The sequence below is a fragment of the Variovorax palleresanus genome, assembly GCF_051144945.1.
GTDB classification, from domain to species: Bacteria; Pseudomonadota; Gammaproteobacteria; order Burkholderiales; family Burkholderiaceae_C; genus Variovorax; species Variovorax paradoxus_S.
The window spans coordinates 2,399,805-2,621,332 of record NZ_JBJNVP010000002.1 but is presented as its reverse complement, the minus strand read 5'-3'; the positions used below and the strand labels follow the sequence as shown (position 1 = coordinate 2,621,332).

Genomic DNA, 221,528 nt, shown 5'->3' with positions numbered 1-221,528 from the left:
TGCGCCTTGTAGTTGCGCAGCGAGCGAACCATCTGGTTGAAGGCGTCCATGAACGCCGCGGCAATCACCTTGCCTTGCGCCGTGTTGGTGTAGCCGCCGAGCCCGCCGGCCGCACGGCTGCCAAACACCGAGCCGAAGGCGCCGAAGTCGGTCTTGGAGGCGCTGCCTTCCGAAGCCGCGACCTGCACGCCCGAGCGGTTGTCGATGAGCGTGAGCAGCGCGCTGGCTTCCTTGGTCTGCATGCTGCCACCGACGGCCGCCAGGGCCCGGCCGCGACCGCCGCCCACCAGGCCGCCCAGCGCACCGCCAATGCCGCCGGCATCGCTGTTGCTGAACACGATCTCGGGCGAGAGGCCGTAATCGGAGGCCACCATCTGGCCGCGGCCGAAGTTGCTGCCGCCGCGCATCTCACCCGACTGCTGCAGCGCGCGCTCGCGCGTCATGGCGTTCATGCCGGCCGCGCCGCGCTCGACCACCACGAAGCAGTTCGATTGCTGCACCAGCAGGCGCAGCAGGTTGGCCGTGGGCGGCAGGCGGTATTCGCCGGTGAGGATGGTGTACCAGCCGGAATTCACGTTCTCGATCAGCGAGACGGTGCCGAGCGGCGACTCGCAGCGCTCGAGCTGGCTGCTTTCGCCGGCGGTGGCCGAACCTGCCGCGCTGCCGGTGGCCATGGTCTTGGCCGACTGGCTGCCCATTTGCATGTCCGTGGTGGCGCAGCCGGCCAGCAGCAGCGCACCCGCAGCCACGGCCGCGAATGGAAACCTTGTACTAGTGAACCTCATGATGGCGGACTCCCTCTCCTCGAGATCTGGGTTGATGTGCCCGGCGAGGATACGCGTAAAAGATTGCAAGAATCAATCAAGCAAACGTCCGAGGGACAGCTCAGCAACTAGGCCGTTCGGCGGATGCGTTCGATCAATCCGTTGAGTGCCTCGATGGAGCCGAAGTGGATGGCGAGCTCACCGCTCTCCTCGACCTTGCCGCCGCGCTTGCTGCGCTTCTTGATGCGGACCTCGACCTCGGCGGTGAGCAGGTCGGCCAGCTCTTCTTCCACGCGCTGCAGGTCGCGCGACTTCTCGCCATCGTTGCTGCGGCGCGAAGGCGTGAGCGTGAACTCGGCCGCGAGCCGCTTCACCAGCGCCTCGGCCTCGCGCACCGACATCTTCTTGGCGGCGATCTGGTTGGCAGCGGTAATCTGCGTGCCGCGGTCCAGCGACAGCAGCGCGCGGGCGTGGCCCATGTCGATGTCGCCGGCCATCAGCATCTGCTGCGCCGGCTCCGCCAGGTTCAACAGCCGCAGCAGATTGCTGGCGGCGCTGCGCGAACGACCCACCGCCTGCGCGGCCAATTCGTGAGTGAGCCCAAACTCCGAAACCAGGCGTTGCAAGCCCTGGGCTTCTTCAAGCGGGTTCAAGTCTTCGCGCTGGATGTTCTCGATCAGCGACATGGCCGCCGCGGCCTCGTTGGGCACGTCGCGCACCAGCACCGGCACGCGGTCGAGGCCCGCGAGACGGGCGGCGCGGAAGCGGCGCTCGCCGGCGATGATTTCGAACTCGGCGTTCTTGGCCTCGGCCGATTCGCCATCGAGCCGGCGCACCAGGATCGGCTGCATGATGCCCTGCGCCTTGATGCTCTCGGCGAGCTCGTACAGCGCGCCTTCGTCCATGCGGGTGCGCGGCTGGTAAACGCCCGCCACCATCTGGTCGAGCATCAGCGTGGTGGGGTTCTGCGCGGCGGCGCCCTCTTCCGTTCCTGCGTTGTCGACGGAATGCCCGGCCGTCGGGCCGAGCAGTGCTTCGAGGCCGCGCCCGAGGCCCTTGGGTTTCTTGGTCGCCATCAGTGCTTGTCTTTCGAGATTTCGTTCAATAGTTTCCGGCCCTCGGGCCAGTCGCCCAGGCCGGACTCGGCATTCAGGTGACCGCCCGGGCCGGCGTCGACGAAGCGCGCGCGCCAGTCGGCCGCCAGCTGGCGCGAGCGCGCGGCGTCGCAGTAGGGATCGTTGTTGGCGGCGATCAGCACCGCCGGGAATGGCAATGGCTGCCGCACGATGGGAGCCCAGCCCGGAATGAGCTGGCGCAGGTCGTCGCGCTCCAGGTCGCCGGGCGCGACCAGCAGGGCGCCGCGCACCCTGTGCGTGTTGCGCGAATGCGCGGCCCAGGCGGCGACGAGGATGCAGCCCAGGCTGTGCGCGGCAAACACGACCGGGCCGGGTGCGGCAAGCACTTCTTCCTCGAGCCGTGCGGACCAGTCACCCCGCAGCGGGCGCATCCACTCGTGCTGCTCGACGCGGCGGTCGCCGTACGCGGATTCCCACCGCGTCTGCCAATGGCCGGGGCCGCTGTTCTGCCAGCCCGGCAGCAAGAGGATGCGGGGAGTCGTCGTCGTCATCTGCTGGAAACTTGTTGGCGCAGGTCCATGATGGACCGCGTCAGAGGCTTTTTTCGCTGGTGGAATCGGGTGCGGCCGCCGGGGCCAGCACGTCTTCGGGAATGGCCAGGTTGGGCGCGCCGGCCGCGACCGGCGCAATCGGCGGCGCGACCGCATTCGATGCAAAGGCGCTGGCGGGCGGCAACTTTTCGACCAGTTCCCTGGCAAAGGCAACGAAGGCCTGGCTGCCACGGGCGGCCGGGTCGAACACCACGCCAGGCAGGCCGTAGCTCGGCGCCTCGGCCAGCCGCACATTGCGCGGAATGACCGTGTCGAACACCTTGTCGCCGAAGTGGGCCTTGAGCTGCTCGCTCACCTGCTGCTGCAGCGTGATGCGCGGATCGAACATCACGCGCAGCAGGCCGATGATCTGCAGGTTCTTGTTGAGGTTGGCGTGCACCTGCTTGATGGTGTTGACCAGGTCCGTGAGCCCCTCGAGCGCGAAGTACTCGCATTGCATCGGCACGATCACGCCATGCGCGGCGCACAGGCCATTGAGCGTGAGCAGGCTCAGGCTCGGCGGGCAGTCAATCAACACGAAGTCGTACTCGGCGCCCACCGCAGCCAGCGCGGTGCGCAGGCGCTTTTCGCGGCGGTCGAGTGCCACCATTTCGACCTCGGCACCGGCCAGTTCCCGGTTTGCGCCGAGCACGTCATAGCCGCAGCCGCCCTCCACGAGTTTGTCGGCCTTGACGCGCGCCTCGGCCACGGAAGCCGACTCGAGCAGCACGTCGTACACCGTGAGTTCCAGCTGGCGCTTGTCGATGCCCGAACCCATGGTGGCATTGCCCTGGGGATCGAGGTCGATCATCAGCACCCGCTGGCCGACCTTGGCCAGGCCGGCTGCAAGGTTGACGGTGGTGGTGGTCTTGCCGACGCCGCCCTTTTGGTTGGCAATACAGAAAATCTTGGCCATACGGGAATCAGCGGGAAATGGCGAGCTTGACGCCGAAGGCAATCAGGAAAACGCCCGCGAGCTTTTCGAGCACGCCCGAAATGCGCGGATTGGCGCGAATGCGTTCCGCCAGAAAGTGCGTCAGCAGCGTCGAGCTCAGGCCGTACAGGAAGGTCAGCGCTGCAATCGTCACAGCCATGGCGCCGAAGGTGACCACGCCCTGGTGGCGTGCCGGGTCGACGAACAGCGGGAAGAACGCCATGTAGAACACGATGGCCTTGGGATTCAGCAAGGTGATCGCCAGCGCCTGGCGCAGGAAATGGCTGGGGCGGATGTTGAGGATCGGGCCTGCACCGGGCTTGGCCAGCAGCATCTTGGCGCCCAACCAGGCAAGGTAAGCCGCGCCCAGCCATTGCACGGCCTTGAACGCTGCCGGGTACGCAGCCAGGATGGCAGCCACGCCGGCCACCGCAGCCCACATGAGAAATTGATCGCCGATGATCACGCCCAGCGTTGCTGCCAATCCGCCACGAATCCCGCCTTTGCTGGTCGAGGTGATCAACGCGAGGTTGCCCGGACCGGGAATCAGTAGAAAGAGGACGATGGCGGCGACGAATGCGCCGTAGTCAGCGATGCCGAACATGGATTTGCCTCGGAAAAGAGAGCCAGGGGGAGGCGTCGAGTCTAAGCGAGGCGGCCCCTGCGATCACCCTCTGCCGCCGGCTTTCGCTGGCGTAGGCGCTTCTTTTTTGCCCGGTCAGGCGACTTCTTCGCGTGCCCAGACGATGCAGCGCTCCGCATCCAGGCCAGGAACAGTCAATTGTTCCACGTGAAACACTGCGATACCGACAGGTAACACGGCCAGTTCCTCGGTCGGCACTTTGCCTTTCATGGCCAGCCAGACGCCACCGGGCGCCAGCAGATGGGCGGATCCATTGAAGAAATCTGGCAAGGAAGCAAAGGCGCGGGAGCTGATGACTTCATAGCTGCCGGCGAGCGATTCGACGCGTGCGTGCAATCCGCGCAGGTTGGGCAACTCGAGTTCGGCCGCCACTTGCTGCACGAAGGCTGCTTTCTTGGCGACCGCATCGAGGCAGCTGACCTGGAGATCCGGCCGCATGATGGCAATCACCACGCCCGGCAGGCCGCCGCCCGAGCCCACGTCCAGCAGCCTGCCCTTCCCCGCCCACTCGCGCTGCAACGGCGGTACGGCCGCCAGACTGTCGAGCAGATGATGCGTGAGCACGCTCGCGGCGTCGCGCAGCGCCGTGAGGTTGTAGACCTTGTTCCACTTGAGCATCAGCGTGCCATATGACAGCAACTGCTCCGCCTGGGTATCGGACAAGGCGAGGCCCAGGGCTGCCGCGCCTTGGCGCAGCGTATCGATGGGCGCGTTCATTGGGCGGATTGCGGTTCGACTGGGGCTTCAGCGGTGGCATCGCGGTCGAAAGCCTTGTGACCGCCTTTTCGCAAATGAATCATGAGCAAGGAAATGGCTGCGGGCGTCACGCCCGAGATACGTGAAGCAAGCCCCAGCGTTTCGGGCCGGTGCTTGTCCAGCTTCTGCCGGACCTCGAAGCTCAGTGCCTTAACCTGGCCGTAGTCGAAGTCGGGCGGCATGCGCAGGTTTTCGAAGTGAGCGGCACGCTCGACTTCGTCGTGCTGGCGTTCGATGTAACCCGAGTACTTGGCCGAGATCTCGATCTGCTCGATTTCGGTTTCGTTCAGCGCAATGGCCGCGCTGTACTTTCCGCCGTCCAGCGACATCAGTGTTTGATAGTTCACGTCCGGCCGGCGCAACAGGTCGGCGAGGTTGTATTCGTGCTCGATGGCCTTGCCGAGCACCCGCTCCGACTCAGCCGCCGGCAGATTGCGCGGATTCACCCAGATAGATTTGAGGCGTTCTGTTTCACGTGAAACAACATCGCGCTTTCGGCTGAAAGCATCCCACCGCGCGTCGTCGACCAGGCCGAGCTTGCGCCCTGCTTCGGTCAGGCGCATGTCGGCGTTGTCCTCGCGCAGCTGCAGTCGAAACTCGGCCCGGCTGGTGAACATGCGGTAGGGCTCGGTCACGCCCTTGGTGATCAGGTCGTCGACCAACACGCCCAGATAGGCTTCATCTCGGCGCGGCAACCACGCCTCTTCGCCTCGGCATTGCAGCGCAGCGTTGATGCCGGCAAACAAGCCCTGGGCCGCCGCCTCTTCGTAACCGGTGGTGCCGTTGATCTGCCCGGCAAAGAACAGCCCCTTGACCGACCGGGTCTCGAAGCTGCTCTTGAGCTCGCGTGGATCGAAGTAGTCGTACTCGATGGCATAGCCCGGCCGCAGGATGTGGGCGTTCTCCAGCCCGGGCATCGAGCGCACCAGCTGGTACTGAATGTCGAACGGCAGGCTGGTGGAGATCCCGTTGGGGTAGTACTCGTTGGTCGTCAGGCCTTCGGGCTCCAGAAAGATCTGGTGGCTTTCCTTGTCGGCAAAACGGTTGATCTTGTCCTCCACGCTCGGGCAGTAGCGCGGACCAACGCCGTCGATCTTGCCGGTGAACATCGGGCTGCGGTCGAAGCCGGAGCGGATGATGTCGTGGGTGCGTGCATTGGTGTGGGTGATCCAGCAGGCCATTTGCTGCGGATGCATGTCGGCCCGGCCCATGAAGCTGAACACCGGCATCGGCCCTGCCCCACCCGGCATGCCGTCGCCCGGCTGCTCGGTGCACTTCGAGAAATCGATGGTCCGGCCGTCGAGGCGCGGCGGCGTGCCGGTCTTCAGGCGCCCTTGCGGCAGCTTCAATTCCTTGAGCCGTGCCGACAGGCTGATGGCCGGCGGATCGCCCGCGCGCCCGGCCTGGTAGTTGTCGAGGCCCACATGGATGCGGCCGTCGAGAAAAGTCCCGGCCGTGAGCACCACGGTGCGGGCCCGAAAGGCGATGCCCACCTGAGTGACGGCGCCCACCACCCGGTCGCCCTCCACCATCAGGTCGTCGACCGCTTGCTGGAACAGGCTGAGGTTTGGCTGGTTTTCCAGCCGGCGGCGGATCGCGGCCTTGTACAGCACGCGGTCGGCCTGCGCACGGGTCGCGCGCACGGCCGGGCCCTTGCTCGAATTGAGAATGCGAAACTGGATGCCCGCCTCGTCGGTGGCGATGGCCATGGCGCCGCCCAGCGCATCGACCTCTTTCACCAGATGGCCCTTGCCGATGCCGCCGATCGACGGGTTGCAGCTCATCTGCCCCAGCGTCTCGATGTTGTGGGACAGCAGCAGCGTCTTGGCGCCCATGCGGGCAGCCGCCAGCGCGGCCTCGGTGCCGGCATGGCCACCGCCGACGACGATGACATCAAATTCTTCGGGATACAGCATGAGAGAGGGGCGCACTGACGCGTGCGCTGCGCAAAGGGGGCACCAATTTTAATCGGGGGTACCCTTTTGCGCCGGGAATAAGGGCAACCGGGATCAAAGACCCCAGCCCTCCGATTCGTCCCATGAAATTGAATAGAATGCTACGTTATTCATAGCAAACTATTCAGCACTGACGGTACTTTCAGCCAGCCGAAGCCGCCAGCTCCACCACGGGCACGGGTTTTTCGATGCCCATGATCGCGCCGGTAGGCTGCGGTGCCGCGGCGGGAGCCACGCTTTCGTCCTGCACTTCGCGCACCCCGATGTCTTTGCCCGTCATGGTCACGGCGCCGAAGATCGTGCAGAAGGCCACGTCCTTGGCGTCGCGCCCGGTGCCCACGCGCACCAGCCGGTCGACCGGGGCCATGCGTGTCGGATCGAACAACACCCATTGCCCGCCGAGCCAGGCTTCGAACACGGCGTGAAAATCCTGCGGCGGCTCGTCGAACCAGACGTAGCCCACCACCAGCCGGGCCGGGATGTTGAGCGCACGGCAAAAGGTGATGCCCAGGTGCGCAAGGTCGCGGCACACACCCGCGCGTTCCACGAACACCTCGCGCGCCGTGGTCGTCGAATCGCTGCTGCCCGGTTCATAGGCAATGCTCTCGTGAATCCAGTCGACGATCGCCTGCACCCGGCCGATGCCGGGCGGCAGATCGCCAAAAAGCTGCTGCGCGCAACGCGACATCAGGTCCGACTCGCAGTAACGCGACGGCAACATGTAGTGAAGGATTTCATCCGGCACCTGGTTGACCGGCACCTCGGCGAGGTCGAGTGGTACGTCGATCTGCCTGCGCTGCACGCTCGCCCTGTAGCTGATCCGTAGCGGCCCCGGCTGCGCATCGAAACGCGCAAAGCGGTTGCCGCTGGAACCGTCGCAGTAAAGCCGCACTTCGGTCGGCGGTTCGATGGTCAGCATCTCGCTGATGACGGCCTGCGCGCCAGCTTGCGAGGCCTCGATGTTGAGCAGCATGTGCGCGGGCGCCCGGACCTCGTAACGCAGTTCTGCCTCGATGTGTGAGATGTGCATGGGCGCCTCAGACCCGCCGGCGATGCGAGCGGTGCTCCGGAAGCTGCCAATGCGATTGCGTGACGAGCAGCACCCGCACGACGCGGTGCGCCGGGCTCTGAAGCAGCAAGCCGAGCGGACGCACGCGCGGCCAGTGCGGTGGTGGGCGCTGCATCAATCGATCGCCTTTTTCACCGCACCCACGCCCAATGCCGCCAACACCACGAACAGCACGGCCAGCACCAGGAACAGGCCGAACAGCAGCTTGGCGATACCCGCCGCACCCGCGGCGATGCCGCCGAAGCCCAGCAGCCCGGCGATCAATGAAATCACCGCAAACACGATGGCGTATTTCAACATCTGGACACTCCTTTCGGCGGGCCTCGCCCACCGTGCGCGCAGCTTAGAAACGCGCCGAGGCGGCCCCGATAGTCGGCGCGCGCGAGCGGCCGTAGGACAAACGCGCGGCGCGCAAACCCGCTAGCATTCCTTCGGTCCATGGATCGATTTCCGCTATCCATATTCAACCTTGGAGATTTCTCGCATGAAGCTGTATTACTCGCCCGGTGCCTGCTCGCTCTCGCCCCACATCGCGCTGCACGAGGCAGGCATTGCCTTCGAGCCCGTGATGGCCAGCACCAAGAGCCACAAGCTGCAGGACGGCACCGACTACTACGGCATCAACCCGCTCGGGTACGTGCCGATGCTCGAGCTCGACGACGGCACCCGCCTGCGTGAAGGCCCGGCCATCGTGCAGTACATCGCCGATCTCGCACCCACCAAGAACCTGGCCCCGGCCGCAGGCACCTTGCAGCGCTATCGCCTGCAGGAGTGGCTGACCTTCATCGGCACCGAGATGCACAAGGGCTACAGCCCGCTGTTCAACCCCGCCATGCCCGACGAAGCCAAGACCATCTTCAAGGACAAGCTCAAGTCGCGCTACCAATGGCTCGACGGCCAGCTGGCCGAGAAGCAGTACCTGATGGGCGAGCACTTCAGCGTGGCCGATGGCTACCTGTTTACCGTGACCAACTGGGCCAAGCCCACCGGCGTCGACATTTCGGACTTCCCCCATCTCCAGGCCTGGCATGCGCGCGTTGCAGCCCGCCCTGCGGTTCAGGACGCAATGAAGGCCGAAGGCCTGCTGAAGTAAGAAGAAGCGCGCACAAGCTCGCAGCAGCTGCGAGGCGGCCTGGCCCATCATGGGGAAAACCCGGGCCCCTTTCAGCCACAAGCCGCATGCCGCGGCTTTTTTTTCGGGTCACGCTACGGGTCGAACTTCAGACCCTGGAAAGCGAAGGACCCGCCGATGGCCGAAGCCCCTGCCCTCCAAGAACTGCGCGAGGAGATGCGCGGGCCCGCGATGTGGCTCACCATCGACCGCCAGGAACGCCGCAACGCCATCAGCGCCGGCGTGCTTGCGGCACTGTCCGAGGCGCTGGCCCGTGCCGACACCGATCGCGCCGTGCGCGCCGTGGTCATCACCGGCGCGGGCACGCGCGCCTTCTGCGCGGGCGCCGACCTGCAAAGCGGCGCTTCCTTCAAGTTCGACTATGCCGAGCCCTACCAGGGCTTTGCCAACCTGTTCCGCCAGGCCCGGCAATCGACCGTTCCGCTGATCGCGCGCGTCAACGGCGCCTGCATGGCAGGCGGCATGGGGATCATGGGCATGTGCGACATGGCCGTGGCCGGCAGCCACGCGGTATTCGGCCTGCCCGAGGTCAAGGTCGGCCTCTTCCCCGCGCAGGTGCTCAGCGTGCTCGGCAACCTGCTGCCGCGCCGCGTGCTGGCCGAGATGTGCATCACCGGCGAATCCATCACCGCTGCAGAGGCGCTCGAACACGGCCTCGTGAATCGCGTGAGCGACGACGTCGACGAGAGCGTGGACTGGCTGCTCGGCCGCGTGCTCGACAAGTCGCCCGCCGCCATACGCCGCGGCCTGTACACCATGAAAAAAATCGAAGCCATGGCCTTCGAAGAATCGATGGCGTTCACCGAAAGCCAGATCGGGCTCTTCGCACTCACGGAAGACGCGGCCGAAGGCCAGCTCGCCTTCCGCGAAAAGCGCAAGCCACAGTGGAGCGGCCGATGAGCGCCGACCGCAGCGAACAGCCGGAACGCGTCGTGCGCATCGGCGGTGCCTCGGGCTTCTGGGGCGACAGCGGCGTGGGTGCGCCGCAGCTCGTGGCCAGCGGACAGATCGACTATCTCGTGTTCGACTACCTGGCCGAACTCACGATGTCGATCCTTGCGGGCGCACGGCTCAAGAAACCGGAGCTCGGCTACGCCACCGACTTCGTCTCGGTCGCGATGAAGGCCGTGCTGAATGACGTGGTGCGCCAAGGCATCCGCGTGGTGAGCAACGCGGGTGGCGTCAATCCCGAGGGCTGCGCCGATGCGCTCGCCGCGCTGGCAGCCGAGCAAGGCATTGCACTGAAGATCGCCGTGGTGAGCGGCGACGACGTATCGCCCTTGCTGCCGCAGCTCCGCCAGCAGCATCCCGCGGTGCGCGAGCTGCAAAGCGGCGCGCCATTGCCGGGGCGCGTGCTCACGGCCAACGCCTATCTCGGCGCAAGGCCGATCCAGGCCGCGCTCGACGCGGGCGCACAGGTGGTCATCACCGGCCGCTGCGTCGACTCGGCCGTGACGCTCGGCGTGCTGATGCACGCGTTCGGCTGGCAGCCTGGCGACCACGACCTGCTGGCGGCCGGGAGCCTCGCGGGCCACATCATCGAATGCGGCTGCCAGGCCACCGGCGGCCTGCACACCGACTGGGACACGGTGCCCGATTGGCCCAACATCGGCTACCCCATCGTCGAGTGCCATGCCGACGGCAGCTTCGTCGTCACCAAGCCGACGGGCACGGGCGGCAAGGTCACGCCGGCCGTGGTGGGCGAGCAGATGCTGTACGAGATCGGCGACCCCTCGGCCTACCTGCTGCCCGACGTGGTGGCCGACTTCACGCAGGTGCGCATCGAACAGGCCGGCGAACACCGCGTTCATGTGCGCGGCGCACGCGGCCGCGCGCCCACCGAAAGCTACAAGGTCTGCGCCACCTACGTGGAAGGCTTCAAGTGCGCGGCACAGCTCACCATCGTCGGCTTCGATGCCGTCGCAAAGGCACGCCGCACCGGCGAAGCCATCCTTGCACGCACCAGCGCGCTGTTCGCGCAGCACGGCTTCGGTCCCTACAGCGCCACGCAACTCGAGGTACTCGGCGCCGAGTCCTGCTACGGCCCGCATGCACAGGCCACGCAGACGCGCGAAGCCGTGCTCCGGCTCGCGGTGACGCATGCGCGCAAGGACGCGCTCGAACTCTTCGCGCGCGAGGTGGCGCCGGCCGGCACCTCGTGGGCACCCGGCACCACGGGCGCGGGTGGCGGGCGCTCATCCGTGTCGCCCTCGATCCGGCAATACGCGTTCCTGCTGGACAAGTCGAAGGTCGAAGCCCGCGTGACGATGGACGGGCAGCGCATCGAGCTGCACCCTGATGCCGAGTCTGCGGTGGCCGCCAGCGCCCCTTCTTCTTCACCGAAGAATGCAACGGGTGCGGTGGACGTTCCCGAATCCTTCGCTGCCGATCCCATCGAAGTGCCGCTCATCCGCCTCGCATGGGCCCGCAGCGGCGACAAGGGCGACACCTCGAACATCGGCGTCATCGCGCGCCATCCGGCATTGCTGCCGCTGCTGCGCGAACAGCTCACCGAAGCGCGAGTGGCCGAATGGCTGGCGCATCTCGTCAAGGGGCCGGTCACGCGCTACGAAGTGCCGGGCATCGGGGCCTTCAACTTCGTCTGCGAACAGGCGCTCGGCGGCGGCGGCATGGCGTCGCTGCGCAACGATCCGCTCGGCAAGGGCATGGGGCAGATCCTGCTCGCGATGCCGGTGCGCGCGAGTGCAGCCTTGCTGGACCTGGCGGCAACCGGCACGGGAAACGCCTAGCAGCAACCAGACAACCGTGCGACAGCAGGGTTGGCCGCGCAGGTTTAGCCTCGCGGCCTCTTCCCCTACTTTTCAATCCGCGCAATGTCCTCCCTCTTCGACCCCGTACAGGCCGGCGACTTGAAGCTCGCCAACCGCATCGTGATGGCGCCGCTCACGCGCAACCGCTCGCCCAACGCCATTCCGCAGGACATCGCAGCCACCTACTACGCACAGCGCGCCACGGCGGGCCTGCTCATCACCGAAGCCACCGCCATCAGCCACCAGGGACAGGGCTATGCCGACGTGCCCGGGCTCTACGGCACCGAACAGCTCGACGCCTGGAAGCGCGTGACGGACGCGGTGCATGCCAAGGGCGGCAAGATCGTGGTGCAGCTCTGGCACGTGGGCCGCGTGTCGCACACCGAACTGCAGCCCGAAGGCGGCAAGCCCGTCGCGCCCTCGGCCATCACCGCCAAGACCAAGACCGTGCTCATCAAGGACGGCGTGCCGACCTTCGTCGAGACCTCGGAGCCACGCGCGCTCGATGCCGAAGAGTTGCCCGGCATCGTTCACGCCTATGCGGCGGCCGCGCGCAACGCGGTGGAAACCGCCGGCTTCGACGGCGTGGAACTCCACGGCGCCAATGGCTACCTGCTCGACCAGTTCCTGAAGGACGGCAGCAACAAGCGCACCGACGACTACGGCGGCAGCATCGAGAACCGCGCCCGCCTGCTGCTGGAAGCCACGCGGGCAGTGGTCGATGCGGTCGGCGGCGGCAAGACCGGCATCCGCCTGTCGCCCGTCACGCCGGCCAACGACGTGCACGATTCCGATCCGCAGCCGCTCTTCACCTACGTGGTGAAGCAGCTCGCCCCGCTCGGCCTGGCCTACATCCACATCATCGAAGGCGCCACCGGCGGCCCGCGCGAGATCGAGGACCGTCCCTTCGACTACGAGGCCCTCAAGGCCGCCTACCGCCAGGCCGGCGGCAAGGGCGCATGGATGGTCAACAACGGGTACGACAAGCCGCTGGCGGACGAGGCGGTCAAGGAAGGCGACGACCTCGTGGCCTTCGGCAAGCCTTTCATCGCCAACCCCGACCTGGTGCGCCGCCTGCGCGAGAACGCACCGCTCAATGCCGTGGACAAGGCCACGATGTACGGCGGCGGCACCAAGGGCTACACGGACTATCCGGCACTGGGTTGAGCCCCGGGGCCATGGCAAGATGCGGCGGACGCTTTTGTGTCCGCCTTCAAGGAGAGAAATGCCATGACCCGCATCGAGGCCGAGGTGGAGTTCGACGCATGAGCCACGTCGCCCCGTGGGTGCTGAGGCGGGCCGAAGCGGACGATGCGGCGTCCGTTGCCGCCTGCGCCGTCGAGGCCTTCCGGCACTACATTCCGCGCCTCGGTCTCACGCCGATTCCGATGACCAAGGACTACGGCGAGGCCATCGCGAATGCGCAGGTCTGGGTCGCCACGCAGCAGGGCGAGACCATCGCCGCGCTGGTGCTCGACGTCACCGACGAAGGCTTCCTCATCGACGTGATCGCGGTGCAGCCGCGACATCAGGGCACCGGCGTGGGCCGCGCCCTGCTCCGGCTGGCCGAAGACGAGGCACTGCGGCAAGGCCACGATTCGATCTACCTCTTCACCAACGAGAAGATGACCGAAAACCGCGCGCTCTACGAACGCATCGGCTATGTCGAATACAAGCGCCTCGCGCTCGCGGAGCGCACCCGCGTCTTCCTGCGCAAGCCATTGAGATAGTCCCGTGCAACGCACGTTCCACCAAGGCACGCCGCTGCAGATGCCGACTCAGGCCACGTCGCCGAACACCACGCTCACCCGCAATCCCGAAGGTTCTGCCGCATCGAGCCGCAGCTCGGCGCCCAGCAGTTCCGCGTAGCGCGCCACGATCGACAGGCCCAGGCCCGAGCCCTGCCCGAGCTTCTGGCCCGCGGGGCCTTGCGCCCAGCGCTGCATCAGGTCGCGCTGCGCCTCCAGCGGAATGCCGGCGCCGTCGTCGATCACGCTCAAGGTCCGGCCCGCCAGTTCGACGGTGATGGTGCGCCCGCCGTAGCGCAGCGCGTTGTCGATCAGGTTGTCGAGAATTCCTTCGACGAGCGCTTCGTTCGCGAGCACCGTGGTGCGCTCGTCGAGGCCGCGCGCACCCAGGTCGACACCGCGCGAGTCGGCGCGTGCCAGGTGCCGCAGCACGGTCTCCTCGGCAAGAACGTCGAGCCGAACCGGTTCGCGCGCAAGGCCGGTGCGGGCCTCGTCAGCGAGCGCAAGCGCCAGCAGCTGGTCGATGAGGTGGCTCGCACGGGCCTGCCGTTCGGCCACGCGCACGAGCTGCTCGCGCCACACCCCGGAGTCGTGCTGCGCAAGCCCGTACTCGGCCAGCGCGCGAATGCCCGCCAGCGGCGTGCGCAGCTCGTGCGCCACGTTGCCCACGAACTCGCGCTGCGCGCGCACGCTGTGATTCAGCCGGTCGAACAGCGCGTTGACCGCATTGCCCAGACGCTGCACTTCACGCGACGTGCGGACCACCGCCACCGGCGAGAGGTCGTACACATCGCGCTGGTCCAGTGCCTCCTGCAGCTCGCCGAGCGGGCGCAGGTCGCTGCGAATGCCGTACCAGAGCCACACCGCGAGCAGCATCAGCAGCAGCACCTGCGGTGCGAGCGCAAAGCCGAGCAGCTGCCGCACCAGTGCCGTGCGGCTCAGCGTGGTCTGCGCAATCACGACCCGATAGGGCACCGGCAGGCCCGGCTCCACGATGGGCTGGAGCACCACCGCACGAAGGGCCTTGCCGTCGAAGGCCACGTCCGAGAAGCGGTAGCGCGCACCTTCCGGCGGCAGCAATGCGTTCAGGCCAGCCTGCCCCGAGATCAGCGTGCCGTCGAGCCGCTGCACCGCGAAGTAGACCTTGTCGACCTGGTCGAACAGCACCGTGGCCACCTCGCGCGGCGTGAGCAGCAGCTCGACCCCGCGTTCGCCGGCCTGCACGTTGGCCGCGAGCGCATAGGCGTCGTCGAGCATGCCGCGGTCGAAGGCCCGTTCGGAAAAATAATTGGCGATGACGAGGGCGATGACCGCGCCCAGCATCCACGTGAGCGCCAGCGGCACCAGCACGTTGCGCAGCACGCGCCGCGTGAGCGAAGGTGCTGCCTTCGGCGGCCGAAGCGCGGCCGGTGTCGTGCCGCTCACACTTCGGCTTCGAGCAGATAACCGATGCCGCGCAGCGTGCGGATGCTCGCGCCCGAACCGGCCAGCTTCTTGCGCAGCCGCGAGATGAAAGCCTCCAGCGCGTTGTCGCCCAGCGATTCGTCGAAGCTCGAGAGCTTGTCGGACAGCGCCCGCTTGCTGACCGTGCGGCCCGGGGGACTCATCAGCTCCCACAGCACCTCGAACTCGCGCGCCGGCAGGTCGAGCGGCCCGCTCGCGGTGGAAAAGCGGCGCGCCTTGCGGTCGAGCTTGAGCTGGCCGAGCAGCACGATGTCCTCGGTGCCCTTGGCGCGCCGCACCAGCGCACGCAGACGGGCCTCGACTTCGGCCAGGTCGAACGGTTTTCCCAGGTAGTCGTCGGCACCGGCATCGAGGCCGGCGATGCGTTCCTCGGTCCGGCCGCGCGCCGTCAGCACCAGCACCGGCGTGCGGTCGCCGCGCGCGCGCGCCTGCCGCAAGGCGGTGAGGCCGCTTGCCAGGCCGCTCGTCGGGCTTGCGGTGGCTGGCAGGTTCAGGTCGAGCAGCACGGCATCGAAGGGCTGCACGCGCCAGAGGTGGTCGGCGTCCTCGACATTGGCCGACACGTCGACCCGGTGGCCGGCATCCGCAAGGCTGCGCAGCATCACGTCGCGCAGCACGGCGTCGTCTTCGACAAGCAGGATTCGCATGGTGTTTGTGTGGTGGGTTTCAGTGCCTATTCTTGCGCGACGGAGGGTCAGCAGCCGGTCAGCACACCCGGACGATAAACACGCCATGAGCATACGACAGCAACCTGCGGCCAGGGCCCCTTTCCAGCCCCTTGCGACCCGATGAGCGCCCGCGATCCCGCCGACCTGCTGAGCGTGGTGCACCCCGCGGTGCGCCGCACGGCCGTCGTGCTGCTGCATGGTTTATGCAGCACACCTGACGAGCTCCTGACCGTGCAATCGGCCTTGCGCGGCAGCGGCTATCCGGTGCACCCGATGGCGATCGACGGCTACTCCTTCGATGCCGGCGCGCCGCTGCAGCACGCCCTGCCCTACGAGCGCTGGCTCGACGCCATCGAGGTGCGCGTCAAGGCACTGCGCGCGCAGCATGAGCGCGTGCTGCTGGTCGGCATTTCGGCCGGCTCGTCGCTCGCACTCGGCGCGGCCATCCGCTGCGGCAGCGATGTCGATGCGCTGGTGCTGATGTCGACCACGCTGCGCTTCGACGGCTGGGCCATTCCACGCACGCGCATGCTGCTGCCGCTCGCGTTCTACACGCCGCTCGGACGCTTCTGGCAGTACCGGGAATGCCCGCCCTACGGCGTGAAGAACGAACGCGTGCGCGCCTGGATCGAGCGCGAGCTGCGCCACCGCAAGGTGTCGCGCGCGGGCAGTTCGGTGCTCGGCGTCAGCCATCTGCGCGAGCATGACCGGCTGATCCGCCATGTGAAGCGCAACCTTGACCAGGTGCAGTGCGGCAGCGTGCTCGCGCTGCATGCCCGCGAGGACGAAGTGGCCAGCCTGGCCAACCTCGACATCCTCGCGCGCGGCCTTCGCTGCTGCCGCGAATTCCGCAGCAGGGTGCTCCACAACAGCTACCACATGATCTCGATCGACAACGACCGCCAGCAGGTGGCACGCGAGACGGTCGCTTTTGCCGACGCCCTGGCCCATGGCATCGGCGCGCGCGGCACCTCCGGCGTGTTGCCACTGCATCTCGTTCCCGCCTGAAAGAAAAACGCATGTCCTCCGCTTCCTTTTCTACGCCGGTCTTCAACAGCATCGCGGCCATCCTGGTGAACAACTTCGACGTTGCACCCGCTTCCATCGCGCCTCAGGTTGCGCTGTCCGAACTCGGGCTCGATTCGCTCGCACTGATGGAGTTCGTCTTCGCGGTGGAAGACGCGTTCCACCTCCGTCTGCCCGAGGACCGGCTCGACCCGCGCGAAGCCGGCATCACGCTCCAGCACTTGTGCGAGGCGATCGAAGCGCAGATCCGGTGCGACGTCGAGCCTGCGATGGCCGCGCCCGCGTGAGCAGCGGCGCCGCTCATTCAGCGCTCGCCGCCTCCGCCTTGCATGCGGCTTCCGCGCCGGTGCGGGTGACGGGCATCGGCTTCGTCACCCCGATCGGCCACACGGCCGAGTCCTTCGACGATGCGCTCTTCAACGGAAGGTCCGCGGTGCGCGCACAGACGCTCGGCATCGCGGGCCTCGATGCGATCGAGCTCGCCGTGGCGCCCTGTGATTTCGATTCGGCCGGCGTGCGCAGCAGCTCGCGGCTGCCGCTCGACCGGGGCACCGCCATGGCGCTGGCCGCCGCACGCGATGCCGCGGCGCAGGCCGGGCTTCACGCGGGCAGTGTCGATCCCGAGCGCCTGGGCATCTTCTGGGGCAGCGGCCTGGCCGGCGCGGGCGCCTTCGACGACACCACGCGTGCGCTCTACGGCGAGAAGCGCCGTATGCGGCCGACGACGGTGCTCACCGTCATGCCCAACGCCGCGGTGGCGGAGCTCGCATTGCAGTTTGGCGCCCAGGGCGCGGCCATTGCCTACGCGTGTGCCTGTGCCTCTTCGGCCGTCGCCATCGGCGAGGCCATGCGCGCCATTCGCGGCGGCTGGATCGACATGGCGGTCGTCGGCGGACACGAGGCCATGCTTACTCCCGGCGTGATGGCCAGCTGGCATGCGATGCGCGTGACGGCGCCTCCTCCGGCCAATACACCGGGCAACGCCTGCCGGCCTTTCTCGGCCGACCGAGCGGGCTTTGCGCTGGGCGAAGGCGCGGCTGCGCTGGTGCTCGAATCGGAAGCCCATGCACGCGCGCGCGGCGCGAGTGAAGCGATGCCGCTTTTTCTTGCAGGCTATGCCACCAACTGCGACGCCACGCACATCACCAACCCCGATCCCGCCGGCCAGGTCCGCGCCATGCGTGCCGCGCTGCGCGACGCCGGGCTCGAGGCCGGACAGATCGGCCACATCAACGCGCACGGCACCGCCACCACGGCGGGCGATGCGGCCGAGGCTGCATCGATTCGCGAGGTGTTCGGCAATGCCGTGCCCGTGAGCGCCACCAAGGCCATCCACGGCCATGTGCTCGGTGGCGGTGGCGCCATCGAACTGGTGGCGGCGCTGCGCACGCTCGCGCACGGCATGCTTCCGCCCACGGCCAACCTGCGGCTGCCCGATGCGGGCTTCGATCTCGACTTCGTGCGCGGCGAACCGCGCCAAGCCCGGAACCTGCGCTACGTGCTCTCCAATTCGTTCGCATTCGGCGGCACCAACGCCGTACTGATCGCGGGCCGCGCCACGAACCACTGAAGAAAGAAACGGCTGCAGTGCGGCAGCCGCGAGCGGCGGATCGGGACTGGCTATGCTGTCATCCATGCGCAGGCTTGCCACACCCCAAGACATCGAAGCGGTCTTTTCCATCTACATGCATGAGAAGGTCGTGCCCTTCCTGGGCTACGACCCGATGCCGCTCGATGAATTTCGGCCGATCTACAGGGAGCTGGTCGAGAGCCGCAGCTTCTTCATCTATGAAGCCGAGGGGCGCGTCGCGGGTTTCTATCGTGCGACGCGCTACCCCGGCCGCGTGAGCCACGTCGCCTGCTTCGGCACGCTCGCGGTCGATCCGTCGCTGCACGGCAAGGGCATCGCGCATGCGATGGTGAGCGATGGCATCGCCAGGCTCGTGGCCGAAGGCGTCAAGCGCATCGAGCTCTATGTGGAGAGCGACAACGCGCCGGGCTTGCGCTTCTATGAAAAGCTGGGCTTCGAACGCGAAGGCACCTTGCGCAAGTTCTACAAGCGCGCTGGCGAAGCCGACTACATCGACGATCACCTGCTGGCGCTGCTGATCGACTGAACTCGATGAGGCTCAGGGTTTCCAGCGCCGCAGCAGCAGCGCATTGGCCATCACGCTGACGCTCGACAACGCCATGGCCGCACCCGCCACCACGGGGCTCAGCAATCCGAAGGCCGCGAGCGGAATGCCGGCCACGTTGTAGGCAAAGGCCCAGAACAGGTTCTGCCGGATCTTGGCAACCGTGCGCGCCGAAAGCTCGAAGGCCTCGGCCACCAGCGCCAGGTCGCCGCGCATCAGCGTGATGCCCGCGGCTTCCATGGCCACGTCGGTGCCGCCGCCCGAAGGTGCCATGGCAATGCCCACGTCGGCCGCGGCCAGTGCCGGCGCGTCATTGGCGCCGTCGCCGACCATCGCCACCACGTGGCCGTCTTTCTTCAAGGCACTGACCTGCGCCGCCTTGTCGGCCGGCAGCACATCGGCGCGCACGTCTTCGGCAGCAATGCCGAGCCGTGCCGCCATGGCCTCTGCGGAGCGCCGGTTGTCGCCCGAGATCATCACCACGCGCAAGCCCCGCGCACGCAAGGTGCGAATGGCTTCTTCGGCCTCTGGCTTGGGCTTGTCGGCAAAGGCCAGCAACGCCTGTATCTCGGCAGCGTCTGCCGCATCGAAGCGCAGCAGCGCGGACACGGTGGCGCCCTGCGCATGCAGGCGCTCGACCTGCGCGGCATCGGGCACCACGCCCAGTTCAGTGCACCAGCGCAGGCTCGCGATGGCCCAGCGTTCGCCGTTCACCTCGCCGCGCACGCCGCGGCCCGGCATCGCCTGCATGGCACTCAACGTCTGCGCCTGCACGCCGCGCTGTGCGGCGGCCGCCATCACGGCACGGGCCAGCGGATGCTCGCTGCCGCCTTGCAGGCTGGCAGCCGTGGCAAGCAATCGGTCTTCGTCTTCGTTGGTTGCAAGAAGCACAAGAGGCACGAGCGCCGTGAGCACCGGCCGGCCCAGTGTCAACGTACCGGTCTTGTCGAAGGCCACGGTGTCGACGCGGTGCGCGACTTCCAGCGCACGTGCGTCCTTGATCAGGATGCCGCGGCGCGCCGCGACACCGGTGCCGGCCATCACCGCCACCGGCGTTGCAAGGCCCAGCGCACAGGGGCAGGCAATGACCAGCACGGCCACCGCATGGATCATGGCAACTTCGATACCGGCGCCCGCGAGCAGCCAGCCCGCCAGCGCGGCCAGCGCAATCACCAGCACCACCGGCACGAACACAGCTGCCACCTGGTCGACCAGCCGCTGGATCGGCGCCTTGGCCGCCTGCGCGTCCTCGACCAGGCGGATGATGCGCGCCAGCACGCTTTCGGCGCCAACCGCTTTCACCTCGACGACCATGCGGCCGTCGCCATTGACTGCGCCACCCGTCAGTGCATCGCCCGGTCTCTTGGGCACCGGCAGCGGCTCGCCGGTGAGCATCGATTCATCGACTTCGGACTCTCCCTCGACCACGCGCGCATCGGCCGGCACGCGTTCGCCGGGGCGAACCGCGAGCAGGTCGCCGACCATCACCTCGCCGATGGGCACATCGCTTTCGCTGCGCTTGCCCACCAGGTGCGCAATTTCAGGCCGCAACTGCTGCAGCGCGCGGATGGCCGAAGTGGCTTGCCGCTTGGCGCGCGCCTCCAGCCACTTTCCGAGCATCACCAGCGTGATGACCACGGCCGACGCTTCGAAGTAGAGGTGCGGCACCGCGCCGTGCCCCGCGTGCTCGCCGGTTGCCGCGCGCCACCAGAGCCAGAGCGACAACCCGAAGGCCGCGCTGGTGCCGAGCGCCACCAGCAGATCCATGTTGCCGGTGCGCGCCTTCGCGGCATGCCAGCCCGCGCGGTAGAAGCGCGCACCGAGCCAGAACTGCACCGGTGCCGCCAGCAGCAGCTGGACCCAGGGTGAAAGCATCCAGTCCTGCCCGAAGGGTTGTCCGAGCATCGGCGCCAGCAAGGGGATCGACAGCAAGAGGCCGATGCCGACCGGCCCGAATCCCTGCCACGGCGACAGTGCCGCGGCCTCGTCGGCCACATCGCTTGCAACGCGCGGCTCGTAGCCCGCGGCACGCACGGCGCGGCGCAGGCGTACGTCGATGTCTTCGCCGTCGGCCGCCACCACGCGCGCCGATTCGGTGGCAAGGTTCACGCTGACGTCCTGCACGCCCGGTACGCTCTTGAGCGCGCGTTCCACGCGTGCCACGCACGAGGCGCAGGTCATGCCGCCAACAGAAAGATCCAGGGTGCTCATTGGGTGGTGCGGAGAGTGCAGCAGATTTTCCATGCCGCGAGGCTAAAGCCTCACATCATGGCAAGGTCAAGCCTCGATGCCGAGTGCCCCTGCGCTGGACATTGACATCGTGAGAGGGTTCAAACTTGTGTCTCCCATCATTCATTCAACAGGAGCAACAACGATGAGCCAGAAATTCCAGGTCTCGGGGATGAGCTGCGGCCACTGCGTGAGCGCGGTTCAAAACGCGGTCCAGACGGTCGATCCGGAAGCGCAGGTGACGGTGGATCTCGAAACAGGGCATGTCGACGTATTGAGCGCGCAACCTCGGCAAGACATCGTCGCCGCTATCGAGAACGCCGGCTACAGGGTCCAATGAGCAGCTTCGGCACCGTGACCATCGGCGAAGCGGCGCGGCTTTCGGGCGTGTCGGCGCGCATGGTGCGGCACTACGAGGGACTCGGCCTGCTGCCCGCGGTGGCGCGCACCGAAAGCGGTTACCGCCAGTACGGCGATGCCGACATCCACACGCTGCGCTTCATCAAGCGCTCGCGCGATCTCGGTTTCTCGATGGAAGAAATTGCCGAGCTCGTGGGGCTGTGGCACAACCGCCGCCGTGCGAGCTCGAACGTGAAGCGCATCGCGCAGAAGCATCTCCATGAACTGGAACAGCGCATTGCAGACATGCAGTCGATGCGCAACACGCTGGCGCACCTGGTGCACTGCTGCCACGGGGATGCGCGCCCCGACTGCCCCATTCTCGACGACCTGGCCGCGGCCTGATCTGCCTCAGGCGCCCCTGACCAGCGACAGCACCTTGCCGGCATCGAGGGTGCGGGCCTTTTCCTGGATGGCCGGCAGGTACTGCGTCTGCAGGCTCTTTCCTTCCTGCACCACGTTCGAGAAGCTGTCCTTGAGCATCTGCGTCGAGAGCGTGCGGCCGCCCGCGTAGTAGCGCTTGGCCACGTGCCCCAGCGCATAGGTCGAGGCGAAGCTCATGCCCGAGCTCACGGCCTGGTTGCCAAGGCCGCGCAGCAAGCCGCCGCCCATCTTTCCGAGCAGGCCGCCGAGCAGCTTGCGCCCGGCCTGTTCCAGGTATTGCGAGGTCAGGCCCACACCGACCGTGGCCAGGAAATCTTTCACATGGCCGCTGTCGAGCTCGTAGCCATGGGCCTTGCCGATGCGATAGACCAGTTTCATCTGCAGCGGAATGATCGCCATGGTCGACAGCGTTTCGGGCAGCAGTTCGAGCGCGCCATTGAGGATGGCTGCGTTGAGGATCGACTTGTCGAGCTCCGCGCTGTCGGGGGATGGCACCGCGGCGGCCGTCGATGCCGCGGCTGCACCGGTGGCCGCCACGGGAACAGCCGCCGCAATGTCTTCCGCCTGGCGCGAAAACTGCGCCGCCGAGGCATCGAGCCCGAGCGACGTGCGCAGGTCCGTCAGGAACATGCGCTCCGCTTCCGACTGGGTGCCGTCGGCATCGCACACGCATACCGCCATTTCATAGGCCAGCTGCTTCGAATCGGTGCTTTGCAGTTCGCCCGCCACGGAAGCCATCGAGACGCGCTTCATCAGCACGTCCTGGTAGAGCGTGGGGAGGTTCACGCCGTCGGCTTGCGACAGGCCCTCGGCAATGCGCTTGATCTCGGCGCGTTCGCGCTCGTGTTTTTCACCGTCGACGAAGGCGGCCAGCAAGCTCAGCGTCACGATGGCCTTGGTTTCGGAAGGGGTCACGTTCGAATTTCCTAAGGTTGAAGGACAAAGTTCGTTCGACATCGCGCGCGAAGGTTCCGCCGCGGGTTCTCCCCACAAAGCTTGGGCAACTCTGTGGATAACACTCGCACTTCCTTGTAAGGGTGCGCCAAGTCGTTGATTTGAAATGGAAATCTACAGTCTGCCCAAATATCAGGCAATGAATTTCTCGCGCTGAAAACCGCCTTTCGCAGATTTAGAGGACGGTGTCAAAGGACAACTCTGGGGAGAGTTCCGGCACAAGCAGGGTGTTATCCACAGGGCAGAGCGGCCGGCCAATGTTGTCCCTTTTGGCGCGACAGCTCGGAAGCACAGCTGCGCACAGTGACAGAGGTATGACAAGTGACTGTCACGCAAGGGAAAAATTGCCATGTCCACAGACCGGGGCAACCCTTATCTACTACTACTAATTTGAATAAGAAGAATAAGAAGAAGATAGGAATCCAGCGCCGCGCCCGAAAAAAAGGCCGCGAACGGCCGCGCCGTGTTCGCGGCGCCACGCACGAAAACCAGCCTCGCCGAACAGCGCCCTCTCGCTAACATCCGGGGATGAGTTTCAAACCCCGGATCCTGATCGCCGAAGACGAATCGGGCATTGCCGACACCCTCCAATACGTCCTGAAGAGCGACGGCTTCACGCCGGTGTGGTGCGCCACCGCCGAGGAAGCCATCGCGGAGTTCGCGCAGGAGCCGCCGGCGCTGGCCATCCTGGACGTGGGCCTGCCGGACCTGAACGGTTTCGAGCTCTTCAAGCGCCTGCGCGCGCTGAACCAGTCGCAGGGCGGCGCCGAGGTGCCGATGCTGTTTCTCACCGCGAGAAGCGACGAGATCGACCGCGTGGTGGGGCTGGAACTCGGTGCCGACGACTACATCGCCAAGCCCTTTTCGCCGCGCGAACTGGTGGCGCGGGTGCGCACCATCCTCCGGCGCAGCGCGCGAGCGGCCCCTGGAGGGCCCGTGGGCACGAACAACGGGGTACCCCCTCAAATTCCGGGTGCGACGGCTCCAGCGAGCTCTCAGCCCCCCGCAATGCCGTTTGCGCTGGACAACGAGCGCATGCAGATCCGCTACTACGGTCGCCTGCTCGAACTCTCGCGCTACGAATACGGCCTGCTCCGGCTCCTGGTGCAGCGACCCGGACGCGTCTTCACGCGCGACGAACTGCTGCAACTGGTCTGGGACGATGCGAGCGACAGCTTCGACCGCACGGTCGATGCGCACGTGAAAACCCTGCGCGCCAAGCTCAAGGCCGTGGCGCCCGACGTGGAGCCGATCCGCACGCTGCGTGGCACCGGCTACGCATTGAACGAAGAACTGCCCCACAGCGTGCCGTGAGCCGGCGCACGCGGATATTCATCGGCATCTTGCTGATCTACACGGCGGGCATCGCGTTCCTGCTGTACCGCGTGGTGTCGGACATCGATCCACGCTACCGCGAATCGGCCGAAGAATCGCTGGTCGAGACCTCGCAGCTCATCGCGAGCCTGGTCGAGCAGGACGTGATCGCAGGCGCCATCACCACCGCGCGGCTCGAGCCGCTGTTCCGCACGGTCTATGCGCGCGAGTTCTCGGCCCAGATCTACAACCTGCACAAGAACCGCGTCGAGCTGCGCGTGTACGTGACCGACCGCAGCGGCCGCGTGGTGTTCGATTCGCTCGGCAGGCACCTGGGCGCCGACTACTCGCAGTGGAGCGACGTGAACCGCACGCTTGCAGGCATCTACGGCGCGCGCACTTCGCGCGACGTGGACGGCGACCCGCGCACCTCGGTGATGTACGTGGGTGCGCCGATTCGCTGGAACAACGAGATCGTCGGCATGGTCAGCGTCGGCAAGCCGGTGCAGAGCTTCGGGCAGTTCGTGGAAGACGCGCGCGCCCGCACGCTCTGGGTGGGCGTGGGTTCGGGCCTCGCACTGCTGCTGCTGGCGTTGATCGTCTCGGTCTGGCTGGTGCGACCCTTCGGGTTGATTTCGGACTACTGGACCTGGGTGCGCGCGCAGCGCACCCTGAGCCTTTCACGCATGGCGCGGCGCGCAGTCGATGCGGTGCGCACCGGCTTCAGCGAGATGCGAGATGCGCTCACCGGCCGCAACTACGTGGCCGACTACGTGCAGACTTTCACGCACGAAGTGAAGAGCCCGCTGTCGGCGATTCGTGGCGCAGCCGAGCTGCTGCAGGAACCGTCGATGCCTCACGCGGAGCGCGAGCGCTTCCTGAAGAACATCGAACGCGAGACGCAGCGCATCCAGGAAATCGTCGACCGCATGATGGAACTCACCGCGCTGGAAACCCGCCGCGGCCTCGACCGCACGGAACCGGTGGCGCTGGCTTCGCTGATCGAGGACATTGCCATCAGCGCGCAGCCCGCCGCGGCCAAACGCAACATCGGCGTGAAAGTGAACATCCGCACCGAGGCCAGCACGGAGGGCGACCCATTCCTGCTGCGCCGAGCCATCAGCAACCTGCTGGACAACGCCATCGATTTTTCACCGCGGGACAGCGAGGTGCTGCTGACGCTGGAGACCACCTCGAAGCTTGCGCGCGTGAGCGTGCGCGACCGCGGCCCGGGCATTCCGGACTACGCACAGGAAAAAGTCTTCCAGAAGTTCTATTCGCTGGCGCGGCCGCACAGCCAGAAGAAGAGCACCGGGCTCGGGCTGGCCTTCGTGAAAGAGATTGCCGCGCTGCACCGCGGCCGCATCGAGCTCGGCAATGCGGCGCGCGGCGGCGCGGTGGCCACGCTCACGCTGCCGCTGCTGCCGCCGTCGCATCACTGAACGGCCTTGAGCACTGCGAGTTCGGGGCGCGGCGGGAGCGAATCTGGCAAGCGCAGTTCCCACACCAGGCCGCAGCGCTCGAGCAATCTAAGCATCCACCACCCGGGGTCCCATTCACCAGGCGCCAGGCCCAGCCGGGCAGATCCTGGAAAGGCATGGTGGTTGTTGTGCCAGCTCTCGCCCATCGTCAGCAGCGAGGTCCAGGGGATGTTCCGACCTTGCACGGCGGCCCCGCGCACTTCGTAGTTCATCGCGCCGCGGTTGTGCGCGAACCAGCCAATCAACCAATGCCCGAGCACACCGGCGAAGACACGTGCGCAGACGCCCCAGAATACAAACGACCAGCCGCCCCACAGGTAGAAAAGAAGTGCGGGCGGCAGTTGCTGCAGCATCCAGGTTTTTTCCAGCCACCTCAGGAAGCGGTCGTTCGCAATGAGCGCCTCGATCTCGATGAGCGGAGGCCGGTGCAAATGCAACTCGCAATGCAGCTGCCACCACGCGTCGGTCCAGAAACCACGGCCGTGGCGCAGGTAGTCATGGCATGAGGTAAGGCGCTGCGCATAGTCGCGCAGTTCGTGCTGGCGAAGGATGCCAAGCGGCCCCGCAAGGCCGACCAGAACCCCGCAGTAAACCAGCGTGCAGCGCAACCATCGGTGGCACTTGAAGCTGTGGTGAATCAGTTGCCGATGACTGCCCAGGGAATGGCCAAAGAGCAGCACGAAACCGGTGCTGAAGACGAAAAGCGCCAGTGCATCCCAGCGGAAGAACAGCCCACCGCCGAGCAGCGCCGCACCGCCCATGCCCGAAAACCAGAGCGACTTTCCGGGGGCGAAAAGAACGTCGCCTTCGAGGACGAAGTCTGCTTGCTCGGCATGGACACGATGGTGATCGAGACCTGCGGGCATGCGACCCTCAAGATCCGGTGAGGGCGCCGTAGGCCTTGCGCGTTCCTGGGCTCACGGCATCGAGCAATTGCTCGTACGAGGTCTTGTGCCGCGCCAGCATCCGCGCCGACGCCACAGCCTTCGACTTGCAGAACCAGTGGCAGGTGTGCTGCATCAGGAACAGCTCGGCCGACATCGTGAAGGCCTTGGCCTTGGGGGTGCGGCCCGATTCGTTCCGCATCACCTCGGCAATGCCGCGCGCATGAATGGCAAGGGCCTGGCGAAAGTCGAAAGTGGCGGCCGGAAACAGCTTGTGCGCAAACGGAACGGCCAGCGGCAGCTTGCTCACGCGCGCTTCCGCCGCATCGACGCGCGCGAACTCCGCGGCAAAGCTGTCGAACTGGGCCGAGAGCTTTTCCTCGGTCGAATCGAGCAGGCTCCAGATCTGCTGGCGCCGCGCGGCGTCGTCCTCGCCGAGGCAGCGCAGGTAGCCCTCGGTGAGGGTCTCCATCAGGTTTTCGATCTGGTACTTGCCGAGATGGCTCCCGAGCAGCGCGATGCGCTGGCGCTGGTCCCGTGACTTGAGGATGTAGGCGCCGATGACGATCAGCGTCACCAGGGTAAGAATTTCCATGAGGGCGTGGAGAAGGGAAGGTGAAAGCGGCGGGCAGCACCGAGTGTAGGCACCGGAGACCCGCCTCCGCTTTCGCAATGCCCCTAGCGGAAGAAATCGAGGATGCGGTTGCGCTCTTCCGGCTGCGGCGGCGGGCCCAGCGGCACGCCCGAGAGTTCTTCGGCCGATGGTGGCGGCGACTCGGCGTTCTCGACGCCCAGGCTCGCGACGCCGCGTCCCGGCGCGAAATCGTCGAAGTACCACTCGCCGTCGATGTGGATGACGCCCGGCGGCTCCGGAATCTGGCTGACGGGCACGCCCTTGAGCGCCGCCTGCATGTAGCCGATCCAGATCGGCAGGCTCAGGCTGCCGCCGGTTTCGCCGCGCACGCCCAGCTGGCGCGGCGTGTCGTAGCCGATCCATGCAATGCCGACGTTCGTGGGCTGGAAGCCCGCGAACCAGGTGTCGAACGAATCGTTGGTGGTGCCGGTCTTGCCGAACAGGTCGTCGCGCTTGAGTGCCTGGTAGGCGCGCGAGGCGGTGCCGCCCTTCACCACGCTCTGCAGCAGCGAATCCATGATGAAGGCGTTGCGCTGGGGAATGGCGCGGCGGGTTTCGTCGAGCACCGGGGGCTCGGTTTCGAGCAGCACCTTGTCCCGCAGGTCGGTCACGCGCGTGACGAGATAGGGATTGACCTTGTAGCCGCCATTGGCGAACACCGAATAGGCGGTGGCCATCTGCATCGGCGTGACCGAGCCCGCGCCAAGCGCCATCGGCAGGTAGGCCGGGTGCTTGTCCTTGTCGAAGCCGAACCTGGTGATCCAGTCTTGCGCATACGGCGCGCCGATGGACTGCAGCAGCCGGACCGTCACCAGGTTCTTCGACTTCATCAGGGCCGTGCGCAGCGGCATCGGACCTTCGAAGCCACCATCGAAGTTCTTTGGTTCCCAGGGCTGGCCGCCGGGCGTGCTGGGCTCGAAGAACAACGGCGCGTCGTTCACGATGGTGGCCGGCGTGAAGCCCTTCTCGAGCGCGGCCGAATAGATGAAGGGCTTGAAGCTCGACCCCGGCTGGCGCCAGGCCTGGGTGACGTGGTTGAACTTGTTCTTGCCGAAATCGAACCCGCCCACCAGCGACTTGATGGCGCCGGTGCGCGGGTCCATGCTGATGAACGCTCCCTCGACCTCCGGCAGCTGCGTGATCTCCCAGGTGTTCTTGGGTGTCCTCGCCACGCGGATCACCGCACCGCGACGGATCTTGATGTTCGCCGGTGCCTTGGCCGCGAGGCCCGATTGCGCGGGCCTGAGGCCCTCGCCGGTGATCTGCACGGCTTCGCCGTTCGCACGCACCGCGTTGATTTCCTTGCTGTTGGCCTCCAGCACCACGGCCGCCATCACGTCGCCGTTGTCGGGGTGTTCGGCCAGTGCGTCGTCCACCGCCTCGTCGGCTTCCTTTTGATCGGTCGGCAGATCGACGAAACGCTCGGGCCCGCGATAAGGCTGGCGCCGCTCGTAGTCCATGATGCCCTTGCGAAGCGACCTGTAGGCCGCCGCCTGGTCGGCCGCGACCAGCGAGGTGTAGACCTTCATGCCGCTGGTGTAGATGCTGTCGCCGTACTGCGCATACATCATCTGGCGCACCGTCTCGGCCACGTATTCGGCATGCAGCCGGTTCGGGTCGGCGGCATCGCGCAGGTGGAGTTCTTCCTTCTTGGCCTCGGCCGCCTGCTCGGCGGTGATGAAGCCGGTTTCCTGCATGCGGTCGATCACGTAGAGCTGGCGCGCGCGGGCACGGCGGGGGTTGGCCACCGGGTTGTTTGCGCCGGGCGCCTTCGGCAGGCCGGCCAGCATTGCGGCTTCGGCCGTGGTGATGTTGTGCAGCGGCTTGCCGAAGTACGCCTCGGAGGCCGCGGCAAAACCATACGCGCGGTTGCCCAGATAGATCTGGTTCAGGTAGATCTCCAGGATCTGGTCCTTGGTGAGTTGCTGCTCCAGCCGCAGTGCCAGCAATATTTCATAGGCCTTGCGGCTCAGCGTGCGCTCCGAACTGAGGTACACATTGCGGGCCACCTGCATGGTGATGGTCGAGGCGCCCTGCTTCCGGCCGCCCTTCAGGCTGGCCACCGCCGCGCGCGCGAAGCCCTTGTAGTCGACACCGCCATGGTCGTAGAAGCGCGCGTCTTCCACGGCCAGCACGGCGTCCTTCATGACCTTGGGAATGCTGGCAAAGGGCGTGAGGGTGCGGCGCTCCTCGCCGAACTCGCCGATGAGCGTGCCTTCGACCGAATACACACGCAGCGGCAGCTTGGGCCGGTAGTCGGCAAGTTCCGAGATGTCGGGCAAGCGCGGATAGATGGCGGCCACCGCCACGACGGCGGCGACCAGCAGCACCACCGCCCCGGAGCCGAGCACGATGGCGCTCCACCGTGCAATGCGCCGCAGCCGCATCGATCGCTCGGAGCGCGCCGGGTCGGTGGAATGAGAGGAATCGTCCATGGAAATCAGTAAGTAAGAAAACAGTCGGTAGCGTCCGTTACACGGAAGCGGCCGACTCGGGTAAGACCGGCTCGGGCGTTCGGGGGTTCCCGCCCGACAGCGCATACCAGTCGACCTTGCGCGTGGCGAGCATCAGAACCGTCAGCATGCCGAATGTCAGCAGGGCGCCAAGCAGGAGCGCGTTGCTTTCCGATGCCAGCAGGCCGTAGAGCGCGCCATAGAGTACCGCGACATAGGCCCCAAAACCGGCGCCGCGTTTCCAGCTTTGCAAAACAGCGCTGAAGTAGATACCCAGCAGCAGCACGCTCGCTGCGGCCGCGCTGGCATAGGCCAGCCAGAAAGCCAGCTTCTCGGACAGGGCCAGCAGCAGCAGGAAGAACAGCGCGATCGAAAGTCCGACCAGCCCGTATTGCACCGGATGCATGCGCTGCCTGCGGAACAGCTCGAACATGAAGGCCGCCATGATCACCAGGCCGATGAAGAGCGCGCCGTACTTGCCGGCGCGCGTGCTCATCGAATACACGTTGATCGGTTGGGCGAGCGACACGTCGAAGGTCTGCAGCGGGCCGAGGTTGCGTGGCGCATGGCCGACGGTTGCTGCGGCGGCCGTGGCGGCGGCAGCAGCGCTGCGATCATCGCGGTCCGACAGTCCGGCGCGCACTTGCTCGCGCGCCGAGGTCACCAGCGACGACACGCGCCAGTGCGCATCGAAACCCTGCGGGGTCACTTCGCGCTTCGCGGCGAGAAAGCGGCCGCCGAAACTCGGATGCGCCCACGGCGAGCTCAGGTGGGCGGTGGTCTCTTCGGCAATCGGCACCATCGAGAGCGTGTCTTGTCCGACAAGGCCGAGCTTCATCTCGAAGGGCAGCGGCGCCTTGGATTCCCATGCGGCGAGCGCGGCGCCGGTGAGCGGTGCGTGGACCCCATCGGCCAGCCAGCTGCTGTCCGCCAGGCCGGGCACGCGCTGCTTGAAACGCAGGCCCTCGCCGTTCATCGCGATGGAAGGCGAACCGTCGAGCCCGCGCAGATCGCTCACGTAGAAGACGACGAAAGGTGCCTTGAACTCGATGCGGGAATCGGCTTCGCTGTGCGCCACGGACTTGGGGTCGAAGGCCGCAAAACCGCCGCCGAGCGTGGCGTTGAGCGTGTAGAACGGAATCCTGAAGATGCCGCGATAGCGCTCGTGCGGCGCCATCGAACCTTCGATGTGCAGCTTGTCGGGAAACACCGCGTGGGCCATTTCCTTGCTGCGCGCCTCCTGGCCGATCACCTTGCCTTGCGCATTGCGCAGCGGCTCCATCCAGCGTTCCACATAGGGCACCAGCAGCAGCGGGCCCACCATGGTCTGCCCGCTCGCGTAGGTGGCGGCAAGCTCCTCGGCCGCCTCGCGCTGGCTGTGGCCGCGCTCGCGGTTGATCGAGTTGATCTCGGCCAATGGAATGCACAGCAGGAGCGTGAGCATGAGCAGGCCGGCGACCTTGACCAGCATCGAACCCTGCAAGGCCTTGAACAACTGAAACATGTTTTTTTCTCCTCTTCGATAGCGAAGCCGTGATGCTCGCCGTGCGATCCGAAGGCCGTGTGAAGCGTGGCCGGCGGCGGACTTCACACAGGCTTCACACAAGGCTGCGTCCGGCAGGCGGACTTCAAGCAGCCTTCCAATTTCCTTCTCGCGCGGCGGTGACAGTTGCGGCTGTGCAAGTTCGCACGGACACCGACACCACCGCCATGGATGCCCACACCACCTCCCGTCCCGGCCGCTGGCTCTGGCTCGCCACCGTGAGCCTGGCCACCGCGGGCTTCGTCGCGCTCAGCCTCAACCCCGTGCATGCACAGGAAGCACCCGGCCCGCGGCTGAAGACCGAGAGCCCTTACTTCTTCGTGAAGAGCGACGACCCCTCGGTCGACCGCTTGCCGCTCAAGGGAACCGAGGTGGCGGTGAAGATCTCGGGCGTCATTGCCGACGTGACGGTCACGCAGACCTACCGCAACGAGGGCCAGCGCGCGATCGAAGCGAAGTATGTTTTTCCGGGCTCGACCAAGGCCGCGGTCAGCGGTCTCAACGTGCGCCTGGCCGACCGCCTGATCACCGCGCAGATCCGCGAGAAGCAGCAGGCGCAGATCGAATACGACACCGCGAAGAAGGAAGGCAAGACCGCCGCGCTGCTCGAGCAGCACCTGCCCAACGTGTTCCAGATGAACGTCGCCAACATCCTGCCGGGCGACGACGTGAGGGTGGAACTGCGCTACACCGAGCTCCTGGTGCCGCAATCGGGCAACTACGCGTTCGTGTTTCCCACCGTGGTGGGCCCGCGCTACAACAGCCCGCAGTCGGAAAACGCCCAGGCCAAGTGGGTGGCCCAGCCCACGCTGCGCGCGGGCGTGGCGCCCGGCACCAGCTTCAGGCTCAAGGCCAGCATCGACACGCCCATGGGCCTGAAGGAGGTTCGCTCGAACACCCACGCCATCGACGTGAAGAAGAGCGATGAAGACCGGCATGCCGACGTGGTGCTCGCGGCTGACGGCCGCCCCGCGGACAACCGCGACTTCGTGCTCGACTATCGCCTTGCTGGCGAAAAGATCGAATCGGGCCTGATGCTCTACAAGGGCCAGAACACCGATGGGAGCACGGAGAACTTCTTTCTCGCGATGGTCGAGCCGCCCAAGGCCGTGGCCGCCAACGCCATTTCGCCGCGCGACTACATCTTCGTGGTCGACATCTCGGGATCGATGCACGGCTTTCCGCTCGACACCGCGAAGACCGTGCTCGAACGCCTGATCGGCGGGCTGCGTCCGAGCGACACCTTCAACGTGCTGCTGTTCTCGGGCAGCAACAAGATGCTCTCGCCCCAATCGGTGCCGGCCACGCGCGCCAACATCGAGCAGGCGCTCGCCACCATCCAGAACTACGGCGGCAGCGGCAGCACCGAGCTGATCCCCGCGCTCAAGCGCGTCTATGCCGAGCCGAAGGAAGAGAACGTGTCGCGCACCGTGGTGCTGGTGACGGACGGCTACGTGAGCGTGGAGCGCGAGGCTTTCGAGCTGGTGCGCAAGAACCTGTCGAAGGCCAACGTGTTCGCCTTCGGCATCGGCTCGTCGGTGAACCGCAGCCTGATGGAAGGCATTGCGCGCGCCGGCATGGGCGAGCCCTTCATCATCACCGACCCGATCCAGGCGCCCGAGCAGGCCGCGCGTTTCCGCCGCATGGTGGAGTCGCCGGTGCTCACCAACGTGAAGGTCACTTTCGGCGGCCTCGACGTATACGACGTGGAGCCGCAAGCCCTGCCCGACGTGCTCGGCGAACGCCCGGTGATCGTGTTCGGCAAGTGGCGCGCGGATGCCGAAGGAAAGGCCAGGGGCCGCGTGATCGTCGAAGGCCACGGCGCCAACGGCCCGTATCGCCAGGAGCTGCGCATCGACCCGCAGATGCGCCAGGACACCGCCGCGCTGCGCACGCTGTGGGCACGCCACCGCATCGAGAGCCTCCGCGACCAGGAGACGCTCGAGGGCGGCGGCGCTTTCAAGGAGCGCATCACCGAACTCGGCCTGAAGTACAGCCTGCTGACGCAGTACACCAGCTTCATCGCCGTGGACAAGGTGGTGCGCAACCTCGCGCCGCAGAACAGCGTGGACGTGAACCAGCCGCTGCCCTTGCCGCAGGGCGTGAGCGAACTCGCACTCGGCGCCGAGGTGCCGAGCACGCCGGAGCCCGAAACGCTGGGCGCCATTGCCGTGGTGCTGTCGATGCTCGCCATGCTGCGCCGCCGCGCGCGGCGCAACGACCCGCGCCGCTTCACGGCCTGAACGCAAAAGAAAAAGGAAAAACAAATGTCACTGGCCGTACTTGCCCATCGCCATCCGCGCATCGTGGATTGGGGCATCCGCATCGACCGCGCACCGGCCGCCGGCTGGCTTGCGCTGCAATTCGCCGCACTGGCACCGACCTGGGCCTGGATGGTCCGGCGCATGCGCGACGGCTCCGACGACCCGCTGGGCCTCCTGGCGCTGGCTGCGTTGGCCGCGCTGGCGTGGCAATGGCGGCGCGAATTGCGCGCCGCGCCGCGGCTGGGCTGGCTGGCCCTGGCGGGGGCCGGCACCTTGCTGGCCACGCTGCTGCGCACGGGGCTTGGGGCGCTGCCCGCCCTGCCCCCGCTCGCGGCGGGCCTGGTGGCGGTGCTGGCGCTGGCGTGCGGCTTGCTCGCCTTCCTGCCGCGGCGCGTGGCCGCGTTGCCGGTCGTGGGGCTTGCGGTGCTGGCCTTGCCGCTGTTGTCGTCGCTGCAGTTCTATGCGGGCTATCCGCTGCGCGTGGTCACGGCCGAGGCGAGCCGCTGGCTGCTGGCGCCGGGCTTCAGCGTGGCGCGCGAGGGAAGCAGCCTGCTGGTCGATGGCCGGCTGGTCATCGTCGATGCGCCGTGCTCGGGCGTGCAGATGGTGTGGCTCGGCTACTTCACTGCGTGCGCGGTGGCGCTCTGGGCGCGCCGCAGCGACGGCGGCTTTCTGCGCCGGCTGCCGATGGTCGGGCTGCTGGTGCTGGCAGGCAACATCCTGCGCAACAGCGTGCTGATTGCATTCGAAGGCGCGGGCCATCCGCTGGCGCCCTGGGCGCACAACCTGCTCGGCCTGCTGGTGCTGGCTGTGGTGTGCGGCGGCATCGCCCGCCTGATGGTGCCGGCGCGCACGGCGCCCGGATTTGCCGACCAGCCCATTCCGGGCCTGATCACCGCGCAAGGAGGCCGCCATGTCGACACGGTTCTTTGAAAACTTTTTCGCTAACCACTTCATCAATCGCATCGGCCACAAGGCGGCGTTCGCGCTCGCGATGCTGCTGTGTCTGCTGTGGTCGACCGCTGCGGCCCTGCGTTCGCCGCCGGGGCCGGTGGCGGCCGTGGCGTCGCACGAATGGCCGCGCGAATGGGATGGCGCGCCGCTGCGCCCGATGGCGCTGAGCGAGGTCGAGCAGCGCTTTGCCGACCGTTTTCCGGGTGCCATCGGCCGCATGACCGACGGCACGCAGACGATCGTGATGCGCGCGGTGGACGCACCCACGCGCATGCTGCATCCGGCGGCCGACTGCTACCGCGCGCTGGGTTTTCGCATCGAGCAGGCGCGCCTGGAACGCGACGCGCAGGCACGTCTGTGGCGCTGCTTTGTTGCGCAACGGCACGGTGTGAAAAAGTTCCGCGTTTGCGAGCGCATCGTCGATGCCGAAGGCGCCGCTTTCACCGACACTTCAGCTTGGTACTGGGCGGCAGCCAGCGGGCAGTCGCGCGGTCCGTGGCAAGCCGTCACGGTGGCGAGACCCTTGTGAGAGTTGTGTGAACAAGACCCTGAGATTCGTGATCTATGCGCTGTCGGCCGTGGTGGTGACAGCCGGCCTGGCCATCTTTCTGATAGCCAGGTTCGCGCTTGCACCCGCGGCGGGCGAGTGGAGCACCACCGTCAAGGCCGGCCCGCTGAGCTTTCAAGTCGGCGTGCCCACGGCGGTGCGCCTGGCCACTTCGTCGTGGCTTGCGCCGCGGCTTCATGGCCACGCTCTGGACACGCGTTTCGGCACGATCCATTTCGCCTGGAAGGACGCGGAGGGCCTGCTCGAGATGCGCTGCGCACCCTGCAGCGTGGATGTCCCGGCGCTCGGCACGCAGCCGATCCAGGTCGAAGGCCTGATCGCCACCGTCAGGCGCGACGGCAACACGCTGTCCGGTACCCTCGCGGCCACGCCCCGCACTGCCGATGCCGCCGCCGTGATCCAGGGCCAATGGGAAGGGCGCCTTTCGCCCAAGGGCATGCACCTCAGCGCCGACATCAAGGACGCGCCCATCGCCCGCTGGTATGCGGTGCTCGCGCCCAACCTGCCCGAACTGCAGCGCGCCCGCATCGGCGGCACGCTGGCGTTGCGCGGCCAGGTGGCGCTGCCCGAAGCCACGTTCGTCGTGATTCCCACCGTCAGCCAGTTCACCGTCGAAGGGCTGGGCACCGAAGCCATGCTCGGCGCGCGCACCAGCTGCGGCGCGCCGTCGAAGCTGGCCAACGACAGCTGGCTGACGCGGGCGGTCATCGCGGCCGAGGATCAGCGCTTCTTCACCCACGCCGGCTACGACCTGACCGAAATCGTCGCGTCGATCGACAACAACCAGAAGGACGGCCAGCAGAAGCGCGGCGCCAGCACGCTGACCCAGCAGCTCGCCAAGATGCTGGTGACCGGCAGCGACCGAACCGCCGAGCGCAAGCTGCGCGAGCTGCTCTACGCGGTCGAAATGGAACAGACGCTCGGCAAGGCGCGCATCCTGCAGCTTTACCTCGACAACGCGCCCTGGGGCGGCAGCCTGTGCGGTGCCGAAGCCGCCGCGCGGCGATATTTCAAGCGCCCGGCGCGCAACCTGGAACCCGCGCAGGCCGTATGGCTCGCGGCCATGCTGCACAAGCCACAGGCGGTGCTCGAGCAATGGCGGCACGACGGCCGCATCGATCCCGACCGAACCAAGTGGGTGGCCGAGAGCGTGCGCGGCATCAGCCGCAACCAGCGCGAGGCCTTGCTCAAGAGCGTGGCGGCGGCCCGGTTCACGGCGCCCGAGGCGGCGCCATGAACGATGTCGAGGCCATCGAGCGCGCCACGGTCGCCGCCGTGTCTCCCCTTGCCGTCGAAGAACTCGACGGCTGGCTGCTGCCCTTCGACGACGGCACCGTCAAGCGCGCCAGGTCGGCGGTGCCGTTGCACCGCGGCGAGGTCAGCGACCACACGATCGACCGCATCGAAGACCGCTACGACAGCCGGCAGTTCGTGCCCGCCTTCCGGCTTGCCGACCTTCCTTGCTTTGCTGCGCTGCAAACCGAGCTGGAGCAGCGGCACTACGTCGGCGATTCGCCGACCTGCGTACAGATCGGCTCCGCGCAGCGCATGCGCGAGGTGGCAGCGGCCGACGCCGCGCTGGCCGAGGTCGACCTTGCGCCCGACGAGGCCTGGGCGACGCTGTTTCTCGGCGAGGGCTTCGATCCGGTGGATGGCGCGCATCGCGTGCGGGCCCTGTCGCGTGCCAAGGGGTCGCTCTATGCCAGCGTGCGCGAAGGCCGGCGCACCGTGGCCGCGGGCGCCATGGCCTTCAGCCATGGATGGGCCAGCGTGCACGGCATGCGCACCGAGCAGTCGCAGCGTGGCAGGGGCCTGGCGGGGCGAGTGCTCGCGGGCATGGCGCAGGCCGCGCTCGAGCGCGGCTTCGAGCGCGTCTTCCTGCAGGTCGATGCGCACAACCTCGCGGCCCATGCGCTCTACCGGCGGGCCGGTTTTTCCACCCAGTGGCAGTACCGCTACTGGCAGCGGCAGCAGTGGCCGCGGTGACGGCGCCCACCTGAAAGCCACACACCCCTGAAAGCCACACCCCCACCGGTGGTGCGGTTGCGGCGTTAGTGCCACCATGGCTGCATGACGAACGCAAATCATCATGCCAACCACCCCACCGATCCCGTCGCCACGCCGCGCGGCATCGACCACATCGTGGCCGGTGTATCCACCAGCGATGGCGACGGCGTCAAACTCACCCGTGTGCTGCAGCAGCCGCTGCAGAAAAGGCTCGACCCCTACCTGATGCTCGATGCCTTCGGCAGCGACAACGCGGGCGACTACATCGGCGGCTTTCCCAACCATCCGCACCGGGGCTTCGAAACCGTGACCTACATGATCGCGGGCCGCATGCGCCACCGCGACAGCGCGGGCCACGAGGGCTTGCTGCAAAACGGCGGCGTGCAGTGGATGACGGCCGGCCGCGGGCTCATCCACAGCGAACTGCCGGAACAGGAAGACGGCCTCATGGAAGGCTTTCAGCTCTGGCTCAACCTCCCCGCGAAGGACAAGATGCGCGAGCCCTGGTATCGCGACATCCAGAGCGAGGAAATTCCGGAATACACCACCGCCGCGGGCGTGCAGGTGCGCGTGATCGCCGGCGCCAGCCACGGCATCGAGGGCGCGGTGCGGCGCGAGGACTCGGAGCCGCTGTATCTCGACATCGCCCTGCCGCCGGGCGCCGAGTTTGCGCAGCCCCTGCCGGACGATCACAACGCGCTGGTGTACGTGTTCCGCGAATCGGTGTGGATCTCGGGCAGCGAGGTGCCGACGCGCCGCATGGCCATTCTTGCGAACGAGCCCGGCAGCGACGGCGTGGTGCTGCGCGCAGGCGCCACCAACCACAGCCCGGCACGTGCGCTGTTGATTGCCGGCAGGCCGCTGCGCGAACCGATTGCGCAGTACGGCCCCTTCGTGATGAACACGCAGGAAGAAGTGAAGCAGGCGGTGCACGATTTCCAGAACGGCAAGTTCGGCATGTAGTCGCAGGCCTACCGAAAATCGGCGCCGCGCGCAGGTCACGGGCGGCAATGCGGCGCATAGATTGGCGCCATGCCTTTTCGCACGTCCAGCACGTCCAGCACCTCCAAAGCGCCCCGGGTCCGCAAAGGACAGGCGCCCGAAACGTTGCAGCGCGACCGGTTCCACGAGCGCTTCATGCAGTCGTTCCAGGACCCGGCCTTCGAGGCCGAGAAAGAGTCGTTGCAGCGCATCGAGCTCATTGCCTGGGAGGCTTACCAGGAAGGGCGCAAGGCGCCGGTCACGCGCAAGGCCGGCCCCGGCTATGCCGATCCCGAGTACGAACTTTCAGTTGACTGGCTCGAGGCCAAGGCCCGCATCGACGCGGCAGAGGCCGCCTGGGGCAACCCGCAGACGCGGTCGCGCGTGCTGCTGGTCAATGGCTCGCCGCGCAACGACGGCACCTGTCCCGGCGAAATTTCCAAGACCTGGCGCTTGGTGCAGCTTGCGCGCGAGGTGCTCGACGGCTGCGGCATCGACGTCGACGTGCTCGACCTGAGCCTGCTCACCTCCGAATACGGCCGGCAAATCCATCCCTGCAAGGGTTGCGTTTCCACCGCCATGCCGCTGTGCCACTGGCCCTGCAGTTGCTATCCCAATCATTCGTTGCGCCAGACCGGCGACTGGATGAACGAGATCTACGAGCGCTGGGTTGCCGCGCACGGCGTGATGCTGTTCACGCCCACCCACTGGTACCAGTCCGCGAGCCCGCTCAAGCTCATGGCCGACCGGCTGGTGTGCGCCGATGGCGGCAACCCCGACCCCACCAGCACCCACGGCAAGAAGCCTGACGAAGCCAAGGCCCTCGAGCTCGAAGGCTGGGGCTACCCCAAGCACCTGAGCGGCCGGGTTTACGGCGTGGTGGTGCACGGCGACGTGGCCGGCGTCGAGAGCCTGCGCCGCAATCTGTCGGACTGGCTCGACTGGATGGGCCTGATCGATGCGGGCACGCAGGCCCGGCTCGACCGCTACATCGGCTACTACGAGCCCTATGCAAGCAGCCACGACAGCCTCGACGCCGACGAAGACGTGCAGGAAGAAGTGCGCAACGCGGCCCGGGCAGTGGCACTGGCAGTCGGCGAGCTGCGGGCGGGCAAGCTGCAGGCACCCGATCGCGGGCTGAAGCCTCCAAGGCCGAAATAAGCCACGCCGCGGGCGGCGCGAGCCCTGGCTGTTCATGATTCTTTACGCACGCTCACTGTCGGCTCACCTGGGCGATACAGAGGTCTTCCACACTTCGCTTCACCTGCTGCCCCTTGGCAGCGGGCTTCTTCGAAAGGAAGCACTTTTCATGATCTCTCTTCGCCAACGCATCGTCTGGGCCAGCCTTCTCGGATCGGCCGCCCTCGCCTCTTCGGGCGCCTTCGCCCAGGCACCGGCCGCACCCAGCACCTCTTCGACCCCGCCCGCGGCCGTCGCCCAGGCCGATGGTGCCGCCGGAAACAAGGCGCAGCACAACAAGCGCATGGACCCGGCCGAGCGCATGCAGCGCATGCAGGAACATCGCGCCAAGCGCCTTGCCGCACTGAAGGAAAAGCTCAAGCTGACTGCCGCACAGGAAAGCGCGTGGAGCACTTTCGCATCGGCCAGCCAGCCGCCGGCCGGCGCCCGCCCCCCGCGCATGGACCGCGCGGAATTTGCCAAGCTGACCACGCCCGAGCGCCTGGAGCGCATGCAGGCCCGCCAGGCCGAACGCAGCGCAAGGTTCGCCAAGCGCGCTGAAGCCACCAAGACCTTCTATGCGGCGCTGACGCCCGAGCAGAAGAAGACCTTCGACGCGGAAACGGTGCATGTGGGCATGCACGGGCATCGCGGCCACCATGGCCACCATGGCCACGGTGGTCCCGACGGCCACCATTCGGCAGCGCCCACCAAGAGCTGAGCGAACGGCGCGCTGAACGGCGCAAACGATAAAAAGCCCGCGATGCCTCGTGCATCGCGGGCTTTTTACGTTTTCTACGTACGTGGGTTAGTACGCGGGTTTATTGAGGTGTGCCGGTCCTTTCCGTCGGATTCGTCGGCACGTCCGGCCGTTCGCCCGGCTGGCCGAACCGGGGCTTGGTCTTGCGGGCCTGCTGGCTCACTTCGGCACGCGACATCTCGCCCGTGGGTTGCGGCATGGCGTTGGGTTGGGCGTTCACGGTGGTGCTGGCCTCGCCCTTCGGCACCGGGTTGTTGATGTTGTTGCGGTTGTGGGCGCGCGCTTCGGCCTTCACGGCTTCGCGCGAAGCCGGCATGCTGGTGTCCGGACGCTGCGGCGGGTTAGGCACGCCGGAGGGTGTCTGCGTGCTGGCCTGGCCGCCCACGGACGGGTCGGGCTGGGCGGGTATCGAGGTGGCTTGCGCCATGGCGGCGCCGGCCGTGGCCATCAGGCCGGCCAGCAGCGTGGCGTGAAAGATTCCTTGCTTCATGGTGGTTTCCTTTGCTTGTCTCGAGAGATCGGTGAACGATTGACGGACGGGCCGTTTTCTTCGGCCTGAAATCCCACCGTAGGAGGCCCGGGATGCCGGCCATGTCGGGGTGCGGCAGGCCTGCCTGTAGGAGCCGGCCGCCCTGTTGCGAAAGGTGGAGAAGAAGGTGGCGCGTTCCTACAGGCGCCGGCGGCGCGGCAACGTACAACCACAGCATCGATGTCTTCTTCCCCGATTCCCCTCCCCGCAGCGGCGCCGACCTCGCTCAAGGTCATGACGGTGAACACCCACAAGGGGTTCACCGCGCTCAACCGCAAGTTCATTCTTCCGGAGCTTCGGGACGCGGTGCGCACCGTGGGGGCCGACGTGGTCTTTCTGCAGGAGGTGCTCGGCACTCATTCGCGCCACTCGCGCAAGGTCAACAACTGGCCGGAGGCGCCGCACTACGAATTCCTGGCCGACACCATGTGGCCGCAGTTCGCCTACGGGCGCAACGCGGTGTATCCGAGGGGGCATCACGGCAACGCGCTGTTGTCGAAGTTTCCGATCGTGCATTACCGCAACCACGACGTGTCGGTGGCCGGCCCCGAAAAGCGCGGCTTGCTTCATTGCGTGTTGCGCCTGCCGGGCCGCACGGTCGACGTGCATGCGATCTGTGCCCATCTGGGCCTGGCCGAGACGCATCGACAGCAGCAGCTGGAGCTGCTCTGCCACATCGTGCGCGACGAGGTGCCGGCCGACGCGCCGCTGATCGTGGCGGGCGACTTCAACGACTGGCGCGGCCGCGCGCACCGGGTGCTCGAAGAAGGCGCCGCGCTGCGCGAGGTGTTCCTGCATGCGAACGGCGCGGCCGCCAAGACTTTTCCGTCGCGCTTTCCGCTGCTGCCGCTGGACCGCATCTACGTTCGGAATGCGGGCGTGCATGAACCGGTGGTGCTGCCGCGCAAGCCCTGGTCGCACCTGTCGGACCATGCGCCGCTGGTGGCGAACATCGACCTTTGAAGATGGACTACGCCCATGCTCCGCGCAGTTCATTTCGCGCCGCGACTTCCATCGCCCGCCCCGGCGGGCACTGAAGGTGGCTGCCATGGATAACGGCGACCGCTGGATCGGTGGCAATTGCATTGCGCTGCTCGAAAACGGCGAGGAGTACTTTGCGCGCGTGTTCGACGCCATCCGCGAGGCAAAGCGCGAAGTCATCATCGAGACCTTCATCCTGTTCGAGGACAAGGTGGGCCTGGCGCTGCACGCCGCCATGCGTGCCGCGGCCCAGCGCGGCGTCAAGATCGACATGCTGGTCGACGGATTCGGCTCGCCCGATCTTTCGCGCGAATTCATCGAAGGGCTGAGTTCGGTGGGCGTGAGGACGCGGGTGTTCGATCACGGCAAGCGCATCCTCGGCCAGCGACTCAACGTGTTCCGGCGCATGCACCGCAAGATCGTGGTGGTGGACGGCGAGCTTGCATTCGTCGGGGGCATCAACTATTCGGCCGACCATCTGCTCGACTTCGGGCCCAAGGCCAAGCAGGACTACGCGGTGGAACTCCGTGGGCCCATCGTGGCGCAGATCCATCAGTTCGTGCTGCGTGCCATCGCGCTCGGCGACAAGGGGCCGCGCTGGTTCCGGCGCCGCCTCAAGCAAGCCCCGCCGGCCGACCGGGAAGCGGTTGGCCAAGTGGAGGCGATGTTCGTCACGCGCGACAACCGGCGCCACACCGGCGACATCGAGCGCCAGTACCTGATCGCGATCCGCGCCGCGCGCCAGCGCATCGTGATTGCCAATGCGTATTTCTTTCCGGGCTACCGGCTCATCAAGGAACTGCGCCGCGCGGCGCGGCGCGGCGTGGACGTGCGGCTCATTCTGCAGGGCGAGCCCGACATGCCGATCGTCAAGACGGCCGCGAGCATGCTCTACCACCACCTGATGCATTCAGGCGTGCGCATCTATGAGTACTGCGAACGCCCGCTGCACGCGAAGATCGCGCTGATGGACGACCGTTGGACCACAGTGGGCTCGAGCAATCTCGATCCGCTGAGCCTGTCGCTCAACCTCGAAGCCAACGTGATCGCACGCGACAAGGCTTTCAACCAGCTGCTGTGGGAGCGCATGGACACGCTCATGTGCAAGAGCTGCAAGCAGATCGGCCCCGCCGACCTCGAGAACGAATGGAGCGGCTGGCGGCTGGTGCGCAGCTTCTTCATCTTTCACTTCTTGCGCTGGTATCCCTCCTGGCTCGGCTGGCTGCCGCGCCAGGTGCCGCGCCTGACGCCCGCCGAGGCCATTGTCCTGGCCGAAAGGCGCGAACGACGCGAGACGGACAAGAAAAACGGCGACGACGCCGTGACGCCGACGGAAGTGGCATGAGCACCCATATTGCACGGCTTGCGCACCGGCCCTGGTGGCCCTGGGCGCGCCGGATCGCGGCCTGGGCTTTTTTCGGCCTGATCGCCTGGCTGCTCGTGAACCAGGCGCGCGCCATCGACTGGCAAGAGGTGTTCGACGCCGTGCGCGCGCTTCCCGGGGCCACGCTGCTGCTGGCGGGCGCGCTGGCCGCCAGCAGTTTTGCGCTCTACAGCACCTATGACCTCCTGGGCCGGCATCTCACGCGGCACCCGCTGAGTGCCGGCATCGTGATGGGGGTGACCTTCATCAGCTACGCCTTCAACCTCAACCTGGGTTCGCTGGTTGGCGGCGTGGCGTTTCGCTACCGGCTCTACTCGCGGCTGGAACTCTCCAACGGCACCATCACCCGCGTGCTGGGTTTCAGCATGCTGACCAACTGGCTCGGTTACCTGGTGGTGGCTGGCGCGGTCTTCTGCGTCTGGCCGCTGGTGCTGCCGGCCGACTGGAAGATCGATAACGCGGGCCTGCGCATCCTCGGCGCCGTGCTGCTGCTGGTGGCCGCGGCGTACCTGGTGCTGTGCGCCTTCGCCAGCGGACACGTCTTTCGTATTCACCGCCATTCGTTCAAGGTTCCGTCGCTGCGCATGGCGCTGCTCCAGCTGGCCATGTCCTGCCTGAACTGGTCGCTGATAGGCGGCGTGATCTGGGTGCTGCTGCAGGGTGAGCTGGCTTACCACTCGGTGCTTGCGGTGCTGCTCGTGGCCGCGGTGGCGGGCGTCATCACCCACGTGCCGGCGGGGCTTGGCGTGCTGGAAGCGGTGTTCATTGCGCTGCTTTCGGACCAGGTGCCCCAAGGCCGGCTGCTGGGCGTACTGCTGGTCTACCGGGGCCTCTACTACCTGTTGCCGTTGGGCGTGGCCACGCTGGCTTACTTTGTTGCGGAACTGCGCGCCAAGCGCTGGCGCGCACGGGCCGTTGTCAATGAAGGAAGTAAATAATTACTTCCGTTCTGTTCACTGCCGGGGCGGAAGGCTGTTTCCGTGTCAAAAGGCACGACTTGTTCAACAAAATGGCTGCGCATTTTGTTGCAGTGCAGCAAATCCCCTTCGTCGGCGCCTATAGTGGTGTTCGTCCATTCCATAGACCCGCCCTCATGTCGTCCCTTACCTCCGCCGTTCGTCTGGCCAGCCCCCTGATGCTGTGGGTCGATGTGGCCCTCAAGACCCACGAGATGCTGTTGTCTTCAGGCTCCGTGATCCAGATGCGCACCGAGCGCATTGCCAAGGCGGGACTCACGCCCAGCGCGGCAGACCTTGCCGAGTTCCAGCTCATGGGCAATGAAAAGCTCGCCGCGGCGGGCGAATCGGGGGTGGCCATGGCCAAGCAGTGGCACAGCAGCCATGTCGCCCTGGCGAACCGCGCGCTGCAGCAATGGTTTCAGAGCGCGGGCGCCTTCCTCTCGATGACGGGCAGCGTCACGCCGGCGCAGGCGGCCGTGCGCAGCGATGCTTTCGTCAGGGCTGCCGCGCGCGCGGCGGGCACGGCCAGCCAGCTGTCGGGTGCGGCGGTCCGCATCGCGCGCCAGGGGCTGAAGCCGATCCATGCCGCCGCCACTTCGAACGCCCGGCGCCTGGCCGAGCTGCGCGACTGAGCGGGCGCGTGCCTAATTAATTGCGCGCAGGCACCAGGGTCAGCAGCGTGATCTCGGAAGGCGCGCCAAAGCGCTTGGGCGGCCCCCAATAGCCGGTGCCGCGGCTCACGTAGATCCACATGTCGTGCAGCCGGTGCAGGCCCGCCGTGAAGGGCTGCTGCATCGGCACGAAGAGGTTCCACGGAAAGAACTGGCCGCCGTGCGTGTGGCCCGACAGCTGCAGCTGGTAGCCGGCCTTGGCCGCCAACGGCGCACTGCGCGGCTGGTGCGCAAGCAGCACCCGCGTGTGCACCAGCGGCGGCGCGTCGAACAGCGCCAGGTGGGGGTCGCTTTCATGCGCGGCATCGAAATGCCCCGCGGTGTAGTCGGTCACGCCGGCCAGCACCAGCTGGCTTTCGAACAGCTCTTCGTCGTTCTGCGCGCCGCGCACGTTGCGCGTTTGCAGCACCACGTGCTCGTTGAGCAGCACCTTCAGGCCGAGCCGACGCAGTTCGTCGATCCATGCATGGGCCCCGGCGTAATACTCATGATTGCCCGTGACCACGAAAGTACCGTGCCGCGCAGTCAGGCCGGCCAAGGGGGCGATGTGCTCGCGCAGTTCGGCCACCGTGCCGTCCACCAAGTCGCCCGTGATCGCAATGGCGTCGGCGCCGAGCCGGTTCACCGCATCGACGATGCGCTGGATGTAGGCGCTCCTGATCGTCGGACCGACGTGGATGTCGCTGAGCTGCGCGATCGTGAAGCCGTCGAGCGCCGTCGGCAGGCCGCGAATCGGAATGTCGACGTGCTTCACGCTGGCGGTGCGGCGGGCATTGATGAAGCCGATCAGCGTAGTGCCCGTGGCCATTGCCAGCACCGCCAGTGCGCTCCACGGCAGCAACGCGTCCCAGCGCACCTGCGGGCCGCCCAGCGTGCTCGCCAGCCAGATAAGCAGCAAGCCGGCCTCGCGCGCCAGCGTCAAGACGAACATCGACGAGAACCAGCCCATGCTGATCAGGCCGACCCACTTGAGCGTTTCGCCCAGCGAGGCGTTGGGCGCAATGCGGCGCGAGACAAAGGGTAGCGGGATCGTGACGGCCGAGATGGCGAGCGCGGCCAGCGCCAGCGGCCAGGCTGGCGTGAGCGTGGCCAGCGCGGGCAGCAGGCGCAGCGCCATGTAGACATGCAGGAGCGCGGTGAGAACGCTCAGGAGACGTATCGGCATTGGGGCAATGGGAAAGGGCGTTGCCCGGGATGGGACATCTGCAAGGCGCATGCCGTGCATTCAAGGCGCCTTGCGGCGCCCGAGTAGCTATTTTTTCTATAGCGCAGGGGCCCCGGATAGCAGGCACCGCGGGTGATGTGAACTCGAAAACCGGAGGTCCGGGGCCCGGCGTCCGAAACCAGGCTCGCTTGTTACTGCACCGTGCGCGTGCCGGCCGAAGCCATGTCGGTGCCTGCTGGCCACAGAAATGCCATCCGGGCGGGCGTTCCTGGTGCCACCTGCAGCGTTTGCTTGAGCGTGTTTCCGCGCAAGCGAGCCTCCACTTCGTAAGTGCCGGGGTCGAGGCGAGCCACCATGAACGGGCCCTCCGACGCCACGTTGTCGAGCAGCACCGTGCCGCGGCTGTCGCGCACGGTCACGCGGACGTCGGACGCGAAATCGGCGCCCTTGTGGTCCTTGATCGCAAACTCGAACGTGGCCGGCCAGCGTGGCGCCACCGTTTCCATCAGTTGGGCCTCGTCGCTGCCGATGCCGCCGCTCATGTATTCGATGCCGTGCGTCATGCGGATCGGCGGGTTGACCGTGGCGTGCGCTGAAGTCAGCGCCGCCAAGAAAAGAAGAGCGGCGCCGCACAGCATGGTGGCGGCCGCTGCGGCGGGCCGGCTGGGCGATGAAATCCGAAGGGTGGTCATGGTCTGGATCCTTTCCTTTTCTTGCGTACCTGCGTGGCGAGACACCACGGCGCCACTCTGCGGCGCACGGCTTAAACAAGGCTTAACAAGGGATCCGGGCCCCGGCGCCAGCCGAAGGGCGGAGGATGCTCAGCGGGCGGCGGAGGTCTGCGCGAACGCCTGGGTCTGCGCTGCAGGCGGCAGCACTGAGGCCATGTCGAAATTCGACGGCCACATGAACACGGCGCGTGCCGGCACGCCGGCGATCACCGTCAGCGTCTGCGTGATCGTGAGGCCGCCAAGCGTGACGTTCACGTCGTAGGCGCCCGGGTCGAGCCGTGTCAGCATGTACGGCCCTTGCGACTGGGCTTCCATCACCGGGCGGCCCGTGTACTTTTCGCGCACCTGGACCGCAGCCCGCGCGGGGAAATTGCCCTTTTGCGCGCTGTCGTTGACGCCGAACTCGAGCGTGGCCGCCCAGCGCGGCGAGACCATCTGCATGAAAGCGGCTTCGTCCTTGCTCGTGCCCCCGCACATGTATTCGACGCCCTGCGCCATCTGGATGGGCGGGTTCGAGAACGCGTGGGCCGATGTGGTCATCGCCCCGAAGAATGCTGCTGTGCCGCCCAGTACCAACGCAGCCATCGGCTGCCGGAGACGCATAAGGTTCATTGCTTCGATGTCCTCGATCATGGGTGACGTGAAATCCGTCGAGGATTTTGCTTAGCAAGAGTCGGGCTAGATATAGCGTTTACGAGGAACGATCCTCGGCGACCTGCTGAACGCTATTGTTTTAATAGCTCATGACGATTGTGTGACGGGTATCTGCGCGGTTTTGCACCGTCCTACCTATGAAAACCCTGAGACGCCCTCTGTGTGCGCCCGATCCGACGCGGCGCACGTGATCGGCGCCTACAGCGGTGCACCGCCTCGTTGGTTATGAAGAAGTTCGTACAGAAAAGGAGCTTTCAAATGACCATCGGATCGAAGATCGACGCAATCAAGAAGATGGATGCCCAGCGCCGCGGGATTCCGGGCGAGCACTTGGCTGTGCTCGGAGCAGGCCTCTTGCTGCTGCTGAAGGCGGGAAGCAGCCGCTCGCTGATGCGCCGTGTGCTGGCAGGCGCGGCGGGCGGTGCGCTGGTCGGCCGCGCGGCGAGCGGGACGGGCGGGCTGGCCCGCGTGGCCCGCGCAGCGCGAATGATGCAGGGCGGCAGGAGCGGCACTCGCGTGCATCGGTCAATCTGAGTCTCGCATTGCATTGATCGGCTGCTACTGGTGAAGCGCCGGGCCGTTCGTTGGCGAAACAGCCAGCGAAGCGGGGATACTCGGCCTTCATGAATTCCGACCATCGCGACCCGCTGCACGACAGCCGCAACGCGATGACGGAATGGGAGCGCGGCTTGCGCCCCACGCGGGAGCGCCACTGGCTGATGTGGGTCGGGCTGTCGGGCTTGCTGATGTTCGGGGTCTATTGCGGCGCTGAATGGCTGTTGGCGCAACGCGCCGCGCTCAGACCCAAGGCGCCTTCTGCCCTGCCCTCTCCGCCGGTCCCATCGCCGACGACCGGGCGTGTCCCATCGCCACCGTCTTCCGCGGTCCAACCGGATCGTTCTGCTGCGCCGGGGACCGTCGAGGTCGCAAAGTGCGTGAGTGCGTCAGGCAAGGCTACCTATTCGGATGGCCTCTGCCCGGCAGGCTCGGTCGCCACTACGGTGCGGCTGCGGCGCGATCTGAATCTGGCGGATGGAATGAGCGTCGAGGCGCGGGAGGCGTCGAACCGGAGCAATGCGGCGCTCGCGGCGCAGCAGCAGCAATCGTATGAACGCCAGGTGGCTCAGAGTGCGGGCAACAACATGCAGGCGGGCGAGTGCAGCGCACTCGAAGCGCACATCAAGTGGCTCGACACGATGGGGCGGCAGCCGCACGGCATGGCTACGCAAGACCGGCTGCGCAACGAGAGGCAGCAAGCGCGGGACCAACAGTTCCGGCTGGGCTGCCGCTGATCGCTAATCAATCAATCAAACGTCAATATTCGCCGCCCGCAGCGCGTTCTGCTCAATGAACTCGCGCCGCGGCTCCACCTCGTCGCCCATCAGCATCGTGAACACGCGGTCGGCCTCGATGGCGTCGTCGATCTGCACGCGCAGCAGGCGGCGCACGGTCGGGTCCATGGTGGTTTCCCACAGCTGTGCGGGGTTCATTTCGCCCAGGCCCTTGTAGCGTTGGCGCGAGGTGGCGTTTTCGGCCTGGCCGATGAGCCACTTCATGGCGATGCGGAAGTCGGCCACTTTTTCTTCCTTGGCGCGTTCGCCTTCGCCGCGGCGGACGGTGGCGCCGTCGCTGCTCAGCAGGTTGCGGAAGGTGTTGGCGGCTTCGGCGAGCGCGGCGTAGTCGGCGCCGTGCACGAAGTCCTGGGTGAGCACGCTGCTCTTGATGTTGCCGTGGTGGCGGCGGCTGATGCGCAGCAGCGGCTTGTCGGTGCGGGCATCGAATTCGCTGCTCACTTCGGCCGGCACACCGGTGGTGTTGAGTTCGCGCAGCTTGGCCTGCAGCGCCACGGCCGAGGCTTCGGCCGCGGGGGTGGTGTCGAGGTCGAGCGCCACGCCGTCGGCAATGGCGCGCAGCGCCTCCGCATCCATGAAGTTGCGCAGCCGCGCAATCACGGCTTCGGCCAGCTGGTGCTTGCGCGCCAGTTCGGCCAGGGTATCGCCGGTGAGCGTGGTCGAGTTGGGGCCGCCGGTCTCGATGCTCGCGTCCTTCAGGGCCACCTTGAGCAGGAAGGCGTCGAGCGCGGGGCCGTCCTTCAGGTACTGCTCTTCCTTGCCGACCTTCACCTTGTAAAGCGGCGGCTGCGCGATGTAGATGTGGCCGCGCTCGACCAGCTCTGGCATCTGCCGGTAGAAGAACGTGAGCAGCAGCGTGCGGATGTGGGCGCCGTCGACGTCGGCGTCGGTCATGATGATGATGCGGTGGTAGCGCAGCTTGGCAACGTTGAAGTCGTCCGCCCCGCCGCCCGCGCTGGTGGCGCCGGCGCGGCCGATGCCGGTGCCTAAAGCGGTGATCATGGTGAGAATTTCGTTGCTGGTGAGCAGCTTCTCGTAGCGCGCCTTTTCGACGTTCAGGATCTTGCCGCGCAGCGGCAGGATGGCCTGGAACTTCCGGTCGCGGCCCTGCTTGGCGGAACCGCCGGCGGAGTCGCCCTCCACCAGGTAGACCTCGCAGAGTGCGGGATCTTTTTCCTGGCAGTCGGCCAGCTTGCCGGGCAGGCCCATGCCGTCGAGCACGCCCTTGCGGCGCGTCATTTCGCGGGCCTTGCGTGCGGCTTCGCGGGCGCGGGCGGCCTCGACGATCTTGCCGCAGATGATCTTGGCGTCGTTCGGGCGCTCCTGCAGGTAGTCGGTGAGCAGGCGGCCGACGATGTCTTCGACCGGGGCGCGCACTTCGCTGGACACCAGCTTGTCCTTGGTCTGGCTCGAGAACTTGGGCTCGGGCACCTTCACGCTCAGCACGCAGCACAGGCCTTCGCGCATGTCGTCGCCGGTGACTTCGACCTTCGCCTTCTTGGCGAACTCGTTCTCTTCGATGTACTTGTTGATGACGCGGGTCATCGCGGCGCGCAGGCCCGTGAGGTGGGTGCCGCCGTCACGCTGGGGAATGTTGTTGGTGAAACAGAGGACTTGCTCGTTGTAGCCGCTGTTCCACTGCATGGCCACTTCAACGCCGATGTGCGTGCCCGGGATGCCGCCGTAGGTGTCGGCCGGCTTTTCGCCAGCGGCATAGAACGAGTTCGGATGCAGGACGGTCTTGCCCTTGTTGATGAACTCCACGAAGCCGCGCACGCCGCCGGCGCCCGAGAAGTCGTCTTCCTTGCCGGTGCGTTCGTCGTGCAGACGGATGCGCACGCCGTTGTTCAGAAAGCTCAGCTCGCGCAGGCGCTTGCTCAGGATCTCGTAGTGGAAATCGGCGTTTTCCTTGAAGATCTCGGTGTCGGGCAGAAAGTGCACCTCGGTGCCGCGCTTGTCGGTGTCGCCGATGACCTTCATGGGCGACACCTCGAAGCCGTTCACGGTCTCGAGCAAACGGTTCTGCACGAAGCCGCGGCTGAATTCGAGTTCGTGGATCTTGCCTTCGCGGCGCACGATCAGGCGCAGCTTCACGCTCAGCGCGTTCACGCAGCTCACGCCCACGCCGTGCAGGCCGCCCGAGACCTTGTAGCTGTTCTGGTTGAACTTGCCGCCCGCGTGCAGTTCGGTGAGCGCAATTTCGGCCGCCGAGCGCTTGGGCTCGTGCTTGTCGTCCATCTTCACGCCGGTCGGAATGCCGCGGCCGTTGTCGGTGACGGAGATCGAGTTGTCGCTGTGGATGGTGACGACGATGTCGTCGCAGTGGCCAGCCAGTGCTTCGTCGATGGAGTTGTCGACCACTTCGAACACCAGGTGGTGCAGGCCCGTGCCGTCGGAGGTGTCGCCGATGTACATGCCGGGGCGCTTGCGCACCGCCTCGAGCCCTTCGAGGATCGTGATCGAGCCTTCGCCGTAGCTGGTGTCGGCGGGCGTGATCTCGATCGGCACCGCACTCTCGATCTCGGGGGTGTAGACCGGTTCGGTGTGGGGCACTTCGGGCTTGTTCTCTTCTGCACTCATTCGGATATTCCTCTATCTCTCACGGCATTCACGGGATTTTTCGGGCTCTGGGAGCCTGTTTTTCCGGCCTCTTGAAAGCGCAAACCCGCGGAGGGCCGCGGGCTGTCTGCGCAAGGCGCTGTGTTTTCTGTCTTCTAGATTCGCATCGGCATCACGACATATTTGAAGGATGCGTTCTCGGGGATGGTTAAAAGGGCGGAGCTGTTGGAGTCGGCCAGGTCCAGCTTGACCATGTCCTGGTCCATGTTGGACAGGGCGTCGATCAGGTAGGTGACGTTGAAGCCGATCTCGATGGCGTCGCCGCCGTAGTCGATGTCGAGTTCGTCCTGCGCTTCTTCCTGCTCGGCGTTGTTCGATGCGATGCGCAGGGTGCCGGGCTCGATGTTGAGCCGCACGCCCTTGAACTTCTCGCTTGTCAGGATGGCGGTGCGCTGCAGGCTGGCCAGGAGGGGGGCGCGGCCGAGCGTGACGCTGTTCTTGTGGTTCTTGGGAATCACGCGGTTGTAGTCGGGGAACTTGCCCTCGACCAGCTTGGTGACGAACTCCATGCCACCGAAGCTGAACTTGGCCTGGTTGTTGGCAAACTGCATCTCGATGGCGCCTTCGGCGTCCGACAGCAGGCGCTGCATTTCAAGCACGGTCTTGCGCGGAAGAATGACTTCCTGGCGCGGCACTTCGACGTCGAGCGTGGCCGACGAAAAAGCCAGGCGGTGCCCGTCGGTGGCCACCAGGCTCAGTTGCTTGCCTTCGGCCACGAACAGGATGCCGTTCAGGTAATAGCGGATGTCGTGCACGGCCATGGCAAACGAGACCTGCGAGAGCAGGTCCTTCAGCGTTTTTTGCGGCACGCTGAACACGGGGCCGAAGTTGGCGGCTTCCTGCACCAGCGGAAAGTCTTCGGCCGGCAGCGACTGCAGCGTGAAGCGGCTCTTGCCGCCCTTGAGCACCAGCTTGCTCGCGCTCGATTCGAGGCTCACGGTCTGGTCGGCCGGCATGGTGCGCAGGATGTCGATGAGCTTGCGCGCGCCGATGGTGGTGGTGAAGTTGCCTTCATCGCCGCCGAGTTCGGCCGTGGTGCGGATCTGGATCTCGAGATCGCTGGTGGTCAGCTGAAGCTGACCGCCGGTCTTGCGGATCAGCACATTGGCGAGGATCGGCAGCGTATGGCGCCGTTCCACGATGCCCGCCACCGATTGCAGCGCGGCGAGGACTTTGTCTTGGGTTGCCTTCAAAACGATCATGTCTTCTTCCTCTTCTCTTTATCTCTTTGAATCCGCTTGTAAGACGCCATTCTCCGCTGTTGCGAGGCGCATTCTTGATGACATTCGCGGTCAGCCCTTGAGCGTTTGCTCGAGCACGTGCAACTGCTGGTTGAGTTCGGTGAGCTGCTGGCGCTCGCCCGAAATCTTGCGCACCGCGTGCAGCACCGTGGTGTGGTCGCGCCCGCCGAACAGCTCGCCGATTTCAGGCAGGCTCTTTTGCGTGAGCTCCTTGGCCAGGTACATCGCGATCTGCCGGGGCCGCGCGATGCTGGCCGGGCGCTTCTTGCTGTACATGTCGGCGACCTTGATCTTGTAATAGTCGGCCACCGTCTTCTGGATATTCTCGACCGAGATCTGCCGATTCTGGATCGACAGCAGGTCGCGCAGCGCCTCGCGCGCCAGGGCGATCGAGATTTCCTTCTGGTTGAAGCGCGAGTACGCCAGGATCTTGCGCAGCGCGCCTTCGAGCTCGCGCACGTTCGAGCGCACGTTCTTGGCGACGAAGAAGGCCACCTCTTCCGGCATTTCGGCCGATTCGGCGCGCGCCTTGTTGATCAGGATGGCCACCCGCATTTCGAGCTCGGGTGGCTCGATGGCGACGGTGAGGCCCGAATCGAAGCGCGACACCAGGCGCTCGTGGATGTCGGCCAGGCCCTTCGGATAGGTGTCGCTGGTCATCACGATGTGGGACTTCTTGGCCAGCAGGGCTTCGAACGCGTTGAAGAATTCTTCCTGCGTGCGGTCCTTGTTGGCAAAGAACTGCACATCGTCGATCAAGAGCAGATCGAGCGAGTGGTAGCGCTCCTTGAATTCGTCGAAAGTCTTGCGCTGGTAGGCCTTGACCACATCCGAGACGAACTGCTCGGCATGGATGTAGAGAACTTTGGAATCCGGACGGTCTGCGAGCAGCCGGTTACCCACAGCGTGCATCAGGTGGGTCTTGCCCAGGCCGACGCCGCCGTAGATGAACAGCGGGTTGTACAGGTGGCCCGGCATGCCGGCCACGTGCATGGCCGCGGCGCGCGCCATGCGGTTGGCCGTGCCCTCCACCAAGGTGTCGAAGGTCAGGCCCGAATTGAGGCGGTTCTTGAAGCCGGCGGCCGCCGGTTCCTCGCCCGGCCCGGCCACGTCGCGCGGCACGTCGGTTTCGGCCAGAACGGCAACGGGTGTAGAGCGCACGGGTGCTTCGCGCGGAGCGAGCGCTAACTCAACTGCAACCGGCTGGCCGTACATCTTCTCGGCCATGGCGGCAATCTTGCCCGCATACTGGGCCCGGATCCAGTCGAGCTTGAAGCGGTTGGCAACGAACACCGTCATGCGCGAAAGGTCGTCCGCGACCTGCGCCGTCAGGGGTTTGATCCAGGTGTTGAACTGCTGCTCGGACAGCTCCTGCGCGAGCTGGTCGACGCAAGCCTGCCAGAGGCTCTCACCGATGCCGTCAGTCGACATGGGTGCTTGAAAAAGTGGTGAGTCCCGCGGCCATTTTTTGGTATATGTGTTGTGGATATGCTCCGCTGCAAGGCGGCCCGCATTCTAACTTGTCAAAACCTTATCCACATCCCCGGGTGCACCCGGCAAAGGCCCGCAAAGTTGCTCGATGTTTGGTGTTGGGCCGAATGTTTGCGATAATTGCGGGTTTCCCTGAAAACCTCATTGCGTCTTTCGGGGGTCATCCGAAAAACGCTCCCAGCGCTCGCATGTCCAATATGGCCTTCATGGCTTCATAGGGGACATCGCGGATATCGGGGGAATCAGCAGGAAATCTCATCATGAAACGCACTTACCAAGCTTCCAAAGTCCGCCGCGCCCGTACCCACGGCTTTCTGGTCCGTATGAAGACCCGTGGCGGCCGTGCCGTCATCAACGCACGCCGCGCCAAGGGCCGCAAGCGCCTGGCCGTCTGACGGCAGTTCTGCCGTTGCCAGCCGCCGAGCCGCCAGCGCCAGCTTTCGCCGCCAGTACTTCTGGCCCGACCAGCGACAACGCAAGCGGCCCGGCTTCCATGCAGCGGCTCAAGACCCGCGCGCAGTTCCAGGCCGTCCTCGCAGGTGCCACCGTGGCGCGCACTGCTCATTTCGCATTGCATCGCTGCGCGCTCGATTCGTCGAGCGCGCAGCCTTTGTTCGCGTCCGACGATGTTTGGCTGGGCGCCATGGTGCCCAAGCGCTGGGCGCGCCGCGCGGTCACGCGCAACGCCATCAAGCGTCAGATCTATACCGTGAGCGCCGCACCCGATGCGGGCCTGCCCCGTGCGGCGCACGTGGTGCGGCTGCGCGCGGGATTTGACCGCAAGGAATTCGTGAGCGCCTCCTCGGACAAGCTCAAGGCCGCCGTGCGCGCCGAACTCCAGCACCTGCTGGCGCGGGCCGCGCGCTCCTCTGCCCCGTCGTCATGAAGCGCTTGCTGATCGGCCTCGTGAAAGGCTATCGCCTGCTGCTGAGCCCCTGGCTCGGGCAGTCGTGCCGCTTCGAGCCGACCTGCTCCGTCTATTCGATCGAGGCGCTCGAAGTCCACGGCGCTCTCAAGGGCAGTTACCTCACCCTGCACCGCATCGCGCGCTGCCAACCCTGGTGCCAGGGCGGGCACGATCCGGTTCCACCGAAATCACAGCGTCGCACTGGCAAGCCAGGCTCGCTGTTTTCGTCTCTTCTCTCCTCCGACAAGAAGTCTTCGTCATGAACGATATACGCCGCACGATCCTGTGGGTGATTTTTGGTTTCTCGCTGGTGCTGCTGTGGGACCAATGGCAGGTCTTCAACGGCAACAAGCCGACCTTCCTGCCGTCGAGCAAGCCGGCTGCCGTGGCTTCCGCGCCAGCGGGCAGCACGCCGGCCGCCAGCAACGGCGTGCCAGCCGCCGCGTCCGCCACCGGCGGCACTGCGGGCGCCGTGCCCACGCAGGCCGCCCCGGCCGCGCCGCGCGAGCGGGTCAGCGTGACCACCGATCTCTTCAAGGCAGTGATCGACAGCGAAGGCGCCACGGTCAACTACCTGGAGCTGCTGAAGTACGAAGAAGCCGACCGCACCAAGCACGTCGTCCTGTTCGAGAGCGATTCGCCCGCCACCCAATACGTGGCGCAGACCGGCCTGCTGAGCCAGACCGGTGAACCCTTCCCCAACCACCTGACGCCGATGGCGCCGAAGCCGGGTCCGCGCGAAATGGCCGAAGGCCAGAACACGCTCGAAGTGAGCTTCGAAAGCGCGCCCTCGGGCGGCTTGAAGTACGTCAAGACCTATGTGTTCAAGCGCGGCGACTACACCATCGGCGTGCGCCACGAGGTCGTCAACGTAAGCGACCAGCCGCGCGACGCGCAGCTCTACATGCAGCTGCTGCGCCACGGCACGGTGGCCGCCGGCACGATGTTCGGCACCAACACCTTCACCGGCCCGGCCGCGTACACCAACGAGAAGAAGTTCCACAAGCTCGACTTCTCGGACATCGCCAAGGGCAAGATCGAGCCGCCGCCGCCCGCCAACGACGGCTGGATTGCCATGGTGCAGCATTACTTCGTGTCGGCCTGGCTGCTCAAGGGCGACCCGGCCAGCGAACAGCTCAAGCGCGAATTCCGCGTGAAGGATCTGGGCGGCAACCTCTTCACCGTGGCCATGGTGGCCACGCTGCCGAAGATCGCCCCGGGCCAGACCCAGGTGGTCAACAGCGCGCTGTTCGCGGGCCCTGAAGAAGAAAAGAAGCTCGAAGCCATTGCGCCGGGCCTGGACCTGGTCAAGGACTACGGCATCTTCGCGATCATTTCCAAGCCGCTGTACTGGCTGCTGAACCAGCTGCACGGCATGCTGGGCAACTGGGGCTGGGCCATCGTGGCGCTGGTGGTGCTGCTGAAGGCGGCCTTCTACTGGCTCAACGCCAAGGCCTACGCCAGCATGGCCAAGATGAAGGCCATCAACCCCAAGATCATGGAAATGCGCGAGCGGCTGAAGGACAAGCCGCAAGAAATGCAGCAGGAGATGATGCGCATCTACAAGACCGAAAAGGTCAACCCGATGGGCGGCTGCTTCCCGATCGTGATCCAGATCCCGGTGTTCATTGCGCTCTACTGGGTGCTGCTGTCGTCGGTCGAAATGCGCCACGCACCGTGGATCGGCTGGATCACCGACCTGTCGGCACCCGATCCCTGGTACATCCTGCCGATCGTGATGACGCTCACCTCGCTGTTCCAGACCTGGCTCAACCCGACGCCGCCCGATCCGATGCAGGCCAAGCTGATGTGGATCATGCCGCTCGCGTTCAGCGTGATGTTCATCTTCTTCCCGGCCGGCCTGGTGCTCTACTGGATCACCAACAACGTGCTGTCGATTGCGCAGCAGTGGTTCATCAACAAGCGGCTGGGCGTGCTGGGCAAGTAAGCACAGCGGCCTTAGCCACCCACGCAAAGGGCCGCATCCGCGGCCCTTTGCCTTTTTGCTGAAAGAATCGTGTTTCCATGACCTTCGCCCGCACCACCGATCCCATCGTCGCCGTCGCCACCGCCTCGGGGCGCGGGGCCGTCGGGATCGTGCGCGTGTCCGGTGCCCGGCTCGCGCCGCTGATCGAGGCCCTCTGCGGCCGGCCGCTGAAGCCGCGCGAAGCCACCTATCTCCCGTTCCGCGACGCGGCCGGTGAACCGGTCGACCACGGCTTGGCAATCCACTTTCCCTCGCCCCATTCGTTCACCGGCGAAGACGTGCTCGAGCTGCAAGCCCACGGCGGAACGGTGGTGCTGCAGCTTTTGCTGGCACGTTGCCTCGAAGCCGCCGCCCAGGCCGATCCGGTCACCGGCCGCCCGCGCCTGCCCGGCCTGCGCGTGGCCGAGCCGGGCGAGTTCAGCCAGCGCGCCTTCCTGAACGGCAAGATCGACCTGGCCCAGGCCGAGGCCATTGCCGACCTGATCGACGCCAGCACCGAGGCGGCCGCGCGCAGCGCCGGGCGCTCGCTCTCGGGCGCGTTCTCGCGCGAGATCCACACGCTGCGCGATGCATTGATCCATCTGCGCATGCTGGTCGAAGCCACTCTCGATTTTCCCGAGGAGGAGATCGACTTTCTCCAGAAAGCCGACGCGGCTGGGCAGCTCGCGAGACTCCAGGTGCAATTGGCTGCGGTGCAGCAGCGCGCCAAGCAGGGGGCACTGCTGCGCGAGGGCATCAAGGTGGTGATCGCGGGCCAGCCCAATGCAGGCAAAAGTTCGCTGCTCAATGCATTGGCGGGTGCCGAACTGGCCATCGTGAGCGCGGTGGCGGGCACCACGCGCGACGTGGTCTCGCAGACCATCCAGATCCACGGCGTGCCGCTGCACGTGGCCGACACGGCGGGCCTGCGCGAAAGCAGCGACGAGGTCGAACAGATCGGCGTTGCACGCGCCTGGGGCCAGATCGAAAGCGCCGACGCGGTGCTGTTCCTGCACGACCTGACGCGCGCCGGCCTGCCCGACTACGTCGCCGCCGACGCCGAGATCTTGCGCAGCCTGCGGCAGAAGCTGCCCGCGAGCGTGCCGGTGCTCGATGTGTGGAACAAGCAGGACGCCGCGCCTATGGCGAGTGCAGGTGCGAGTACGGCCCAGGGCATCGCCCTGTCCGCCAAGACCGGCCTCGGCATCGAAGCGCTGCGCGAGCAACTGCTGGCCATGGCCGGCTGGCAGGCCGTGCCCGAGGGGGTCTACCTGGCGCGTGCGCGCCACGTGCAGGCGCTGGCCCGGGTCGAAACGCACCTGACGCTGGCCGCGATCCATCTGGCAGCGCAGGCGCAACTGCTCGACCTGCTGGCCGAGGAACTGCGCCTGGCGCAGAACGCGCTGAACGAAATCACCGGCGAGTTCGGCGCCGACGACTTGCTGGGAGTCATCTTTTCGCGCTTCTGTATCGGCAAATAGAGACAGCCCCTCCGAAAACCGTAAAGAGTTGTAGCCGAAAACCGCGCCCTTCGCGGATACTCCGGCACAGATGCGGGGGTTGAGAAAAGCATGTCCATCCAGAACCTGAGCCGCGCCATCGCGGACAACAACAGCACCGACGCCTTTGCGTTGACGCTGAACGTACAACAGTGGGAAACGCTGGCGGGCTATCTGCAGCCCATCACGACCGGCGTTGGCGACGTTCTCATCGAGCAGGGCACGCACGACCGCTCGGTGTACTTTCTCGAGAGCGGCGCCATCAGCGTGCACCGCGTGAGCAGCAAGGAACAGATGAAGCTGGCCGTGCTCATGCCGGGGTCGGTGGTGGGCGAAGGTTCTTTCTTCTCGCGCGAACCGCATTCGGCCAACGTGGTGGTCACCGGTGCGGGGCGCGTATGGCGGCTCACGGCGGTCCGCTTCCTGGAAATGTCGAATCGGCAGCCCAACCTGGCACTCGAAATCGCCATGGGTCTTGGCGCGGTGATCGCCAAGCGCATGGCACACCGGTCCAAGCGCGTCGCGGTCACCTGAGCCTCCATCCGGCCATTCCGCATGAAGTGCAAACCGTGGCAGCACGCCGCGGTCCGTTCCAGAAAATCGTTCCCCGTTCCCTAGAAGTCAGTCGAAATGGCCTTGATCTGTCCGGTCTGCAGCATGGAAAACCGCGAGGGCGCGAATTTCTGCAAGAGCTGCGGCGGCAAGCTGGCGCCCGCCGCACCCATGCCGATTTCGCCGTCTCCCGCTCCCCGCAGCCGGTCGGAGCGCGAGTGGGCCACCACGGCGCCCGCGCAACTGCGCGCACCCACGATCCCCGGCGGGCTCTTCGAGACCGGCGTGCCGGCCGCATCCACGGCGTCGTCTGCGGGCACCGCAACGCTGGCGGATGAGAAGACCCTCATTGCCGCGTTGGGCCGCCTGAGGCGCCCGCCGTCGCCGCCGCGGGAACCTCGGGCAAGGAAGTCTTCCAAGCCCAGGACGCCGCGGCCGCCCCGTGCCGAGCCCCGAAAGCCGTGGCGCTCCCGCGGCTTCTGGCTCTGGTTGCTGTTGCTGGCGGCGGGGCTCGTCATGGTCGCTGCGGGCTGGCGCGGCTACGGAGCGGACCAGCCGGACGAAGAAGTCGAAATCGCCAAACCCGCTGCGCCCGCCGTGCCGCCCGTGCCGTCGATGGAGCCACCGGCGGCAGTGCCCGAACCTGCGCCTGCGGAGCCGCCGGCCGCGGAAACCCTGCCGCACGATGCGGCGGCAACCACGGCCCCTGCCGCCAACCTCAAGCCAGCCCCTGCAGCCGTGAGCAAGTCGCGCAAGCCCGCACCCGCGGCACCGTCGCAGGCCGGAGCGCCCGAGTCCGTTCCGGCTGCAACCGCCGCGGCGCCGGCGCCGTCCCAGGCGCCCTCGGCGCCCACCGACCCGCTGGCCATTTGCGGCGACCGCAATTTCATCGCGAAGGCCCAGTGCATGGCCGCGCAGTGCCTCAAGCCCGAATACAAGCCGCACGCGCAATGCGAGGCCGTGCGCCGGCAGCAGCGCATCGAAGAAGAAAAGCGCAACCCGACGCTGGTCAACTAGCTCGGCGCCGCGGGAGGGTCCTAGCCCTTTTGCAGCCGCTCTATGGCGACCGCCAGGGCTGCCGGTTTGCCGGACAGCACGAGGGTATCGCCGTCGCTCAGCACCGTGTCGTCGGTGAGTACCTGGGCCTGGCCGTTATGGCGGCGCAGGCTGGCGACGCGAACGCCCAAGGATTCCAGCGCCAGTCGCGCCAGGGTCTGTCCCACCGCACGGGCGCCGGGGGTGAGGGTGAAGGTGTTGAGCCGCTCATGGTCGATCTCGTCGGCGTTGTCGTCGTCGGCGCCGTGGAAGTAGCCGCGCAGCAGGTTGTAGCGCGCATCGCGCTGGTCCTGCACCACGCGGATCACACGCCGCATCGGCACACCCACCAATGCGAGCGCATGGCTCGCGAGCATCAGCGAACCCTCGATGGCCTCGGGCACCACTTCGGTCGCGCCCGCGGCCTGCAGCTTTTCAAGGTCGTGGTCGTCCTGCGTGCGCACGATCACGGGCACCTGCGGCGCGTGGGCACGGGTGTTGGCCAGCACCTTCATCGCGCCCGGCACGTCGAGATAAGTGACGACCACGGCGCTGGCGCGGGCCAGGCCGGCCGCCATCAGCGCCTGCAGCCGCGCCGCGTCGCCGAACACCACCGAATCGCCGGCCGCGGCGGCCTGCCGCACGCGGTCGGGGTCGAGGTCGAGCGCCATGTACGGAATGCCCTCGTGCTCCAGGATGCGCGCCAGGTTCTGGCCGCAGCGTCCGTAGCCGCAGATGATCACGTGCTGCGCGGTGTTGATGGTCTTGCGCGCGATGCTGGTCATCTGCAGCGATTGCTGGAGCCAGTCGCTTGCCACCAGCTTGCGCACGATGGCGTTGGCGTACATCACGATGAACGGCGTCGCGAGCATCGACAGCACCATCGAGGCCAGCACCGGGTTGGCGAGCCAGGGCGGCAGCAGGCTGCGCTCCTGGGCCAGCGTCAGCAGCACGAAGCCGAATTCGCCCGCCTGCGCCAGGTACAGGCCGGTGCGCAGCGACACCCCCGCGGTGGCGCCCAGCACCCGCGCCAGCACCGTCACCAGCGCGAGCTTGAAGGCCAGCGGCAGGATCAGCAGCACGGCCACCAGGGCCCACCGGTCCACCACGATGTGCCAGTCGAGAGACATGCCCACGGTGATGAAGAAAAGGCCCAGCAGCACGTCGTGGAACGGGCGGATGTCGGTCTCGACCTGGTGCTTGTATTCGGTCTCCGACACCAGCATGCCGGCGATGAAGGCGCCCAGCGCCAGGCTCAGGCCGGCCAGGTCGGTGAGCCATGCCAGGCCGAGCGTGATCAGCAGCACGTTCAGGATGAAGAGTTCCTCGCTGCGCCGCCGGGCCACCAGGGTGAGCCACCAGCGCATGATGCGCGGACCGCCGAAAAGCAGCAGGCCGATCAGCAAGGTGGCCTTCACCATGGCCAGCCCGATGGCCTTGGCCAGCGCCTCTGGCGGTGCGCCGAGCGCGGGTATCAGCACCAGCAGCGGCACCACGGCCAAGTCCTGGAACAGCAGCACGCCCATCACGCGCCTGCCGTGTTCGCTCTCGAGCTCGAGCCGCTCGGCCATCAGCTTGACCACGATCGCGGTGCTGCTCATGGTCAACGCGCCCGACAGCGCCAGCGCTGTCTGCCAGCCGAGCCGCCAGGCCGGCGGGAGCTGCGAGGCGATCAAGAGCGCACCGGCGGTGGCGATGGTCATCGTGAGCAGCACCTGCAGGAGGCCGAGCCCGAACACGTGCTTGCGCATGGCGCGCAGCTTGGGCAGGCTGAACTCCAGCCCGATCACGAACATCAGGAACACCACGCCGAACTCGCCCAAGTGGAGGATGGCTTCGGAGTTGTGCGCCAATCCCAGCGCATGGGGCCCGATCAGCACGCCGGCCGTCAGATAGCCGAGCATCGGAGGCAGTTTCAGCGAACGGCAGACGACGACGCCGATCACCGCGGCCAGCAAATACATCAGCGTGAGATCGAACGAAGACATGGTCGGATGCTAGAGCAATGTCCATGCCCCGGGCGTGCCCCTTTCGCCCGCTGACCGGCCAAGTCGGCCGGCCCGTAAAATCCGCCGATGAGTTCAGCTCCCCTGCCCCCCGTGGTCGACGCCGACGCGATCCTGGCGCGCGCGCGCGCCACCTTCGACATCGAGTCCGACGCCGTACTCGGCCTCAAGTCGCGCGTGGGCCCGAGCTTCGTCGACGCCGTGCGCAAGATCCTCGAAGTGCGCGGCCGCGTGGTCGTCATGGGCATGGGCAAGAGCGGCCACGTGGGCCGCAAGATCGCCGCGACCCTGGCCTCCACGGGCACGCCGGCCATGTTCGTCCATCCGGCCGAGGCCAGCCACGGCGATCTCGGCATGATCAAGGCGGTCGACCTGGTGCTCGCCATCTCCAACAGCGGCGAGGTCGACGAGCTCACCGTGATCCTGCCGGTCGTCAAGCGCCAGGGCGTGCCCCTCATCGCCATGACCGGCCGCATCGATTCCACCCTGGCCCGCCACGCCGACATCGTGATCGACGCCGGCGTTGCCAAGGAGGCCTGCCCGCTCAACCTCGCCCCCACCGCGAGCACCACCGCCCAGATGGCGATGGGCGATGCGCTGGCGGTGGCGCTGCTCGATGCACGCGGCTTCGGCTCCGAAGACTTCGCGCGCTCGCACCCCGGCGGCGCGCTGGGCCGCAAGCTGCTCACTCACGTGGCCGACGTGATGCGCTCGGGCGACGAAGTGCCGCGTGTCGCGCCCACCGCTACGCTCAGCGAACTGATGCGCGAGATGAGCTCCAAGGGCCTGGGTGTCACGGCCGTGGTCGACGCCGAAGGCCGGGCCATCGGCATCTTCACCGATGGCGACCTGCGCCGCCAGGTCGAGACCGGCGGCGACCTGCGCGGCCTCACGGCCGCCGACGTGATGCACCCCGGTCCGCGCACGCTGCGCGCCGATGCGCTGGCGGTCGAGGCGGCCGAACTGATGGAAGAACACCGCATCACCAGCGTGCTCATCGTCGATCCCGCGGGGCATTTGATCGGCGCGCTCAGCATCAACGACCTGATGCGCGCGAAGGTCATCTGATGCCGCTCGACTTCCAGGCAGAAACCTTGATTGCCGCGCAGGATGCGCGCATTGCGTTCTTCGACATCGACGGCGTGCTGACCGACGGCGGCGTCTATTTCACCGAACACGGCGAAACCCTCAAGCGCTTCAGCATCCTGGACGGTTACGGCCTCAAGCTGCTGCGCCTGGCCGGCATCACGCCCGCGGTGATCACCGGGCGCGATTCGAAGCCGCTGCGCGTGCGGCTCGAAGCGCTCGGCATCGAGCATGTGCGCTACGGCACCGAAGACAAGCTGCCCGCGGCCGAAGCCATGCTCCAACAGCTTGGGTTTGGTTGGCACCAGGCGGCCGCCATCGGCGACGACTGGCCCGACCTGCCGGTGCTGGCGCGCGCCGGCTTTGCGGCAGCCCCCGCCAATGCGCACGTGGAAGTGCGAGAAGCGGTCAACTACGTCACCCGCGCACGCGGCGGCGAAGGCGCGGCACGCGAATTCTGCGACCTGCTGCTGACGGCCTGCGGCCAGTACCGGCGCCTGCTCGACACCGCCCGGGGTCCCCGGCAATGAAGGGTGCCTGGAACCTGCTGCGCGACGTTCTCGACCGCGCCACCATCTACCTGCCCATCATCCTGACCGCGGCGGTGGCGCTCGGTACCTACTGGCTGGTGCGCAACGCGCCCAAGCTGCTCGAACCCACCGCCAAGGCCGCGCCCACGCACGAGCCCGACTATTTCATGCGCGGCTTCGTGATCAAGAACTTCCTGCCCAACGGCGACCTGCGCAGCGAACTCCACGGCAAGGAAGGCCGGCACTACCCGGACACCGACACCGTCGAGGTCGACGACGTGCGCATGCGCTCCGTCTCGCCGCAGGGCTACACCACCCACGCCACGGCCAACCGCGGCCTGTCGAATTCCGATGGCAGCGAGATCCAGCTCTTCGGCAATGCCGTCGTCATCCGCGACCCCGTCGTCGCGCCCGGCGGCAAGGGCACGCCGCGGCTCGAGTTCCGCGGCGACTTCCTCCACGCCTTTCTCGACTCCGAGCGTGTGACCTCGAACAAGCCCGTCACGCTCATCCGCGGCAGCGACCAGTTCACCGCCGACAACCTCGACTACGACAACCTGAGCGGCGTGGCCAACCTGACCGGCCGGGTGCGCGGCGTGCTGATCCCATCGGCCGCTCCCTCAGCCGGCAAACCGCGCTGAAGACAAAACAAAAGCAACCCGGAAGACAGCCCGCGCATGAGCCCATCCCCGCTTGTCTTCATCACCGGCGCGTCGAGCGGCATCGGCCAGGCCCTCGCCGCGAGCTTTTATTGGGCCGGCTACCGGCTGGCGCTGGTCGCCCGCCGCACCGGGGAAATCGAATCCTGGGCCGCCGCCTGCCAGCTGGACCCCTCCCGCTATCAGATATATAGCGCCGACGTGGCCCTGACGGACAGCATCCTGGCTGCCGGCGCCGCCTGCATCGAACGCCAGGGCCCGCCCGACGTGGTGATTGCCAACGCCGGCATCAGCGTGGGCATCGACACGGCGGAGCGCGAAGACATCGAGGTGATGAGTCGGACCTTCGCCACCAACAACGTGGGCCTGATGGCCACCTTCCATCCTTTCGTTGCGGCGATGCGGCAGCGCGGCAGCGGCCGGCTGGTCGGCATCGCGAGCGTTGCGGCCATCCGCGGCTTGCCGGGGCATGGGGCCTACTGCGCCAGCAAGGCGGGTGTGGTCGCGTATTGCGAGAGCCTGCGGGGCGAGCTGCACAACAGCGGCGTCAAGGTCGTCACGCTGTGCCCGGGCTACATCGACACGCCGCTGACGCAGGGCAACCGCTACGGCATGCCCTTTCTCATGAAGGCCGAAGACTTTGCGGACCAGGCGCTGCGCGCCATCGAGGCCGGCACCAGCTACCGAGTGATTCCCTGGCAGATGGGCGTGGTCGCCAAGCTGATGCGCATGCTGCCGAACGCCTTGCTCGACCGTGCCGTGCAAGGCCGTGCCCGCAAGAAGCGCAGCGGCGAAAGCTGAGCCTTCCTCGGGCGCCGCCACTTTGCGTCCGTTCCAATGAAAAAGGCTCCCGAGGGAGCCTTTTGTCTGTGTGAACCGGGATGCAGGGCTCAGTAGCCGCTGTTTCCACCGCCGCCGTAGCCGCCGCCACCACCGCCGGAGCGACCACCGCCACCACCGCCGCGAGGACCGGCGCCGTAGGGGCTGCGGAAACCGCCGTCGCCACCACCGCCGCCACCGCCACTGCGGCCACCACCACCGCCGCCGTAGCCGCCACCACCGCCGGAGCGGCCACCGCCACCACCGCTGCGATCGCCGCCACCACCGTAGCCGCCACCACCGCCGCCGTAGCCACCGCCACCACCGCCGCCATAACCACCACCGCCGCCGCCGTAGCCGCCACCACCACCACCACCGCTGCGCGGGGGACGTGCTTCCATCGGACGTGCTTCATTTACGACGACGCTGCGGCCGCCCAGGGGCTGGCCGTTCATGCCGTTGATGGCGGCCTGCGCTTCCGCGTCGCTGCCCATCTCGACGAAGCCAAAGCCCTTCGAGCGGCCGGTGTCGCGTTCCATCATGACCTTGGCACTGGTCACCGAACCGAATTGTCCAAAAGCCTGTTCGAGATCACCGTCGCGCACTGAGTAAGGCAGGTTGCCGACGTACAGTTTGTTGCCCATCAAGGGACTCCTATAAACACATAGCAAGAAAAGCGACGGAGTCCCTGAAGCATCACTCAAACGAGAGCCGTCGAGTCGCGCGAAACTGACCGATCACCGAACTTCCTCCCAGCAAAATGAAGAGGGAGGCTCGTGCATTATGGGTGAAATACGTGAAATGCAAGCAGGAATTTGCCGCTTCCTGCAGGGGCTCCAAAAATTACGAAAAGCTAGCGCCCGCTTACCTGTCGACAGAGGGCGTTCGGCGGGTTAGGTAGAATCCCGAGCGTCATTGGGGAGTAGCCGCCTTCCACCGCGAGAAGGGCCCGCGTCAACAGACTTGTCCTGCCCCACACAGGACATGGCGCGTGCAGTGAATCACCTGGCGAGACCTTTGACCGTGCAACTTCGGGAATATGGCCGAAGGTGTTGCACGGTCAATTGCGTCCTTCGGCCCAAGGAACCCCTGCTCTCATGGAAGCTTTTCTCGTTGCAACGGGCGTGGTTGCGCTCGCCGAAATGGGCGACAAGACCCAGTTGCTGGCCCTCTTGCTGGCCGCTCGTTTCAGAAAACCCTGGCCCATCGTGCTCGGCATCTTCGCCGCCACCATCGTCAACCATGCATTGGCCGGCGCGGTCGGCAACTACATCACCCGTTGGCTCGGCCCCGAGGTCCTGCGCTGGATCCTGGGCGGCTCGTTCATCGCCATGGCCGCGTGGATGCTGATTCCCGACAAGCTCGACGAAGACGACGCGCCCGCCGCTTCGCACTACGGCGTCTTCGGCACCACGCTGGTCGCGTTCTTCCTGGCCGAGATGGGCGACAAGACCCAGATCGCGACCGTCATGCTGGCCGCGCGCTTCACGCAGGCCTACGTCTGGGTGGTCGCGGGCACCACGCTCGGCATGATGCTGGCCAACGCACCGGTGGTCTGGCTCGGCGACAAGATCGTGAAGCGCGTGCCGATCAAGCTCGTGCACGGCATCTCGGCCGCGATCTTCCTCGTGCTCGGCATCGTGATGATCGTCGGCTGGTAGTGCGGCGGGCGATATACTGGCTCCTGCGCCGATTTGCTACAGCTTGCGGGCGCTTTATAAATTCAGCTAAAGACAGTCAGTTGGCGACAACCCGGCTCGTTTTTGGCGAGGCCGGGTTTTTTCATTGATGTCGTCGTCACCTTCCTTGGTCGTCTCTGTGCAGTCGATGCAGTTCGCGGGCCCGCTGGCCCTGCGCAGCGGCTCATCGCTCGGCAGCTACACGCTTGCCTACGAAACCTACGGCACCCTGAACGCCGAGCGCAGCAATGCGGTGCTGGTGTGCCATGCGCTCAATGCCTCGCACCACGTCGCGGGCACCTACGAAGGGCAGTCCAAGTCCGAAGGCTGGTGGGACAACATGGTGGGACCGGGCAAGCCGGTGGACACCGACCGCTTCTTCGTGATCGGCGTGAACAACCTCGGTTCCTGCTTCGGCTCGACCGGGCCGATGCATGTGAACCCCGCCACCGGCCGCGTCTATGGCGCCGACTTTCCCGTGGTCACGGTCGAGGACTGGGTCGATGCCCAGGCCGCGCTGCTCGACGCGCTCGGCATCCGCACGCTCGCGGCGGTGATGGGCGGAAGTCTCGGCGGCATGCAGGCACTGTCGTGGACGCTGCAGTACCCCGACCGCGTGCGGCACGCCGTGGTGGTGGCCAGCGCGCCCAACCTCACGGCCGAGAACATCGCCTTCAACGAAGTGGCGCGCCGCGCCATCGTCACCGACCCCGATTTTCATGGCGGCCACTTCTACGAGCACGGCGTCATTCCCAAACGTGGCCTGCGCATCGCGCGCATGATCGGCCACATCACCTACCTGAGCGACGACGTCATGAACGAGAAGTTCGGACGCATCCTGCGCAGCGCGGTCGAAGGCGAGGCGGCGGGGCGGGACTACCGCTATTCCACGCAGGAGATCGAGTTCCAGATCGAGAGCTACCTGCGCTACCAGGGCGACAAGTTCAGCGAATACTTCGACGCCAACACCTACCTCCTGATCACGCGCGCGCTCGACTACTTCGACCCGGCGCGCGCCCACGGCGGCAACCTCAGTGTGGCGTTGGCGCAAGCCACCGCCAAGTTCCTGCTTGTGAGCTTCAAGACCGATTGGCGCTTCTCGCCCGCGCGCAGCCGCGAGCTGGTGAAGGCGCTGCTCGACAACCGCCGCAACGTGAGCTACGCCGAGATCGACGCACCGCACGGGCACGATGCCTTCCTGCTCGACGACGTGCGCTACATGGGTGTGGTGCGGTCCTATTTCGAGCGCGTGGCGCATGAGATCCAGGCTGAAGGGACAGCGCAATGAGTGACATCGAAACCCAGCGCCTTCTCGCCAATCTCGTGCCCGAAGGCTCGCGCGTGCTCGACCTCGGCTGCGGCGACGGCGCCATGCTCGACCTGCTGCAGCGCGAGCGCGGCTGCAGTGGCTACGGCGTCGAGATTGCCGACGGCAACGTGCTGCAGTGCATCCGCCGCGGCGTCGACGTGATCCAGCTGAACCTGGACGAAGGCCTTGCCGTGTTCGACGACGCCACGTTCGACGTGGTGCTGCAGATCGACACGCTGCAGCACTTGCGCAATGCCGAGGTCATGCTGCGCGAAACCGCGCGCGTGGGCCGCATCGGCATCGTCGCCTTTCCCAACTTTGCGCATTGGCCCAACCGCATCAGCATTGCGCGCGGCCGCATGCCGGTGACGCGCCGCCTGCCCTACCAGTGGTACGACACGCCCAACATCCGGGTCGGCACGTTCAAGGACTTCGAGGTGCTGGCGCAAAAGAACAGCCTGCACGTGCTCGATGCCTTCGGCGTGCAGGAAGGCCGCAGCGTGCGCTGGCTGCCCAATGCGCGGGCGGGCACGGCCGTGTTCAAGTTCGAACGGGAGCGCTGAGCGATTCCGTGACCTGGCAGACAACGGCGGCCCCATGAGCTTCACGCTCTCGCAACCGGCGCACAGCGAACTGCTGGTCAAGAAGAGCCGCTTCATCGGCTGCGTGCAGCCGGTGGCCGACCGAGCCGCGGCACTGGCCGTGGTGGCGACGCTTCGCAACGAACACCCCGCCGCCGCGCATGTCTGCTGGGCGCTCATGGCGGGCGGCCAATCGGCAGCCAACGACGACGGCGAGCCGGGCGGCACCGCCGGGCGCCCGATGCTCGAGGTGCTGCGGCACCAGCAGCTCGAAGGCGTGCTGGCCACGGTGGTGCGGTACTTCGGTGGCATCAAGCTGGGCGCGGGCGGGCTCGTGCGGGCCTACACCGATGCCGTGGCGCAGGCCTGCCTCGGGGCGACGCTGGTTCCGCTGGTGCGCCAGCGGCTGCTGCAATGCGCCGTGCCCTATGCGCTCGAGGGGCTGGTGCGGCGCGAGATCGCCGCCGCGGCAGGCGCCGCGCTGGTCGAGGTGCGGCATGGCGACGCGGTGGACTTCGCGTTCACGCTGCCCGAGTCCGACGCCGGCAGCTTCATCGCCCGCCTCGACGATGCTGCGCAAGGGCGCGCCGTCTGGCAGCAGGCGTGAGCCGACGCGCGGGAACCGCCCGGGCCGAGGGAGGCACCATTGCCAGCACGCCACGCCCCGCTATCGGCAGGGGCTCAGCATCCTCATTGGGACCGCGCCGCGCCATCTCGGCGGTGACGATGCCCGTCGGCACGGCCAGCACGCCCCAGCCCAGCAGCATCATCACCGAGGTAATGGCACGGCCGAGATCCGTCTTGGGCACGAGGTCGCCGAAGCCCACAGTGGCCATGGTCGAGATGGCCCAGTAGATTGCGATCGGAATGCTGGTGAAGCCGTGAGCCGTGCACCGGGCCCTCCACCACGTACATCAGCGTGCCCATCACCAGCACCACCAGCATCACGAAGCCGACGAACACCGTGATCTTGCGGCGGCTTGCAGCCACGGCCGAGACCAGCGCGCGGTATTCCACCGAGTAGCGCGACAGCTTGAAGATGCGGAACACGCGCAAGAGCCGCAGGACGCGCACGTCGATGAGATAGGCGAGTTCGGGTGCGAACGCCACCAGGTAGGTCGGCAGGAGCGCAAGCAGGTCGATCACGCCATAGAAGCTGAGCGCGTAGCGCATCGGCTTGTTCACGCAGGCGAGCCGCGCAATGTATTCGAGCGTGAACAGAATGGTGAATGTCCATTCGAACGCATTGAACAGCGACCGCCATTGGTCCCGGATCGACTGCACGCTGTCGAGAATGACCACCAGCACGCTGGTCACGATGACGGCAATCAGCGCAAGGTCGAAGAGCAGGCCCGCGCGCGTGTCGGCCTCGAAGATCACCGTGAACAGCCGACGTCGCCAGCCACTTGCCGGCTTGTCGAAGCGCGCGTCGATGGTCGAGGAGATCGCGAAGGTCCGGGCGGCAGAGTCGGTGTTCGTTCGGGTCATCTTTGCAAGGCCTGGGCCACTTGAGAGTGCCATTGTCGGGCGGCCGTGGGATTTATTCAGTTACGTTTCTTGCGCAATGAAGTGCCGCAGGCCGCGAGGGGGTTCTTACGATAGCCCCTTTGTTGAGGAGCTCCCCATTGGCTACACAGTCCCCCTTTTTCGGCAAGCGTGATCGTGACACCGACTCGTTGACCTCCCGCCCCGCGCCGCTGGTGGGTTCGGGTACCAATCTCTCGGGTTCGCCCGTCAATCCTTCTTCTCTGACCGCTCAGCAAGGCGGCCTCACCGCAGCGACCGCACCCGCCAAGGAAGGCGGCAGCAAGCTCACCGTCGGCCCCAACATCAAGCTCAAGGGCGTCGAGATCACCGATTGCGACACGCTCGTGGTCGAAGGCCTGGTCGAGGCCACGATGGACTCGCGCCTGATGCAGATCGCCGAACAGGGCGAGTTCAAGGGCTCGGCTGAAATCGACATCGCCGAAATCCGCGGCGTGTTCGACGGCAACCTCACGGTGCGCGAAAAGCTCGTGATCCATTCGACCGGCAAGGTCACCGGCAAGATCCGCTACGGCAAGATCGTGATCGAGGAAGGCGGCCAGCTGTCGGGCGAAATCAGCTTCGGCGCCAAGCCGTCGCTGCAAGCCGCAGCCTGATCAGGCTGTTTCTTCAGCAGGCGGCTTCCAACCCAGGCGCTCCAGCAAGGCACCGGCCGCGGCCGGTGCTTTTTCTTTGGCGCCGTTGATGAAGTAGACGAACACCTCGCGCTTGCTGGGTGATTCGGCCCATTGCCGCGCGCGCTCGGCCCAGCTGTCGAGCGCTTTCGGCGCATAGCCTGTCTTGAGCTTGGCGTCGGCCATCATGAGCCGCGCATAGGCAAAGTCGCCTTCGGGCTCGTCGAACGACGGGAACTTGTCCGCGTCGGTGAACACGGTCGATACCTTGTATTTTTTCGCGAGCGCCTGGTAGGCGGGCGTGATGAAGCTCTCATGCCGCACGTCCATCACGTGGCGCAGTGCGCGGCTGCCCTCTTTCTTCGGCAGCAACTGCAGAAAAGCCTCGAAGTCCTCCGCATCGAACTGCTTGGAGGGCATGAACTGCCACACGATCGGGCCGAGCTTGTCGCCCAATTCGACCACGCCGCTTTCGATGAAGCGCTTGATCGAGTCGCCTGCGGTCGCAAGCACCTTGCGGTTGGTGGTGAAGCGCGAGGCCTTCATCGAGAACATGAAGTCCTCCGGCACCTCGTCGTGCCACTTGCGGAAGGTCTCGGGCTTGAAGGTGCTGTAGTAGGTGCCGTTGATCTCGATGGCGCTCACCTGGCGGCTCGCAAAGCGCAGTTCCTTGGCCTGCGCGAGCCCCTTGGGATAGAAGTTGTCGCGCCAGGGCTCGTAGGTCCAGCCGCCGATGCCTACCCTGATATCCACCGGGTTCCGAGTCGATGTTGCCTTGCTCACATTGCGCTCCGGGTTGAGATCGCCCGCACTCTACGCGGGGTCGCGCGCAGGCGCAAAATGCGTTTTTTCCTCACCCGCGGAGAACCCCCCGATGAACGCCCCCCTGCACCGCGAAATGCCCGCCGGAACGCTCGATGCCGAGCGCGCCCTGTCCGATGTCAGCGCCCGATGGGACGGCGACATCGTCAGGCAGCTGACCGACTACATCGCCATTCCTGCCAAGTCGCCCGGCTTCGACGCCGAGTGGGCCGCCCACGGCTACCTTGAAACGGTGCTGCGCAACGCGGCCGCCTGGGTCGAGGCGCAGAAGGTCGAGGGCCTGAAGCTGGAGATCGTGCGCCTGGAAGGCCGCACGCCGGTGCTGTTCTTCGAAGTGCCAGCCACCGGCACCGACATGGGCGAGACCGTGCTGATGTACGGCCACCTCGACAAGCAACCCGAATTCACCGGCTGGCGCAACGACCTCGGCCCCTGGACGCCCAAGTACGAGAACGGCCTGCTCTACGGCCGCGGCGGTGCCGACGACGGCTATGCGGTCTACGCCAGCGTCGCCGCGCTGCAGGCGCTCAAGAACCAGGGTGCGGCGCATCCGCGCATCGTGGGCCTGATCGAGACCTGCGAGGAAAGCGGCTCCTACGACCTGCTGCCCTATGTGGACGCGCTGCGCCCGCGGCTGGGCAATGTCGAACTGGTGATCTGCCTGGACTCCGGCGCCGGCAACTACGACCAGCTATGGCTCACCACGTCGCTGCGCGGCATGGCCAGCGGCACGCTCAAGGTCGAAGTGCTGACCGAAGGCATCCACTCCGGCGACGCGTCGGGCCTGGTGCCTTCGAGCTTCCGCATCATGCGGCAGGTGCTCGACCGCCTCGAAGACAGCGCCACCGGCCGCCTGCTGCCCGCGAGCTTCCATTGCGAAGTGCCGGCCGACCGCCTGGCGCAGGCCAGGGCCACCGCCGCCATCCTCGGCGAAGAGGTCTACAAGCGCTTTCCGTGGGCGCACTACGACTGCGGCGGCTCGACCATGTTCGCGTTGCCAACCACCACCGACCCGGTGGAGGCGCTGCTCAACCGCACCTGGAAGCCCACGCTGTCGGTCACCGGCGCGGAAGGCTTTCCGGCGCTGAAGGATGCAGGCAACGTGCTGCGCCCCTACACCGCCTTCAAGCTCTCGCTGCGCCTGCCCCCGCTGGTCGATGCGGCCGAAGCGGTGCAGCAGCTCAAGACGCTGCTCGAAGACAACGCGCCCTACCAGGCCCGCGTGACCTTCGAAAGCGGTGGCGGTGCCACCGGCTGGAACGCCCCGACGATCACGCCGTGGTTCGAAGACGCGCTCAACAAGGCCTCGCGGGCGCACTTCGGCGCCTCCTGCGGCTACATTGGCCAAGGCGGCACCATTCCGCTGATGAACATGCTGAGCGCAGGCTTCCCGAAGGCCCAGATGATGGTCTGCGGCGTACTCGGCCCGAAGAGCAACGCGCACGGACCCAACGAATTCCTGCATGTGCCCTACGCCAAGAAGCTCACGGCCGCCGTGGCCGAGGTGATTGCGGCCCTGCCGGCTGCGCATCGCGCCGCGGCTGCGGAGCCGGTCGCTGCTTGACCGGACCCGCGCCGACTTTGCCGCCTTTGCAACAGCAGCGCGTTTCGCTGTCCACGCCCGACGGCGAGACGCTGTCGCTGCGCCGCCTCCCGTCGGCCGCCGCATCGCGCGCCGTGGTGGTGCTGGTGCATGGCCTCGGCGAGCATGCCGGCCGCTATCAGGCATTGGCCGAGCGCCTGCACGGGTGGGGTTTCGCCGTGTGGGCGCATGACCATCACGGGCACGGCGAGTCCTCCGGCGCGCGCGGCGGCCTGCCGAGCGAGTTGCGGCTGGTCGACGACCTTGCGCTGGTCATCGACGACGCGCGGCGCGAGAACCCCGGCCTGCCGCTGGTGCTGCTGGGCCACAGCCTGGGCGGGCTGGTCGCGGCCAGCCTGGTGGCGCGCGGCGTACGGCCGGTCGACGGGCTGGTGCTGTCCTCGCCGGGGCTTGATCCCGGCCTGAATGGTTTCCAGAAGGCGCTGCTCGCGGTGCTGCCGCGCATTGCGCCCAGGCTTCGCGTCGGCAATGGGCTGGATGACAATTTTCTTTCGCACGATCGCGCCGTGGTGCAGGCCTACCGCGACGATCCGCTCACGCACGACCGCATCGGCGGCCGGCTTGCGCGCTTTCTCGCGCACGAAGGGGCTTTGGTGCAGCAGGCCGCGGCGCATTGGCCGGTTCCCACTTTGCTGATCTACGCGGGCGACGACCGTCTGGTGGTGCCGGCCGCCAGCCGTGCCTTCGCCGAGGCGGCCGCGCCCAGCGGCATGGTCGAAGCGCGGTGCTTCGAATCCCTGTACCACGAGATATTCAACGAGCTGGATGCCGGGCCGGTGTTCGCCGCGCTGCAGCGCTGGCTCGACAAGCGCTTTCCGCCTGACTGAACGGGCGCTTCAGGCGTTGGCGGCAGCAGCAGCGCGCCGGCGCGTCTGCGCGAGCCATAGCAGTGCCGCGCCCGTGAGCACCACCGGCACCAGCGAACCGTAGTTCAGCAATTGCCAGCCCTGCGTCGTGACCAGCACGCCCGAGGCGAACGAAGTCAGCGCCAGCGTCGCGAACACGCAGAAGTTGAGCGCGCCCTGCGCCCGGTCGCGCTCTTCGGCCGTATAGGCCGTCAGCGACAGCGTCGTGCTGCCGGTGAACAGAAAATTCCAGCCCACGCCCAAGAGGCAGAGCGCCACCAGGAAGTGCTGCAGTTCCACGCCCGACAGCGCAACGGCGATGCAGCCGAAGTTGAGCGCGAGCCCCACGCCCATCACGGGCAGTGCGCCAAAGCGGCGGATGAGGTGTCCGGTGAAGAAGCCCGGCGCGAACATGCCGATCACATGCCATTCGAGCACCAGGGCGGCATCGGAAAACGGCAGGCTGCAGATCTGCATGGCGATGGGCGTGGCGGCCATCAGCAGGTTCATGACGCCGAAGCCCAGTGCCCCCGCCGCGGCCGCCACGATGAACACCGGCTGCCGCATGATCTCCGAGAGCGGCCGCCCGCCCAGCGCCTGCTGGCGAGTCAGCGTGGCGGGAAAGTCGATGAACCGCATGACCCCCATCGAGAGCAGTGCCACCGCTGCCAGCGCGATGTAGGCACCCGCGAACGGCACCGCAAACACTTCGCGCGTGGCGGCCGCCAGGTTGGGGCCCGCCACCGCGCCGATCAACCCGCCGGCCATCACCAGCGACACGGCCTTCTCGCGCCAGGCCGGTGCCGCGAGTTCGGCGGCGGCAAAGCGATAGAGGCCCGCATTGGCGTTGTAGTAGCCGGCCACCACCGTGGCAAGGCACAAGAGCCAGAAATTCTTCGACACAGCCGCGAACGCGCACAGCAAGGCCGAGCCCAGCGCCACCGCCAGCCCGATCTGGAACGAGCCGCGGCGGCCGAATCGCTGCTGCGTGCGCGCCACCAGCCCGGTGGTGAGCGCGCCGCCCACCACGTAGCCCATGACCGGCAGCGTGGCCATCCAGCCGCGCGGTGCGATGCTCAGCCCCACCAGCCCGTTGATGGCGATGAAGGTCACGTTGTTGGTCAGGAACAAGCCCTGGCAGATGGCGAGCAGCCAAAGGTTGCGGTTCATGGAAAAGTGGCGAAGGCGCGCAGCGGCATGGAGGCTGAGGTTCTACGCGATTCGCTCCCGGTGCGCCAGCCGAGATGCGCAGGCCAAAAAAAAGCGCCCTCGCGGGCGCTGGAATTCTCGATGAGCAATGGCTCAGGGCTGCTTGTTCTGCAGCAGGCCGCCAAGCGAAGCCAGGAGATCGCTCTGGTCGCCGAGGCCCTGCTCCGGCACCTTGCCCTGCGGCGTGAGCCGGTCGATGAGAACCGGCAGCAAGGTGGCCAGCATGGGCAGCAGCGTTTGCGCATTGATGCCGAGCCTGGAGGCGATGTTGGCAATGGTGTCGTTGCCCAGCGCGTCCTGCAGTTGTCCGCCGGAGACCGGCTGGTTTTCTCCCTTGCCGATCCAGGAGCCGATCACGTCGCCCATGCCGGCTTGCTCGAACTTCGAGACTAGCCCTCCCAGGCCCCCTGCGCTGCCGTTGTTGGCGAGCAGCCCGCCCAGCGCGCCGGCCAGGCCGCCGAGATCGCCCATCCCGCCGCCCTGCGGTTGCTGCTGCTGTTGGCCCGCGCCTCCGAGCACCTGACCGAGTACCGAATCGAGCAATCCCATGGCGATTTCCTTGGTGTGTGACAGAACCGCCCGCATTTTCCAACGCAAACGGACCGCGAGCCGACAGTGGTAGCGCCCACTATCGCCGCGCCGTGTGACAAATTACCGGGTACGCGCCGGCCGTTTGGGCAGCAATGCGGGGCTGACCCCTTGCACGCCCACCAAGCCGAGCACCGTGACGAGCGAATTCTGCGCGCCTTTCCATGCGTCTGTCACGTCGATCGCCTCGCTCAGGGCGTGAAAGCCGGTGGACTTGCCGCCCCCGCCGATGATGATGGCCGGAATGCCGTACGACATCGGCACGTTGGCGTCGGTGCTGCCGCCGCGCAGCAGCGTCTTGTGGCCGAAGGCCGTGTTCGAGCGGATGGCTGCTTCCACCATGACCGAGTCGGAGGGCGTGCGGCCGCCCGGCCGGTCGCCGATCAGCTTGTTGCTTGCGCTCAGCGTCGTCACGTTCCAGCGCTTGTTCTCTTCGACCACAGCCTCGTCGATGGCCGCGAGGATCTTCTTCTCCGTTTCGAGCAGCGAGGCCATGTCGTCCGAGCGGATGTCGACGGCCATGCGCGCGTCGGGCGCAATGGTGTTGACCGAGGTGCCGCCGCCCACGGTGCCGACCGTGAACGTGGTCTTCGGGAAGCTCGGCGTGCGCACCTCGGAGATCTTGGCAATGGCGCGGCCCATGCCGTGGATCGCGCTGGGCACCTGGCCGAAGGCGGCGAAGCTGTGGCCTCCCGGGCCTTTGAACGTGACTTCGTAGCGGTGGCTCGCGGTGCCGAGGATCAGCACGTTGCCGTCGGGCGAAGGCTCCAGCCCCACCATGCCGTCGATATCCAGGTGGTCGCGAAAGATGGCCTTCATGCCGCGCAGGTTGCCCAGCTCTTCCTCGCCGACATTGGCGACGAACAGCAGGTCGCCCACCGTCTGCACCTTGTTGTCGTTGAGCACCTTGAGCCACGACAGCAGCACCGAGAGGCCGCGCGTGTCGTCCGCTATGCCGGGCGCATGCAGCTTGCCGTCGTGCTCCTTCACCTTCACGTCGGTGCCGGCGGGAAACACGGTGTCCAGGTGGGCCGAGATCAGCAGCTTGGGCCCGTTGCCCGTGCCCTTGCGCAGGCCGACCACGTTGCCTTCGGCGTCGATCTTCGCATCGGCAAGGCCCAGTGCCTTCATGCGCGCAAGGAAGGCTTCGGCGCGCTTCTGCTCCTTGAACGGCGGGGCCTCGATCTCGGTGAGCATCTTGAGGTCTTCGACCGCGCGGTCATGGTCGGCCTTGACCGCATCGAGCAGCTTCTGGACCGTGGGCGCCGCCATCAGCTGGGTAAAGGTTTTTTCCACCTCGGGGCCGACCTGCGCGGGCGTGGGCGCAACGGCGGTGTTCTGGGCTTGGGCGCCCTGCACGGCGCAGAACATGGCCAGAACAAGGGGCGCAAGGGGAGCAAGCCGGAGGGCGCGCGGTGAACGAAGCATGGCGTGAAGATCCTTCTTTCTGTCTGTCATGACGAATGGGTGAGGCACGCTCGCCTCACGGGAACACAATCAGGGGCCGGCGAGCGACACCAATGCCGCGAGCGCCGCCGTCTCGGCGCGCAGCACGCGCGGTCCGAGAGTGACCGGCGCAAAGCCGCACGCCAGGGCCTCTTTTTCCTCGGCGCCGCTCAGGCCGCCTTCGGGGCCGCTCAGCACCAGCACGCTGCGGTCGCCCGGTGCCGATGCCGTGGCATCGGCCACGCCCCGCGTGCCTTCGGCGAGGCTCAGGACAAGGCGCAGCGCGGCGGCGCCGCTGTTCGCATCGGCCCAGGCCGACGGGCTCGAGAACGGCCGCACCGGATGGATCACCGGCACGCGGTTGCGGCCGCATTGCTCGCAGGCCGCAATGGCAATCGCCTCCCAATGCGCCCTTTTCTTTTCGGCGCGCTCGCCCGAGAGGCGCAGCACGCCATGGGCCGTTGCCAGTGGCTGGATGCTTGCAACACCCAGTTCGGTGGCTTTCTCGACCAGCCAGTCCATGCGCTCGTTGGCGGGCATGCCGACCGCGAGATGCACCGCGCGCCCTGCTTCGCGCTCTGTGGCCGCGTGAACGCCAAGCGTCACCGAAACGTCGCTGCGCCCCATGCGTTCGACCGTGGCCGCGTATTCGCCGCCCGAGCCGTCGAACAGCGTGAGCGCGTCGCCGGGTTGCATCCGCAGCACCTGCACGTGGCGCGCCGCGCCGGGGGGCAGTTCGAACGTGGCACCCGCAATCAGCGGCACCGGGCAATGGAAACGCGGCATCTAGGGCCGACCGTAGACGAAGCCGGTGAGCGCCGAGCTGCCTTCGATTTCGTCGATCACGCGCAGCAGCGGCGTCAGTTCCATGTAGCGGCTGGCCGTGGAGCGGATGTAAGCGATGAATCGGGGCGTGTCGGCCAGGTAGCGAGGCTTGCCGTCCCGCAGGGTCAGGCGGGCGAAGATGCCGGCGACCTTGAGGTGGCGCTGCAGCCCCATCCACTCGACCGAGCGGTAGAAAGCGCCGAAATCGGCGTCGACCGGCAGCCCGGCCTTGCGGGCGGCCTCCCAGTAGCGGATCGTGACGTCGAGCACGAACTCCTCGTCCCAGCTCAGGAAGGCATCGCGCATCAGGCTGGCGATGTCATAGGTGATCGGACCGTAGACCGCGTCCTGGAAGTCGAGCACGCCCAGATCCGCTCCATCGCGGACCATCAGATTGCGTGGCATGAAATCGCGGTGCACGTAGACACTTGCGGAGGCCAGGTTGCTCTCGACGATGAGCTTGAAGCTGCGCTCCAGCCGCTCCTTGAGCTTGCCCTCGACGGCAATGCCGCGGTGGCGGCCGATGTACCACTCGGGAAAAAGCGCCAGTTCGCGCTCGAGCAGCGCACGGTCGTAGGGCGGCAGCACGCCCGGCCTGGACGCCAGCTGCCAGCGGATCAGCGCGTCGATGGCCTGGTCATAGAGCGGACGGCTCGCGTCGGGCCGGGCCGGATCGACCACGTCGAGCATGGTCTCGCGGCCCAGGTCGTCGAGCAGCAGGAAGCCGTTCACCCGGTCCCATTCGAGCACCTGCGGCGCGGTCACCCCGGCTTCGGCCATCAGGCGGGCGACCTGCACGAAGGGCTCGCTGTTTTCCTTGTCCGGCGGCGCGTCCATCACGATGCGGGTGCCGCAATCCTCCGCACCGTCGACCCGGAAGTAGCGCCGAAAGCTCGCGTCGGCGGACGCAAGGCGCACGGTTTCGGGCAGCAGGCGGTGCGTGGCGGAGATGCCGGCCAGCCAGTGCCGGAAGGTCGCGGCGCGCTGCGGATCGGTCCAGGGAATGGCCTCGGCGGAGGGGGTAGGCTCGGAAGCCGGGAGCGGGGGTGCTGTCATGGATAATCGATTCTACAAATCCGCCTGGCGCGGCAACTCCTGCGGTCCTCCCCGGTCGAACAGGGCTGCCGCCGGCTCCTGCAACCTGCCGGCCTGCCGCGCCGTCCTCCCGACGATCCTTCGTTCCTGACCGATGCCTACGATCCAAAGCCTCCACGCTTGGCACCTTGTGCACTCGCAGCCCTTCCAGGGGAGACTGCGGGCCTTCTCCGGAATGCCCTGGCGGGTGGCTTGATGAGCCGACGCGTTGCCTTGCGGCGTTCCGGCCCGCCCCTGCCATTGGCCGTGTTGTCGCTGGCGCTGCTGCATGCGCACGGCGCGTCCGCACAGCCGGCGGGCGGCCTCGACGGTCCGCTCACGCTCAAGCGCACGCCGCAACTGACCGAAACGCTGCCGCCGAATGAACGCAGCCAACTGCCGAGCCTCATCACCGGCGACCGGCTGTCGGGCCGCCAGGATCTCGAAACCGTGGTCGAAGGCCATGCGACGCTGCGGCGCGGCGAGGTCGCCATCACCGCCGACCGGCTCGAGTACTACCAGCCCGACGACCGCGCCAAGGCGCGCGGCAACGTGCGGGTCAACCAGGCCGGCAATGTGTACGAAGGCCCCGAACTCGAACTCAAGCTCGAGACTTTCGAGGGCTTTTTCAACAACGTGCGCTACTCCTTCCTCGTCAACGGCGGGCACGGCGAGGCGCAGCGCATCGATTTCGTCGACAGCAACATATCGGTGGCCCGCAATGCCACCTACACCACCTGTCGCCGCGAAGATTTTCCGGGCTGGATGCCGGCCTGGCTGCTGACCGCAGCCACGATGACCACCGACACCGAGGAAAACGTGGGCGTGGCCACCGATGCGCGGCTGAGTTTCATGGGCATCAGCACGCCGCCGCTTCCGAGCGTGAGCTTTCCGCTGTCGAACCAGCGCAAGAGCGGCCTGCTGCCGCCCACGATCGGCCTCGACAACACCAACGGCATGGAGATCTCGCAGCCGTACTACTGGAACATCGCACCCAACCGCGACGCCACTTTCACGCCAACGCTGATGAGCAAGCGGGGCCTCAACCTGGGCTCGGAATTCCGCTATCTCGAGAAAGACTACAGCGGCAGCATCCGCCTGGACCTGATGGGCAGCGACCGCCTGGTAGGACAGCGCTACAACGAGCTGCGCGCCACCCAGCTCCAGCAACTGGCCAACGGAGAAATCCAGGCCAAGGACCTGACCGCTGCGCCCAACAGCAGCAAGCGATGGGGCATCTGGGCCAACCACCACCAGGACTTCAACGCCAAGGCGCTGGGGCTCGATTCGCTGTCGGCCAACATCAACATCAACCGGGTCAGCGACGACGACTACTGGCGCGACTTCACGCGCACGCCCACCTTGGCGCAGCGCCAGCTGCCGAACGAAGCGGCGCTCAACTGGGGCAAGGGCGACTGGAGCGGCGGGATTCGTGCGCTGCGCTACCAGACGCTGCAATACAACTTGTCGCCGATCGTGCCGTCCTATGACCGGATGCCGCAAATCACGGCCAACTACAACAAGTACGACTGGCACGGCTTCGACGTTTCGCTGAACCTCGACTACACGCGCTTCCGCGTCAACTCCATCCTGGCCGGCCAGCCTGGCTTCGACATCAACCAGCAGTCGCAGCCCGACGGCGATCGCGCCTTGGCGATCGGCACGATCAGCCGGCCGTTCATCACGCCGAGTTCCTTCGTCATTCCCAAGCTGCAGCTGAATACGGCGTCGTACAACTACTACCTGCCGCAGTCGGACATTCCGAAGCTCACCGTCAATGGCATCACATATGTCAATGGCGTGCCCTACAACGCGAATTCGCTGTACTTCTTCCCGACCTCGAGCAACCGGACGGTGCCGACCTTCAGCCTCGACAGCGGCTTGATCTTCGAGCGCGACGCGAGCTACTTCGGCCGCGCCTTCCGCCAGACGCTGGAGCCGCGCGCGTACTACGTCTACACGCCGTACCGCAACCAGAGCATGCTGCCGAACTACGATTCGGCCGCCAACGATTTCAGCTTTGCGACCATCTACACCGAGAACGCCTTCTCGGGCAACGACCGCATCTCCGACACCAACACGCTCACGCTGGGCGTGACCTCCCGACTGATCGACCCCGCAACCGGCGTCGAGGCGGCGCGCTTCGGCATTGCGCAGCGGCTGCGCTTCAGCGACCAGAAGGTCACGCTGCCGGGCGGCACGCCGGTGACCGACCGCGCGAGCGACCTGCTGCTGGGCGCGCAGATCAACTGGACGCCCAAGTGGAGCCTGGACACGGTGGTCCAGTACAACCCCGACACGCGCAAGTCGGAGCGCTCGGCCATCAGCGCGCGCTACAACCCCGAGCCGTACCACAACCTGAGTGCGGCCTTCCGCTACCAGGCGCCCACCACCCCGACCGCCACCGACGGCAACAAGTCGTTCGACGTGGGCTGGCAGTGGCCGCTCAACGACCTGTGGGGCGACAAGGGCAAGGACCTCGGCCCGGGCAAGGGCCAGGGGGGCGGACGGTGGTACGCGGTCGGCCGGCTCAACTACAGCCTGCAGGACAAGAAACTCACGGACGGCGTGCTCGGCTTCGAGTACGACGGCTGCTGCTGGATCGGACGCGTGGTGCTGCAGCGTGTCACCACCGGCCAGGTGACGGCCAACACCCGCATCATGTTCCAGCTCGAATTCGTCGGATTTTCCAGCATCGGATCGAGTCCCATGCAGGCCCTGCGGCAAAACATCCAGCGCTACCAGCCTCTTCGCCAGCCCACCGAAGGGCCGAGCCGCTTCACCAATTACGACTGAGACGATTGAGCAACGCCATGAAACACATCCGTTCCATCCTTACCTTGGGCTGCCTCGCGGCGCTGGCCGCATCCTCCGGCGCGCAAGGCCTGCGCCCCGGTGGCGGCGGCGGCATCACGGACATCATGCGTGCCGGCCCGCGCCTTGCGGCCCCGGTAGCACGCCCCGCGCCTTCGGCCGCGCCGGTGCAGCGCTCGGCTGAGTACATCGTCGCGCTGGTCAACTCCGAACCCATCACCAACACCGAGGTGCAGACGCGCGTCACGCGGCTGATCCGCGAAAACGCCGAGGCCGAGCGTGTTCCCCGCGCTGAGCTCACCCGCCTGGTGCTCGAGCGCCTGATCTCCGAGCGCGCCCAGCTCCAGCTGGCCAAGGAAAACGGCATCAAGGTGGACGACGTGGCCATCGACCAGGCCGAGCAGACCGTGGCGCGGCAGAACCAGGTCACGGTCGAAGAGCTGCGCCGCCGCGTGGTGGCCGAAGGCATCTCGCCACGTGAATTCCGCAACGACCTGCGCGACCAGCTGCTGCTCACGCGCCTGCGCGACCGCGAGGTCGAATCGAAGGTCAAGATCAGCGACTCCGAAGCCGACGAATACCTGCGCGACCAGCGAAATTCCCCCACCAAGGACGCGGCGCTGCAGAACATCAACCTCGCGCACCTGCTGGTCGCCGTGCCCGAGAACGCAACCCCCGCGCAGGTGGCCACCTTGCAGCAACGGGCTCAAAGCCTGGCGCAGCGCGCCCGTTCCGGCGAAGACTTTGCCAAGCTGGTGCAGGAAAACTCCGACTCGCCCGACCGCGCCAATGGCGGCGCAGTCGGCATGCGCACTGCAGACCGCTATCCCTCGCTGTTCGTCGAAGCGACGCAATCCACGGCGGTCAACGGCATTGCAGGGCCCATTCGCTCGGGCGCCGGTTTCCACGTGCTGAAGGTGCTGGCCAAGTCGCAGCTTGGCGCCACCGATGCCACCGTCACGCAGACGCAGGTGCGCCACATCCTGCTGCTCAACGATCCCAAGCGCACCACCGCCCAGGCCGTGGCGCAGCTGGCCGAATTCAAGCGCCGCGTGCAGGCCGGCACGGCCGATTTCGCCGGCCTTGCGCGCGACAACTCGCAAGACGCGAGCGCCAAGGAGGGCGGCGACCTGGGCTGGTCGCGTCCGGGCCAGTTCGTGCCCGAGTTCGAGGAAGCCATGGACCGGCTCGCGGCGGGCCAGATCAGCGACCCCGTGGTGTCGCGCTTCGGCGTCCACCTGATCCAGGTGGTCGGCCGGCGCGAATCCAAGCTCACCCAGGCTGAGCAGCGCGAAGCCGCGCGCGCCGTGCTGCGCGAGCAGCGGGTCGAAGAGGCCTTCACCACCTGGGTGCAGGAAGTGCGCGCGCGCGCCTACGTCGAATACCGCGAGCCGCCCCAGTCCTGATGGCCCATATCGCCAGGAAACGGTTCGGGCAGCACTTCCTGTCCGACGGGGGCATCATCGATGCGATCGTGCACGAGATCGCGCCGCAGCCTGGCGACGCCATGGTCGAGATCGGTCCCGGGCTGGCGGCGCTCACGCAGCCCCTGGTGGAGCGGCTTGGGCGCCTGACGGTCATCGAACTCGACCGCGACCTGGCCAAGCGGCTGCGCGATCATCCGCAGCTCGACGTCATCGAGTCCGACGTGCTCAAGGTCGACTTCGCCGAGCTCGCCGCCAAATTTCCGGCCCCGCTGCGGGTGGTCGGCAACCTGCCCTACAACATCTCCACGCCCATCCTGTTCCATCTGCTGGGTTTTGCGCACCTGATTGCCGACCAGCATTTCATGCTGCAGAAGGAAGTGATCGACCGCATGGTCGCCCGGCCCGCCACGTCCGACTACAGCCGCCTGAGCGTGATGCTGCAATGGCGCTACGAAATGGAAAACGTGCTGTTCGTGCCGCCCGAGAGCTTCGATCCCCCGCCGCGTGTCGACAGCGCGGTGGTCCGGATGGTGCCGCTGGCCCAGCCGCCGGCCGTCGATGCAGCCCGCCTCGGCGAAATCGTGCAGGTCGCCTTCAGCCAGCGCCGCAAGATCATGCGCCATACCCTGGGCAAGTGGCTCGACGAGCATGGCTTCACTGGCCAATTCGATGCCCAGCGCCGGGCCGAGGAAGTACCCGTGGCCGAATACGTCGCCCTGGCCCAGGCGGTTCCCCCCGAGCCCTAATAAAAAAGCCCGTCGAAACGGGCTTTTTTCTTGCGCCTGGGGCGAGAGCTTTACGCTGCCGCCAGCCAGTATCCCGCATTGAAGGGGCTGCTCATGCGCAATGCGAGCGGCGAAACGTCGACCAGTTTATCGGTCGGCATTTTTTCGCCTTCCGGCTCCGTGCCGGCTGCTGCGGTTGCGGTATTGCCGTTGATTTCGATGCCATCGAGTGCTGCGCCGTTCGGCTGAGCCTCGTTCGCCCGTTCTGCTTGGCTGGTGTGTGCAGAACGGGCTACAGAAAAGAATAGAAGCACCGGAACGGGACTTTCCGGTCCCCCCAGTAATCGGAGGCGTCGCGGAAGATGTCGAGCAGTTGCTCGCGCGCTTCCTTGTCGAACTTGGCGTTGGCCGGGATCTGCTCGAGCACGATGACAAAGCCGGGCTGCGGGCCCGATTTATGCAACGGGTCGGTCATGCAGTCGTACAGCGCGTCAAAATTCTTGCCGAAGTGCGCCGGAAAGGTGAACTGCTGGGCAATCAGGTCGAGAACGTCCTGCTTGGTCTGGGCGTTGCCCAGGTTGGCGTACAGGAAATGCTGGCCCGCGGCGTTCGCGGCTTCCTGCAGGTCGTTCACGCGGAACGCACGAATCGACTGCACGATGTTCGGGCGTACGGCACGAAGGGATAGTGTCATCTCCGCTGGTCTTTCCATAGTCATCATCATTTCTTCGGGGCGCTTCGGGGCGCCGCTCAAGTCGTTGTCATCGCTCATGGTGCAATCCGTCTGAAACTCGCGTAGTGGTCTGCCGTGTACCAGCAGGCCTCGGGTGTCGTGCGCTGTTCACCGCCGCAGACAATGCGCCGCGCCCCGCGATCGCGCGAGCCAGGCGTTGCCACCGTGTACTCGCGGTAATGACCGCGCCGCGCTGGCGGCAGGAGACGCTCGCGATTGCCAAATACCGTGCCGTCCTTTTCATATTGGAAGGGGCCGCCACTCAAAATGGCTTCGTAGGTTCGCCGGCCCTGTGCCGGCAGTTCGGACAGTGCAATCGAATCCTGGGCGGGCTTTCCGGTGCCAAACCAATCGCGGCGGGCCTCGGCCCCGGTCGCCAACGCCGCCAGCAAAAAGCCGGTGAGCGCAAACTTAGTGACTGAGGACGTGATCGAGGCGTAAGCCGCCATGGGGCACCACAAGAAAAGAGCGGGGTTCCGAATTGGCGATCAACCCTGGGGTTAACCCGCAAATTCAAGCCCGCGAGTGTGCACCACGCTGACGAAAATAGCAAGCGACTGCCCAAAGTTTGAGCAGTGCATGGGACGGAGAGTGGCACCTAAAGTGGGCGGCCACTCTCGAAAAATCGCTTATCGCTCAGCGTTTGCGTCAGCGACTGTCAAGGCTGTCATGTTCACGATGCGCCGAACAGTTGCGCTGGCCGTGAGAATATGCACAGGTTTGGCCGCGCCGAGCAGCACCGGGCCGATCGCGATATTTCCGCCTGCCGCAGTTTTAAGCAGGTTGTAGGAAATATTGGCTGCGTCGATGTTCGGGAATACCAGCAGATTGGCATTGCCCGCGAGCGCGCTGTGCGGCATGACGACCGCCCGCTGCTTGCTGTCGAGCGCCACGTCGCCGTGCATTTCGCCGTCCACCTCGAGCCAGGGCGCCTGAACGCGCAGCAGGTCCAGCGTCTTGCGCATCTTGATCGCGCTGGGCTCGTTGCTGGTGCCGAAGTTGGAGTGCGACAGCAGCGCGGCCTTGGGCTTCAGGCCGAAGCGCATCATTTCCTCGGCCGCCATGGTCGTGATTTCGGCCAGTTCCTCGGGCGAGGGGTCGTAGTTGACGTGCGTGTCGACCAGGAACACTTGGCGGTCGGGCAGCAAAAGGCCGTTCATGCAGGCGTACACCGGCACGTCCTGCGGGGTGCTCTCGCAGCCGCCGGGGCGCTTGCCGATCACCTGGTCGATGTAGTGCAGGTGGATCAGTGTGGTGCCCCAGGTGCCGCAGATCATGCCGTCGACCTCGTCCTTGTGCAGCAGCATGGCGCCGATCAGCGTCAGGCGGCGGCGCATCTCGATCTTGGCGGTCTGCACCGTCTGGCCCTTGCGCTCCGTCATGCGGTGGTAGGTCTGCCAGAAATCGCGGTAGCGGTGGTCCTGCTCGACGTTGACGATGTCGTAGTCGAGCTCTTCCTTCAGCCGCAGGCCGAATTTCTCGATGCGCTGCGCGATGATGGCCGGGCGGCCGATCAGCGTCGGGCGGGCAATGCCTTCGTCGACCACGATCTGGGCGGCGCGCAGCACGCGTTCTTCTTCGCCCTCGCAATACGCCACGCGCTTCTTCTGCGCCCGCTTGGCGGCGTCGAAGATCGGCTTCATCGTGGTGCCCGAGGCGTAGACGAAGCTCTGCAGGCGGTCGCGGTAGGCGTCCATGTCCTTGATGGGGCGCGAGGCCACGCCGCTTTCCTCGGCGGCCTTGGCCACCGCGGGCGCGATCTTCATCATCAAACGCGGATCGAAGGGCTTCGGAATCAGGTATTCGGGGCCGAAAGACAGCTTTTCGCCGACGTAGGCGGCAGCAACGCGCTCGCTCTGCTCGGCCTGGGCAAGATCGGCAATCGCGCGCACCGCGGCAATTTCCATCTCGTCGGTGATCGTGGTGGCTCCCGAATCGAGCGCGCCGCGGAAGATGTACGGGAAGCACAGGACGTTGTTGACCTGGTTCGGGTAGTCGGTGCGGCCCGTGGCCATGATCACGTCGGGGCGCACCGCGTGGGCGTCTTCGGGGGCGATTTCCGGGTTCGGATTGGCCAGCGCGAAGATCACCGGGCGGGGCGCCATCTTGGCCACCATGGCGGGCTTGAGCACGCCGCCGGCCGACAGGCCCAGGAACACGTCGGCACCCTCGATCACCTCGGCCAGCGTGCGGGCCGTGGTTGGCTGCATGTACTGGCGCTTGTCGTCGTCCATGAGCTCTTCACGGCCTTCGTAGACCACCCCGGCCAGGTCGGTCACGAAGACGTTTTCGCGCTTCAGGCCCACCTTGAGCAGCAGGTTCAGGCAGGCCAGCGCCGCGGCGCCCGCGCCCGAGGTGACCAGCTTGACCTCGCCGATGTCCTTGCCCGCCACCTTGAGGCCATTGAGCATGGCGGCCGCCACGGTGATGGCCGTGCCGTGCTGGTCGTCGTGGAACACCGGGATCTTCATGCGCTTGCGCAGCTCGCGCTCGACGTAGAAGCAGTCGGGGGCCTTGATGTCCTCGAGGTTGATGGCGCCGAAGGTCGGCTCCAGCGCGGCGATCACCTCGACCAGCCTGGCCGGGTCCTTCTCGTCGATCTCGATGTCGAACACGTCGACGCCGGCGAACTTCTTGAACAGCACGCCCTTGCCCTCCATCACCGGCTTGGCGGCCAGCGGGCCGATGTCGCCCAGGCCGAGCACGGCGGTGCCGTTGGTGATCACCGCCACCAGGTTGCCCCGCGCCGTGTACTTGAAGGCGTTGGCCGGATCCTTGACGATTTCCTCGCAGGGCGCGGCCACGCCGGGCGAATAGGCCAGCGACAGGTCGCGCTGGTTGACCATCTGCTTGGTTGCGGCGATGGCAATCTTGCCCGGCACCGGAAACTCGTGGTACTCGAGGGCGGCGCGCCGCAGTTCGGCGCGCTTGTCTTCGGGCGTGGGGGTCGATGAGGTCGTCGAATCAGACATGGGCCGTTGCTCCTGGTGGCGCTTCTTCTGGGGGCGCCGATTGTAGACCTCGGCCAAGGGCGCCATAGGCCGCATGGCGGAGATCCGCCCCTGCCAAAAGCACGACGGCCCGTCAAGACGATGTGGCAATATGTACGTTCCGGAAAAAAATAGACGAGGAGCGGCCATGGCCCTGATGGATTTCATCAAGAAACAGTTCATCGACATCATCCAGTGGACCGAGACTGGCGACGGCACGCTGGCCTGGCGGTTCCCGATGGCCGAGATGGAAATCCAGAACGGCGCCTCGCTCACCGTGCGCGAGTCGCAGGTGGCGGTGTTCGTCAACGAAGGCCAGGTGGCCGACGTGTTCGGCCCCGGCATGTACAAGCTCACGACGCAGACGCTGCCCGTGCTCACGTACCTGAAGAACTGGGACAAGCTCTTCGAGTCTCCGTTCAAGAGCGACGTCTACTTCTTCAGCACCCGCCAGCAGGTCGACCAGAAGTGGGGCACGCCGCAGCCCATCACCATCCGCGACAAGGACTTTGGCGCGGTTCGCCTGCGCGCCTTCGGCAACTACAGCTTCCGCATCGGCGATGCCAAGCGCTTCCACACCGAAATTTCCGGCACGCGCGACATCTACAGCGTGGCCGATCTCGACGGCCAGCTGCGCGGCCTGGTGCTGCAGAACATCAGCAACGCCATCGCTTCCAGCGGCGTGCCCTTCCTCGACCTTGCGGCCAATCAGATCCAGTTTGCGCAGGCGCTTGCGGCGCAGCTGGTGCCCGAGTTCGAGAAGATCGGCATCAAGCTCGAGAACATCACGGTCCAGAATGTCTCGCTGCCCGAAGAGCTGCAGAAGATCCTCGACCAGAAGATCGGCATGGGCATGGTCGGCAACGACATGGGCAAGTTCATGCAGTACCAGACAGCGCAGGCCATTCCCAAGTTCGCCGAAGGCGCGGGCGGCGGCAGCGGCATTGCCGGCGATGCCATGGGCCTGGGCGCCGGCGTGGCGCTCGGCCAGGTGCTGGCGCAGAACCTCGCGCAGGGCCTGAGCCCGAGCGCAGCGGCCCAGGCCGCGGCGACCCAGCAGCAGCCGGCCGTGGCGGTGGTGAGCCCGGCCGACGTGATGACCACGCTCGAGAAGCTCGGCGAGCTCAAGACCAAGGGCATCCTCACGCAGGAAGAGTTCGACGCCAAGAAGGCGGAGCTGCTCAAGAAGCTGGTCTAAGCACCGGCGATGGCTGAGCAACCAGGCGCCGAGCGCGCCTATCGCGCGCCCTGCCCTGGCTGCGGCGCGCCGGTCGAATTCAGGTCCGCACAATCGGCCTTTGCCGTTTGCCCGTATTGCCAGAGCACCGTCGTCCGCCAGGGCGAGACGCTCGCGCGCATCGGCAAGATGGCCGAGCTGTTCGACGACTTCAGCCCGCTGCAGCTGTTTGCCGCCGGCCGCATCCAGAACCAGCCGTTCACCATCGTCGGCCGGCTGCAATACAGCAACCCGGGCGGGCGCTGGACCGAATGGATCGCCGCGCTCGACGGCGACCGCACCGGCATCCTCAGCGAGGACAACGGCGCCTATGTCTTCGCGCTGCCATTCGAGCTGCAGCGCGCCGCGCCACCGCCGGCCGAGCTGCGCGTGGGCGCCACCACCGCGTTCAACGGCCAGAGCTACACCGTTTCGTCGAACGAACAGGTGGCGCTGCTTTCCGCCCAGGGCGAACTGCCGCACCTGCCCGAGCTGGGCCGCGCCTTTCCCATGGTCGAGCTGCGCAGCGACAAGGGCCTGGTGCTCAGCATCGACTACGGCACGGAGCCGCCGAGCGCGTACCTGGGCCGTTCCGTGCAGCTGGAAGATCTGCAGCTCACGGGCCTGCGCGACGAATCCGCCAAGGACGAAAAAGGCCGCGCCTTCAACTGCCCCCATTGCGGCGCGCCCATCACGGTCAACCTGGCCGACAGCAAGAGCATCACCTGCGGCTCGTGCAACAGCATCATCGACCTGTCGCAAGGCATTGGCGGCGAGCTGAAGCACGCGGAGCAGAACGAACCCGTTCGCCCGCTCATCGCCATCGGCAGCATGGGCCAGCTGCAGGGCGCGCAATGGCAGGTGGTGGGCTTTCAGCACCGCATGGGCGCAGAGCCCGGCGACGACGAGCACTTCGGCTGGAACGAGTACCTGCTGTACAACAAGAAGCGCGGCTTCAGCTTCCTGGTCGATGCCGAAGACGGCTGGAGCATGGTCAAGCCGACCACCGGCGCGCCGGTGATGGCGGAGAACGGCAGCAGCGCCACTTATCTCGGCAAGCGCTACACCCAGCAGTACGCCTACAACGCCGAGACCACCTACGTGGCGGGCGAGTTCTACTGGCAGGTGGAGCGCGGGCAGAAAACCTTCAACCGCGACTTCGCCAACGGCAATGCGCTGCTCTCGATGGAGCGCTCGGCCAACGAGCTGACCTGGTCCTCGGGCGGCAAGCTCGACAGCGGCGTGGTGTCCGCGGCGTTCAAGCTCGACGACAAGAAAGACATGTTCGTGCGCGGCGATGCATCGCCGGTCAGTGCCGCCTCGGGCCTGGGTTGCGGCACCATCATCTTCATCGTGGTCATCATCATCGTGCTGCTGGTCATCCTGAGCACCTGCAGCAGCTCGTCCAGTGGATCGCGCAGCTCGGGCGGATCGTACGGCGGCTACTCGAGCGGCGGCGGCCACAAATGAAAAACAGGCGGCTTCGCATTGATGTCATCTAATACTGCTACTACGACTGGAGGTCCCCATGGGATTTGAATGGCTGAAACCGGGCGTGGTCCTCGGATCGCTCGTGTATGCGCTGCTTGGCGTGCTGATCTTCTGGCTCTGCTTCCTCATCATCGACAAGCTCACGCCCTATGACCTGTGGGGCGAGATCGTCGAGAAGCAGAACGTGGCGCTCGGGCTGGTCGTGGCCGCCATGAGCCTGGGCATCTGCGTCATCGTCGCAGCCGCGATCCATTGAGCGGGGAGGCGGCCGTGTCCGCGCATTCCGCCGATGCGCGCGGGCCGCAGCCCGTCGAGATCGCGCTGCTCGCCAGTGTGTTCGTGGTGGCCGCCTGCGGCCTGGTCTACGAGCTGACCGCGGCCGCGCTGAGCTCCTACCTGCTCGGCGATTCGGTGCTGCAGTTCAGCACCATCATCGGCACCTACCTGTTCGCCATGGGCGTGGGCTCCTGGCTCTCGCGCTACTTCGAGCGCCAGCTTCCGGCGCACTTCCTGCGCATCGAGCTGCTCGTGGCGCTCGTCGGCGGTGCCCTGCCGGCCATTCTCTTTCTCGCGAATGCCTACGTGCCCGGCGCGTTCCGGCTGCTGCTCTACGGGCTCGTGCTGGTGGTCGGCACGCTGGTGGGGCTCGAGATTCCGCTGGTGATGCGCATCCTCAAGCGCAACATCCAGCTCAAGAACCTGGTGTCGCAGGTCCTCACCTTCGACTATCTTGGCGCGCTTGCGGTGTCGGTGGCCTTTCCGCTCATTCTTGTGCCGCAACTCGGCATGATCCGCACCGGGCTCTTGTTCGGCTTCATGAACGCGGCCGTGGCGGTGTGGGCGCTGTGGCTGTTTCGGCATGAGCTGCGCCGCATCGGCGCCCACGCGTTCGCATGCTTTCTTGCGCTGGCCGCGCTGCTTGGTGCTTTTGTGTGGGCCGATCACATCACCACGCTGGCCGAAGACAAGTTCTACCAGGACCGCATCGTCTTCAGCGCCACCTCGCCCTACCAGCGCATCGTGGTCACGCGCGGGCAGCTCGGCCATCGCCTCTTTCTGAACGGCAACCTGCAGTTCGCCGAGCGCGACGAATACCGCTACCACGAGGCGCTGGTTCATCCGGTCATGGCCGCGCAGGGCGCGCCGAAGAAAGTGGCGGTGCTCGGCGGCGGCGACGGCATGGCCGTGCGCGAGATTCTCAAGTACCCGTCGGTCGAGTCGATCACGCTGGTGGAGCTCGATCCGAACATGACGAAGCTCTTCACCGAACACGAAACGCTGGCCGCGCTCAACGGGCATTCGCTGTCTTCGCCGAAGGTGAAAGTTGTCAATACAGATGCCTTCCAGTGGCTGCAGCAACCAGGAGATATGTTCGACGTCATCGTGGTGGACTTCCCCGATCCCACCAATTTCGCGATCGGCAAGCTCTACACCAACAGCTTCTATTCGCTGCTCGAAAAGCGCCTTTCTGCAAGCGGCTACGCGGCGATCCAGACCACCTCGCCGCTGGTGGCGCGCAAGAGCTACTGGACCGTGGCGACCACCATCGAATCGGTCGGCCTGAGGGTCACGCCGTACCACGCGCATGTGCCGAGCTTCGGCGAATGGGGCTACATCATCGCGAGCCGCAGGCCCTATCGCATGCCCGATGCGCTGCCCTCGGGCCTGCGTTTCCTCGCGCCGTCGACGTTGCCGCTGATGTTCGACTTTCCGCTCGACATGGCGCGCGTGCCGGCGGAAGTGAACCGCCTCTCGAACCAGACCCTCGTCACCACTTATGAGCAGGAGTGGGGCAAAGTGGTTGCGCACTAGCGTCGCCATGCAAAGGCGCAATTTCCTCGGCGTAGCGGGTGCGGCGGGCGCTCTTGCGCTCGCCGGCTGCGAGGCTTCGCTGCCCCCCATCGAAGGCGGCTTTACCGGCATCGACGTGGCACGCGGCCATGCGATGCGCGATGGCGCGCTCAAGAGCCAGGTGCCCGTAGCCTTGAAGCGCACGCGCGTGGTGATCGCCGGAGGCGGCGTAGCCGGTCTTGCCGCTGCGCGCGCACTGCGCCTTTCGGGCATCGAGGATTTCGCCCTGCTCGAACTCGAAGACACGCCCGGCGGCAACGCGCGCGGCGGTATCGTCAACGGCATTGCCTGTCCGCTCGGGGCGCACTACCTGCCCGTGCCCAACGACGACGCGCGCGAAGTGCAAGACCTGCTGGAGGAACTCGGCCTGCGCCGCCGCGTGGCGGGCCGCTGGGAATACGACGAGCGCAACCTTTGCCACAGCCCGCAGGAGCGCCTGTTCTTTCGCGGCGAGTGGCAGGACGGCCTCCTGCCCGTGCACGACGTCGGCGAAAGCACCCATGCGCAGTACCGCAAGTTCGCGCAGCGGATCGACGCGCTGCAGCATGCGGCGCACTTCGCCATTCCCACGCTCAAGGTAGCCGCGACGCCCGAGTTGCTCGTGCTCGACGCCCTTCCGTTCGAGCGCTGGCTCGACAGCGAAGGCTTCAGCGATCCGCAGCTGCGCTGGTACCTCGACTACTGCTGCCGCGATGACTACGGCGCTGGCATCGAGCAAGTTTCGGCCTGGGCCGGCATCCACTACTTCGCAAGCCGGCACGGATTTCACGCCCCGGGTTCATCGGGCAGCGGCGCCGATTCGAACCCCGAGCGCGATGGTGTGCTCACCTGGCCCGAAGGCAACGGCTGGCTCACGAAGCGCATGGCCGAGCCGCTCGGCGACCGGCTGCACACGGGGCAAGTCGTCACGCGCATTGCCGATCTGCGCGCCGGTGTCGAGGTCGACGCGTGGGACGCCGAAACGAAATCGCTGGTGCGCTGGAAAGCAGAGCGTTGCATCGTCGCGCTGCCGGTGTTCATCGCAGCGCGCGTGGTCGAGAACGCGCCGGAGGTTTTGAAAAACGCCGCCGCGCACCTGCGCTATGCGCCCTGGCTGGTCGCCAACGTGCACCTGAGCGGACCGTTCGCCGACCGCCCCGGCGCAGCATCGAGCTGGGACAACGTCGTGTATGGCACACGCGGACTGGGGTACGTCGATGCGCGCCACCAGGCGCTCGACCCCACGCCACGCGGCACCGTCATCAGCTGGTACCGCCCGCTCGGCCCGAGCCGCTACGACGCCGCTGACGGCCGCCGCCTGCTGCAGGACCGCCCCTGGACCGGATGGCGCGACGACCTGCTCGCCGAGCTCTCGGTGCCGCACCCCGACCTGCCGGCGCTGGCCACGCGCATCGAGATCACCCGCTATGGCCACGCCATGGCCATTCCCGCGCCGGGCCTGCTGGCGCGGATCGGCGCCGCGCCCGACCCGGCGCACCGCGGCCGCGTTGCCGCCGGCCGTCTCTCGTTCGCACATGCGGACTGGTCCGGCTATTCGATCTTCGAAGAAGCCTTCACGCGCGGCCACGTCGCGGGCATGGGCGTCTCATGAAAATCCTGGTGCTCGGCGGCTACGGCAACTTCGGCGCGCGCATCTGCCGCGCGTTGGCACGGGATGCCGGCATCGAACTGATGATCGGCGGCCGCGATCTGCAGCGCGCCACCGTTTTCGCGCAGTCGCTGGGCGGTGCGGCGCGCGGCGTGCGCATCGACGTCCAGGCCGGCGACCTTGTCGAAAACCTGCGCGGCCTCGGCGTCGAACTCGTCATCCACACCGCGGGCCCTTTCCAGAACCAGGACTATCGCGTGCCGCATGCTGTGGCGGCAGCCGGCGCGCATTACATCGACCTGGCCGACGGGCGGCGCTTCGTCTGCGACTTTCCCGCTGCGCTCGACGCGGCCTTTCGCAGCGCGGGCCGCACGGCCGTTGCCGGCGCCAGCACCGTGCCGGCACTGTCGTCGGCGGTGGTCGACCATCTCACCGCAGGATGGCGCGGCGTCCGAAGCATCGACACCTGCATTGCGCCGGCCCAAGGCGCGCCGCGCGGCGAAGCCACGCTTGCGGGCGTGCTGGCCTACTGCGGCGAGCCGATCCGGGTCTGGCGCGACGGAGGATGGACCGACCAACCAGGATGGGCCAACCCCACCGCAGTGCGGTTCGCGCGCATGAAACCGCGCCGCGGTGCGCTGTGCGACATCCCCGATCTCGAGCTTTTTCCGGCGCGCTATGCCGGCGTGCAATTCGTCATGTTTCGTGCGGCGCTCGAGGTTGGCCTGGCGCAGCATGCGTTTGCCTTCATGGCATTCATGCGCCGCATCGGCCTGCTGCCGTCGCCCGCAAGGCTTGCGCCGCTGCTGCATTCGGCGGGCCGCGTGTTCGATGCCTTCGGCACGGCGCTGGGCGGCATGGTGGTGCGCGTCGAAGGCATCGATGCGCGCGGCATGGAAGCGCGCCGCGCCTGGCACATTGCCGCCGACGACAACCACGGCCCCGAGATTCCCTGCATGGCCGCCATCCTGCTGGCCCGCCGTCTCGCACGAGGCGATGCGTTGCCCATCGGCGCGCACGCCTGCGCCGGCTTGCCCACGCTTGCGGAGTTCGAGCCCGAGTTCGCGCGCTGGGGCATGGTGACCGATGTGATCGACGAGGCATCGGCCATTTCATGACGCCTGCGGCCATGGTCGTCGTGTTCTGGCTGATGGTGAATAAGCCGCAACTTTCATTCTGAGATGAGAACTTTGTTTGAAGCAGGTTGTTCAGGGCGCGCTCCCGCCGACGGGGTACCTTGCTCCGCGAATGTCCCCCGGCCTGCGGCCTCCTCCTTTATTTCGCTGCGCAAGGCACCCCATCGACGGGATCGTTGGGCAGAGCGGTTGTTGATCGAGCGGAACAACGACAGCGCCCGGTGTGCCCAGGGCGCCGGGTGCTCCCCGCAGCGAAATAAAGGAGGAGCCGAAGGCGGGGGACATTCGCGGAGGGGAGTACCCGGTGGCCTGCGCACGCGCCCTGAACAACAGCGCCCTGAACAACAGCAACCCAACGCACAACGCACCATCCATCACTGAAGTGGCCCCAGCGCGGGCCTGTGCGGTTTTCACGCAGACTTCACACACAGCGCCGTCTCTTCACAGATCGCCGGCAGACTGCCAGGCGCCAACAAAAACATCGGGGGAGCTTCCATGCTTCAGGTTGCGAATCGAAAACTCGCGTCGCTCAGCGACGTGCTCTTCACCGGGCTGGGCCGCGCGCTCGGCTTTCTGCGTCCGCTCACGCGCGGACTCATCGGTTCCTGGCGACCTCCGGGCTGGCTGCGCATCGTGGGTGCGTTTCTTCTCTTCGGACTGCAGTGGCTGCAGCAACGGCTGGCCTGGCTGGTGGTGCTTGCACTGCTCGTGCTGGCCGGCTGGATGGCAAGCCCGCACGTCCTGAAATGGTGGCACGGCCTCACGCCCGACCGCGTCGAACCCGTGGTCGCCACCGCGCAGATCGTGCCGCCGCCGCGCACGCAGATCGAGAACGACAAGGGACCGAACCCGCTCGTTATCAACTTCTCGGCCTCGGTCGCGCCGATTGCGCGCATCGGCCAGGAGGCGACCGGTATCACCATCGAGCCCGCCATTGCCGGGCGCTGGACGTGGAGCAGCCAGAAGAAACTGGAGTTCCTGCCGGCGCAGGACTGGCCGGTGGGCCAGCCGTACAAGGTGCAGCTTGCGAACAGCGCGCTGGCGCCGCACATCGAGATGGCACTGCGCAAGTACGAGTTCACCTCGCCCGAGTTCAGCGCGCGCATCGCGGGCGCCGAGTTCTATCAGGACCCCGTGCAGGCGAACGTGCGCCGCGCCCTCTTCCGCGTGAGTTTCTCGCATCCCGTGAACACGGCCGAGTTCGAGAAGCGACTGGTGCTCACCTATGACCAGGCCTGCGGCACCTCGTTCTTCGGCGTGGGCAAATGCACCGGCGAGAAGTTCACGGTCAGCTACGACAAGCTGCGCCTCGCTGCTACCCTGCAGTCCGAGCCGCTGCCCATCCCCGAGAAGACGCGTCCCGTGGTGCTCAGCCTTGCGGCCGGCGCGGTCGCACAGAAGGGCGGCCCCGGCCAGCGCAACGACGTCTCGCGCGCCGTCGACATCCCCGGACTCTTCAGCCTCGACATTGCAAGCGTCGAGCCCACCATCGTCACCGGCGAGAGCGGCGAACCCGAGCATGTGATGCACATCACCGCGTCGATGCCGGTGCACGAGCGCGAGATGGCACGCGTGGTGCAGGCCTGGCTGCTGCCCGCCACGGAAGAAGCCAAGGGCGACCCGGACGAGAAGTTCGACTGGTCCGCCGAGCCCTCGAAGATCACCGATGCCGTGCTGCGCCGCGCGAAGAAGCTCGCCTTGCAGCCCATCGCGAGTGAACGCGAAGTGACCGAGATGGTCAGCTTCCGCATGCCACAGGCCGAAGGCGGCCGCTACCTGCTGGTGCGCGTGGCCAAGGGCCTCAAGACGCCGGGCGGCTACCAGCTCGGCGCCGCGCGGCAGGAGATTCAACTGCTCAAGACCTTCGCGCCCGAGCTCACCATCATGAGCCAGGGCTCGCTGCTCGCGCTGTCGGGCGAGCGCAAACTGCCGATCCTGGTGCGCGACCTGCCGGGCATCCGCCTGGAAATCGGCCGCCTGCTGCCGCAGCAGCTGCAGCACCTGGTCACCCAGACCAACGGCGATTTCGCGCATCCGCAATTCAACGGCGGCCTGCAGTCGGACAACCTCGTCGACCGTTTCCAGAAGGAGATTCCGCTCAGCATTCCCGCCGGCAAGGCGCACTACGAAACCGTCGACTTCGCCGAGTACCTGCGCAGCGACGTGGCGGATCGCCGCGGCGTGTTCCTGCTCAAGGTGCAGGGCTACGACCCGAAGGCCAAGAAGAAGGCCGAAGGCGACGCCGCGCAGGCGCAGCCGGAAGAAGAGCAACAGGAACAGTCGTCCGAGGGCGAGAGCGACCCCGAAAGCGGCAACCCCGAAGACCAGAAGGACCAGCGCCTGGTGCTCGTCACCGACCTGGGCATCGTCGTCAAGAAGTCGCTCGACGGCACGCGGGACGTGTTCGTGCAGAGCATTGCCAATGGCCAGCCCGTGGCCGGTGCGCTGGTCGAGGTGTGGGGCCGCAACGGCATGATCATCGCGTCGCAGGCGACCGGCGCCACCGGCACCGCCAAGCTGCCCAACCTCGCCGGCTACCAGCGCGAGAAGGCACCCGTGGTACTGGTGGTGCGCAAGGACGGCGACCTGAGCTTCCTGCCCTTCAACCGCAGCGACCGCACGCTCGACATCTCGCGCTTCGACGTCGGCGGCCTGCGCGCGGCCGGCGTGCCCAACCAGATGACGGCCTATGTGTTCAGCGACCGCGGCATCTACCGCCCGGGCGACACCATGCACATCGCCATGATGGTCAAGGCCGGCAACTGGGGCACGTCGCTGCGCGATCTGCCGCTCGAAGCCGAGATCATCGACGCGCGCGGCCTCAGCGTGCGGCGCGAAAAGCTCAAGCTCGGCCCCGGCGGCGCGGCGGAAATCGCCCACGCCACGCAGGACACGTCGCCCACCGGCAACTACACCGTCAACCTCTACCTGCCGCGCGAGTCCTCGCCCGGCAACCCCGAGGTGCAGGGCCTGCTCATCGGCAGCACCACGGTGAAGGTGCAGGAGTTTCTGCCCGACCGCACCAAGGTCGTCGCCAAGCTCAGCAGCGAGCTCGCCGAGGGCTGGGTCAAGCCCAAGGACCTGAAGGCGCTGATCGATGTGCAGAACCTCTTCGGCACGCCCGCGCCCGATCGCAAGGTCGAGGGCACGCTCACGCTGAGCCCGGCCTTCCCGGTGTTCCGTGCGTTCGCCGACTACGCCTTCTTCGATCCGCAGCGCGCCACCGAGAAGCAGGTCGACGACCTGGGCAGCGTGCAGACCAGCACCGAGGGCAAGGCCGAGTTCGACCTGCGTCTCTCGCGCTTCGATGCCGCCACCTACCAGGTGCACGTGCTTGCCAAGGCCTTCGAACCCGAGGGCGGGCGCAGCGTCTCGGCCGAGGCGCAGACGCTGGTGAGCGACATGCCCTACCTCGTGGGCGTGAAGGTCGACGGCGACACCAGCTACGTGAGCAAGGGCGCCGCGCGCAATGCCACCGTGATCGCGATCGACCCGCAGGCGAAGAAGACCGCCGTGGCCGACCTGAAGATCGAGCGCGTCGAGCGCAAGGTGCTGTCGGTGCTCGTCAAGCAGGACAGCGGGCTCTACCGTTACGAGTCGCGCAGGAAGGAAATCGTGCTCGACGAGAAGCCGCTGGCGATCGTTGCGGCCGGCAACACCGTTGTGCTGAACACCTCCACGCCCGGCAACTTCGCGTACGTGGTGCGCAACGCCGGCGGCCTGGAACTCAACCGCGTGGAGTACAGCGTGGCGGGCAACGCGAACGTCTCGCGCTCGCTCGACCGCAATGCCGAACTGCAACTCACGCTCGACCGCAAGGACTACGAGCCGGGCCAGGAGATCGAGGTCAGCATCCGCGCGCCCTACGTGGGCGCCGGGCTGATCACGATCGAGCGCGACAAGGTCTACGCCCACGCGTGGTTCAAGACCGACAAGACCGCTTCGGTGCAGAAGATCACGCTGCCCAAGGAGTTCGAAGGCACCGGCTATGTCAACGTGCACTTCGTGCGCGATCCAGCCTCCGACGAGGTCTACATGAGCCCGCTGTCGTACGGCGTCGCGCCCTTCGCCACCAGCCTGGCCAAGCGCACCGCCAACCTGCAGCTCACCAGCAGCGAGCTCGTCAAACCCGGCCAGACCGTGAAGATGAAGCTCACCAGCGACAAGCCCACGCGCGCCGTGCTGTTCGCGGTGGACGAAGGCATCCTGCAGGTGGCGCGCTACAAGACGCCCGACCCGCTCAAGCACTTCTTCCAGAAGCGCGCGCTCGAGGTTGGCACGCTGCAGACGCTCGACCTGATCCTGCCCGAGTTCAAGAAACTCATGCAGGGCGCAGCACCCGGCGGTGACGGCGAAGGCGAGCTCGGCAAGCACCTGAACCCGTTCAAGCGCAAGCGCGACAAGCCGGTGGCCTACTGGTCGGGGCTGGTCGACGTGAACGGCAGCCGCGAGTTCAGCTACACCGTGCCCGAAAGCTTCAACGGCAGCCTGCGCGTGATGGCCGTCGCGGTGAACGACGAGACCACCGCCGCCAAGAGCACCCGCACCGTGGTGCGCGGCGACATGGTGATCCTGCCGAACGCACCGCTCGCCATGGCGCCCGGCGACACGGTCGAAGTGGGCGTGGGCCTCGCCAACAACATCGCGGGTTCGGGCAAGGAGGCGCCCATCGCGCTCACGCTCACCGCATCGGGCGGGCTCGAGGTGGTGGGCGACGCCACGCAGACGCTCAAGGTCAATGAACGCGGCGAATCCAGCACCAAGTTCAACGTGCGTGCCAAGCCGGGCGAGCAGGCGGTGCTGGGGTCATCGGCGCTGGTGTTCACCTCCACGCACAAGACCTTCAACGCGCGTCTCTCGACCGAGGTGAGCGTGCGGCCTGCATCGCCGTTCGTCACGCTGGTGCAGGCCGGCAGCTTCCAGCGCGCGGGCGAGCTGTCGAGCAAGGCCGACCTGTATCCCAACTTCCGCAAGAGCGACGTGGCGGTGTCTGCCGCACCGTGGGCCTTTGCCACCGGCCTCATGCAGTACCTGGAAGCCTATCCGCACGGCTGCACCGAGCAGATCACGAGCCAGACCTTTCCGGCCGTGCTGCTGTCCGGCCGCCCCGAGCTGGTGAAGGAAATGGCTCGCGGCCGCACCGCCGAGCAGGGCCCGATGCCCGAGGCCCGCAAGACCTTCGAGCGCTACCTCGTGCAGCTGCGCGCGCGGCAGACGGCCGACGGCGGCTTCTCGCTGTGGCCTGGCGCCGGCACCGATGCCTTCGCCACGCTCTACGCGGTGCACCTGCTGGTCGAAGCCAAGGACCACAAGCTGCCCGTGCCGCAAGACCTGCTGCAGAAGGCCAACACCTACCTGCAGGGCTGGCTCGGCAGCGGCGACACCTCGCTCGACGGCTGGCGCCAGCGCACTCAGGCGGCCTACCTGCTGACGCGGCAGGGCATCATCGCGCCGGCCGCACTGGCCAACCTGCGCGAAGCCTGGCGTACCCAGCAGACGCGGCAGGCCCAAGGCTGGAGCGACGATCTCGGCGCCGTGTACCTGGCCGCGAGCTACCAGCTCGTGAAGCAGGAACAGGTGGCCAACGAGCTGCTCGGCCCGGTGTGGTCCGACCTGCTCGCGCGCACCGAGAAGAACACGCGCCGCAATGTCTGGGGCGCCTACTACGACCCGCTGGTGCACGACAGCATGACGCTGCACCTGGTGGCGCGGCACTTCCCGAGCCGCCTCAAGACGCTCAAGCCCGCGGTGTGGGAGCGCATGGGCGCGATGGTGCGCGACGGCTGGTACAACAGCCTGTCGTCGGCCTCGATGCTGCTTGCCGTCGATGCCTATTTCGAAGCGGTGGCGCAGAACGCCGAGGGCAAGCTCACGGCGCAGACCGTCAACGCGCAAGGCCAGGCCGCGGCGCTCGCGCTGGGCGCGGTGAACCCGATCACGCGCGCGGCGGTGCCCGCCGGTACCGCAAAGCTCAAGCTGTCGAACGACAGCGACTTCAACCTCTACTACAGCTGGGCCGAACAGGGCTTTGAACGCAACGTGCCTGCCACGCCGGTGAACCAGGGCCTCGAGATCTTCCATGAAGTGCTCGATGCCAAGGGCAACCCGGTCACCAAGGCCAAGCTCGGCGAAGAGGTCACGGTGCGGGTGCGCGTGCGCAGCCTGGAGCGCGCGCAGCTGAACGACGTGGCGCTGGTCGACGTGCTGCCCGGCGGGCTCGAGCCGGTACTGCAGGCCGTGGGCGACGACGAGGAAGCCAATGCCGACGCGCCGATCTGGAAGAAGCGCCTGGGCGGCAGCGGTTCCTGGAAGGTGCAGTACGCCGACATCCGCGAAGACCGCGTGGTGTTCTATGGCGGTGTCGGCAAGGACCTGCTCGAAGTGACCTACAAGGCGCGCGCCACCAACGTGGGCGACTTCGTGGTGCCGGCGGCGTATGGCGAGGCAATGTACGACCGGCGCGTGTATTCGCGCTCGGCCGGGGCGCGCTTCCAGGTGGTGGCGAATTGACCATGGCATTCCCCGGTCTTGTCCCCTCTCCCTCCGGGAGAGGGCTAGGGTGAGGGCTCGGCGCCACCATGACCACGCTGCCCGATCCACCGCCGCTGCCCTCACCCCAACCCTCTCCCAGAGGGAGAGGGAGGAAGACCCTGGTCGCCTTCGTGGCTGTTGCCTTGCTGCTCGCCCTGCTGCGCTTCTGGCCCCACGCCCCCCTCAGCGAAACCGTCGGCAGCTCGCGCGCCGTGTACGCCCAAGGCGGCGAGCTCTTGCGCCTCACGCTCGCAAGCGATGAGCAGTACCGCCTCTGGGTGCCGCTCGACCGCATCTCGCCCACACTGATCGATGCGGTGCTGCTCTATGAAGACCGGCGCTTCTACGCACACCCCGGCGTCAACCCCGCCGCGCTGGTGCGCAGCGCCTGGCGCATTGCCAGCGGCGAGCGCAGGCAGGGCGGCTCGACGCTCACGATGCAGCTTGCACGGCGCATCTACGGCATCGACAGCCGCACGGCCATGGGCAAGGTCGCGCAGATCGGGGCGGCGCTGTGGCTGGAGGCGCGCTTCAGCAAGCGCGAGATCCTCGAGGCGTACCTCAACACCGCCCCCTACGGCGGCAACATCGAAGGCGTGCAGGCCGCAAGCCTCATCTACTTTCGGAAGGACGCCGCCAAGCTCAGCCTGCCCGAAGCTCTGACGCTCGCGGTGATCCCGCAGAACCCCGTCAAGCGCATTGCCGAGCGCGGCCGCAATGCCGAGCTGCAGTCGGCGCGCGAACGGCTGTGGGCGCTGTGGGCCGAGCGCGACCCGACCGCGAAGCAGCACGCGCCCGACGCGCAGCTCGCGCTCTCGGCGCAGTCGCGCGGCAGCCTGCCCTTTCTCGCACCGCACGCCACCGACATGCTGCTCGCGCAGGAGCGTGGGGTGCAGGAGATACGCACCACCATCGACCTGCGCATGCAGGCCACGCTCGAACGCGTGATGGGCCAGTACTTGCGCACGCATGCCGACGTGGGAATGACCAACGCGAGCGCGCTGCTGCTCGATGCCTCGACCATGCAGGTGCGCGCGCTGATCGGCTCGGCCGACTGGCACAACGACGCCATCGCGGGCCAGGTCAACGGCACGCAGGCCAAGCGCTCGCCGGGCTCCACGCTCAAGCCCTTCATCTATGCACTGGCGCTCGACCAGGGCTTGCTGCATCCCAAGACGATGCTGAAGGATGCGCCGACATCGTTCGGGCCCTACACGCCGGAGAACTTCGACCACCGCTTCGCCGGCCCGTTGTCCGCGCAGGAGGCGCTGATCCGCAGCCGCAACATCCCCGCGGTGGCGGTGGCCGCGAAGCTCTCGAAGCCGGGGCTCTACGACTTCATGCGGTTGGCGGGCGTGTCGAAGCTGCAGAGCGAATCGCACTACGGCCTGGCGCTGGTCCTGGGCGGCGGCGAGGTCACGCCCGAGGAGCTCGCGGGCCTCTATGCCACGCTGGCCAACGGCGGCGTCTCGCAGCCGCTGCGCTACACGCAACCCGCGCCCGACGAGCGGCCGACCCAGCCGCTGCGCCTGTTGAGCGAAGAGGCTTCGTTCATCACGCTCGACATGCTGCGCCACACGCCGCGGCCCGACACCACCCTGCCTGCTCGCCCGGCCATCGCATGGAAGACGGGCACCTCCTGGGGCTTCCGCGATGCATGGACCGCGGGCGTGTTCGGCCGCCATGTGCTCGTGGTGTGGGTCGGCAATTTCGACGGAACGAGCAACCCTGCGCTGGTGGGCGTCGACGCGGCCGCCCCCTTGTTCCTGCGCATGGTCGACGCATTGCGCGCCGAGCGGCTCGATCCCGGCGAGGTCGCAACGCGGCAGCCGGCGGACCTGCGCCAGGTCGAGGTCTGCACCGCGACGGGCGGCCTGCCGGATGCGCTGTGCCCGGTGCGCAGCACCACGTGGTTCATCGCCGGCAAGTCGCCGATCCAGGTCAGCAACCTGCATCGCGCGGTGTGGGTCGACGAAACGACCGGCAAGGTGGTGTGCGGCCCGCAGCCGAACGCGCGGCAGCAGGTGGTCGAGCAATGGGGCAGCGACATGCGCCGACTGTTCCGCCAGGCCGGGCTGCCGCGCGCGAGCCTGCCGGCCGATGGCTGCGAGAAAGGCAACGCGTCTTCGGAGACCGCGCCGCTCATCACCTCGCCATTGCGCGGCGTGCGGCACACGCTGCGGGTGAAGAAGCCCGAGCCGCTGGTGCTGCGCGCCGAAGCGGCGGCGGGCACGCAGACGATCTACTGGTTCGCGGACGATGCACTGATCGGCCGCGCCGCACCCGGCGAGGGCATCACCTGGATGCCCGACCTCGCGGAGACGGGCCGGCGCTACGTGCTGCGCGCGGTCGATGACCAGGGGCGCGCCGAATCGCGCGAGGTCACTGTCGACATCGCACCCTGACCCGGCTGCATGTCATGGCCGCGTCACGCGCAATCGGCATGGTCTCGCGTTTCGACTGAACCCTTTCTTCTTGCCCATGACGCGCCTCGCTTCTCTCTCCTTCATTGCCCTTGCCGCCGCGCTCGCCTGCAGCAGTGCCGCCGCACAGACCGCCTTCCCCGCAACGCTCACCGGCCACGCCGTGCTGCCTGCACAGAGCTTCGTGGCCGCGCCCAAGGACGCACCTGCCGACTTGCAGGCGAGCGGCAAGTTCACCTCGGGCAAGCGCGTGGAGGCGCTGGGCACGGTCGAAGGCCTTTCGGCCGGCCGCGGCACGGGCGTTTCGCTGCCCTTCAAGGGCCAGCCCCTGCAAGGCCACTCGGGCATCAAGAAGATGGACGACGGTTCGTTCTGGATCCTCACCGACAACGGCGCCGGCGCCAAGGCCAATTCGCCCGACTTCATGCTCTACCTGAACCACTACAAGGTGGACTTCAAGAGCGGCAAGTTCAACCGTCTCGACACGGTCTTCCTGCACGATCCCGACAAGAAGGTGCCTTTTCGCATCGTTCACGAAGGCACGAAACAGCGCTACCTGACCGGCTCCGACTTCGACCCCGAGAGCTTCCAGTTCGCCGGCGGCGCGCTGTGGATCGGCGAGGAGTTCGGCCCCTTCCTGATCAAGGCCGACCTGAAAGGCAGGGTGCTCGCGGTGTTCGACACGCAGGTCGACGGCAAGGCCGTGCGCTCGCCCGACCATCCCGCGGTCACCACGCCGGGCGCGCCGGGCGGTGCGGTCGACTTCCAGGTCAAGCGCTCCAAGGGCTTTGAAGGCATGGCCTCGTCGAAGGACGGCAGCAAGCTCTACGCGCTGCTCGAAGGCCCGGTGTGGAATGCCGAGACGAAGGACTACGAGAAGCTGGACGGCAAGGAAGCGCTGCGCGTGCTGGAGTTCGACGTGGCGTCTGAAAAGTGGACGGGCCGCCATTGGAAGTACCCGCTCGAAGCCAACGGCAACGCCATCGGCGACTTCAACATGATCGACGCCACCACTGGCTTGATCATCGAGCGCGACAACGGCGAAGGCACGAGCGACAAGGCCTGCCCCGAAGGCCAGAAGCGCACCGACTGCTTCCACGACATCGCGAAGTTCAAGCGCGTCTACAAGGTGGAGCTGAACGACGCCAACGTGGGCGCTGCGGTGCGCAAGATCGGCTACATCGATCTGCTGAACATCGTCGACCCGGCCAAGCTCGCGCGCAAGCCACTCAACGACGGTGTGCTCAAGTTCCCGTTCTTCACCATCGAGAACGTCGACGTGGTGGATGCCACGCACATCGTGGTGGGCAACGACAACAACCTGCCGTTCTCCAGCAGCCGCGAGCCGAACAAGGCCGACGACAACGAACTGGTGCTGCTGGAAGCGGGCGCGCTGCTGCAGGCGAAGTAATAAAGCCGCTGCGATGCCATCGGCGTCGCAGCGGGGGCGATCACGCCCGCATCAGCGCCTCGATCTCGTCCGCCTTCACCGGCACGCCGCGCGAAATCAGCTCGCAACCCGTAGTAGTGACGATCGCGTCGTCCTCGATGCGGATGCCGATGTTGTGGAACTGCTCGGGCACGCCCTCGCCAGGCCGCACGTAGATGCCGGGCTCCAGCGTCAGCACCATGCCGGGATGCAGGATGCGGCTCGGCCGGTTCTTGATGACTTCGTTCGACAGCGGATCCTTGCGCTCGCTCACTTCGCCCACCTGCGTGGGCTCGACGTAGCTGCCGCAGTCGTGCACGTCCATGCCGAGCCAGTGGCCGGTGCGGTGCATGTAGAACTGGAAGTAGGCGCGGCTGTCGATCACGTCTTCCGCGCTGCCCACCTTGTTGGCATTGAGCAGGCCCAGGTCCAGCATGCCCTGCGCCAGCACCTTCACGGCGGCATCGTGCGGATCGTTGAAGCGGTTGCCGGCCTTGGTGGCCGCGGCGGATGCGTCCTGGCTGGCCAGCACCAGGTCGTACAGCGCGCGCTGCGGCCCGCTGAACTTGCCGTTGGCCGGAAAGGTGCGCGTGATGTCGCTCGCATAGCTGTCGAGCTCGCAGCCTGCGTCGATCAGCACCAACTCGCCGCTTCGCACCGGCGCCGCGTCCGCGCGGTAGTGCAGCACGCAGGCATTGGCGCCTGCCGCCACGATGGAGCCGTAGGCCGGGCACTGCGAGCCGCCCAGGCGGAACTCGTGCAGCAGCTCGGCGTCGAGGTGGTACTCGCGCACGTCCTTGCCTTCGCGCAGCATGCGGGCCGACAACTGCATCGCGCGGATGTGGGCGCGCGCGCTGATCTGTGCGGCGCGCCGCATGATGTCCTGCTCGTGCGCGTCCTTGACCAGGCGCATTTCATCGAGCGGCCCGCACAGGTCGCGCTGCTCTTCGGGGCACAGCGCGCCGTAGCGCACGCGCGCGCGCACCGATTGCAGCCAGCCGTCGATGCGGGTTTCCAGGCCCTTGTGAATCGCGAACGGAAACCACACGGTCGACCTGTTCTCGAGCAGCTTCGGCAGCTTGGCGTCGAGGTCGTTGATCGAGAAGCCCTCGTTCACGCCAAGCGCTGCGGGGGCGGCGTCGGGGCCCAGGCGGTATCCGTCCCAGATCTCGCGCTCCAGGTCCTTGGGCGCGCAGAACAGCGTGGCGCGGCCGTCGCCCGCCAGCACCAGCCAGGCGTTGGGCTCGGTAAAGCCGGTCAGGTAATAGAAGTAGCTGTCGTGCCGGAACAGGAAATCGGTGTCGCGGTTGCGCTGCCGCTCGGGCGCGGTCGGCACGATGGCGATGCCGTCCTTGCCCAATTGCGAGGCGAGGCGCGCGCGGCGCTCGGCGTAGATCTTGTCGTGTTCTGAGGTCATCTTGGCGTGTTCAGTTGAAGAAGCCGTTCGGGCGTTCCCACATCGGTCCAGGGCCCGGTGTAGAGCTCGGCGCTCACGAGTTCATTGTCCATCGCGGCGCGCAGAATGGGTGCGAGCGGGGCTTTGGTGCCTGCCGGGTTGCCGGGGGGAATGTCGCAGTAAGGCGGCGCAAAGAGCGCGGCGCGGTACAGGCCGATGGTCGAGAAGGTGTATTTTTCGGCCGCCGAATTGAGCGCCAGGCCATCGGCGGACAGCCCGAAATCGCCCTTCGGGTTGTGCGCCGGGTTCGGCACCAGCCACAGGTGGGCGAGCTTGCCGCTGGCCGCGAAGCGGTCGACCGCAGCCTGCGTGAAGGCGAAATCCGGGGCGAACACATCGCCGGCCGCGACCCAGAAAACCTCGCCCAGCCGGGGCAGCGCACGCACGATGCCGCCGGCCGTTTCCAGCGCTCCACCAAAGTCGCGGCCTTCGTCGGAATATGAAATTGATAGCGCGCTGCGCCCATTCAGCAAGGGCTTGGCGCCGAATCGGCTGGAAATCTTCTCGCCGAGCCAGTCGGTGTTGACCACCAGTTCGGTGAAGCCGCCGGCGGCCAGCGCCTCCATCGGCCATTGCATCAGCGGCTTGCCGCGCACTTCGAGCAGCGGTTTCGGCGTGGTGTCGGTCAGTGGCCGCATGCGCTCGCCGCGGCCTGCGGCAAGGATCATCGCCCGAACGGAAGCCCGGGTGCTCAAGCCGCCACCTTGCCGCGCAGCAACTCGTTGCGTTCGCTGTGGCCGGGCTTGAACAGGGAAACCAGGCATTCCATCAGCGCATGCGCCTTGGCCGAATGGTCGCCGCCGAAGTTGCACACATACACATCGAGCGTGGCGCCGCGCTGTTCGGGCCAGGTGTGGATGCACAGGTGCGATTCGGCCAGCAGCACCGTGGCCGTCACGCCGCCCGGTCCCTCTGGCGTGGCCGGAAATCCGTGGACCAGCTGGCCCACCGGCTGCAGCCCGGCGGCGGTGACCGCCTTGAGGCAGACGGCGCCCAGCGCCTCCTTGTCGGTCAGCCATTGCATCCCGCATTGGCAGTCGTGGAGATCGGCGGTGAGGTGCAGCCCATGCATGGGTGGCAACTCTAGCAGTCCGGGCGCTGCCAATGAACATCGGCCGGGTGTCGAAGGCGTATTGAAGGGGGTCGGAGCGAGCCCGGTAAAATCGCGGGTTCCCCCCAATCCACATTCCCCGAAAGTCCTCCGCCCATGGCAAACCAAGCCCTGATGGCCAACGCGATTCGCGCGCTGGCCATGGATGCCGTCCAACAAGCAAACTCCGGACATCCGGGCGCACCGATGGGCATGGCCGACATGGCCGTCGCACTCTGGGGCGAGCACCTGCGCTACAACCCCGCGAACCCGCACTGGTTCGACCGCGACCGCTTCGTGCTGTCGAACGGCCACGCCTCGATGCTGCTGTACGCGGTGCTGCACCTCACCGGCTACGACCTGCCGATCAGCGAGCTCAAGAACTTCCGCCAGCTGCACAGCAAGACCGCGGGCCACCCCGAAGTCGACGTGACCCCCGGCGTGGAAACCACCACCGGCCCGCTGGGCCAGGGCATCACCAACGCGGTGGGCTTTGCATTGGCCGAGAAGCTGCTCGCGTCCGAGTTCAACCGCAAGCACCACGCGATCGTCGACCACCACACCTACGCCTTCCTGGGCGACGGCTGCATGATGGAAGGCGTCAGCCACGAAGCCTGCGCACTGGCCGGCGCCTGGCACCTGAACAAGCTGATTGCGCTGTACGACGACAACGGCATCAGCATCGACGGCCAGGTCAAGCCCTGGTTCATCGACAACACCGAAGAACGCTTCAAGGCCTACGGCTGGAACGTGATCGGCCCGATCGACGGCAACGACGCCAAGGACGTGTCCAAGGCCATCGCCAAGGCGAAGAAGGAAGATTCGAAGCCCACCCTCATCATCTGCAAGACGCAGATCGGCAAGGGCAGCCCGAACCGCGCCAACACCGCCAAGGCCCACGGGGAGCCGCTGGGCGCCGAGGAAATCACCCTCACCCGCGCTGCGCTGAACTGGCCGTACGCGGCCTTCGAGGTGCCGGCGGAAGCCAGCGACGACTGGGACCACAAGGCCGAGGGCGCCAAGGCCGAAGCCGCCTGGAACGACAAGTTCGACGCCTACGCCAAGGCTTTTCCCGAACTCGCCGCCGAGTTCACCCGCCGCATGCGGGGCGAGCTGCCCAAGAACTTCCACCAAGTGGCGTTCGACACCGTGGTGGCCGCCCATACCAAGGGCGAAACCGTGGCCAGCCGCAAGGCCAGCCAGCTCGCGCTCGAGGCCTTCACCGCCGCGCTGCCTGAAATGCTCGGCGGCAGCGCCGACCTCACCGGCTCCAACCTCACCAACACCAAGAGCACGGCCGCCCTGCGCTTCGACGCGAAGACCGGCACCGTGGTCATGGACGTGCCGGTCCAGCAGCCCAACCAGGGCGCCGAAGACGAAGCCGCACCCGAGAGCACCGCCGACAACGCCGAGCCGCCCCATGGCGTGATCGGCCGCCACATCAACTACGGCGTGCGCGAGTTCGGCATGGCCGGCATCATGAACGGTGTCTCGCTGCATGGCGGCTTCATTCCCTACGGCGGCACGTTCCTGACCTTCAGCGACTACAGCCGCAACGCCATCCGCATGGCCGCGCTCATGAAGCGCCGCGTGGTGCACGTGTTCACGCACGACTCCATCGGCCTTGGCGAAGACGGCCCCACGCACCAGTCGATCGAGCACGCCGCGTCGCTGCGCCTGATCCCCAACCTCGACGTCTGGCGTCCGGGCGACACCGCCGAAACGGCCGTGGCCTGGGCCGTGGCGCTGCAGAACCAGTCGCGCCCGACGGCGCTGCTGCTGAGCCGCCAGAACATCGCCTATGCGCCGAAGGGCGACCTCGGCGACATCAGCCGCGGTGCCTACGTGCTGTCGGAACCCGAGGTCGTCGGCCTCAAGAGCAAGAAGACCGCCGCGGTCATCATTGCCACCGGTTCCGAAGTGCAATTGGCCCTCGCCGCGCAGAAATTGCTGGCCGAGAAGAAAATTGCGGTGCGCGTGGTGTCGATGCCCTCGACCACCACCTTCGACCGCCAGGACGTGGCCTACAAGAAGAACGTGCTGCCCAAGAAGCTGCCGCGCATCGCCGTCGAAATGGGTTGCACCGGCGGCTGGTGGAAGTACGGCTGCGCGGCTGTCGTCGGCATCGACAGCTACGGCGAGTCGGCACCGGCATCGGCGCTGTTCAAGCATTTCGGGTTCACGGCAGAGAACGTTGCCGCCACGGTCGAAGCCGCCCTGCGCGACTGAGCCCGGCCAGGCGCATTCTTTCTTTCTGTTCGATCAAAAAGTTTTTCAACCTTAGGAGCAAATCAGATGGCTATCAAACTCGGTATCAACGGCTTCGGTCGCATCGGTCGCAACGTGCTGCGCGCAGCGGTGCAGAACTTCAAGAACGAGATCGAAATCGTTGCCATCAACGACTTGCTCGAGCCCGACTACCTGGCCTACATGCTCCAGTACGACTCGGTGCACGGCCGCTTCAAGGGCGAAGTCACGGTTGAAGGCAACACGCTGATCGTCAACGGCAAGAAGATCCGCCTGACGCAAGAGCGCGACCCGGCGCAGCTGAAGTGGAACGAAGTCGGCGCCGACATCGTGCTCGAATCGACCGGCCTCTTCCTCACCAAGGAAACCTGCCAGAAGCATCTCGAGGCAGGCGCCAAGAAGGTGATCATGTCGGCCCCGTCGAAGGACGACACCCCCATGTTCGTCTACGGCGTGAACGACAAGAAGTACGCCGGCGAAGCCATCGTCAGCAACGCCAGCTGCACCACCAACTGCCTGGCACCGCTCGCCAAGGTGCTGAACGACAAGTGGGGCATCAAGCGCGGCCTGATGACCACCGTGCACGCCGCCACCGCCACGCAGAAGACCGTCGACGGCCCGAGCAACAAGGACTGGCGCGGCGGCCGCGGCATCCTGGAAAACATCATTCCCTCGAGCACCGGCGCCGCCAAGGCCGTGGGCGTGGTGATCCCCGAGCTCAACAAGAAGCTCACCGGCATGAGCTTCCGCGTGCCGACCTCCGACGTGTCGGTGGTCGACCTGACGGTCGAGCTGGAAAAGGAAGCCACCTACAAGGAAATCTGCGCTGAAATGAAGTCGCAGAGCGAAGGCGCGCTCAAGGGCGTGCTGGGCTACACCGAAGACAAGGTGGTGGCCACCGATTTCCGCGGCGACCCGCGCACCTCGATCTTCGACGCCGAAGCCGGCATTGCCCTGGACGGCACCTTCGTGAAGCTCGTGAGCTGGTACGACAACGAATGGGGCTACTCGAACAAGTGCCTCGAAATGGTGAAGGTGGTTTCGAAGTAAGCCTTCGAAGCTCCAATAAAAAACGCGCCCTCGGGCGCGTTTTTTATTGGGCTCGCAGAGGAGCGAATCGCCTCAGCGCAGCTTCTCGTTCCGCCGGATCTCGCTGCTGAGCTGCGACGTCATCCGCGTCGCCGCGCGCCGGGCGGCCAGTCCGTAGTCGCCGTTGAACTCGCCGAATTCCGCCGTGCCGTTGCCGACCGCGCGCACGCGCGTGACCTCGGCGCCCGCGGCATCGCTCACCACGCAGCTCACCTCGGCGGTGAACGACGTGGGTGGCCAGGTGATCCAGGAGGACGAGCTCGAATCGGTCTTGATCTGCGGCGTGAACACCAGCGACACGCCCGCGGTCTCGTTGGCCTTGGCATCGCCGGCGGTACGCAGCACGACCACGTCGCGGTACACCGCGCGCAGCGCATCGCGAATCGATTTTTCCAGATCGCGGTACGGGTAGTAGCTCACGCGGTCGCCGCTGCCGCCGGCGGTGGTCACCTGCTGGTCGCGCTGGGCGTCGGTCATCACGTAGGCCACCTTCTTCGGAAGGAGATGGGCCGTTGCGCGCGGCGGCGCCGTCTGCGTGATCATCGTGATCGGATGGGAGCAACCGGCCACCGCGATGGTCAGGGCGACAGCGGCCAGCAGGCGAGTGGCCGAAGAATGAAGAAACGGCATGGTGCGGCTTTCTCCGGTTCTAGGGCGCGATGGCCGCGACGAACTGCGGGTCGGCATACATCTGGCGCAGCAGCGCGCGCACCAGCCGCGGGTAGGCGGCCTGCCCGGCGGGCACGGCCACGATGTTCGCGTAGCTCGAATCGAAGGCGATCTCGCCGCGGTAGGTCTTGCGCAACCGCTGTGCGGCCGCACGCGTCACGACCACTTCCACGTCCATGCGGCCGCTGCCGTTGATCACGCCAAGGTCGAGTTCGTTGACCAGGATGCGCGCCGCGACGCGGGTCGGCGCCTTGGGGTCGTAGGCCGATATCTCTCCCAGGTCGCGCATCAGCGCGTCTTCCAGGTATTGCGCGAAGGTGCCGCTGGGCGATACCAGTTTCGCGCGGCGCAAGCCGAGCGTGTTGATGCCGTCGTTCGGATCGGTCGGCTGCACCTTCGCCACGGCCACCATGCCGGGGCGCGCGGCTTCGAGCCGGTCCAGCACTTCGTAGTCGGCCGCGTAGGGCGGTGCTGCAAGCTGCGCGCAGCCGGACACCAGGAACCCCGCGGCCAGCGTGCCGAGCGTTGCGATGAAAGCGCGCAAGCGCAAACCATGCGGTCTGAAGAAGATCGCCATGCCTTGTATCCCTCCTCGAGATGCCTGCTCCCGGCGCGAGGGTAGCAGGCATTGCGCCGCGCGCGAAGGCCCGCTGGCGGACCTCTCAGACCGGTTCGAGCACGTGGATCAGCTTGCTCTCGACCAGCTCCTTCGTCCTGGCGCCGTGCGCCGCCATGTGCGGTGCCACCGCATGGGCTTGCAGGTGCGCCAGCGTTTCCCACTTCTCGATGACCACGAAGGTCTCGGGCCCGAAGCTGGCTTTCGATGTCGGAACGCCTTGCGCGTCGATGGTGGCCCCGTATTCGATGCAGCCCTCTTCGGCCAGCACCGCCGCGCGGTTGGCGGCAAAGGCTTCGAGCAGCTTGGCGCGTTGGCCCGGCTTGGCGGTGATGACGGCGACGACGTGGATCATGGAAAAAGAGCTCCGGTGTGGTTGTGGATGGCAGTCGCCGAATCTAAAAGATTCGCCGCTTCGGCGCTGGTCCCGCACGCGACCCTGTCATCGCGCGCATGCTCTTTCGAGGCAAGGGTTCAGCGGTCGGCGGCGTCTTTCCAGAGGTGCACCAGCGCTTCGGGCGCCTCGGACTCGGGCACTTCGAAGCTGACCGAACCCGAACGGGCGGTGGCGCTTTCCACCAGCACTTCGACACGGTAGAAGCGCTGGTCGCCGCCCTGCGAGCCGGGTCCGCCGCCCTGCTCCGCATGCGGGGCAGCGCTTTGCAATGCCTCGCCGATCTGCTGGCGCAATTCTTCGCTGCAATTCCCCAACTGGTAGCTGCGCGGGCGCGAAAGCCCCGGCAAGTAGGCAACGCCGCCCTCGCGCGTCACCCGCACGACGGAAGCCTGGTCCAGGGGTGGAAGCTGAATCATGATGGCGTGACTCCCACGGTGTTCCATGCCGCGCCGACGGCCTTGTGCACCGCGCTGTCGGCGCCGAAGCGCCTGGCCGCATTCTCCACGCTCAGTTGCGCGAAGGCCTCGAAATCGGCGTCCTGGCGCAGCCGCCGGTCGCACACCGTGTCGTACCAGACGCGGCCCGTGGTCTCCCATGCCGCGCCGGGGATGGCCGTGGCGGCGAGGTAGAAAGCGCGGTTCGGAATGCCGGAATTGATGTGCACGCCGCCATTGTCCTGCCGTGTGACGACAAAGTCTTTCATATGGGCGGGCTGAGGGTCTTTGCCCAGCACCGGGTCGTCGTAGGCCGTGCCGGGCTCGGCCATCGAGCGCAGCGCGCGCGCCTCCACCTTGGCGGTGAAAAGCCCCGCGCCCACCAGCCAGTCGGCCTGCTGTGCCGTCTGCTTCAGGAGGTGCTGCTTGACCAGGACACCGAACACGTCGCAGATCGATTCGTTGAGCGCACCCGGCTGGCCCTGGTAGACCAGGCCTGATTCATGATCGATGACGCCGTGCGTCAACTCGTGTCCGATGATGTCCACCGCAATGGTAAAGCGGTTCATCACTTCGCCGTCGCCGTCGCCGAACACCATCTGCTTGCCGTTCCAGAACGCGTTGTCGTAGTCGTTGCCGTAGTGCACGCTGCCGGTCAGCGGCATGCCCGCGTCGTCGATGGAGTCGCGCTCGTAGATGTCGTGGTACAGGCGGTAGGTGGCGCCCAGGTAGTCGTAGGCCTCGTCGGCTGCGATGTCGCCGGTGGCGGCCTGCCCTTCGGCGCGCACCAGCTTGCCGGGCAGGCTCATCGTGTGCCCCGCGTCGTGGATGGCGCGCGCGGGCGAGCCGCGCCGAAGGTAGCGCGGCGCCGGGCCCGACGACACGCCTTTCGAAGCCACCGCTTCGCGAAGGCCGCGGTGTTCGCGGTCGATCATCAGCGTCTGAGCCGCCCGTGCGCTGGCATGCGCGCTGGCACGTTCCGCCAGCCGGTCCAGCAGGTACGGCGGTACGAAGCTGGGTGGCAAAAGGGGCGGCGACCGAAGCGGCATGAGCAACTCTCCTCGAGCGGTGGGAACGGTAGAAAAGACGGTAGCAGAAACCCGTAAAAACTGGATCACTCCGTTACTTCTGGTGTCACGAAATGGAAAGGCAAGGCCATACGATCGGAGCTCGATCCACTTGCCGCCTTTGCCATGTTCATCGTCACCCTGACCTACATTCGTCCCCTCGAAGAGCTCGATGTATTGATGGACGCACACATGACCTGGCTTCGAAAACACTATGAAAGCGGACTCTTCCTGGCCTCCGGCCGCCAGGTGCCGCGCAAGGGCGGCGTGATCTTCGCGCGGTCCGGCGAACGGGCCGCGCTCGAGGCGGTGCTGGCACGCGATCCGTTCGTGCAGAACGGCGTGGCGACCACCGAAGTGATCGAGTTCGTGCCGAGCATGACCGCCCCCGCCACCGAGATCCTCAAGACCGTTTGACGCGGCCTCGAGGCTGCGCGCTTCAGGCTTCCGGCGTTTCCTCGCGGCCGCCAGGGTGCCGCGCAAAGCGCGCGGCGCCCCGGCTGTGCACCGGTGCCGTATCGTCCCAGGGCCAGCCGCCGAACTGCGTGCGGCGGTAGTCGTCCAGGGTCTGGCCGATCTCGGCCTGCGTGTTCATCACGAACGGGCCGTACTGCACCACCGGCTCAGCGATCGGGCGGCCCTGCAGCAGCAGAAACTCGCTTGCTTCGCCGTCGCCATTGAGCAGTTCCACGGACGCGTCGGCACGCAGCTCGATGGCGGCCGGGCCTTCCACGCGCCGGCCCGCGATGTGCGCGACGGCGCCCTTGAAGAAATACAGCATGCGCTGCGTGCCTTCGCCGGCAGCTGCCGGCAGCGTCCATTGGGCACCCGGCGTCATCTTGAGCGTCCAGATCGCCACGTCGGCATCGGCCTTTGCCGCCCATGAATCGGGCGGCGGCGCGAGCGGTGCAATGGGCGCGGCTGGTGCCTCGCCGTTGCCTGCAGCGTCGCCGAACCGGCCCGCGATGACCGCGACCTCGGTGCGGCCGCCCTTCGCGTCGTCCGATGCGAAGCGAGGAATCGCTTCGGACCAGAACATCGTGAAGTGCGGCTCGGCCATCTTGCTGCGGGCGGGCAGATTGAGCCAGATCTGGAACAGCTCCAGCGGGTTGGGCGCGTTCGCATCGAGCAGCGGAAACATCTCCGAATGCACGATGCCCTTGCCGGCCGTGAGCCACTGCACGTCGCCGCCACCGAAGCGCGCGGTGGCGCCCAGCGAATCGGAATGGTCAACCAGCCCCTTGCGAACGATGGTCACCGTTTCGAACCCCCGGTGCGGGTGCGAAGGGAAGCCCGGCACCGTCTCGCCGTGGTACATGCTCCAGCCGTCCTTGCGGCTGAAGTCCTGGCCGATCTGACGGCCCGCCAGCGGGGCTTCGGGCCCCATCCGCGCGTTGGCCTTGGGATAGGCGTCGTCGTGATAGACGCAGAACAGGAACGGGTCGATCGTCTGCCACGGAAAGCCGAGCGGGCTCACCTGCAGGACGGGGCTGCGGGCTTCTTCTTCATCAATGTTGTTGCTGGACACCTCGGTATTCCTTTCCGTTGGGTGCGCCGCCGAACGTACGGCGGCGCTGTTCCTTGGAATATCGGGGCTCGCGCGCTTTAAGAAAGGGCCCTTTCGCGCAACAGTGAGAAGCGCATATGGAACGATGGGCATCGCGCTCGTTCTTTTCAGCGCCGCGGCATCACGGGTTCTGGTGGGGCACTTCGGCGTTCGGGTCCATGTACATCAGCTCCCACAGGTGGCCGTCGATGTCCTGGAAGCCGTGGCCGTACATGAAGCCATAGTCCTGCGGTTCGCGCGGCACCGTGCCGCCCGCGGCCACGGCCTTGGCGACCATCTCGTCGACCTCGGCCCGGCTTTCGCACGAGAGGCACAGCAGCACCTCGGTGCTCTTGCTCGTATCCGTCAGGCTCTTGCTCGTGAAGGTCTTGAAGAAGTCTTCGACCAGCAGCATGGCGTGGATGCTGCCCTCCTGGATCACCATGCAGGCGGCGTTGGCGTCGGTGAATTTCTCGTTGAAGGTATAGCCCAGCGCGGCAAAGAAAGCCTTGGACTTTTCGAGGTTCTTGACGGCGAGGTTCACGAAGATTTGCTTGTTGGCCATGGTTGTCTTCCTGTTTCGGTGAAAGGTTGATGGAGGTGTTTGCCGGTGAGTTGTGTACACCGTCCACAAAAGATATCAAAGAAAATGGACGGTGTCCACATTATTTTTCAAACGCTGCTGTCCTCAGTCAGCAATCGGGCCAAGGCGATGGTGCTGCGGTCCTCGAAATATGGACCGACGATCTGCACGCCCAGCGGCAATCCGCCCTTCGCGAAGCCCGCGGGAGCGACCGTGGCCGGCAGTCCGCCAAGGCTCGCCAACGCGGCCCAGGCGCCCAGCGCGTCATAAGGCGTCGCAACGCCGTCGATAGTGAGTATTCGCTTTCTGAAATCCGTCTCGGCCACATGCTCGAAGGCCGCGCAGCCGACCGCCGGGCACAGCGCCGCGTCGAATCGCGTGAACAGCGCCCGCAGCTGCGCCCGGATGCGCGTGCGCGTGGCCAGCAGGTCGAACCAGGCGTGCAGCGACATCGGCGACCCGCCGCCCGGCTCGGCGTGTGCGAGCACGGTCTGCACGATCTGGTCGTAGGTGTTGCCGATCTCGCTCAGATCGGGCAGCAGATCGGAGGCCTCGGCCACCACGGCGCCCGCCTTCGCCAGCCGCCGGCCGGCGCCTTCGACGGCGGCGCGCACCTCCGCTGCCACGGCGGCCTGCGGATGCGCCGTGACCACGAGCACGCGCCAATCCTTCGCGGCTGCGTGGCGCGGCGGGGGCAGCGCGAAGCAACCATCAGCCACATGGGCTGCGTCGGGCCCGGCCAGCACCTGCAGCGCCAGCAACAGGTCGTCGGCGCAATGGCCGATCGGCCCGATCACCGAAGGCAGCCCGGCGAGCGCCTCCTCGGTGCCCGGAAACGCAAAGCCGCGCGTCGGCAGCAAGCCCTCGCTCGGCTTGTGCGCGTACACGCCGCAAAAGCTCGCGGGAACACGCAGCGAACCCGCCAGGTCGCTGCCCAGCTCCAGCGCTACCATGCCCGTGGCCACCGCCACGGCGCCGCCGCCCGACGAGCCGCCCGGCGTGCGCAAAGGATCGAGCGGGTGCACTGTGCGGCCGTACACCGGGTTGTCGCATTGCCAGTCGGCCAGACCCGGCGGCACGTTCGTCTTGCCCAGAATCACCGCGCCTGCCGCCTTCAGACGCTGCACGGCGACGGCGTCATGCGGCGGAACGAAATCGCGGAACGGCGGCAGACCCCAGCAGGTCGGCAGGCCCGCGACGTTGAAGGCTTCCTTCACCGTCATCGGCACGCCGAGCAGCGGCCGGCGCTCGCCGCGCGCAAGGGCCGCGTCGGCGTCGGCGGCCTGGCGGCGTGCACGGCCGAAATCGCGCACCACCACCGCGTTGAGCGCGCCATCGAGCGCTTCGATGCGGGCGATGGCGGCTTCGCACAATTCCACGGCACTCGCCTCTTTGGCAACCAGTGCCTTGGCTGACCGTGCGGCGCCCGCTGCCAGCAAGGCGGTGGGGTCGGGTGATGTCGTGCGCATGGAGACCTTTCTCGCTTCGGCGGCGTGTTCAGGAGTGCTCGAACGGAGCATCATGGCCGCCATGGAAATCGAGTTCAAGTTTCATATTCCCTCGGGGCACCTGAAAGCCGTCGAGACCGCCCTGCGGCGCGGTACCGTGGTGCGCACCCGCCTGCAGGCGCGCTATTTCGACACTGCCGACCAGGCGCTGGCCGCACAAGGCATCGTGCTGCGGCTGCGCAAGGAGGGCCCGCGCTGGGTGCAGACCGCCAAGGCCACGGGCGACAACGCGCTGCACCGGCTCGAACACAACGTCGACCTGGGCGCCGCAGCGGCCGGCAGCGCGGTGCCGGCCATCGACCCGCAGCGCCACCAGGGCACGCCCGTGGGCGACCGGCTCGCCAAGGTGCTGGCCGCGAGCGGCGCGCCGCTGGTCGAGCGCCAGTCGACCGACATCGTGCGGCTCACGCGCGACGTGCGCACCACGGCAGCCGGCGGCGCCGTGGTCGAGCTGGCGCTCGACGTCGGCAAGGTCGTCGCCCAGGCGGGCACGCCCGACGAACGCGAATCGCCGGTGTGCGAGCTGGAGCTCGAACTCAAGCGCGGCGACGTGCAGGGCCTGGCCGCGCTCGCACGCCGCTGGTCGCAGCAGCACGGCCTGTGGTTCAGCACCGTTTCCAAGGCCGAGCGTGGCGCGCGCTTGTTGGCAAAGCTCGACGTGGTTCCGGCGGTGAAGGCCGAGACGCCTTGCTTTCCCGAAGAGAAAGGCAAGCTCGGCGGCCGAGCCATCCAGCAAGCCGTCGTCGCGTCCTGCCTGGCGCAGATACTGCCCAACGCCAGCGAAATCGCGGCGGGCAGCGCCGACGAAGAGCAGATCCATCAACTGCGCATCGGCATCCGGCGCCTGCGCACCGCGATCCGCGAACTGGCGGGACTCGACGAGCGTACGGATCTTTTCAACGGCGCCGCATGGGAGCCGCCGCTGGTCGAGGCCTTTCGCGCGCTTGGTGTGCTGCGCGACCGCGAGCAGGTCGTGAAGCTGGCGCAGCCGCAACTGCGAGACGCGGGCGCGCCGGAGTTCGATCCGCTGGCCGGCGACGATGCCGCAGCGGCCCACGCGCCTTCGCCCGGTGACGTCGTGCGCGCGCCGGCTTTTCAATCGGTGCTGGTTTCGCTGATTGGGTTCACCGCGGCGGCAACGGCGGCAGTGGAAGACGCGCCCAAAGGCGATGCCGAAGCACCCGAACAAGCCCCCTCGCCATCCGGGCCGCTGGATGCCGGCGATGCGCGCCGCTATCTGCGCAAGCGCTTGCAGCGCCTGCATGGACAGATCGTGCGCGATGGCCGGCGCTTCGAGTCGCTGAACTCCGAAGACCAGCATCGCACGCGCAAAAGGCTCAAGCGCCTGCGCTACCTCGCCGAGTTCGTGATGCCGTTGTTCGCCGATGCGGACGATAAAGAAGAAAAATCAGCCGCCGAGCGCTACCTGAAACGTCTGCGCCCGGCGCAAGACGCGCTGGGCGAGTTCAACGACGAAGCTGTCGCACAGGCCCTCTACCGCGAGGCCACCGCGCGCGATGCCCGCGCCTGGTTCGCCGTCGGCTGGTTCAGCGCTCGCCACGCGGCGGGCGCAAAGGCCTGCCGCAAGGCGCTTGGCGAGATCGTGAAGGCGCCGCGGTTCTGGAAGAAGAAAAAGCAGAACTAGGCGACTGAAACCCAACGATCAGTGATGGTGCCCGTGCGCCCCATGCACATGCCGATGCTCGATCTCCACCGGCAGCGCCGCGCGCACGTCCGTCACCTGGAGACTGAAGCGCAGCGCCTTGCCCGCCCACGGATGGTTGCCGTCGAGCAGAACGACAGGGCCCTTGATCTTCATCACGGTAAACAGGTGCTCGCGTCCGTCGTCGAGTCGCCCCTCCAGCTGCCCGCCGACCTTCACGCCCGGCGGAAAGTCGGCCTTGGGAATGCTGCGCACCAGCGACTCGTCGCGCAGGCCGAAGGCGTCTTCCGGCGCCAGATGCAGCGTGGTCTGGTAGCCCTTTTCCTTGCCATCGAGCGCTTCCTCGATCTTGGGCAGCGTGTTCTCGTACCCGCCATGCAGATAGGCCATCGGCTCGGGGCTGGCCTCGATGAGCTTGCCCTGGGCGTCGGCGACCTTGTACTTGAGGGTGACGACGGTGTCTTTTTCGATTTTCATGGAGGGCATTTTCTGTGCAAATCGGCTGGCCGGTGGGGCTACGCCTTCGCCCCCCGCAACATCTCCGGCAACCCCTCCACCCCACTCAGCTTCTCCATCACCATCCCGATGAACGCCGACACCGCCAGCGGCAGGTGCTTCCGGCTCGGGTACAGCACGCTCAACCCCTGCCCCGTGCGCTGGTACTGCGGCAGCACTCGCACGAGCCGCCCGGCTTCGAGGTCGGGCCGGGCCATGGTGGGCGGCAGCAGCGCGACGCCCAGGCCGGCGAGCGCGGCCTTGCGCAGCGCCTGCGCGGTGTTGCCGGTGAAGCGGCCCGTCACCTGTACTTCTTCTTCCTCGCCGTCGGGACCGGCCAGGCGCCACGGGGTGCGGCCGCTGGGATGGGGCGAGGTGATGCAGTCGTGGTTCGCCGCCAGGTCTTGCAAGGTGGCGGGCGCACCGCGCGCGGCGATGTACGCGGGGCTCGCGACCATGCCATCGGTCCGCGCGCTCATGAGCTTGCGGCCCACGTAGCCTGAGTCGGGCAGTGCGCCGCCGCGGAATGCGATGTCGATGCGTTCGGCGATCAGGTCGGCCTTGGCGTCGCTGAGCACGAAGTCGATGCGCACCAGCGGATGCGCGGCCAGGAAGTCGGCAACCCATTCCATCGGGAAGAAATCGAAAAAGTCGGCCGTCGCCGCCACGCGCACCAGGCCGCTGGGTTCGCGGCTGCCGGTGATCAGTTCCTGTCCGGCCTCGACCAGCCCGTCGACCGCGCCCGCGCAGCGCTCATGAAAAGCCTCGCCCGCGCTGGTGAGCGTGAGCTTGCGGGTGGAGCGCTGCATCAGGCGCGTGCCCAGCTGCGTTTCCAACTGCTGGACGCGCCGGCTCACGGTGTTGGGCGGCAGGCCGAGCCGGCGCGCCGCTTCGGCAAAGCTGCCGTGGCGCACCACCTGCACAAACATGGCGATGTCGTTGAGGTCGAGCATGGCGGCAATTCCTTCTTTCGGTGGACGAGTGCAATCCGATTCTGCCGTCTAGTCGATCAATGGGTGCGGTCCTAACCTTGGACCCATGACTTCTTCAACTTCTTCATCTCCCACCCAGCGCCGCATCGTCTGGGGCCTTCGGATTCTTCTGGCGCTGGCTTTCGGTGCGGCCGGCATCGCCAAGCTGTCCGGCGCGCCGCAGATGGTCCAGGTGTTCGACGCCATCGGTTTTGGCCAGTGGTTCCGCTATGTGACGGGCGTGGTCGAGGTCGGCGGCGCGGTGCTGCTGCTCGTGCCGGCGGCCGGTTTCCTCGGCGGCTTGCTGATGGCCGTGACCATGGCCTTTGCCGTGGTCACGCACCTGGTGCTGATCGGCGGCAGCCCCGCTCCAGCCATCGTGCTCGCACTGCTTTCGGCGTTCGTGACCTGGCGCCTGCGGCCCGTGCCGCGGCTGGCGGCCACCACGGCCTGAACTCCCTTTTTCTTCTTCTCGTCCCCCAATTCAGGAGCACCCCATGACTTCGCCACAACCCCGCATCGGCATCATCATCGGCTCGACCCGCGAAGGCCGCTTCGGCGACAAGCCGGCGTACTGGATCCATCAGCTCGCGACGCAGCGCACGGATCTCGCGTTCGAACTGATCGACCTGCGCGACCATCCGCTGCCCTTCTTCAACGAGGCGGGCGCGCCGGCCTGGGGCTCGGTGAAGAACGAGGCTGCACGGCGCTGGGCCGCCAAGCTGGACACCTTCGACGGGCTCATCGTCGTCACGCCCGAATACAACCACGGTCTGAGCGCGGTGCTGAAGAACGCGATCGACTGGGCCTACAAGGAGTTCGTCCGCAAGCCGATTGGCTTCGTGGGATACGGCGGCGTGGGCGCGGCGCGTGCCGTGGAGCAGCTGCGGCTGGTCGCGGTCGAGATGCAGATGGCGCCGGTGCGCAACGCCGTGCACATCGGCATGGTCGAGTTTCTCGGCATCTGGCAGCAGGGCAAGAGCTTCGAAGACTTTCCGCACCTGGCGCAGGCCGCCACCGGCATGCTGGACGACCTCGCGTGGTGGACCAAGGCGCTGAAGACCGCGAGGGAGGCCGCATGACCGCCGCATCCGCCACCGTCGCCACCACCGAAGCCGCCCGCCCCATCGTCTACCGCACACGTGGCTCGCAGCACGGGCCGATCATCCGGCTCATGAGCCCGGGCGACCTGGGCGAATTTCTGAAGCCCTTCGTGTTCCTCGACCTGTTCGGCTTCGACACCAGCGGCGGCCGCAAGGGGTTCGGCATTCACCCGCACTCGGGCATCGCCACGCTGACGTGGCTGATCGAAGGCGACACGGTGTACGAGGACACGACCGGCGAAAAGGGCGTGCTGCCGGCCGGCGGCGTCGAGTGGATGCGCGCCGGCAACGGCGTGTGGCACGACGGTGCGCCCGCACCGGACACGAAGCGCGTGCAGGGCTTCCAGTTGTGGGTGGCCCTGCCGGCCGCGGAAGAAAACGCGCCGGCCCAAAGCATCTACCTGGCACCCTCGCAGGTGCCGCGCGAAGGCCCGGCGCGCGTGCTGCTCGGTCGCTACGGCGCGGCGCAAAGCCCCATTCCGGCGCCCGCGCCCATCAACTACCTGGCCGTGCAGTTGAAGGACGGCGAGCACTGGCGCTACACGCCGCCCGCCGGCCACACGGTGGGCTGGGTCGCAGTCAGCGCCGGGCGGCTCGACGCCGGCGACGGCAGCGGCGAGCCGATCGCCACCGGTGAACTCGCGGTGTTCGAGGAATCCGGCGCGGCCATCGACTTCGTGGCCCACGGCGACACGGCCTTCGTGCTGGGCTCGGCCGCGAGGCACCCGCACGAGCTGGTGATGGGCCGCTATTCGGTGCACACCAGCAAGGCGGCGCTCGACCAGGGCGAGGCCGAGATCCGGCGCATCGGGGCGCGGCTGCGCGAGGAAGGGCGCCTGGGCTGAGGGAGGTGCATTTTCCCGGTGCACCCTGGTGCACCCGGCGCCTTGATGGCGCACGACCAGCCCATCCGGCGTCACCGCCGCGCGCACTTCACCCGGTGCCCGCGGCGTTCGTTTTTGTGCGCCGGCCCTTTGCCGGCGCCGTTTTCCGCCCGTCAACGCCCCTCACCAAGGGCTTACCCCATCACGCGGGCCTGCATATTGCTTAAGACTGTCGCGGGTTGACTGTCGACAGTTTGCACTGTCGATCCGATGGACCCCAAAAAGCGCCGGGGATTTCCGCCCGGCCTGAAAAGAGGAAAGCGACATGCAATTGCAGGCAGTGGGCCGCAAGGCCTCACCCGTTTCCGATGCCGAGCGCCAGGTCCGTGAAGACCTGGCCGCGGCCTACCGCCTGGTGGCGCACTACGGCATGGACGACAGCATCTACACGCACATCTCCGCGCGTGTGCCGGGGGCCGAAGACCAGTTCCTGATCAACCCCTTCGGCACGCTGTTCCGGGACATCACGGCCTCGTCGCTGGTCAAGATCGACCTGGCCGGCCGCATCCTCGACGACTCGCCCTACGACGTGAACCCGGCCGGCTTCACCATCCACAGCGCCGTGCATTCGGCGCGCCACGACGCGGCCTGCGTGCTGCATACGCACACGGTGGCCGGCGTGGCGGTGTCGTCGCTGGCGGGCGGCCTGCAGCCGTGCAACCAATGGGCGCTGCAGTTCTACAACCGCGTGGTCTATCACGACTTCGAAGGCATTGCGCTCGACGCCGACGAGCGCGAGCGCCTGGTGGCCGACCTGGGCCCGAGCGCGCGCGCACTGATCCTGCGCAACCACGGCCTGGTCACACTGGGGCGCACCGTGTCGGAGGCCTTCATCCTGATGCTGAACCTGGAGCGCGCCTGCCGTGTGCAGGTGGCCATCGCCTCGAGCGGGCAGCCTGTGTATCCGGTGCCGCCCGAGGTCTGCGAAAAGACCGCGCAGCAGTACGAAAGCGGCGACACCGTGCGCGAGCCGGGCCAGCCCGACCCGAACGCGCGCGAATGGCGCGCGCTGCTGCAGCGCATCGATCCGCTTCCCGCCACGTCGTACCGCGACTGATTGCGGCGCCGCGGCGCCGGTGTTCTTCCGTTCCCGTTTCTTTTCGACCCACCCGCTCGACAGAGCCACAAGGAGTTTCCGCACATGAAACGTCGCAACCTCATCCAGATGAGTGCCGCTGCCACCGCCGGCCTGACGCTGGCAGGCGTTCCCTTGCACCTGCTCGCCGCGGGCAAGAAAGGCGGCGTGATCAACGCCGTCGTCCAGCCCGAGCCGCCGGGGCTCATGCTGGGCATCACGCAGAACGGCCCCACGCAGATGATCTCGGGCAACATCTATGAGGGCCTGCTGCGCTACGACGAGAAGATCAACCCGCTACCCTCGCTGGCCACCTCGTGGACCGTCAACAAGGAAGGCACGCTCTACACCTTCAAGCTCAAGCCCGGCGTCACCTGGCACGACGGCAAGCCCTTCACCTCGGCCGACGTGGTGTTTTCGGCTGACGTGTTCCTGCGCAAGACGCATGCGCGCCTGCGCGCCAACCTGGCGTCGGTGGAAAGCATCAAGGCCCTCGATCCGCTCACGGTCGAGTTCAAGCTCAAGTACCCCTTCGGCCCGTTCATCGGCATCTTCGAGGTCGGCAGCATGCCGATGCTGCCGAAGCACATCTACGAAGGCACCGACTTCGCGACCAACCCCGCCAACGCCACGCCCATCGGCACGGGCCCGTTCAAGTTCAAGGAATGGGTCAAGGGCTCGTACATCCAGCTCGTGGCCAACGACAAGTACCACGTCAAGGACGTGCCGCTGGTGGAGAGCGTGTACTTCCACGTCATTCCCGATGCGGCCTCGCGTGCGGCAGCGTTCGAGTCGGGCAAGGTCGACCTGGTGCCGGGCGGGGCGGTCGAATACTTCGACGTGCTGCGGCTGTCCAAGCTGCCCGGCGTCGCGGTCACCACCAAGGGCTGGGAGTTCTTCGCGCCGCATTCGTGGTTGTGGCTCAACAACCGCAAGGCGCCGATGGACAACGTCAAGTTCCGCCAGGCGGTGATGTTCGCCATCGACCGCGAGGCGATGGCCAAGATCGCATGGCAAGGCTTCGCCAAGCCCGCCACCGGGCCGTTCAACAGCAACATCAAGTTCCACAGCACCGACGTTGCCAAGTACCCGCGCAACGTCGCCACCGCCAAGAAGCTGCTGGAAGAAGCCGGCTACAAGGGCGAGACGCTGCGCCTGCTGCCCTTGCCCTACGGCGAGACGTGGACGCGCTCGGCCGAAATCCTGCGCCAGAACCTGGCGCAGGCGGGCATCAAGGTTGAACTGGTGGCCACCGACGTCGCGGGCTGGAACCAGAAGCTCAACGAGTGGGACTACGACCTCGCCTTTACTTACGTGTACCAGTACGGCGACCCCGCGCTGGGCGTGGCGCGCAACTACACCACCAGCAACATCGCCAAGGGCTCGCCGTTCAACAACGTCGAGGGCTATTCGAATCCGAAGGTCGACGAGCTGTTCGATGCCGGCGCCAAGGAGGCCGACCCGGAAAAGCGCAAGGCCATCTACCTGCAGGTGCAGAAGATCCTGCTCGACGAAGTGCCCGTGGCCTGGCTGCATGAGCTCAACTTTCCGACGCTGTACCGCACGAAGCTTGGCAACCTGATCACATCGGGAATCGGACTGAACGACAGCCTGGGCACGGCGACGGTCGCATGATGATGGCGGCGCCGCAACCACGCAGCCATGGAGGCTGCCGATGAAACGTACGCAGTTCATGCTGGGTCGCGTGATGCAGGGCCTGCTGGCGATCCTGCTGATTGCCACGGTCAACTTCATGCTGGTGCGCGCGGCGCCGGGCGATCCGGTGTCGGTGCTGGCGGGCGAGGCGGGCGCGTCCGATCCGCAGTTCGTGGCGCAGCTGCGCGCGCAGTTCGGGCTCGACCAGCCGATCACGACGCAGCTGGCCACCTACGTCGGCAAGGTGGTGCAGCTCGACCTGGGCTTTTCGTACCGGCAACAGCAGCCGGTGCTGAAGCTCATCATGGACCGGCTGCCGGCCACGCTGCTGCTCACGGGCACGGCCTTCGCGCTGTCGCTGCTGTTCGGCATCACGCTCGGCGCGCTGGCCGCGCGGCGCGCCGGCACCTGGGTCGACAGCTCGATCACGGTGGTGGCGCTCATCTTCTATGCCACGCCGCTCTATTGGCTCGCGCTGATGGCGGTGCTGGTGTTCACGGTGCAGCTCGACTGGCTGCCGGGCTTCGGCTTCAGCACCGTGGGCTCCGGGGCCACCGGCCTCGCGCTGGCCTGGGACATCGCCGGTCACCTGGTGCTGCCGGCGCTGACGCTCGCGCTCTTCTACATGGCGGTGTATGCCCGCATGACGCGCGCCGCCATGCTCGAGGTGGCGCAGATGGACTTCGTGAAGACCGCGCGCGCCAAGGGCGTGAAGCCCGGCCGCATCCTGCGCGCGCACGTGCTGCGCAACGCGCTGCTGCCGGTGGTCACGCTCGCGGGCATCCAGGCCGGCGGAATGATCGGCGGCGCGGTGCTGACCGAAACCGTGTTCGCCTGGCCCGGCATCGGCCGCCTGATGTTCGACGCGCTGCTGCAGCGCGACTACAACCTGCTGCTCGGCGCCTTCCTGGTGACCGCGGCGATGGCCGTGCTGTTCAACCTCATCACCGACCTCGTCTACACGTTGGTCGATCCGCGGATAGAGCTATGACATTGCTGCAAAGTCCTTTCTGGCGGCGCTTCTGCCGCAACAAGGGCGCCGTGCTCGGCATGGCGGTGCTGCTGCTGGTGGCCGTGGTGGCCATCATCGGTCCGTGGGTTGCGACCAACGATCCGTGGAACATGGTCGAGCAGCCGTTCCTGCGGCCGTGGACGGAGCCCGGCTTCGCGCTCGGCACCGACACGCTGGGCCGCGACATCCTCTCGGGCGTGATCTACGGCGCGCGCATCTCGCTGCTGATCGGGCTGGTGTCCACCGTGGTGGCCCTGCTCATCGGCGTGACGCTCGGCGCCATTGCCGGCTACTTCGGCGGCTGGATCGACGCGGCGCTGATGCGGTTCACCGAGCTGTTCCAGGCCGTGCCGAGCTTCGCGCTCGCCATCGTGCTGGTGGCCATCTTCCAGCCCTCGGTCAACTCGATCGTCGTGGCCATTGCCATCGTCTCGTGGCCGCCGGTGGCACGGCTGGTGCGCAGCGAATTCCTCACGCTGCGCCAGCGCGACTTCGTGCAGGCCGCGCTGCTCGCGGGCCAGTCGACGCCGCGCATCATCTTGACGCAGATCTTGCCCAACGCCATGTCGCCCATCATCGTGATGGCCTCGCTCATGACGGCCACGGCCATCCTGCTGGAGTCGAGCCTGAGCTTTCTCGGCCTGGGTGATCCGAACCAGATGAGCTGGGGCTACATGGTGGGCGCCGCGCGCACCGTGCTGCGCCAGGCCTGGTGGATGGCGCTGTTCCCCGGCCTGGCCATCGTGCTGACCGTGCTCGCGCTCAACCTGGTGGGCGAAGGCCTGAGCGACGGGCTCAACACGCGGCTCGACGGGAGGGGCAAATGAGCGCCACCGTCACACCCATGAAGCCGGTGCAGCCGGTGCTCGACGTCGTCAACCTGGGCATCCGCCTGCCCAAGGGCGCGGACCGCGCGCTGGCCGTCGACGGCGCCACGCTGTCGGTGCTGCCGGGCCAGACGCTTTGCGTGGTCGGCGAATCGGGCTCGGGCAAATCGATGATCGCCAACGCCGTGATGGGCCTGCTGCCGCGCCCGCACGTCGAGCCTGTGGCGGGGCAGATCCTGTTCGAGGGCCGCGACCTGCTGCAGCTCACCGAGCCGCAGATGCGCGAGCTGCGCGGCCGGCGCATCGGCATGGTGTTCCAGGAGCCGATGACGGCGCTGAACCCCGTGATGCGCATCGGCGAGCAGATCGGCGAAGTCTTCGACGCGCACGGCAGCGTGCCCGCGGCCGAGAAGCGGCGGCGCATCCTGGCCGCGCTGGCCGACGTGGGGCTGCCGGACCCGGAGCTGCTGATCGACGCCTATCCGTTCCGCCTCTCGGGCGGCCAGCGCCAGCGCGTGATGATCGCCTGCGCACTGGTGCTGGAGCCCGTGCTGCTGATCGCCGACGAACCGACCACCGCGCTGGACGTGACCACGCAGGCGCAGATCCTCACGCTGATCCGCGATCTGCAGCAGCGCCGTGGCACGGCGGTGCTGTTCATCACGCACGACTTCGGCGTGGTGTCCGAAATCGCCGACCACGTGGTGGTGATGCAGACCGGCAAGGTGGTCGAGAGCGGGCCGGTGCGCCAGGTGCTCGATGCGCCGCAGCACCCCTACACGCGCAAGCTGATCGCAGCCATTCCCACCGGCAATGCCGAGCGCGACACGCCAACGGGCGAAGTCACGCGCGTGCTGCAGGTGCAGGACCTCTGCAAGACCTACACCTCGGGCAACGGCCTCTTCAAGCGCGGCCGCTCGGTGCAGGCCGCGAAGAACGTCAGCTTCGAACTGCGCCGCGGCGAAACGCTGGGGCTGGTCGGCGAATCGGGCTCGGGCAAGTCGAGCGTGGGCCGCTGCCTGGTGGGGCTCTCGCCGTTCGACAGCGGCCGCATCCTCTTCAAGGGCCGCAGCCTGTCGCAGGGGCCCGCCTTCCGGCGCGAGGCCGCAGGCAAGATCCAGATGGTGTTCCAGGACCCGTACGCGTCGCTCAACCCGCGCCACCGCGTGGGTGCGGCCATTGCGGGCGGGCCGATTGCGCAGGGCGTCGGCAAGGCCGAAGCCATGGCGCGCGCCATGGAGCTGCTGAAGCTCGTGGGCCTGGGCGCCGACGCGGCCGAGCGCTATCCGCACGAGTTCTCGGGCGGGCAGCGCCAGCGCATCGGCATTGCGCGCGCGCTGGCCATGCAGCCCGAACTGCTGGTGGCCGACGAACCGGTGTCGGCGCTCGACGTGTCGGTGCAGGCGCAGGTGCTCGAACTCTTCGCGCAGGTGCGCGAGCAGTTCCAGCTCGCAATGGTCTTCATCACGCACGACCTGCGCGTGGCCGGCCAGATGTGCGACCACATCGCGGTGATGCAACGCGGCGAGGTCGTCGAATACGGCGAGACGCACAAGGTGCTCGGCGATCCGAAGCACGCCTACACGCGCAAGCTGATCGAGGCCGTGCCGCGGCTGGTGTCCTCCGCGTCGCCGGCCGAGGCGCTGGTCGCGTGATGGCGCTGGACGACGAAGCCGGCATGCCGCGTGTTGCGCTTCTCAGCGCGGTGCTGGACATGGAGTATCTTGCCGTGGCCTTCCGCGAGGCCCATCCGGGCATCGACCTGCGCCTGGGCGCGGAGCTGGGCGCGCTGGACGAGATCGATGCGGCCGTGTGCTGGTTTCCGCCGCCTGGCCTGCTCGCGCAGATGCCGAAGCTCCGGCTCGTGCAGTCGCTGGCCGCGGGCGTCGAGCACATCACGGCCGACGCGGAGTTGCCGCGCCACTTGCCGCTGTGCCGCATCGTCGACACCGGCATGGCGGCCGGCATGAAGGCCTATGTCTGCTGGGCCGTGGTGCAGCGGCACCGCGGCATGCAAGCCTACGTCGCGAGTTCGCAGGCCCGCCGGTGGGAAGAGCAGCCGGTCGTGTCGCCGCGCCACCATCGCGTCGGCATTGCGGGCCTTGGCACGCTGGGCATGGCCTGCGCCGAGGCGCTCGCCGCCATCGGCTACCGGGTGCGCGGCTGGAGCCGCAGCGCGAAGGAGGCCCTGCCGGCCGGCGTCGAGGGATTCCACGGCGCGGCGCAGCTCGACCAATTTCTTTCGGGCTGCGACACGCTGGTGTGCCTGCTGCCGCTGACCGCCGAGACGAATGGCTTTCTCGATGCCGCGCTGTTCGCAAGGCTGCCGCGCGGCGCGCACCTGATCAACGTCGGCCGCGGCGACCACCTGGTCGAGGCCGACCTGCAGCCGGCGCTCGACGCGGGCCAGCTCTCGGCGGCCACGCTCGACGCCTTCTCGCAAGAGCCGCTGCCGCCGGAGCATCCGTTCTGGGGCGACCCGCGCATCCTCGTCACGCCGCACATCGCCACGCGCACCGACAGCCTCGTGATCGCGCGCCAGACGCTCGACAATCTCGCGTCGGTGCGACAGGGCCAGCGCCCCGCCAACCAGGTCGACCTGGCGCGCGGCTATTGAATTCCCTCCACAACGGAACCGCCTTCATGAACGCAAGCATGCATGCCGAGAACGCCGCCACCGACATCGCCGCGCATCTCCATCCCTTCACCAACCTTGCCACGCATCCGCAAGTGGGCCCGCTGGTGATCCAGCGCGGCGACGGCATCTTCGTGGAGGACGACCAGGGCCGCCGTTATCTCGAGGCGATGTCGGGACTGTGGTGCGCTTCGCTGGGCTTCAGCAACCAGCGCCTGGCCAAGGCCGGCAGCGATGCGCTGTACGGGCTGCCTTACTACCACACGTTCAACGGCCGCTCGAACCCGGCCGCCATCGCGCTGGCCGAAAAGCTGTTGTCCATGGCGCCGGTGCCGATGTCGAAAGTGTTCTTCGCCAACTCGGGTTCGGAGGCCAACGACTCCGCGGTCAAGCTGGTCTGGTACTACCACAACGCCATCGGCAAGCCCGAGAAGAAAAAGATCATCGCGCGCCGCAACGCCTACCACGGCGTCACCGTCGCGGCATCGAGCCTGAGTGGCCTGGTGCCGAACCACCGCGACTTCGACCTGCCGATCGACCGCATCCTGCATGTCGATTGCCCACACCATTTCCGCTATGCCGAGGCCGGCGAAAGCGAGGAAGACTTCGCGACGCGGCTGGCCGGCGCGCTGGAGCAGCGCATCCTCGACGAAGGCCCCGAGACGGTCGGCGCCTTCATCGCCGAACCCGTGATGGGCGCGGGCGGCGTGCTGGTGCCGCCGGCCACCTACTTCGACAAGGTGCAGAAGGTGCTCGCGAAGTACGAGGTGCTGCTGATCGCCGACGAGGTGATCTGCGGCTTCGGCCGCACCGGCCAGATGTTCGGCTCCACCACCTTCGGCCTGAAACCCGACATCCTGACCGCGGCCAAGGCGCTGTCGTCGGGCTACGTGCCGATCTCGGCCGTGATGGTGAACGAGAAGGTGCATGCGGCGGTGGCCGCCAACAGCGGAAAGATCGGCACCTTCGGCCACGGCTTCACCTACTCGGGCCATCCGGTCGCCTGCGCGATTGCGCTCGAGACGCTCAAGGTCTACGAGGACGAGAACATCCTCGCGCACGTGCAGTCGCTGGCACCGCACTTCCAGCAAGGGCTGCAGAGCCACGCCGACCGCAAGTACGTCGGCGAGGTGCGCGGCGTGGGGCTCATCGGCGCCATCGAGCTGTATGCCGACCCCGCGAAGCGCACGACATTCGACCCCGCATTGAAGGCCGGCGCCCGGCTGGCCGAGCTCGCGCTGGCGCAAGGGCTCATCGTGCGCGCGATGGGCGATTCCATCGCCTTCTGCCCGCCGCTCATCGTCACGGCCGAACAGATCGACGACATGTTCGCGCGCTTCGGCCGCGCCATGGCGGTGTTCGAAGACACCTTCGCATGAAGGCCTTCTTCACGGACGAGCAGCTGCTGCACGACCCACAGCAGTTCATGCGGCTGGGCCGCATCTGCAAGCCGACCGACCTGCCGAGCCGCGCGCACGCGCTGCGCGACGCGTTGGCCCTGCGCGGCATTGCGCTGGCCGAACCCGCGGACTATGGCCGCGCGCCGCTCGAGGCCGTGCACAGCGCCGACTATCTCGACTACCTGGAAACGGCCTACGCGCTGTGGCGCAAGCTCGAGGTGCCCGGTGTGGAGCCCGGCATCGAGGTGCTGCCGAATCTTTCGCCCTACTACAACGGCACGCCGGGCGTGGCGCGCGCACCGTGCCCCTCGCCATCGCTGGTGGCGCGCACGGGCTACTACATCAGCGACCTCTCGTGCCCGCTGGGCCCACACACCTGGCGCTCGATACTGCGCTCGGCGCACACGGCGGTGGCGGCCGCCGATGCGGTGCTGGAAAGCGGCGACGCGGCCTATGCGCTGTGCCGCCCATCGGGTCACCATGCGCACCGTGATCGCGCGGGTGGCTTCTGCTACATCAACAACAGCGCCATTGCGGCAGAGCGCCTGTGGGAGCGGCACGGCCGCGTGGCGGTGTTCGATGTCGATGCGCACCATGGCGACGGCACGCAGAACATTTTCTATGCGCGTAGCGACGTGCTGACCGTGTCGACGCACGCCGATCCCTCGGGCTACTACCCGTTCTACACGGGCTATGCGCATGAGCGCGGCGTGGGGGCGGGCGAAGGCTTCAACCTGAACCTGCCGCTGGCGCACGGCGCGGACAACGCGACGTTCCTGCAGGCGGTGGATGAAGGCGCGGCCGCGCTGCGCGAATTCGCGCCCAAGGCGCTGGTGCTCGCGCTCGGTTTCGACAGCTACAAGGACGACCCGATCAGCGTGCTGAAGCTCGACCTCGACGCCTACCGCCACATCGGCGAGCGCGTCGGTGCGCTGAAGCTGCCGACCGTGGTGGTGCAGGAAGGTGGCTACATGGTGGAGGCCATCGGCCCCGCGCTCGACAATTTCCTGCGGGGCTTCCAGGCCGCGCGATGAGCAGCGCAGCCACTGCCCTCCCGCTGCGCCCGGCGGGCTCGAAAAGCGCCGGCGTGGCGCTGTTCTTCTGCGCACTGGTGGCCTTTGCCTCCTACGATGCGTTCTGCAAGTACATGCTGCAGTTCTACCCGGCGCCCTTCGTCAACGTGATGCGCTACGTCGCGGTGAGCGGCATTGCCTTTGCGATGCTGCTGCGCCATGGCGACCTGCGCATGTGGCGCACGCCGCAAAAGCCCTTGCTGCTGCTTCGCGGCTTGATGCTCGCAACGGTGGCGACTTGCTTCATGACGGCGCTCATCTGGATGCCGCTGGCCGAGGCCACCGCCATCTACTTCACCGCGCCGCTCCTGATGGTGGCGCTGTCGCCGTGGCTGCTCGGCGAGCAGGTGCGGCGCAGCCGCTGGGTGGCGGTGACGGTCGGCTTCGGTGGCATGCTGCTGATCGTGCGGCCCGGGGCCGACCTGCCCCTGCTCGGAACGGTGCTGATGGCGGTGGCGGCCGTCTGCTACGCGATCTTCCAGCTGCTCACGCGGCGGCTCGCGGGCCTGGTCGCGGGGCCGGTGCAGTACGCCTGGACCGCGCTGGTCTGCTTCGTCGTCACGCTGCTGCCTGCGCCCTTCTTCCTGCCCGACCACCAGCCGCCGTGGAGCGACGTGGCGCTGCTGCTCGCGGGCGGCGCCTGCAGCGCGGCGGCGCAATGGCTCTTGCTGGCCGCCTTCGAGCGCGTGGAGGCCTCCACGCTGGCGCCGCTCAACTACTTCCAGCTGCTGCTGGCCGTGGGCTTCAGCACCTTCTGGTTCCGCAGGCCGCCCGATGCGATCGCCATGGCCGGCATCGCACTGATCATGGCGGCGGGCATCTATCTGGCCCGTGCGGGGCGGGGGCTGAAGACCGTACCGGCTGCGGCAGACGCCATCCGGTGAAGAATCACTCCCGGCGCATACCAAATGACGAGACAAGCAACATGGCAACTTCCGTAATTTCTCCTCCTTCTTCTTCCGATACGGCCCTCTTCGAGTCGGTCGAATCGACCGATCTCGTCGGGCTGGTCGAGGCCCAGCTGACGCGCGCCATCGTCGAAGGCCGCCTGCCACCTGGCAGCCGCATCGTCGAGGCCGACATCGCGCGCCGCATGGGCGTGAGCCGTGCACCGGTGCGCGAGGCGGCGCGGCGGCTCGAACGCCAGGGCGTGCTGGTCGCCAAACCGCGCCACGGCTTCGCGGTGCGGACCATCAGCGTGCAGGAGATCGACGATCTGTTCGAGGTGCGCCTGAGCCTGGAGCTCACTTCGATCGAGTTGGCCTGCCGCAAGGCCGACGATGCAGGCATCGCGCGCGTGCAGGCGCTGGTCGAAGCCATGGTGCGCGAGGCCAGCACGCAGCCGCAGCACCACCGCATTGCCACCGACCTGGCGCTGCACACGCTGATCTGCGAGCTGTCGGGCAATGCGCACCTGCACCGCATCTTCATGAACACGCAGACCGAGATGCAGATGATCATCGCGCTGATCGATGCGGTCTACCACGACCCCACCGCGATGGCGGAGACCCACCGCCCCATCGTCGACGCCCTGGTGCGCCGCAACCCCGAGGCCGCCAAGGCCGCGATGCGCGTGCACCTGGAAGACGCCTGGCAGCACGTGCGCGCGTTGTTCGTCAAGCAGCACGGCGCGGCGCCCCTTCCCACCAACGCCTGACACCGGAGAAACCGCCCGATGAAAGTCGTCTACAGCGACACGCACAAGGACCACGACCCGCAGCTCTTCATGGTGCGCGGCAAGCTCAAGCGCAGCAACGAGCAGCCCGAGCGCGCCTTCCGGCTGCTGAAGGCGGTCGAGCAGGAGGGCCACGAGATCGTCGCCACGCGCGACTTCGGCGCCGGCCCGCGCGCCGCCATCCACACGCCCGAGTACCTGCGCTTTCTGGCAACAGCCTACGCGCGCTGGCAGCTGCTGGACGATCCCTCGGAAGAGGTGATGCCCAACATCCATCCCTTTCCGGGCCAGCCCTGCACCTATCCCGACAGCGTGGTCGGCCAGGCCGGTTTCCACATGGGCGACAACGCGTGCTCGATCGGCGCGCGCACGTGGGAGGCCGCCATTGCCTCGGCGAACATGGCGACGCATGCGGCGCAGCTGGTGCTCGATGGCGAGCGCGTGGCCTATGCGCTGTGCCGCCCGCCCGGCCACCACGCCTACGCCGACCGCGCCAACGGCTTCTGCTACCTCAACAACGTGGCCATTGCCGCGCAGCACCTGCGCGGCGTGCACGACCGCGTGGCCGTCCTCGACATCGACGTGCACCACGGCAACGGCACCCAGGGCATCTTCTACCGCCGCGCCGACGTGCTGACCATCTCGTTGCACGGCGACCCGCGCAACTTCACGCCCTTCTTCATCGGCCATGCGCACGAACGCGGCGAAGGCGAAGGCCTGGGCTACAACGTCAACAAGCCGCTGCCGCTGGGCACCGACCTCGACGGCTACCTGCCCGCACTGCGCGACGCATGCGACAGCATCCGCGCCTATGCGCCCGGCGCACTCGTGGTGGCGCTGGGGCTCGATGCGCACGAGCGCGATCCGTACAAGGGCATGAAGATCCAGACCGCCGGATTTGCCGTGCTGCTGGCGGAGATCGCGCGCCTCGGCCTGCCCACGGTGCTGGTGCAGGAGGGCGGCTACCTTTCCGACGACCTGGGCCCGAACATCGCGAGCGCGCTGCGCGGTTTCGAGAGCGCGGCATGAGCGCAGCGCCGGGCCGCCCCAAGCAAGCTCGCTCCCGCTTGGCGGGAAGGCGCACAGCGCCAAGGGTGCACCAATGAGAATTGCGGAATTCGCCGACGCGCAGGTACTCAGCGAAGGCTCGCCCGCGCTCGACGACGCCTGGGTGCGCGAGCTCGCGCGCGAGCGCTACGGCATCGAAGGCGAGATGAAGCCGCTGACCGGCGAGCGCGACCGCAACTACCGCTTCGAGCGCGCCACCGACGGCGCCCGCTTCATGCTGAAGATCTCGCACCCGGCCGAAACCGCCTTGGTCGCCGACTTCCAGACCCAGGCCCTGCTGTACCTCGAGGCCACTGACCCCAGCCTGCCGGTGCAGCGCATCGTGCCGACGAAGGACGGCGCCGCCTCTTTCGTGTGCGACCCGGGAGACGGACTGCCGCGCGTGGTGCGCCTCTTCACCTACCTGCCCGGCTTGCCGCTGCCCGAGGCGCCGCGTACGCCGCTGCAGCAGCAGAACCTCGCGCGCATGCTGGCCCGGCTCGACGTCGCGCTCGCGGGCTTCGACCATCCGGCCGGCGCACTGCCGCTGCCCTGGGACCTGCAGCGCGCCGACAGCGTGCGCGGCCTGCTCGCGCACATCGCCGAGCCGGAGCGCCGCGCCCTGGCCACCGCAGCACTCGACCGCTTCGAGCGCGACGCCAAGCCCGTGCTGCGCACGTTGCCTGCGCAGCCGATCCACAACGACTTCAACATCTACAACGTGCTGGTCGATCCGGCCGACACCGACTGCATCGCCGCGATCCTCGACTTCGGCGACATGGTGCGCGCGCCGTGCATCAACGACCTGGCCGTGGCCGCCGCGTACCAGGCCGGCACCGGTGACGACCCGCTCGCGGCCATCGTGCCGCTGGTCGCTGCGTACCACGCGGTGCGGCCGCTGTCGCCGGCCGAGGTCGGCGTGCTGTTCAACCTGATCACGGCGCGGCTCGTGATGGTGGTGGCGATCAGCGGATGGCGCGCCGCGCGCTATCCCGAGAATGCGCCCTACCTGCTGCGCAACAACCCGCTGTCGTGGGCCCGGCTGCAGGCCTGCGAGCGCATCGGCGCTGCCGCCGCGACAGCAGCCTTTCGCGGCGCCGTGAACCTCTGAGAGATCGCCCATGACTTCCCTCGACCCCCAGACTCAGTCACTCGTCGAGCGCCGCGCACGCGTGCTCGGCCCGGCCTACCGCCTGTTCTACGAAACACCGCTGCACCCGGTGCGCGGCGAAGGCGTGTGGCTGTACGACGCCGACGGCAAGCGCTATCTCGACGCCTACAACAACGTCGCCTCGGTCGGCCATTGCCATCCGCACGTGGTCGAGGCCATCGCGCGCCAGGCGGGCGTGCTCAACACCCACACGCGCTACCTGCACGAAGGCGTGCTCGACTATGCCGAGCGGCTGCTCGCCACCATGCCGGCCGAACTCGGCCATGCGATGTTCACCTGCACCGGCAGCGAGGCCAACGACCTCGCGATGCGCATTGCCAGAGCGCATACGAAAGCCGACGGGCTGATCGTCACGCGCTTCGCGTACCACGGCGTCACTGCATCGATCGCAGAGGCTTCGCCCTCGCTCGGCAAGTTCGTGCAGCTGGGCGATGCGGTGCGCACCGTGCCCGCGCCGGACAGCTACCGCGTGGTGGCCGGTGACATGGGCCGCGCATTTGCGAACGGCGTGCGCGAGGCCATCGCCGACCTGAAGGCGCAGGGCATCCGTCCGGCCGCGCTGATGGTCGACACCGTGTTTTCGAGCGACGGCATCTTCACCGACCCGCCCGGCTTCATGGCTGAGGCCGTGGACGCGGTGCGCGAAGCCGGCGGCCTCTTCATCGCCGATGAAGTGCAGCCTGGCCTCGGCCGCACCGGCGATGCGTTCTGGGGCTTCCAGCGGCACGGCGTGGTGCCCGACATCGTCACGATGGGCAAGCCGCTCGGCGCCGGCCATCCGCTGGCCGGCCTTGCGGTGCGGCCCGAGGTGCTGGCTGCCTTCGGCCGCGAGTGCCGCTACTTCAACACCTTCGGCGGCAATCCGGTGTCGATGGCCGCGGGCATGGCGGTGCTCGACGTGATCGAGCGCGAAGGCTTGATGGCCAATGCGCAGCGCGTCGGCCGCCATCTGCGTGCCGGAATCGCGAAGCTCGCCGAGCGCCATGCGCTGATCGGCGACGTGCGCGGCGCGGGCCTGTTCGTGGGGGTGGAGCTGGTCACGGATCGTCAGGCACGCACGGCCGCCACCGCGGAAACCGCGCGCGTCGTCAACGGCCTGCGCGAGCGGCAGGTGCTGCTGAGCGCCACCGGCGAACATGCCAACACGTTGAAGATCCGCCCGCCCCTGGTGTTCAGCGAAGCCAACGCCGACCTGCTCGTCGAGACGCTCGACCAAGTGCTGGCGGGGCTCTGACGGCGGGCATGGCGGCCAGTGCCGCGTTGGGCCAGAATCGTTCGCCCTTACGACCTTTGCCACCATGAACATCGTCGACTCCTTCGCCAGCAACGCCTCCCGCTTCGTCGATATCCGACGCGACATCCACGCCCATCCGGAACTCGGTTTCGAAGAACACCGCACTTCCGAAAAGGTGGCGGGCCTGCTCGCCGAATGGGGCATCGAGGTGCACCGCGGCATCGCCGGCACTGGCCTCGTCGGCGTGCTGCGCAAGGGCACCGGCTCGCGCACCATCGGCCTGCGCGCCGACATGGACGCGCTGCCGCTGCACGAGGCCAACGAGTTCGCCCACAAGTCCACCCACGCCGGCCGCATGCATGCCTGCGGCCACGACGGCCACACCACCATGCTGCTGGCTGCCGCGTGGCACCTGTCGCAGCAGGGGCCGGATGACTTCGACGGCACCGTGCATTTCATCTTCCAGCCCGCTGAGGAGATGGGCAAGGCCGGCGCGAAGAAGATGATCCAGGACGGCCTGTTCGAGCGCTTTCCGTGCGACGCGGTCTTTGCGCTGCACAACTTCCCGGTCGGTGACGTGGGCCGCTTCGCGCTCAACGAAGGCGCGCTGATGGCGTCGAGCAACACCTACAAGATCACGCTGCGCGGGCGCGGCACGCATGCCTCGATGCCGCACACCGGCATCGACCCCGTGGCCGCCGTGGTCACGCTCGCGCAGCAGCTGCAGACCATCGTGCCGCGCACCATTCCCAGCACCGAGCGCGCGCTGCTCGCGGTCACGCAGCTGCAGGGCTCCGACGCGCCGAACGTGATTCCAGACGTGGCGACCGTCGGCGGAACCATCCGCACCTTCTCCATCGAGGCCATCGACAAGATCGAGGCGCGCCTGCGCGAAGTGGCGGCCGGCGTGGCCGCGGCGCATGGCTGCACGGCGGAGGTTTTCTTCAACCGCTCCTCGCCGCCGGTGGTCAACCACGTGGCCGAAGCGCGATTTGCCGCGGGCGTGATGCGCGAGGTGGTGGGCGATGACATGGTGACCGACAACTTTCCCGCCGTGATGGGCGCCGAAGACTTCGCGCACATGCTGCTCGCGCGGCCCGGCTGCTACGCCTTTCTTGGCAATGGCGACGGCGACCACCGGCTGGGTGGCCATGGGCCCGGCCCTTGCATCATCCACAACACCTCGTTCGACTTCAACGACGAGATCATTCCGATCGGCGCCAGCTACTTCGTGAAGCTGGTGCAGCGCTGGCTGCCTTCGGGCGGCTAACTTTTTTCCGTTCACGATGTTGAAAGCGGCCACCCCGATGACCTCCACCCTGTTCACCCGACGTTCGATGGCTGCTCTCGCAGTCGCCACGGCCCTGGGCGCCATCACGCCCGTGCACGCGCAGCAGCAGCGCGTGATCCACATCGTCGTGCCCTTCGGCACGGGTGCCGTGCAGGACACGGTGGCGCGCGCCTTCAACGCCGAACTGGGCGCGGCGCTCAACGCCAGCGCCATCGTCGAGAACCGCGCGGGCGCAGGCGGCACGGTGGGTGCAGCCGTGGTCGCCAAGGCTCCGCCGGACGGCAACACGCTGGTGCTCGCGGCCGCGAGCCACCACATCGCAGGCTTTCTGTATAGCAAGCTGTCCTACGACCCGCTGAAGGATTTCGTGGGCGTGGCCAGCATCGGCAACGCGGGCTACGTGTTGGCGGTGTCGAGCGGGCTCAACGTGTCGAACACGGCCGACTTCATCAAGGAGGTCAAGGCCAACCCGGGCAAGTACAACTACGCCTCGGCCGGCAACGGCAGTGCCACGCACCTGGCGATGGCGTCGTTCCTCGCGAAGGCGGGGCTGCAGATGACGCACATCCCGACCAAGTCGACCGGCGAGGCGGTCAACGAGGTGCTCGCGGGCCGGGTGCAGGCGGTCATCTCGTCGAGCATCGGCGTGATGGGTTTCCAGGCCGATCCGCGCTTGAAGCTGCTCGCCTCCACCGGCCAGGCGCGCAGCCCCTTCCTGCCGACTTTGCCGACCGTGGCCGAAAGCGGCCTGCCGGGCTACGCCTTCGATTCATGGATCGGCCTGCTCGCACCCGCCGGCACGCCCAAAGCCGAGGTCGAGCGCCTGAACGCGGCCACCAACAAGGTGCTGGCCGATCCGGCGATCCAGGAGCGCTTCAAGCGCCTGGGCGTGGAGCCGCGCACTCAGAGCGCGGAAGAGTTCCAGAAGGTGCTGCGCGCGGACTGGGATGCGATGGGGGCGGTGGTGAAGGCTTCTGGGGCGAAGATCGACTGACCTGGATTCGTGTTCGGCGCTCTTGTTCGGGGCACGCTTGTTCAGGGCGCGTGCACAGGCCACCGGGTACTCCCCTCCGCGAATGTCCCCCGGCTTCGCCTCCTCCTTTATTTCGCTGCGGGGAGCACCCGGCGCCCTGCGCACACAAAGCGCTGCTCTTGTTCCGCTCGATCAACCACCGCTCCAAACAACGCTCCCGTCGGCGGGAGCGCGCCCCGAACGCATGAGCGTGAATAAAGCGCAGCGCCCAGTGGACGCGCACAAGTAGCGGCGCCCCATCAGCGGACGCCCCCCGCCCTTTTCCCGGATATCACAGAAGACCCCGGTCCAAAAGAGCGCTTGCCCCACGCATATCCTGAAGATATATTGTTAATATATTTAAACCGCGACCGTTTCTTGTCGCGCAACCCAGGAGCCCATCACGTGACCAACCCCCGCTGGCAAGGCATCTTTCCCGCCATCACCACCAAGTTCCACGCCGACGAAAGCATCGATGCCGAAGGCACCGCGCGCCACATCGACTTCCAGATCCGCAACGGCATCCACGGCCTGGTGACCTGCGGCTCGCTGGGCGAGGCCAGCACGCTGAGCTTGGAAGAAAAGCTGCAGGTGGCCCAGATCGCGCTGGAAGCGGCCGACGGCCGCATCCCGGTGCTGGCGAATGTGTCGGAAACCAGCACCCGCGAAGCGCTGCGCTATGTGGACGGGGCCAACAAGCTGGGGGTGGCGGGCTTCATGGTGATGCCCTCGGTGATCTACGTGGCCGATGCGCGCGAGGCTATGCTGAATGTGCGCACCATCGCCCATGCGGCCCAGAAGCCGGTCATGGTCTACAACAACCCGGTGGCCTACCGGGTGGACCTGAAGCCCGAGCACATGCTGGAGCTGGCGGACTGCGAATGGATCGCGGCGATCAAGGAGAGCACGGGCGACATCCGCCGCATCACGGACCTGCGCAACACGGTGGGGACCCGCTACCAGCTGTTCCTGGGGGTGGACGACCTGGCGTACGAAGGGCTGGCGCTGGGCGCGGATGGCCTGTTGGCCGGGGTGGGCTGCGCGTTCCCGCGGGAAACCGTGGCGCTGTACGACCTGATGAAGGCGGGCCAGTTCGCCGAGGCGCTGGCGCTGTACCAGTGGATGACGCCGATGCTGCACCTGGATGTATCGAACAAGCTGGTGCAGAACCTGAAGCTGATCGACGTGCTGGTGGGCGTGGGCAGCGAGCACATGCGCCGCCCGCGGCTGCCGCTGGTGGGCGAGGAGCGCGCGGCGGTGGAGGCGATCGTGAAGAAGGCGCTGGCCACGCGGCCGGTGCAGTACCAGTCGGTCATGGCATAAACCCTCTCGTCCTCTACAAAGGAACAAGCATGAAGTCCAACGCACACATGATTCCGTTTCTCGGCCTCGTGGCCATCGCCGTGGCGGGCCACGCCAATGCGCAGCAGGAGCAGGTCGTCAAGATCGGCCACAGCGGGCCGCTCTCGGGCCCCAATGCCTTCGCGGGCAAGGACAACGAGAACGGCGTGCGTCTTGCCATCGAGGAACTCAATGCGAAGAAGCTCGCGGTCGGCGGCAAGACGCTGAAGTTCGAGCTGGTGTCCGAAGACGACCAGTGCGACGCCAAGTCCGGCGTGAGCGTGGCGCAGAAATTCGTGGACGACGGCGTCAAGTACGTCATGGGCCCGTACTGCTCGGGCGTGGCCATTCCGGCTTCGCGCATCTACGCCGATGGCGGCACCATGGTCTCCACCGTGGGCACCAACCCAAAGGTGACGCAGGGCGGCTACAAGAACCTGTACCGCATCATCGCGAGCGACAACCAGATCGGTTCCAGCATGGCGGTGTACGCGGCCAAGGTGCTCAAGGTGACGAAGGTGGGCGTGATCGACGACCGCACCGCCTTCGGCCAGGGCCTTGCGGAAGAGTTCACCAAGGAAGCGAAGAAGCAGGGCCTCTCAGTCGTGGGCCAGGAGTTCACCACCGACAAGGCCGTGGACTTCACCGCCATCCTGACCAACATGAAGGCCAAGGCGCCCGAAGCGATCTTTTTCGGCGGCTACGCGCCGCAGGCCGCACCCATGGCGCGCCAGATGAAGCAGCTGGCCGTGCCCGGCAAGCTGCTGGGCGGCGACACGCTGTGCAGCCCGGCCACCGGCAAGCTGGGCGGCGATGCGGTCAACGACCTGGTGTTCTGCGCGCAAGGCGGCTCCATTCTCGAAAAGGCGCAGAGCGGCCCGGCGTTCAAGGCCAAGTTCAAGAAGCGCTTCAACGCCGACGCGGACGCGTATGCCGCTTCGTACTACGACCAGGTGCTGTTCATCGGCGAATCGATGCAGAAGGCCAACTCCATCGATCCCGACAAAGTAGGCGCCGAGCTCTACAAGACCACTTACAAGGGCGTGGCCGCAACCTACAGCTACGACGACAAGGGCAACATGAAACAGGCGCCGATCACGGTGTTCACCTTCAAGAACGCAGCGCCCTTTCCCCTCGCCAGCTACTGAGTTCGAGAAACACATGCAACGCATCCAGATCATCGATTCGCACACGGGCGGCGAGCCCACGCGCCTGGTCATCGGCGGTTTCCCCGATCTGGGCGGCGGCAGCATGGCCGAGCGCCGCGCGCTCCTGGCCGAGCGGCATGACAAATGGCGCGCGGCCACGGTGCTCGAGCCGCGCGGCAGCGACGTGATCGTCGGCGCGCTGCTGTGCGAGCCGGTGTCGAAAGATGCCGCCGCCGGCGTGATCTTCTTCAACAACGCCGGCTACATCGGCATGTGCGGCCACGGCACCATCGGGCTGGTCGCAAGCCTCGCGCACATCGGGCGCATCGGCGTGGGCGAGCACAGGATCGAGACGCCGGTGGGCATGGTCACGACCAGGCTGCATGCCGATGGCTCGGTGAGTGTGCGCAACGTGCCGGCGTACCGGCATCTGCACCGGGTCGCGGTCGACCTGCCGGGCCACGGCACCGTGCACGGCGATGTGGCCTGGGGCGGCAACTGGTTCTTCCTGGTGAGCGAACACGGCCAGCGGGTGGCGAGTGACAACCTCGCCGCGCTCACCGGCTACACCACCGCGCTGCGCAAGGCGCTGGCGGCGCAAGGCATCACGGGCGCCGATGGCGCGGAGATCGACCACATCGAACTCTTCGCCCACGACAGCGAAGGCGCGGACAGCCGCAACTTCGTGCTCTGCCCCGGCAATGCCTACGACCGCTCGCCCTGCGGCACCGGCACCAGCGCCAAGATCGCCTGCCTTGCGGCCGACGGCAAGCTGGCGCCGGGCGAGGTGTGGACACAGGCGAGCGTGATCGGGAGCCGCTTCGAGGCCAGCTACGCGCTGGAAGACGGCAAGGTCATTCCAACGCTGCGCGGCCGTGCGCACATCAGCGCCGAGGCCACGCTCTTGATCGACGACAACGATCCTTTCGGGTGGGGAATCCGGATATGAGGCTCGCCCCCAGTCTTCGCGCACTTCGTGTCGCTCTGCCAACCCCCTGCCGGGGGCAACACCAGCGGCCCGGCAAAGCCGGTTCCGCAGTGTAGGCCGTGCACGCCGAAGTCATCGTCATAGGTGCCGGCATCGTCGGTGCCGCCTGCGCGCATGCGCTGGCGCAGGCCGGCCGCCGGGTGCTGGTGCTCGATGCGCGTATCGGCGGCGCCACGGGCGCAGGCATGGGGCACCTCGTGGTGATGGACGACAACCCGGCCGAGCTTACATTGAGCAGCCATTCGACGGCGCAATGGCGCGCCCTGGCGCCGCGCATGAGCGAGGACTGCGCGTACAGCGCCTGCGGCACGCTCTGGATCGCGGCCAACGAAGAAGAAATGGCCGAGGCCGAGTGCAAGCAGCAGCGGCTGCGTGAGCACGGTATCGAAAGCCGCCTGCTCGGTGCGCTGGAGCTGGCCCGCGCCGAGCCCGCCTTGCGCAAGGGCCTTGCGGGCGCGCTCGAAGTGCCCGGCGACGGCATCCTCTATGCACCGAATGCGGCGCGCTGGCTGCTCGCGCAGGGCGCAGATTCGATCCGCATCGAGCATGCGAAGGTCGATGCGATCGAAGACGACGGCACGCTGCGGCTCGCGGACGGGAGCCGTCGCAGCGCGCCGCAGATCGTGCTGGCCAGCGGCATCGAGGCGACGACGCTCTGCCCCGAGCTTCCGATCCGCCCCAAGAAGGGCCACCTGCTGATCACCGACCGCTATCCGGGCACGGTGCACCATCAGCTGGTCGAGCTCGGCTACGTGACCAGCGCGCACCACAGCGACGGCGACTCGGTCGCGTTCAACGTGCAGCCGCGGCCGACCGGGCAACTGCTGATCGGCTCTTCGCGCCAGTTCGACACCACCGATCCCGCCGTCGAAGCACCGATGCTCGCGCGCATGCTGCAGCGCACGCTCGACTACTTGCCGGGCCTCGCGGACCTCAACGCGGTCCGCTCGTGGACCGGCATGCGCGCCGCAACGCCCGATGGACTGCCGCTGCTGGGCAAGCACCCGTGGCGCGACAGGCTCTGGCTCGCCGTCGGCCACGAAGGCCTGGGCGTGACCACCGCGCCGGGCAGCGCGCATCTGCTCGCGGCGCTGATGACCGGCGGTGCACCCGGATTCGACGCTGCGCCCTATGCGCCGCGCGGGCTGCTGGAGAGGTGCGCATGAGCGGCGAGACCTTGCTGCACGTCGATGGCCGGCTCGTCCGCGTGACGGCGGGTAGCTCAGTCGCCGCTGCCTTGCGCGTCGCCGGTGGCATCGGCGTGGCGCGCACGTCGGTCACGGGGCAGCCGCGTGCGCCGTTCTGCGGCATGGGCGTGTGCCAGGAATGCCGAGTGCGCATCGACGGCCGGCGCAGGCTCGCCTGCCAGACGGTCTGCGCCGAGGGCATGTGCGTGGAGACCTCCGAGTGACCGACATGGCACTGGCGCATTGCGATCTGCTGATCGTCGGCGCGGGCCCCGCCGGCATGGCGGCGGCAGTGGCGGCCGCGCCCGGCGGTGCATCGATCGTCGTGATCGACGACAACCCCGCACCCGGCGGGCAGATCTGGCGCGACGGTCCCGGCGCCACGCTGCCGCCGGCCGCGCGCAAGTGGCGCGATGCGCTCGAACGCCACGCCAACATCCGCGTGTGCAGCGGCACGCGCGTCGTCGCGGCGCCATCGCGAAACGAACTGCTGCTCGAAGACGCGGAGCGCGGCTGGCGCATGCGGTGGAACAAGCTGATCCTTTGCACCGGCGCGCGCGAGCTGCTGCTGCCCTTCCCCGGTTGGACGCTGCCCGGCGTCACGGGCGCGGGCGGCCTGCAGGCGCTCGTCAAGGCGGGGTTGCCGGTCGAGGGCGAACGCATCGTGATTGCGGGCAGCGGCCCTTTGCTGCTCGCCGCGGCGGCAACGGCGCGCGCGGCGGGTGCGAAGGTCGTGCGCATCGCCGAACAGGCCTCGTTCGAGGCGGTCGCAGGGTTTGCGGCCAGCTTGCCGAGATGGCCGGGCAAGGCTGTGCAGGCGATCACGCTGGCCAACGCGCAGTACCGCACTTCGTCGCGCATCGTCTCGGTGCAAGGCGGCATGCAGGTCGAATCGGTTCGGTTGCGCCAAGGCGGCCGCGACGTGGAAATCGAATGCGATCGCGTGGCCTGCGGCTTCGGCCTCGTCCCCAACACGCAACTGGGCCAGATGCTCGGCTGCGCCCTCACGTCCGGAGGCATCGGCGCGCAGGCACTGGCTGTCGATGCGCGGCAGGCCACCAGCCTGCCGGATGTCTACGCAGCCGGCGAATGCACCGGTTTCGGCGGCAGCGAACGCGCGCTCGCGCAGGGCGCCATCGCCGGCTACGCGGCCGTCGGCAACGAAGGCGCCGCAAAGCAGCACGAACGCGCGCGTGCCCGCTGGAATGCCTTCGCCGCACAGTTGCACCGCAGCTTCGCGCTGGCCCCCGAGATCCGCCAGATGCCGCAGCCCGACACCCTCGTATGCCGCTGCGAAGACGTGCCGTTCTCGGCGCTCGCAGGTTGCAGCGGCTGGACCGACGCCAAGCTCCACCGCCGCTGCGGCATGGGCGCCTGCCAGGGCCGCGTCTGCGGCGATGCCGCGCAGTTCCTTTTCGGCTGGACGCCGCCCGCGCCGCGTCCGCCGCTGTCGCCGGCGCGCATCGCAACCCTGGCCGGCCTCGCGGGCCCTGGCGATGTGGACCGACAATGAAGCCGAAGCAGCACCAGAAGAAAACAATGGCCCCTCCGAAGACCGTGCCTCGCCCCCAGCCCAAACGACGGGCCGCCGACCTCGCCTATGACGCGATCGAGACGCTGCTCTCCACGCTGCAGCTGGAGCCCGGCAGCCAGATCGTCGAAGCCGACCTGGCCGAGCGCACCGGCCTTGGCCGCACGCCGGTGCGCGAGGCGCTGATGCGCATGGTGTCGATCGGCCTCATCGTGCAGCAGCCGCGCCGCGGCCTCCTGGTGTCGACCATCGACCTGGCCGACCACCTGGACGTGATCCAGACCCGGCGCGTGCTCGAACTGCTGATTGCGGCCTGCTCCGCGCGCCGCGCCACCGCGCCACCGCGCTGCAGCGCAAGGAGATCGTGCGCTGCGCCGAGCTGATGGTGAAGGCCGCCCACCGCGGCGACCTGAACGACTACATGCAGGCCGACCGCGCGCTCGACCTCGTCAACCACCAGGCGAGCCACAACGATTCGGCGGTGAAGGCGGTGACCCCGCTCATCGTGCAGTGCCGGCGCTTCTGGTACGCCTACCAGCATGAAGGCGAGATCGTCGAGGGTGCGAATGCCCACCTCGAACTGGCGCAAGGCATCGCGACCGGCAACGAGGCGGCAGCCACTGCCGGGGCCAATCGTCTGATGGACTACCTCGAACTGTTCGCTCGAAAAATCATCGACAAATAGGCCCGGGGGGCCTCGCCAGCACCGGCGGCCGGGCGGCGCGCCTTCGCGTCAATCCTCGGCCGGTACCGGCTCGGGTCCGGGCCAGCCCAGCAGCTCGGCCAGCCGCTGCACGATCCAGCCGGCCTCGGCCGCCGATACGCCGGCTTCGGGCGTGGCCAGGCCGGCGTGGATGCGGCGCAGGATCTCGCTCTCGACCGGCACCTCGGTGTGGTGCTGGATCTGCGCATGGCCCACGAGATGGTTGGCCAGGTCTTCGCAGATCTCGTAGCGCTCGCGCACCACGCCGATCGGCTCCAGGAGGCGCTGGCGCGCATCGCTATAAACCGCGAAGAACGAGGGCGGGATGAAGATCTGGTTGTCGTCGGACATGGCGGCCTTGTTTGTAGCGGGCCCAATGACAAAACGCGCCCGGAGGCGCGTTCGTCGTGGCTCCGAAGAAAGAGCCGTGGGGGCTGGATCAGCCGCCCTTGGTGGGGCGCTTGCCCGGGTTCTTCTTGCTGCGCGTGGCGGTGCCGCGTTCCAGGCTGACCTTTTGGCCACCACCGGTGCGAGGCGCGGTGTAGCCGGGCATGGGGATCGGCTTCGGGCTGGCAAGACGGTCGGCTTCGGTACGGATTTTCTTGGGCATGGAAAGCTCGGATAAAAAAGATGTTCGACCCTCAATTAGGCCACATCGGCAGATTTCACATGCCAAGAGGCGAAAAAGGGGTGGGAGGGGTGTCAGGTCGACTGCGGTGTCAGCAGGCGGACCCTGACGCTCTTGCCTTTCACGCGGCCGTTGTCGAGCTTGCGTGCGGCTTCTTCGGCAATGCTGCGGTCCACCGCAACATAGGTCGAGTACTCGTTGACGTTGATCTTGCCGACCTGCTCCTTGGCATAGCCGCAGTCGCCGGTCAGCGCGCCCAGCACGTCGCCGGCGCGGATTTTTTCCTTGCGCCCGCCGACGATCTGCAGCGTGGCCATCGGCGGTGTGAGCGGCGCGCCCTTGGCGGGCGTGAGCTCGGCCAGGTCGTGCCATTCGGACTCGCGGCCCTGCAGCTGTTCGATCTTCCCGACGAAGCCCATCTCGTTCATGCTGGCCAGGTTCAGCGCCAGGCCTTCCGAGCCGCCCTGCTGACCCACGCGGCCTGTGCGGCCCACGCGGTGGATGTGGATCTCGGAGTCGGGCGTCACGTCGACGTTGATCACGGCTTCGAGGTGCGAGATGTCGAGCCCGCGCGCCGCCACGTCGGTGGCCACGAGCACCGAGCAGCTGCGGTTGGCGAACTGCACCAGCACCTGGTCGCGTTCGCGCTGCTCCAGTTCGCCGAACAGCGCCATCGCGCTGAAGCCCTGCGCCTGCAGCACCTCGACGAGGTCGCGGCACTGCTGCTTGGTGTTGCAGAAGGCCAGTGTGCTCACAGGACGGAAATGGTCGAGCAGCAGGCTCACGGTGTGCAGCCGCTCGCTGTCCTTCACCTGGTACCAGCGCTGGCGGATCTTGCTGCCTTCATGCTGGGCCTGCACCGTGATCTGCTCGGGGCTCTTCATGAACTGCTGCGCGAGCTTGGCAATGCCTTCCGGGTAGGTGGCCGAGAACAGCAGCGTCTGGCGTTCCTTCGGGCACTGGCGCGCCACCTTCACGATGTCGTCGAAGAAGCCCATGTCGAGCATGCGGTCGGCTTCGTCGAGCACCAGGGTGTTGAGCGCCTCGAGGTTCAGGTTCTCGCGTTCCAGGTGGTCCATGATCCGGCCCGGCGTGCCCACCACGATGTGCGCGCCGTGCTCCAGGCTGGCAATCTGCCCGCGCAGCGCGACGCCGCCACAGAGCGTGACCACCTTGATGTTTTCCTCGGCGCGCGCCAGGCGGCGGATTTCGGTCGTGACCTGGTCGGCCAGCTCGCGCGTGGGGCACAGCACCATCGCCTGGATGGCAAAACGGCGCGGGTTGAGGTTGGAGAGCAGCGCCAGCGCAAAGGCGGCGGTCTTGCCGCTGCCGGTTTTTGCCTGTGCGATCAGGTCCTTGCCGAGCAGTGCCGGCGGCAGCGCGGCCGCCTGGATCGCCGTCATCTGCGTGTAGCCGAGCTGCGTGAGGTTGGCCAGCATCTGGGGCGAGAGCGCCAGCGTGGCAAAGCCGTGGTCGGCGGGGGCCTGGGCTGGGGAGCCGCCGGCTGGAGAATTGGTCGTGGTCATCGTTCGGCGGCAGCCGGACCCGGAAAAACAAAGGCCTTGCCGGCACCCTTCGCGGGGCGCCGCAAGGCCCTTCGTCCGTCGCGGATCAGCGGCGAGGTGCGTTGTTGTTTCCGGAGTTCGTCGGCGGCGGGCCGCGGCGCTCCAGATGGCGGAAGGTGATACGACCCTTGGTCAGGTCGTAAGGCGAGAGTTCGAGCGACACCTTGTCACCCGCCAGGATGCGGATGTGGTGCTTGCGCATCTTGCCGCCGCTGTAGGCGATCAGCTGATGGCCGTTGTCGAGCGTCACGCGGTAGCGCGAGTCGGGCAGGACTTCGGTCACTGCGCCGTTCATTTCGATCAGTTCTTCCTTGGGCATGTGTGATTACCTCTGAATTCTCGTTCGATGTGTGTTGGAGATGAAGATGGGCGTAATTGTTTCAGCCTGCGCACGGAAGTGCGAGCGGGGCAACGCCAAGAGGGCTGCTGCGTTCGCGCACCCAGCAAAGGCCCTGGTCGATGGCGTAGCGCACCGCGGCGGCGTGGCTGGCAAAGCGCGGCGTGAAACGCATCACGCGGTCGTGCATGCCGCTGCCCCGTCCGGAGCGGATCGAGACGGAAGCGGCGTAGTTGCCGTCGTCCTGGTGGCGAATGAGCGGGGAAACAAGGTACTTGCCCACCGCGATACTGTGTTGAATGATGTCCATGAAGCCTTGGCACCCTGCGCGAAAAGTGTGCGCAAAATGCCGAAAAAATGATTGAAAACGGGCGTGGGCCGGCCAGAACGGCGCGGCGGACGCGCTATTCGCTTCAACAAGAACGAAGGCAGTGGTGGCAATCATGGGCGCCCGGTCTGGCGCTCCAACACACTGTGAAGCCGGCTTGAAAAAAGAGGCCTGAAAAATCCAAGGGACGGTACAGGTCAGCCGGCGGAGTGACGAAAAGTGCTTCGTCGTGGTATCGAAACGAACCCGACATTATAGCCCGCGGGGCATGACAGTTGCTTGTCTTAAAAACAACGCACCTGTGAATTAGGCACCAGACCCCCGCCAAACAAGTGTCTGGTGCTACTAAAGATATAGCTCAACAGCGCGCCTCAGCCGAGGCCGAGCATCCGCTTGTTCGCGGCTACGTCCACGCCGCCCGCCGCGAAGTCGTCGAAAGCCCGCTCGGCCACGCGGATGATGTGGTCGGCAATGAAGGCCGCGCCCTCGCGTGCGCCGTCTTCCGGGTGCTTGATGCAGCATTCCCATTCGAGCACCGCCCAGCCGGGGAAGTCGTACTGCGCCATCTTCGAGAAGATGGCGCTGAAATCGACTTGCCCGTCGCCCAGCGAACGGAAGCGCCCTGCCCGGTTGATCCAGCTCTGGAAGCCGCCGTACACGCCCTGCTTGCCGGTCGGGTTGAACTCGGCGTCCTTCACGTGAAAGATCTTGATGCGCTCGTGGTAGTGGTCGATGTACGCCAGGTAGTCGAGCTGCTGCAGCATGAAGTGGCTCGGGTCGTACAGCAGGCAGGCACGCGGATGGTTGCCCACGCGCTCCAGGAACATCTCGTAGCTCACGCCGTCGTGCAGGTCTTCGCCAGGGTGGATTTCGTAGCCCACGTCCACGCCCGCGGCATCGAAGGCATCGAGGATCGGGCGCCAGCGGCGCGCCAGTTCGTCGAAGGCTTCCTCGATGAGTCCCGGCGGGCGCGGTGGCCATGAGTAAAGGTACGGCCAGGCCAATGCGCCCGAGAAGGTCGCATGGGCCGTGAGCCCGAGGTTGGCCGAGGCCTTGGCCGCGAAGTGCAACTGCTCCACGGCCCATTGCTGGCGCCGCACCGGATCGCCGCGCACCTCGGGTGCCGCAAAGCCGTCGAAGCCGGCGTCGTAAGCCGGATGCACCGCGACCAGCTGCCCCTGCAGATGGGTCGACAGCTCGGTGATCTCGAGGCCGTGCGCGGCCAGCGTGCCCTTGATCTCGTCGCAGTAGGTCTTGCTTTCGGCGGCCTTTTTGAGGTCGAACAGGCGCGCATCCCAGCTCGGGATCTGCACGCCCTTGTAGCCCAGTCCGGCGGCCCAGCCGGCAATGGCGTCGAGCGAGTTGAACGGGGCTTGGTCTCCCGCGAACTGGGCCAGAAAAATGGCCGGGCCCTTGATCGTCTTCATGGCTTGTCTTCCTTCTTGGTCGTAGCGGCGTTGAAAGCATACTTGGCGTGTCGTCCGACCCCGTGCGAGAGGCCAAAGCGCCAAAATGGACTTTCCTTTTCGCACAGCACGTCCTGCCAGTCCCGAGATGCCGCAACCCGTTTCCGCCCGGCTGAAGATCGGCCTGTCTGCCTGCTTTTCCCATGCGGATCCGGCGCGCTCGCTGTTCACCAACAAGACGCTGCAGTACGTCGAGCAGTCCATCGCGCACTGGCTCATGTCGGCCGGTGCCATGGTGGTGATGGTGCCCTGCCCCACGGGCGAAACCGCGCGCGGCGACACCAAGCTCTCTCACTACGCCGAATGGCTCGATGGCGTCGTGATGCATGGCGGCGCCGACGTCTGGCCCGGCAGCTACGGCGAGGAGCCGCTCAAGGATGCATGGGTCGGCGACCGCATTCGCGACCTGTACGACCTGGCGCTGGTCGAAGCCTTCGAACAGGCCGGCAAGCCCATCTTCGGCGTCTGCCGCGGGCTGCAGCTCATCAACGTTGCCTTCGGCGGCACGCTGTACCAGGACATCGAGGCGCAGCACGACCATCCCGAAACCATCCGGCACCGCGACCCGGTGACCTACGACCAGAATTTTCACCAGATCGAGATCGTCGAAGGCACGCGCCTGGCCAAGCTCTATCCGGAGGTGAAGACTGCAAAGGTCAACAGCATTCACCATCAGGGCGTGAAAGATCTCGCACCCGGTTTCGAGGTCGAGGCCTGGAGCCTGCCCGACCGCGTGCCCGAGGCCATTCGCCGCCGCACCGACAAGGGCCGCAGCTACATCTCCGCCACGCAGTGGCACCCCGAGTTCCACAAATACGGCAGCACCGAGACCGTGGACGACACGCCCATCCTGCACGACTTTCTCTGGGCCTGCGCCACCGCGAGGGTGGCGCCTCAGACCTCGCTCGATACCGGATCAGGCCGCATCCGCGATCGCGCGGCGCGCGTGCTGCGCCAGGCGCTGCTGCGGCGCTGACACACCGACTGGCTAGCGCCGGTCGGAACGGTTCGTGCTGCCGCTGACGCCGGCATCGATGGTGCCAAATACCGTGATGCCGTTACCGGACGACGAGGTGGCGCGGTCAGTGTTGCCCGCCGACCCCGTGCCGGCGCAGCCCGCTGCCAGGGCGCCCATCGCGAGGGCAAGAACAGCTGCAATGAATGGCTTCACGGAAAACTCCAGGCAATGGTGAGACTGAGATCACTATAGGCCGGTGCTTTTTCCGGCCCGTAGCACGAAGTTACGGCGCCGAGAGGTGCTTGCCCACGATGCCTGCGAGTTCGAACATCGTCACCTGGTCCTTGCCGAACACCGGCTTGAGCTTGGCGTCGGCATTGATCGCGCGCTTGTTGGCCGCGTCCTGCAGGCCGTTGGCCTTGATGTAGTCCCAGAGCTTCTTGATGACCTCGGTGCGCGCCACCGGTTCGGCGCCGATCACTGCGGCCAGCGAGTCGCTGGGCTTCAGGCCGGCGCCGGGCTTGCGCGGTGCGGCGGCCTTCTTCGCGGCCGGCGCCTTCTTGGCAGCGGGCGTCTTCTTCGCAGCCACCTTCTTGGCCGCCGCGGTCTTGCCGGCAGCCGGCGCCTTGCCGAAGGTCTTGCGCGGCGGGAACTTGCTGCCGCCTTCGCGCGGCGCGAACTCGAAGGTCACCTTGCCCTCTTCGGCGTTCCAGGTGAGGAAGGCCTTGAAGGCGCGGCGCGTGCGCATGCTCACGAACTTGTCGAGCAGGTCGGTCTTGCCGGTGGCGAGCAGCTTTTCCATCTGCGCGCGCTCCACCGGCTGCTGCAGGATGATCTTGCCGGTCTTGAAGGTGCAGCTCGGCGTCGGCTGCGCATTGGTGGGCACCGACTTCTCGCAGACGTAGTTGCTGCCGTGCTCGAACACCGGCGCGCCGCAGACCGGGCACGGGCCCACCGTGTCCTGCTCGCTGAAGTCGACGATCTCGCCGGTGTCGCCGTTCTTGTCGTCGCCGAAGTCGAACTCCAGCTTCCAATTCTTCGCTTCCTCGTCGAACTTCAGGATGATCTCGGAGGTGAAGGGCCAGCCGGCCTTGGAGCGGAAGCCCTCGAGCGGGCCGATGTGCTTGTTGGCCAGCAGCGCCTCAGCCTCGGCCACTTCGAAGGTGCGCCCCGCCGGCGACTTGCCGAACGAGAAGCCGCAGGCATCTTCGCCGGTGCCGGACTTGCCGGTGCAGGCATAGCGGCGGTAGTTTTCCTTCACCACGCCGCCGCAGTTGGGGCACGGGGTCGACAGCGTCGTGTAGTCGCCCGGCACGGTGTCGCGGTCGTATTCCTTCGCCTTCTTGACGATGTGCTCCGTCATCTCGGCAATCTCGCGCATGAAGGCGTCGCGGCTCAGCGCGCCCTTCTCCATCTGCGCGAGCTTGTATTCCCACTCGCCCGTGAGCTCGGCCTTGGAGAGTTCTTCCACGCCCAGGCCGCGCAAGAGCGTCATGAGCTGGAAGGCCTTGGCCGTGGGAATCAGCTCGCGGCCTTCGCGCAGCATGTATTTCTCGGTGATCAGGCCTTCGATGGTGGCGGCGCGCGTGGCTGGCGTGCCAAGGCCCTTCTCCTGCATGGCTTCGCGCAGCTCGTCGTCGTCGATGGTCTTGCCGGCGCCTTCCATGGCGCCGAGCAGCGTGGCTTCCGAATAGCGTGCCGGCGGCCGGGTCTTCAGCGCCTTCAGGTCGGCCGATTCGGTCTTCACCGTTTCGCCCGGCTTCACCACGACGAGGTTCTTGCCGTCCTTCTCGTCGTCGTCGTTGATCGCTTCCTTGCCCCAGATGGCCAGCCAGCCCGGCTTGACCAGCACCTTGCCGTCGCTGCGGAAGGGGTACTTCCTGCCGCCGGCTTCCACCGTGCTGATGCGGGTGGTGACCTGGAATTCGGCACTCGGAAAGAACACCGACATGAAGCGGCGCACCACGAAGTCGTAGAGCTTCTGCTCGGCCTCGGAGAGACCGCTCGGCGCCTGCAGCGTGGGAATGATGGCGAAGTGGTCCGACACCTTGGCGTTGTCGAAGATGCGCTTGTTCGGCTTCACGTAGCTGCCGTCGACCGCCTGCTGCGCAAAAGGCGCGAGATGCTTCATGCCGCTGTCGGCGAGCATCTTCATCGTGTCTTTCACCACCGGCAGGTAGTCCTCGGGCAGCGCGCGCGAATCGGTTCGCGGGTAGGTCAGCGCCTTGTGGCGTTCGTACAGGCTTTGCGCCAGCGCCAGCGTGGTCTTGGCCGAGAAGCCGAAGCGGCCGTTGGCCTCGCGCTGCAGCGAGGTCAGGTCGAACAGCATCGGGGAGGCCTGGGTGGTGGGCTTGCTTTCCTCGGTGACGGTGGCGGGCTTGCCGCGCGCCGCATCGGCGATCTCGCGCGCTTCGCGCTCGCTCCACACGCGGTCGGCGCGAATCTCCGCGTCGGCCGTGCCGTCGGGGCCCGGCGGCGGCTTCTTGAAATTGGCATCGAACCACTTGCCGGGGTACTGGCCGGCCTCGGCCTGGAACACGCCGTGGATTTCCCAGTAGTCGCGGCTCACGAACTTGCGGATTTTTTCCTCGCGCTCGACCACCACCGACAGCGTGGGCGTCTGCACCCGGCCCACGGTCGTCAGGAAGAAACCGCCGTCGCGCGAATTGAAGGCCGTCATGGCGCGCGTGCCGTTGATGCCCACCAGCCAGTCGGCTTCGGAGCGCGAGCGCGCGGCGTCGGCCAGGCCCTGCATCTGCTTTTCGGTGCGCAGCGCGTCGAAGCCGTCGCGAATGGCCTGCGGCGTCATCGACTGCAGCCACAGGCGCTTCACCGGCTTGTTCAGGCCGGTCTTGCCGCCCGCGTACTGCTCGATCAGGCGGAAGATCAGCTCCCCCTCGCGGCCCGCGTCGCAGGCGTTGATGAGCTGCGTCACGTCCTTGCGCTTGGCCTGCTTGACCACGGCGTTCAGGCGCGTCTTTGTCTTGTCGACCGGCTTCAGGTCGAAGTGCGGAGGAATCACCGGCAGGTTCGCGAAGCTCCACTTGCCCCGCTTGACGTCGAACTCCTCGGGCGCCTGGATCTCGACCAGGTGGCCGACAGCGCTGGTCACGACATAGCTCTCGTTCTCGAAATGCTCGTCGTGTTTTTCGAACTTGCCGGCCACCGGCGTGAGCGCACGGACGATGTCCTGTGCCACCGACGGCTTTTCTGCAATTACCAAAGTCTTCATCAACATTCCTAAAAGAGTTCCCAGGCCGGCGCCGAGCCGCCTCAAGGCGGCCTGCGGCCCCCTCGGGGGCAGCGACGACACGCAGTGCGGGAGCGTGGGGGCCACATACAATCTGCGGCTTCCCGCGTGCGCACGCGCACACGCGCATGTGTGCATATTCAACCTAACAGACTTCGGCGATGCCTTCCAAATCCCCACTTTCCGGCGGCCGCGACACGGAAGCCCTCCGCCCTCCCGAGGGGGAAGCACGGCTTGCCTCTGGGCCGGCCAGCGGCCGCCGCATCCAGACGCGGCGCTCCACCGTTCATGGCAACGGCGTGTTCGCCGTCCAGGACCTGGCGGAAGGCGAGACGCTGATCGAATACAAGGGCGAGGTCATCAACTGGAAAGAGGCGCTGCGCCGCCACCCGCACGACCCGGCCCAGCCGAACCACACCTTTTACTTCCACATCGACGACGGGCGTGTGATCGACGGCAACGTCAACGGCAACGCCGCCCGCTGGATCAATCATTCCTGCGAGCCGAACTGCGAGGCCGACGAGGTCAATGGGCGCGTTTATATCAAGGCGCTGCGAAACATCGCTGCAGGAGAAGAGCTCAACTACGACTACGGCCTGATCATCGACGAGCCCTACACGCCAAAGCTGCTGGCCGAGTTTCCCTGCTGGTGCGGCTCGGAGAGTTGCCGCGGCACCTTGCTGACGCCCAAGGACGAAGACGAAGAAAAGAAAAAGAAGAAAAAGGCCAAAAAGAAGGCCGAGAAGAAAAAGGCCGAGAAAAAGGAAGCCAAAAAGGCGGACAAAAAAGCCGAGAAGAAGGCCGAAAAGAAGTCGGAAAAAAAGAAGTCCAGGAAGGACGAGGCCGGCAAGGGCTGAGCATGGGCACCCAGACCGCCTGGCTCGAAGACCGGATTGCCGCGGCGGTGGCGCCGCTGCTGCCCGGCTTTGCGATCGAGGCCGTGGCCGAAATCGATTCGACCAACACCGAGCTGATGCGCCGCGCGCGCGCCGGCCACACCCCGCCGGTGCTGCTGGTGGCCGAGCGCCAGACCGCCGGGCGCGGCCGGCTCGGCCGGCCCTGGCAGAGTGCGCAGCAAAGCGAAGACGGCGCCGCTTCCCTCACCTTCTCGCTGGGCCTGCCGCTTGCGCCGCGCGACTGGTCGGGCCTCTCGCTGGCCGTGGGCGTCAGTGTGGCCGAAAGCCTCGACCCCTCGGGCGATGCGAAAGTCGCGCTCAAGTGGCCCAACGACCTGTGGGTGGACGACCGCAAGCTCGCGGGCATCCTGATCGAAACCGCCATGCCGCACGTGGGCCGTGCCGAGGGGCCGGCCGTGCCGCGCTACCTGGTGATCGGCATCGGCATCAACATCGGCCCGCGCGAAGCCGAGGGCATGCGCACCCCGCCCGCGTGGCTGCGCCAATGGCGCCCCGGCGTCACCGCGCCCGAGGTGCTTGCCGAGCTGGCCGCACCGCTGGTGCGCGGCGTGCAGGTTTTCGAGGCCGAGGGTTTCGTGCCATTTGCCGAGCGCTTTGCCGCGCGCGACGCGCTGCGGGGGCGCGAGGTCCAGCTCAGCGACGGCAGCGTCGGCTTGTGCGAGGGCGTCGCCTGGGGCGGCGAACTGCAGGTGCGCACGGCCGACGGCCTGCAGATGATCTCGAGCGACGAGGTCAGCGTGCGTCCGCGCGGCATGGCCTTTTGAGATTCACGATGAAACTGCGCCTCGTGCTGATTGCCCTGCTCCTTGCCAATGCCGGCTACTGGCTGTGGTCGCGCGGCGATCTGGCCGGCTTTGGCTTGGCGCCCGCGAGCCTCAACGAGCGCGAACCGCAGCGCCTCGCGCGCCAGGTTCATCCCGACTGGCTCCAGATACGCAAGGACGGCAAGAGCAGCAGCGCCGCTCCCTGACCGGGCGCGTCCGTTGTGCGCCTCAGGGCGCTCCTTCTTCGTCCGCGAAGCGCACCGTGAAGCGGGCGCCTGGCGGCTGCCGGCCCGGGTGCGCGTCTTCGAGCTTGACCTGCGCATGGTGCTGGTTGGCGATCTCGCGCACGATCGGCAGGCCCAGCCCCGAGCCGTCGGCTTCGTTACCCAGCACGCGGTAGAACGGCTCGAACACCAGCTCGCGATCGGATTCCGCAATGCCCGGGCCGTTGTCTTCCACCTGCAGCAGCACCACGTGGCCGAAGGGGTCGGCCAGCACGCGCGCGGTGATCACGCCGGGCCGCTCGGCGGTCGATGGCGTGTAGTTGATCGCGTTGTCGAGCAGGTTGCGCGCCAGTTCCTTCAGCAGGGTCGGGTTGCCTTCGATCACCACGCCGGGCGCGCCGGCCTCGGCGCCGTCGTAGCCCAGGTCGATGCGCTTTTCGATGGCGCGCGGCACCGCTTCGCGCACCACCTCGATGGTGAGCCGTGCCAGGTCGCAGGGCTGGCGGCCGGTGCCGGCGCCGGTGCTTTCGGCGCGCGCCAGCGAAAGCAGCTGGTTCACCGTGTGGGTGGCGCGCACGCTCGCGCGGCCGATCTGCTTGAGCGACTTCTTGAGTTCGTCGGCGTTGGCGCCTTCGCGCTGGGCCAGGTCGGCCTGCATGCGCAGGCCCGCGAGCGGCGTCTTGAGCTGGTGCGCTGCGTCGGCCAGGAAGCGCTTTTGCGTGTGGATCGAATCGTTGAGCTTGTCGAGCAGCTCGTTGACCGAAGACACCAGCGGCACCACCTCGAGCGGCACCGACGACTCGTCGAGCGGGCTCAGGTCGCCCGGGCGCCGCTCGCGGATGCGCGCCTCCACGACCGACAGCGGCTTGATGCCGCGCACCAGCGCCAGCCAGATCAGCAGCACGGCCAGCGGCAGGATGGCGAACTGCGGCAGCAGCACGCCCTTGATGATTTCGGTGGCCAGCACCGACTGCTTCTCGCGCGTCTCGGCCACCTGCAGCAGGGCCGGGGCCGAATCGTCGTTGCCGTCGGCCAGCCAGAGCGAGGCCACGCGAACCTGCTTGCCTCGCATTTCGCCGTTGCGAAGCGTGACCACGCCGGTGACCGGCGGCTCGTCGGTGTTGGGGTGGGGCACGTCGGGCTCGCCGCTGAGCAGCTTGCCGTGGCTGTCGAGCAACTGGTAGTAGACGCGGTCGGCGCCGTCGGCGCGCAAGATCTCGCGCGCCGGCTGCGGCAGCACGAACTGCGTCTGGCCCTGCTGCACCGTGACGAGCCGCGCCAGCGTCTGCACGTTGTATTCGAGCGCGCGGTCGAAGGGCGCATTGGCAATGCCCTGTGCCACCAGCCACGTGACGCCGATGCTCACCGGCACCAGCAGCAGCAGCGGCGTGAGCATCCAGTCGAGGATCTCGCCGAACAGGGAGCGCTGGGCGCGCTGAAACAGTTTCAAGGCTTACGGCCTCCCGAGCCGCCGGGCATGCCCGGGCGTCATTGCTGGATTTTTTCCAGGCAGTAGCCGAGGCCGCGAACGGTGGCGATGCGCACTGGCCCTTTCTCGATCTTCTTGCGCAGGCGGTGGATGTACACCTCGATCGCGTTCAGGCTCACTTCCTCGCCCCACTCGCACAGGCGCTCCACCAGCTGGTCCTTGCTGACCAGGCGGCCGGCGCGCTGCAGCAGCACTTCGAGCAGGCCGAGTTCTCGCGCCGAGAGCTCGACCATCTTGCCGTCGATGGTGGCCACCCGGCCGGCCTGGTCGTACACCAGCGGGCCGTGCCGGATGGTGTTGCTGGTGGCGCCCATGCCGCGCCGCGTGAGCGCCCGCACGCGCGCTTCGAGCTCCTGCAGGCTGAAGGGTTTGGCCATGTAGTCGTCGGCGCCGTGGTCCAGGCCCTTGACGCGTTCTTCCACGCTGTCGGCCGCGGTGAGCACCAGCACGGGCAGTTGCGAGCCGCGCGCGCGCAGGCGCTTCAGAATCTCGATGCCATGGAGGTTGGGCAGTCCGAGATCGAGGATCAAAAGGTCGAACTCGCTGTGCGTCATGAGCGCGGCATCGGCCTGCGAGCCGTTCGCCACATGGTCGACCGCCGCGCCCGAGGTCCGCAGGCTGCGCAGCAGGGCATCGGCCAGCACCTGGTCGTCTTCGGCAATCAGAATCCGCATGAGCCACCTCCGGCCGTTCGGGCACCGCGCTGGCGCCGCGTTCACATATGTCTCTGTCTCTCCCGGCCGAGTCTAGCCCTCCTCTGTGTACGCTTCCAGGCCGATGGTGACCACGGTGGCAACGTCATTGCCGACGCTGGCGCGGAATTCGCGCTCGGCCTGCGTCACCGCGCCGCGGAAGGCGTCGAGCCACGCCAGCCCGTCGGCAGTGAAAAGCACCTGCCGCGCCCGCGCATCGAGCGGGTCGGGCCCACGCGTGACGAGGCCCCACGCCTCGCACTGGTCCACCAGCGCGCCCATGGCCTGCTTGGTCATGCCGGCGCGCTCGGCCATCTCGGTCAGGCGCGAACCCTCGCGCGCCAGGTGCCGCGTGATGTGGATGTGCGCGGCGCTCACCTGGGCCCGGGCGGCAAGGTTCGACAGCGCCAGCGGCACGTCGACGTCGTGCGCCATGAGTTCGAGCACGCGCTCGTCGAAGCGGCGCATCGCATGGCCCAGCAGGCGGCCCAGGTGGGTTTGCCGCCAGGCGTCGGGATCGGTTGGAAAAGCGGTTTCGGCCATCGACTAAATAGTAAAGCAAACTGACCAAAAAATGGGTTTACTCAAACCAATCAACCCCTACACTACTGTTCAAGCATCCAGCCTGTGATTAAAAGCAGATGGATGGCAGTCACACACAAACCGTTGATTTTCAAGGAGATTTCCACATGGACGCAGTTGTCAAGGGCGCAAGCATCTCGGTCGCCAACAGCGAAAAGGCCAAGGCCTTGCAGGCCGCACTGGCCCAGATCGAAAAGCAGTTCGGCAAGGGCACGATCATGCGGCTCGGCGAAGGCGAGGCGCTCGAGGACATCCAGGTGGTCTCCACCGGCTCGCTGGGCCTGGACATCGCGCTGGGCGTGGGCGGCCTGCCGCGCGGCCGCGTCATCGAAATCTACGGCCCGGAATCCTCGGGCAAGACCACGCTCACGCTGCAGGTCATCGCCGCCATGCAAAAGCAGGCGGGCACCTGCGCCTTCGTCGACGCCGAGCATGCGCTCGACGTGCAGTACGCCCAGAAGCTCGGCGTGAACCTGTCCGACCTGCTGATCAGCCAGCCCGACACCGGCGAGCAGGCGCTCGAAATCGTCGATTCGCTGGTGCGCTCGGGCGCCGTCGACCTGATCGTCATCGACTCGGTCGCTGCGCTCACGCCCAAGGCCGAAATCGAAGGCGAAATGGGCGACTCGCTGCCCGGCCTGCAGGCCCGCCTGATGAGCCAGGCGCTGCGCAAGCTCACCGCCACCATCAAGAAGACCAACTGCATGGTCATCTTCATCAACCAGATCCGCATGAAGATCGGCGTGATGTTCGGCTCGCCCGAAACCACCACCGGCGGCAATGCGCTGAAGTTCTACGCCTCGGTGCGCCTGGACATCCGCCGCATCGGCACCATCAAGAAGGGCGACGAGGCCATCGGCAATGAAACCAAGGTCAAGGTGGTGAAGAACAAGGTCAGCCCTCCGTTCAAGACGGCCGAGTTCGACATCCTGTTTGGCGAAGGCATCAGCCGCGAAGGCGAAATCATCGACATGGGCGTGACCGCCAAGATCCTCGACAAGTCGGGGGCCTGGTACGCCTACAACGGCGAAAAGATCGGCCAGGGCCGCGACAACGCCCGCGAGTTCCTGCGCGAGAACCCCGAGCTGTCGCGCGAAATCGAGAACAAGGTGCGCGAGTCGCTGGGCATTCCGCTGCTGGCGGCCGATGCCGGCGCCCCCGCGCCCGAAAAAGCCGAGAAGCCCGCGAAGGCGGCCAAGGCGGAGAAGGCCGACAAGGGCGAGTAAGCAAGCACAAGTACACGCGGCCTCCTGCGGGGCCGCGCAAGCGACCATAAGGCATGGCTTTCGGCGCCCCCTCCCTCAAAGGCCGCGCATTACGGCTCCTGAGCCAGCGCGAACATTCGCGCGCCGAGCTGGAGCGCAAGCTGGCCCGGCACGAAGAAGAACCCGGCACGCTGGCCCGCGCGCTCGACGAGCTGGCCGCCAAGGACTTCATCAGCGAGCCGCGCGTGGTGGCCTCGGTGCTCAACCAGCGCGCTGCCCGGTCGGGCGCCTTGCGGGTGCGCCAGGAGCTGCAGGCCAAGGGCATTGCGCCGGACGCCATTGCAGCGGCCGTGGCCAGCCTGCAAGATACCGAAGTGGAGCGCGCCACGGCCCTCTGGCGCCGCCGTTTCGACGCGCCCCCCGCTGATGCGAAGGAGCGCGCCAGGCAAACACGGTTTCTGCTGGCGCGCGGTTTTTCGGGCGCCGTGGTGGCCAAGGTACTCAGGAGCGATTTCGATGCCGACAACGACGAATCAAGCGAATGAAGATGCCGTGCAGTCCCGCGTCGTCACGCAGCGCGTGGCCTGCGACTGGCGCCGCGCCTATGCGCTGGCCTCCGAGCCGGCGCGGCTGCCCGACTGGGCCAGCGGCCTGGCCAAGAGCACATTGGTCCCTCATGGCGATCACTGGATGGCCACGACGCCCGACGGCGAAGCCCGCCTGCGCTTCGCACCCGCCAACGATTTCGGCGTGCTCGACCATTGGGTGGCGCCCGAAGGCGTGCCCGAAATCTATCTGCCGTTCCGCGTGATCGGCGTCGCGCCGGGCATTTGCGAGCTGCAGTTCACGCTGCTGCGCCAGCCGCACATGGACGATGCGGCCTTCGAGCGCGATGCCGGGTGGATCGCGCGCGACTTGCAGTCGCTGCGGCACCTGCTCGAAGCCGGCTGAATCGCCGGCCACATTGCCGCGCGCCAGCCGGCGCCGTGCTGTGGGCCCAACCCGATGGCATGATCGGCGCCGGCCGGTCCCGTGCGAGGACCGCCTTCACAAAACTTCGGAGGAGGAAATCCCATGTCTTCAGGACCTGCTGGTCAGCCGTCGCTCGTGCGCACGGGCGCCAAGGCCGGGGCCGCTTTCGTCGGCTCGGTCATCAAGGGCGGCCTGCTCGCGCTGATTCTCGGCGGCGGCGCTTTCTTCTATTACCTGGGCCAGCTGCACGGCCCCGGCAACACGGCGGCACGCGCGGGCGGCGCCGGCGCGGTGCTTGCGCTGGTCACGTCGCCGCCGCTGCTGGTCGCGGTGCTGCTGCTTCTTTTCGTTGTCGTCTACGTGATGCTGGGTGTGCAGCAAGGCCGAGCCAAGGCGATGCAGCACCTGGTGGCCGCGCGCGGCGAGGCCGTGTCCGAGCGCCTGGCCGGTGCGATCGCGGGCCGCATCGAATCCATGCCCCGTACCCACGGCACGCTGCAGCGCGCCGCCGACTGGCTGTCGGTCGATGCCTTGAGCAAGCAGCTTGCGCCGGTTCTGGGCGAAGGCAAGGCCGTGCGCTCGGTGGTCGGCTTTGTGCTCAACCGGCTGCCGATGAGCGACATGCTGGCCGAATGGCAGCAAGGCCGTGCGGCGCACGGAGAGCCGGTGGCAGCGGAGGGTGCTGCGCAAGACCCGGCCTTGCGCGCGCTGCTCACGCGCCGCATCAACGAGACCTTGCAGGAGATGTCGACGCCATCGCGCAAGCCGCTCTACATTGCGCTGGGCGCGCACGCCGTTCTGCTGGGCGTGGGCCTCTGGCTCGTCAACTGAACCGAGGCGAATTGCAAACGGCTGGCGCTCAGAGCGCCAGCATCAGCTTCAGGTTCTGCACCGCGGCGCCGCTGGCGCCTTTGCCGAGGTTGTCCAGGCGCGCGATCACCACGGCGTGGCGGTGGTCCTCGTTCGGGAACACGCGGATCTCGAGCTGGTTGGTGTCGTTCAGCGCCAGCGCGTCGAGCTTGCCGTCCTCGGTGGGCGGCAGCACTTTGACGAACTGCTCGGGCGTGTTGCTCCTGGCGTAGTGCGCAGCCAGGGCGTCGTGCAGGTCGCCGGACTTCGGCTTGCCGGGCAGCAGGTCGAGGTGCAGCGGCAGTTGCACGAGCATGCCCTGCTTGAAGTTGCCCACCGAAGGAATGAAGACCGGCCGGCGGGTGAGGCCGGTGTACTTCATGATTTCAGGGATGTGCTTGTGCTTGAGGCCGAGCGCGTAGGTCTCGAAAAGCGGCGCCTTGCCGCTCTCGTAGTCCTCGATCATGGCCCGGCCGCCACCCGAATAGCCGCTGACCGAAGGCAGCGAGATCGGGAAGTCGGCGGGCAGCAGGCCGGCGTCGACCAGCGGCCGCACCATGGCGATGGCGCCGGTCGCGTAGCAGCCGGGGTTGCCGACGCGGTCGGCCTTGGCCACGGCCTGCCAGTGGCCCTCGGCGAGTTCGGGAAAGCCGAACACCCAGCCGGGCGCCACGCGGTGCGCGGTGGAGGCGTCGATGATCTTGGGCTTCTTGCCTTGCAACTGGTCGATCAGCGCCACCGATTCGCGGGCGGCGTCGTCGTGCAGGCACAGCACCACGAGGTCGACGCCGGCCATCAGCTCGCGCTTGGCGTTCACGTCTTTTCGCAGCTCGGGCGCGATGCTCACGAGTTCGATCTGCGGCATCGTCTGGAGCCGTTCGCGAATCTGCAGGCCGGTGGTACCGGCTTCGCCGTCGATGAAAACCTTGGCCATATCGGAGTATGCGTAGTGTGGCTAGAAGAAAGTACGTATTGACCGCAAGGACACGTCGGGATTGGTGCGGCGCACCATGATACAGTCCGCGGTTGTTCGCCGCCCCCAGCCGTCAGGCTGCCGTCGCCCGCGAGCAACAGAGCCAAAGACGCCTCAGACCCCAGATCTCCCGTTCTCAACTTCCTCCTTCCGAGAGACATCCCTCATGAAGATTCACGAGTACCAAGGCAAGGAAATCCTTGCCAAGTTCGGCGTGCCGGTGCCGCGCGGCATCCCGGCCTATACGGTTCAGGAGGCGGTCGAGGCCGCCCAGAAACTTGGAGGCCCGGTCTGGGTCGTCAAGGCCCAGATCCACGCGGGTGGCCGCGGCAAGGGTGGCGGCGTCAAGGTCGCGAAATCCATCGAAGACGTCAAGAAGCTCGCCGGCGAGATCCTCGGCATGCAGCTCAAGACTCACCAGACCGGCCCCGAAGGCCAGAAGGTGCGCCGCCTCTACATCGAAGATGGCGCCGACATCAACAAGGAATACTACGTTTCGGCCGTGACCGACCGCGCGACCCAGAAGGTCGCGTTCATCGCTTCGAGCGAAGGCGGCATGGACATCGAGGAAGTGGCCCACTCCTCGCCCGAGAAGATCATCACGGTGTTCGCCGACCCCAAGGAAGGCCTGACCGACGCGCAAGCCAAGCAGATCGCCGACGGCATCGGCATGCCGGCCGACTCGACCGCGCAAACGGTCGACATCCTGAAGAAGCTCTACGCCTGCTACATGGAGACGGACGCCTCGCTGGTCGAGATCAACCCGCTCAACCGTGACAGCAAGGGCAACGTCATGGCGCTGGACGCCAAGTTCAACTTCGACAGCAACGCGCTGTTCCGCCACCCCGAAATCGTGGCCCTGCGCGACCTCGACGAAGAAGACGCGGCCGAAGTGGAAGCCTCGAAGTTCGACCTGGCCTACATCAGCCTGGACGGCAACATCGGCTGCCTGGTGAACGGTGCCGGCCTGGCCATGGCCACCATGGACACCATCAAGCTGTTCGGCGGCGAGCCGGCCAACTTTTTGGACGTGGGCGGCGGCGCCACCCCCGAGAAGGTCACCGAAGCCTTCAAGATCATGCTGAAGAACAAGAACGTCGAGGCCATCCTCGTCAACATCTTCGGCGGCATCATGAAGTGCGACACCATCGCCACCGGCGTGATCGCAGCCTGCAAGGCCGTGAACCTGCAAGTGCCGCTGGTCGTGCGCATGAAGGGCACCAACGAAGTCGAAGGCAAGAAGCTGCTGGCCGATTCGGGCCTGCCCATCATCAGCGCCGACACCATGGCGGACGCGGCCCAGAAGGTCGTCGCAGCAGTGAAAAAGGCCTAAGGAACAAGTCATGTCGATCTACATCAACAAAGACACCAAAGTCATCACGCAAGGCATTACCGGCAAGACCGGCCAGTTCCACACCGAAAAGTGCCAGGAATACGCGAACGGCAAGAACTGCTTCGTCGCGGGCGTGAACCCCAAGAAGGCCGGCGAGTCGATCTTCAACATCCCGATCTTCGGTTCGGTGAAGGACGCCGCCTCGCAAACCGGCGCCACCGTGTCGGTGATCTACGTGCCGCCGGCAGGCGCAGCCGCCGCCATCTGGGAAGCCGTCGAGGCCGACCTGGACCTGGCGATCTGCATCACCGAAGGCATTCCGGTTCGCGACATGCTCGAAGTGCGCAACAAGATGAAGGCCAAGGAAGCGGCCGGCGGCAAGAAGACCTTGCTGCTGGGCCCCAACTGCCCCGGCCTCATCACGCCCGACGAAATCAAGATCGGCATCATGCCCGGCCACATCCACCGCAAGGGCCGCATCGGCGTGGTCTCGCGCTCGGGCACGCTGACGTATGAAGCCGTGGCGCAGCTGACCGAAATCGGCCTCGGCCAATCGTCGGCAGTCGGCATTGGCGGCGACCCGATCAACGGTCTGAAGCACATCGACGTGATGAAGGCCTTCAACGACGATCCGGACACCGACGCCGTCATCATGATCGGCGAAATCGGCGGCCCCGACGAAGCCGACGCAGCCCGCTGGTGCAAAGAGCACATGAAGAAACCGGTGGTCGGCTTCATCGCCGGTGTGACCGCCCCTCCCGGCAAGCGCATGGGCCACGCCGGCGCGCTGATCTCGGGCGGCGCCGACACGGCCGATGCCAAGCTCGCCATCATGGAAGAGTGCGGCTTCACCGTCACGCGCAACTTCTCGGAACTGGCCAAGCTGCTGAAGGCACAGCTCTAAAAACCGCAGCGGCGCTCCTCTCCTGCGCACCACGCAAAAAGAAAAAAGCGCCCGCAAATCTTGCGGGCGCTTTTTTCACTACAACACAGTGGAACAAGAGGCATGGAACTCCTTCAAAGCACCGATTTCTGGATCGGCCTGGTCAAGATTGTCTGGATCAACATCATTCTTTCGGGCGACAACGCCGTGGTGATTGCCATGGCTGCCCGCTCGTTGCCGGCTGCGCAGCAGCAAAGAGCCGTGCTGTTTGGCTCGGGCGCAGCCGTGGTGCTGCGGATCGTGCTGACCATCGTCGCGGCCAAGCTGCTTGCGCTGCCCTACTTGCAGATCCTCGGCGGCCTGCTGCTGCTGTGGATCGGCCTGCAGCTGCTGGGCGAAGAAGAAGAGGGTGGCGGCGAGGCCAAGGAATACGGCGGCATGATGGCGGCCGTGCGTACCATCCTGCTGGCCGACCTGGTCATGAGCCTGGACAACGTGATTGCGGTGGCCGCTGCGGCCCAGGGCAGCATGGTGCTGCTGGTGCTCGGCCTGGCCATCAGCATTCCGCTGGTGATTTTTGGCAGTACGCTCATGATCAAGCTTATGGAACGTTTTCCGATCATCGTCATGCTGGGCGCCGCCCTGATCGGCTGGGTTGGCGGCGAAACCATTGCTGGCGACGTGTCGCTTCAGGGCGCGCTGGTTGCCAACCCGTGGCTGCACTACGCCGCCGCCGCTGCCGGCGCCCTGTTCGTGGTGGCCGCGGGCCGCTTGCTGCAACGGCGTGCGCGCGCCGCTGCGGGGCACTGATGGCGACGCGCTCGCGCTTGTAAGACATGGCGAGCGTCGGCGCGTCCCTCTTTTCCAATCGGCCCTCGCTGAGCTGGGAGTTCGCGGCCCTGACCGACGTCGGGCGCGCCCGGGCCCACAACGAGGACGACCTCAAGGTGGACCCGGCACGCGGTCTCGCCGTGCTGGCCGACGGCATGGGGGGCTACAAGGGCGGCGAGGTGGCAAGCGCCATGGCCGTTACGATGGTGCATGCCAGCTTCGCCCGCTGGTACGCACAGGCCGGCTCGCAGGCGCCCGCCCGGGTGATCCGGCGCGCATTGCAGGCCGCCACCGACGAGGCGAATTCAGCCATCTTCGAGGCCGGCATGACCAACCCCGAAGTGCAAGGCATGGGAACGACCCTGGTGCTGGCCGCCTTCAGGCCGCAGCGCGTGGTGGTCGGCCACATCGGCGATTCGCGCTGCTACCGGCTTCGCAACAACAAGCTCGAGCAGCTCACGCGCGACCATTCGCTGCGGCAGCAGCAGCTCGATGCGGGCGCCATCACCGCCGAAGAAGCCCTGAACTCGCCCCACCGCAACCTGGTGACGCGCGCGATGGGCGTGGAGCCCCAGGTCCTGCTCGAAATGCATGAGCACACGGCAAGGCCTGACGATCTCTACATGCTGTGCTCCGACGGGCTCAGCGAGATGATCACCGATGCGCAGCTTTTCACGCTTTTGAGCCACGATATCGGGCTCCGGCAGAAAGCCTCACTTTTGGTTGCAATTGCAAACGACAATGGCGGCCGAGATAACATTTCAGTTGTTCTGGCAAAAGCGCGTGTCGACGACACGCCTGGAGCCGTCTAGTTGCAGGCCTTGGCGACACCCGTCGCGCCGCTTGCGGTCGATCAAATTCTGCTAATCGGGGTATCGGCAATGCCGAAAATGATCATTTCGATCGATGGTGTTGTCATCGGGCAACTGGCTCTCGCCAAAGACCGGACGACGCTGGGCCGACGCGCCTACAACGACATCGTGATCGACAATCTCGCGGTCAGCGGCGAGCATGCCGTGGTGCACATGCGCGACGGCCAAGTCGAAATTGAAGACCTCAACAGCACCAACGGCACCTACGTCAATGCACTCGTCGTCCAGAAGCAGGTGCTCAAGGACTACGACATCATCGAACTGGGCGGCTGCCGCATCAAGTTCCGCGCCGACAGCCACCTGGCGGTTGGCGGCGGCGCGGCGCACACCGACACGACCGGCGACTTCGTGGATTCCATTCCCTTGTCTTCCGCACCGACCGAATCCGGCGCGCTCATCGAGCTTGGCGTGCCGGTGCTGCGCGTTCTTGCCGGTGCCAACGAGGGCCAGGACGTGCCGCTGCAGAAGGTGGTCACCACCGTCGGCAAGCCGGGCGTTGCCGTGGCGGTTGTCACGCGCCGCCGGCAAGGCTACGTGGCCGCCAGCGTCATGGGCGGGGTCACGCTCAACGGCGCCCCGCTGGGCACCGACGCCGTGGACTTGCAGGAGCGCGACGTGCTGGAACTCGGCGGCGCCACGCGCATGCAGTTCGTGCGGGTCTGACGCTTTCTTTTTCTTCGGTTTTTCTTCTCTTTTCCACAGCGCGGCCCGCGTGCGTGCGACGCCATGAAAGCGCTGAAGCGGCATTGGCCGCGCATAGCCATCACCTTGCTGCCGGTCTTGCTGGCGCTTGCCCACTCCACGGGCGCCTGGCGCCTCGGCGCGATCGATCGGCTCGACCACCTGCTCTACGACGCCCGCCTGCGCGCCACCATGCCGCGCACGCTCGACCCGCGCGTGGTGATCGTCGATGTGGACGATGCCAGCCTGGCGCGGCAAGGCCAGTGGCCCTGGGCGCGCGACAAGTTGGCGCGGCTCACGGAAGAGCTCATCGGGCGCCAGCAGGTGGCGGTGCTGGGCTTCGACGTGATGTTCATCGAGCCCGACCGGAGCTCCGGCCTCGACAAGCTGCGCCAGATCGCAAGCGGGCCGCTGCGCGACATGCCCGGCCTTGCCACGGGCATCGAACGGCTCGCACCCGCGCTCGACAACGACGCCACCTTTGCCCGCGCGCTCGAAGGCCGGCGCGTGGCGCTCGGCTACTACTTCACCCGCACCGAAAAGCCGAGCGCGAAAGGCCAGTTGCCCGCGGCTCCGTTGCTCCAGCCCGAGGCATTTCCGCCGGGCCACGGCTACGCAACGGCCTGGAACGGCTTTGGCGCCAACCTGCCCGTGCTGGCCGCCGCCGCGCCTGCGTCGGGGTTCGTCAACACACTGGTCTCGTCGACGGGCGATGGCGCCATCCGCGCCGCACCCCTCATTGCGCGCTACGAAGGCGATGCGGCGCGGTCCGGCTACTACGAATCGCTCGGTCTCGCCGTCTACCGGCTGGCCAACGGCGGCCCGCCTGTGCTGCCGGCCTTTGCCTCCGGTGGCGCCGTGCCCCGGCTCCAATCCCTGCTGGTGGGCCGCCTGCGCGTGCCGGTCGACGAAACCGCCAGCATGCAGGTGCCGTTTCGCGGCCCCGGCGGCGCGAATGGCGGCTCGTTCCGCTACGTGGCCGCCGCCGACGTGCTCGAAGGCCGGCTCGCACCAGGCGAGCTGAAAGACAGGATCGTGCTCGTCGGCGCCACTGCGCCTGGCCTGCAAGACCTGCGCGTCACGCCCGTGGGTGCCGGTTTTCCAGGTGTGGAGGTGCACGCCAACGTCGTGTCGGCCATGCTCGACCACCGCCTGCTCGCGGTGCCCGACTACGCCGCCGGCTACGAAGTGCTGAGCCTCTTGGCCGCGGGCCTGGTGCTGGCGCTGGGCCTCTCGCTGCTGCCAGCCACGCGCGCCCTTCTGCTGGGCATTGCCACCGTGGCTGCGCTGGTCGGCGCAAACGCCTGGCTTTACCTAGGCCACGGCCTTGTGCTGCCGCTGGCCACGTCCCTGGCCATGGCGGCGCTGGCCTTCGTGCTCAACATGGGCTGGGGTTACTTCATCGAGTCCCGCGCGCGCCGTGGGCTGGTGCGGCTCTTCGGCACCTACGTGCCGCCGCAGCTGGTCGACGAAATGCTCAGGGACCCCGGCCGCTACAGCATGCATGCCGAGAGCAAGCAGATGACCGTCATGTTCTGCGACATGCGCGGCTTTACCAGGCTGTCGGAGCAGATGGCACCGGCCGAGCTCCAGGCCTTTTTGAACACCCTGTTCAGCCGCCTCACCAATGTCATCAGCGCGCACCGCGGCACCGTCGACAAATACATGGGCGACTGCGTCATGGCCTTCTGGGGCGCGCCCGTCGACACCCCCGACCACGCCACGCTGGCCGTGCGGGCCGCGCTCGAAATGGCGCACACCGTGCGCGACATCAACCAGGCCCAGCGCGCCGTCGGGCGCCCCGAAATCAGCGTGGGCATCGGCATCAACAGCGGCGTCATGTGCGTGGGCGACATGGGCTCCGTGGCACGGCGCAGCTATACCGTGGTTGGCGATGCGGTCAATCTCGCGTCGCGCCTCGAGGGCCTCAGCGCGCACTACGGCGTGGAGATCGTCGCCAGCGGCGCCACCCGCGAACTCGCGCCCCGCTGCCTCTGGCAGGAGCTCGACAGCGTGCTCGTCAAGGGCAAGGCACAGGCCGTTGCCGTCTTCACGCCCCTGGCCGCCGACACCGAACAAGCCCAAGGCCCCGCGGCCGAGCAGCGATCCCAGCACTTGCAGCGCTGGGCGCAGGTACTTGACGCCTACCGCCGCCAGGACTGGGCGATGGGCCGGACCCTGCTGGACCCATTGCTCGCCGCAGATGCCAAAAAAGTCCTTTACCAGCTCTACGCCCAGCGATTAGCCTCGATGGCGTTGCGGCCTCAAGACCCCGAATGGGACGGCGCAACCCGGTTTGAAACCAAATGACCACAAACACAAGCGGGGGGTCTTTCTCAATGCAGGTTCGCGTGCTGGGCTGCTCGGGTGCCATTGCCAAGGACTGCCGCACCACCTCGTTCCTCGTCGACACCGACCTGCTCGTTGATGCGGGCACCGGCGTGGGCGACCTCACGCTCGACGAGATGGCCCGCATCGACGACGTGGTGCTCACCCACTGCCACCTCGACCACATTGCCGCGCTCCCTCTCATGCTCGACGCCGTGGGCGGCCGCCGCACCCGCCCGCTGCGCGTGCACGCCCTGCGCGCCACCATCGAGGCGCTGCGCGCCCATGTGTTCAACAACGTCATCTGGCCCGATTTCGAGAGCATTCCCAGCCCCGAAGCCCCCTTCGTGAGTTTTCACGACATCGCCGTCGGCCAGACCCTGCAACTGGGCAGCGCCACGCCCAAGCGCGTCGAAGTGCTGCCCGCCGTGCACACCGTGCCCGCCTGCGGCTTTGCCGTGAGCCGCGCCGAAGGCGGTGCGAACTGGGTCTTTTCAGGCGACACCGAGCGCAACGCCCCCTTCTGGGACCGCGTCAACGCGCTGGACGTGGCCATGCTCGTCATAGAAACCGCCTTCAGCAACCGCGAGCAGGCCCTGGCCGACCGCAGCCTCCACCTGTCACCCAAGGTGCTGGCCGACGAGCTGGCGCACATCGAGCCAGGCAGGAAATACCCGATCTACATCACCCACACCAAGCCCGCCGAAACCGAAGAAATCATGAACCAGATCGACGCGCTGGTGGGGCATCAGGTGGCCGGCTTGGCGCAGCGGGACATTCGGTGGCTTAAGGCGGACGGAGTATTGACTTTTTGAGTCCGGCGGACGACCGGGCATGACAAAATTGTCACGTTCTGTAGCATCTCGGAGCGGAATGTGTCACTTGATGTAAATTTAGTGTTAACAAAAGTGTTCATTTCCATGGCGAAGTGGCCTCCCGGACGGGTGGCACAGATGCTGCGGAAGAAACTGCGCTCCGGGCTGGTTCCCGGGCTCTACCAACCAACCTGGAGTTTTTGAATGAACCGTCGTTTGATCGCACGCAACGTGCAAAAGGGTTTCACCCTTATCGAACTGATGATCGTTGTGGCGATCATCGGTATCTTGGCTGCTATTGCTATCCCCCAGTACCAAACGTACATCGCCAAGTCGCAGGTCTCGCGCGCTGTTGGCGAAACTGGCGCCATCAAGACTGCTATCGAAGACTGCATGAACAACGGCCGGACCACCATCGGTGCAGCTGCTGGCGAGTGCAATCCTGGTGCTACCGCTTCGAGCATCCTCTCCGGTACTGCGCAAGCTGGCGCTCCGACTGTGACCGGCGCAGGCTATCCAGTGGTGACGATCACCGCTTCTGCCGGCACGGCTTCGATCCTGGGTACCTTCGGCAACAAGGCCGCTAACACGCTGACGGCCGGCACCGCGAAGGCAATCACCTGGAACCGTGATGCCAACGGCACGTGGACTTGCACCAGCACCGCTGATGTCAAGTACAACACGGCTGCCTGCGGCGCTGCCGTCGCTGCCTCGCCGTAATTTACATTTACGTCACAAGAGGCCGCCTTCGGGCGGCTTTTTCGTTGCTACGGTGGGGTGTAAATGAACGAATCGATTGAGTCAATCCTTAATACGCTATGGTACCAATGGGATTGTGTAAAAGAACTCATCCTTTTGACGACGGGCGGAGTACTAATCGCCATTTTGATTAACAAGTGCAATTGGCGGGATGAGCTACGAAGACTGCGCCCTTCGAGTCTTCGAGTCAATCTGATGGTGTATTTCGTTGACGCTTTGATTGTGGCGGCGCCAATCTCCGTGCTGGTCGGCGTTATTTATCGGGTGCTAGACTCAAGGGGGTTGATATTCTTTGCCCCCACGCTGGATGCTATGCCGGTGTGGATGGCCGGCATGATTTGTATTGCAACCGGTGATTTCGTCGGATATTGGCGTCACCGGCTTGAACACTCTCCTATACTCTGGTCAGCTCATTCGCTCCATCACAGCGACGAGGAAATGACTTGGTTCACATTGTTTAGATTTCATCCGATCAATCGGGTTTCGACTGCTGTTATAGATTACGGTGTTTTATTTCTTCTCGGATTTCCGCTTTGGGCAATCGCGTTTGCTGGTTCAGTTCGACATTTTTATGGAATGTTTGTTCACATAAATAGGCCTTGGACGCTCGGAATTGCCGGCTGGTTGTTAGTCTCGCCGGCAATGCACCGATGGCATCACGTTCGCGCGGGACAAGGCATGTATAGCAACTACGCTACTGTGTTCAGCGTTTTCGACCGCGCTTTCAGAACTTTCTATGTTCCTGGGCCTTGCAACGAAAAGCTCGGTGTAGAGGGGGTCGACCATACGGAGTATCTATCCCAGATGCTCCTCCCATTTACGGACCTTTGGCAGAAAATTTGCGAATTGCGACGATCTGCGCTTTCGGCGCGGAATTGATCTGATCCCTCCGAGTCCCGTATTTTGAGGGCATTAAACGCGATCTATGCGCTAGGCTCAGACACTCTTTCGCCTGAACGATCATCAAGCACAAGACGTCAGGAGGCCCGGTCTCCGCATCTTGGCATGCGACCTGCAATGTAATCTTCCAACTGAGGAGAGAACGCATGAAGAAGAGATTGGGAAAAGATCAGGGATTCACGTTGATCGAACTAATGATCGTTGCGGCGGTGATTGGCGTGCTCGCAAGCATCGCACTACCGCAATATCAGACATACGTATCGCGCGTTCAAGTAACTCGCGTCATGTCGGAAGTCGCCGCCTTGCGGACGATAGTTGAAACCTGCGTCATCGAGGGGCGTACGAGTGTAGGCGTGGGAGCTTCGCAATGCGACCCTGGCGCCGCGGGCTCTTCGCTCATGACCATGCCCGCAGCGAACGGCGCCGCTCCTTCGTTGTCAGAGCTCCCCGCCGGCGCCGGAGTGCCGGCTGTGACTTTTCCTGCCGCAGGCGATCAGGTCGCAGTGATGACTGCTACTTTTGGAAATTCGGCCGCTACCGTGCTCGCAGGCCAAACATTAACTTGGCAGCGCAACGCGGCAGGAAATTGGACATGTCTCAGCAGTGTGCCTGCGTCGTTCAAATCGCCGCAATGCTCATGACATCGAACCTGATCGAACAAGCACTCAGTGCTGCTCGATGAGCATTCAGTTGCGTTGATGACATCTTCGATGTCGCCATTTGCCATCACGCGGTCGGCAAGTCGAGTTGAGAGCGCGGCCCCCGCTGGTAGATTGCAGTCCAACGCCGTTCAGACTGCTTGAGCCCAAATTGCGCAGCGGGGGCTACCCCCGCATCACTCGTTACACATGATCGGGTTGCGCCTTTCCTTGTCGCTCGCATACGGGTGGCAAGCCTGAGCATCTGAACACCAAGGCCTCGCAAAAAAAAGCGCTACACAGAGGTACTCTGGCAGCGCTTTCAAAGATCGATCTCGTACCAGGGTGCGCTTCGACCAACTAGCTAGTCGATCAATCCGCCGTCGGCACTTCCCGCCAGTTCAGCAGCCGCAGCGTGGTACCAGCCGGCGGCCTGAAGCCGATCTTGTCCAGGTTGCCGCGCACGTCGCCGGAGATCAGGCGCACGGTGCCGTCGACGCCCACGAACTTGAGGTCGGTGATCGCGGTGGTGGACTGCACGAACGCGGCGCCGCTGGCCAGCGCTGTGCGGCCGGTGTTGAAGTCGATGGCGTAGATCCGGCTCTGGCCCGAGGGGCTGCAGGCATCGCCACTGGTGAGCAGCGACGAGAACGCCACGATGCCGTTGAAGGCGGTCGGGCTCGCCACCAAGCGAAGCCCGATGCCGCCTTCCGTGCCTAGATCGAGGTACCAGCCGCGCGAATCGGTCGGAACGACGGTGCCGCTCACGAGGTTGGTGACAGCGGTGAGCGCGCTGCGTGTCACCGGCATGGTGCTGTCGGCCGGCTTGAAGGCGGTGGCGGTTCCGTCGATGACGGCATAGAAACTCTGCGTCGCGCCGGAGTTGATGTCGCTCGCATCGAGCAACTGGCCGGTGCCGACCATCACGTAGCGCTTGCGGGTCGTGGGCTGAATCTGCACCAGTGGGCGCGAGGTGATGGGCTGGGCTCTCGGGGTGGTGGCGCCATCGGTGAAGAGGGCGATCTTGGTCGGTGCCGGGTAGTCCGTGGTCGTGCCCGCGGGCGCGGTCACGTCGAAGCGCCAGAGCTGGCCGTTGAGGTCGCCGACGTAGATCGCGTCGGCCGTGCCGTCGGTCAGGTCGGGGATGAAGGCCGTGGCGTGGGTCATGCCGTTGGCCGTCGCGCCGGTGCTTATCTTCTGCAGCAGTGCGCCGGTTTCCGGATGCACGAGGTAGAGGTAGCCGTTGTGGTTGCTGGTGTCGTTGTGATAGCCGGAGGTCAGCACCACCACCCAGCCATAGCGCTTGGTCTTGAGGACCAGGGGCGCGCCGTAGCTGAAGCCCATGTCCGCATCGGTGAACTCCCACAGCACCTTGCTTGCAACGATGGTTTCATCGGTCATCGTGGCCGGATCGGTCACATCGATGGCGTAGAAGCTCTTGCCGCCCTTGCCAAGGCCGCCAACCAGCAGCGAACGCCAGTCCGAGCCGGTGGCCGCGAAGGTGCCGCCGGCGCGGTCGAAGTCGACGTCGACCACCTCGGGCGTCGCGTCGACGTAGTACTTGTGCAGGTAGTTCGGGTTGCCCAGCTGGGCCAGGCCGTCCGCGGCCGGCGTGGTCGGGTTGCTGGGGCCGTTGAAGAGCGCGTTCGGCACGTAGGCAAACTGTTCGAGGCCGGCGCTGGTGCCGGTGAGTTCGCCGCGGAATGCATGCAGCATGCCGTCGTTCGCGGCCGCGTAGACCATCGTGGGGCGCGTGGCCTTGGCCGTCTTGAAGGCGGCGTAGCCGCGGTTCACAGCGTCGGAGTAGCTCGATGCGGGCGGGCCCACGGGCTTCACCTTCGCGTTGACGATGTCGCCGAGCAGCTTGCTGCGAAGCCGGTAGGGCTTGGTTCCATCGATCGCCGTCTTCTCCTGGCTGCGATCGCCGCGCAGGTAATTCAGGTAGTTGGCGCTGTCGTCGCCGGTGACGTAGAGCGTGTCGAGCGCGGCCGCCTGGCTGCCCGTTCCGGTGGTGAGGCTTCCGATGCGGAAGGGCACGCCGGCCGTGCCGTTCCAGGTGGCGATGCGCCGGTTGGTGTTCCAGCCCGTGCCGGCGAACTGCGTCGCGAGCTTGTCGGTGCTGGTCCATGCCGCCGTGAGCGAGGGCGTGCCGTCGGCGGCAAAGCTGATGCTGCTCGCGCTCACCACGCCGGTCCAGTCCTGGGCGTCGTACTGCGAGGCATACGAAGCCGAGCCCGTGGCCGAAACCTGCAGGGCCGAGAGCGAGAACGAGGTGGTGTACGCCTGAATGGCGTTCACGATGCGTTCGAAGGCTTGCGTCAGGCCGCGGACCAGCGTGTCGGGCTGGCCTGCGGCAAAGTAGTTGTCGGGACGCGGCTGCGTCAGGTTCGCGGCGCGTGCGTCGGTCAGCGTCTCGCCGCTGGTGGACCACCAGTCCAGCGGAATGGTGCCAGCGAAGGTGTAGGGGTCGAAGTCGGCTGGCAGCTTCTTCTGGTCCAGTCCGCCGAACTTGGCAGCAAGGTAGAACTGGTTGTTGTATTGGAAGGGCTGCTCAAGCACGTCCACCCAGTAGGTGCTGACCGTCTGCTTGCCGATGGTGTTGGCCTGTCCCGCCACGTCGGGACGGATGTCCTTGGTGTTGGCGTCGAAGGCAAGGCCCGCGATGTAGGCGGAGTTGTTGCGACCGCTGTAGTCGTTGGAGTTGCCGAGGTCGCCCAGGCCCTGCAGCGCACCGACGCGGTTGGTGGCCGTGACCGCATTGACGGTGTTGTCGTTCTCCACCTCGGTCTGCATGGCCGGCTCGCGGGTGCGGTAGGTGGTGTTGCCGGCCACGTTCTTGTCGACGTGGGTGTAGATGTCGCCGATGCCCAGCACGAAGTTGCGCTGGCACGAATACTGGATCGGGTCGCCCCAGTTGGTGATCACGGGGAAACCGTCGACCCAACTGGTCTTCGTGGGGGCGTCGGCAGTGCCCATCGAGCTCCAGCCCGCGACGTTGCCGAGGTTTTTGTAATACCGCATGACTGCGTAGTACAGCTCGCTGACAGGGTCGTAGTTCTTGTAGTCGCCCGGAAGGATCTGGCCGAACTTGTTCAGGTAGTTCATCACGCCGCTGTCCGCGATGGCCACGCCGGTCGCCGTCGTGGTCGCGGTCGCATCGGCGGCGTCGGGATTGCCGATGAAAGTGCCGTCGGTCTCGCTCCACTCCTTGTTCGCGTTGGCCGAGGGCGCCTGGCCGGGGGTCGGCGCGGTCGGCCCGACGAATTTCTGCCTGGCGCGCAGCACGCCGCCGTCGCGCTGGTCACTGCTGTCGTTCAGGTAGCCGAAGGCGCTGAAGCGCATCTTGTCGGCGTACTTCTGGATCAGTCCTTCGGGCTTGTAGTTGGTGCCGTAGGCCTTGCAGTTGGCCTCGAGTCCACCGGCTGCGGCCGAGGGGTCGCATACCTTCACGCGCATCGTGAAGTCGCCATCGACCGGCCCGGTCACGGAGAACGGCGTGAAGGCGGTCGACGAGGGCGTGCGCCAATGGAACTGCATCACCGCGCCGCCGCCCCGCTCGTAGTACTCGATCTGCACGCGGAACTCCTGACCCGCCGTGAGAGCGATGGTCGCAGAATCGTTGGTGGTCGGACCGTGATCCGTCCAGTTGTCGATCCGGAGGTCGCTGTTGCCGAAATTGTTGCCGTTGCCGGTCTTGACCCAGAGCCGCACGCCGTCGTCACTGATGGTGCGGAACGTGTAGTTGCCGGTCTCGGGCGCCGTATAGGTCCCGTTGAAGCGCGCCGAAAAGTTGTCGGCATTCATTCCGGTCACGGGGCTGCCGTTGCCCCAATCGTGGTCGGCGGTGTCCGTATCGACGAGGGCGAACCGGGGATTGGTAAGACTGATGTTGTTGAAGTACTGCGCCGACATCGTGCGGGTGCCGCCGCCCGTGGCAGTCATGCGCATCTTGAAGCCGCGGTTGGTGATGCTCACGCCCAGTGCGGTGGCACTGTTGAAGGGGGTGGCGCCTGCGATGGCCGATGCCGTGAGGTTGCGGTCCGGAAAGAGGCTGCGGTTGCCGTGCCAGGCCTTCTCGAGGATGGTGGTGGTGGCCGTGTCGACCACGCGCCTTCCGCCGGTCATGGCCCAGCGGAAGGGGTCGATGGTGGCGGTGGAGGCCCAGTTCAGGAAGTTGCCGCTCCACTTGTCGTCGTTGTCGCCCGTGCAGGTGCGATTGGTGGCGGCGCCGGCCGGGTAGAAGTAGCTGGAGTCGCCCTTGTCGGTCGTGCTGACGCCGTTGGCGGTGGCGTCGACCTGGTACAGGTAGCACTTGCCCGGATCGAAGTAGCCCAGGTAGTTGGTGTTGCTGGAGTAGTCGCCGACGTGGGCCGTGCGTGATGCCGTGGGCCATTCCACCGACAGCGCCAGTGCCAGGTTGCCTGGAACCTCCGAGGTCGAGAACACGGGCTGGTTGGCGAGCGGGATCGCGGACGCGAACATGGCGCTGCCGAGCGCCAGGCCGGTGGCGATGCCGGCGCGGCACACCGCGCGAACGGACGAACGAATTCTTGTTTTCATGACTCGCCTGTGCCCTATTCGGGCTTGGTGAAGGAGGCTTGCAGGAACGCCTGCGTGTCGCGCGGACCATCGACGCGAACCGAGACGCGGTAGATGGGCGGACTGGGAATGGACGGGCCGGGCGTGCTCAGCTGGCTCTGGTCGCCACCCAGCGTTTCGGTGGTCGACGGGGTGTAGACGCAGCCGCTCTTGCCGATGGTCGAGAACGCGCCGGTGGCGTTGCACATGCGGTCGATCACATAGCGCACGGTGACCCCGCCGCTGCCCGATATGGGGGTGCCGGTTGGCGCGAAGGTGTTGCCCACCACATCGGGTCCGGTCAGCGTGGTCTTCTTGAGCAGCACCTCCGGGATGCCTTGGGCATTGGCAACGAGCTGGATCGCACTGTAGTTCGCCCCGGGCAGGCTGCTGGAGGTCGCTCCCGTCGCAGCGAGCGCGCCGCTGGCCTGGAACTCCCGCATCGCCTTCGCGATTGCGAGTTCGCCCTGGTTGACCAGGTCGCGCTTGAAGGCGAGGTTGCCGGCCCCGACCAGCGAGGTGTCCATCGACCGCATGACCGCCACGCCGCCGGCGAGCAGCACCACGAGGATGATCAGGCAGAACAGCAGCACCACGCCGCGCTCGCGCGCCGGCCCGTGTATCTTGAAAAGTGTCTTCATGGGAAAGGCAGCAACAGCATGTTGCGAAGCGGAATGGTGGTGTCGATGACGCGGTAGCGGAAGTTCCGGTCGGAAGTCGCGATGGTCAGCGTGCGCTGGCGATCCGTCGGGAGGTCGCTGAAGACGGTCAGGCTGCCCGCCGTGACGGGTTCCTTCTCGAACAGGCTGCTTTTCATGACCAGCGCAACGCGCGCCGCCACGATGTGGCGCATGGTGTCGGGCGCGAGCATGAGCGTGCCAATCGCATAACCCGTGGCGGCAGGGTCGATCCATGTGTCGACGACGCCGTTGCTGTCGGTGTCGACACCGTACACCGCATACAGGGCGACGACGCCGTCGGCCAGCGCCTGCATGGCCGATGCGTCGGTGCCCTCGTCGCTGCCGGTGCCGGCCGCCCGCAGCAGGTCGTAGGCGACGAGCGTGCGATTGGCGTTCACGCCGACCAGCTGGAACTGCAGGTTGTTGGCACCCACATTGCCGAGCGGCGAAAAGAGCGCCGTGCCGTCCGCCGCGAGCGTGGCAAGCGACGTGGTGGCGCCGGTCGATGTGAAGTAGCGCCCTCCCATCCCCAGCACTTCGTTCCCCGCCGTTGCCAGTTCCGCGTTCGTCGAACTCACCTGCTCGAGCAGGCAGTCGGCCGTGCCTTCTTTGCTCACCAGTCCGATGTCGCCGTTGCTCAGGCCGATGGTGTTGTCCAGCCGCAGGTTGTCGTTGCCCGGAATCCCGGAGCGGATACGGCGCGGCACGTCGCCCGCCGCCGCGTTGCCGCCCATGACCACGAGGGTGTCCGAAGCGCCGGAGGCGCCCTTGGCAATCAGGAACGGTGCCAGCCGCAGATTCCCCGCCGCGGCGGCCCCGGAACCGCCGAGCAGCGTGTTGAACGGCGCCGGAAACGCGGATGCGGTTCGCGGCAGGATTGTGGTGGCCGTGCCGCCGATGAGGCGCGCGGCGCTCAGCCGGCAACCGAACATCCCGCGCGTGCCGGTCTGCGCGAAGCCGGAGCCGGCGCTTCGCAGCAGGCGGTCGATTTTGTAGACGGCGTAGGAGCCGCTCTGGTTCATGTCGTTGGTCGAGGTGGTGCTGCGCTTGTGCGACTCGCCGAACGTGACGGCGCTGGTCACTGCGAGCACCACGACCAGGCCGATGACCATGGCCACCAGCAATTCGATCAGTGTCAGGCCGCGCTGCGCGGCGCGGGCAAAGGGCATGGAGCGGGCGTTCATGGGGTGGGCGGCAGCGCGACGCGCGTGGTGAGGCGGCTGGCCTGTTCGCCGGTTGTTGCGCGCTGGGGGGGGGTCCAGGTGATGACGATGTCGGCGGTGTTGGTCGTGGCGTCCGAAGTGATCGCGACGCTTCCCCCGGGCAGGCCGCCGGCCAGCGGGTTGCTGGCGCGGGTGGTCCAGGCAGCGGCGTCGATCGCCACCGTCCGAGTGGTCCACATGGCTGCTGCGATGTCGTTGGCGATCAGGGCGGCGCGGTTGCGGTCTTCCGCATCGATCGACAGGTTGATCGCCCGTGCCTGAAGACCGATCAAGCCAAGCACGCCCAGCGAGAAGAGCAGCACTGAAACCAGAACTTCGAGCAGCGCAACGCCGGTTTGGCCGCGGCGAGAAGAGGTGCGGGTACGTTTCATGGCGCGGCGGGGCAGCCGTCGGGCTGGCTGTCCGAAAGGGTTCTGGCCGGGTCGCACAGGCGGACTTGCCCACCCAGGGCGACTGTGACTCGCAGCGGGCGATCGCCTTCGACGCTATCGCTCATTTGAATGGTGTATGAATACCCGGCCATCGGCGGCGATTCGCAAACAGCGCTGGTCACGCCTGGCGAGGCATTCGGAACAAGGCGCCCGAGCGAGTTGAAGCAAATCGCCTCCGGCCCCGAGATCGCGACGTTCGAGCCGACGTCTCGCAGGACTCCGGCCTCGACGAATGCGCTGGTTTCGCCCTCGGTCATCAACGTCACGGTGTTGATTGCCCAATTGCTGCCATTGGTCGCAGCCGTGTAGCCGCTGGCAGTGGGTTTGTCGTTCGTCAGCGAGAAGACAACCTGCCGGCTGCGGCGGGTGGCTTCCGCTTGGGCGAGGCGCAGACCGTTCTGCAGCGAATCGCTGACAGTGCGGATCTTGTTGTTCCGCACCCACCCAATCATCGAGGGCGTGGCGAGAGCGGCAAGGATCGCCATGATCGCGACGGTGACGATCAGCTCGACCAGGGTGAAGGCCTTCTGGCGCCGATGGGAGCCCTGCTGCATCAGCACGCCTGCCCCTTTTTCACGATCCAGGAGGAGGTGCATGTCCTGGTCCAGCCCCACGCGGGAGGCATGTCCACCGTAGCGCGCACATTCTCCTGATTGATCGTGTAGATGGCGCCGTTGGCTGGGCCGCTTCCTGCTGCCCTGAGCGTATAGGTGGTCCCAGTGGGCGCGTTGGGCGCCGGACACGTCACGACGAAATTGCCAAAGGTGCGCTTGCTGGCGACCACAGTGGCGTCACAGGGCGGAACCAGACCTCCCGGCGTCGTCGCGTAGGTCCGGTTGTCCTGGAAGTAGCGCTCCATGTCTGCACGCATGGTCGCCAGGGCATTGGTGCCGTCCACCACATAGCCACGCCGTACGTAGTCCTGGTAGCTGGGAATGGCAATGGCCGCCAGCACGCCGATGATGACCACGGTGATCATGATTTCGATCAGCGTGAAGCCGCGAGAGCCGTGTCGATTTGCCACGGTTTCGCGTGGAATCGCTTGTTGTTTCATTGACACCTTTCGTGGCCGCAATCCCTTTTTGGGAGGCGGACAGCAGTTGTAGACAGTTGTCAAAGAATGTCTCTAATTGTGTTTTTCTGCAAAACCGCTCGTCTCCCGCCCGTAGCCATTCGTCGGCTCACCCGGCCCCCGGCCGGCACAATCGACCGGATGACGTCCCGCACAGCACCTCTCGAGGTGGCCGTCCTCCCATCGAAGGCCCTTGGCGCCCTGCGCGCCGGCCTGGTCGCGTTTCCCTTTCTCTGCCCGCTCGTGGCGGGCCCCTCGGTTCAGGCCTGGCAGCTGTTTGCAACCTGGGTTTGCCTCGCGGCGATGGTTCTGGTGATTCGTCCGGGCGCGCCGGCGCGGAGCGTCTGGCTCTGGCTGGCGGCCGCAGCGGCGGCGATCGTGCTGTCTTCTTCTTTCTTCTCCTCGCAAGCCGCCGCCGCTTCGTGGCTGCCAGCTGTCGCGGCGCTGGGCGCCGTGGCCGTTTCGGCCTGCGTCGGGGTCGGCATGGCGCGTGGCGGGCCTTCGGCTTCGGCGGCGCTGGCGGTGGGCATCCTGGTGGCTGGCTTGGTCAGCGCCGTGCTCGGCCTGCTCCAGTACTACGGCCTGGCGGAGCCGCTGGTGCCCTGGACCACCACGCCCGCGCTGGGCCAGGCCTACGGCAACTTGCGCCAGCGCAACCAGTTCGCCACGCTGATCAGCATGGCGCTGGTGGCGGCGCTGTGGATTTACGCCACGCAGCCTTCGGTGCGTGCGCGGCGCTGGCTGGTGGCGGCGGCCTTGCTGTTGCTGGTGGCCGCGGCGGCGTCCACGTCGCGCACGGGCTTGCTGCAATTGCTTTCGATCGTCGGCGTGGCCGCCTTGATCGCGCGGCGGGAGCGCCGCGGCGTGTCCGAAGAAAGTGCGGCGGAGGTTGTTCGCTTCTTCAGCTTGCCGCCGCCGTGGGTGCTGCTGGCCATGATTCCGGTCTATTTCGCCATTGCCTGGGTGCTGCCGCAGCTTGCGGCGGGCGAGGTCGAAGGCATGATGCGGCGCCTGCAGGAGGGCGCGCCCGGCGACCACACGCGGTTCATCCTGTGGCGCAATGTGCTCACGCTGATCGCCGAGCATCCGCTCGCGGGGTGGGGCTGGGGCGAGCTGAGCTTCGCGCACTACAGCACGCTGTACGAAGGGCCACGGTTCCCGGAGATCCTGGACAACGCGCACAACCTGCCGCTGCACCTTGCCGTGGAGCTGGGCATCCCGGTGTCGGTGCTGATCTGCGGCGGCTTCATCTGGATGGTGCTGGCGGCCAAACCTTGGCGCGAGCGGGATCCGGCGCGGCTCATGGCGTGGGGCATGCTGGGCGCCATTGCATTGCACAGCCTGCTCGAATATCCGCTTTGGTATGGGCCGTTCCAGCTGGCGTTCGGGCTGTGCCTGGGAATGCTGTGGCCCGCCAGGCGCCACGCTTCATCGCCCCTGCGGCAGCAGCGCTTCGGCAAAGGCCGGTGGGCGGAGCCGGTTGTGTTCTCTTCCGCCGCGGCTGCCGTGTTGATGGCGATGGTCGGCTATGCCACGTGGGACTACATCCGCATCAGCCAGATATATCTGCCGCGCGACGAGCGCTTGCCGGCCTATGAAGAAAGCACGCTGGCCAAGGCCAAGGGGTCGTGGCTCTTCGCAAGGCAGGTGGGTTTTGCGGAACTGACGCTCACGGCGGTGACCCCCGCCAACGCGGCCGCGCTGCATTCGCTGGCCGAGCGCACGCTGCACTTTTCACCCGAGCCGCGCGTGATCGTCAAGCTGATCGAAAGCGCCGAACTGATGGGCCGAGGCCATGAAGCCCAGGATCAGGCGGAACGCTTCCGCATTGCCTTTCCGAATGAGTACGAGCGCTGGCTGAAGGGCCAGCCGGTCGAGGCCGATATGCCTTGACAGCCTGGCTCGACCCCGCCTTTACTCCGCCACGTAGCTGCCCGACTTGCCGCCATGCTTTTCCAGCACATGCACATCGGTGATCCGCATCCCGCGGTCCACGGCCTTGCACATGTCGTAGATGGTGAGCAGCGCGACCTGTACCGCGGTCAGCGCTTCCATCTCGACGCCTGTGGGGCCCACGGTCTCGACCGTCGCGGTGCAGACCACTTGCGGTGCATTGCCTTTTTCGGCCAGCGCAAAGGCCAGTGCCACGCGCGTGAGCGCCAGCGGGTGGCACAGCGGAATCAGGTCGCTGGTTTTCTTGGCCGCCTGGATGCCCGCGATGCGGGCGATGCCGAGCACGTCGCCCTTCTTTGCGGTTCCCGATTCGATCAGCGCCAGCGTCGCGGGCTGCATCTCGATGCGGCCGGTGGCCACGGCCACGCGATGGGTGGCGGGCTTGGCCGCAACGTCGACCATGTGGGCCTGGCCCTGAGCGTCAAAATGGGTGAGGGAACTCATGTGTGAACGATCGGTGTGGAGGTGCATCATACGAGCCCGAGCCATGGACGAGGAATGCCGCGCTTGACTCCTTCTGACACGAAAAAAAATTCTGCCGTGCCCGCATTGCGGGCACTGTGCGCTACGGTTCTCATAGCGTCCCAGATCCTGCTGCCGGTACCCGCCCGCGCGCAACTGCAAGCGCTGCCAGGCCTGGGCGACGGCGGCGAGATGACCGCCAGCGCCGAGCGCAATCTGGGCGACCAGATCGCGCGCGAGCTCTATCGCGATACCGACTACATCGACGACCCCGTCATCGCCGCCTACGTGCAGGATATCTGGCAGCGGCTCCTGGCCGCCGCACGTCAGCGCGGCGAACTCACGCCCGAGCTGGACGAGCGCTTTGCGTGGACCATCCTGCTGGGGCGCGACCGCAACGTCAACGCCTTTGCACTGCCCGGCGGATACCTGGGCCTGAACATGGGCTTGATTGCCACCGTAGGCAGCCGCGACGAACTGGCAACGGTGCTCGGCCACGAGCTGTCGCACGTCACGCAGCGCCACATCTCGCGCATCATGAGCCGGCAGGGCAAGCAGATGCCCTTGATGCTGGCCGGCCTGATCCTCGGCATGATCGCGGCCAGCAAGAGCCGCAACGCCGATGCGGGGCAGGCCGTAATCATGGGCAGCCAGGCGCTCTTCATGCAGAACCAGCTGAGCTTTTCGCGCGACATGGAGCGCGAGGCCGACCGTGTGGGCTTCGGCGTGATGACGCAGGCCGGCTTTGCGCCGCAGGGCGCGGCCGCCATGTTCGAAAAGCTGCAGTACGCCTCGCGCCTCAACGACAACGGCTCCTATCCCTACCTGCGCAGCCATCCGCTCACGTCAGAGCGCATTTCCGACATGCAGGGCCGGTTCCAGTTCCGCCTCGATGCCGCGCCGGCCATGCCGCTGGCCATGGACCACGCCATGATTGCCGCGCGTGCGCGCGTGCTCACGCGGCCGGGTGTCGACGTGCTGCGGCTCGGGGTCGAAGCGGCTTCCAGCGGCGAGTTCGCCAGGAGCGGTCCGGCCCAGCAGGCCGGCACGCTCTACGCAGCGGCGCTGTCGGCCAAGGATCTGCGCGATTTCAAGGCGGCGCGCGCCCTGGCCGAGCGGCTGACGGCACGCACCGCGGAAGACCCGTCGGCCGCCAGGCTGGCGCGCTGGCTCATGGCCGAAATCGAACTCGCCGGCGGCGGCGCTTCCAAGGCCGCGGCTTTGCTGGATGCGAAGTCCAAGGAGCGGCCCGAGATGCTACTGGCCGCCGACACGGCCGTGGCCACGCGCCAGCCCGCGCCCATGGTGCCGGTGCTGCGCGATTGGGTCGCCACCCATCCGCGCGATGCCACCGCCTGGCGGGCGCTGGCCAATCTGTATGGCGCGCAGAACGACACGCTGCGCGCGGTGCGTGCCGATGCCGAAGCCAACGTGGCCATCCTCGACTACCCCGCCGCGCGCGACCGCTTCAAGGCCGCGCAGGAACTGGTGCGCAAGCCCGGCGCGCCCATCGACCACTACGAGGCGTCGATCATCGACACCCGCGCGCGGGACGTCGAAGCATTGGTGAAGCGGCAGGCCGAAGAGCCGCCGCTCAGGCAATGACGACGAACGGGCCGGCGGCTCAGCGCCTGGACAGAAGCCCGCCCAGCGCGGCTTCGATGATCAAGCCCAGCAGCGAATAGATCAGCGAGCCGATCAGCGCAGCCACGAAGCCGCTGACCTGGAAGCCCGTGAGCAGGCCCGACGCGGCCCAGAACAGCAGTGCATTGATCACGAACAGGAACAGCCCCAGCGTGACGATGGTGACCGGCAGCGTAAGCACCACCAGCACCGGCCGCACGACCATGTTGAGCAAGCCGATGACCGCCGCGGCAATCAGCGCGGAGCCGAAGCTGTTGACCTGGACACCGTTGTAGAGATAGGCCACCGCCAGCAGCGCGACGGCGCTGAGCAGCCATTTGAGGATGATGCGCATGCGCCGCAGGATACCCCACCGGCCCGCAAAAAAACGAGAGCCCCGGCGCGTTGCCGCACCGGGGCTCGTCGTGAAGCAGTGTGTGTTTATTCGGCCAGTTCGTTCGCGAGCACCAGCAGGGCGCCCATGCCCATCACGGCACCCGGAAAGGCCCAGCCCGATTGACGCGGCGGCGTCTGGTCGGGCGTGACCGGTTCCAGGTCGACACCGATCTTGGGGCGGCGCGCATCGACCACGTGGGTGGCTGCATGCTCGCGCTTCAGCTGCTGCGTGAGATCGGCCAGCGGGCCCTTGGCAAGCACCGGTGTCACCTGTCCGCCATTGCGTTCGAGCACTGGCAGCAGCTGCGCCTGCACCTTGCTGAACCACTTGGCGCGCCAGTTCTCTCGTGCGCTGTGGCTCACCCATTTGCTGATGCGATGCGTCATGCGCGGTGCGCAGGCCACGAGCACCCAATGACGAGCCACGACGCTGTTGGCGTCGGGAGTCAGTTCGGCGAACTGCTCGCAGGCATAGCCGGCGTCGTCGACATAGAGAATGATCGTTTCCACGGTGCGCTCCTTCAGGTAGCTAGAGTGGCAGAGACTGGCCGAAAGGGGAAGGGCATTTTTGCCGGCGCCTGCCGGCGTTCAGCTCGACGTGACGGCCTCGGCGGGCTTTTGGCGCGCCTGGCGCACTGCCACCCACTTGCCGATGACCAGCACCAGCAGCGCACCGGCGATGCCGGCTGCATACCTGACCATGTCGGTCTGCGGCACCTTCGGCACCCATGTCCAGGCCGCGGTGTTCGACAGCGCGGGATCGGACACCGCCATCGTGCCTGCGATCCAGCCCAGCAGCATGCCACCCAGCGTGATGATGATCGGGAAACGGTCCATCAGCTTGATGACCAGCTGGCTGCCCCAGACGATGATCGGGATGCTCACCAGCAGGCCGAAGATCACGAGCGGCATCTGGTGGCTCTGGCCGGCGCCCTGAGCGGCGCCTGCAATGGCGATCACGTTGTCCACGCTCATCACCAGGTCGGCCACGATCACGGTCTTGACGGCGGCCCACAGCTTGTCGCTGCTCTGGATGTTGCCGTGCGCGTCGTCATGGTCGGGTGCCAGCAGCTTGATGCCGATCCACACCAGGAGCGCGGCCCCGACCAGCTTGAGGAACGGAATGGCCAGGAGGGTGAGCGCGAAGAAGATCAATATCACCCGCAGCACGATGGCGCCGGCCGTGCCCCACAGGATGCCCTTGGTGCGTTGCGCAGGCGGGAGCTTGCGGCACGCCAGGGCGATGACGACGGCGTTGTCGCCGCCGAGCAGGATGTCGATCATGATGATCTGACCGACCGCGACCCAGAATTCCGGGGTCATGAACTGTTCCATAGGTTCCTCTTGTCTTCGCGCGGTCCGTCCATCCTGGGTTGGATGGCGACAGTCCGGCGCATGCGTTGCATTTCGATCCATCCCGTGCAGGAATGTCGAAGCGATGGCGAAGACCGGGCGAATGACCGGGGATTCTGGAACGCTTCGACCAAACCTGCGCAGGTTCAAATCGAAGGTCTTGCTCGACAGCGCATGCCCGGGGGCACGTGTTGCCCGACAGGCCGGAAGTGTTGTGCTTCGTATTGACGACCAGTCGATTCCCGCCGTTGTGCGGCAGTTGGGAGCTACTCCCCTTCGTGGGGCGAATTAGAGCATCCTGACCGGTGTTCTGGCAACCTGAAATTTCCGATGCTGCAAAAGCAATGCCTTGAAGAGCCTGGTTCAAAAGGGCATGAAGCTATGAATTTTGTAGCGCCTATAACCTTCAGCGGCCGCGGGGCATTGCCGGACTATGATCGCCGCTCGCTGTTTTTTCTCTCTCCATGGCCGCCATTCACATCATCGACATCGAGGCCGCCATCAATCATTGGCGCGAGAAGAGTCCCTCGCCCGACGGCGTTACCCTGGCGCCCGAATTGCGCGCGCTTGCCGAGGTCTACGCGCTCATGGTGTTCCACCACGAAGACGAGGTCGACGAGTTCGGATTTCCCCCCGATGCCTGGGCCGCTTGGCTCGACTGGTATCACAGCACGCCCGACACCCCCTGCATAGCAATCTGCTCCACCAGCCAGGGCGACGACGAGTGCAAGGGCTGCGGCCGCAGCTTCGACGAGGTGCAGCATTGGCCCGCCATGTCGCCGGCGGAAAAGCGCGTGACCTGGCGCCGCATCACCATGGAAGACACGGCCTGGCGCTTCAACAAGTACGCCGAGCGCGCGCGCGAGGCCGAGCCGCCGCAATGGCCCGACGACCCGGCCGAGCCCCTCGGCCCCGACGACACGCCCTGAAAGGGGCCGCCGAATGCGCCGCCTCGCCCAAGCACCCAATCTCGCGATTGCGACCTTGTGGGTGCACGCGTTGCAAGAGGAGGGCGTCCAAGCGACGGTGCAGCGTGAATTTCTCGGCGCCGTGATGGGCCAGCTGCCGCCAGACCAATGCCTGCCTGAAATCTGGATCGACGACGAAGCTCAGTTCGAGCGCGCGCAGCAAGTGCTGCATGCGGCGCAGCACAGGCCTCAGCGCAACTGGCAATGCGTGTGCGGCGAGCGGATCGAAGGCGGCTTCGAGCAGTGCTGGCACTGCGGCGCGATGATGCCGCCTGTTTAAGGCGCTACTTCCACCGCAGCAGTTCGACGTCGATGCTGTGGGTGCCGTCGCCCAGCGTCAGCGTGTTTTCCTGGATCGTCGCCTGCAGCTGCATGCTGCGCTGCGCCAGTGCGGCCAGCGCCTGCGAGGCCTCGGTCGGCACGCGGTACACCTGCAGGTTCTGCGGCCGCGTGAGCTTGGTCTCGATGCCGCGCCACCAGATCTCGGCCGCGTGGTTGAAGCAGTAGACGATCACTTCGTCCGACTTGCCGCAGGCCTTGATGATGGGCTTGTCTTCCGGCTGGCCGACCTCGATCCACAGCTTGGTCTCGCCGGTGAAATCGCGCAGCCACACGTCGGGCTCGTCGACGTTCGACAAGCCGGCGCCAAAGGCCAGCGTGCCGTCGCCCTGGCACACGTCCTGCAGCTTGTGCGCATTGAGCGCGAGCGCGACGAGCCGGATGATCATCCGCTCGTCGGTCTCGCTCGGGTGGCGCGCCAGTGTCAGCGCATGGTCGGCGTAGTAGCCGTGGTCGATGTCGGCCACCGCGAGGGCGGCCTTGAAGATGGTGGATTTGAGGGCCATGGGTGCGCGAGTGTATGCGCCCCCATGGGCTTCATCAGAACGCCACCGACGCCTGCAGGTACACGGTGCGCGGCTGGCCCACGTACTTGCCGCCGTTGTTGTCGACCGAGCGGTTGTAGTAGCGGCGGTCGAACAGGTTCTTGACGCCGACGGCCAGCTTCAGGTTGCTCATCGACGGGCCGAAGTCGTATGCGGCGCGCAGGTTCATGGTGGCGTAGCCCGGAATGTTGCCCAGGCGGCCGGTCGAGTCTTCCATCGTCACGTAGTTTGCGCCGTCGTCGGGCGACCCCGGCGAACGCTGCTTCGATTGCGCGTATACGTCGGCATTGAAGGTCCACGGCCCGCGCTCGTAGCGCGCGCCGAGCGTCGCCACCTGGCGCGAGTAGAACGGCAGGTCGCGGCCGGCAAAAGCCCCGGCCTTGGCGATGGCCTGGGTGTAGGTGTACGTCGCGGACACCGACACGCCCTTGAGCGATTCGCTCAGCGTGCCAAGGTCGTAGCGCAGGGCCGACTCCACGCCGCGGTGCCGCGTGGCGCCCAGGTCGGTCCATTGGCCGACGTCGCCGGTGATGGAACGCGCGAGCAGTAGTTCCTTGTCGAAATCGATGTTGAACAGGGTCAGCTCGCCGCTCCAGGCCTCGCCCTTGTAGTGCGTGCCGATTTCATAGGTCTTGGCCTTCTCGGGGTGCAGGCCGGTGGTGGACTGCGCAAGCTGGGCGTACTGCTGCGGGCCGAAAGACACGCCGGCATTCGCGAACACCGACCAGCGCTCGTTCATGCGGTAGAGCACCGACAGCGTCGGCAGCACCTCGTTGGAGTCGATCTTCGGAAAGTTCGCGCCCGTGACCCGGTTGTTGGCCAGGGTGTAGACGTCGTTGTGCGAGCGGATCGACTCGTAGCGCACGCCGGGCGTGATGGTCCAGTTGCCAAAGTCGATCCGGTCATCAATATAGAACGCGTGCGCGGTCGTGCCGCCTTTGCTCGACTGGTACGCAGGCTGCGCGAGCGTGAATGCATCGAAGCCCGGGCGCGGCCGGTAGTAGGTGCTGCGCGTCGCCACCTCGGAGGCCTCTTCCTTGAGATAGCGGGCTCCGACGCTGATCTCCTGCACCACGCTGCCCGAATCGATCAAGCGCGAGTAGCGGGGCTCGAAAGCGTAGGTCTTGTAGTTGCGCGGTGCGCTGGTCAGGCGCCGCCGGCCGGCATTGGCGCCCGTGCCTTCCTGCTCGAGGTAGCTGCTGCGGAACGAGTCGGTGTAGTAGCTCAGCATTTCGAACTTGTTCACGCCGTCGTTGTGCGTGTACTTGATCGAGCCGTCGGTCCGGCGCCCGGAGAATTCGTCGAAAGGGCGGTCGGACTGGAACGGGTCCGCGGCAAATTGCGCAGTCGTCAAGCCGCCGGGCATGCGGCCCTTGCCTTCGAAGTGGTGCAGCGAAACGGCGATGTCGTCCGTGCTCGAGAGGCGATAGGCGCCCTTCAGCATCAGGTCGTCGATGCTGGTGTGGTCGTTGCTCCGGCGAAAGCCGTCGCCGTGCGTGCCCGAATACAGCAGCGCAAGCCCGAGGCCGTTCTCGTTGGTGCCGCCCATGAAGAGGGTGGGCGTGGTCTTGATGCCGCCGCCGTGGCTCGCGCTTTCCACGCCCACGCCCACTTCGCCCGCGAACTGCTTCGGAATCGCCCGCGTCACGAAGTTGATGATGCCGCCCACGTTCTGGGGGCCATAGCGCACCGAGCCCGCGCCGCGCACCACGTCGACCGCCTCCAGGTTGCCGAGCGACACGGGTGCGAGCGAGAGCTGCGGCTGCCCATAGGGCGCATAGGCCAGCGGCACGCCGTCCAGCAGGATGGTCGAGCGCGGCGACAGGCGCGAGGTGAGGCCACGCACGCCCACGTTGAGCGAGATGTCGCTGCCGCCCGTGCCGTTGCTCTCCTGCACCTGCACGCCGGGAACCTGGCGCAGCACGTCGCGCACGCTGCTCGAGCCGCTCTCCTGGATCTGCTTGCGCTCGACGATGCTGCGCGCGCCGGGGTGCTCGAGCACCTTGGTTTCACTGGGCGTGCCGAGCCAGTCGCCCGTGACGGTCACGGCCTCCAGCGACTTCGTGCCATCGGTCGCCGGCTCGGCTTCGGCGGCAAAGCTCTGGAAACTGATGGGGAACAGCGCCATGACCAGGGCGGCGCATTTCTTCTGCTTGAACACGGGTTCTCCTCGGATATCAATAAAAAATCGACCGCAGCAGACGTCCCGTTCAGGACGTCGTGCGGTTGTTGTTCGAAAGCGCGGTGCCGCGGGCCGCGGCGGCCACGGCGCGGCGTCGCCACCAGAGCCAGACGCCGCTCAGGCCCAGGCCGGCGAGTGCCAGGCCAAGCAGCGCGACGAATGCCTGGTGCACCGGCCCGCCCAGCACGCCGGTGTGCAGCGGATAGATCACCACCACCGCGCCGTTGCCGGGGTCGAGGTCCTGCCAGCGGCGCACCGCCAGCACCTCGCCGGTCAGCGGATGCAGCCACACCGAGCTGATGCCGTTCGGATGCGGATCGTCGGCCAGACGGAAGCGCACCCGCATCGGGCGGTTCGGCCTGGCGGGCACCTGCACGTAGCCGATCGGCTGGCCCGGGAACACGTTCTGCGCGCGGGCGACCAATTCGTCGAGCGAAAGCCGGGGCCCTGCGGCCGTGCCCTTGGGAACCGTGGGCGGCTTGATCGGCTCCTGGCCCATGGCGGCCGAAATGAAGTTGCCGAGCGGCCGCCATGCCATGTAGGCACCCGTGAAGACCGACACCGCAATCAAGAGCCCGAGCACGGCGCCGCCGGTGCGGTGCAGGTCGAACAGCCCGCGCAGCAGGCCGCGGTCGAGCGCAATCCGTAGCGAAGGCGGCCAGCGCGTGGGCCACCAGAGCACCACGCCGGTGACCAGCAGGCACAGGTAGGCCAGCGCCACGAAGGCCAGGATGCCCTTGCCGGTGTCTTCCAGCAGCAGGCTGCTGTGCAGCTCGAAAAGCAGGTTGTAGGCGCCCTCATGCGACCCGCGCCGGCCTTGCTCCGCGCCGGTGGCGGGATCGAGATAGAGCGTGCCGTCCCAAGGCCCGCGCACATACACCCAGAGCGTCTCGCCGGGAGTGCGCGGCGGTCGCAGTGTGAGGGTGGCGTCAGGCCCGAACTCGGCCACGATGCGTTGGCGCAGTGGCTCGAGCGGCAATGCGGGCGCCGCAACGGCCGTGTTCCGGGCCACGAAGAGCTCGGGATGCGCATAGCGGTCGATCGGCAAGGCCACCACCAGCACCGCGCCGAGCAGCGCCGTGAGGGCAAGTACCGGCCCGAGCGAGAGGCCGATCCAGCGGTGAACCTTGAGCCAGAGGCGTCGGAGGGGGGCGCGCAGCATGAACAACAGGGGCTTTGAAGCCCCGTCAGGTTGTTGGCTGGCGCACCGCGAAGGGCGCGTTGGCTGAAGAGGGGCGTGAAGCGACGCAGGCAGCCGCCTTCAGGCGGCCGGAGCGTCGGTGCGGGAAGCCTCAGATTCTACTGGCGAGCTCCGCAGCCTTGCCCACGTAGCTCGCGGGCGTCATGGCGAGGAGCCGCTCTTTTTCCGCCTGGGGAATGTCGAGCGAGCGGATCAGTCCGTGCAGCGCCTCGGCCGTCACCGTCTTGCCGCGCGTCACTTCCTTGAGCTGCTCGTAGGCGCCCTGCACCCCAAAGCGGCGCATCACGGTCTGGATCGGTTCGGCCAGCACTTCCCACGAAGCGTCGAGGTCTTCGGCCAGCGCCTCCTCGTTGAGCTCCAGCTTGCCCAGGCCCGTGGCCAGGCTCGCGTAGGCCAGCGTGGCATAGCCGAAGGCCACGCCGATGTTGCGCAGCACCGTGCTGTCGGTCAGGTCGCGCTGCCAGCGGCTGATCGGCAGCTTCTCGCTCAGGTGGCGCAGCACCGCGTTGGCGAGGCCCAGGTTGCCTTCGGCGTTCTCGAAGTCGATGGGGTTGACCTTGTGCGGCATCGTCGAGGAGCCGATCTCGCCCTTCTTGAGCCGCTGCTTGAAGTAGCCCAGGCTCACGTAGCCCCAGATGTCGCGAGAGAAGTCGATCAGGATGGTGTTGGTGCGCGCCACGGCGTCGAACAGCTCGGCCATGTAGTCGTGCGGCTCGATCTGGATGCTGTAGGGCTGGAAGGCCAGGCCCAGGCCGAGCGGCGCGGGCGTTTCGATGACCTTGCGGCTGAACGCCTCCCAGTCGAAATCGGGCCAGGCTGCCAGGTGGGCGTTGTAGTTGCCCACGGCGCCGTTCATCTTGCCGAGCAGCTGCACCGAGGCAATCTGCGCGCGCGCCTTGGAAAGCCGCACCGCCACGTTGGCGATTTCCTTGCCGACCGTGGTCGGGCTGGCGGTCTGGCCGTGGGTGCGCGACAGCATCGACACGCCGGCGAACTGGTGCGACATCTCGCGCAGCTTGGCAATCAGCCCGTCGATCGCCGGCAGCACCACTTTCTCGCGCGCGGCCTGGATCTGCAGCGCATGGCTGGTGTTGTTGATGTCTTCGCTGGTGCAGGCAAAGTGAACGAATTCGGCGGCGGCCAGCAGCTCCGGCCGGGCGTCGAACTTGGACTTGATCCAGTATTCGACGGCTTTCACGTCGTGATTGGTGGTTTTCTCGATTTCCTTGATGGCCAGTGCGTCGGCCTCCGAGAAATGGGCCACCAGGCCCAGCAGGTACTTGCGGGCGCCACCCGTGAGCGGCTTGAATTCGGCAAAGCCGCAGTCGGACAGCGCAATGAACCACGCCACTTCGACCTGCACGCGCCGGTGCATATAGCCCTGTTCGCTCATCAGCGGGCGCAGTGCCGCAAGTTTGGCCGCATAGCGGCCGTCAAGTGGGGAGAGGGCGGAAACGGTGGAGAAGCTCATGCCCGAATTTTAGGCGGCCCGCGGCGACGTGCGTTCGCGACAGATCGAGGCCGCCCTTTTGGCGTTCCCCTAAAATGAAGTTGAATAAACGTAAATCAAAGCCTAGGGAGAGAGCTTTCATGAAACTGATCGGATCGGCCGCCAGCCCTTATGTGCGCAAGGTGCGCGTGGTGCTGGCCGAAAAGCGGCTCGACTACCAGTTCGTGATCGAAGATGTCTGGGCTGCCGACACCACCATTGCCCACTCCAACCCGCTCGGGAAGGTGCCCTGCCTCATCATGGAAGGCGGCGACGCGATGTTCGATTCGCGCGTCATCGTCGAATACCTCGACACCCTGTCGCCCGTGGGCAAGCTCATTCCGCAGCAGGGCCGCGAGCGCGCCGAAGTCAAGACCTGGGAAGCACTGGCCGACGGTGTCATGGACGCCGGCGTGCTCTGGCGCCTGGAAGCCACGTGGACCGGCCGCAGCGACGGCGAGCGCAGCGCGGCCTGGATCGAACGCCAGCGCGCCAAGGTCGAAGGCGGCATCGCCGCTATGGCCAAGGGGCTGAACGACAAGCCCTTTTGCAGCGGCATCCACCTGAGCCTGTCCGATATCGCCGTGGGCTGTGCGCTGGGCTGGGTCGGGCTCCGCTTCCCCGAGATCGACTGGCGCAGCCAGCACTCCAACCTGGCAAAGTTGTACGACAAGCTGCTGCTTCGGCCCAGCTTCATCGACACCCAACCATGAAAAAAGGCGCCTCTGGCGCCTTTTTCGTTTCAGGGCGCCTGTGTTGCGGCGCCCCGCCCCGGAGGGAAATACAAAAATGCTGCGAGGCGCCCCGACGCGAAGGAGGGAGGGAGGGAGGAGGAGAAGAATCGCCTCGGGATTTCAACCAGACAAGACGCCCAGAAGACCTCGCAACATGAAACCGGAGGGCATTTGCTGCCCACGCTCGATATGAGCACAGTGTGCCAGCCCGGTTCCCCCTCCAGTGGTAAACGTTTGTGACGACTGGTTTGCGCCCAGCGCGTCAATGCGCGGCCAGCTGGCTCTCGATGACCTTCACGAAGGCCGCCTCGTCCGGTGCCGTCATGCTCGACCAGGCCTGGACCACCTTGCCGTCCCGCCCGATCAGGTATTTGTAGAAGTTCCACTTCGGCGTGGTGCCGGAGGCCAGCGCCAGCTGCTTGAACAGCGGGTTGGCGCTGGCGCCGCGCACCGACGATTTGGCGAACATCGGAAACTTCACGCCGAAGGTGCTTTCGCAGAAATCAGCAATTTCCTTGTTGGAGCCCGATTCCTGCGAGAAATCGTTCGAGGGAAAGCCCAGCACCACCAGGCCGCGCGAGCGATATTTGTTGTCCAGCGCTTCCAGGCCCTTGTATTGCGGGGTAAAGCCGCAGAAGCTCGCGGTATTCACCACCAGCACCACTTTTCCGGAGTACTGGCACAAATCTTGGGGTTTTTCGTCCTGCAGCCGCGGGAAGGTGTGTTGCAGGGTTGCGGGACAGGCGGTGGCAACGCCGTCGGCAGGGGCGGCCGATGCCGCTGCAGCAGGGGCCGCGGAAGGGGTCTGGGCACCCGCCGTCCCGAGGGCAAACAGGCATGCTGCCAGTGCGGCGGCCGGAGTGCAGCGCCTGGGCGCCGACAATCGGGAGGGGGTTCGCATGGGGGCTCCTGATACAAAAATGGGGGTGTGAATCCGTGCCGCCAGGCAAGCACGTATTCGCATCATCGCGCGTCTGTCATCGACGCGCCAAACGGGCCGACTAAAATCGGCGGCCTTAGAAAGATTTTGATGCTTTATCCGGAACTCTTCAGACAACTCGAATCTGTCCGCTGGGACATGGACAAGGACATTCCCTGGCAGTCGTTCGATGCTTCGCTACTGTCTGAAGAACAGGCGCAAACCATCAAGATGAACGCCATCACCGAGTGGGCGGCGCTGCCGGCCACCGAGATGTTCCTGCGCGACAACCGCCACGATAGCGACTTTTCGGCTTTCATGTCGATCTGGTTCTTCGAGGAGCAGAAGCACTCGCTGGTGCTGATGGAATACCTCAAGCGCTTCAGCCCCCAGCATGCGCCTACCGAGCAGGAGCTGCACGAAGTGCGCTTCGACTTCGACCCCGCGCCGCCGCTCGAAACGCTCATGCTGCATTTCTGCGGCGAGATCCGCCTCAACCACTGGTACCGCCGCGCGGCCCAGTGGCACACCGAGCCGGTCATCAAGCACATCTACACCACGCTGAGCCAGGACGAGGCCCGCCACGGCGGCGCGTACCTGCGCTACATGAAGCGCGCCATGGAAAAGTTCGGCGACGAGGCCCGGGCCGCGTTTACCAAGGTCGGCGTGCTGATGGCCAGCGCGCGCCGCACCGCCCAGGCGCTGCACCCGACCAACCTGCACGTCAACAAGGCGCTGTTCCCGAACGACACCATCCAGAGCCGCATGCCCGACCCGGACTGGCTCGAGCACTGGCTCGACAAGCAGATCAAGTTCGATGCCGTCTGGGAAAGCAAGGTCGGCGAGCGCATCCTGCACAACCTGAGCCTCTTGATGGACCGCAGCTTCAAGACCGTGCAGGAGCTCAACCGCTACCGCAAGGAATTGGCCGCATCCATCGGCCCCAAGGCCGAATACCAGGGCGCGTAGCGGCGGGCCGTTCCCCGATAATTTCGGCCGGATTGCGGGCAGTGGTGTCACAAAGACGCGTTGCCGGCCGTCTAGCCGAACATGGACGACGCCACCCTCACTTTCGATAGCCACCGCCGACGCCTTCAGGGCATCGCCTACCGCATGCTCGGCTCCGTTGCGGAGGCCGAAGAGGTGGTGCAGGATGCCTGGCTGCGCTGGCATGAGGCCGACAAGGCCGGTTTCGACAGCGCCGAAGCCTGGCTGGTCACCGTTGTCACGCGCCTTTCGATCGATCGGCTGCGCGCCGCCAAGGTCCAGCGCGAGCACTACGTCGGGGCCTGGATGCCCGAGCCCACGCTGACCGAATCGCCCGACACGCCGGAAGAATCGCTGGAGCGCGCCGACAACATCTCCGTCGCGTTCCTTGCCGTGCTCGAGCGCCTGGCGCCCGAGGCGCGTGCCGCCTTCCTGATGCGCGAGGTGTTCGACGCCGACTACGACGAGGTGGCGCTCACGCTCGGCAAAAGCGAAGCCGCCTGCCGGCAGCTGGTGCACCGCGCCAAGGCGCAGGTGCAAGAGGCGCGCCCGCGCTATCAGGTGTCGCGCGAAACCCACCAGCGCCTGCTGCGCGCCTTTGCCGATGCGGCCGCGCGCGGCAGCCTGCATGACCTGAAGGCGCTCATGGCGGAAGACGTCGAGCTCATCGGCGACGGCGGCGGCAAGGTGCAGAGCTTCAGCAAGGTGCTGCGCGGCAGCCAGCGGCTGGCGCAGCTGTACTTCGCGCTCTGGCGCCGGTTGGGCGCGGCGGTGCGCATGGAGCTGGCGGAAATCAATGGCGAGCCCGGGCTGCTGCGCTTTGTCGACGGGCAGCTCGAATCGGCGCAGACCTTCGAGATCGAGGGCGAGCGCATCGTGCGCATCCGCGCACAGCGCAACCCCGACAAGCTGGCGCGCATCGCCCAGCACTTTTCTTCGAAATAAATCGCCCGGCGTGTCACAGGGCCGGGGGCCGGCCCGTCTTCAACAGGTAGCAAGCAGATTTTTCAATCTCAACCACCTGGAGTACACGCCATGAGCAACACCGTCGCCCCCCGCCTCACCTGGTACAAGACCGCCCCCAAGGCCTTCCAGGCCATGATCGCCGTCAACGGCACCATCGAATCGAGCACGCTCGGCAAGGTGCTGATCGACCTCGTCTTTGCCCGCGTCTCGCAGATCAACGGCTGCGCCTACTGCCTGGACATGCACGTGCGCGACCTGCGCCAGCAGGGCGAAGACTGGCAGCGCATCAACAGCCTGGCCACCTGGCGCGAGGTGAGCTTTTTCAACGAGCGCGAGCGCGCGGCGCTCGACTGGGCTGAAACACTGACGCGCCTCGCCGACCGTCATGAAGCCCGTGACGCCGAGTTCGAGGCGCTCAAGGCAAATTTCAGCGAACTCGAAATCGTCGAACTCTCGATCGCCATTGCGCAGATCAACGCCTGGAACCGCATGGGCGTCGGCATGCGCTCGCAGGTGCTGGCCAAGGCGATGCCCTGAGCCCGTGTCTCCGATGCCGCCGTTTTGAAGTTGCGGCCTAGCGGCGCTCCACCACCATCGGCGCGATGCGCAGGCTCTCGCGCAACTGCGTGACGGCCTCGCCGGCCGCCGTGCGCGAGGGGAAGGGCCCGGCCTGGAGGCGGTGCGTGCCGGCTTCGCTGAACACGCGCAGTTGCGGTGCCAGCGTGGGCAGGCCGCGCGCGGCCTCGCTCAGCAGGTTCTGTGCGCCATCGCGCTCGCGGAACGCGCCAAGCTGAACCCAGAAGCCCGCCGTGGCGGCGGCGGACGAGCTTGCAGCCGTTGAACGAGCCATGGACGCCGGCGCCGCGATGGGCGCCATTGGCGGCAGCTCGGCGACCTCGATCTGCCGGGGCGATGCGGCCTCCGGTGCCGGCGGCGCAGCTTGCGCCATCAGAGGCTCCGCCGCTGTCATCGGTGTCATCGCGGTCTGCGGTGCGACCGGCATGGTGGAAGCAGCCGGCGCGTTCATCGCCACCGGCGCCACCCATGCCGAGGGAACCGGCACCGCCGCAGCCGCCGTTGCGCGCGGCGGTTGCGGGGCCGGGGCCGCCGAGGCATACGCCGTCCCCGAATCCCGCCGCCACGCGCCGGTGCGGATGTCCTCGTTCGTGATGCGTTCGATCTCCACCGGCGCCACGCCGCGCAGCAGGCCGAGCTTGAGGGCCGCCGTGTAGCTCAGGTCGATGATGCGGCCGTCGACGAACGGCCCGCGGTCGTTCACCCGCACGATCGCCTCGCGCCCGTTGGCCGGGTTGCGCACGCGCACATAGCTGGGCAGCGGCAACGTCTTGTGCGCGGCCGTCATGGCGTACATGTCGTAGGGCTCGCCGCTCGCGGTCGAGGCGCTGTGGAACTTGCGGCCGTACCACGAGGCAATGCCCGATTCGCGGAACGGCCTGTCGTCGGTGATCGGCTGGTAGCCCCGGCCCAGCACCGTGTAGGGCTTGCTGGTGCCGCCGCTGTTGCGGATGGGTTCGACGCGGGGCTCGGCATCGGGCACGCGGTCGAGGTCCGCGGGAATGTTGCTGCCGGGGCCGTCACGCCCGCCCGAACTGCCGCCAGCGCCGCCGCCGCTGCGCGGGCCGCTCGCGCAGCCGGCGAGAAGAACGGCGACAGCCACCGCGCAGGCGGCCATCGCCGATATGGCGCGGGTGCGGGTGCTGTCAGCCAAATACCGCCTTCCACAGCGCCAGCATGGCTTCGCGCTCATGGGCCAATGCGGGCGGGGTGACCTGCGTCGGCTCTTCGTTGAGCCGCGCGCGATGCTGCACGCGGCGCAGTTCGCGATAGGCCGCGGCGGCATTGCGGCCAACGGCGGCGGGCAGCAGGCCGGCTTCTTCCGCGCGCACCAGCAGCGCGATGTTGCCCACGTTGGGAATGAGTTCCCGGTGCCCGGCCGACTCCGACAGCACCAGGAACTGCACCGCGAACTCGGCATCCACCATGCCGCCCGGGCTGTGCTTCACGTCGAAGCGCTCGGCCTTCACCGGCCGTGCACCGCGCACCTTGTCGCGCATCGCGATGATCTCGGCCCGGAGTGCCTGGTGGTCGCGCGGCGCCACGATCACGGCCTCGCGCACCTGGTCGAAGCGCGCGCCCAGTTCGGCGCTGCCGAGCACGAAGCGTGCGCGCGTCATGGCCTGGTGCTCCCAGGTCCACGCCGTGTTGCTGCCGCGCCCGAGCTGGTAGCGCTCGTAGGCTTCGAAGGTGGTCGTCAGCAGGCCCGAGTTGCCATTGGGCCGCAGGGCGGTGTCGATCTCGAACAGGTCGCCTTCGCGCGTCTTCACGGTGAGCCAGTTGATCAGCTTGCGAATATAGGCCGCGTAGACCTCGCCCGCGCGCTCGTCGTCGTCCTCGTAGACGAAAACGATGTCCAGGTCGCTGCCATAGCCCAGCTCTTTGCCGCCCAGCTTGCCGTAGCCGATGATCGCGAACTGCGGCACCTCACGGTGCCGGTTGCGCACGTGCGACCAGCACCAGCGGGCGGTCACGCGCAGCGTGGTGTCGGCCAGCGCGCTCAGGTCGTCGGCCACCTGTTCCACCGTGAGCCGGCCGTCCACGTCGCGCGCCAGCGTGCGGAACACCTCGGCATGGTGGGCATGGCGCAGCAGGTTGAGCAGGCGTTCCTCGTCGGCTTCGCCGGTGCGGCTGAGCGAGGCATGGCGCGCTTCGAGTTCGCGCTCGAACTCCGCCGCCACGAAGCGGCCCGACAGCATTTCGTCGCTCGCGAGCTCGTCGATGACGCCGGGGTGCTGCATCAGATAGCGCGCCGGCCACTTCGCGGCGCCCAGGAGCCGCAGCAGCCGCTCCTGCACGGCGGGCCGCTCGACCAGCAGCGCCACATAGCTCTCACGCCGCAGCAGCGGCTCGATCCAGTCGGCCCAGCGCAAGGCGGCGTCCACGTGGCGCGGCGTTTGTCCCGGGCCGTCGCCATCGGGTTCTTTCAGCCATTGGCCGGTGCGCTGCACCAGCTGGCGCAGCCGGGTCCGCGTTTCCTCGCGCAGCGCCAGCACACGGGGCTGCTCGCACCAGTTGCCGATGCGCGCGGCAAAGGCGGGCGGCAGATCGTCGAGCAGATCGGCCAGGTCGGCGGGCGCGGCCGCCTTCTTGCCGTTGCATTTGCCGTTGCAGGGCTTCACGCCGCCGAGCAGCTTGTCGAATTCCTGCGCGACCAGCTCGCGGTGCGTGTCGAGCTGCTCGAGAAAGGCGCAGCAGCCGGCATAGCCCATGGTCTGGGCGATCCAGCGCAGATCGTCGTCGGCCACCGGCAGCACGTGGGTCTGCTGGTCGTCCAGGTACTGGATGCGGTGCTCCACGCGGCGCAAAAATTCATAGGCCGCCGCCAGCGCATCGGCGGTTTCCTGCGGCATCAGTCCGGCGCGTGCCACGCGCTGCAAGGCGTCGAGCGTCGGCCGGGTGCGCAGCTCGGGAAACTGCCCGCCGCGCACCACCTGCAGCAGCTGCACGGTGAATTCGATTTCCCGGATGCCGCCGCGCGACAGCTTGACGTCGTTGGCGCGCTCGGGCCGGCCCGCGCTGCGCCGCGCCGACTGCTCGCGGATCTGCCGATGCAGCGTGCGCAGCGAATCGAACACGCTGTAGTCGAGATAGCGGCGGAACACGAACGGCAGCACCGTGGCGCGCAGGCCTTGGGCGAGGCCTTCCGAAACGATGTCGCGCGGCGCGACCACCCGGCTCTTCATCCAGGCAAAGCGCTCCCACTCGCGGCCCTGTACCTGAAAATACTCGTCGAGGGCGTCGAGCGACACCACGCTCGGCCCCGAATTGCCGTTCGGCCGCAGCGCCAGGTCGACACGGAACACGAAGCCGTGCTCGGTGATGTCGCCCACCAGCGCATAGATGCGCTTCACGGCGCGGGAAAAGTACTCCTGGTTCGAGAGTCGGCCGCGGCCGTCTGCGTCGCCGCGGGTTTCGCCGTCCAGGTCGTACAGGTAGATCAGGTCGATGTCGCTCGACACGTTGAGCTCGCGCGCGCCGAGCTTGCCCATGCCCACCACCCAGAGCTGCGAGCGCTGGCCTTCGGGGCCGAGCGGTGCGCCATGCGTGGCGTCGAGCTCCTGGCAGGCGTCGCGGCAGGCGACATCGAGCGCGAATTCCGCGAGCTCGGTCACGGCAGTGGTCACCACGGCCAGCGGAGCCTGGGCATCGCAATCGAGCGTTACAAGCCGCTCCACCACCAGCTGTCGCACAATCCGAAGCGCATCGCCGACGCCATCCCCGCGTTCGCGCAATGCCTCGTAGGCCTTTGACATCGACTCGCGCAGCGGCGCGCCAGGGGGAAGCAATGCAAGCTCCGCCGCATACCTGCGGCGCAGGCGCTGAACGAAGCGCGAGTAAGAAGAAAACGCGACCTCGATCGCGGTGGGTGGCGTGGCTGGCAACTGGTTCACGCTGATATCGGTTTCCGTGGAACCCCTCTGAGTGCTGGCGGTCATAATTCCTGACACAGCGCGATCCTCAATGAACGACACGGCGTCTTCCCCTTCACGTCTGCTCAAGATCACCGCTGCGACGGCACGCTGGCTGTTGGGTTTACTGATCGCTGCATGGCTTCTGCTGGCACTGTCAGTGGTTGTCCTACACGCGTGGATTGTGCCGCGAATCGGCGATTACCGTGGTGCGCTCGAGGCGCAAGCCAGCAAGGCCATCGGGGTACCCGTGCGCATCGGGTCGATCACCGCCCGTTCGGACAGCCTCTTTCCCGTCTTCGAACTGCGCGACGTGGTCCTGCACGATGCCCAGAAGCGAGAAGCCCTGCGCCTCGTGCGGGTGGTGGCGAGCGTCTCGCCGCGTTCCTTGTGGCGCCTCAACTTCGAGCAGATCTACATCGAGGGGCCGCAGGTCGACGTGCGCCGCGATGTGCTCGGCAAGCTGCACGTGGCCGGCCTCCACATGGACACCGACACCACCGGAGAGACCCGCGCCGCCGACTGGTTTTTTGCCCAGCGCGAGCTGGTCGTCGAAGGCGGCACCGTGCGCTGGACCGACGAGCAGCGCCAGGCAGAGCCCCTGCTGCTGAGCGACGTGCGCTTCGTGGCGCGCAATACCGCCCGGCGCCACGGCCTCCGGCTCGACGCCACGCCGCCGGCCGGATGGGGCGAGCGCTTCACCCTGCGCGGCCAATTCCGCCAGCCGCTGCTGTCGGTGCGATCCGGCCGTTGGCAGACGTGGGACGGCCAGATCTACGCCGACCTGCCCTACATGGACGTCACCCGCCTGGGCCGCTACGTCTCCATCGACGCGCGCATCCGCGAAGGCAGCGGTGCCCTGCGCCTGTGGGCCGACATGAAGAGAGGGCAGATCGTGGGCGGCGCGGCGGACCTCGGCCTCAACCGCATCGACGCCTCGCTGGGCCGCGGCCTCCAGCCGCTGGTGCTGCGGTCGGTGACCGGCCGGCTCGCGGGCCACCGGAACGAAGAAACCTTCGAGTTCTCGACCGCGGCGCTGCAGTTCGACACCGCCGACGGCATGCGCTGGCCCGGCGGCAACCTGTGGCTGCAGCACTCGCCCGCGCAGGGCCGCACGCCCGAGCACGGCGCATTGCGTGCCGACCGGCTCGACCTGGCCGCGCTGGCCCTCATTGCCGACCGCCTGCCGCTGGGCGAGGCCACGCACCGCGTGCTCGATGCCTATGCGCCGCGCGGGCTGGTCGAGCGCATCGACCTGAACTGGCAGGGGTCGCTCGGCGCGCCGGAGCGCTACCAGGCCAAGGGGCGGGTCAGCGGCCTGCGCGTCGCCTCGCAGCCCGGGGCGCCGCAAACCGCTGCAACTGCGCCCGCCGCACCCGCTGCCGGCAAAACCGCGGGCAGCACGGCCCCGGCGCCAGAACACCCGCATGCCGGCTCGCCCGGCGTGAGCGGCGCCACGGTCGAGTTCGAGGCCACCCACGCCGGCGGCACCGCGGCACTGACAATGGCCCGGGGCACGCTCGAATTTCCGGGCGTGTTCGAAGAGCCGGTGATTCCGATCGACCGGCTCGCCGCCCAGCTCCAGTGGAAGCTCGACAAGGGCAACGCGCAGCTGCAGGTCTCCAAGCTGCGCTTCGCCAACACCGACGCCGAGGGCGAGGCCGAAGCCAGCTGGCGCACCAGCGATCCGGCCGTGTCGTCCGGGCGCGCGCGCTACCCCGGCGTGCTCGACCTGCAAGGCAAGCTGACGCGCGCCGACGGAACGCGCGTGTTCCGCTACCTGCCGCTTGAAATCCCCCAGCACACGCGCGACTACGTGCGCACCGCGGTCACCAAGGGCACGGCCAGCAGCGTCGATTTCCGCGTGCGCGGCGACCTGCACGACATGCCCTTCATGGACCCCAAGAAGGGTGAATTCCGCATCGTGGCCAAGGTGGCCGACGTGAACTACGCCTACGTGCCGCCCACGTCGGCCATTGCCGCGTCGACCGCGTCGAAGGCTGCGGCCTCCGCAACACGCACCGGCACGCCCGCCCCGGTCTGGCCGCCGCTCACCGGGCTCTCGGGCGAGCTGGTGTTCGAGCGCGCGGGCATGCTGGTGCGCAATGCGCGCGGGCGGCTGGCCGGCGCATCCGGCATCGAGGTGACCAAGGCCGAAGCTCAGATTGCCGACATGTCGCACCATGCCTCGCTGCTGCGCGTCGATGCGCAGGCCAAGGGGCCGCTTGGCGAACTGCTGCGCGTGGGCGCCCCGCTGGCCGGCGAAACCGGCGAGCTGCTGTCCCGCGCACGCGCCACCGGCGTGGCCGACTACCGCCTGCACCTCGAACTGCCGCTCGCCGCGCTGGACGCGGCCAAGGTCCAGGCCAGCATTGCGCTGTCTGACAACGAACTGCAGTTCGCGCCCGAAGCGCCGTCGTTCTCCCAGGCCAAGGGCACTGTGAGCTTCACCGAAACGGGTTTTTCGCTGGCCGGCGTCCAGGCCCGGCTGCTGGGCGGCGACATCCGCCTCGAGGGCCGCGGTCGCTTCGCCGGTGCCAACCGCGAAGTGGCACTGAAGGCGCAGGGCACGGCCACGGCCGAGGGCCTGCGCGGCGCGCGCGAGGCCGAGTGGCTCACCCGGATCGCGGCCAAGGCCAGCGGCAGCACGCCCTACGCGGTCACCTTCTCGATGCGCGACGGCGCACCCGAGTTTTCTCTCACCAGCACGCTGCAAGGCCTGGCCCTGCAGTTGCCTGCGCCCCTGGTGAAGACGGCCGACGAGCAGATGCCGCTGCGCATCGAGAAGAAGGTGTTGCAGCGCGAAACCCGCGCCGGTGTTGCCGTCGCGGTGCAGGACCAGCTCTCGCTGGAGCTCGGCCGCATTGGCGCGGTCCAGTATGTGCGCGACATCTCGGGCGCCGATGCGCGGGTGCTGCGCGGAAGCGTCGCCATCGGCCTCGCACCGGGCGAAACCGCCAGCGTGCCCGACAGGGGCGTGACGGCCAACGTCAACATCGCCAAGCTCGACATGCCCGCATGGCAAGCCCTGGTGGGCGACGCGGGCACCAGCACCGGTGCGGCCGAGGCGCCGGGCGGCACCGAGGACGCGGCCATGAGCTACGTGCCCACGCGCATCGCGGTGCGCGCGCAGCAGCTCGGCATTGCGGGCCGCACGCTGCACAACGTGGTGCTCGGCGGCACGCGCGAAGGCACGCTCTGGCGCGCCAACATCGACGCCACCGAGCTCAGCGGCTACGCCGAATACCGCCACGCGCAGGCCGGCCGGCTCTATGCGCGGCTCGCGCGGCTCAAGATCGCGCCGGCCGAGGCCACGCAGGTCGAAGCGCTGCTCGACGAGGAGCCGGGCACGCTGCCCGCGCTCGACATCGTGGTCGATGATTTCGAGCTGCTGGGCAAGCGCCTGGGCCGTGCCGAAATCGACGCCGTCAACCGCGGCGGCGCGGGCCGCGAATGGCTGCTCAACAAACTGAGCTTCACCATGCCCGAGGCGAACTTCACCGCCAAGGGCACCTGGGCCGCAAGCTCGGTCACCACGCCCGGGCGGTCCGAGCGGCGGCGCACGGCCATGACCTTCACGCTCGACATCTCGGACGCCGGCAACCTGCTCACGCGCTTCGGCATGCCCGGCGTCTTGCGGCGCGGCAGCGGACGGCTCGAGGGCGACGTCCATTGGCGCGGCTCGCCGTTCTCGCTCGACTACCCGAGCCTGGGTGGCCAGATCCAGGTCAACGTCGAATCGGGTCAGTTCCTCAAGGCCGATCCCGGCCTTGCCAAGCTGCTCGGCGTGTTGAGCCTGCAGGCGCTGCCGCGCCGGCTCACGCTGGATTTCCGCGATGTGTTCAGCCAGGGCTTCGCCTTCGACTTCATCCGCGGCGACGCGAGAATCACCAACGGCATCGCGAGCACCAACAACCTGCAGATGAAGGGCGTCAACGCCGCCGCGCTGATGGACGGCTCGGCCGACATCGTGCGCGAGACGCAAGACCTGCGCGTGGTGGTGGTGCCCGAAATCAACGCCGGCACCGCCGCGTTGGTGGCCACCGCCATCAACCCGGCCATCGGCCTGGGCACCTTCCTCGCGCAGTGGGTGCTTAGCAAGCCGCTTGCTACCGCCGCCACGCAGGAGTTCCACATCGAAGGCACCTGGGCCGACCCCAAGATCGCCAAGGTGCCACGATCCATCCTGCCGAACGCCTCGGCCGTTCCCGCCCCGCCCGCGGGCGGTGCAGGCAAGAAAACGGAGACCACGCAATGAAAGTCGCAGCCATCCAGATGGTGTCGGCCATCGCCCGCGAAGCCAACCTCGCGCGTGCGCACGGCCTGCTCGCCCAAGCCGCCGAGGCCGGTGCCGAGCTGGCGGTGCTGCCCGAGTATTTCTGCATGATGGGCGCGCGCGACACCGACAAGCTGGGCCTGCGCGAAACCGCGGGGGCCGGCGCCGTGCAGGGCTTTCTCGCCGATGCGGCGCGCGAGTTCGGGCTCTGGATCGTCGGCGGCACGCTGCCCATCGAGACCACCGACGCCGAGCACGTGTTCAACAGCTCGCTGTGCTATTCGCCCGATGGCCAGTGCGTGGCGCGCTACGACAAGATCCACCTGTTCTATTTCGACAACGGCACCGAGCGCTACGACGAGCGCCGCGTGATCGCACCGGGCGCCACGCCCGTGGTGTTCGACCTGCCCTCGCGCGACGGGCACCGCTGGCGCGTGGGCATGAGCGTCTGCTACGACCTGCGCTTTCCCGAGCTCTATCGCGCGCTTGCCAGGCAGGGCGCCGAGCTGCTGCTGGTGCCCAGTGCCTTCACCCGCACCACGGGCGCCGCGCACTGGGAGGTGCTGCTGCGTGCCCGCGCCATCGAGAACCTGGCCTGGGTGGTGGCACCCGCGCAGGGCGGCACGCACGAGAACGGCCGCCAGACCTGGGGCCAGTCGATGGTGGTCGACCCATGGGGCACGGTGGTGGCGCAGCAGGCCAGCGACGAAGGCATGGTGCTGTTCGACATCGATGCCGGGCAGATCGAGCGCGTGCGCGCCCAGTTGCCGGTTCTCTCGCACTGCGTACTCTAGCGATGGAGGATGCCTTGCACGTCGCACCGCCGCGGTGGGCGCTGTCCGCGTTCGCGCGCCTGCGGTCGCTGTGGCAGCGCTGGTTTCTCTGGCTGATCCTGGCCGTCCTGGTGTCGGCCTTGCTGATCACCGTGGTGTGGCTCGCGGGGCGGCACGAGGTCGAGCAGGTGCAGGCGGCGCTCGACCGCGACACCGCCGATGCGGTGTCCGACCTGCGCAACGGCCTGCAGCGCAATGCCCAGAGCCTGCGCGCCACGCAGGCCTCCGGCCTGGACCGCACGCACTGGCCCGAAGCCGCGGCCAGCCTGCTGCGCGAGCACCGCGAATGGCTCCGGCTCGAGTGGCGCGACGCCGCGCTGCGACCGCTGGAGGCCGTCAACACGCCCTACCGCATGCGGCTGATCGGCGAGGAGAGCCGCGGGCCCGACCAGTCCGACGTGGCGCTGGCCTGCGCGGCCGCGCGCAAGCTCGGCGCGCCGGCCTATTCGCCGAGCCACTACGTGCCGATCCTCGGCGGGGGCGGCGTCGAGGTGATGGAGCTCTGCGTGCCCATCGATGCGGGCGGCTTCCTCGTGGCCAGCTACTCGCTGCGCGACACGCTCGTCGAGCTGGTCGGCCCCACGCTCACGCGCGGGCAGGAGGTGGCATTCACCGAAGCCGACGGCACGCGCCTGGTGGCGCTCGGCACGTCGCGCCGAACGGGAACGCGCGTCTTCACCTCGCAGCAGCTGATCGACCTGCCCGGTGCCGCGCTGATGCTGCGCGTCGATGGCTGGCGTGCCGCGCCCGATCTGTTCCCCAACGTGCTGACCGCGCTGGTCACGGCCATTTCCATCGCGCTGGTGTCCGTGCTGGTGCTGCTGGCGCGCGACACGCGCCGCCGGCTGCGCGCGGAGCGCGACCTGGCCGATGCGCTCGCCTTCCGCAAGGCGATGGAAGATTCGGTCATCACCGGCCTGCGCGCGCGCGACCTGCAGGGGCGCATCACCTACGTGAATCCCGCGTTCTGCGAAATGGTCGGCTTCAGCCCCGAGGAGCTGATGGCCGGCAGTGGCGAATCGATCGAGGCCCCCTACTGGCCGACCGAGTTGGCGCACGAATACCAGCAGCGGCAGGCCCGGCGGCTGGCCGGCGGCATGCCGCCGCGCGAAGGCTTCGAGTCGGTCTTCATGCGCAAGGACGGCACGCGTTTTCCGGTGCTCATCTTCGAAGCGCCGCTGATCAATGCGCAGCGCGTGCAAACCGGCTGGATGAGCGCCTTCATCGACGTCAGCGAGCAGCGCCGCGTCGAAGAACTCTCGCGGGCCAGCCAGGAGCGCCTGCAGGCCAGCGCGCGGCTCGCCACCGTCGGCGAAATGGCCTCGCTGCTGAGCCATGAGCTCACGCAGCCGCTGGCCGCTATTGCCAGCTATGCGACCGGCTCGCTCAACATGCTGGGCCCACATGCCAAGGGCGAGCAGGCCGAGGTCGCCATGGCGGTGCGGCGCATTGCCGAGCAGGCCGACCGTGCCGGCCAGGTGATCCGCAGCGTGCACGACTTCGTGCGCCGGCGCGACCGCACGCGCGAGGCCGTCGCACCGCAGGCGCTGATCGATGCGGTGCTGCCGCTGGTGCGGCTGCAGGCGCGCAAGCTGGGCGTGAGCATCGAGGTGGCGCTCGAAGACGGCTTGGCCAAGGCCATGTGCGACCGCACGCTGGTCGAACAGGTGCTGTTGAACCTGGCGCGCAATGCGATGCAGGCGATGGACACGGCGGACAACACTGGCGACCGGATCCTGCGGCTGCGCGTGGCGCGCGTCGTGGCCGTCGGCGGCCCGGGCGCGGAAGACGCGCGACGCTGGCTCGAGTTTTCGGTGGCCGACTTCGGCAGCGGCATCAGCGAAGAAGTGGCGAGCCGTCTCTTCACGCCGTTTTTCACCACGCGGGCCGACGGCATGGGGCTCGGCCTCAGCCTGTGCCGCACGGTGGTGGAGCAGCATGGCGGCGTGCTCGTGTTCGAGCCCAACAGCCCCCGGGGCACCGTGTTCCGGTTTACCCTGCCAAGTACATGATTCACCCCCAGGCTTCGCGCTCGTTTCTGGAATCGATATGCAACCGCTGATCGACGGTCTCATCTTCATCGTGGACGACGACGCCAGCGTGCGCGAGGCGCTGGCCTGGCTGCTGCGTTCGCGCCGCCTCGAGAGCGAGCACTTCGCGAGCGCGGAGGCTTTCGAGCAGCGCCTGGCCGAGGGTCCGCTGCCCGAGCAGCCGCTGTGCCTGCTGCTGGATGTGCGCATGCCCGGCACCAGCGGCCTGGTGCTGTTCGACCGGCTCGCGGAACGCGGCCTCCTGGACGCCATGCCGGTGATCTTCCTGACGGGCCACGCCGACGTGCCGACCGCGGTGGACGCGGTGAAGCGCGGTGCCTTCGATTTTTGCGAGAAGCCGTTTTCCGACAACGCCTTGGTCGACCGCATCGAGCAGGCGCTGGGCGCTTCGCTCCGGGCGCTGGAAGTGCAGCGCGCGCGCAAGAGTCTGGCCGGACGCGTTGCCGAACTGACCGAGCGCGAGCGCGACGTGATGCGGCTCGTGGTCGAGGGCCTGCCCAACAAGCTGATTGCCGATCAGCTGGCGATCAGCGTGCGCACGGTGGAGGTCCACCGCGCGCGCGTGTTCGACAAGATGGAAGTGAAGTCGGCGGTCGAGCTGGCCAACCGCCTGCGGGATCTCTAGGAGATCAGACCTTTTCCGCGACGAAGATCTCGACGCGGCGGTTCTGGGCACGGCCAGCCGGCGTGCTGTTGTCGGCCAGGGGTTCGCGCGAGCCGCGGCCGTCGGTGGTGATGGCCGTCGTCGAGACGCCACGGCCCACCAGGTGGTTGCGCACGCTGTCGGCGCGGCTCACCGAGAGGCGCTCGTTGCCTTCTTCGCTGCCGGTGTTGTCGGTGTGGCCCACGACGCGCACGCTGGCCGCGGTGGCGCTGCGCAGGCCTTCGGCCACCTTGTCCAGCACCTGGGCGAGGTTGCGCTTCACGTTGGCGCGGCCCACGTCGAACGAGAGTTCATTGGGAATCACGAGATGCAGCTGGTTGTCCGTGGTCTGCTCGATCACCACGCCCGTGCCCTTGGTCGAGTTTTCGAGCTCGGTCTTGAGCGAGGCCAGGCGCGCGGTCCAGCTGTTGGCTGGTGCGGCCGCCTGTGCAGCCGGCGCTGCGGCCGACCCTGGCGCGGGGGATTGCGAGGCGCACCCCACAACGAACAATGCGGCCGCAGCCGCACCCGAAACAACAAACTTCCTCATGAGTTTTCCCTCTGAATTGACATTGAAACGATGGCGATGAGCGCCGGCCGCTCCCGCCCGGCCGGCTTTTTTCTTTTTTTTGATCTGTCTTTTTATCTGTCGATGTGTTCGGTCAGCCGCGTGGCGCGCGCTCGCCCACGTAGATTTCGACGCGGCGGTTCTGCGCCCGGCCGGCGTCGCTGTTATTGTCGGCAATCGGCTCGCGCGAGCCGCGTCCTTCGATGCGGAAAGCCGCCGTGCTCACGCCACGCGTCACAAGATAGTCGCGCGTGCTTGCGGCACGGTCGACCGACAGCGGGTTGTTGACTGCGTCCGAGCCGGTGGCGTCGGTGTGGCCGATGATGCGCACCTCGGCATTCGGGTTGTTGCGCAAGCCGCTCGCGAACTGGTCGAGCACCGGCGCGAAGTTGGACTTGATGTTCGAACGGCCCACGTCGAAGGACACGTCGCTCGGGATCTGCAGCTTGAGCTCGTTGTTCGGGGTTTGCGTTACAGCAATGCCGGTGCCCTGGGTGGCGGCTTCCATCTGGCGTTTCTGGTTTTCCATGCGCTGCGACCACAGGTAGCCGCCGAGTGCGCCGGCTGCGGCACCCACCACGGCACCGGTGCCGATGGCGCCGCGGTTGCCGCCAGTGGCGGAACCGATGGCCGCGCCGCCCAGTGCGCCAATGCCGGCGCCGATGCCGGTGTTGCGCTGGGTGTCGGTCATGCCGCCGGCACATCCGGACAGGACGAGAGCGGCGGCGGTGGTGGCGAGTACGAACTTTTTCATGGCAATCCCTTTCAAGGTTGAATCAGGCGGGACAGCTTAGCGTCGGCGAGCACGCGATGGTACGGCCTTCCTGCCTTGGAGGAAAGAGGAAAACCTTCTGCAAAGCCCCGTGAATACTGCGATGATTGCTACTAAAGTAATAGCTGATAGCCTGTTCTCCGACACTCCACGCCGACTTTGGGCTACGCAAGGAATTCACGGTTTCGGCGGCGGGTCCTTTTCGGCGGAGCCGTTGTCGTCATGGGCGGCCTCGTCCTCATCCTGCAGCTCACCCTTCTTCCGACCCGAAAACATGGTCCACCAGACGATCAATATCAATACGAGCCCGGCCCCGAGGGCTTCAAGCAAAATCAGACCCATGAGAAATGGACTCCAGTGGCTGGTTGGGCTCGCGATCGTAGCAACGCTGGCCGGCTGCTCGGTTGGCCCGCGCGTGCCCGACACACCGGCGCGGCCCACCGCCACACCCCCGCGCGACCTCGGGCCGCTGACCGGCTCGCTGGCGCATCCCAAGAGCCGATGGGTGCCGGTGGGCTGGTCGGAACTGCCGGGTTTCGGCGACGATCCGCTGCACGAAGCCTGGATTGCGCTGCTCGCCAATTGCGCCCGGCCCAACGCCGCCTTTGCGCCGCTGTGCCGCGACGTGCGCCAGCTGGCCATCGCCACGCCGGAAGAACAGCGGCAGTGGATGACGGAGAGGCTCCAGCCCTACCGGATCGAGTCGCTCGCGGGTTCGAGCGAGGGCAAGCTCACGAGCTACTACGAGCCGGTGTACGAAGCTTCGCGCGTGCCCACCGCCACCTTCAGCGTTCCGATCTACCAGGCGCCGGAGGGGCTGGTGCCGCGCCGCGCCTGGTACACCCGGCAAGAGATCGAAACCCTGCCGGAGGCGCAGGCGGCGCTGCGCGGCCGCGAGATCGCGTGGATGGCCGATCCCATCGACGCGCTGATGCTGCACATCCAGGGCTCCGGGCGGCTTCGCATCACCGAGGCCAACGGCGTGCAGCGCACCGTGCGCGTGGCGTTCTCGGCCACCAACGAGCAGCCCTACAAGAGCGTTCAGCAATGGCTGATCTCGCAAGGCGTGGCCAAGATCGGCAAGTGGCCCGACGACACCAAGGCATGGGCGGCGCAGAACCCGCAGCGCGTGTCGCAGCTCTTGTGGAGCAATCCGCGCTACGTGTTCTTCCGCGAGGAAACCATGAGCGAGCTCGACGCGGCTTTCGGCCCCCGCGGCGCGCAGGGCGTGCCGCTGACGGCGGGGCGTTCCATTGCGGTCGACCGCGAGAGCATTCCTTATGGCACGCCGGTGTGGCTTGCGTCCAGCGGCCCCGCGGCCCAGTTGCAGAAGCTGGTGGTGGCGCAGGACACTGGCAGCGCCATTGTCGGGGCGGTGCGCGCCGACTATTTCGCCGGCACCGGTGCCGACGCCGGCCGCCTCGCTGCCAGCATGAACCAGTCGCTGCGCCTCTGGGCCCTCTGGCCGAGGCAGCTGCCCGCGCCCTGAAGGGGAAAGTCGCGAAGACTGGGGGCGAGCTACTTCTGACTGGAAGCTGAGCGTTTCACGCGGATGTCATGCCAAGTGCCTAACTTCGCGGGTTGATTTCCTTTTCAACCCACGAAAGCAATTGCGCATGACCGCAAACACCCGTACCGACGCCAACGGCATCGATCTCGACGACGTCGGCACCAACCCCACTTCGAATCCGTCCTTCACCGACCTGATTGCTTCGCGCCTGAGCCGCCGCCATCTGTTCGGCCTGGGCGTTGGCACCGCCAGTACCGCGCTGCTGCAGGCGTGCGGTGGAGGCGGCGGCGGTGGCGGCGTGGCTTTTCCGATCATTCCGCCCGCACCGGCGCCCGCTCCCGCACCGGCACCGGCACCAGCTCCTTCGCCGGCACCCGCATCGGCCAAGCTGGGCTTCAATGCCGTGGCCAAGAGCCTGGCCGACGTGGTCACCGTGCCCGCCGGCTACACCGCCAGCGTGCTCTATCGCCTGGGCGACCCGATCGCCTCGGGCGTGGCCGCCTACAAGAACGACGGCACCGACGATCCGGCCACCTACGACCGCCGCGCCGGGGACCACCACGACGGCATGACCTTCTTCGGCATGAATGCCTCGAACAAATGGGACGCCGCCAACGCGTCGCGCGGCCTGCTCGTGATGAACCACGAAGCCATCACGCCGCTGTTCCTGCATCCCACCGGCCAGACCATCACCGGCAGCGGCACCGCGGCAGTCCGCACCGTCGCCGATGAAGTGCTGCGCGAGTTCTACCTGCACGGCGTGAGCGTGATCGAGGTCAACAAGAACGGCAGCGCCTGGAGCTACAAGCAGGATTCGAGCTTCAACCGCCGTGTCCACACGCTGACCGAGATGAGCTTCTCGGGTCCGGCCGCCAAGACCGACTACCTGAAGACCAAGTACTCGACCGACGGCAGCAAGACCCGCGGCACGCTCAACAACTGCGCCAACGGCACCACGCCCTGGGGCACCTATCTGACCTGCGAAGAAAACTGGGCCGGCTACTTCCGCCGCATCACGGCGACCGACGACGCCCAGCGAAGTGCCAAGGAACTGGCCTCCTTCAAGCGATACGGCATCGGCGCGAAAAACAGCAGTGGCGTCGACACCGGCACCGGCCGCGAACTGTGGGCGACGGTGACGCCCGACACTGCCGACAATCTCTATGGCCGCTGGAACACCGAAGTCCTCGGCGCCACCGCGACCGACGACTACCGCAACGGTTCCAACACCTACGGCTGGGTGGTCGAGATCGACCCGTTCGCTCCCACCAGCACGCCCAAGAAGCGCACCGCGCTCGGCCGCTTCGGCCATGAAGGCGCCTGCCTCGGCCCCGTCGTCGTCGGCAAGCCCCTCGTCTGGTACATGGGCGACGACTCGCAGAATGAATACCTCTACAAGTTCGTCTCCACCAAGGCCTGGGACGCGGCCGACATCGGCGGCGGCATTGCGGCCGGCGACAAGTACATGGACGACGGCAAGCTCTACGTCGCCAAGTTCAAGGCCGACGGCACCGGCGACTGGCTCGAGCTCTCCCTCGGCGTGAACGGCATCACCTCCGGCAACGCGGCCTATTCCTTTGCCGATGCGGCCGACGTCGTGATCAATGCGCGCCTCGCGGCCGATGTTGCCGGCGCGACCAAGATGGACCGCCCCGAGTGGACCGCCGTCAACCCGAAGAACGGCGAGGTGTACCTCACCCTCACCAACAACGCCGCGCGCACCATCAGCACGACCGATGCCGCCAACCCGCGCTATTACAACGACCCCAAGGGCGTGGCCCAGACGGCGCAAACGGGCAACCCGAACGGCCACGTCGTTCGCTTTGCCGATGCCGGCGGCAACCCCGCGGCCGTCAGCTTCAACTGGGACGTCTATCTGTTCGGTGCACGCTCGACGGCATCGGCCGACGTCAACCTGTCCAACCTGGTTGCCGACAACGACTTCTCCAGCCCCGACGGCATGTGGTTCAGCCATGCGACCGCCGGCCTGCTGTGGCTGCAGACCGACGATGGCAAGTACACCGACGTGACCAACTGCATGATGCTCGCGGCACTGCCGGGCCAGGTGGGAGACGGCGCGGCGAAGACGATCACCAACGTCGACGGCGCCACCACCGCCACGCAGGCCACCTTCGTCGGCAAGGCACCCGGCACCGACGGCCTGCGCCGCTTCCTGGTCGGCCCGTCCGACTGCGAAATTACCGGCATTGCTGAATCGGGCGACGGCCGCGCGCTGTTCGTGAACATCCAGCATCCCGGAGAGACCACGGCGCGCGCCAACATCTCCGACCCGACGAAGTTCGGCAGCCACTGGCCGCAGGGCGGCACGGCACGCCCGCGCTCGGCGACCGTGGTCATCACGAAGGACGACGGCGGCTTGATCGGCCTCTGACCGATTGCGCTGATTCGCTGATTGATACCCCAGGTTGTGCGCAGCCTGGGGTAGCGCCCTACCGGGGCAACGGCAGCGCCGTCTTGTACCTGACCTGCTTGAGCGCAAAGCTCGAGCGGATCTTCTCGATGCCCGGAATCGGCGTGAGCTGTTCCAGGATGAATTTTTCCAGTGACGCCATGTCGGCGACTGCGATGCGGATCAGGTAGTCGCTGTCGCCCGTCATCAGGTAGCACTCCATCACTTCGTCGTGCTCGGCAATGCGCTGTTCGAAATCGGCGAGCGACTGCTTGCTTTGCGTCGTGAGGCTGATCGAGATGAACACGTTGAGTCCCAAGCCCAGCGCCTTCGCGCTCGCAAGCGCCACATAACGGTCGATCACGCCATTCGCCTCGAGCATCTTCACGCGCGCGAGGCAGGGCGAGGGCGAGAGGTGCACGCGGCGCGCCAGCTCCACGTTCGACAGCGCGCCGTCGCGCTGCAGCTCGTCGAGAATGCGCAGGTCGATGGCATCGAGTTGCATGAAATGCCGTGAAATCTAGAGTGGCCGGAATTTTATGCTGCGAAGACCGCATGGGATTGCCCGTACCGGTAGCTAATTTGCTGCACGGCGGCTTAAAGTGCCGGCATGAACGCCCCGATTTCCACCGACCAGATGCGTGCGCTGCTGATCGACACGCCGCTCTCGCACGACCCCGACCCCGCCGAGACCGCTGAATGGCGCGATGCCTTCCTGGCGCTGGCGCAAACGCATGGCCCCCAACGCGCACGGCAGATGCTGGTGGAGCTTGCCCGGCTCGCGCGGCAACAACGCATCGGCTGGCAGCCCGAGCTCGCCACGCCCTACGTCAACACCATTGCGGTGGAAGACCAGCCGCCGTTTCCCGGCGACCTGGCCATCGAGGAACGCCTGGCTTCGCTCATGCGCTGGAATGCGCTCGCAATGGTGGCCAAGGCCAACCAGGCGTATGGCGAACTCGGCGGCCACATCGCGAGCTATGCGAGCGCCGCCGATCTGTTCGAGACCGGCTTCAACCACTTCTTCCACGCGCGCAGCGAACAGCACCGCGGTGACCTTGTCTTCTTTCAGCCGCACAGCGCGCCGGGGGTCTATGCCCGCGCCTACCTCGAAGGCCGCCTCGGCGAAGAAGACCTGAAGCACTATAGGCAGGAACTGACCGCGCCCGCCTTCACCGAAGGCAGCGGTGCGCGCGGCCTTAGCAGCTATCCGCATCCGTACCTGATGCCGGACTTCTGGCAGTTTCCGACAGGGTCGATGGGCATTGGCCCCATCAGCTCGATCTATCACGCGCGCTTCATGCGCTACCTCACGCACCGCAACCTGCTCGACTGCGAGGGTCGCAAAGTGTGGGGCGTGTTCGGCGACGGCGAGATGGATGAGCCCGAATCGATGAGCGCCCTGACGCTGGCCGCGCGCGAAAAACTCGACAACCTCGTGTGGGTGGTCAACTGCAACCTGCAGCGCCTGGACGGCCCGGTGCGCGGCAACGGCCGCATCATCGACGAGCTCGAGAAACTCTTTGCCGGCGCGGGCTGGAACGTCGTCAAGCTGGTCTGGGGCAGCGACTGGGACGGCCTGTTCGCGCAGGACGCGAGCGGTGCGCTGGCACGCGTGTTCGCCGAAACCGTCGACGGCCAGATGCAGACCTTCGCGGCCAAGGACGGCCGCTTCAACCGCGACAACTTCTTCGGCCAGAACCCCGAACTCGCGCGCCTGGCCGAAGGCATGACCGACGAGCAGATCGACCGCCTGAAGCGCGGCGGCCACGACCTCGTGAAGATCCATGCGGCCTACGCCGCCGCGGCCGCGCACAAGGGCCAGCCCACCGTGATCCTCGCCCACACCAAGAAGGGCTACGGCATGGGCAGCGCCGCGCAGGGCAAGATGACCACGCACTCGCACAAGAAGATGGGCGACGTCGACCTCATCGAGTTTCGCGACCGCTTCAACCTGCCGCTGACCGACGCGCAGGCGGTAGCGATGGACTTTTACCGCCCGCCCGAAGACAGCGCCGAGATGCAGTACCTGCGGAGCCACCGCGCCGCGCTCGGCGGCGCCATGCCGCGCCGCGAGACCGCGTGCGAGGTGGTGCCCAAGCCCGACATCGCGAGCTACGCCCAGTTCGCGACAGCGGCAGCCGGCAAGGAAATGAGCACCACCATGGCCTTCGTGCGCATGCTGGGCAACCTCATGAAAGACAAGGCGCTGGGCCCGCGCATCGTGCCCATCGTGGCCGACGAGGCGCGCACCTTCGGCATGGCCAACCTGTTCAAGCAGGTCGGCATCTATTCGAGCGTGGGCCAGCGCTATGCGCCCGAAGACATCGGCTCCGTGCTGAGCTACCGCGAAGCCACCGACGGCCAGATTCTGGAAGAGGGCATCAGCGAAGCCGGCGCCATTGCCAGCTGGACGGCCGCGGCCACCAGCTACAGCGTGCATGGCCTGGCGATGCTGCCCTTCTACATCTACTACTCGATGTTCGGCTTCCAGCGCGTGGGCGATGCCATCTGGGCCGCGGCCGACCAGCGCGCGCGGGGCTTCCTTTTGGGCGCCACCTCGGGCCGCACCACCCTCGGCGGCGAAGGCCTGCAGCACCAGGACGGCAGCAGCCACCTCGTGGCCGCGACCATTCCCAACTGCAAGGCCTACGACCCCGCCTTTGCGGGCGAGATGGCGGTGATCGTCGATGCCGGCATCCGCGAAATGATGGTCGAGCAGAAGGACGTGTTTTATTACGTCACGCTCATGAACGAGAACTACGCGCAGCCCGACGTGCCGCAAGGCGCGGAGGCGGACATCCTGCGCGGGTGCTACCGCTTCGGCGTGCATGGTCCAGCCTCTGGCAAGGCGAAGAAGAAGGTCACGCTCATGGGATCGGGCGCGATCCTCACCGAGGTGGTCAAGGCGGCGCAACTGCTGACCGACGAAGGCATCGAGGCCGAGGTGTTCAGCGTCACGAGCTGGAGCGAACTCGCGCGCGACGGCCTGGCTTGCGAGCAGCGGGCGCTGGCGGGCGAGAAGGAAGCCGGCGTGCCGTTCATCGCAAGGCAGCTCGGCGCCGGCGCGGGACCGATCGTCGCCGCCACCGACTACGTGCGCGCCGTGCCCGAGAGCGTGCGCGCATTCTTGCCCGAAGGCCGCCGCTACCTCACGCTGGGCACCGACGGGTTCGGGCGCAGCGACACGCGCGCGGCGCTGCGCAAGTTCTTCGGGGTGGATGCGGCGAGCATTGCGGGGGCGGCGCGGCATTCGCTGCAGATAACCTGAGTCGCGTTCGGTAGCCTAGCCAGAGAGTAGCTTGGCTACCGAACTTGCTTGCCTTACTTGTCAGTTTTGATAATCGTGCCGACCTGCAGCTTCTTCACTTGGTACTTGCCTTGGACGTCATCGATTTTGCTCACGCTGTTGCGAGCCATGATGATGCCCATTGAAGGTTCTTGCTGTATGTAGATGATGTCGCCGCTGGTGGCAGTGATCTGCGTGTCAGCCCAGTTCTCCGCCTTGGAGTAAATCTTGTGAGTACCCGGCGTGACGTTGAAATAGATGTACTGACTTGAGCGGGTGTGACCCATCTCTGAAGTGGCTTCTTGATCGTCCACGAAGACATTGAATCGAACCAGGCCACCTACTCCGGAAGGCCGTACGACATAAACAATTGCTTTTCCAGGCTCTGGCATTTTGGGGAGCTGAAAGGACGCAGTTTCAGCCTTCATTGCTTCTGGCGAAGGCAGGCTGGCACACCCAGAGAGAACTGCAAGTGCCGCTGCCAGCACGAGCGATGAGATCGAAGAATTGATTTTCATGAGAAGTAAAAATTGGGGGAGTGATAAGTAATCGCCAACTGCAGGTGAGAACGATTTAAGTCAAATGATGTTGCTCCTCCGGTTGGCGTGCTTTTTTATAGTGATCGCATGCCTCGTAATCGGGGGCACATGCGCGCGGATCGGATTTTCTCGTTACATGTGGGCGCCGGAGGTCAAAATGCGAAAGGCCCGCACAGATTGAGGCTGAAAGCGCCAGATTTCTCACAGCTCCAGCGTGCCGCGCTACAACACCTGTCGGCATTGGGTAGTTCTTAAGTTCCAGAGATTCGCCGCACGTGCCTGCGTTAGAGTCGCAGCCCGACCGACACCCGAGCTCATGACCGCACGTTTCCAATCCGTTGCTCCCACCGTTCGCCTTGCCGACCAGGTGGCCGACGCGCTGGCCGCCGAGGTGCGCAGCGGGCGCCTGTCGGAGGGCGACCGGCTGCCGACCGAGGCTGCGCTGGCCGAGCAATTCGGCGTGAGCCGCACCGTGGTGCGCGAGGCGGTCTCGCGGCTCAAGTCGCTGGGGCTGCTCGATTCGCGCCAGGGCAGCGGCGTGTACGTGCGCGCCGCCGGTGTCGAGCCGCTGCGCTTCGAGATGCCGCACGTGGCCTCGCGCGAAGCGGTGATCCAGATGGTGGAACTGCGCCGCGCGCTCGAAGCCGAGGTGGCTGCGCTGGCGGCCGAGCGGCGCACTCCCGAAGACGTGCAGCGCATCCGTGAAGCCATCGAGGCGCTGCACGCCGCGGTGGCGGCCGGTGGCAACGGGGCGGACGAAGACGTGCGCTTTCACCGCGCCATTGCCGAGGCGGCGCGCAATCCGTTCCTGATCGGCACGCTGCAGTACCTGCGGCAATTCCTGCACGGCGCCACGCGGGTCACGCGCGCCAACGAGGCGCGCCGGGCCGACTTTGCGCGCGAGGTGGCGCAAGAGCACGCGCAGATCGTCGAGGCCATCGAGGCCGGCGACCCGCTGCGCGCCCGCGAGGCCGCCAAGTCCCACATGGACAACGCCATCCGGCGCATCGAACAGGCCGACCCCGCCTTCTGGCAGCAGGAAGGCGCACAGCTCGCGCGGCCGCTGGTCGAAGGCTGGCCCGTGGGCAAGTAGGGAAAAAGAAACGAGGTGTAGCTTGCGGGTTTACCCGGATCGGGCAAGCCGCATCAGATTTGTATGATGACCTGACAAATAAGAGACGGGCTCATCGCATGGGCAATCCGCACGGCTCAGTTCCTCATTCCAATGGACCTCCCAATGACTTCAACACTCCAGGCGCCTCTGGTCGCCACTGCAGGCGGCATGCAGGCCGACGTCGCGCTCGAGAAGCGCGCCTACGCCAAAGTGTTCTGGCGCCTCGTTCCTTTTCTGATGCTCTGCTACGTGGTCGCGTACCTCGATCGCGTGAACGTGGGCTTTGCCAAGCTCCAGATGGGGCAGGACCTGGGCTTCAGCGAAACCGTGTTCGGCCTGGGCGCGGGCATCTTCTTTCTCGGCTACTTTTTGTTCGAGGTGCCGAGCAACCTGCTGCTCAACCGAGTCGGCGCGCGCATCTGGATCGCGCGAATCATGATCACCTGGGGCGTGCTGTCGGCCTGCTTCGTTTTCGTGGAAACGTCGACCAGCTTCTACATCCTGCGATTTCTGCTCGGCGTGGCGGAGGCAGGCTTCTACCCGGGCGTGATCCTGTACCTGACCCATTGGTATCCGGCCCACCGGCGCGCACGGATCATCGCGGTCTTCATGTCGGCCATTCCGGTCGCGGGTATCTTCGGCAATCCGCTTTCGGGCTGGATCATGGATGCCTTCCACGGCGTGTCGTCGATGCAGGGCTGGCAGTGGATGTTCATCATCGAAGCCATTCCGGCCGTGATCGTGGGCGTGATGGTGCTGCTCTACCTGGACAACGGCATCCAGCATGCGCGCTGGCTCGACCCTGACGAAAAGCGCCTGCTGC

At 66.8% G+C, this 221,528-nt stretch carries 205 protein-coding genes, 2 pseudogenes and 1 riboswitch (2 of these 208 cut by a window edge); of the genes and pseudogenes, 121 read left to right on the top strand and 86 right to left on the bottom strand.

Features of this window, described 5'->3' with window-relative positions; genetic code table 11:
- From ACJ7Z0_RS16285 to ACJ7Z0_RS16240, 10 genes are all read right to left on the bottom strand, one after another.
- Positions 1–785, bottom strand: the 5' portion of a protein-coding gene (locus ACJ7Z0_RS16285) for a CsgG/HfaB family protein (protein ID WP_434790643.1). The gene continues 115 nt to the left of window position 1, outside the view; 785 of the gene's 900 nt are visible here — the first part of the coding sequence; the start codon lies at positions 783–785; the stop codon falls past the left edge of the window.
- A gap of 107 nt (positions 786–892) precedes the next feature.
- Positions 893–1,840: a ParB/RepB/Spo0J family partition protein gene (locus ACJ7Z0_RS16280; RefSeq protein ID WP_434790642.1), complete on the bottom strand. Its 948-nt coding sequence runs from the start codon at positions 1,838–1,840 to the stop codon at positions 893–895.
- Positions 1,840–2,391, bottom strand: a complete 552-nt coding sequence (locus ACJ7Z0_RS16275) for an RBBP9/YdeN family alpha/beta hydrolase (RefSeq protein ID WP_434790641.1) — start codon at positions 2,389–2,391, stop codon at positions 1,840–1,842. Before ACJ7Z0_RS16275 ends, ACJ7Z0_RS16280 begins: the two co-directional genes overlap by 1 nt.
- Positions 2,392–2,431: 40 nt before the next feature.
- Positions 2,432–3,346 (bottom strand): ParA family protein, encoded by a 915-nt coding sequence (locus ACJ7Z0_RS16270; RefSeq protein WP_431126125.1) that lies wholly within the window; start codon positions 3,344–3,346, stop codon positions 2,432–2,434.
- A gap of 7 nt (positions 3,347–3,353) precedes the next feature.
- Positions 3,354–3,968: a LysE family transporter gene (locus ACJ7Z0_RS16265; RefSeq protein ID WP_434790640.1), complete on the bottom strand. Its 615-nt coding sequence runs from the start codon at positions 3,966–3,968 to the stop codon at positions 3,354–3,356.
- A gap of 114 nt (positions 3,969–4,082) precedes the next feature.
- Positions 4,083–4,724: a 16S rRNA (guanine(527)-N(7))-methyltransferase RsmG gene (gene rsmG, locus ACJ7Z0_RS16260; RefSeq protein WP_434790639.1), complete on the bottom strand. Its 642-nt coding sequence runs from the start codon at positions 4,722–4,724 to the stop codon at positions 4,083–4,085.
- Positions 4,721–6,679: a tRNA uridine-5-carboxymethylaminomethyl(34) synthesis enzyme MnmG gene (mnmG, locus tag ACJ7Z0_RS16255; RefSeq protein ID WP_434790638.1), complete on the bottom strand. Its 1,959-nt coding sequence runs from the start codon at positions 6,677–6,679 to the stop codon at positions 4,721–4,723. The genes rsmG and mnmG overlap by 4 nt, the downstream gene beginning before the upstream one ends.
- Positions 6,680–6,860: 181 nt before the next feature.
- Positions 6,861–7,748: a transglutaminase-like domain-containing protein gene (locus ACJ7Z0_RS16250; protein WP_434790637.1), complete on the bottom strand. Its 888-nt coding sequence runs from the start codon at positions 7,746–7,748 to the stop codon at positions 6,861–6,863.
- A gap of 7 nt (positions 7,749–7,755) precedes the next feature.
- Positions 7,756–7,902: a hypothetical protein gene (locus ACJ7Z0_RS16245; protein ID WP_434790636.1), complete on the bottom strand. Its 147-nt coding sequence runs from the start codon at positions 7,900–7,902 to the stop codon at positions 7,756–7,758.
- A complete protein-coding gene (locus ACJ7Z0_RS16240) occupies positions 7,902–8,087 on the bottom strand; it encodes a DUF1328 family protein (protein WP_093022145.1) in 186 nt (61 codons plus the stop codon). The genes ACJ7Z0_RS16245 and ACJ7Z0_RS16240 overlap by 1 nt, the downstream gene beginning before the upstream one ends.
- 184 nt (positions 8,088–8,271) lie before the next feature.
- Here ACJ7Z0_RS16240 and gstA point away from each other — a divergent pair, with 184 nt between their 5' ends.
- The 5 genes from gstA (at position 8,272) to ACJ7Z0_RS16215 (ending at position 13,420) form a co-directional block, all read left to right on the top strand.
- Entirely contained in the window at positions 8,272–8,880 is a 609-nt protein-coding gene (gene gstA, locus ACJ7Z0_RS16235) for a glutathione transferase GstA (RefSeq protein WP_434790635.1), read from the top strand.
- A 156-nt stretch (positions 8,881–9,036) separates the two neighbouring features.
- The gene (locus ACJ7Z0_RS16230; protein ID WP_434790634.1) at positions 9,037–9,819 is read left to right on the top strand and encodes an enoyl-CoA hydratase-related protein; all 783 of its coding nucleotides are present in this window, start codon (positions 9,037–9,039) and stop codon (positions 9,817–9,819) included.
- Positions 9,816–11,669, top strand: a complete 1,854-nt coding sequence (locus ACJ7Z0_RS16225) for an acyclic terpene utilization AtuA family protein (protein WP_434790633.1) — start codon at positions 9,816–9,818, stop codon at positions 11,667–11,669. Before ACJ7Z0_RS16230 ends, ACJ7Z0_RS16225 begins: the two co-directional genes overlap by 4 nt.
- Positions 11,670–11,753: 84 nt before the next feature.
- The gene (locus ACJ7Z0_RS16220) at positions 11,754–12,857 is read left to right on the top strand and encodes an alkene reductase (RefSeq protein ID WP_434790632.1); all 1,104 of its coding nucleotides are present in this window, start codon (positions 11,754–11,756) and stop codon (positions 12,855–12,857) included.
- Positions 12,858–12,955: 98 nt separating this feature from the next.
- Complete coding sequence (locus ACJ7Z0_RS16215) at positions 12,956–13,420, top strand: GNAT family N-acetyltransferase (protein ID WP_434790631.1); 465 nt, start codon at positions 12,956–12,958, stop codon at positions 13,418–13,420.
- A 48-nt stretch (positions 13,421–13,468) separates the two neighbouring features.
- Here the strand turns inward: ACJ7Z0_RS16215 and ACJ7Z0_RS16210 are convergent, their stop codons facing one another.
- Together ACJ7Z0_RS16210 and ACJ7Z0_RS16205 are read right to left on the bottom strand one after the other, a co-directional pair.
- A complete protein-coding gene (locus ACJ7Z0_RS16210; protein ID WP_434790630.1) occupies positions 13,469–14,863 on the bottom strand; it encodes a sensor histidine kinase in 1,395 nt (464 codons plus the stop codon).
- On the bottom strand, positions 14,860–15,549 hold the full coding sequence (locus tag ACJ7Z0_RS16205; RefSeq protein WP_307578115.1) for a response regulator transcription factor: 690 nt from the start codon (positions 15,547–15,549) through the stop codon (positions 14,860–14,862). Before ACJ7Z0_RS16205 ends, ACJ7Z0_RS16210 begins: the two co-directional genes overlap by 4 nt.
- Before the next feature lie 141 nt (positions 15,550–15,690).
- Between ACJ7Z0_RS16205 and ACJ7Z0_RS16200 the strand changes: the two genes are divergently transcribed.
- The 4 genes from ACJ7Z0_RS16200 to ACJ7Z0_RS16185 all read left to right on the top strand — a co-directional run bounded on the left by ACJ7Z0_RS16200 (position 15,691) and on the right by ACJ7Z0_RS16185 (position 18,713).
- A complete protein-coding gene (locus tag ACJ7Z0_RS16200) occupies positions 15,691–16,578 on the top strand; it encodes an alpha/beta hydrolase (RefSeq protein WP_434790629.1) in 888 nt (295 codons plus the stop codon).
- Between the two features lie 11 nt (positions 16,579–16,589).
- The gene (locus ACJ7Z0_RS16195; protein WP_431126153.1) at positions 16,590–16,883 is read left to right on the top strand and encodes an acyl carrier protein; all 294 of its coding nucleotides are present in this window, start codon (positions 16,590–16,592) and stop codon (positions 16,881–16,883) included.
- Complete coding sequence (locus ACJ7Z0_RS16190; RefSeq protein WP_434792677.1) at positions 16,880–18,166, top strand: beta-ketoacyl-[acyl-carrier-protein] synthase family protein; 1,287 nt, start codon at positions 16,880–16,882, stop codon at positions 18,164–18,166. The genes ACJ7Z0_RS16195 and ACJ7Z0_RS16190 overlap by 4 nt, the downstream gene beginning before the upstream one ends.
- A 64-nt stretch (positions 18,167–18,230) precedes the next feature.
- A complete protein-coding gene (locus tag ACJ7Z0_RS16185) occupies positions 18,231–18,713 on the top strand; it encodes a GNAT family N-acetyltransferase (RefSeq protein ID WP_434790628.1) in 483 nt (160 codons plus the stop codon).
- A 12-nt stretch (positions 18,714–18,725) separates the two neighbouring features.
- On the opposite strand, the gene ACJ7Z0_RS16180 is transcribed toward ACJ7Z0_RS16185, so the two are convergent.
- The gene (locus ACJ7Z0_RS16180; RefSeq protein ID WP_434790627.1) at positions 18,726–20,975 is read right to left on the bottom strand and encodes a heavy metal translocating P-type ATPase; all 2,250 of its coding nucleotides are present in this window, start codon (positions 20,973–20,975) and stop codon (positions 18,726–18,728) included.
- 130 nt (positions 20,976–21,105) lie between these two features.
- On the opposite strand from ACJ7Z0_RS16180, the gene ACJ7Z0_RS16175 reads away from it, so the two are divergent.
- The gene (locus tag ACJ7Z0_RS16175; protein ID WP_124960334.1) at positions 21,106–21,300 is read left to right on the top strand and encodes a heavy-metal-associated domain-containing protein; all 195 of its coding nucleotides are present in this window, start codon (positions 21,106–21,108) and stop codon (positions 21,298–21,300) included.
- A complete protein-coding gene (gene cueR, locus ACJ7Z0_RS16170) occupies positions 21,297–21,704 on the top strand; it encodes a Cu(I)-responsive transcriptional regulator (RefSeq protein WP_431126159.1) in 408 nt (135 codons plus the stop codon). Before ACJ7Z0_RS16175 ends, cueR begins: the two co-directional genes overlap by 4 nt.
- Positions 21,705–21,710: 6 nt before the next feature.
- Here the strand turns inward: cueR and ACJ7Z0_RS16165 are convergent, their stop codons facing one another.
- Entirely contained in the window at positions 21,711–22,658 is a 948-nt protein-coding gene (locus tag ACJ7Z0_RS16165) for a YcjF family protein (protein ID WP_434790626.1), read from the bottom strand.
- Between the two features lie 567 nt (positions 22,659–23,225).
- On the opposite strand from ACJ7Z0_RS16165, the gene creB reads away from it, so the two are divergent.
- A complete protein-coding gene (creB, locus tag ACJ7Z0_RS16160; protein ID WP_434790625.1) occupies positions 23,226–24,011 on the top strand; it encodes a two-component system response regulator CreB in 786 nt (261 codons plus the stop codon).
- On the top strand, positions 24,008–25,453 hold the full coding sequence (creC, locus tag ACJ7Z0_RS16155; protein ID WP_431126165.1) for a two-component system sensor histidine kinase CreC: 1,446 nt from the start codon (positions 24,008–24,010) through the stop codon (positions 25,451–25,453). Before creB ends, creC begins: the two co-directional genes overlap by 4 nt.
- On the opposite strand, the gene ACJ7Z0_RS16150 is transcribed toward creC, so the two are convergent.
- The 4 genes from ACJ7Z0_RS16150 to creD all read right to left on the bottom strand — a co-directional run bounded on the left by ACJ7Z0_RS16150 (position 25,447) and on the right by creD (position 30,967).
- Positions 25,447–26,358: an acyl-CoA desaturase gene (locus ACJ7Z0_RS16150; protein ID WP_434790624.1), complete on the bottom strand. Its 912-nt coding sequence runs from the start codon at positions 26,356–26,358 to the stop codon at positions 25,447–25,449. The genes creC and ACJ7Z0_RS16150 overlap by 7 nt on opposite strands.
- Before the next feature lie 7 nt (positions 26,359–26,365).
- Positions 26,366–26,971 (bottom strand): hypothetical protein, encoded by a 606-nt coding sequence (locus ACJ7Z0_RS16145; RefSeq protein ID WP_434790623.1) that lies wholly within the window; start codon positions 26,969–26,971, stop codon positions 26,366–26,368.
- Between the two features lie 83 nt (positions 26,972–27,054).
- Entirely contained in the window at positions 27,055–29,445 is a 2,391-nt protein-coding gene (locus tag ACJ7Z0_RS16140; RefSeq protein WP_434790622.1) for a penicillin-binding protein 1A, read from the bottom strand.
- A gap of 37 nt (positions 29,446–29,482) precedes the next feature.
- Positions 29,483–30,967, bottom strand: a complete 1,485-nt coding sequence (creD, locus tag ACJ7Z0_RS16135; RefSeq protein ID WP_434790621.1) for a cell envelope integrity protein CreD — start codon at positions 30,965–30,967, stop codon at positions 29,483–29,485.
- A gap of 206 nt (positions 30,968–31,173) precedes the next feature.
- Here creD and ACJ7Z0_RS16130 point away from each other — a divergent pair, with 206 nt between their 5' ends.
- The 8 genes from ACJ7Z0_RS16130 to ACJ7Z0_RS16095 all read left to right on the top strand — a co-directional run bounded on the left by ACJ7Z0_RS16130 (position 31,174) and on the right by ACJ7Z0_RS16095 (position 39,680).
- Positions 31,174–33,249 carry a VIT and vWA domain-containing protein gene (locus ACJ7Z0_RS16130; protein WP_434792676.1) on the top strand — a complete coding sequence of 692 codons (2,076 nt, stop codon included), beginning with the start codon at positions 31,174–31,176 and terminating at the stop codon, positions 33,247–33,249.
- 24 nt (positions 33,250–33,273) lie between these two features.
- Positions 33,274–34,203, top strand: coding sequence for an exosortase Q (gene xrtQ, locus ACJ7Z0_RS16125; protein ID WP_434790620.1), 930 nt, complete (start codon positions 33,274–33,276; stop codon positions 34,201–34,203).
- Entirely contained in the window at positions 34,184–34,753 is a 570-nt protein-coding gene (locus tag ACJ7Z0_RS16120) for a hypothetical protein (RefSeq protein ID WP_434790619.1), read from the top strand. Before xrtQ ends, ACJ7Z0_RS16120 begins: the two co-directional genes overlap by 20 nt.
- Positions 34,754–34,760: 7 nt before the next feature.
- Positions 34,761–36,029 carry a biosynthetic peptidoglycan transglycosylase gene (locus tag ACJ7Z0_RS16115; protein WP_434790618.1) on the top strand — a complete coding sequence of 423 codons (1,269 nt, stop codon included), beginning with the start codon at positions 34,761–34,763 and terminating at the stop codon, positions 36,027–36,029.
- Positions 36,026–36,778 (top strand): GNAT family N-acetyltransferase, encoded by a 753-nt coding sequence (locus ACJ7Z0_RS16110; protein WP_434790617.1) that lies wholly within the window; start codon positions 36,026–36,028, stop codon positions 36,776–36,778. The genes ACJ7Z0_RS16115 and ACJ7Z0_RS16110 overlap by 4 nt, the downstream gene beginning before the upstream one ends.
- Positions 36,779–36,862: 84 nt before the next feature.
- Positions 36,863–37,762 carry a pirin family protein gene (locus tag ACJ7Z0_RS16105; RefSeq protein WP_434790616.1) on the top strand — a complete coding sequence of 300 codons (900 nt, stop codon included), beginning with the start codon at positions 36,863–36,865 and terminating at the stop codon, positions 37,760–37,762.
- A gap of 69 nt (positions 37,763–37,831) precedes the next feature.
- Positions 37,832–38,941 (top strand): flavodoxin family protein, encoded by a 1,110-nt coding sequence (locus tag ACJ7Z0_RS16100; RefSeq protein WP_434790615.1) that lies wholly within the window; start codon positions 37,832–37,834, stop codon positions 38,939–38,941.
- 148 nt (positions 38,942–39,089) lie between these two features.
- On the top strand, positions 39,090–39,680 hold the full coding sequence (locus tag ACJ7Z0_RS16095; RefSeq protein WP_434790614.1) for a Spy/CpxP family protein refolding chaperone: 591 nt from the start codon (positions 39,090–39,092) through the stop codon (positions 39,678–39,680).
- 100 nt (positions 39,681–39,780) lie between these two features.
- Here ACJ7Z0_RS16095 and ACJ7Z0_RS16090 read toward each other — a convergent pair whose 3' ends face one another.
- Complete coding sequence (locus ACJ7Z0_RS16090) at positions 39,781–40,209, bottom strand: serine/threonine protein kinase (protein ID WP_431126188.1); 429 nt, start codon at positions 40,207–40,209, stop codon at positions 39,781–39,783.
- A 219-nt stretch (positions 40,210–40,428) separates the two neighbouring features.
- On the opposite strand from ACJ7Z0_RS16090, the gene ACJ7Z0_RS16085 reads away from it, so the two are divergent.
- The 4 genes from ACJ7Z0_RS16085 (at position 40,429) to ACJ7Z0_RS16070 (ending at position 44,204) form a co-directional block, all read left to right on the top strand.
- Positions 40,429–41,211, top strand: coding sequence for an endonuclease/exonuclease/phosphatase family protein (locus ACJ7Z0_RS16085; protein WP_434790613.1), 783 nt, complete (start codon positions 40,429–40,431; stop codon positions 41,209–41,211).
- Between the two features lie 85 nt (positions 41,212–41,296).
- Positions 41,297–42,574, top strand: a complete 1,278-nt coding sequence (clsB, locus tag ACJ7Z0_RS16080) for a cardiolipin synthase ClsB (RefSeq protein ID WP_434790612.1) — start codon at positions 41,297–41,299, stop codon at positions 42,572–42,574.
- The gene (locus ACJ7Z0_RS16075) at positions 42,571–43,551 is read left to right on the top strand and encodes a lysylphosphatidylglycerol synthase domain-containing protein (RefSeq protein WP_434790611.1); all 981 of its coding nucleotides are present in this window, start codon (positions 42,571–42,573) and stop codon (positions 43,549–43,551) included. The genes clsB and ACJ7Z0_RS16075 overlap by 4 nt, the downstream gene beginning before the upstream one ends.
- Before the next feature lie 155 nt (positions 43,552–43,706).
- Positions 43,707–44,204 carry a polyhydroxyalkanoate granule-associated phasin gene (locus ACJ7Z0_RS16070; RefSeq protein ID WP_434790610.1) on the top strand — a complete coding sequence of 166 codons (498 nt, stop codon included), beginning with the start codon at positions 43,707–43,709 and terminating at the stop codon, positions 44,202–44,204.
- Positions 44,205–44,220: 16 nt separating this feature from the next.
- On the opposite strand, the gene ACJ7Z0_RS16065 is transcribed toward ACJ7Z0_RS16070, so the two are convergent.
- The 3 genes from ACJ7Z0_RS16065 to ACJ7Z0_RS16055 all read right to left on the bottom strand — a co-directional run bounded on the left by ACJ7Z0_RS16065 (position 44,221) and on the right by ACJ7Z0_RS16055 (position 46,751).
- The gene (locus ACJ7Z0_RS16065) at positions 44,221–45,468 is read right to left on the bottom strand and encodes a metallophosphoesterase (RefSeq protein ID WP_434790609.1); all 1,248 of its coding nucleotides are present in this window, start codon (positions 45,466–45,468) and stop codon (positions 44,221–44,223) included.
- A 131-nt stretch (positions 45,469–45,599) separates the two neighbouring features.
- The gene (locus ACJ7Z0_RS16060; RefSeq protein WP_434790608.1) at positions 45,600–46,100 is read right to left on the bottom strand and encodes a hypothetical protein; all 501 of its coding nucleotides are present in this window, start codon (positions 46,098–46,100) and stop codon (positions 45,600–45,602) included.
- Positions 46,101–46,229: 129 nt separating this feature from the next.
- Positions 46,230–46,751, bottom strand: a complete 522-nt coding sequence (locus ACJ7Z0_RS16055) for a hypothetical protein (protein ID WP_431126202.1) — start codon at positions 46,749–46,751, stop codon at positions 46,230–46,232.
- Between the two features lie 300 nt (positions 46,752–47,051).
- On the opposite strand from ACJ7Z0_RS16055, the gene ACJ7Z0_RS16050 reads away from it, so the two are divergent.
- Both ACJ7Z0_RS16050 and ACJ7Z0_RS16045 read left to right on the top strand, forming a co-directional pair.
- A complete protein-coding gene (locus ACJ7Z0_RS16050; protein ID WP_431126204.1) occupies positions 47,052–47,327 on the top strand; it encodes a hypothetical protein in 276 nt (91 codons plus the stop codon).
- 89 nt (positions 47,328–47,416) lie between these two features.
- Positions 47,417–48,085, top strand: coding sequence for a hypothetical protein (locus ACJ7Z0_RS16045; protein WP_434790607.1), 669 nt, complete (start codon positions 47,417–47,419; stop codon positions 48,083–48,085).
- Positions 48,086–48,100: 15 nt separating this feature from the next.
- On the opposite strand, the gene gyrB is transcribed toward ACJ7Z0_RS16045, so the two are convergent.
- From gyrB to dnaA, 3 genes are all read right to left on the bottom strand, one after another.
- Positions 48,101–50,725: a DNA topoisomerase (ATP-hydrolyzing) subunit B gene (gene gyrB, locus ACJ7Z0_RS16040; RefSeq protein ID WP_434790606.1), complete on the bottom strand. Its 2,625-nt coding sequence runs from the start codon at positions 50,723–50,725 to the stop codon at positions 48,101–48,103.
- 134 nt (positions 50,726–50,859) lie between these two features.
- Positions 50,860–51,966, bottom strand: coding sequence for a DNA polymerase III subunit beta (dnaN, locus tag ACJ7Z0_RS16035; protein WP_012745167.1), 1,107 nt, complete (start codon positions 51,964–51,966; stop codon positions 50,860–50,862).
- Positions 51,967–52,056: 90 nt separating this feature from the next.
- Positions 52,057–53,436 (bottom strand): chromosomal replication initiator protein DnaA, encoded by a 1,380-nt coding sequence (gene dnaA, locus ACJ7Z0_RS16030; protein WP_093020203.1) that lies wholly within the window; start codon positions 53,434–53,436, stop codon positions 52,057–52,059.
- A gap of 320 nt (positions 53,437–53,756) precedes the next feature.
- Between dnaA and rpmH the strand changes: the two genes are divergently transcribed.
- The 6 genes from rpmH to ACJ7Z0_RS16000 all read left to right on the top strand — a co-directional run bounded on the left by rpmH (position 53,757) and on the right by ACJ7Z0_RS16000 (position 58,402).
- Positions 53,757–53,891, top strand: coding sequence for a 50S ribosomal protein L34 (gene rpmH, locus ACJ7Z0_RS16025; protein ID WP_007834827.1), 135 nt, complete (start codon positions 53,757–53,759; stop codon positions 53,889–53,891).
- Between the two features lie 98 nt (positions 53,892–53,989).
- Positions 53,990–54,382, top strand: a complete 393-nt coding sequence (locus ACJ7Z0_RS16020) for a ribonuclease P protein component (protein WP_434790605.1) — start codon at positions 53,990–53,992, stop codon at positions 54,380–54,382.
- Positions 54,379–54,666, top strand: coding sequence for a membrane protein insertion efficiency factor YidD (gene yidD / locus ACJ7Z0_RS16015; RefSeq protein WP_431126217.1), 288 nt, complete (start codon positions 54,379–54,381; stop codon positions 54,664–54,666). The genes ACJ7Z0_RS16020 and yidD overlap by 4 nt, the downstream gene beginning before the upstream one ends.
- Complete coding sequence (yidC, locus tag ACJ7Z0_RS16010; RefSeq protein WP_434790604.1) at positions 54,663–56,351, top strand: membrane protein insertase YidC; 1,689 nt, start codon at positions 54,663–54,665, stop codon at positions 56,349–56,351. Before yidD ends, yidC begins: the two co-directional genes overlap by 4 nt.
- Before the next feature lie 77 nt (positions 56,352–56,428).
- Entirely contained in the window at positions 56,429–57,850 is a 1,422-nt protein-coding gene (gene mnmE / locus ACJ7Z0_RS16005) for a tRNA uridine-5-carboxymethylaminomethyl(34) synthesis GTPase MnmE (protein WP_434790603.1), read from the top strand.
- 90 nt (positions 57,851–57,940) lie between these two features.
- Complete coding sequence (locus ACJ7Z0_RS16000) at positions 57,941–58,402, top strand: Crp/Fnr family transcriptional regulator (RefSeq protein ID WP_431126223.1); 462 nt, start codon at positions 57,941–57,943, stop codon at positions 58,400–58,402.
- 80 nt (positions 58,403–58,482) lie between these two features.
- On the opposite strand, the gene ACJ7Z0_RS15995 is transcribed toward ACJ7Z0_RS16000, so the two are convergent.
- Complete coding sequence (locus tag ACJ7Z0_RS15995) at positions 58,483–58,938, bottom strand: hypothetical protein (RefSeq protein WP_434790602.1); 456 nt, start codon at positions 58,936–58,938, stop codon at positions 58,483–58,485.
- Between ACJ7Z0_RS15995 and ACJ7Z0_RS15990 the strand changes: the two genes are divergently transcribed.
- Complete coding sequence (locus ACJ7Z0_RS15990) at positions 58,937–59,437, top strand: hypothetical protein (protein ID WP_434790601.1); 501 nt, start codon at positions 58,937–58,939, stop codon at positions 59,435–59,437. The genes ACJ7Z0_RS15995 and ACJ7Z0_RS15990 overlap by 2 nt on opposite strands.
- Positions 59,438–59,457: 20 nt before the next feature.
- Here ACJ7Z0_RS15990 and ACJ7Z0_RS15985 read toward each other — a convergent pair whose 3' ends face one another.
- On the bottom strand, positions 59,458–61,443 hold the full coding sequence (locus ACJ7Z0_RS15985) for a monovalent cation:proton antiporter-2 (CPA2) family protein (RefSeq protein WP_434790600.1): 1,986 nt from the start codon (positions 61,441–61,443) through the stop codon (positions 59,458–59,460).
- A gap of 87 nt (positions 61,444–61,530) precedes the next feature.
- Here ACJ7Z0_RS15985 and ACJ7Z0_RS15980 point away from each other — a divergent pair, with 87 nt between their 5' ends.
- From ACJ7Z0_RS15980 to ACJ7Z0_RS15965, 4 genes are read left to right on the top strand one after another with little or no spacing between them, the layout of a single operon-like run.
- The gene (locus tag ACJ7Z0_RS15980; RefSeq protein WP_434790599.1) at positions 61,531–62,529 is read left to right on the top strand and encodes a KpsF/GutQ family sugar-phosphate isomerase; all 999 of its coding nucleotides are present in this window, start codon (positions 61,531–61,533) and stop codon (positions 62,527–62,529) included.
- Positions 62,529–63,077 carry a KdsC family phosphatase gene (locus ACJ7Z0_RS15975; RefSeq protein ID WP_431126231.1) on the top strand — a complete coding sequence of 183 codons (549 nt, stop codon included), beginning with the start codon at positions 62,529–62,531 and terminating at the stop codon, positions 63,075–63,077. The genes ACJ7Z0_RS15980 and ACJ7Z0_RS15975 overlap by 1 nt, the downstream gene beginning before the upstream one ends.
- The gene (lptC, locus tag ACJ7Z0_RS15970) at positions 63,074–63,718 is read left to right on the top strand and encodes an LPS export ABC transporter periplasmic protein LptC (protein ID WP_431126232.1); all 645 of its coding nucleotides are present in this window, start codon (positions 63,074–63,076) and stop codon (positions 63,716–63,718) included. Before ACJ7Z0_RS15975 ends, lptC begins: the two co-directional genes overlap by 4 nt.
- Before the next feature lie 36 nt (positions 63,719–63,754).
- Complete coding sequence (locus tag ACJ7Z0_RS15965; protein ID WP_434790598.1) at positions 63,755–64,537, top strand: SDR family oxidoreductase; 783 nt, start codon at positions 63,755–63,757, stop codon at positions 64,535–64,537.
- A gap of 89 nt (positions 64,538–64,626) precedes the next feature.
- On the opposite strand, the gene rbp is transcribed toward ACJ7Z0_RS15965, so the two are convergent.
- Positions 64,627–65,199 carry an RNA-binding regulator gene (gene rbp / locus ACJ7Z0_RS15960; protein ID WP_434790597.1) on the bottom strand — a complete coding sequence of 191 codons (573 nt, stop codon included), beginning with the start codon at positions 65,197–65,199 and terminating at the stop codon, positions 64,627–64,629.
- Between the two features lie 261 nt (positions 65,200–65,460).
- A riboswitch (yybP-ykoY riboswitch) is annotated at positions 65,461–65,637 on the top strand.
- 15 nt (positions 65,638–65,652) lie between these two features.
- On the opposite strand from rbp, the gene ACJ7Z0_RS15955 reads away from it, so the two are divergent.
- From ACJ7Z0_RS15955 to ACJ7Z0_RS15940, 4 genes are all read left to right on the top strand, one after another.
- The gene (locus ACJ7Z0_RS15955) at positions 65,653–66,216 is read left to right on the top strand and encodes a TMEM165/GDT1 family protein (RefSeq protein ID WP_431126238.1); all 564 of its coding nucleotides are present in this window, start codon (positions 65,653–65,655) and stop codon (positions 66,214–66,216) included.
- A 127-nt stretch (positions 66,217–66,343) separates the two neighbouring features.
- Entirely contained in the window at positions 66,344–67,522 is a 1,179-nt protein-coding gene (gene metX, locus ACJ7Z0_RS15950; RefSeq protein WP_434790596.1) for a homoserine O-succinyltransferase MetX, read from the top strand.
- A complete protein-coding gene (metW, locus tag ACJ7Z0_RS15945; RefSeq protein WP_434790595.1) occupies positions 67,519–68,106 on the top strand; it encodes a methionine biosynthesis protein MetW in 588 nt (195 codons plus the stop codon). The genes metX and metW overlap by 4 nt, the downstream gene beginning before the upstream one ends.
- A 34-nt stretch (positions 68,107–68,140) precedes the next feature.
- On the top strand, positions 68,141–68,731 hold the full coding sequence (locus ACJ7Z0_RS15940; RefSeq protein ID WP_434790594.1) for an IMPACT family protein: 591 nt from the start codon (positions 68,141–68,143) through the stop codon (positions 68,729–68,731).
- Here ACJ7Z0_RS15940 and ACJ7Z0_RS15935 read toward each other — a convergent pair.
- A pseudogene (locus tag ACJ7Z0_RS15935) lies at positions 68,676–69,612 on the bottom strand (ion transporter). The gene ACJ7Z0_RS15940 and the pseudogene ACJ7Z0_RS15935 sit on opposite strands and share 56 nt — an antisense overlap.
- 137 nt (positions 69,613–69,749) lie before the next feature.
- Here ACJ7Z0_RS15935 and ACJ7Z0_RS15930 point away from each other — a divergent pair.
- Positions 69,750–70,265 (top strand): bactofilin family protein, encoded by a 516-nt coding sequence (locus ACJ7Z0_RS15930; protein WP_369654016.1) that lies wholly within the window; start codon positions 69,750–69,752, stop codon positions 70,263–70,265.
- Here ACJ7Z0_RS15930 and ACJ7Z0_RS15925 read toward each other — a convergent pair whose 3' ends face one another.
- Positions 70,266–71,066: a DUF72 domain-containing protein gene (locus ACJ7Z0_RS15925; RefSeq protein ID WP_434790593.1), complete on the bottom strand. Its 801-nt coding sequence runs from the start codon at positions 71,064–71,066 to the stop codon at positions 70,266–70,268.
- Between the two features lie 91 nt (positions 71,067–71,157).
- On the opposite strand from ACJ7Z0_RS15925, the gene ACJ7Z0_RS15920 reads away from it, so the two are divergent.
- Both ACJ7Z0_RS15920 and ACJ7Z0_RS15915 read left to right on the top strand, forming a co-directional pair.
- Positions 71,158–72,669, top strand: a complete 1,512-nt coding sequence (locus ACJ7Z0_RS15920; protein ID WP_434790592.1) for a M20 family metallopeptidase — start codon at positions 71,158–71,160, stop codon at positions 72,667–72,669.
- A 26-nt stretch (positions 72,670–72,695) separates the two neighbouring features.
- On the top strand, positions 72,696–73,535 hold the full coding sequence (locus ACJ7Z0_RS15915; RefSeq protein ID WP_434790591.1) for an alpha/beta hydrolase: 840 nt from the start codon (positions 72,696–72,698) through the stop codon (positions 73,533–73,535).
- A gap of 9 nt (positions 73,536–73,544) precedes the next feature.
- Here ACJ7Z0_RS15915 and ACJ7Z0_RS15910 read toward each other — a convergent pair whose 3' ends face one another.
- The 5 genes from ACJ7Z0_RS15910 to ACJ7Z0_RS15890 form a co-directional block, all read right to left on the bottom strand.
- A complete protein-coding gene (locus tag ACJ7Z0_RS15910) occupies positions 73,545–74,723 on the bottom strand; it encodes an MFS transporter (RefSeq protein WP_434790590.1) in 1,179 nt (392 codons plus the stop codon).
- 132 nt (positions 74,724–74,855) lie between these two features.
- Positions 74,856–75,311 carry a YidB family protein gene (locus tag ACJ7Z0_RS15905; protein ID WP_434790589.1) on the bottom strand — a complete coding sequence of 152 codons (456 nt, stop codon included), beginning with the start codon at positions 75,309–75,311 and terminating at the stop codon, positions 74,856–74,858.
- A 102-nt stretch (positions 75,312–75,413) separates the two neighbouring features.
- Entirely contained in the window at positions 75,414–76,778 is a 1,365-nt protein-coding gene (locus ACJ7Z0_RS15900; protein ID WP_434790588.1) for a M20/M25/M40 family metallo-hydrolase, read from the bottom strand.
- A 69-nt stretch (positions 76,779–76,847) separates the two neighbouring features.
- The gene (locus ACJ7Z0_RS15895; protein ID WP_434790587.1) at positions 76,848–77,582 is read right to left on the bottom strand and encodes a 16S rRNA (uracil(1498)-N(3))-methyltransferase; all 735 of its coding nucleotides are present in this window, start codon (positions 77,580–77,582) and stop codon (positions 76,848–76,850) included.
- Positions 77,583–78,677 carry an aminoglycoside phosphotransferase family protein gene (locus ACJ7Z0_RS15890; protein WP_434790586.1) on the bottom strand — a complete coding sequence of 365 codons (1,095 nt, stop codon included), beginning with the start codon at positions 78,675–78,677 and terminating at the stop codon, positions 77,583–77,585.
- A 234-nt stretch (positions 78,678–78,911) separates the two neighbouring features.
- Between ACJ7Z0_RS15890 and ACJ7Z0_RS15885 the strand changes: the two genes are divergently transcribed.
- Genes ACJ7Z0_RS15885 through rsmA form a run of 3 tightly spaced genes read left to right on the top strand, consistent with a single transcriptional unit; the run spans position 78,912 to position 83,682 of the window.
- The gene (locus ACJ7Z0_RS15885) at positions 78,912–81,491 is read left to right on the top strand and encodes an LPS-assembly protein LptD (protein WP_434790585.1); all 2,580 of its coding nucleotides are present in this window, start codon (positions 78,912–78,914) and stop codon (positions 81,489–81,491) included.
- A gap of 17 nt (positions 81,492–81,508) precedes the next feature.
- Positions 81,509–82,915: a peptidylprolyl isomerase gene (locus ACJ7Z0_RS15880; protein ID WP_434790584.1), complete on the top strand. Its 1,407-nt coding sequence runs from the start codon at positions 81,509–81,511 to the stop codon at positions 82,913–82,915.
- On the top strand, positions 82,915–83,682 hold the full coding sequence (rsmA, locus tag ACJ7Z0_RS15875) for a 16S rRNA (adenine(1518)-N(6)/adenine(1519)-N(6))-dimethyltransferase RsmA (protein WP_434790583.1): 768 nt from the start codon (positions 82,915–82,917) through the stop codon (positions 83,680–83,682). The genes ACJ7Z0_RS15880 and rsmA overlap by 1 nt, the downstream gene beginning before the upstream one ends.
- Before the next feature lie 50 nt (positions 83,683–83,732).
- Here the strand turns inward: rsmA and ACJ7Z0_RS15870 are convergent, their stop codons facing one another.
- The 4 genes from ACJ7Z0_RS15870 to ACJ7Z0_RS15855 form a co-directional block, all read right to left on the bottom strand.
- Positions 83,733–83,975: a hypothetical protein gene (locus tag ACJ7Z0_RS15870; protein ID WP_434790582.1), complete on the bottom strand. Its 243-nt coding sequence runs from the start codon at positions 83,973–83,975 to the stop codon at positions 83,733–83,735.
- Positions 83,954–84,379 carry a barstar family protein gene (locus ACJ7Z0_RS15865; RefSeq protein WP_086012221.1) on the bottom strand — a complete coding sequence of 142 codons (426 nt, stop codon included), beginning with the start codon at positions 84,377–84,379 and terminating at the stop codon, positions 83,954–83,956. The genes ACJ7Z0_RS15870 and ACJ7Z0_RS15865 overlap by 22 nt, the downstream gene beginning before the upstream one ends.
- A 50-nt stretch (positions 84,380–84,429) precedes the next feature.
- Positions 84,430–84,843: a guanyl-specific ribonuclease gene (locus tag ACJ7Z0_RS15860; RefSeq protein ID WP_434790581.1), complete on the bottom strand. Its 414-nt coding sequence runs from the start codon at positions 84,841–84,843 to the stop codon at positions 84,430–84,432.
- Positions 84,844–85,023: 180 nt separating this feature from the next.
- Positions 85,024–87,366, bottom strand: a complete 2,343-nt coding sequence (locus ACJ7Z0_RS15855; protein WP_434790580.1) for an NADP-dependent malic enzyme — start codon at positions 87,364–87,366, stop codon at positions 85,024–85,026.
- Positions 87,367–87,532: 166 nt separating this feature from the next.
- On the opposite strand from ACJ7Z0_RS15855, the gene ACJ7Z0_RS15850 reads away from it, so the two are divergent.
- The 9 genes from ACJ7Z0_RS15850 to ACJ7Z0_RS15810 all read left to right on the top strand — a co-directional run bounded on the left by ACJ7Z0_RS15850 (position 87,533) and on the right by ACJ7Z0_RS15810 (position 105,031).
- On the top strand, positions 87,533–88,582 hold the full coding sequence (locus tag ACJ7Z0_RS15850) for an SPFH domain-containing protein (RefSeq protein ID WP_431126273.1): 1,050 nt from the start codon (positions 87,533–87,535) through the stop codon (positions 88,580–88,582).
- Positions 88,583–88,591: 9 nt separating this feature from the next.
- Positions 88,592–90,070: a DUF4178 domain-containing protein gene (locus tag ACJ7Z0_RS15845; RefSeq protein WP_434790579.1), complete on the top strand. Its 1,479-nt coding sequence runs from the start codon at positions 88,592–88,594 to the stop codon at positions 90,068–90,070.
- A gap of 58 nt (positions 90,071–90,128) precedes the next feature.
- Positions 90,129–90,347 (top strand): DUF350 domain-containing protein, encoded by a 219-nt coding sequence (locus ACJ7Z0_RS15840; protein ID WP_015868006.1) that lies wholly within the window; start codon positions 90,129–90,131, stop codon positions 90,345–90,347.
- 14 nt (positions 90,348–90,361) lie between these two features.
- A complete protein-coding gene (locus ACJ7Z0_RS15835; RefSeq protein ID WP_434790578.1) occupies positions 90,362–91,903 on the top strand; it encodes a polyamine aminopropyltransferase in 1,542 nt (513 codons plus the stop codon).
- A 7-nt stretch (positions 91,904–91,910) separates the two neighbouring features.
- A complete protein-coding gene (locus ACJ7Z0_RS15830) occupies positions 91,911–93,533 on the top strand; it encodes an NAD(P)/FAD-dependent oxidoreductase (protein ID WP_434790577.1) in 1,623 nt (540 codons plus the stop codon).
- On the top strand, positions 93,530–94,648 hold the full coding sequence (locus ACJ7Z0_RS15825; protein ID WP_434790576.1) for a saccharopine dehydrogenase family protein: 1,119 nt from the start codon (positions 93,530–93,532) through the stop codon (positions 94,646–94,648). Before ACJ7Z0_RS15830 ends, ACJ7Z0_RS15825 begins: the two co-directional genes overlap by 4 nt.
- Before the next feature lie 513 nt (positions 94,649–95,161).
- Positions 95,162–101,176: an alpha-2-macroglobulin family protein gene (locus tag ACJ7Z0_RS15820; protein WP_434790575.1), complete on the top strand. Its 6,015-nt coding sequence runs from the start codon at positions 95,162–95,164 to the stop codon at positions 101,174–101,176.
- 68 nt (positions 101,177–101,244) lie between these two features.
- A complete protein-coding gene (gene pbpC / locus ACJ7Z0_RS15815) occupies positions 101,245–103,602 on the top strand; it encodes a penicillin-binding protein 1C (RefSeq protein ID WP_434790574.1) in 2,358 nt (785 codons plus the stop codon).
- Between the two features lie 76 nt (positions 103,603–103,678).
- The gene (locus ACJ7Z0_RS15810) at positions 103,679–105,031 is read left to right on the top strand and encodes an esterase-like activity of phytase family protein (protein ID WP_434790573.1); all 1,353 of its coding nucleotides are present in this window, start codon (positions 103,679–103,681) and stop codon (positions 105,029–105,031) included.
- 40 nt (positions 105,032–105,071) lie between these two features.
- On the opposite strand, the gene ACJ7Z0_RS15805 is transcribed toward ACJ7Z0_RS15810, so the two are convergent.
- The 3 genes from ACJ7Z0_RS15805 to speD are packed head-to-tail and all read right to left on the bottom strand — an operon-like array spanning position 105,072 to position 107,577.
- Positions 105,072–106,466 (bottom strand): aminopeptidase P N-terminal domain-containing protein, encoded by a 1,395-nt coding sequence (locus ACJ7Z0_RS15805; protein WP_434790572.1) that lies wholly within the window; start codon positions 106,464–106,466, stop codon positions 105,072–105,074.
- Entirely contained in the window at positions 106,463–107,173 is a 711-nt protein-coding gene (locus ACJ7Z0_RS15800) for a nucleotidyltransferase family protein (RefSeq protein ID WP_434792675.1), read from the bottom strand. Before ACJ7Z0_RS15800 ends, ACJ7Z0_RS15805 begins: the two co-directional genes overlap by 4 nt.
- A 23-nt stretch (positions 107,174–107,196) precedes the next feature.
- Positions 107,197–107,577: an adenosylmethionine decarboxylase gene (gene speD, locus ACJ7Z0_RS15795; protein ID WP_055807404.1), complete on the bottom strand. Its 381-nt coding sequence runs from the start codon at positions 107,575–107,577 to the stop codon at positions 107,197–107,199.
- A gap of 135 nt (positions 107,578–107,712) precedes the next feature.
- On the opposite strand from speD, the gene ACJ7Z0_RS15790 reads away from it, so the two are divergent.
- Positions 107,713–109,824 (top strand): transketolase family protein, encoded by a 2,112-nt coding sequence (locus ACJ7Z0_RS15790; protein WP_431126295.1) that lies wholly within the window; start codon positions 107,713–107,715, stop codon positions 109,822–109,824.
- Between the two features lie 66 nt (positions 109,825–109,890).
- Positions 109,891–110,892: a type I glyceraldehyde-3-phosphate dehydrogenase gene (gap, locus tag ACJ7Z0_RS15785; RefSeq protein ID WP_369654041.1), complete on the top strand. Its 1,002-nt coding sequence runs from the start codon at positions 109,891–109,893 to the stop codon at positions 110,890–110,892.
- A gap of 72 nt (positions 110,893–110,964) precedes the next feature.
- On the opposite strand, the gene ACJ7Z0_RS15780 is transcribed toward gap, so the two are convergent.
- The 5 genes from ACJ7Z0_RS15780 to ACJ7Z0_RS15760 form a co-directional block, all read right to left on the bottom strand.
- Positions 110,965–111,561 carry a hypothetical protein gene (locus ACJ7Z0_RS15780; protein ID WP_434790571.1) on the bottom strand — a complete coding sequence of 199 codons (597 nt, stop codon included), beginning with the start codon at positions 111,559–111,561 and terminating at the stop codon, positions 110,965–110,967.
- A gap of 19 nt (positions 111,562–111,580) precedes the next feature.
- The gene (locus ACJ7Z0_RS15775) at positions 111,581–112,177 is read right to left on the bottom strand and encodes a YajG family lipoprotein (RefSeq protein ID WP_434790570.1); all 597 of its coding nucleotides are present in this window, start codon (positions 112,175–112,177) and stop codon (positions 111,581–111,583) included.
- A gap of 85 nt (positions 112,178–112,262) precedes the next feature.
- Entirely contained in the window at positions 112,263–112,571 is a 309-nt protein-coding gene (locus ACJ7Z0_RS15770) for a putative quinol monooxygenase (RefSeq protein WP_431126300.1), read from the bottom strand.
- 119 nt (positions 112,572–112,690) lie between these two features.
- Positions 112,691–113,029 carry a protealysin inhibitor emfourin gene (locus ACJ7Z0_RS15765; RefSeq protein WP_434790569.1) on the bottom strand — a complete coding sequence of 113 codons (339 nt, stop codon included), beginning with the start codon at positions 113,027–113,029 and terminating at the stop codon, positions 112,691–112,693.
- On the bottom strand, positions 113,026–114,096 hold the full coding sequence (locus ACJ7Z0_RS15760; protein WP_434790568.1) for a M4 family metallopeptidase: 1,071 nt from the start codon (positions 114,094–114,096) through the stop codon (positions 113,026–113,028). The genes ACJ7Z0_RS15765 and ACJ7Z0_RS15760 overlap by 4 nt, the downstream gene beginning before the upstream one ends.
- A gap of 144 nt (positions 114,097–114,240) precedes the next feature.
- Between ACJ7Z0_RS15760 and ACJ7Z0_RS15755 the strand changes: the two genes are divergently transcribed.
- Complete coding sequence (locus ACJ7Z0_RS15755) at positions 114,241–114,531, top strand: YciI family protein (RefSeq protein ID WP_307577956.1); 291 nt, start codon at positions 114,241–114,243, stop codon at positions 114,529–114,531.
- A 22-nt stretch (positions 114,532–114,553) separates the two neighbouring features.
- Here the strand turns inward: ACJ7Z0_RS15755 and ACJ7Z0_RS15750 are convergent, their stop codons facing one another.
- The 3 genes from ACJ7Z0_RS15750 to ACJ7Z0_RS15740 all read right to left on the bottom strand — a co-directional run bounded on the left by ACJ7Z0_RS15750 (position 114,554) and on the right by ACJ7Z0_RS15740 (position 117,712).
- The gene (locus tag ACJ7Z0_RS15750) at positions 114,554–115,774 is read right to left on the bottom strand and encodes a pirin family protein (protein WP_434790567.1); all 1,221 of its coding nucleotides are present in this window, start codon (positions 115,772–115,774) and stop codon (positions 114,554–114,556) included.
- A gap of 28 nt (positions 115,775–115,802) precedes the next feature.
- The gene (locus ACJ7Z0_RS15745) at positions 115,803–116,225 is read right to left on the bottom strand and encodes a VOC family protein (protein WP_028259914.1); all 423 of its coding nucleotides are present in this window, start codon (positions 116,223–116,225) and stop codon (positions 115,803–115,805) included.
- A gap of 107 nt (positions 116,226–116,332) precedes the next feature.
- A complete protein-coding gene (locus ACJ7Z0_RS15740) occupies positions 116,333–117,712 on the bottom strand; it encodes an amidase family protein (protein ID WP_434790566.1) in 1,380 nt (459 codons plus the stop codon).
- A gap of 52 nt (positions 117,713–117,764) precedes the next feature.
- Here ACJ7Z0_RS15740 and ACJ7Z0_RS15735 point away from each other — a divergent pair, with 52 nt between their 5' ends.
- Positions 117,765–119,396, top strand: a complete 1,632-nt coding sequence (locus ACJ7Z0_RS15735) for a CYTH and CHAD domain-containing protein (RefSeq protein ID WP_434790565.1) — start codon at positions 117,765–117,767, stop codon at positions 119,394–119,396.
- An 18-nt stretch (positions 119,397–119,414) separates the two neighbouring features.
- Here the strand turns inward: ACJ7Z0_RS15735 and ACJ7Z0_RS15730 are convergent, their stop codons facing one another.
- A complete protein-coding gene (locus ACJ7Z0_RS15730; protein ID WP_369654053.1) occupies positions 119,415–119,891 on the bottom strand; it encodes an FKBP-type peptidyl-prolyl cis-trans isomerase in 477 nt (158 codons plus the stop codon).
- A gap of 38 nt (positions 119,892–119,929) precedes the next feature.
- A complete protein-coding gene (locus ACJ7Z0_RS15725) occupies positions 119,930–120,862 on the bottom strand; it encodes a LysR family transcriptional regulator (RefSeq protein ID WP_434790564.1) in 933 nt (310 codons plus the stop codon).
- 85 nt (positions 120,863–120,947) lie between these two features.
- Here ACJ7Z0_RS15725 and ACJ7Z0_RS15720 point away from each other — a divergent pair, with 85 nt between their 5' ends.
- The 25 genes and pseudogenes from ACJ7Z0_RS15720 to ACJ7Z0_RS15600 all read left to right on the top strand — a co-directional run bounded on the left by ACJ7Z0_RS15720 (position 120,948) and on the right by ACJ7Z0_RS15600 (position 146,855).
- Positions 120,948–121,334 (top strand): DoxX family protein, encoded by a 387-nt coding sequence (locus ACJ7Z0_RS15720; protein WP_434790563.1) that lies wholly within the window; start codon positions 120,948–120,950, stop codon positions 121,332–121,334.
- A 43-nt stretch (positions 121,335–121,377) separates the two neighbouring features.
- A complete protein-coding gene (locus tag ACJ7Z0_RS15715; RefSeq protein ID WP_434790562.1) occupies positions 121,378–121,962 on the top strand; it encodes an NADPH-dependent FMN reductase in 585 nt (194 codons plus the stop codon).
- Positions 121,959–122,828, top strand: a complete 870-nt coding sequence (locus ACJ7Z0_RS15710; RefSeq protein ID WP_434790561.1) for a pirin family protein — start codon at positions 121,959–121,961, stop codon at positions 122,826–122,828. The genes ACJ7Z0_RS15715 and ACJ7Z0_RS15710 overlap by 4 nt, the downstream gene beginning before the upstream one ends.
- 304 nt (positions 122,829–123,132) lie before the next feature.
- Positions 123,133–123,924: a class II aldolase/adducin family protein gene (locus ACJ7Z0_RS15705; RefSeq protein WP_434790560.1), complete on the top strand. Its 792-nt coding sequence runs from the start codon at positions 123,133–123,135 to the stop codon at positions 123,922–123,924.
- 84 nt (positions 123,925–124,008) lie between these two features.
- On the top strand, positions 124,009–125,577 hold the full coding sequence (locus ACJ7Z0_RS15700; protein ID WP_434790559.1) for an ABC transporter substrate-binding protein: 1,569 nt from the start codon (positions 124,009–124,011) through the stop codon (positions 125,575–125,577).
- Positions 125,578–125,617: 40 nt separating this feature from the next.
- The gene (locus tag ACJ7Z0_RS15695; RefSeq protein WP_124959184.1) at positions 125,618–126,589 is read left to right on the top strand and encodes an ABC transporter permease; all 972 of its coding nucleotides are present in this window, start codon (positions 125,618–125,620) and stop codon (positions 126,587–126,589) included.
- Complete coding sequence (locus ACJ7Z0_RS15690) at positions 126,586–127,437, top strand: ABC transporter permease (protein ID WP_431126326.1); 852 nt, start codon at positions 126,586–126,588, stop codon at positions 127,435–127,437. The genes ACJ7Z0_RS15695 and ACJ7Z0_RS15690 overlap by 4 nt, the downstream gene beginning before the upstream one ends.
- Positions 127,434–129,092 carry an ABC transporter ATP-binding protein gene (locus tag ACJ7Z0_RS15685; protein ID WP_434790558.1) on the top strand — a complete coding sequence of 553 codons (1,659 nt, stop codon included), beginning with the start codon at positions 127,434–127,436 and terminating at the stop codon, positions 129,090–129,092. The genes ACJ7Z0_RS15690 and ACJ7Z0_RS15685 overlap by 4 nt, the downstream gene beginning before the upstream one ends.
- Positions 129,092–130,054, top strand: a complete 963-nt coding sequence (locus ACJ7Z0_RS15680) for a 2-hydroxyacid dehydrogenase (RefSeq protein WP_434790557.1) — start codon at positions 129,092–129,094, stop codon at positions 130,052–130,054. Before ACJ7Z0_RS15685 ends, ACJ7Z0_RS15680 begins: the two co-directional genes overlap by 1 nt.
- 26 nt (positions 130,055–130,080) lie before the next feature.
- Positions 130,081–131,451 carry an aspartate aminotransferase family protein gene (locus ACJ7Z0_RS15675; protein WP_434790556.1) on the top strand — a complete coding sequence of 457 codons (1,371 nt, stop codon included), beginning with the start codon at positions 130,081–130,083 and terminating at the stop codon, positions 131,449–131,451.
- Positions 131,448–132,506, top strand: coding sequence for a histone deacetylase family protein (locus ACJ7Z0_RS15670; RefSeq protein ID WP_434790555.1), 1,059 nt, complete (start codon positions 131,448–131,450; stop codon positions 132,504–132,506). The genes ACJ7Z0_RS15675 and ACJ7Z0_RS15670 overlap by 4 nt, the downstream gene beginning before the upstream one ends.
- On the top strand, positions 132,503–133,429 hold the full coding sequence (locus ACJ7Z0_RS15665; protein WP_434790554.1) for a DMT family transporter: 927 nt from the start codon (positions 132,503–132,505) through the stop codon (positions 133,427–133,429). The genes ACJ7Z0_RS15670 and ACJ7Z0_RS15665 overlap by 4 nt, the downstream gene beginning before the upstream one ends.
- A gap of 41 nt (positions 133,430–133,470) precedes the next feature.
- The gene (locus tag ACJ7Z0_RS15660; RefSeq protein WP_434790553.1) at positions 133,471–134,202 is read left to right on the top strand and encodes a GntR family transcriptional regulator; all 732 of its coding nucleotides are present in this window, start codon (positions 133,471–133,473) and stop codon (positions 134,200–134,202) included.
- An 18-nt stretch (positions 134,203–134,220) separates the two neighbouring features.
- Positions 134,221–135,249 carry a histone deacetylase family protein gene (locus ACJ7Z0_RS15655; RefSeq protein ID WP_434790552.1) on the top strand — a complete coding sequence of 343 codons (1,029 nt, stop codon included), beginning with the start codon at positions 134,221–134,223 and terminating at the stop codon, positions 135,247–135,249.
- Between the two features lie 73 nt (positions 135,250–135,322).
- Positions 135,323–136,378 carry a phosphotransferase gene (locus ACJ7Z0_RS15650; protein ID WP_434790551.1) on the top strand — a complete coding sequence of 352 codons (1,056 nt, stop codon included), beginning with the start codon at positions 135,323–135,325 and terminating at the stop codon, positions 136,376–136,378.
- A gap of 10 nt (positions 136,379–136,388) precedes the next feature.
- Positions 136,389–137,672, top strand: a complete 1,284-nt coding sequence (locus ACJ7Z0_RS15645) for an aspartate aminotransferase family protein (RefSeq protein WP_434790550.1) — start codon at positions 136,389–136,391, stop codon at positions 137,670–137,672.
- A gap of 64 nt (positions 137,673–137,736) precedes the next feature.
- Positions 137,737–138,942 (top strand): M20 aminoacylase family protein, encoded by a 1,206-nt coding sequence (locus ACJ7Z0_RS15640; RefSeq protein ID WP_434790549.1) that lies wholly within the window; start codon positions 137,737–137,739, stop codon positions 138,940–138,942.
- 37 nt (positions 138,943–138,979) lie between these two features.
- Positions 138,980–139,957, top strand: a complete 978-nt coding sequence (locus ACJ7Z0_RS15635) for a tripartite tricarboxylate transporter substrate-binding protein (protein ID WP_434790548.1) — start codon at positions 138,980–138,982, stop codon at positions 139,955–139,957.
- 423 nt (positions 139,958–140,380) lie between these two features.
- Complete coding sequence (locus tag ACJ7Z0_RS15630) at positions 140,381–141,298, top strand: dihydrodipicolinate synthase family protein (protein WP_434790547.1); 918 nt, start codon at positions 140,381–140,383, stop codon at positions 141,296–141,298.
- 29 nt (positions 141,299–141,327) lie between these two features.
- The gene (locus ACJ7Z0_RS15625) at positions 141,328–142,464 is read left to right on the top strand and encodes a branched-chain amino acid ABC transporter substrate-binding protein (protein WP_434790546.1); all 1,137 of its coding nucleotides are present in this window, start codon (positions 141,328–141,330) and stop codon (positions 142,462–142,464) included.
- A gap of 13 nt (positions 142,465–142,477) precedes the next feature.
- Complete coding sequence (locus ACJ7Z0_RS15620) at positions 142,478–143,413, top strand: 4-hydroxyproline epimerase (RefSeq protein WP_434790545.1); 936 nt, start codon at positions 142,478–142,480, stop codon at positions 143,411–143,413.
- A gap of 98 nt (positions 143,414–143,511) precedes the next feature.
- Complete coding sequence (locus tag ACJ7Z0_RS15615; RefSeq protein ID WP_434790544.1) at positions 143,512–144,618, top strand: NAD(P)/FAD-dependent oxidoreductase; 1,107 nt, start codon at positions 143,512–143,514, stop codon at positions 144,616–144,618.
- Positions 144,615–144,863, top strand: a complete 249-nt coding sequence (locus ACJ7Z0_RS15610; protein ID WP_434790543.1) for a (2Fe-2S)-binding protein — start codon at positions 144,615–144,617, stop codon at positions 144,861–144,863. The genes ACJ7Z0_RS15615 and ACJ7Z0_RS15610 overlap by 4 nt, the downstream gene beginning before the upstream one ends.
- Positions 144,864–144,868: 5 nt before the next feature.
- Positions 144,869–146,152: an FAD-dependent oxidoreductase gene (locus ACJ7Z0_RS15605; RefSeq protein WP_434792674.1), complete on the top strand. Its 1,284-nt coding sequence runs from the start codon at positions 144,869–144,871 to the stop codon at positions 146,150–146,152.
- 26 nt (positions 146,153–146,178) lie between these two features.
- A pseudogene (locus ACJ7Z0_RS15600) lies at positions 146,179–146,855 on the top strand (GntR family transcriptional regulator).
- Positions 146,856–146,903: 48 nt separating this feature from the next.
- On the opposite strand, the gene ACJ7Z0_RS15595 reads toward ACJ7Z0_RS15600, so the two are convergent.
- The 6 genes from ACJ7Z0_RS15595 to ACJ7Z0_RS15570 form a co-directional block, all read right to left on the bottom strand.
- Positions 146,904–147,224 carry a hypothetical protein gene (locus tag ACJ7Z0_RS15595; protein WP_434790542.1) on the bottom strand — a complete coding sequence of 107 codons (321 nt, stop codon included), beginning with the start codon at positions 147,222–147,224 and terminating at the stop codon, positions 146,904–146,906.
- Positions 147,225–147,312: 88 nt separating this feature from the next.
- Positions 147,313–147,483 (bottom strand): hypothetical protein, encoded by a 171-nt coding sequence (locus ACJ7Z0_RS15590; protein WP_434790541.1) that lies wholly within the window; start codon positions 147,481–147,483, stop codon positions 147,313–147,315.
- 92 nt (positions 147,484–147,575) lie between these two features.
- Complete coding sequence (gene dbpA, locus ACJ7Z0_RS15585) at positions 147,576–149,027, bottom strand: ATP-dependent RNA helicase DbpA (RefSeq protein ID WP_434790540.1); 1,452 nt, start codon at positions 149,025–149,027, stop codon at positions 147,576–147,578.
- Between the two features lie 85 nt (positions 149,028–149,112).
- Positions 149,113–149,385 (bottom strand): translation initiation factor IF-1, encoded by a 273-nt coding sequence (gene infA, locus ACJ7Z0_RS15580; RefSeq protein ID WP_015867950.1) that lies wholly within the window; start codon positions 149,383–149,385, stop codon positions 149,113–149,115.
- 61 nt (positions 149,386–149,446) lie between these two features.
- Positions 149,447–149,713 carry a DUF6566 family protein gene (locus ACJ7Z0_RS15575; RefSeq protein ID WP_434792673.1) on the bottom strand — a complete coding sequence of 89 codons (267 nt, stop codon included), beginning with the start codon at positions 149,711–149,713 and terminating at the stop codon, positions 149,447–149,449.
- A 389-nt stretch (positions 149,714–150,102) separates the two neighbouring features.
- A complete protein-coding gene (locus ACJ7Z0_RS15570) occupies positions 150,103–151,158 on the bottom strand; it encodes a sugar phosphate isomerase/epimerase family protein (protein WP_434790539.1) in 1,056 nt (351 codons plus the stop codon).
- Between the two features lie 127 nt (positions 151,159–151,285).
- Between ACJ7Z0_RS15570 and ACJ7Z0_RS15565 the strand changes: the two genes are divergently transcribed.
- The gene (locus tag ACJ7Z0_RS15565; RefSeq protein ID WP_434790538.1) at positions 151,286–152,173 is read left to right on the top strand and encodes a gamma-glutamyl-gamma-aminobutyrate hydrolase family protein; all 888 of its coding nucleotides are present in this window, start codon (positions 151,286–151,288) and stop codon (positions 152,171–152,173) included.
- Between the two features lie 12 nt (positions 152,174–152,185).
- Here the strand turns inward: ACJ7Z0_RS15565 and ACJ7Z0_RS15560 are convergent, their stop codons facing one another.
- Complete coding sequence (locus tag ACJ7Z0_RS15560) at positions 152,186–152,368, bottom strand: hypothetical protein (RefSeq protein WP_434790537.1); 183 nt, start codon at positions 152,366–152,368, stop codon at positions 152,186–152,188.
- A gap of 70 nt (positions 152,369–152,438) precedes the next feature.
- Positions 152,439–155,387 carry a DNA topoisomerase III gene (locus ACJ7Z0_RS15555; RefSeq protein ID WP_434790536.1) on the bottom strand — a complete coding sequence of 983 codons (2,949 nt, stop codon included), beginning with the start codon at positions 155,385–155,387 and terminating at the stop codon, positions 152,439–152,441.
- A 179-nt stretch (positions 155,388–155,566) separates the two neighbouring features.
- Between ACJ7Z0_RS15555 and ACJ7Z0_RS15550 the strand changes: the two genes are divergently transcribed.
- The 3 genes from ACJ7Z0_RS15550 to ACJ7Z0_RS15540 are packed head-to-tail and all read left to right on the top strand — an operon-like array spanning position 155,567 to position 157,292.
- Positions 155,567–156,262, top strand: coding sequence for an SET domain-containing protein (locus tag ACJ7Z0_RS15550; RefSeq protein ID WP_434790535.1), 696 nt, complete (start codon positions 155,567–155,569; stop codon positions 156,260–156,262).
- A gap of 2 nt (positions 156,263–156,264) precedes the next feature.
- Positions 156,265–157,086 (top strand): biotin--[acetyl-CoA-carboxylase] ligase, encoded by an 822-nt coding sequence (locus ACJ7Z0_RS15545; RefSeq protein WP_434790534.1) that lies wholly within the window; start codon positions 156,265–156,267, stop codon positions 157,084–157,086.
- 8 nt (positions 157,087–157,094) lie between these two features.
- On the top strand, positions 157,095–157,292 hold the full coding sequence (locus ACJ7Z0_RS15540) for a sporulation protein (protein WP_369654091.1): 198 nt from the start codon (positions 157,095–157,097) through the stop codon (positions 157,290–157,292).
- 22 nt (positions 157,293–157,314) lie between these two features.
- Here ACJ7Z0_RS15540 and ACJ7Z0_RS15535 read toward each other — a convergent pair whose 3' ends face one another.
- From ACJ7Z0_RS15535 to ACJ7Z0_RS15525, 3 genes are all read right to left on the bottom strand, one after another.
- Positions 157,315–158,760 carry a sensor histidine kinase gene (locus ACJ7Z0_RS15535; protein ID WP_434790533.1) on the bottom strand — a complete coding sequence of 482 codons (1,446 nt, stop codon included), beginning with the start codon at positions 158,758–158,760 and terminating at the stop codon, positions 157,315–157,317.
- 38 nt (positions 158,761–158,798) lie between these two features.
- Positions 158,799–159,473, bottom strand: a complete 675-nt coding sequence (locus ACJ7Z0_RS15530; protein WP_431126395.1) for a response regulator — start codon at positions 159,471–159,473, stop codon at positions 158,799–158,801.
- A gap of 72 nt (positions 159,474–159,545) precedes the next feature.
- Entirely contained in the window at positions 159,546–160,034 is a 489-nt protein-coding gene (locus ACJ7Z0_RS15525; protein WP_434790532.1) for a MarR family winged helix-turn-helix transcriptional regulator, read from the bottom strand.
- 146 nt (positions 160,035–160,180) lie between these two features.
- Between ACJ7Z0_RS15525 and recA the strand changes: the two genes are divergently transcribed.
- The 4 genes from recA (at position 160,181) to ACJ7Z0_RS15505 (ending at position 163,081) form a co-directional block, all read left to right on the top strand.
- Positions 160,181–161,299 (top strand): recombinase RecA, encoded by a 1,119-nt coding sequence (recA, locus tag ACJ7Z0_RS15520; RefSeq protein ID WP_434790531.1) that lies wholly within the window; start codon positions 160,181–160,183, stop codon positions 161,297–161,299.
- 53 nt (positions 161,300–161,352) lie between these two features.
- A complete protein-coding gene (recX, locus tag ACJ7Z0_RS15515; RefSeq protein ID WP_369654095.1) occupies positions 161,353–161,823 on the top strand; it encodes a recombination regulator RecX in 471 nt (156 codons plus the stop codon).
- A gap of 7 nt (positions 161,824–161,830) precedes the next feature.
- Positions 161,831–162,229: an SRPBCC family protein gene (locus ACJ7Z0_RS15510; RefSeq protein WP_434790530.1), complete on the top strand. Its 399-nt coding sequence runs from the start codon at positions 161,831–161,833 to the stop codon at positions 162,227–162,229.
- 123 nt (positions 162,230–162,352) lie between these two features.
- The gene (locus ACJ7Z0_RS15505) at positions 162,353–163,081 is read left to right on the top strand and encodes a hypothetical protein (protein WP_434790529.1); all 729 of its coding nucleotides are present in this window, start codon (positions 162,353–162,355) and stop codon (positions 163,079–163,081) included.
- A gap of 28 nt (positions 163,082–163,109) precedes the next feature.
- On the opposite strand, the gene argC is transcribed toward ACJ7Z0_RS15505, so the two are convergent.
- The gene (argC, locus tag ACJ7Z0_RS15500) at positions 163,110–164,033 is read right to left on the bottom strand and encodes an N-acetyl-gamma-glutamyl-phosphate reductase (protein WP_434790528.1); all 924 of its coding nucleotides are present in this window, start codon (positions 164,031–164,033) and stop codon (positions 163,110–163,112) included.
- 205 nt (positions 164,034–164,238) lie between these two features.
- On the opposite strand from argC, the gene sucC reads away from it, so the two are divergent.
- From sucC to ACJ7Z0_RS15450, 10 genes are all read left to right on the top strand, one after another.
- The gene (gene sucC, locus ACJ7Z0_RS15495; protein WP_434790527.1) at positions 164,239–165,405 is read left to right on the top strand and encodes an ADP-forming succinate--CoA ligase subunit beta; all 1,167 of its coding nucleotides are present in this window, start codon (positions 164,239–164,241) and stop codon (positions 165,403–165,405) included.
- A 10-nt stretch (positions 165,406–165,415) separates the two neighbouring features.
- Positions 165,416–166,309: a succinate--CoA ligase subunit alpha gene (gene sucD / locus ACJ7Z0_RS15490; RefSeq protein ID WP_434790526.1), complete on the top strand. Its 894-nt coding sequence runs from the start codon at positions 165,416–165,418 to the stop codon at positions 166,307–166,309.
- Between the two features lie 102 nt (positions 166,310–166,411).
- Positions 166,412–167,098: a YjbE family putative metal transport protein gene (locus tag ACJ7Z0_RS15485; RefSeq protein ID WP_434790525.1), complete on the top strand. Its 687-nt coding sequence runs from the start codon at positions 166,412–166,414 to the stop codon at positions 167,096–167,098.
- A gap of 26 nt (positions 167,099–167,124) precedes the next feature.
- The gene (locus tag ACJ7Z0_RS15480; RefSeq protein WP_434790524.1) at positions 167,125–167,931 is read left to right on the top strand and encodes a Stp1/IreP family PP2C-type Ser/Thr phosphatase; all 807 of its coding nucleotides are present in this window, start codon (positions 167,125–167,127) and stop codon (positions 167,929–167,931) included.
- 69 nt (positions 167,932–168,000) lie between these two features.
- A complete protein-coding gene (locus ACJ7Z0_RS15475; protein WP_434790523.1) occupies positions 168,001–168,654 on the top strand; it encodes an FHA domain-containing protein in 654 nt (217 codons plus the stop codon).
- Between the two features lie 63 nt (positions 168,655–168,717).
- Positions 168,718–170,982, top strand: coding sequence for a CHASE2 domain-containing protein (locus ACJ7Z0_RS15470; protein WP_434790522.1), 2,265 nt, complete (start codon positions 168,718–168,720; stop codon positions 170,980–170,982).
- A 29-nt stretch (positions 170,983–171,011) separates the two neighbouring features.
- Positions 171,012–171,815, top strand: coding sequence for a 3',5'-cyclic-nucleotide phosphodiesterase (locus ACJ7Z0_RS15465; protein ID WP_434792672.1), 804 nt, complete (start codon positions 171,012–171,014; stop codon positions 171,813–171,815).
- Between the two features lie 204 nt (positions 171,816–172,019).
- Positions 172,020–172,535 carry a pilin gene (locus ACJ7Z0_RS15460; protein ID WP_434790521.1) on the top strand — a complete coding sequence of 172 codons (516 nt, stop codon included), beginning with the start codon at positions 172,020–172,022 and terminating at the stop codon, positions 172,533–172,535.
- Positions 172,536–172,598: 63 nt separating this feature from the next.
- A complete protein-coding gene (locus ACJ7Z0_RS15455; protein WP_434790520.1) occupies positions 172,599–173,453 on the top strand; it encodes a sterol desaturase family protein in 855 nt (284 codons plus the stop codon).
- 167 nt (positions 173,454–173,620) lie between these two features.
- On the top strand, positions 173,621–174,115 hold the full coding sequence (locus ACJ7Z0_RS15450; protein WP_434790519.1) for a pilin: 495 nt from the start codon (positions 173,621–173,623) through the stop codon (positions 174,113–174,115).
- Between the two features lie 369 nt (positions 174,116–174,484).
- Here ACJ7Z0_RS15450 and ACJ7Z0_RS15445 read toward each other — a convergent pair whose 3' ends face one another.
- The 6 genes from ACJ7Z0_RS15445 to ACJ7Z0_RS15420 are packed head-to-tail and all read right to left on the bottom strand — an operon-like array spanning position 174,485 to position 182,078.
- Complete coding sequence (locus tag ACJ7Z0_RS15445) at positions 174,485–178,672, bottom strand: PilC/PilY family type IV pilus protein (RefSeq protein ID WP_434790518.1); 4,188 nt, start codon at positions 178,670–178,672, stop codon at positions 174,485–174,487.
- A gap of 14 nt (positions 178,673–178,686) precedes the next feature.
- Positions 178,687–179,331 (bottom strand): pilus assembly PilX family protein, encoded by a 645-nt coding sequence (locus ACJ7Z0_RS15440; protein ID WP_434790517.1) that lies wholly within the window; start codon positions 179,329–179,331, stop codon positions 178,687–178,689.
- Positions 179,328–180,554: a PilW family protein gene (locus ACJ7Z0_RS15435; RefSeq protein WP_434790516.1), complete on the bottom strand. Its 1,227-nt coding sequence runs from the start codon at positions 180,552–180,554 to the stop codon at positions 179,328–179,330. Before ACJ7Z0_RS15435 ends, ACJ7Z0_RS15440 begins: the two co-directional genes overlap by 4 nt.
- Positions 180,551–180,964 (bottom strand): type IV pilus modification protein PilV, encoded by a 414-nt coding sequence (gene pilV, locus ACJ7Z0_RS15430; RefSeq protein ID WP_434790515.1) that lies wholly within the window; start codon positions 180,962–180,964, stop codon positions 180,551–180,553. Before pilV ends, ACJ7Z0_RS15435 begins: the two co-directional genes overlap by 4 nt.
- The gene (locus ACJ7Z0_RS15425) at positions 180,961–181,620 is read right to left on the bottom strand and encodes a pilus assembly FimT family protein (RefSeq protein WP_434790514.1); all 660 of its coding nucleotides are present in this window, start codon (positions 181,618–181,620) and stop codon (positions 180,961–180,963) included. The genes pilV and ACJ7Z0_RS15425 overlap by 4 nt, the downstream gene beginning before the upstream one ends.
- Positions 181,578–182,078 carry a type IV pilin protein gene (locus ACJ7Z0_RS15420; protein ID WP_434790513.1) on the bottom strand — a complete coding sequence of 167 codons (501 nt, stop codon included), beginning with the start codon at positions 182,076–182,078 and terminating at the stop codon, positions 181,578–181,580. The genes ACJ7Z0_RS15425 and ACJ7Z0_RS15420 overlap by 43 nt, the downstream gene beginning before the upstream one ends.
- Before the next feature lie 159 nt (positions 182,079–182,237).
- Here ACJ7Z0_RS15420 and ACJ7Z0_RS15415 point away from each other — a divergent pair, with 159 nt between their 5' ends.
- Positions 182,238–183,989: a PglL family O-oligosaccharyltransferase gene (locus tag ACJ7Z0_RS15415; protein WP_434790512.1), complete on the top strand. Its 1,752-nt coding sequence runs from the start codon at positions 182,238–182,240 to the stop codon at positions 183,987–183,989.
- 21 nt (positions 183,990–184,010) lie between these two features.
- Here the strand turns inward: ACJ7Z0_RS15415 and moaC are convergent, their stop codons facing one another.
- Entirely contained in the window at positions 184,011–184,493 is a 483-nt protein-coding gene (gene moaC / locus ACJ7Z0_RS15410; protein ID WP_093020637.1) for a cyclic pyranopterin monophosphate synthase MoaC, read from the bottom strand.
- Between the two features lie 54 nt (positions 184,494–184,547).
- Between moaC and ACJ7Z0_RS15405 the strand changes: the two genes are divergently transcribed.
- Positions 184,548–186,116 carry a M48 family metalloprotease gene (locus ACJ7Z0_RS15405; protein WP_434790511.1) on the top strand — a complete coding sequence of 523 codons (1,569 nt, stop codon included), beginning with the start codon at positions 184,548–184,550 and terminating at the stop codon, positions 186,114–186,116.
- A 19-nt stretch (positions 186,117–186,135) separates the two neighbouring features.
- On the opposite strand, the gene ACJ7Z0_RS15400 is transcribed toward ACJ7Z0_RS15405, so the two are convergent.
- The 3 genes from ACJ7Z0_RS15400 to ACJ7Z0_RS15390 form a co-directional block, all read right to left on the bottom strand.
- The gene (locus ACJ7Z0_RS15400) at positions 186,136–186,489 is read right to left on the bottom strand and encodes a phage holin family protein (RefSeq protein ID WP_434790510.1); all 354 of its coding nucleotides are present in this window, start codon (positions 186,487–186,489) and stop codon (positions 186,136–186,138) included.
- A gap of 86 nt (positions 186,490–186,575) precedes the next feature.
- Positions 186,576–187,040: a hypothetical protein gene (locus ACJ7Z0_RS15395; protein WP_431126447.1), complete on the bottom strand. Its 465-nt coding sequence runs from the start codon at positions 187,038–187,040 to the stop codon at positions 186,576–186,578.
- 78 nt (positions 187,041–187,118) lie between these two features.
- Positions 187,119–187,865, bottom strand: a complete 747-nt coding sequence (locus ACJ7Z0_RS15390; RefSeq protein ID WP_434790509.1) for a TerC family protein — start codon at positions 187,863–187,865, stop codon at positions 187,119–187,121.
- A gap of 482 nt (positions 187,866–188,347) precedes the next feature.
- On the opposite strand from ACJ7Z0_RS15390, the gene ACJ7Z0_RS15385 reads away from it, so the two are divergent.
- On the top strand, positions 188,348–188,812 hold the full coding sequence (locus ACJ7Z0_RS15385) for a DUF3717 domain-containing protein (RefSeq protein WP_434790508.1): 465 nt from the start codon (positions 188,348–188,350) through the stop codon (positions 188,810–188,812).
- 13 nt (positions 188,813–188,825) lie between these two features.
- Positions 188,826–189,131 (top strand): putative signal transducing protein, encoded by a 306-nt coding sequence (locus tag ACJ7Z0_RS15380; RefSeq protein WP_431126453.1) that lies wholly within the window; start codon positions 188,826–188,828, stop codon positions 189,129–189,131.
- A gap of 4 nt (positions 189,132–189,135) precedes the next feature.
- On the opposite strand, the gene ACJ7Z0_RS15375 is transcribed toward ACJ7Z0_RS15380, so the two are convergent.
- The 4 genes from ACJ7Z0_RS15375 to purB all read right to left on the bottom strand — a co-directional run bounded on the left by ACJ7Z0_RS15375 (position 189,136) and on the right by purB (position 194,589).
- A complete protein-coding gene (locus tag ACJ7Z0_RS15375; protein WP_434790507.1) occupies positions 189,136–189,696 on the bottom strand; it encodes a YaeQ family protein in 561 nt (186 codons plus the stop codon).
- 34 nt (positions 189,697–189,730) lie between these two features.
- Positions 189,731–191,863 (bottom strand): TonB-dependent receptor family protein, encoded by a 2,133-nt coding sequence (locus tag ACJ7Z0_RS15370; RefSeq protein ID WP_434792671.1) that lies wholly within the window; start codon positions 191,861–191,863, stop codon positions 189,731–189,733.
- Positions 191,864–191,945: 82 nt separating this feature from the next.
- Positions 191,946–193,079, bottom strand: coding sequence for a PepSY-associated TM helix domain-containing protein (locus tag ACJ7Z0_RS15365; protein WP_434790506.1), 1,134 nt, complete (start codon positions 193,077–193,079; stop codon positions 191,946–191,948).
- A gap of 130 nt (positions 193,080–193,209) precedes the next feature.
- Positions 193,210–194,589, bottom strand: coding sequence for an adenylosuccinate lyase (purB, locus tag ACJ7Z0_RS15360; protein WP_431126457.1), 1,380 nt, complete (start codon positions 194,587–194,589; stop codon positions 193,210–193,212).
- A 119-nt stretch (positions 194,590–194,708) separates the two neighbouring features.
- On the opposite strand from purB, the gene ACJ7Z0_RS15355 reads away from it, so the two are divergent.
- The gene (locus tag ACJ7Z0_RS15355) at positions 194,709–195,320 is read left to right on the top strand and encodes a glutathione S-transferase N-terminal domain-containing protein (RefSeq protein WP_434790505.1); all 612 of its coding nucleotides are present in this window, start codon (positions 194,709–194,711) and stop codon (positions 195,318–195,320) included.
- Between the two features lie 283 nt (positions 195,321–195,603).
- Here the strand turns inward: ACJ7Z0_RS15355 and ACJ7Z0_RS15350 are convergent, their stop codons facing one another.
- Entirely contained in the window at positions 195,604–196,242 is a 639-nt protein-coding gene (locus ACJ7Z0_RS15350; protein ID WP_434790504.1) for a glutathione peroxidase, read from the bottom strand.
- Positions 196,243–196,371: 129 nt separating this feature from the next.
- Here ACJ7Z0_RS15350 and ACJ7Z0_RS15345 point away from each other — a divergent pair, with 129 nt between their 5' ends.
- The 3 genes from ACJ7Z0_RS15345 to ACJ7Z0_RS15335 all read left to right on the top strand — a co-directional run bounded on the left by ACJ7Z0_RS15345 (position 196,372) and on the right by ACJ7Z0_RS15335 (position 198,750).
- Positions 196,372–197,229: a ferritin family protein gene (locus tag ACJ7Z0_RS15345; protein WP_055807583.1), complete on the top strand. Its 858-nt coding sequence runs from the start codon at positions 196,372–196,374 to the stop codon at positions 197,227–197,229.
- Positions 197,230–197,310: 81 nt separating this feature from the next.
- Entirely contained in the window at positions 197,311–198,192 is an 882-nt protein-coding gene (locus ACJ7Z0_RS15340; RefSeq protein ID WP_434790503.1) for an RNA polymerase sigma-70 factor, read from the top strand.
- A 90-nt stretch (positions 198,193–198,282) separates the two neighbouring features.
- Entirely contained in the window at positions 198,283–198,750 is a 468-nt protein-coding gene (locus tag ACJ7Z0_RS15335; RefSeq protein ID WP_434790502.1) for a carboxymuconolactone decarboxylase family protein, read from the top strand.
- 37 nt (positions 198,751–198,787) lie between these two features.
- On the opposite strand, the gene ACJ7Z0_RS15330 is transcribed toward ACJ7Z0_RS15335, so the two are convergent.
- Positions 198,788–199,942 carry a septal ring lytic transglycosylase RlpA family protein gene (locus ACJ7Z0_RS15330; protein ID WP_434790501.1) on the bottom strand — a complete coding sequence of 385 codons (1,155 nt, stop codon included), beginning with the start codon at positions 199,940–199,942 and terminating at the stop codon, positions 198,788–198,790.
- Positions 199,935–202,727 (bottom strand): bifunctional [glutamate--ammonia ligase]-adenylyl-L-tyrosine phosphorylase/[glutamate--ammonia-ligase] adenylyltransferase, encoded by a 2,793-nt coding sequence (gene glnE / locus ACJ7Z0_RS15325; RefSeq protein ID WP_434790500.1) that lies wholly within the window; start codon positions 202,725–202,727, stop codon positions 199,935–199,937. The genes ACJ7Z0_RS15330 and glnE overlap by 8 nt, the downstream gene beginning before the upstream one ends.
- Positions 202,728–202,752: 25 nt before the next feature.
- On the opposite strand from glnE, the gene ACJ7Z0_RS15320 reads away from it, so the two are divergent.
- The 4 genes from ACJ7Z0_RS15320 to ACJ7Z0_RS15305 are packed head-to-tail and all read left to right on the top strand — an operon-like array spanning position 202,753 to position 210,485.
- Positions 202,753–206,958 (top strand): YhdP family protein, encoded by a 4,206-nt coding sequence (locus ACJ7Z0_RS15320; RefSeq protein WP_434790499.1) that lies wholly within the window; start codon positions 202,753–202,755, stop codon positions 206,956–206,958.
- Positions 206,955–207,770 carry a carbon-nitrogen hydrolase family protein gene (locus ACJ7Z0_RS15315; RefSeq protein ID WP_431126473.1) on the top strand — a complete coding sequence of 272 codons (816 nt, stop codon included), beginning with the start codon at positions 206,955–206,957 and terminating at the stop codon, positions 207,768–207,770. The genes ACJ7Z0_RS15320 and ACJ7Z0_RS15315 overlap by 4 nt, the downstream gene beginning before the upstream one ends.
- Before the next feature lie 2 nt (positions 207,771–207,772).
- Positions 207,773–209,821, top strand: coding sequence for a two-component system sensor histidine kinase NtrB (locus ACJ7Z0_RS15310; RefSeq protein WP_434790498.1), 2,049 nt, complete (start codon positions 207,773–207,775; stop codon positions 209,819–209,821).
- Positions 209,822–209,858: 37 nt separating this feature from the next.
- Positions 209,859–210,485: a response regulator transcription factor gene (locus ACJ7Z0_RS15305; protein WP_434790497.1), complete on the top strand. Its 627-nt coding sequence runs from the start codon at positions 209,859–209,861 to the stop codon at positions 210,483–210,485.
- Positions 210,486–210,489: 4 nt separating this feature from the next.
- Here ACJ7Z0_RS15305 and ACJ7Z0_RS15300 read toward each other — a convergent pair whose 3' ends face one another.
- The 3 genes from ACJ7Z0_RS15300 to ACJ7Z0_RS15290 all read right to left on the bottom strand — a co-directional run bounded on the left by ACJ7Z0_RS15300 (position 210,490) and on the right by ACJ7Z0_RS15290 (position 212,185).
- Positions 210,490–211,053 carry an OmpA family protein gene (locus tag ACJ7Z0_RS15300; RefSeq protein ID WP_431126479.1) on the bottom strand — a complete coding sequence of 188 codons (564 nt, stop codon included), beginning with the start codon at positions 211,051–211,053 and terminating at the stop codon, positions 210,490–210,492.
- 112 nt (positions 211,054–211,165) lie between these two features.
- Complete coding sequence (locus ACJ7Z0_RS15295; protein ID WP_434790496.1) at positions 211,166–211,825, bottom strand: YiaD family glycine zipper/OmpA-like lipoprotein; 660 nt, start codon at positions 211,823–211,825, stop codon at positions 211,166–211,168.
- A 195-nt stretch (positions 211,826–212,020) separates the two neighbouring features.
- Complete coding sequence (locus tag ACJ7Z0_RS15290; protein ID WP_434790495.1) at positions 212,021–212,185, bottom strand: hypothetical protein; 165 nt, start codon at positions 212,183–212,185, stop codon at positions 212,021–212,023.
- On the opposite strand from ACJ7Z0_RS15290, the gene mltA reads away from it, so the two are divergent.
- Together mltA and ACJ7Z0_RS15280 are read left to right on the top strand one after the other, a co-directional pair.
- Positions 212,184–213,332 (top strand): murein transglycosylase A, encoded by a 1,149-nt coding sequence (gene mltA / locus ACJ7Z0_RS15285; protein ID WP_434790494.1) that lies wholly within the window; start codon positions 212,184–212,186, stop codon positions 213,330–213,332. The genes ACJ7Z0_RS15290 and mltA overlap by 2 nt on opposite strands.
- A gap of 127 nt (positions 213,333–213,459) precedes the next feature.
- Entirely contained in the window at positions 213,460–215,745 is a 2,286-nt protein-coding gene (locus ACJ7Z0_RS15280; RefSeq protein ID WP_434790493.1) for a PhoX family protein, read from the top strand.
- A gap of 58 nt (positions 215,746–215,803) precedes the next feature.
- On the opposite strand, the gene ACJ7Z0_RS15275 is transcribed toward ACJ7Z0_RS15280, so the two are convergent.
- Complete coding sequence (locus tag ACJ7Z0_RS15275; RefSeq protein WP_431126489.1) at positions 215,804–216,268, bottom strand: Lrp/AsnC family transcriptional regulator; 465 nt, start codon at positions 216,266–216,268, stop codon at positions 215,804–215,806.
- Positions 216,269–216,373: 105 nt separating this feature from the next.
- On the opposite strand from ACJ7Z0_RS15275, the gene mdeB reads away from it, so the two are divergent.
- On the top strand, positions 216,374–219,034 hold the full coding sequence (gene mdeB / locus ACJ7Z0_RS15270) for an alpha-ketoglutarate dehydrogenase (protein ID WP_434790492.1): 2,661 nt from the start codon (positions 216,374–216,376) through the stop codon (positions 219,032–219,034).
- Positions 219,035–219,087: 53 nt separating this feature from the next.
- On the opposite strand, the gene ACJ7Z0_RS15265 is transcribed toward mdeB, so the two are convergent.
- On the bottom strand, positions 219,088–219,570 hold the full coding sequence (locus tag ACJ7Z0_RS15265; RefSeq protein WP_434790491.1) for a DUF2846 domain-containing protein: 483 nt from the start codon (positions 219,568–219,570) through the stop codon (positions 219,088–219,090).
- A 337-nt stretch (positions 219,571–219,907) separates the two neighbouring features.
- Between ACJ7Z0_RS15265 and ACJ7Z0_RS15260 the strand changes: the two genes are divergently transcribed.
- Together ACJ7Z0_RS15260 and ACJ7Z0_RS15255 are read left to right on the top strand one after the other, a co-directional pair.
- On the top strand, positions 219,908–220,684 hold the full coding sequence (locus ACJ7Z0_RS15260) for a FadR/GntR family transcriptional regulator (RefSeq protein WP_434790490.1): 777 nt from the start codon (positions 219,908–219,910) through the stop codon (positions 220,682–220,684).
- A gap of 144 nt (positions 220,685–220,828) precedes the next feature.
- Positions 220,829–221,528, top strand: the 5' portion of a protein-coding gene (locus tag ACJ7Z0_RS15255) for an MFS transporter (RefSeq protein WP_434790489.1). Its footprint extends 632 nt past the window's final position; 700 of the gene's 1,332 nt are visible here — the first part of the coding sequence; its start codon is at positions 220,829–220,831; its stop codon lies beyond the right edge, outside the window.

Excerpts from the sequence above, each read along its gene's own strand:
- ACJ7Z0_RS16280 (WP_434790642.1), bottom strand. The coding sequence starts at position 1,840 with ATGGCGACCAAGAAACCCAAGGGCCTCGGGCGCGGCCTCGAAGCACTG.
- ACJ7Z0_RS16275 (WP_434790641.1), bottom strand. The coding sequence starts at position 2,391 with ATGACGACGACGACTCCCCGCATCCTCTTGCTGCCGGGCTGGCAGAAC.
- ACJ7Z0_RS16270 (WP_431126125.1), bottom strand. The coding sequence starts at position 3,346 with ATGGCCAAGATTTTCTGTATTGCCAACCAAAAGGGCGGCGTCGGCAAG.
- ACJ7Z0_RS16265 (WP_434790640.1), bottom strand. The coding sequence starts at position 3,968 with ATGTTCGGCATCGCTGACTACGGCGCATTCGTCGCCGCCATCGTCCTC.
- rsmG (WP_434790639.1), bottom strand. The coding sequence starts at position 4,724 with ATGAACGCGCCCATCGATACGCTGCGCCAAGGCGCGGCAGCCCTGGGC.
- mnmG (WP_434790638.1), bottom strand. The coding sequence starts at position 6,679 with ATGCTGTATCCCGAAGAATTTGATGTCATCGTCGTCGGCGGTGGCCAT.
- ACJ7Z0_RS16250 (WP_434790637.1), bottom strand. The coding sequence starts at position 7,748 with ATGCACATCTCACACATCGAGGCAGAACTGCGTTACGAGGTCCGGGCG.
- ACJ7Z0_RS16245 (WP_434790636.1), bottom strand. The coding sequence starts at position 7,902 with ATGCAGCGCCCACCACCGCACTGGCCGCGCGTGCGTCCGCTCGGCTTG.
- ACJ7Z0_RS16240 (WP_093022145.1), bottom strand. The coding sequence starts at position 8,087 with ATGTTGAAATACGCCATCGTGTTTGCGGTGATTTCATTGATCGCCGGG.
- gstA (WP_434790635.1), top strand. The coding sequence starts at position 8,272 with ATGAAGCTGTATTACTCGCCCGGTGCCTGCTCGCTCTCGCCCCACATC.
- ACJ7Z0_RS16230 (WP_434790634.1), top strand. The coding sequence starts at position 9,037 with ATGGCCGAAGCCCCTGCCCTCCAAGAACTGCGCGAGGAGATGCGCGGG.
- ACJ7Z0_RS16225 (WP_434790633.1), top strand. The coding sequence starts at position 9,816 with ATGAGCGCCGACCGCAGCGAACAGCCGGAACGCGTCGTGCGCATCGGC.
- ACJ7Z0_RS16220 (WP_434790632.1), top strand. The coding sequence starts at position 11,754 with ATGTCCTCCCTCTTCGACCCCGTACAGGCCGGCGACTTGAAGCTCGCC.
- ACJ7Z0_RS16215 (WP_434790631.1), top strand. The coding sequence starts at position 12,956 with ATGAGCCACGTCGCCCCGTGGGTGCTGAGGCGGGCCGAAGCGGACGAT.
- ACJ7Z0_RS16205 (WP_307578115.1), bottom strand. The coding sequence starts at position 15,549 with ATGCGAATCCTGCTTGTCGAAGACGACGCCGTGCTGCGCGACGTGATG.
- ACJ7Z0_RS16200 (WP_434790629.1), top strand. The coding sequence starts at position 15,691 with ATGAGCGCCCGCGATCCCGCCGACCTGCTGAGCGTGGTGCACCCCGCG.
- ACJ7Z0_RS16195 (WP_431126153.1), top strand. The coding sequence starts at position 16,590 with ATGTCCTCCGCTTCCTTTTCTACGCCGGTCTTCAACAGCATCGCGGCC.
- ACJ7Z0_RS16185 (WP_434790628.1), top strand. The coding sequence starts at position 18,231 with ATGCGCAGGCTTGCCACACCCCAAGACATCGAAGCGGTCTTTTCCATC.
- ACJ7Z0_RS16180 (WP_434790627.1), bottom strand. The coding sequence starts at position 20,975 with ATGGAAAATCTGCTGCACTCTCCGCACCACCCAATGAGCACCCTGGAT.
- ACJ7Z0_RS16175 (WP_124960334.1), top strand. The coding sequence starts at position 21,106 with ATGAGCCAGAAATTCCAGGTCTCGGGGATGAGCTGCGGCCACTGCGTG.
- cueR (WP_431126159.1), top strand. The coding sequence starts at position 21,297 with ATGAGCAGCTTCGGCACCGTGACCATCGGCGAAGCGGCGCGGCTTTCG.
- creB (WP_434790625.1), top strand. The coding sequence starts at position 23,226 with ATGAGTTTCAAACCCCGGATCCTGATCGCCGAAGACGAATCGGGCATT.
- ACJ7Z0_RS16150 (WP_434790624.1), bottom strand. The coding sequence starts at position 26,358 with ATGCCCGCAGGTCTCGATCACCATCGTGTCCATGCCGAGCAAGCAGAC.
- ACJ7Z0_RS16145 (WP_434790623.1), bottom strand. The coding sequence starts at position 26,971 with ATGGAAATTCTTACCCTGGTGACGCTGATCGTCATCGGCGCCTACATC.
- ACJ7Z0_RS16140 (WP_434790622.1), bottom strand. The coding sequence starts at position 29,445 with ATGGACGATTCCTCTCATTCCACCGACCCGGCGCGCTCCGAGCGATCG.
- creD (WP_434790621.1), bottom strand. The coding sequence starts at position 30,967 with ATGTTTCAGTTGTTCAAGGCCTTGCAGGGTTCGATGCTGGTCAAGGTC.
- ACJ7Z0_RS16130 (WP_434792676.1), top strand. The coding sequence starts at position 31,174 with ATGGATGCCCACACCACCTCCCGTCCCGGCCGCTGGCTCTGGCTCGCC.
- xrtQ (WP_434790620.1), top strand. The coding sequence starts at position 33,274 with ATGTCACTGGCCGTACTTGCCCATCGCCATCCGCGCATCGTGGATTGG.
- ACJ7Z0_RS16120 (WP_434790619.1), top strand. The coding sequence starts at position 34,184 with ATGTCGACACGGTTCTTTGAAAACTTTTTCGCTAACCACTTCATCAAT.
- ACJ7Z0_RS16110 (WP_434790617.1), top strand. The coding sequence starts at position 36,026 with ATGAACGATGTCGAGGCCATCGAGCGCGCCACGGTCGCCGCCGTGTCT.
- ACJ7Z0_RS16105 (WP_434790616.1), top strand. The coding sequence starts at position 36,863 with ATGACGAACGCAAATCATCATGCCAACCACCCCACCGATCCCGTCGCC.
- ACJ7Z0_RS16100 (WP_434790615.1), top strand. The coding sequence starts at position 37,832 with ATGCCTTTTCGCACGTCCAGCACGTCCAGCACCTCCAAAGCGCCCCGG.
- ACJ7Z0_RS16095 (WP_434790614.1), top strand. The coding sequence starts at position 39,090 with ATGATCTCTCTTCGCCAACGCATCGTCTGGGCCAGCCTTCTCGGATCG.
- ACJ7Z0_RS16090 (WP_431126188.1), bottom strand. The coding sequence starts at position 40,209 with ATGAAGCAAGGAATCTTTCACGCCACGCTGCTGGCCGGCCTGATGGCC.
- ACJ7Z0_RS16085 (WP_434790613.1), top strand. The coding sequence starts at position 40,429 with ATGTCTTCTTCCCCGATTCCCCTCCCCGCAGCGGCGCCGACCTCGCTC.
- clsB (WP_434790612.1), top strand. The coding sequence starts at position 41,297 with ATGGATAACGGCGACCGCTGGATCGGTGGCAATTGCATTGCGCTGCTC.
- ACJ7Z0_RS16075 (WP_434790611.1), top strand. The coding sequence starts at position 42,571 with ATGAGCACCCATATTGCACGGCTTGCGCACCGGCCCTGGTGGCCCTGG.
- ACJ7Z0_RS16070 (WP_434790610.1), top strand. The coding sequence starts at position 43,707 with ATGTCGTCCCTTACCTCCGCCGTTCGTCTGGCCAGCCCCCTGATGCTG.
- ACJ7Z0_RS16065 (WP_434790609.1), bottom strand. The coding sequence starts at position 45,468 with ATGCACGGCATGCGCCTTGCAGATGTCCCATCCCGGGCAACGCCCTTT.
- ACJ7Z0_RS16060 (WP_434790608.1), bottom strand. The coding sequence starts at position 46,100 with ATGACCACCCTTCGGATTTCATCGCCCAGCCGGCCCGCCGCAGCGGCC.
- ACJ7Z0_RS16055 (WP_431126202.1), bottom strand. The coding sequence starts at position 46,751 with ATGAACCTTATGCGTCTCCGGCAGCCGATGGCTGCGTTGGTACTGGGC.
- ACJ7Z0_RS16050 (WP_431126204.1), top strand. The coding sequence starts at position 47,052 with ATGACCATCGGATCGAAGATCGACGCAATCAAGAAGATGGATGCCCAG.
- ACJ7Z0_RS16045 (WP_434790607.1), top strand. The coding sequence starts at position 47,417 with ATGAATTCCGACCATCGCGACCCGCTGCACGACAGCCGCAACGCGATG.
- gyrB (WP_434790606.1), bottom strand. The coding sequence starts at position 50,725 with ATGAGTGCAGAAGAGAACAAGCCCGAAGTGCCCCACACCGAACCGGTC.
- dnaN (WP_012745167.1), bottom strand. The coding sequence starts at position 51,966 with ATGATCGTTTTGAAGGCAACCCAAGACAAAGTCCTCGCCGCGCTGCAA.
- dnaA (WP_093020203.1), bottom strand. The coding sequence starts at position 53,436 with ATGTCGACTGACGGCATCGGTGAGAGCCTCTGGCAGGCTTGCGTCGAC.
- rpmH (WP_007834827.1), top strand. The coding sequence starts at position 53,757 with ATGAAACGCACTTACCAAGCTTCCAAAGTCCGCCGCGCCCGTACCCAC.
- ACJ7Z0_RS16020 (WP_434790605.1), top strand. The coding sequence starts at position 53,990 with ATGCAGCGGCTCAAGACCCGCGCGCAGTTCCAGGCCGTCCTCGCAGGT.
- yidD (WP_431126217.1), top strand. The coding sequence starts at position 54,379 with ATGAAGCGCTTGCTGATCGGCCTCGTGAAAGGCTATCGCCTGCTGCTG.
- yidC (WP_434790604.1), top strand. The coding sequence starts at position 54,663 with ATGAACGATATACGCCGCACGATCCTGTGGGTGATTTTTGGTTTCTCG.
- mnmE (WP_434790603.1), top strand. The coding sequence starts at position 56,429 with ATGACCTTCGCCCGCACCACCGATCCCATCGTCGCCGTCGCCACCGCC.
- ACJ7Z0_RS16000 (WP_431126223.1), top strand. The coding sequence starts at position 57,941 with ATGTCCATCCAGAACCTGAGCCGCGCCATCGCGGACAACAACAGCACC.
- ACJ7Z0_RS15990 (WP_434790601.1), top strand. The coding sequence starts at position 58,937 with ATGGTCGCTGCGGGCTGGCGCGGCTACGGAGCGGACCAGCCGGACGAA.
- ACJ7Z0_RS15995 (WP_434790602.1), bottom strand. The coding sequence starts at position 58,938 with ATGACGAGCCCCGCCGCCAGCAACAGCAACCAGAGCCAGAAGCCGCGG.
- ACJ7Z0_RS15985 (WP_434790600.1), bottom strand. The coding sequence starts at position 61,443 with ATGTCTTCGTTCGATCTCACGCTGATGTATTTGCTGGCCGCGGTGATC.
- ACJ7Z0_RS15980 (WP_434790599.1), top strand. The coding sequence starts at position 61,531 with ATGAGTTCAGCTCCCCTGCCCCCCGTGGTCGACGCCGACGCGATCCTG.
- ACJ7Z0_RS15975 (WP_431126231.1), top strand. The coding sequence starts at position 62,529 with ATGCCGCTCGACTTCCAGGCAGAAACCTTGATTGCCGCGCAGGATGCG.
- lptC (WP_431126232.1), top strand. The coding sequence starts at position 63,074 with ATGAAGGGTGCCTGGAACCTGCTGCGCGACGTTCTCGACCGCGCCACC.
- ACJ7Z0_RS15965 (WP_434790598.1), top strand. The coding sequence starts at position 63,755 with ATGAGCCCATCCCCGCTTGTCTTCATCACCGGCGCGTCGAGCGGCATC.
- rbp (WP_434790597.1), bottom strand. The coding sequence starts at position 65,199 with ATGGGCAACAAACTGTACGTCGGCAACCTGCCTTACTCAGTGCGCGAC.
- ACJ7Z0_RS15955 (WP_431126238.1), top strand. The coding sequence starts at position 65,653 with ATGGAAGCTTTTCTCGTTGCAACGGGCGTGGTTGCGCTCGCCGAAATG.
- metX (WP_434790596.1), top strand. The coding sequence starts at position 66,344 with ATGTCGTCGTCACCTTCCTTGGTCGTCTCTGTGCAGTCGATGCAGTTC.
- metW (WP_434790595.1), top strand. The coding sequence starts at position 67,519 with ATGAGTGACATCGAAACCCAGCGCCTTCTCGCCAATCTCGTGCCCGAA.
- ACJ7Z0_RS15940 (WP_434790594.1), top strand. The coding sequence starts at position 68,141 with ATGAGCTTCACGCTCTCGCAACCGGCGCACAGCGAACTGCTGGTCAAG.
- ACJ7Z0_RS15920 (WP_434790592.1), top strand. The coding sequence starts at position 71,158 with ATGAACGCCCCCCTGCACCGCGAAATGCCCGCCGGAACGCTCGATGCC.
- ACJ7Z0_RS15910 (WP_434790590.1), bottom strand. The coding sequence starts at position 74,723 with ATGAACCGCAACCTTTGGCTGCTCGCCATCTGCCAGGGCTTGTTCCTG.
- ACJ7Z0_RS15905 (WP_434790589.1), bottom strand. The coding sequence starts at position 75,311 with ATGGGATTGCTCGATTCGGTACTCGGTCAGGTGCTCGGAGGCGCGGGC.
- ACJ7Z0_RS15900 (WP_434790588.1), bottom strand. The coding sequence starts at position 76,778 with ATGCTTCGTTCACCGCGCGCCCTCCGGCTTGCTCCCCTTGCGCCCCTT.
- ACJ7Z0_RS15895 (WP_434790587.1), bottom strand. The coding sequence starts at position 77,582 with ATGCCGCGTTTCCATTGCCCGGTGCCGCTGATTGCGGGTGCCACGTTC.
- ACJ7Z0_RS15890 (WP_434790586.1), bottom strand. The coding sequence starts at position 78,677 with ATGACAGCACCCCCGCTCCCGGCTTCCGAGCCTACCCCCTCCGCCGAG.
- ACJ7Z0_RS15885 (WP_434790585.1), top strand. The coding sequence starts at position 78,912 with ATGAGCCGACGCGTTGCCTTGCGGCGTTCCGGCCCGCCCCTGCCATTG.
- ACJ7Z0_RS15880 (WP_434790584.1), top strand. The coding sequence starts at position 81,509 with ATGAAACACATCCGTTCCATCCTTACCTTGGGCTGCCTCGCGGCGCTG.
- rsmA (WP_434790583.1), top strand. The coding sequence starts at position 82,915 with ATGGCCCATATCGCCAGGAAACGGTTCGGGCAGCACTTCCTGTCCGAC.
- ACJ7Z0_RS15865 (WP_086012221.1), bottom strand. The coding sequence starts at position 84,379 with ATGACTATGGAAAGACCAGCGGAGATGACACTATCCCTTCGTGCCGTA.
- ACJ7Z0_RS15860 (WP_434790581.1), bottom strand. The coding sequence starts at position 84,843 with ATGGCGGCTTACGCCTCGATCACGTCCTCAGTCACTAAGTTTGCGCTC.
- ACJ7Z0_RS15855 (WP_434790580.1), bottom strand. The coding sequence starts at position 87,366 with ATGTCTGATTCGACGACCTCATCGACCCCCACGCCCGAAGACAAGCGC.
- ACJ7Z0_RS15850 (WP_431126273.1), top strand. The coding sequence starts at position 87,533 with ATGGCCCTGATGGATTTCATCAAGAAACAGTTCATCGACATCATCCAG.
- ACJ7Z0_RS15845 (WP_434790579.1), top strand. The coding sequence starts at position 88,592 with ATGGCTGAGCAACCAGGCGCCGAGCGCGCCTATCGCGCGCCCTGCCCT.
- ACJ7Z0_RS15840 (WP_015868006.1), top strand. The coding sequence starts at position 90,129 with ATGGGATTTGAATGGCTGAAACCGGGCGTGGTCCTCGGATCGCTCGTG.
- ACJ7Z0_RS15830 (WP_434790577.1), top strand. The coding sequence starts at position 91,911 with ATGCAAAGGCGCAATTTCCTCGGCGTAGCGGGTGCGGCGGGCGCTCTT.
- ACJ7Z0_RS15825 (WP_434790576.1), top strand. The coding sequence starts at position 93,530 with ATGAAAATCCTGGTGCTCGGCGGCTACGGCAACTTCGGCGCGCGCATC.
- ACJ7Z0_RS15820 (WP_434790575.1), top strand. The coding sequence starts at position 95,162 with ATGCTTCAGGTTGCGAATCGAAAACTCGCGTCGCTCAGCGACGTGCTC.
- pbpC (WP_434790574.1), top strand. The coding sequence starts at position 101,245 with ATGACCACGCTGCCCGATCCACCGCCGCTGCCCTCACCCCAACCCTCT.
- ACJ7Z0_RS15810 (WP_434790573.1), top strand. The coding sequence starts at position 103,679 with ATGACGCGCCTCGCTTCTCTCTCCTTCATTGCCCTTGCCGCCGCGCTC.
- ACJ7Z0_RS15805 (WP_434790572.1), bottom strand. The coding sequence starts at position 106,466 with ATGACCTCAGAACACGACAAGATCTACGCCGAGCGCCGCGCGCGCCTC.
- ACJ7Z0_RS15800 (WP_434792675.1), bottom strand. The coding sequence starts at position 107,173 with ATGATCCTTGCCGCAGGCCGCGGCGAGCGCATGCGGCCACTGACCGAC.
- speD (WP_055807404.1), bottom strand. The coding sequence starts at position 107,577 with ATGCATGGGCTGCACCTCACCGCCGATCTCCACGACTGCCAATGCGGG.
- ACJ7Z0_RS15790 (WP_431126295.1), top strand. The coding sequence starts at position 107,713 with ATGGCAAACCAAGCCCTGATGGCCAACGCGATTCGCGCGCTGGCCATG.
- gap (WP_369654041.1), top strand. The coding sequence starts at position 109,891 with ATGGCTATCAAACTCGGTATCAACGGCTTCGGTCGCATCGGTCGCAAC.
- ACJ7Z0_RS15780 (WP_434790571.1), bottom strand. The coding sequence starts at position 111,561 with ATGCCGTTTCTTCATTCTTCGGCCACTCGCCTGCTGGCCGCTGTCGCC.
- ACJ7Z0_RS15775 (WP_434790570.1), bottom strand. The coding sequence starts at position 112,177 with ATGGCGATCTTCTTCAGACCGCATGGTTTGCGCTTGCGCGCTTTCATC.
- ACJ7Z0_RS15770 (WP_431126300.1), bottom strand. The coding sequence starts at position 112,571 with ATGATCCACGTCGTCGCCGTCATCACCGCCAAGCCGGGCCAACGCGCC.
- ACJ7Z0_RS15765 (WP_434790569.1), bottom strand. The coding sequence starts at position 113,029 with ATGATTCAGCTTCCACCCCTGGACCAGGCTTCCGTCGTGCGGGTGACG.
- ACJ7Z0_RS15760 (WP_434790568.1), bottom strand. The coding sequence starts at position 114,096 with ATGCCGCTTCGGTCGCCGCCCCTTTTGCCACCCAGCTTCGTACCGCCG.
- ACJ7Z0_RS15755 (WP_307577956.1), top strand. The coding sequence starts at position 114,241 with ATGTTCATCGTCACCCTGACCTACATTCGTCCCCTCGAAGAGCTCGAT.
- ACJ7Z0_RS15750 (WP_434790567.1), bottom strand. The coding sequence starts at position 115,774 with ATGCCCATCGTTCCATATGCGCTTCTCACTGTTGCGCGAAAGGGCCCT.
- ACJ7Z0_RS15745 (WP_028259914.1), bottom strand. The coding sequence starts at position 116,225 with ATGGCCAACAAGCAAATCTTCGTGAACCTCGCCGTCAAGAACCTCGAA.
- ACJ7Z0_RS15740 (WP_434790566.1), bottom strand. The coding sequence starts at position 117,712 with ATGCGCACGACATCACCCGACCCCACCGCCTTGCTGGCAGCGGGCGCC.
- ACJ7Z0_RS15735 (WP_434790565.1), top strand. The coding sequence starts at position 117,765 with ATGGCCGCCATGGAAATCGAGTTCAAGTTTCATATTCCCTCGGGGCAC.
- ACJ7Z0_RS15730 (WP_369654053.1), bottom strand. The coding sequence starts at position 119,891 with ATGAAAATCGAAAAAGACACCGTCGTCACCCTCAAGTACAAGGTCGCC.
- ACJ7Z0_RS15725 (WP_434790564.1), bottom strand. The coding sequence starts at position 120,862 with ATGCTCGACCTCAACGACATCGCCATGTTTGTGCAGGTGGTGCGCCAC.
- ACJ7Z0_RS15720 (WP_434790563.1), top strand. The coding sequence starts at position 120,948 with ATGACTTCTTCAACTTCTTCATCTCCCACCCAGCGCCGCATCGTCTGG.
- ACJ7Z0_RS15715 (WP_434790562.1), top strand. The coding sequence starts at position 121,378 with ATGACTTCGCCACAACCCCGCATCGGCATCATCATCGGCTCGACCCGC.
- ACJ7Z0_RS15710 (WP_434790561.1), top strand. The coding sequence starts at position 121,959 with ATGACCGCCGCATCCGCCACCGTCGCCACCACCGAAGCCGCCCGCCCC.
- ACJ7Z0_RS15705 (WP_434790560.1), top strand. The coding sequence starts at position 123,133 with ATGCAATTGCAGGCAGTGGGCCGCAAGGCCTCACCCGTTTCCGATGCC.
- ACJ7Z0_RS15700 (WP_434790559.1), top strand. The coding sequence starts at position 124,009 with ATGAAACGTCGCAACCTCATCCAGATGAGTGCCGCTGCCACCGCCGGC.
- ACJ7Z0_RS15695 (WP_124959184.1), top strand. The coding sequence starts at position 125,618 with ATGAAACGTACGCAGTTCATGCTGGGTCGCGTGATGCAGGGCCTGCTG.
- ACJ7Z0_RS15690 (WP_431126326.1), top strand. The coding sequence starts at position 126,586 with ATGACATTGCTGCAAAGTCCTTTCTGGCGGCGCTTCTGCCGCAACAAG.
- ACJ7Z0_RS15685 (WP_434790558.1), top strand. The coding sequence starts at position 127,434 with ATGAGCGCCACCGTCACACCCATGAAGCCGGTGCAGCCGGTGCTCGAC.
- ACJ7Z0_RS15680 (WP_434790557.1), top strand. The coding sequence starts at position 129,092 with ATGGCGCTGGACGACGAAGCCGGCATGCCGCGTGTTGCGCTTCTCAGC.
- ACJ7Z0_RS15675 (WP_434790556.1), top strand. The coding sequence starts at position 130,081 with ATGAACGCAAGCATGCATGCCGAGAACGCCGCCACCGACATCGCCGCG.
- ACJ7Z0_RS15670 (WP_434790555.1), top strand. The coding sequence starts at position 131,448 with ATGAAGGCCTTCTTCACGGACGAGCAGCTGCTGCACGACCCACAGCAG.
- ACJ7Z0_RS15665 (WP_434790554.1), top strand. The coding sequence starts at position 132,503 with ATGAGCAGCGCAGCCACTGCCCTCCCGCTGCGCCCGGCGGGCTCGAAA.
- ACJ7Z0_RS15660 (WP_434790553.1), top strand. The coding sequence starts at position 133,471 with ATGGCAACTTCCGTAATTTCTCCTCCTTCTTCTTCCGATACGGCCCTC.
- ACJ7Z0_RS15655 (WP_434790552.1), top strand. The coding sequence starts at position 134,221 with ATGAAAGTCGTCTACAGCGACACGCACAAGGACCACGACCCGCAGCTC.
- ACJ7Z0_RS15650 (WP_434790551.1), top strand. The coding sequence starts at position 135,323 with ATGAGAATTGCGGAATTCGCCGACGCGCAGGTACTCAGCGAAGGCTCG.
- ACJ7Z0_RS15645 (WP_434790550.1), top strand. The coding sequence starts at position 136,389 with ATGACTTCCCTCGACCCCCAGACTCAGTCACTCGTCGAGCGCCGCGCA.
- ACJ7Z0_RS15640 (WP_434790549.1), top strand. The coding sequence starts at position 137,737 with ATGAACATCGTCGACTCCTTCGCCAGCAACGCCTCCCGCTTCGTCGAT.
- ACJ7Z0_RS15635 (WP_434790548.1), top strand. The coding sequence starts at position 138,980 with ATGACCTCCACCCTGTTCACCCGACGTTCGATGGCTGCTCTCGCAGTC.
- ACJ7Z0_RS15625 (WP_434790546.1), top strand. The coding sequence starts at position 141,328 with ATGAAGTCCAACGCACACATGATTCCGTTTCTCGGCCTCGTGGCCATC.
- ACJ7Z0_RS15620 (WP_434790545.1), top strand. The coding sequence starts at position 142,478 with ATGCAACGCATCCAGATCATCGATTCGCACACGGGCGGCGAGCCCACG.
- ACJ7Z0_RS15610 (WP_434790543.1), top strand. The coding sequence starts at position 144,615 with ATGAGCGGCGAGACCTTGCTGCACGTCGATGGCCGGCTCGTCCGCGTG.
- ACJ7Z0_RS15605 (WP_434792674.1), top strand. The coding sequence starts at position 144,869 with ATGGCACTGGCGCATTGCGATCTGCTGATCGTCGGCGCGGGCCCCGCC.
- ACJ7Z0_RS15595 (WP_434790542.1), bottom strand. The coding sequence starts at position 147,224 with ATGTCCGACGACAACCAGATCTTCATCCCGCCCTCGTTCTTCGCGGTT.
- ACJ7Z0_RS15590 (WP_434790541.1), bottom strand. The coding sequence starts at position 147,483 with ATGCCCAAGAAAATCCGTACCGAAGCCGACCGTCTTGCCAGCCCGAAG.
- dbpA (WP_434790540.1), bottom strand. The coding sequence starts at position 149,027 with ATGACCACGACCAATTCTCCAGCCGGCGGCTCCCCAGCCCAGGCCCCC.
- infA (WP_015867950.1), bottom strand. The coding sequence starts at position 149,385 with ATGCCCAAGGAAGAACTGATCGAAATGAACGGCGCAGTGACCGAAGTC.
- ACJ7Z0_RS15575 (WP_434792673.1), bottom strand. The coding sequence starts at position 149,713 with ATGGACATCATTCAACACAGTATCGCGGTGGGCAAGTACCTTGTTTCC.
- ACJ7Z0_RS15570 (WP_434790539.1), bottom strand. The coding sequence starts at position 151,158 with ATGAAGACGATCAAGGGCCCGGCCATTTTTCTGGCCCAGTTCGCGGGA.
- ACJ7Z0_RS15565 (WP_434790538.1), top strand. The coding sequence starts at position 151,286 with ATGCCGCAACCCGTTTCCGCCCGGCTGAAGATCGGCCTGTCTGCCTGC.
- ACJ7Z0_RS15555 (WP_434790536.1), bottom strand. The coding sequence starts at position 155,387 with ATGAAGACTTTGGTAATTGCAGAAAAGCCGTCGGTGGCACAGGACATC.
- ACJ7Z0_RS15550 (WP_434790535.1), top strand. The coding sequence starts at position 155,567 with ATGCCTTCCAAATCCCCACTTTCCGGCGGCCGCGACACGGAAGCCCTC.
- ACJ7Z0_RS15545 (WP_434790534.1), top strand. The coding sequence starts at position 156,265 with ATGGGCACCCAGACCGCCTGGCTCGAAGACCGGATTGCCGCGGCGGTG.
- ACJ7Z0_RS15540 (WP_369654091.1), top strand. The coding sequence starts at position 157,095 with ATGAAACTGCGCCTCGTGCTGATTGCCCTGCTCCTTGCCAATGCCGGC.
- ACJ7Z0_RS15530 (WP_431126395.1), bottom strand. The coding sequence starts at position 159,473 with ATGCGGATTCTGATTGCCGAAGACGACCAGGTGCTGGCCGATGCCCTG.
- ACJ7Z0_RS15525 (WP_434790532.1), bottom strand. The coding sequence starts at position 160,034 with ATGGCCGAAACCGCTTTTCCAACCGATCCCGACGCCTGGCGGCAAACC.
- recA (WP_434790531.1), top strand. The coding sequence starts at position 160,181 with ATGGACGCAGTTGTCAAGGGCGCAAGCATCTCGGTCGCCAACAGCGAA.
- recX (WP_369654095.1), top strand. The coding sequence starts at position 161,353 with ATGGCTTTCGGCGCCCCCTCCCTCAAAGGCCGCGCATTACGGCTCCTG.
- ACJ7Z0_RS15505 (WP_434790529.1), top strand. The coding sequence starts at position 162,353 with ATGTCTTCAGGACCTGCTGGTCAGCCGTCGCTCGTGCGCACGGGCGCC.
- argC (WP_434790528.1), bottom strand. The coding sequence starts at position 164,033 with ATGGCCAAGGTTTTCATCGACGGCGAAGCCGGTACCACCGGCCTGCAG.
- sucC (WP_434790527.1), top strand. The coding sequence starts at position 164,239 with ATGAAGATTCACGAGTACCAAGGCAAGGAAATCCTTGCCAAGTTCGGC.
- sucD (WP_434790526.1), top strand. The coding sequence starts at position 165,416 with ATGTCGATCTACATCAACAAAGACACCAAAGTCATCACGCAAGGCATT.
- ACJ7Z0_RS15485 (WP_434790525.1), top strand. The coding sequence starts at position 166,412 with ATGGAACTCCTTCAAAGCACCGATTTCTGGATCGGCCTGGTCAAGATT.
- ACJ7Z0_RS15480 (WP_434790524.1), top strand. The coding sequence starts at position 167,125 with ATGGCGAGCGTCGGCGCGTCCCTCTTTTCCAATCGGCCCTCGCTGAGC.
- ACJ7Z0_RS15475 (WP_434790523.1), top strand. The coding sequence starts at position 168,001 with ATGCCGAAAATGATCATTTCGATCGATGGTGTTGTCATCGGGCAACTG.
- ACJ7Z0_RS15470 (WP_434790522.1), top strand. The coding sequence starts at position 168,718 with ATGAAAGCGCTGAAGCGGCATTGGCCGCGCATAGCCATCACCTTGCTG.
- ACJ7Z0_RS15465 (WP_434792672.1), top strand. The coding sequence starts at position 171,012 with ATGCAGGTTCGCGTGCTGGGCTGCTCGGGTGCCATTGCCAAGGACTGC.
- ACJ7Z0_RS15460 (WP_434790521.1), top strand. The coding sequence starts at position 172,020 with ATGAACCGTCGTTTGATCGCACGCAACGTGCAAAAGGGTTTCACCCTT.
- ACJ7Z0_RS15455 (WP_434790520.1), top strand. The coding sequence starts at position 172,599 with ATGAACGAATCGATTGAGTCAATCCTTAATACGCTATGGTACCAATGG.
- ACJ7Z0_RS15450 (WP_434790519.1), top strand. The coding sequence starts at position 173,621 with ATGAAGAAGAGATTGGGAAAAGATCAGGGATTCACGTTGATCGAACTA.
- ACJ7Z0_RS15445 (WP_434790518.1), bottom strand. The coding sequence starts at position 178,672 with ATGAAAACAAGAATTCGTTCGTCCGTTCGCGCGGTGTGCCGCGCCGGC.
- ACJ7Z0_RS15440 (WP_434790517.1), bottom strand. The coding sequence starts at position 179,331 with ATGAAGACACTTTTCAAGATACACGGGCCGGCGCGCGAGCGCGGCGTG.
- ACJ7Z0_RS15435 (WP_434790516.1), bottom strand. The coding sequence starts at position 180,554 with ATGAACGCCCGCTCCATGCCCTTTGCCCGCGCCGCGCAGCGCGGCCTG.
- pilV (WP_434790515.1), bottom strand. The coding sequence starts at position 180,964 with ATGAAACGTACCCGCACCTCTTCTCGCCGCGGCCAAACCGGCGTTGCG.
- ACJ7Z0_RS15425 (WP_434790514.1), bottom strand. The coding sequence starts at position 181,620 with ATGCACCTCCTCCTGGATCGTGAAAAAGGGGCAGGCGTGCTGATGCAG.
- ACJ7Z0_RS15420 (WP_434790513.1), bottom strand. The coding sequence starts at position 182,078 with ATGAAACAACAAGCGATTCCACGCGAAACCGTGGCAAATCGACACGGC.
- ACJ7Z0_RS15415 (WP_434790512.1), top strand. The coding sequence starts at position 182,238 with ATGACGTCCCGCACAGCACCTCTCGAGGTGGCCGTCCTCCCATCGAAG.
- moaC (WP_093020637.1), bottom strand. The coding sequence starts at position 184,493 with ATGAGTTCCCTCACCCATTTTGACGCTCAGGGCCAGGCCCACATGGTC.
- ACJ7Z0_RS15405 (WP_434790511.1), top strand. The coding sequence starts at position 184,548 with ATGCCGCGCTTGACTCCTTCTGACACGAAAAAAAATTCTGCCGTGCCC.
- ACJ7Z0_RS15400 (WP_434790510.1), bottom strand. The coding sequence starts at position 186,489 with ATGCGCATCATCCTCAAATGGCTGCTCAGCGCCGTCGCGCTGCTGGCG.
- ACJ7Z0_RS15390 (WP_434790509.1), bottom strand. The coding sequence starts at position 187,865 with ATGGAACAGTTCATGACCCCGGAATTCTGGGTCGCGGTCGGTCAGATC.
- ACJ7Z0_RS15385 (WP_434790508.1), top strand. The coding sequence starts at position 188,348 with ATGGCCGCCATTCACATCATCGACATCGAGGCCGCCATCAATCATTGG.
- ACJ7Z0_RS15380 (WP_431126453.1), top strand. The coding sequence starts at position 188,826 with ATGCGCCGCCTCGCCCAAGCACCCAATCTCGCGATTGCGACCTTGTGG.
- ACJ7Z0_RS15375 (WP_434790507.1), bottom strand. The coding sequence starts at position 189,696 with ATGGCCCTCAAATCCACCATCTTCAAGGCCGCCCTCGCGGTGGCCGAC.
- ACJ7Z0_RS15370 (WP_434792671.1), bottom strand. The coding sequence starts at position 191,863 with ATGGCGCTGTTCCCCATCAGTTTCCAGAGCTTTGCCGCCGAAGCCGAG.
- ACJ7Z0_RS15365 (WP_434790506.1), bottom strand. The coding sequence starts at position 193,079 with ATGCTGCGCGCCCCCCTCCGACGCCTCTGGCTCAAGGTTCACCGCTGG.
- purB (WP_431126457.1), bottom strand. The coding sequence starts at position 194,589 with ATGAGCTTCTCCACCGTTTCCGCCCTCTCCCCACTTGACGGCCGCTAT.
- ACJ7Z0_RS15355 (WP_434790505.1), top strand. The coding sequence starts at position 194,709 with ATGAAACTGATCGGATCGGCCGCCAGCCCTTATGTGCGCAAGGTGCGC.
- ACJ7Z0_RS15350 (WP_434790504.1), bottom strand. The coding sequence starts at position 196,242 with ATGCGAACCCCCTCCCGATTGTCGGCGCCCAGGCGCTGCACTCCGGCC.
- ACJ7Z0_RS15345 (WP_055807583.1), top strand. The coding sequence starts at position 196,372 with ATGCTTTATCCGGAACTCTTCAGACAACTCGAATCTGTCCGCTGGGAC.
- ACJ7Z0_RS15340 (WP_434790503.1), top strand. The coding sequence starts at position 197,311 with ATGGACGACGCCACCCTCACTTTCGATAGCCACCGCCGACGCCTTCAG.
- ACJ7Z0_RS15335 (WP_434790502.1), top strand. The coding sequence starts at position 198,283 with ATGAGCAACACCGTCGCCCCCCGCCTCACCTGGTACAAGACCGCCCCC.
- glnE (WP_434790500.1), bottom strand. The coding sequence starts at position 202,727 with ATGACCGCCAGCACTCAGAGGGGTTCCACGGAAACCGATATCAGCGTG.
- ACJ7Z0_RS15320 (WP_434790499.1), top strand. The coding sequence starts at position 202,753 with ATGAACGACACGGCGTCTTCCCCTTCACGTCTGCTCAAGATCACCGCT.
- ACJ7Z0_RS15315 (WP_431126473.1), top strand. The coding sequence starts at position 206,955 with ATGAAAGTCGCAGCCATCCAGATGGTGTCGGCCATCGCCCGCGAAGCC.
- ACJ7Z0_RS15310 (WP_434790498.1), top strand. The coding sequence starts at position 207,773 with ATGGAGGATGCCTTGCACGTCGCACCGCCGCGGTGGGCGCTGTCCGCG.
- ACJ7Z0_RS15305 (WP_434790497.1), top strand. The coding sequence starts at position 209,859 with ATGCAACCGCTGATCGACGGTCTCATCTTCATCGTGGACGACGACGCC.
- ACJ7Z0_RS15300 (WP_431126479.1), bottom strand. The coding sequence starts at position 211,053 with ATGAGGAAGTTTGTTGTTTCGGGTGCGGCTGCGGCCGCATTGTTCGTT.
- ACJ7Z0_RS15295 (WP_434790496.1), bottom strand. The coding sequence starts at position 211,825 with ATGAAAAAGTTCGTACTCGCCACCACCGCCGCCGCTCTCGTCCTGTCC.
- mltA (WP_434790494.1), top strand. The coding sequence starts at position 212,184 with ATGAGAAATGGACTCCAGTGGCTGGTTGGGCTCGCGATCGTAGCAACG.
- ACJ7Z0_RS15290 (WP_434790495.1), bottom strand. The coding sequence starts at position 212,185 with ATGGGTCTGATTTTGCTTGAAGCCCTCGGGGCCGGGCTCGTATTGATA.
- ACJ7Z0_RS15280 (WP_434790493.1), top strand. The coding sequence starts at position 213,460 with ATGACCGCAAACACCCGTACCGACGCCAACGGCATCGATCTCGACGAC.
- ACJ7Z0_RS15275 (WP_431126489.1), bottom strand. The coding sequence starts at position 216,268 with ATGCAACTCGATGCCATCGACCTGCGCATTCTCGACGAGCTGCAGCGC.
- mdeB (WP_434790492.1), top strand. The coding sequence starts at position 216,374 with ATGAACGCCCCGATTTCCACCGACCAGATGCGTGCGCTGCTGATCGAC.
- ACJ7Z0_RS15265 (WP_434790491.1), bottom strand. The coding sequence starts at position 219,570 with ATGAAAATCAATTCTTCGATCTCATCGCTCGTGCTGGCAGCGGCACTT.
- ACJ7Z0_RS15260 (WP_434790490.1), top strand. The coding sequence starts at position 219,908 with ATGACCGCACGTTTCCAATCCGTTGCTCCCACCGTTCGCCTTGCCGAC.